Annotated in this window: 174 protein-coding genes, 1 pseudogene and 1 riboswitch (2 of these 176 only partly in view); of the genes and pseudogenes, 4 read left to right on the top strand and 171 right to left on the bottom strand. The window is 47.4% G+C overall.

The window, feature by feature from the left end; genetic code table 11:
* The 12 genes from ICW23_RS04245 to ICW23_RS04190 form a co-directional block, all read right to left on the bottom strand.
* Positions 1-15,186, bottom strand: the 5' portion of a protein-coding gene (locus ICW23_RS04245) for a non-ribosomal peptide synthetase (protein ID WP_188154067.1). It extends 1,113 nt beyond the left edge of the window; 15,186 of the gene's 16,299 nt are visible here — the first part of the coding sequence; the start codon lies at positions 15,184-15,186; the stop codon falls past the left edge of the window.
* Entirely contained in the window at positions 15,176-25,681 is a 10,506-nt protein-coding gene (locus ICW23_RS04240) for a type I polyketide synthase (RefSeq protein WP_188154066.1), read from the bottom strand. Before ICW23_RS04240 ends, ICW23_RS04245 begins: the two co-directional genes overlap by 11 nt.
* A 16-nt stretch (positions 25,682-25,697) precedes the next feature.
* Complete coding sequence (locus ICW23_RS04235) at positions 25,698-39,086, bottom strand: type I polyketide synthase (protein ID WP_316936434.1); 13,389 nt, start codon at positions 39,084-39,086, stop codon at positions 25,698-25,700.
* A 1-nt stretch (position 39,087) separates the two neighbouring features.
* Positions 39,088-54,018, bottom strand: a complete 14,931-nt coding sequence (locus ICW23_RS04230; RefSeq protein ID WP_188154064.1) for a non-ribosomal peptide synthetase — start codon at positions 54,016-54,018, stop codon at positions 39,088-39,090.
* Between the two features lie 28 nt (positions 54,019-54,046).
* Positions 54,047-54,796, bottom strand: coding sequence for a polyketide synthase (locus ICW23_RS04225; protein WP_016936044.1), 750 nt, complete (start codon positions 54,794-54,796; stop codon positions 54,047-54,049).
* Between the two features lie 9 nt (positions 54,797-54,805).
* The gene (locus tag ICW23_RS04220) at positions 54,806-55,579 is read right to left on the bottom strand and encodes an enoyl-CoA hydratase/isomerase (RefSeq protein WP_099744043.1); all 774 of its coding nucleotides are present in this window, start codon (positions 55,577-55,579) and stop codon (positions 54,806-54,808) included.
* Positions 55,576-56,838, bottom strand: a complete 1,263-nt coding sequence (locus ICW23_RS04215; RefSeq protein ID WP_016936046.1) for a hydroxymethylglutaryl-CoA synthase family protein — start codon at positions 56,836-56,838, stop codon at positions 55,576-55,578. The genes ICW23_RS04220 and ICW23_RS04215 overlap by 4 nt, the downstream gene beginning before the upstream one ends.
* 51 nt (positions 56,839-56,889) lie before the next feature.
* Entirely contained in the window at positions 56,890-57,138 is a 249-nt protein-coding gene (locus ICW23_RS04210) for an acyl carrier protein (protein ID WP_016936047.1), read from the bottom strand.
* Positions 57,139-57,205: 67 nt separating this feature from the next.
* The gene (gene fabD / locus ICW23_RS04205) at positions 57,206-59,446 is read right to left on the bottom strand and encodes an ACP S-malonyltransferase (protein ID WP_016936048.1); all 2,241 of its coding nucleotides are present in this window, start codon (positions 59,444-59,446) and stop codon (positions 57,206-57,208) included.
* 1 nt (position 59,447) lies between these two features.
* Positions 59,448-60,422: an acyltransferase domain-containing protein gene (locus ICW23_RS04200; protein WP_016936049.1), complete on the bottom strand. Its 975-nt coding sequence runs from the start codon at positions 60,420-60,422 to the stop codon at positions 59,448-59,450.
* A gap of 134 nt (positions 60,423-60,556) precedes the next feature.
* The gene (gene fabD, locus ICW23_RS04195) at positions 60,557-61,426 is read right to left on the bottom strand and encodes an ACP S-malonyltransferase (protein WP_016936050.1); all 870 of its coding nucleotides are present in this window, start codon (positions 61,424-61,426) and stop codon (positions 60,557-60,559) included.
* Positions 61,427-61,740: 314 nt separating this feature from the next.
* Positions 61,741-62,418, bottom strand: a complete 678-nt coding sequence (locus tag ICW23_RS04190; protein WP_016936051.1) for an MBL fold metallo-hydrolase — start codon at positions 62,416-62,418, stop codon at positions 61,741-61,743.
* Between the two features lie 1,508 nt (positions 62,419-63,926).
* On the opposite strand from ICW23_RS04190, the gene ICW23_RS04185 reads away from it, so the two are divergent.
* Positions 63,927-64,448, top strand: a complete 522-nt coding sequence (locus tag ICW23_RS04185; RefSeq protein ID WP_016936052.1) for a hypothetical protein — start codon at positions 63,927-63,929, stop codon at positions 64,446-64,448.
* 86 nt (positions 64,449-64,534) lie between these two features.
* Positions 64,535-64,744, top strand: a complete 210-nt coding sequence (locus ICW23_RS04180) for a hypothetical protein (protein WP_016936053.1) — start codon at positions 64,535-64,537, stop codon at positions 64,742-64,744.
* A gap of 396 nt (positions 64,745-65,140) precedes the next feature.
* Here ICW23_RS04180 and ICW23_RS04175 read toward each other — a convergent pair.
* The 125 genes and pseudogenes from ICW23_RS04175 to ICW23_RS03555 all read right to left on the bottom strand — a co-directional run.
* Positions 65,141-65,356: pseudogene (locus tag ICW23_RS04175) on the bottom strand (tyrosine-type recombinase/integrase); the annotation flags it as partial.
* A gap of 87 nt (positions 65,357-65,443) precedes the next feature.
* Positions 65,444-67,321, bottom strand: coding sequence for a DNA mismatch repair endonuclease MutL (gene mutL, locus ICW23_RS04170; protein WP_188154062.1), 1,878 nt, complete (start codon positions 67,319-67,321; stop codon positions 65,444-65,446).
* A 15-nt stretch (positions 67,322-67,336) separates the two neighbouring features.
* Entirely contained in the window at positions 67,337-69,922 is a 2,586-nt protein-coding gene (gene mutS, locus ICW23_RS04165; RefSeq protein WP_049628833.1) for a DNA mismatch repair protein MutS, read from the bottom strand.
* 117 nt (positions 69,923-70,039) lie between these two features.
* On the bottom strand, positions 70,040-70,585 hold the full coding sequence (cotE, locus tag ICW23_RS04160) for an outer spore coat protein CotE (protein ID WP_016936056.1): 546 nt from the start codon (positions 70,583-70,585) through the stop codon (positions 70,040-70,042).
* A 254-nt stretch (positions 70,586-70,839) separates the two neighbouring features.
* Entirely contained in the window at positions 70,840-71,271 is a 432-nt protein-coding gene (gene ricA / locus ICW23_RS04155; protein ID WP_188154061.1) for a regulatory iron-sulfur-containing complex subunit RicA, read from the bottom strand.
* Between the two features lie 2 nt (positions 71,272-71,273).
* Entirely contained in the window at positions 71,274-72,803 is a 1,530-nt protein-coding gene (gene miaB, locus ICW23_RS04150) for a tRNA (N6-isopentenyl adenosine(37)-C2)-methylthiotransferase MiaB (protein ID WP_003154116.1), read from the bottom strand.
* A gap of 141 nt (positions 72,804-72,944) precedes the next feature.
* On the bottom strand, positions 72,945-74,123 hold the full coding sequence (locus tag ICW23_RS04145) for a glycine C-acetyltransferase (RefSeq protein WP_188154202.1): 1,179 nt from the start codon (positions 74,121-74,123) through the stop codon (positions 72,945-72,947).
* Positions 74,124-74,135: 12 nt separating this feature from the next.
* On the bottom strand, positions 74,136-75,182 hold the full coding sequence (tdh, locus tag ICW23_RS04140) for an L-threonine 3-dehydrogenase (RefSeq protein ID WP_045926522.1): 1,047 nt from the start codon (positions 75,180-75,182) through the stop codon (positions 74,136-74,138).
* A gap of 256 nt (positions 75,183-75,438) precedes the next feature.
* Positions 75,439-75,699: a stage V sporulation protein SpoVS gene (gene spoVS, locus ICW23_RS04135; RefSeq protein ID WP_003154135.1), complete on the bottom strand. Its 261-nt coding sequence runs from the start codon at positions 75,697-75,699 to the stop codon at positions 75,439-75,441.
* Positions 75,700-75,898: 199 nt separating this feature from the next.
* A complete protein-coding gene (locus ICW23_RS04130; RefSeq protein WP_049628495.1) occupies positions 75,899-76,693 on the bottom strand; it encodes a TIGR00282 family metallophosphoesterase in 795 nt (264 codons plus the stop codon).
* 60 nt (positions 76,694-76,753) lie between these two features.
* Positions 76,754-78,313 (bottom strand): ribonuclease Y, encoded by a 1,560-nt coding sequence (gene rny / locus ICW23_RS04125; RefSeq protein ID WP_188154060.1) that lies wholly within the window; start codon positions 78,311-78,313, stop codon positions 76,754-76,756.
* Between the two features lie 292 nt (positions 78,314-78,605).
* On the bottom strand, positions 78,606-79,787 hold the full coding sequence (locus ICW23_RS04120) for a serine hydrolase domain-containing protein (protein ID WP_047474926.1): 1,182 nt from the start codon (positions 79,785-79,787) through the stop codon (positions 78,606-78,608).
* A gap of 166 nt (positions 79,788-79,953) precedes the next feature.
* Positions 79,954-80,997 (bottom strand): recombinase RecA, encoded by a 1,044-nt coding sequence (recA, locus tag ICW23_RS04115; RefSeq protein WP_016936063.1) that lies wholly within the window; start codon positions 80,995-80,997, stop codon positions 79,954-79,956.
* 171 nt (positions 80,998-81,168) lie between these two features.
* A complete protein-coding gene (locus tag ICW23_RS04110; protein WP_016936064.1) occupies positions 81,169-82,419 on the bottom strand; it encodes a competence/damage-inducible protein A in 1,251 nt (416 codons plus the stop codon).
* A gap of 17 nt (positions 82,420-82,436) precedes the next feature.
* Positions 82,437-83,018 carry a CDP-diacylglycerol--glycerol-3-phosphate 3-phosphatidyltransferase gene (gene pgsA / locus ICW23_RS04105; RefSeq protein ID WP_016936065.1) on the bottom strand — a complete coding sequence of 194 codons (582 nt, stop codon included), beginning with the start codon at positions 83,016-83,018 and terminating at the stop codon, positions 82,437-82,439.
* A 74-nt stretch (positions 83,019-83,092) separates the two neighbouring features.
* Positions 83,093-83,980 carry a helix-turn-helix domain-containing protein gene (locus tag ICW23_RS04100; protein ID WP_016936066.1) on the bottom strand — a complete coding sequence of 296 codons (888 nt, stop codon included), beginning with the start codon at positions 83,978-83,980 and terminating at the stop codon, positions 83,093-83,095.
* An 18-nt stretch (positions 83,981-83,998) separates the two neighbouring features.
* Positions 83,999-84,790 (bottom strand): DUF3388 domain-containing protein, encoded by a 792-nt coding sequence (locus ICW23_RS04095; protein WP_007409819.1) that lies wholly within the window; start codon positions 84,788-84,790, stop codon positions 83,999-84,001.
* Between the two features lie 129 nt (positions 84,791-84,919).
* Entirely contained in the window at positions 84,920-85,177 is a 258-nt protein-coding gene (locus ICW23_RS04090) for a DUF3243 domain-containing protein (protein WP_003154150.1), read from the bottom strand.
* Positions 85,178-85,252: 75 nt separating this feature from the next.
* A complete protein-coding gene (gene ymfI / locus ICW23_RS04085; protein WP_064779006.1) occupies positions 85,253-85,981 on the bottom strand; it encodes an elongation factor P 5-aminopentanone reductase in 729 nt (242 codons plus the stop codon).
* Positions 85,982-86,038: 57 nt separating this feature from the next.
* Entirely contained in the window at positions 86,039-87,325 is a 1,287-nt protein-coding gene (gene yfmH, locus ICW23_RS04080) for an EF-P 5-aminopentanol modification-associated protein YfmH (RefSeq protein WP_016936068.1), read from the bottom strand.
* Positions 87,322-88,602 carry an EF-P 5-aminopentanol modification-associated protein YfmF gene (gene yfmF, locus ICW23_RS04075; protein ID WP_016936069.1) on the bottom strand — a complete coding sequence of 427 codons (1,281 nt, stop codon included), beginning with the start codon at positions 88,600-88,602 and terminating at the stop codon, positions 87,322-87,324. The genes yfmH and yfmF overlap by 4 nt, the downstream gene beginning before the upstream one ends.
* A 151-nt stretch (positions 88,603-88,753) precedes the next feature.
* Positions 88,754-91,873: an MMPL family transporter gene (locus ICW23_RS04070; protein WP_188154059.1), complete on the bottom strand. Its 3,120-nt coding sequence runs from the start codon at positions 91,871-91,873 to the stop codon at positions 88,754-88,756.
* Positions 91,873-92,328 (bottom strand): MarR family winged helix-turn-helix transcriptional regulator, encoded by a 456-nt coding sequence (locus ICW23_RS04065; protein ID WP_016936071.1) that lies wholly within the window; start codon positions 92,326-92,328, stop codon positions 91,873-91,875. Before ICW23_RS04065 ends, ICW23_RS04070 begins: the two co-directional genes overlap by 1 nt.
* A 103-nt stretch (positions 92,329-92,431) precedes the next feature.
* Positions 92,432-93,664, bottom strand: a complete 1,233-nt coding sequence (bcbE, locus tag ICW23_RS04060) for a bacillibactin exporter BcbE (protein ID WP_016936072.1) — start codon at positions 93,662-93,664, stop codon at positions 92,432-92,434.
* A gap of 111 nt (positions 93,665-93,775) precedes the next feature.
* Positions 93,776-94,501, bottom strand: coding sequence for a GntR family transcriptional regulator (locus ICW23_RS04055; RefSeq protein ID WP_188154058.1), 726 nt, complete (start codon positions 94,499-94,501; stop codon positions 93,776-93,778).
* A 124-nt stretch (positions 94,502-94,625) separates the two neighbouring features.
* A complete protein-coding gene (locus ICW23_RS04050; protein WP_188154057.1) occupies positions 94,626-96,986 on the bottom strand; it encodes an FtsK/SpoIIIE family DNA translocase in 2,361 nt (786 codons plus the stop codon).
* A 134-nt stretch (positions 96,987-97,120) separates the two neighbouring features.
* Positions 97,121-97,330 carry a YlzJ-like family protein gene (locus tag ICW23_RS04045; protein ID WP_016936075.1) on the bottom strand — a complete coding sequence of 70 codons (210 nt, stop codon included), beginning with the start codon at positions 97,328-97,330 and terminating at the stop codon, positions 97,121-97,123.
* Positions 97,327-98,064 (bottom strand): ClpP family protease, encoded by a 738-nt coding sequence (locus ICW23_RS04040; RefSeq protein WP_016936076.1) that lies wholly within the window; start codon positions 98,062-98,064, stop codon positions 97,327-97,329. The genes ICW23_RS04045 and ICW23_RS04040 overlap by 4 nt, the downstream gene beginning before the upstream one ends.
* 115 nt (positions 98,065-98,179) lie before the next feature.
* Entirely contained in the window at positions 98,180-99,847 is a 1,668-nt protein-coding gene (gene rnjB / locus ICW23_RS04035; protein WP_188154056.1) for a ribonuclease J2, read from the bottom strand.
* A 178-nt stretch (positions 99,848-100,025) separates the two neighbouring features.
* Positions 100,026-100,895: a 4-hydroxy-tetrahydrodipicolinate synthase gene (dapA, locus tag ICW23_RS04030; RefSeq protein WP_003154166.1), complete on the bottom strand. Its 870-nt coding sequence runs from the start codon at positions 100,893-100,895 to the stop codon at positions 100,026-100,028.
* A gap of 30 nt (positions 100,896-100,925) precedes the next feature.
* Positions 100,926-102,140, bottom strand: coding sequence for an aspartate kinase (gene dapG, locus ICW23_RS04025; protein ID WP_016936078.1), 1,215 nt, complete (start codon positions 102,138-102,140; stop codon positions 100,926-100,928).
* An 88-nt stretch (positions 102,141-102,228) separates the two neighbouring features.
* The gene (gene asd, locus ICW23_RS04020) at positions 102,229-103,269 is read right to left on the bottom strand and encodes an aspartate-semialdehyde dehydrogenase (RefSeq protein WP_003154169.1); all 1,041 of its coding nucleotides are present in this window, start codon (positions 103,267-103,269) and stop codon (positions 102,229-102,231) included.
* A gap of 139 nt (positions 103,270-103,408) precedes the next feature.
* Positions 103,409-103,993 carry a dipicolinate synthase subunit B gene (gene dpaB / locus ICW23_RS04015; RefSeq protein ID WP_188154055.1) on the bottom strand — a complete coding sequence of 195 codons (585 nt, stop codon included), beginning with the start codon at positions 103,991-103,993 and terminating at the stop codon, positions 103,409-103,411.
* Positions 103,994-103,995: 2 nt separating this feature from the next.
* A complete protein-coding gene (gene dpaA / locus ICW23_RS04010; protein WP_064778920.1) occupies positions 103,996-104,886 on the bottom strand; it encodes a dipicolinic acid synthetase subunit A in 891 nt (296 codons plus the stop codon).
* A 156-nt stretch (positions 104,887-105,042) separates the two neighbouring features.
* Positions 105,043-105,300, bottom strand: a complete 258-nt coding sequence (locus ICW23_RS04005; RefSeq protein ID WP_003154176.1) for a YlmC/YmxH family sporulation protein — start codon at positions 105,298-105,300, stop codon at positions 105,043-105,045.
* 74 nt (positions 105,301-105,374) lie between these two features.
* A complete protein-coding gene (locus ICW23_RS04000; protein ID WP_016936082.1) occupies positions 105,375-106,610 on the bottom strand; it encodes a M16 family metallopeptidase in 1,236 nt (411 codons plus the stop codon).
* Positions 106,611-106,650: 40 nt separating this feature from the next.
* Complete coding sequence (locus ICW23_RS03995) at positions 106,651-107,610, bottom strand: polysaccharide deacetylase family protein (protein WP_188154054.1); 960 nt, start codon at positions 107,608-107,610, stop codon at positions 106,651-106,653.
* Between the two features lie 111 nt (positions 107,611-107,721).
* Complete coding sequence (pnp, locus tag ICW23_RS03990) at positions 107,722-109,845, bottom strand: polyribonucleotide nucleotidyltransferase (protein ID WP_016936084.1); 2,124 nt, start codon at positions 109,843-109,845, stop codon at positions 107,722-107,724.
* Between the two features lie 174 nt (positions 109,846-110,019).
* Positions 110,020-110,289: a 30S ribosomal protein S15 gene (gene rpsO / locus ICW23_RS03985; protein WP_003154182.1), complete on the bottom strand. Its 270-nt coding sequence runs from the start codon at positions 110,287-110,289 to the stop codon at positions 110,020-110,022.
* 165 nt (positions 110,290-110,454) lie between these two features.
* The gene (gene ribF / locus ICW23_RS03980) at positions 110,455-111,396 is read right to left on the bottom strand and encodes a bifunctional riboflavin kinase/FAD synthetase (protein ID WP_016936085.1); all 942 of its coding nucleotides are present in this window, start codon (positions 111,394-111,396) and stop codon (positions 110,455-110,457) included.
* A gap of 19 nt (positions 111,397-111,415) precedes the next feature.
* On the bottom strand, positions 111,416-112,345 hold the full coding sequence (truB, locus tag ICW23_RS03975) for a tRNA pseudouridine(55) synthase TruB (protein WP_188154053.1): 930 nt from the start codon (positions 112,343-112,345) through the stop codon (positions 111,416-111,418).
* A gap of 83 nt (positions 112,346-112,428) precedes the next feature.
* Positions 112,429-112,782, bottom strand: a complete 354-nt coding sequence (gene rbfA, locus ICW23_RS03970) for a 30S ribosome-binding factor RbfA (protein ID WP_003154185.1) — start codon at positions 112,780-112,782, stop codon at positions 112,429-112,431.
* Positions 112,783-112,798: 16 nt separating this feature from the next.
* Positions 112,799-113,077 carry a DUF503 domain-containing protein gene (locus ICW23_RS03965; protein WP_016936087.1) on the bottom strand — a complete coding sequence of 93 codons (279 nt, stop codon included), beginning with the start codon at positions 113,075-113,077 and terminating at the stop codon, positions 112,799-112,801.
* Positions 113,074-115,224, bottom strand: coding sequence for a translation initiation factor IF-2 (infB, locus tag ICW23_RS03960; RefSeq protein ID WP_049628483.1), 2,151 nt, complete (start codon positions 115,222-115,224; stop codon positions 113,074-113,076). Before infB ends, ICW23_RS03965 begins: the two co-directional genes overlap by 4 nt.
* A 19-nt stretch (positions 115,225-115,243) precedes the next feature.
* Positions 115,244-115,546: a YlxQ family RNA-binding protein gene (locus ICW23_RS03955; RefSeq protein ID WP_003154192.1), complete on the bottom strand. Its 303-nt coding sequence runs from the start codon at positions 115,544-115,546 to the stop codon at positions 115,244-115,246.
* 1 nt (position 115,547) lies between these two features.
* Positions 115,548-115,823, bottom strand: a complete 276-nt coding sequence (gene rnpM, locus ICW23_RS03950; RefSeq protein ID WP_188154052.1) for an RNase P modulator RnpM — start codon at positions 115,821-115,823, stop codon at positions 115,548-115,550.
* Positions 115,824-115,836: 13 nt separating this feature from the next.
* Positions 115,837-116,958 (bottom strand): transcription termination factor NusA, encoded by a 1,122-nt coding sequence (nusA, locus tag ICW23_RS03945; protein ID WP_016936089.1) that lies wholly within the window; start codon positions 116,956-116,958, stop codon positions 115,837-115,839.
* Positions 116,959-116,997: 39 nt separating this feature from the next.
* Positions 116,998-117,468, bottom strand: a complete 471-nt coding sequence (gene rimP, locus ICW23_RS03940; RefSeq protein ID WP_016936090.1) for a ribosome maturation factor RimP — start codon at positions 117,466-117,468, stop codon at positions 116,998-117,000.
* A 240-nt stretch (positions 117,469-117,708) separates the two neighbouring features.
* Positions 117,709-122,022, bottom strand: a complete 4,314-nt coding sequence (locus ICW23_RS03935) for a PolC-type DNA polymerase III (protein WP_045926444.1) — start codon at positions 122,020-122,022, stop codon at positions 117,709-117,711.
* A 111-nt stretch (positions 122,023-122,133) separates the two neighbouring features.
* On the bottom strand, positions 122,134-123,828 hold the full coding sequence (proS, locus tag ICW23_RS03930) for a proline--tRNA ligase (RefSeq protein WP_016936092.1): 1,695 nt from the start codon (positions 123,826-123,828) through the stop codon (positions 122,134-122,136).
* 31 nt (positions 123,829-123,859) lie between these two features.
* Positions 123,860-125,128, bottom strand: a complete 1,269-nt coding sequence (gene rseP / locus ICW23_RS03925) for an RIP metalloprotease RseP (protein ID WP_095240712.1) — start codon at positions 125,126-125,128, stop codon at positions 123,860-123,862.
* Between the two features lie 6 nt (positions 125,129-125,134).
* The gene (gene dxr / locus ICW23_RS03920; RefSeq protein WP_045926447.1) at positions 125,135-126,286 is read right to left on the bottom strand and encodes a 1-deoxy-D-xylulose-5-phosphate reductoisomerase; all 1,152 of its coding nucleotides are present in this window, start codon (positions 126,284-126,286) and stop codon (positions 125,135-125,137) included.
* A gap of 55 nt (positions 126,287-126,341) precedes the next feature.
* A complete protein-coding gene (locus ICW23_RS03915; RefSeq protein ID WP_188154051.1) occupies positions 126,342-127,139 on the bottom strand; it encodes a phosphatidate cytidylyltransferase in 798 nt (265 codons plus the stop codon).
* Positions 127,140-127,142: 3 nt separating this feature from the next.
* Positions 127,143-127,925, bottom strand: coding sequence for an undecaprenyl pyrophosphate synthase (locus ICW23_RS03910; RefSeq protein ID WP_016936096.1), 783 nt, complete (start codon positions 127,923-127,925; stop codon positions 127,143-127,145).
* Between the two features lie 125 nt (positions 127,926-128,050).
* Complete coding sequence (gene frr, locus ICW23_RS03905; RefSeq protein WP_016936097.1) at positions 128,051-128,608, bottom strand: ribosome recycling factor; 558 nt, start codon at positions 128,606-128,608, stop codon at positions 128,051-128,053.
* A 2-nt stretch (positions 128,609-128,610) separates the two neighbouring features.
* The gene (gene pyrH / locus ICW23_RS03900; protein WP_016936098.1) at positions 128,611-129,333 is read right to left on the bottom strand and encodes a UMP kinase; all 723 of its coding nucleotides are present in this window, start codon (positions 129,331-129,333) and stop codon (positions 128,611-128,613) included.
* A 145-nt stretch (positions 129,334-129,478) separates the two neighbouring features.
* The gene (gene tsf, locus ICW23_RS03895; RefSeq protein ID WP_047474979.1) at positions 129,479-130,360 is read right to left on the bottom strand and encodes a translation elongation factor Ts; all 882 of its coding nucleotides are present in this window, start codon (positions 130,358-130,360) and stop codon (positions 129,479-129,481) included.
* A 99-nt stretch (positions 130,361-130,459) separates the two neighbouring features.
* Positions 130,460-131,200, bottom strand: coding sequence for a 30S ribosomal protein S2 (gene rpsB, locus ICW23_RS03890; RefSeq protein WP_047474981.1), 741 nt, complete (start codon positions 131,198-131,200; stop codon positions 130,460-130,462).
* A 144-nt stretch (positions 131,201-131,344) separates the two neighbouring features.
* Positions 131,345-131,821: a DUF6115 domain-containing protein gene (locus ICW23_RS03885; protein ID WP_188154050.1), complete on the bottom strand. Its 477-nt coding sequence runs from the start codon at positions 131,819-131,821 to the stop codon at positions 131,345-131,347.
* A gap of 27 nt (positions 131,822-131,848) precedes the next feature.
* The gene (gene sigD, locus ICW23_RS03880) at positions 131,849-132,613 is read right to left on the bottom strand and encodes an RNA polymerase sigma-28 factor SigD (protein WP_003154217.1); all 765 of its coding nucleotides are present in this window, start codon (positions 132,611-132,613) and stop codon (positions 131,849-131,851) included.
* Positions 132,614-132,639: 26 nt separating this feature from the next.
* Positions 132,640-133,140 (bottom strand): chemoreceptor glutamine deamidase CheD, encoded by a 501-nt coding sequence (cheD, locus tag ICW23_RS03875; protein ID WP_016936101.1) that lies wholly within the window; start codon positions 133,138-133,140, stop codon positions 132,640-132,642.
* On the bottom strand, positions 133,137-133,766 hold the full coding sequence (gene cheC, locus ICW23_RS03870; protein ID WP_014417781.1) for a CheY-P phosphatase CheC: 630 nt from the start codon (positions 133,764-133,766) through the stop codon (positions 133,137-133,139). Before cheC ends, cheD begins: the two co-directional genes overlap by 4 nt.
* A gap of 15 nt (positions 133,767-133,781) precedes the next feature.
* Positions 133,782-134,255, bottom strand: a complete 474-nt coding sequence (gene cheW / locus ICW23_RS03865) for a chemotaxis protein CheW (RefSeq protein ID WP_188154049.1) — start codon at positions 134,253-134,255, stop codon at positions 133,782-133,784.
* A 22-nt stretch (positions 134,256-134,277) separates the two neighbouring features.
* A complete protein-coding gene (gene cheA, locus ICW23_RS03860) occupies positions 134,278-136,296 on the bottom strand; it encodes a chemotaxis protein CheA (protein WP_188154048.1) in 2,019 nt (672 codons plus the stop codon).
* 5 nt (positions 136,297-136,301) lie between these two features.
* Entirely contained in the window at positions 136,302-137,369 is a 1,068-nt protein-coding gene (locus ICW23_RS03855) for a protein-glutamate methylesterase/protein-glutamine glutaminase (protein WP_188154047.1), read from the bottom strand.
* The gene (locus ICW23_RS03850) at positions 137,366-138,259 is read right to left on the bottom strand and encodes a MinD/ParA family protein (RefSeq protein ID WP_188154046.1); all 894 of its coding nucleotides are present in this window, start codon (positions 138,257-138,259) and stop codon (positions 137,366-137,368) included. The genes ICW23_RS03855 and ICW23_RS03850 overlap by 4 nt, the downstream gene beginning before the upstream one ends.
* Positions 138,256-139,347: a flagellar biosynthesis GTPase FlhF gene (gene flhF / locus ICW23_RS03845; RefSeq protein WP_188154045.1), complete on the bottom strand. Its 1,092-nt coding sequence runs from the start codon at positions 139,345-139,347 to the stop codon at positions 138,256-138,258. The genes ICW23_RS03850 and flhF overlap by 4 nt, the downstream gene beginning before the upstream one ends.
* A complete protein-coding gene (gene flhA, locus ICW23_RS03840; protein ID WP_188154044.1) occupies positions 139,347-141,380 on the bottom strand; it encodes a flagellar biosynthesis protein FlhA in 2,034 nt (677 codons plus the stop codon). The genes flhF and flhA overlap by 1 nt, the downstream gene beginning before the upstream one ends.
* A 33-nt stretch (positions 141,381-141,413) precedes the next feature.
* A complete protein-coding gene (gene flhB, locus ICW23_RS03835) occupies positions 141,414-142,493 on the bottom strand; it encodes a flagellar biosynthesis protein FlhB (protein WP_047474991.1) in 1,080 nt (359 codons plus the stop codon).
* A complete protein-coding gene (fliR, locus tag ICW23_RS03830) occupies positions 142,493-143,272 on the bottom strand; it encodes a flagellar biosynthetic protein FliR (protein ID WP_016936110.1) in 780 nt (259 codons plus the stop codon). Before fliR ends, flhB begins: the two co-directional genes overlap by 1 nt.
* Before the next feature lie 6 nt (positions 143,273-143,278).
* Positions 143,279-143,548: a flagellar biosynthesis protein FliQ gene (gene fliQ, locus ICW23_RS03825; protein WP_013352270.1), complete on the bottom strand. Its 270-nt coding sequence runs from the start codon at positions 143,546-143,548 to the stop codon at positions 143,279-143,281.
* A gap of 14 nt (positions 143,549-143,562) precedes the next feature.
* The gene (gene fliP / locus ICW23_RS03820; RefSeq protein WP_016936111.1) at positions 143,563-144,228 is read right to left on the bottom strand and encodes a flagellar type III secretion system pore protein FliP; all 666 of its coding nucleotides are present in this window, start codon (positions 144,226-144,228) and stop codon (positions 143,563-143,565) included.
* On the bottom strand, positions 144,221-144,874 hold the full coding sequence (gene fliZ / locus ICW23_RS03815) for a flagella biosynthesis regulatory protein FliZ (RefSeq protein WP_188154043.1): 654 nt from the start codon (positions 144,872-144,874) through the stop codon (positions 144,221-144,223). Before fliZ ends, fliP begins: the two co-directional genes overlap by 8 nt.
* 14 nt (positions 144,875-144,888) lie before the next feature.
* Positions 144,889-145,251 (bottom strand): chemotaxis protein CheY, encoded by a 363-nt coding sequence (gene cheY, locus ICW23_RS03810; RefSeq protein WP_003154238.1) that lies wholly within the window; start codon positions 145,249-145,251, stop codon positions 144,889-144,891.
* 26 nt (positions 145,252-145,277) lie between these two features.
* Positions 145,278-146,414, bottom strand: coding sequence for a flagellar motor switch phosphatase FliY (fliY, locus tag ICW23_RS03805; protein WP_016936113.1), 1,137 nt, complete (start codon positions 146,412-146,414; stop codon positions 145,278-145,280).
* Positions 146,404-147,402, bottom strand: coding sequence for a flagellar motor switch protein FliM (gene fliM / locus ICW23_RS03800; RefSeq protein WP_016936114.1), 999 nt, complete (start codon positions 147,400-147,402; stop codon positions 146,404-146,406). The genes fliY and fliM overlap by 11 nt, the downstream gene beginning before the upstream one ends.
* 33 nt (positions 147,403-147,435) lie before the next feature.
* A complete protein-coding gene (gene fliL, locus ICW23_RS03795; RefSeq protein ID WP_016936115.1) occupies positions 147,436-147,855 on the bottom strand; it encodes a flagellar basal body-associated protein FliL in 420 nt (139 codons plus the stop codon).
* Positions 147,852-148,067: a swarming motility protein SwrD gene (swrD, locus tag ICW23_RS03790; RefSeq protein ID WP_003154243.1), complete on the bottom strand. Its 216-nt coding sequence runs from the start codon at positions 148,065-148,067 to the stop codon at positions 147,852-147,854. The genes fliL and swrD overlap by 4 nt, the downstream gene beginning before the upstream one ends.
* Before the next feature lie 39 nt (positions 148,068-148,106).
* Entirely contained in the window at positions 148,107-148,883 is a 777-nt protein-coding gene (gene flgG, locus ICW23_RS03785; protein ID WP_049628471.1) for a flagellar basal body rod protein FlgG, read from the bottom strand.
* Positions 148,884-148,907: 24 nt separating this feature from the next.
* Positions 148,908-149,339 (bottom strand): flagellar hook assembly protein FlgD, encoded by a 432-nt coding sequence (gene flgD / locus ICW23_RS03780; RefSeq protein ID WP_188154042.1) that lies wholly within the window; start codon positions 149,337-149,339, stop codon positions 148,908-148,910.
* Entirely contained in the window at positions 149,340-150,683 is a 1,344-nt protein-coding gene (locus ICW23_RS03775; protein ID WP_188154041.1) for a flagellar hook-length control protein FliK, read from the bottom strand.
* A 6-nt stretch (positions 150,684-150,689) separates the two neighbouring features.
* Complete coding sequence (locus tag ICW23_RS03770; RefSeq protein ID WP_016936119.1) at positions 150,690-151,316, bottom strand: MotE family protein; 627 nt, start codon at positions 151,314-151,316, stop codon at positions 150,690-150,692.
* Between the two features lie 11 nt (positions 151,317-151,327).
* Complete coding sequence (fliJ, locus tag ICW23_RS03765; protein ID WP_016936120.1) at positions 151,328-151,771, bottom strand: flagellar export protein FliJ; 444 nt, start codon at positions 151,769-151,771, stop codon at positions 151,328-151,330.
* A 5-nt stretch (positions 151,772-151,776) separates the two neighbouring features.
* Positions 151,777-153,093, bottom strand: coding sequence for a flagellar protein export ATPase FliI (fliI, locus tag ICW23_RS03760; protein ID WP_016936121.1), 1,317 nt, complete (start codon positions 153,091-153,093; stop codon positions 151,777-151,779).
* On the bottom strand, positions 153,090-153,842 hold the full coding sequence (gene fliH / locus ICW23_RS03755) for a flagellar assembly protein FliH (RefSeq protein WP_016936122.1): 753 nt from the start codon (positions 153,840-153,842) through the stop codon (positions 153,090-153,092). The genes fliI and fliH overlap by 4 nt, the downstream gene beginning before the upstream one ends.
* Entirely contained in the window at positions 153,835-154,851 is a 1,017-nt protein-coding gene (gene fliG / locus ICW23_RS03750; RefSeq protein ID WP_003154256.1) for a flagellar motor switch protein FliG, read from the bottom strand. The genes fliH and fliG overlap by 8 nt, the downstream gene beginning before the upstream one ends.
* A gap of 12 nt (positions 154,852-154,863) precedes the next feature.
* Complete coding sequence (fliF, locus tag ICW23_RS03745) at positions 154,864-156,474, bottom strand: flagellar basal-body MS-ring/collar protein FliF (protein ID WP_188154040.1); 1,611 nt, start codon at positions 156,472-156,474, stop codon at positions 154,864-154,866.
* Positions 156,475-156,516: 42 nt separating this feature from the next.
* The gene (gene fliE, locus ICW23_RS03740) at positions 156,517-156,837 is read right to left on the bottom strand and encodes a flagellar hook-basal body complex protein FliE (RefSeq protein WP_016936124.1); all 321 of its coding nucleotides are present in this window, start codon (positions 156,835-156,837) and stop codon (positions 156,517-156,519) included.
* A 10-nt stretch (positions 156,838-156,847) separates the two neighbouring features.
* The gene (gene flgC, locus ICW23_RS03735; protein WP_016936125.1) at positions 156,848-157,300 is read right to left on the bottom strand and encodes a flagellar basal body rod protein FlgC; all 453 of its coding nucleotides are present in this window, start codon (positions 157,298-157,300) and stop codon (positions 156,848-156,850) included.
* On the bottom strand, positions 157,300-157,689 hold the full coding sequence (gene flgB / locus ICW23_RS03730; protein ID WP_016936126.1) for a flagellar basal body rod protein FlgB: 390 nt from the start codon (positions 157,687-157,689) through the stop codon (positions 157,300-157,302). Before flgB ends, flgC begins: the two co-directional genes overlap by 1 nt.
* Positions 157,690-158,042: 353 nt before the next feature.
* A complete protein-coding gene (gene codY, locus ICW23_RS03725; protein ID WP_013352252.1) occupies positions 158,043-158,822 on the bottom strand; it encodes a GTP-sensing pleiotropic transcriptional regulator CodY in 780 nt (259 codons plus the stop codon).
* Positions 158,823-158,859: 37 nt separating this feature from the next.
* Positions 158,860-160,263: an ATP-dependent protease ATPase subunit HslU gene (hslU, locus tag ICW23_RS03720; RefSeq protein WP_016936127.1), complete on the bottom strand. Its 1,404-nt coding sequence runs from the start codon at positions 160,261-160,263 to the stop codon at positions 158,860-158,862.
* A gap of 16 nt (positions 160,264-160,279) precedes the next feature.
* Positions 160,280-160,825, bottom strand: a complete 546-nt coding sequence (gene hslV, locus ICW23_RS03715; RefSeq protein ID WP_016936128.1) for an ATP-dependent protease subunit HslV — start codon at positions 160,823-160,825, stop codon at positions 160,280-160,282.
* Positions 160,826-160,840: 15 nt separating this feature from the next.
* Entirely contained in the window at positions 160,841-161,758 is a 918-nt protein-coding gene (gene xerC, locus ICW23_RS03710; RefSeq protein ID WP_016936129.1) for a tyrosine recombinase XerC, read from the bottom strand.
* A gap of 69 nt (positions 161,759-161,827) precedes the next feature.
* Positions 161,828-163,135 (bottom strand): FADH(2)-oxidizing methylenetetrahydrofolate--tRNA-(uracil(54)-C(5))-methyltransferase TrmFO, encoded by a 1,308-nt coding sequence (gene trmFO / locus ICW23_RS03705; RefSeq protein WP_045926122.1) that lies wholly within the window; start codon positions 163,133-163,135, stop codon positions 161,828-161,830.
* A 64-nt stretch (positions 163,136-163,199) separates the two neighbouring features.
* On the bottom strand, positions 163,200-165,275 hold the full coding sequence (gene topA, locus ICW23_RS03700; RefSeq protein WP_045926121.1) for a type I DNA topoisomerase: 2,076 nt from the start codon (positions 165,273-165,275) through the stop codon (positions 163,200-163,202).
* 181 nt (positions 165,276-165,456) lie between these two features.
* Entirely contained in the window at positions 165,457-166,356 is a 900-nt protein-coding gene (gene dprA, locus ICW23_RS03695) for a DNA-processing protein DprA (RefSeq protein ID WP_049628464.1), read from the bottom strand.
* Positions 166,357-166,423: 67 nt separating this feature from the next.
* Positions 166,424-167,326: a succinate--CoA ligase subunit alpha gene (sucD, locus tag ICW23_RS03690; RefSeq protein ID WP_016936133.1), complete on the bottom strand. Its 903-nt coding sequence runs from the start codon at positions 167,324-167,326 to the stop codon at positions 166,424-166,426.
* Between the two features lie 28 nt (positions 167,327-167,354).
* Complete coding sequence (sucC, locus tag ICW23_RS03685) at positions 167,355-168,512, bottom strand: ADP-forming succinate--CoA ligase subunit beta (RefSeq protein WP_016936134.1); 1,158 nt, start codon at positions 168,510-168,512, stop codon at positions 167,355-167,357.
* 167 nt (positions 168,513-168,679) lie between these two features.
* Positions 168,680-168,961 carry a FlhB-like flagellar biosynthesis protein gene (locus tag ICW23_RS03680; RefSeq protein ID WP_016936135.1) on the bottom strand — a complete coding sequence of 94 codons (282 nt, stop codon included), beginning with the start codon at positions 168,959-168,961 and terminating at the stop codon, positions 168,680-168,682.
* Positions 168,958-170,661, bottom strand: a complete 1,704-nt coding sequence (locus ICW23_RS03675) for a glycosyl transferase (protein ID WP_188154039.1) — start codon at positions 170,659-170,661, stop codon at positions 168,958-168,960. The genes ICW23_RS03680 and ICW23_RS03675 overlap by 4 nt, the downstream gene beginning before the upstream one ends.
* Before the next feature lie 16 nt (positions 170,662-170,677).
* A complete protein-coding gene (locus tag ICW23_RS03670) occupies positions 170,678-171,445 on the bottom strand; it encodes a ribonuclease HII (protein WP_049628462.1) in 768 nt (255 codons plus the stop codon).
* 72 nt (positions 171,446-171,517) lie between these two features.
* Positions 171,518-172,366 (bottom strand): ribosome biogenesis GTPase YlqF, encoded by an 849-nt coding sequence (ylqF, locus tag ICW23_RS03665; protein ID WP_016936138.1) that lies wholly within the window; start codon positions 172,364-172,366, stop codon positions 171,518-171,520.
* 142 nt (positions 172,367-172,508) lie between these two features.
* Positions 172,509-172,856, bottom strand: coding sequence for a 50S ribosomal protein L19 (gene rplS, locus ICW23_RS03660; RefSeq protein WP_003154288.1), 348 nt, complete (start codon positions 172,854-172,856; stop codon positions 172,509-172,511).
* 140 nt (positions 172,857-172,996) lie between these two features.
* Positions 172,997-173,728 carry a tRNA (guanosine(37)-N1)-methyltransferase TrmD gene (trmD, locus tag ICW23_RS03655; protein ID WP_045926117.1) on the bottom strand — a complete coding sequence of 244 codons (732 nt, stop codon included), beginning with the start codon at positions 173,726-173,728 and terminating at the stop codon, positions 172,997-172,999.
* Positions 173,725-174,249: a ribosome maturation factor RimM gene (gene rimM, locus ICW23_RS03650; protein ID WP_016936140.1), complete on the bottom strand. Its 525-nt coding sequence runs from the start codon at positions 174,247-174,249 to the stop codon at positions 173,725-173,727. Before rimM ends, trmD begins: the two co-directional genes overlap by 4 nt.
* Before the next feature lie 4 nt (positions 174,250-174,253).
* Positions 174,254-174,640: a YlqD family protein gene (locus ICW23_RS03645; protein ID WP_016936141.1), complete on the bottom strand. Its 387-nt coding sequence runs from the start codon at positions 174,638-174,640 to the stop codon at positions 174,254-174,256.
* An 88-nt stretch (positions 174,641-174,728) separates the two neighbouring features.
* On the bottom strand, positions 174,729-174,974 hold the full coding sequence (locus ICW23_RS03640) for a KH domain-containing protein (RefSeq protein WP_007611392.1): 246 nt from the start codon (positions 174,972-174,974) through the stop codon (positions 174,729-174,731).
* Positions 174,974-175,246: a 30S ribosomal protein S16 gene (rpsP, locus tag ICW23_RS03635; protein WP_003154296.1), complete on the bottom strand. Its 273-nt coding sequence runs from the start codon at positions 175,244-175,246 to the stop codon at positions 174,974-174,976. The genes ICW23_RS03640 and rpsP overlap by 1 nt, the downstream gene beginning before the upstream one ends.
* 105 nt (positions 175,247-175,351) lie before the next feature.
* On the bottom strand, positions 175,352-176,692 hold the full coding sequence (gene ffh, locus ICW23_RS03630) for a signal recognition particle protein (protein ID WP_095240727.1): 1,341 nt from the start codon (positions 176,690-176,692) through the stop codon (positions 175,352-175,354).
* A 13-nt stretch (positions 176,693-176,705) separates the two neighbouring features.
* On the bottom strand, positions 176,706-177,038 hold the full coding sequence (locus ICW23_RS03625; protein WP_003154299.1) for a putative DNA-binding protein: 333 nt from the start codon (positions 177,036-177,038) through the stop codon (positions 176,706-176,708).
* A 119-nt stretch (positions 177,039-177,157) separates the two neighbouring features.
* Positions 177,158-177,928 (bottom strand): phosphotransferase family protein, encoded by a 771-nt coding sequence (locus ICW23_RS03620; protein WP_045926115.1) that lies wholly within the window; start codon positions 177,926-177,928, stop codon positions 177,158-177,160.
* Between the two features lie 82 nt (positions 177,929-178,010).
* Positions 178,011-179,000 (bottom strand): signal recognition particle-docking protein FtsY, encoded by a 990-nt coding sequence (gene ftsY, locus ICW23_RS03615; RefSeq protein ID WP_047475039.1) that lies wholly within the window; start codon positions 178,998-179,000, stop codon positions 178,011-178,013.
* A gap of 19 nt (positions 179,001-179,019) precedes the next feature.
* On the bottom strand, positions 179,020-182,580 hold the full coding sequence (gene smc, locus ICW23_RS03610) for a chromosome segregation protein SMC (RefSeq protein ID WP_188154038.1): 3,561 nt from the start codon (positions 182,578-182,580) through the stop codon (positions 179,020-179,022).
* Between the two features lie 101 nt (positions 182,581-182,681).
* A complete protein-coding gene (rncS, locus tag ICW23_RS03605; RefSeq protein ID WP_003154303.1) occupies positions 182,682-183,431 on the bottom strand; it encodes a ribonuclease III in 750 nt (249 codons plus the stop codon).
* A gap of 138 nt (positions 183,432-183,569) precedes the next feature.
* Entirely contained in the window at positions 183,570-183,803 is a 234-nt protein-coding gene (gene acpP, locus ICW23_RS03600) for an acyl carrier protein (protein WP_003154310.1), read from the bottom strand.
* Between the two features lie 84 nt (positions 183,804-183,887).
* Complete coding sequence (gene fabG / locus ICW23_RS03595) at positions 183,888-184,628, bottom strand: 3-oxoacyl-[acyl-carrier-protein] reductase (RefSeq protein WP_016936146.1); 741 nt, start codon at positions 184,626-184,628, stop codon at positions 183,888-183,890.
* Positions 184,621-185,574, bottom strand: a complete 954-nt coding sequence (fabD, locus tag ICW23_RS03590; protein ID WP_016936147.1) for an ACP S-malonyltransferase — start codon at positions 185,572-185,574, stop codon at positions 184,621-184,623. Before fabD (ICW23_RS03590) ends, fabG begins: the two co-directional genes overlap by 8 nt.
* 18 nt (positions 185,575-185,592) lie before the next feature.
* Entirely contained in the window at positions 185,593-186,591 is a 999-nt protein-coding gene (gene plsX / locus ICW23_RS03585; RefSeq protein WP_016936148.1) for a phosphate acyltransferase PlsX, read from the bottom strand.
* A 13-nt stretch (positions 186,592-186,604) separates the two neighbouring features.
* Positions 186,605-187,171 carry a transcription factor FapR gene (fapR, locus tag ICW23_RS03580; protein ID WP_016936149.1) on the bottom strand — a complete coding sequence of 189 codons (567 nt, stop codon included), beginning with the start codon at positions 187,169-187,171 and terminating at the stop codon, positions 186,605-186,607.
* Between the two features lie 106 nt (positions 187,172-187,277).
* A complete protein-coding gene (recG, locus tag ICW23_RS03575) occupies positions 187,278-189,326 on the bottom strand; it encodes an ATP-dependent DNA helicase RecG (protein WP_188154037.1) in 2,049 nt (682 codons plus the stop codon).
* On the bottom strand, positions 189,304-190,206 hold the full coding sequence (gene sdaAA / locus ICW23_RS03570; protein ID WP_045926110.1) for an L-serine ammonia-lyase, iron-sulfur-dependent, subunit alpha: 903 nt from the start codon (positions 190,204-190,206) through the stop codon (positions 189,304-189,306). Before sdaAA ends, recG begins: the two co-directional genes overlap by 23 nt.
* Before the next feature lie 20 nt (positions 190,207-190,226).
* On the bottom strand, positions 190,227-190,889 hold the full coding sequence (gene sdaAB / locus ICW23_RS03565) for an L-serine ammonia-lyase, iron-sulfur-dependent subunit beta (protein WP_016936152.1): 663 nt from the start codon (positions 190,887-190,889) through the stop codon (positions 190,227-190,229).
* A gap of 142 nt (positions 190,890-191,031) precedes the next feature.
* Positions 191,032-192,699, bottom strand: a complete 1,668-nt coding sequence (locus ICW23_RS03560) for a DAK2 domain-containing protein (RefSeq protein ID WP_188154036.1) — start codon at positions 192,697-192,699, stop codon at positions 191,032-191,034.
* A gap of 15 nt (positions 192,700-192,714) precedes the next feature.
* The gene (locus ICW23_RS03555) at positions 192,715-193,077 is read right to left on the bottom strand and encodes an Asp23/Gls24 family envelope stress response protein (RefSeq protein ID WP_016936154.1); all 363 of its coding nucleotides are present in this window, start codon (positions 193,075-193,077) and stop codon (positions 192,715-192,717) included.
* Positions 193,078-193,336: 259 nt separating this feature from the next.
* Between ICW23_RS03555 and rpmB the strand changes: the two genes are divergently transcribed.
* Positions 193,337-193,525 carry a 50S ribosomal protein L28 gene (gene rpmB / locus ICW23_RS03550; RefSeq protein WP_003154328.1) on the top strand — a complete coding sequence of 63 codons (189 nt, stop codon included), beginning with the start codon at positions 193,337-193,339 and terminating at the stop codon, positions 193,523-193,525.
* A gap of 77 nt (positions 193,526-193,602) precedes the next feature.
* Here rpmB and spoVM read toward each other — a convergent pair whose 3' ends face one another.
* From spoVM to ICW23_RS03465, 17 genes are all read right to left on the bottom strand, one after another.
* Positions 193,603-193,683 carry a stage V sporulation protein SpoVM gene (gene spoVM / locus ICW23_RS03545; protein ID WP_003154329.1) on the bottom strand — a complete coding sequence of 27 codons (81 nt, stop codon included), beginning with the start codon at positions 193,681-193,683 and terminating at the stop codon, positions 193,603-193,605.
* A gap of 86 nt (positions 193,684-193,769) precedes the next feature.
* Complete coding sequence (locus tag ICW23_RS03540) at positions 193,770-194,414, bottom strand: thiamine diphosphokinase (RefSeq protein WP_016936155.1); 645 nt, start codon at positions 194,412-194,414, stop codon at positions 193,770-193,772.
* A 67-nt stretch (positions 194,415-194,481) separates the two neighbouring features.
* Positions 194,482-195,135 (bottom strand): ribulose-phosphate 3-epimerase, encoded by a 654-nt coding sequence (rpe, locus tag ICW23_RS03535; RefSeq protein ID WP_016936156.1) that lies wholly within the window; start codon positions 195,133-195,135, stop codon positions 194,482-194,484.
* A 1-nt stretch (position 195,136) separates the two neighbouring features.
* Positions 195,137-196,027, bottom strand: coding sequence for a ribosome small subunit-dependent GTPase A (gene rsgA / locus ICW23_RS03530; RefSeq protein WP_016936157.1), 891 nt, complete (start codon positions 196,025-196,027; stop codon positions 195,137-195,139).
* Positions 196,028-196,042: 15 nt separating this feature from the next.
* Positions 196,043-197,986: a Stk1 family PASTA domain-containing Ser/Thr kinase gene (pknB, locus tag ICW23_RS03525; protein ID WP_016936158.1), complete on the bottom strand. Its 1,944-nt coding sequence runs from the start codon at positions 197,984-197,986 to the stop codon at positions 196,043-196,045.
* Positions 197,980-198,741 (bottom strand): Stp1/IreP family PP2C-type Ser/Thr phosphatase, encoded by a 762-nt coding sequence (locus ICW23_RS03520; RefSeq protein ID WP_064778896.1) that lies wholly within the window; start codon positions 198,739-198,741, stop codon positions 197,980-197,982. Before ICW23_RS03520 ends, pknB begins: the two co-directional genes overlap by 7 nt.
* Before the next feature lie 5 nt (positions 198,742-198,746).
* Positions 198,747-199,838 carry a dual-specificity RNA methyltransferase RlmN gene (gene rlmN / locus ICW23_RS03515; RefSeq protein ID WP_016936160.1) on the bottom strand — a complete coding sequence of 364 codons (1,092 nt, stop codon included), beginning with the start codon at positions 199,836-199,838 and terminating at the stop codon, positions 198,747-198,749.
* Positions 199,839-199,841: 3 nt separating this feature from the next.
* Entirely contained in the window at positions 199,842-201,185 is a 1,344-nt protein-coding gene (rsmB, locus tag ICW23_RS03510) for a 16S rRNA (cytosine(967)-C(5))-methyltransferase RsmB (protein WP_016936161.1), read from the bottom strand.
* A complete protein-coding gene (fmt, locus tag ICW23_RS03505; RefSeq protein WP_016936162.1) occupies positions 201,172-202,125 on the bottom strand; it encodes a methionyl-tRNA formyltransferase in 954 nt (317 codons plus the stop codon). Before fmt ends, rsmB begins: the two co-directional genes overlap by 14 nt.
* A gap of 4 nt (positions 202,126-202,129) precedes the next feature.
* Entirely contained in the window at positions 202,130-202,612 is a 483-nt protein-coding gene (gene def, locus ICW23_RS03500) for a peptide deformylase (protein ID WP_016936163.1), read from the bottom strand.
* A 23-nt stretch (positions 202,613-202,635) separates the two neighbouring features.
* Positions 202,636-205,047 (bottom strand): primosomal protein N', encoded by a 2,412-nt coding sequence (gene priA / locus ICW23_RS03495; protein WP_016936164.1) that lies wholly within the window; start codon positions 205,045-205,047, stop codon positions 202,636-202,638.
* On the bottom strand, positions 205,044-206,264 hold the full coding sequence (gene coaBC, locus ICW23_RS03490) for a bifunctional phosphopantothenoylcysteine decarboxylase/phosphopantothenate--cysteine ligase CoaBC (RefSeq protein WP_188154035.1): 1,221 nt from the start codon (positions 206,262-206,264) through the stop codon (positions 205,044-205,046). The genes priA and coaBC overlap by 4 nt, the downstream gene beginning before the upstream one ends.
* 89 nt (positions 206,265-206,353) lie before the next feature.
* On the bottom strand, positions 206,354-206,557 hold the full coding sequence (rpoZ, locus tag ICW23_RS03485; RefSeq protein ID WP_003154346.1) for a DNA-directed RNA polymerase subunit omega: 204 nt from the start codon (positions 206,555-206,557) through the stop codon (positions 206,354-206,356).
* 3 nt (positions 206,558-206,560) lie between these two features.
* Positions 206,561-207,175, bottom strand: coding sequence for a guanylate kinase (gene gmk / locus ICW23_RS03480; RefSeq protein WP_016936166.1), 615 nt, complete (start codon positions 207,173-207,175; stop codon positions 206,561-206,563).
* A gap of 7 nt (positions 207,176-207,182) precedes the next feature.
* Positions 207,183-207,452, bottom strand: coding sequence for an extracellular matrix/biofilm regulator RemA (remA, locus tag ICW23_RS03475; protein ID WP_003154355.1), 270 nt, complete (start codon positions 207,450-207,452; stop codon positions 207,183-207,185).
* A gap of 76 nt (positions 207,453-207,528) precedes the next feature.
* Positions 207,529-208,404, bottom strand: a complete 876-nt coding sequence (locus ICW23_RS03470) for a YicC/YloC family endoribonuclease (protein WP_029575206.1) — start codon at positions 208,402-208,404, stop codon at positions 207,529-207,531.
* 81 nt (positions 208,405-208,485) lie between these two features.
* Positions 208,486-211,158: a calcium-translocating P-type ATPase, SERCA-type gene (locus ICW23_RS03465; RefSeq protein WP_016936168.1), complete on the bottom strand. Its 2,673-nt coding sequence runs from the start codon at positions 211,156-211,158 to the stop codon at positions 208,486-208,488.
* A 119-nt stretch (positions 211,159-211,277) separates the two neighbouring features.
* On the opposite strand from ICW23_RS03465, the gene ICW23_RS03460 reads away from it, so the two are divergent.
* Positions 211,278-212,984, top strand: coding sequence for an Rqc2 family fibronectin-binding protein (locus tag ICW23_RS03460; protein WP_029575207.1), 1,707 nt, complete (start codon positions 211,278-211,280; stop codon positions 212,982-212,984).
* Positions 212,985-213,308: 324 nt separating this feature from the next.
* Here the strand turns inward: ICW23_RS03460 and ICW23_RS03455 are convergent, their stop codons facing one another.
* The 17 genes from ICW23_RS03455 to pyrR all read right to left on the bottom strand — a co-directional run.
* Entirely contained in the window at positions 213,309-213,797 is a 489-nt protein-coding gene (locus ICW23_RS03455; RefSeq protein ID WP_099744253.1) for a precorrin-2 dehydrogenase/sirohydrochlorin ferrochelatase family protein, read from the bottom strand.
* Positions 213,778-214,563 (bottom strand): sirohydrochlorin chelatase, encoded by a 786-nt coding sequence (locus ICW23_RS03450; protein ID WP_016936172.1) that lies wholly within the window; start codon positions 214,561-214,563, stop codon positions 213,778-213,780. The genes ICW23_RS03455 and ICW23_RS03450 overlap by 20 nt, the downstream gene beginning before the upstream one ends.
* On the bottom strand, positions 214,564-215,337 hold the full coding sequence (cobA, locus tag ICW23_RS03445) for a uroporphyrinogen-III C-methyltransferase (RefSeq protein ID WP_016936173.1): 774 nt from the start codon (positions 215,335-215,337) through the stop codon (positions 214,564-214,566).
* Positions 215,338-215,461: 124 nt separating this feature from the next.
* Positions 215,462-216,055 (bottom strand): adenylyl-sulfate kinase, encoded by a 594-nt coding sequence (gene cysC / locus ICW23_RS03440; RefSeq protein ID WP_016936174.1) that lies wholly within the window; start codon positions 216,053-216,055, stop codon positions 215,462-215,464.
* 13 nt (positions 216,056-216,068) lie between these two features.
* On the bottom strand, positions 216,069-217,217 hold the full coding sequence (sat, locus tag ICW23_RS03435) for a sulfate adenylyltransferase (RefSeq protein WP_016936175.1): 1,149 nt from the start codon (positions 217,215-217,217) through the stop codon (positions 216,069-216,071).
* 47 nt (positions 217,218-217,264) lie between these two features.
* Positions 217,265-218,329, bottom strand: coding sequence for a sulfate permease (locus ICW23_RS03430; protein ID WP_016936176.1), 1,065 nt, complete (start codon positions 218,327-218,329; stop codon positions 217,265-217,267).
* A gap of 12 nt (positions 218,330-218,341) precedes the next feature.
* Positions 218,342-219,043: a phosphoadenylyl-sulfate reductase gene (locus ICW23_RS03425; RefSeq protein WP_016936177.1), complete on the bottom strand. Its 702-nt coding sequence runs from the start codon at positions 219,041-219,043 to the stop codon at positions 218,342-218,344.
* Positions 219,044-219,169: 126 nt separating this feature from the next.
* Positions 219,170-219,274, bottom strand: a riboswitch (SAM riboswitch).
* 101 nt (positions 219,275-219,375) lie between these two features.
* Positions 219,376-220,008, bottom strand: coding sequence for an orotate phosphoribosyltransferase (gene pyrE / locus ICW23_RS03420; RefSeq protein WP_045926097.1), 633 nt, complete (start codon positions 220,006-220,008; stop codon positions 219,376-219,378).
* Complete coding sequence (gene pyrF / locus ICW23_RS03415) at positions 220,005-220,724, bottom strand: orotidine-5'-phosphate decarboxylase (RefSeq protein ID WP_188154034.1); 720 nt, start codon at positions 220,722-220,724, stop codon at positions 220,005-220,007. Before pyrF ends, pyrE begins: the two co-directional genes overlap by 4 nt.
* Positions 220,693-221,628 (bottom strand): dihydroorotate dehydrogenase, encoded by a 936-nt coding sequence (locus tag ICW23_RS03410; protein WP_188154033.1) that lies wholly within the window; start codon positions 221,626-221,628, stop codon positions 220,693-220,695. Before ICW23_RS03410 ends, pyrF begins: the two co-directional genes overlap by 32 nt.
* Positions 221,628-222,398, bottom strand: coding sequence for a dihydroorotate dehydrogenase electron transfer subunit (locus tag ICW23_RS03405; protein ID WP_188154032.1), 771 nt, complete (start codon positions 222,396-222,398; stop codon positions 221,628-221,630). The genes ICW23_RS03410 and ICW23_RS03405 overlap by 1 nt, the downstream gene beginning before the upstream one ends.
* Positions 222,395-225,610 carry a carbamoyl-phosphate synthase (glutamine-hydrolyzing) large subunit gene (carB, locus tag ICW23_RS03400; protein WP_016936183.1) on the bottom strand — a complete coding sequence of 1,072 codons (3,216 nt, stop codon included), beginning with the start codon at positions 225,608-225,610 and terminating at the stop codon, positions 222,395-222,397. The genes ICW23_RS03405 and carB overlap by 4 nt, the downstream gene beginning before the upstream one ends.
* Positions 225,595-226,689 (bottom strand): carbamoyl phosphate synthase small subunit, encoded by a 1,095-nt coding sequence (locus ICW23_RS03395; protein WP_016936184.1) that lies wholly within the window; start codon positions 226,687-226,689, stop codon positions 225,595-225,597. The genes carB and ICW23_RS03395 overlap by 16 nt, the downstream gene beginning before the upstream one ends.
* Positions 226,686-227,972, bottom strand: a complete 1,287-nt coding sequence (locus ICW23_RS03390; protein WP_016936185.1) for a dihydroorotase — start codon at positions 227,970-227,972, stop codon at positions 226,686-226,688. The genes ICW23_RS03395 and ICW23_RS03390 overlap by 4 nt, the downstream gene beginning before the upstream one ends.
* Entirely contained in the window at positions 227,956-228,870 is a 915-nt protein-coding gene (locus ICW23_RS03385) for an aspartate carbamoyltransferase catalytic subunit (protein ID WP_045926091.1), read from the bottom strand. Before ICW23_RS03385 ends, ICW23_RS03390 begins: the two co-directional genes overlap by 17 nt.
* 141 nt (positions 228,871-229,011) lie before the next feature.
* The gene (pyrP, locus tag ICW23_RS03380; RefSeq protein ID WP_095240745.1) at positions 229,012-230,322 is read right to left on the bottom strand and encodes a uracil permease PyrP; all 1,311 of its coding nucleotides are present in this window, start codon (positions 230,320-230,322) and stop codon (positions 229,012-229,014) included.
* A gap of 151 nt (positions 230,323-230,473) precedes the next feature.
* On the bottom strand, positions 230,474-230,686 hold the end of the coding sequence (pyrR, locus tag ICW23_RS03375) for a bifunctional pyrimidine operon transcriptional regulator/uracil phosphoribosyltransferase (protein WP_003154392.1). It continues 333 nt past the right edge of the window; the window shows 213 of its 546 coding nt (coding positions 334-546); its start codon lies beyond the right edge, outside the window; it ends in the stop codon at positions 230,474-230,476.

Raw genomic sequence — 230,686 nt, 5'->3', positions numbered from 1 at the left:
TCCTAAAGCAAGCATGGCCTTGATCACTCTGTACATCTGGATGACGCCCGTATCCTGAGCTTTCACCATGTCAGCAGCGCTGTGAACAGGGGCGATCCATACGATATGGCCGAATGTCCCGCTTGCTTTCATTTTTGCTGCAACAGCCTCTATTTCATCCTCCGGGGTGATATGAAGCCTTTTCGCATAAGGATGATGCAATTGAAAAGCTGCGCTCTCCTCATCCCCCGCGATAAAGACAACCTCTTCCGTCTTATATGCCGGGCTTCGGTCACTGAATTCCGCAAGATCCCATACCGGAGCCAGAAGGTTTGCTCCATTTAATGATGTTTCCGGCGCAGGGCCTTCCATCATTCTGGAAGAAATCCCTTTAATCCTGACACAGACCCGGCCTGTCTCATCGCATAAGTCAATGTCCAGCCGCTGTATTTTCTCGTCCGTTCCCCGGGAGCTGACATACGCCCACATGCTTGTCGTGCACGGACTGAAAATGTCCAGTTCCTCAAGAGCGAACGGCAGTGACAGCTGGTTATCATCTGCGTGCAGCTTCAGCCCGATTGTCGCTTGCAAAGCTGAATCAAGCATACACGGGTGAAGAACATATTGATCTGCCGTTTCTTCGAGGAAGGAAGGCAGCCGGAGCTCAGCCAATGCTTGATTGCTTCCGATGTGAATCTGCTTGATTCCTTGTTGTCCGGGACCGTAGTCAATACCGATTTTTCCGAATAAGCCGTAACACTGCTCAGAAGTCAGCATGCTGCGGCTGCATTGAGCTTTCAGGGCGCCTATATCACGATGCGGAGTCTCAACGGCGCTGAGAATGCCGGCAGCCCCCTGACAGTGTATTTGCCTGCCGCTTGCTTCTGTTTGTGAAGCAGTGTAAATGTCATACACGATCTCACCGTTTTCCCTCGGAACGAGGCTGATCTGCGTTTCAATCGGGCGGCTTCCCGCTTCGATCGGCCGAACCCAACCGATGTTTTTCAGGCGGATGACAGACGGGCGTTCTTTTTGCCCTTTGACCGCCCGAGCAACGGCCGCCCTAGCCATTTCCAAGTAGGCGACGCCCGGCATGACCGGTTTGCCTTTAATCAGATGATCGGTGAAAATCGTCTCCTGCCCCGTAAATTCAGATCGGTACCGCTGTTCTGTTAAATCCGATACGTTTTCGTGAAGCAGCGGATGCAGCACCTTGGCCGTCGGCACAGCTTGCGGCTTCTCTGCTTTCGGCCGGTTGTCTGTGATCCAGTACCGCTCTTTCGCAAACGGATAAGCAGGAAGACTCATCCGTTGGGGCTTGATATCAGCATATAGGCCGTCCCATTTGATATCAGCACCCTGCACCCATAATTCCGCAAGCTTGTCATTCTCCCGGCGGCTGATCAGTTCTTCTGTATCCGGTTCGCCGTTTGCGCCTGCCATAATGGATTTCAGCGCGGCTTTACCCGCTTTCCCTTTATAGATGCCCGCTGCGTCATAATTCCCTTTCGCACAGCTCTTTAGCTTGTCCCGCAGTTCTTCGGCGGAGGAAGCGATAATGGCCGCTCTCTCTTCCATGGCATCACGTCCCTGCTGAAGCGTGTAAGCAATGCCCGTAAGATCCTCATCCGTAAAAGAAGCTTGTGCCAGCTGGTGTGCCTGTTCTTGCAGACGGTCTTCTTCTTTGGCCGACAGCACAAAGATTTGAGGATGTGTGAAAATGGCTGTTTTCCTTTCTTCCCTCGGGATATATTCTTCAATGACGACATGTGCGTTTACGCCGCCGATGCCGAAAGAACTGATTCCCGCACGGCGCGGCAGATCGCTGCCGTTTTCGTCTTTCAATGCCGTCCATTCTCTTTTTTCCTGTACGATGTAAAACGGGCTGTCTTTCAGTTTGATATACGGGTTGATGACCTCGCTGTGGAGGCTTTTTGCAAGGGTTTTATGCTTCATCTGCATCAGCACTTTGATCACACCCGCGACCCCGGCTGCAAGCGACAGGTGGCCGATATTGGTTTTTGCCGAACCCAGACCGCAGTGACTCGCGTAAACGGCGGGATCGCCGGTTTTTTCGTACAGCTTTTGAAAGGCCGATTTCAGTCCGTTGATTTCGACCGGGTCGCCAAGCTCCGTTCCGGTTCCGTGCGCTTCAATATAAGTGACGGTTCTCGGATCAATGCCGGCTTTGTCATAAGCCGTTTTGACGACTTCCGCCTGGGCTTTCGGATTCGGCGTCGTCAAGGAGTTCGCGCGTCCGCCGTGATTGACCGCACTGCCTTTAATGACGCCATAGATATGATCGCCCGCTTTTTCTGCTTCTGACAGCTTTTTCAAAAACAGAATTCCGGCACCTTCACTGACGGCAAATCCGTCCGCCCTGTCGGAGAATGTTTTGCATTTCCCTTCTTTGCTCAGCGCGCCGGCTTTGTCATAAGCGATGTGGCCCTGCGGTGTGACGACGGTATTCACGCCGCCTGCGATCGCCATGTCGCAGTTCCCGTTTTCAATGGCGCACACCGCGTGATGTATCGCGACCAGCGAGCTGGAGCACGCAGTGTCGATCGGTTCACTCGGCCCGTGCAGATTGAGCATATAGCTGACACGGTTCGGTCCCGCAGACGGACTCATATTTGCGGCTGATGCACCGCCGATATCCAAGTCAGAAAACAGTGAGCCGTATCCGGTGTTTCCCGTGCCGATGTAAAGGCCTGTTTTCGTGCCGGAAAGGCTTTTAGCGGAATATCCCGCATCTTCAATCGCTTGCCACGCATACATCATTAACAAGCGCTGCTGCGGATCCATCTGTTCGGCTTCCAGCGGCGAAATTCCGAAGAACAGCGGATCAAAATCCGCAACTCCGTCAATAAATCCGCCCCACTTTACATTTGTTTTGTTGGCTTCATTAAGCGGGTCGCCGTAATACTCCCGCCAGTCCCAGCGATCCGCCGGCACCTCTGTTATGCAATCTGTTCCCTCTTCTAAGTTGCGCCAATACTCATCAATATTTGCGGCCTTCGGAAACACTCCGCTCATGCCGACGATAGCGATCGGTTCCGGTTTATGTTCAACCGCAGTCTGAACAGGCTGTACGGCAGTTTTTGCAAAGCGCTTGTTCCCTGTCAGTCTCATGCTGCCATCATCTGTTATGCGGCTTTGTTTCTCTTCTTTCGGCTGTGTGCTGCCGGCAAATTGGGTGTGATAGTCTTCGGCCAGATGATGTGCCAAGGCTTGAATCGTCGCATATTCAAAAAATACGGTCGGTGTCAAATCAAGCTTATAAGTGTCATTCAGCTTGTTGGCGAATTCCGTCAGCGTAATGGAATCAAACCCGTATTGATTGAACTCCAATTCAATATCGATTTCATCAATGTTTATTTTCAGAAGTGCGGAAACCTCTTTTGCCAGCAATTCCTGAATTTTCGCCGTCAAGTCCTTCGGTGCAGGCGTTTCCTCCGTTTTCTTAACCGGTGCAAAAGCGGCTGCAGGCGTCTTCTGAAGCAGTTTCTCCCGCATTACGGCGCGGTTTCCTTCCATGACGAGCACGCTTGTTTTCCCCGTGCTCCATGCGTTGTAAAGAGCTTCTATTCCGGTTTCAGTGCGCATCGGCACGACACCGGTTCTTTTTTCGGTGAGCTTCGCCATTTCTTCATTGACTTGCATTCCGCCGTCTTTCCAAAGCGGCCAATTGACCGACAATGTATGTCCATGGCGGTACATTGCCTTAACCAGCGCGTTGCGGTATGCCGCATAGCTGTCCATAAATGCGTTTGCCGCCGCATAATCCGCCTGTCCCGCATTCCCGGTGACGCCGGATATGGATGAGAAAACGATGAAAAAGTCCAGCGCTAAATGCTCGGTTGCTTCATCAAGGTTGACAAATCCGTCGGTTTTAGGCGCCAATACACTGTAAAACTCTTCGGTTGTTTTCTTTGCGATATATTGATCTTTCATCACACCCGCGCTGTGAATGATGCCGTGAAGGCCGCCGTATTCCGTTTCAATTGTATTGACCAGATCTGCCGCAGTTTGAGCGTTTGTCACATCAGCCTGTCTGTATTCCGCTTTTGCTCCGAGAGATTCAAGCGATTGCAGCTGCTTCCGCTGATACTCGCTTAACGCGGAACGGCCTGTCAGAACGAGTGTCGGCTCTTTGACTTTGCGGGCGATTTCTTTGGCAAAAATAAAACCTAAGCCCCCGGCTCCTCCGGTAATAAGATAAATGCCTCCGTCATTCCACGGAATGCGTATTTTATTGCCGGAGACGGCCGTTTCTTTGACATCTGCGCTGTATCGGATGCCGTTTTCATATTTGACATGGCTGTCATCAGCCCGTGTTTTATTTTCTATGATGATGTCTGTGATTCTGCCGTTTTCCGCCGGTTCTATTTCAATCAGCTGGGTTTTCAGTTTTTTATGTTCCAGGCCGGCTGTTTTTAACAGACCTGAAATCCCTGAGAGCAGCTGATGCTTATCTGTTTTAGTGAGAACCGTCTGGATGAGGACGTCTCCTTCCGTCTCTTCCTTCAGCAGTTTTTGCAGCGTCTCCAATATCCGTCCTGTATAATCACGGAAGCGCGCCGCATCTTTCCCGTGCAGGGAGGTCAGTTCAATGCATTCGGCCCCCGCAGCTTCAACGGCTTGTTTCAATCCGGCGTCTGTGTTACAAAGCAACACGATATGCCGGGCAAAAACCGGTTCCGTTTGAGCGGCAGTTTCATCGCTTCGGGTCCATACCGGCTCAAGCATGAGCGTTTCCGGAGCTTCTTCTTTTTTCTCAGGTTCTTTTACTGCCGTTCTGAATGACAAACCTTTCAGCCTTACACAAACCTTGCCGTTTTCATCACAAATATCAAGATCGCGTTTTTCAACCTGGCCGGCTTTATGGTCTTCGGAAAGTCTGGCGTAAACCCACATCTCGGCAGCGCATGCGCTGAATACTTCGAGCTCCTGAACCGCAAACGGAAGCATCAGCTTTTCATCATTTGTTCCAGTTAATATGCTTGATGCCTGCAATGCAGAGTCCATTAAGCCCGGATGCATGACATACTGCCGTACCGTGTCTGAACAAGCCGGATCAAGCGACAGTCTGCCCAGTACGAAATCGTCACCTGTATAAATCGCTTTGACACCCCGAAAAGCCGGGCCGTAATCAAAACCGATTTTGCGGTACATATCGTACACTTCGTCTGCAGAAAACGGTGCCTCAGCGGATCGTGATCTCAGCTTTTGCAGATCAATGACCGATGCCTCGGCGTCAGGGCGGATTGATACTGAACCTTGACTGTAAACGGACGGCTGATCTGTTTCCCGGCCGCTGTAAATGTCAAATTGAACATTGTTTGCAGGATCGGGAACGAGGCGGATGTTGACATGGACCGGCTCGTCTTCAATGGTGATCGGCCGCACCCAAACCGTATTCTTAAGTTTGATGCTTCCTTGTCCGGCCGGCACTTCAGATGCCTGTTCCATTGCTGCGCGCGCCATTTCAAGATGTGCCACTCCCGGTAAAATCGGCACGCCTTGTACAACATGGTCCGCAAGGTAAAATTCTTCCCCGGTGTAGATTGAGCTGAACCGCTGTTCGGCAAGGTTTGATGTATTTCTGTGCAGAAGCGGATGCAGCACGTCTAGTTTTCCGGCTGAAACAATGGCTGTTTTTTCATGTTTTCCGGTACGATTTTCCGCCCAATAACGGTCTTTTGCAAACGGGTATGTCGGCAGGCTTATCCTCTTAGGCGGCCGGCCTCCGTACAGCTTCGCCCAATTGACGTTCAGCCCTTTGACCCATAATTCAAGCAGCTTCGCGTATTTGCCGCGTGCCATCCATTTTTCAACGGCTTCTTGAATGTCTTCATCTTCCGTCAGCATTTGCAGCGTGCCTTTGTCTATTCTTCCTCTGTACAAGTCCGCGTTCTTATCCCCGGTGATAAACTGTGACAGTTTTTCCTGCAGTTCTTCTGCGGACCCGGCAATAACCGCCAGACGTTCTTCCATGGCGTCCCTTCCGATTTGGAGGGTATAAGCCATAGAAACGAGGCTGGATTGATCGTATCGTTTTTCAGTAAGCGCACGTTTCAGCTGTTCGGCCTGTTCTTTCAGGCGTTTTTCATTTTTGGCGGATAGAACGAAAAGACATGGGTTGATATGCGAATCATCTGCTTCCGCTTTTTCTTGCGGAATGTATTCTTCGATAACGACGTGGGCGTTTACCCCTCCGATGCCGAATGAGCTGATGCCCGCGCGGCGCGGCTTATCGTTTCCGTGTTCGTCCGTCTGCGTCTTCCATTCCATCGTTTCCCGCACCAGATAAAACGGGCTGTCTTCAAGCTGAATGTACGGATTTACCGTCTCACAATGAAGACTTTTTACCAATGTCCGATGCTTCATCTGCAGCAAGATTTTAATGATTCCCGCTGCTCCCGCCGCAAGGGATAAATGGCCGATATTCGTTTTGACTGAGCCTAAGCCGCAATAGCCGGACGCTTTCTCTTTTCCGTCTGTAAATGAGCTGAATGCTTGCTTCAGCCCGTTAATTTCAACGGGATCTCCCAGTTCTGTTCCCGTGCCGTGCGCTTCGATATAAGAGACCGTTTTCGGATCAATGCCCGCTTTTTTGTATGCGGCTTTAATGACTTCCGCCTGCTGTTTCGGGTTAGGCGTTGTTAAAGATGCCGCGCGGCCGCCATGATTCACCGCGCTTCCTTTAATGACGCCGTAAATATGGTCTCCATCCGCCTCAGCCGCTTTCAGTTTTTTGAGGAAAAAGAGCCCGGCTCCTTCCCCGTGAGCAAAACCGTCAGCCTGATCGGAGAATGTTTTGCATCGCCCTTCTTTGCTCAGCGCCCCCGCTTTGTCAAAGCTGATATACACATCCGGAAGAATGATCGTATTGATTCCTCCCGCCAAAGCCATGTCGCACGTCCCTTCTTCAATTGAAGAAACGGCATGATGTATGGCAACGAGTGAGCTTGAGCAGGCCGTATCAATCGGTTCGCTCGGTCCGTGCAGATTGAGCGTATAGCTGACACGGTTCGGGCCGACAGACGGACTTGTATTGGCTGCGGACGACCCTTCAATGGTCGCATCGGCGTTGGCTAAAAGAGATCCGTAACCGGTATTTCCAGTCCCGATAAACACACCTGTTTTTGTGCCTGATAGACTCTTTGACGCATATCCGGCATCTTCAATCGCTTTCCACGCATACGTCAGCAAGAGACGCTGCTGAGGGTCCATCTGTTCCGCTTCCCGGGGTGAGATTCCGAAAAATAACGGGTCAAACTCTGCAATTCCGTCAATAAATCCGCCCTGGATGACGTTTGTTTTATTGGCTTCTTTTGCAGGATCCCCGTAGTAGTCCCGCCAGTCCCAGCGGTCTTTCGGAATCTCGGTCATGCAGTCTTTGCCTTCTTTCAGGTTCTGCCAGTAAGCTTCAATGTCTTCGGCCATCGGAAAAATTCCGCTGATGCCTACGATTGCGATCGGCTCCGGCTTTTGGTTCCGCTGCACTGTCTGCGGCGGTGTCTCAGGCAGAGTGCGGCGGCGCTTAACGGACGGGCGTGTGTTTTGAGCCTCTTTTACCGGTCTTTGTGATTGGACCGTTTTTGTATTTACCGCAAAACGTCCCGCGAATTCCTCTTCATATTCACCGATTAAATGAACGGCGAATTCATGGATCGTCGGATGATCAAAGAAAATCGTCGGCGTTAACGTGAGCCGGTACGTTTTGTTTAACCGGTTCGTAAACTCGGTCATCGAAATTGAGTCAAGCCCGTATTTTGTCATTTCTTCATGAGGATCAATGTTGTCAAGCTTCACTTTTAACAGTGAGGCTGTCTGCTGTTTTAACAGATGCTTCACTTTTTCAAGGAGGCTGTCTGCATCAATGTCATGACGTAAGCGGGTCTCTGCTTCCGGACGGTCATTTTCTTTGCGGAACAGCTTTTCTTTCATGGTTTTCCCATCTCCTTCAAGAACCGTCATCCGGGCTGTCCCGCTCATCAAGCCTTGATATAAGGCCTTGATGCCGGCTTCTGTGCCGAGCGGCGCGATTCCCGCCTCCTGCATCAGCATATCTTCTGTCTGCTTTCCTGCCTGCATTCCGCCTTCTTTCCATAACGGCCAGCTGACAGAAAGCGTCTTTCCGTATCTTTGTCCTGTGGCTTGCAAAGAACGGCGGTACTCGGCATACATCTCCATAAAGACGTTTGCGGATGCATAGTCAGCCTGGCCGACGCTTCCAAGCACACCCGATAAGGAGGAAAAAACAATAAAGACATCTAATTTCTCGTGCTGTGACGCTTCATCAAGATAGACAAGACCCTTCACTTTCGGAGCGAGAACGTCTTGGTATTCCTCCGCCGTCTTCTTCACCATGTAGTTATCTTTAATAACACCGGCACTGTGTACAATCCCGTCCAGCTTGCCGTGCCGTTTGCGGATATTGCGGATGAGACGGTATACTTCAGCTTCATCTGTAACATCGGTCTGCTCGTAAAAGACAGATGCACCGGCAGCACTCACTGTTTCCATCATGTCTTTCTGCTTTTCTCCAAGAGCGGATCGGCAGGTTAATATGATGTCGGCGCCTTTTGTGCGGGTTGCGATCTCTTTTGCAAAGATCAGGCCTAAACCTCCCGCACCTCCTGTAATAAGATAAACGCCTTTATCTTTCCACGGAATGTCAGGCTCCGCTTCAGAAATGTCCAGCTCTTTCCAATCAGCGGCAAAGCGCTTGCCGTCTTCATATTTCACATGGACGCTTTCGGCATGCCTGCGGTTTTCCGCCGCTTTTTCCGCTATGCCTTCAGCACTTTCTTTCTCATCGGCTTCTATCATTTGGCAGATCAGCTTGGATTGTTCAAGACATGCCGTTTTGAAAAGACCGGTAATGCCTGAGAACACCTGCTGTAAGCCCGCTGACCGCGTGACAGCCTGAAGAAGGATGCGGCCTTTCGGCTTATTTTTCATGATGGTTTTCATACGGGCAAACAGCTGGCCCGCATAAGAATGATACCGCTCTGCAATGGATGCGGGACGCTCGTCCAAGATCAAGACGCTTGCATGTTCAAGCTTTGCTTCGACAGCTTGTTTAACGGCCTCATCGTACTCACAGAGGAAAATGATATGCTGTTCATACGACGGCTCGCGGTCCGCCGGTTCCGGCTGCTCTTTCCAGACCGGTTCAGCCAGCAATGTCTCGGTACGGCTGACCGAAACGCCGGCACCCGCGTTTTCTTCCATAATCCGCGTTGAGAAACCTCTCATCCGAACACAAAGCACGCCGTTATTGTCATATAAATCAATATCGGCTTTTTGAATAGGATCGCCGGCTTTATTGTTCGCGCTGAATGTGACGTGCACCCACATGTCATCAGCGCATGGCTCCAGAATGTCCAGCTCCTCTAAAGCAAACGGCAATGCGGCTTTGAATGGTTCTCCGCTTTCTGCAAGTTGCGCTCTTGTCACGTTCTGCAAATATTCGGCGGCCTGAAGCGCACCGTCCATCATACTCGGATGAAGGATATAATCAGCTTTTGTATGAGAGACGGATTCAGGAAGCTTCAATTTAGCAAGCATCCGGTCTTCGCCTTTATATACAAGCTGGACACCTTTGTAGCCCGGCCCGTAATCAGCTCCGATCATTCCTTTGTAAAACGCTTGAGATTCGATTGTTCCCTGCGTGCATCGGCGCTTCAGCTCATCAAGATCCGCTGTTTCTTCTGGTTCTTTCCGGATGATTTCAGCGATGCCCTGATTATAAAGAAGGTCTTCTTCACCGCTTGAATCATTCCCGCCGTACATTCTGTATTGAATCTGCCCGTCTTCTTCTTCATAAAGTCCAATATGAACACGGATAGCCTCCTGATCGGCTATCACCGGGCGGACCCATACGATATTCTTTAAACGCAGGCCCAGAGATTCGTCTGTTACCCCGCCGATGCTTCTCTCCGCCGCGGCCCGTGCCATCTCAAGGGTGACGGCAGCCGGCACGATCGCCATTCCTTTAATGATATGCTCGGCAATAAAATACTCTTTTCCCGTGAATTCCGAACTGAACCGCTGCTCCTGCAAAACGGATGTATTCTGATGTACCAACGGATGCAAAAGCTTCGCATCTGTTTGCTTCACGGTTTCTTCCGGCCAGAAGCGCTCCTCTGCGAACGGGTAGGTCGGCGCACTGATTTTTTGCGGCGCGGAATCCTGATACAATAAGCCCCAATCGACACGCACTCCTTCTATCCAAAGCGCCGCAAGTGCTTTCAGCTTTTCATCCCGTGTCTGACATGCCGCAAGCTCATCCAGCTCCTGAGATGACGCTTCTTTATTTCTCACCTTTTCGCCCCGTAAGATGTTTTGGTCATTGCCATTGATGAAATCCTGCAGCTGCCGCTTCAAATCGTGACGATCATGACAGATAAAAACGGCTCTCTCTTCCATCGCTTCACGTCCGGTCTGATACGTAAATGCCAGATCATGCAAGGACACATCGTTTTCGGCGTCATTCAAAAAGTCAGAAAGACAAGACGCATAGGCAGTCAGACGCTCATGATTTCTCGCTGAGAGCGGAACGATATAAGGCGGCTGTCCGTCATTTGATCCGCTGATCGTTTTGTTTTCATACTGTTCAAAAATAGCGTGTGCGTTTGTTCCTCCGAGTCCGAATGAGCTTAACGCTGCGCGGTGCGGCGTGTCTCTCTCCGGAAGCGGTTTTCTCTTGTCCGCCACATAAAACGGCGAACCGCTGAATGTGATATTCGGATTCGGTGATGTGTAATTAAGGGTAGGCGCCAGCTCCCGATGATATAAACTCATCGCAACTTTAATACATCCGGCTAGGCCCGCTGCTGTATCCAGATGGCCGATATTCGTTTTTACGGAACCGATCCCGCAATACTGCTCCCGATCCGTGTAACGTTTATACACTTGCTGCAGCGCAGACATTTCAATCGGGTCACCCAATGTCGTTCCCGTGCCGTGCGCTTCAATGTAAGAAATGGTCTCCGGGTGAACGCCCGTGCTGTCTAAAACATGCTGGATGACGTCCGTCTGGCCTTTTACACTCGGTGCGTAAAAACCGACTTTATCCGCTCCGTCATTGTTCAGACCGATGCCTCTGAGCACGGCGTATATGTGATCTCCGTCCTGTACGGCTTGTGACGCCTTTTTCAGCAGAATGACGGCCGCTCCTTCTCCGCCCGCCATCCCGTCGGCTGAAGCGTCAAATGCCTTGACATGCCCGTCGCTTGAAAAATTCAATCCGGCTTGATGCACATAGCCGATGCTGGTCGAAGCGTGCAGAGTTGCTCCGCCGACGAGCGCGTATTCTGATTCTCCGCTCGTTATGCTTTTGCAGGCCGAATAAAGACCGACCAGTGATGACGAGCAATTGGAATGAACGAAATAGCTTGGCCCTTTTAATCCGAGCTTATGGGAAACCATCGTCGGAATCGTGCCGCTCTGCGCTAACACCCATGACACATAGCCGTCAGGTGATTCGTGGCCTTCTGTCGTTTTTTCCGGCAAAAGCGACCGATACGAATTATTGCTCGCCGACATATAAACGCTAGTCTTCGGAATCTCTTTGGATACATATCCCGCATCCTCGACGGCTTTCCAGGAATGAAGCAGCAGAAGCCGCAGCTGAGGATCCATAAATTCAGCATCTTTCGGAGAAATGTGAAAGAACTCAGGATCAAAGAGATCTTTTCCTTCTATCGCCGATAATGCCGGCACATAGTTTGGATTTTCGATCAAATCTTCCGGGACGCCGGCTTCCCGGAGCTCTTGTTCCGAATAGAAACGGACGCTTTCCTTTCCTTCTCTTAACTGCTTCCAGAACTCATGATGATTTTTCGCGCCGGGGAACTGACAGGAAATCCCTACTATTGCCACACTGTCTTCAAGGTAAGACGGCATCCCGTTTTGCGGTGTTTGTTCTCTTTCTCTCTCATCTTGGCCGGGCGCCTCTGATTCATCCGCCTGTTTTGTTTCAACAATAAAACGGCTGATCGCCTGAATCGTCGAGTGTTCGAATAAATCCGTAACGGTAAAATCACACTCCAGCTCCTGTTTAATGCGTTCTGCCGCCGCAACAGCCAAAAGCGAGTCGCCCCCTACATCGAAAAAGCCGTCTTCGGTTTTGATTCCCGACGTATTCAGCAGGTCTTCCCATATTTCGGTCACTTTCGCTTCCGCTTCTGACAACGGCAGTCTGCCCGTCCTTTCAGACCGGTGAACGATCACCTTGCGCTGTTCCAGGTCCTTGCGGTTCACTTTTCCGCTCGGTGTTAACGGCAGCGCATCCAGACGGATGAAATGGGCAGGCGCCATATAATCCGGCAGACCTGATAAAAGATGTTCGCGGAGCGCTTTTTCATCTGCCGAATGACCGGAGCGGGCCGTATAATAAGCAATCAGCTTTTTATGTCCGTTCTTTTCCTGCACAACAACCGCCTGATCAAGGATATCCGGATGCTCGCTCAATTTTGTTTCAATCGCTCCCAATTCAATGCGGAAGCCGCGGATTTTCACTTGATTGTCAATACGGCCGGCATATTCTATATTTCCGTCAGGCAGCCATCTGGCCAAATCGCCTGTTTTGTAAAGCTTTTCTCCTTCACTAAACGGATTATCAATAAACGATGCCGCCGTCAGCTCAGGCTGATTGTAATAGCCTCTGGCCAGTCCGGCGCCGGCTACGCAAAGCTCTCCGGCCACACCGTCAGGAACGGGGCTGAGCTTTTCATCGAGGATATAAAGCCTCGTGTTTTGAATCGGTTTCCCGATCGGTGTATTCCTGCTTGTAATGTCCTTATCGCCGCAGCTGTAGTACGCGGCATAAATGGATGTTTCCGTCGGGCCGTATATATTTTCAATTCTGGCCTTTTTGAAGGTGGAAACCGACTTTTTGACCAAGTCTTTCGGAAACGCTTCTCCGGCCACCATCACATATTTCAAAGGACCGCCTTCTGTAAATGCCGTATGCCGCTTTACCGTTTCTAAAAATACATTAAACACGGCAGGGGCAAAATTCAGATGCGTCACCTGGTGAGACTGGATATATTCCATGCAAAGCTGCGGATTTTTTTCTGCACCGGGCGGCAAAATGACAAGCCGTCCGTTTCCGATAAACCAGCCGAATAATTCTGAAATTGAAACGTCAAACACATAATTCGTTTTTAACAAATAGGCATCCTCATGCGCGACCGGATACTCCGCTTCTAAAAACTGCAGTGTGTTCATGATGGCTCTGTGCTCTACCATGACGCCTTTCGGTTTTCCCGTGCTTCCGGACGTATAAAGAATATAAGCGAGATGATGCGGTTTTGAACGCGGCATCAGTTTCGCTCCGCTGACAGGTCCGCTGTTTTCAATCTCCACCGTGCTCACGCCGCCGATGGTTAACTCCTCAATCACGCCGCGTGTTTTTGCTTGCGTTAATACGATTGAAACGCCGCTGTCAGTCAATACGTGTGCCATCCGTTCGTTTGGAAAAGCCGGGTCAAGCGGGACATACGCACCTCCCGCTTTTAAAATGGCGAGGATGCCGATGACCATCTCAAAAGAACGCTCCGTACAGATACCGACCGGGCATTCCGGTGTGACGCCCATTTCTTGCAGATGCACAGCGAGCGACGTGCTTCGTTCATCTAATTCGCGATATGTAAGGCTTGTCTCACCGAATGTGACGGCTGCTCTGTCAGGGTATCGCCCGGCTTTTTCTGCAAACACGTCATGAATGCAGCGCTCATTCGGCTGATGACATGGGCGGCTTTCCTCCCGTTTTTGATTGAGCAGGCCGGAACAGGCATCAAACGCGATCTCCGGATCAGAAAGCACCTTTTCTGCCAGTTTCATATAATGCTCCGCCATCCGTTCGATGGAAGAAGGGCTGTAGACATCCGGGTTGTACAGAAATTGCAGGACGGTTCCCGTTTCTTTTTTATAGACTTCAAGCGCAAGCTCAAATTCGCCTTCCTGATGAATGTCTTCTATCATTTCAATGCCGAGTGATTGATATCGTTCCGCCAGCTTTTCCGCTCCTTCTGTCTGGAAGAAGTTTTGATAGAAAAACGCGGTTTGAAAAACAGGCGAAACCGCAGGCGAGCGTTCCGTCTTCAATTCTTTGACAAGCGCAGGAAACGGATACGCGGCATGGTCCAGCCCTTCTGCAAGGGTCAGCTGGAGCTCCTTCAAAAACGCGGCAAAGGATTTGGCGCCCGTCTCCCTGCTTCTGACCGCGATCATATTAATAAAGTAGCCGATCACAGATTCAAATTGAGCCTCAGAACGCCCCATCGTCGGCATGCCGACGATGATATCTTCCTGATTCGTATATTGATAGAGCAAGCCTTTGAAAATAGCGAGATACACAACGGATTCATTAACATTATGTTTTCGGGCGCAAACTTTAATCTGCCGGTTCAGTTCATCAGGAAGCAAGCGCTGGTACGCCTGCCCCCTGCACGTTTGAACCGATGATCTCGGGTAATCCGCCGGAAGCTCAAGCACCGGCAGCAGTCCGTCAAGCTGCTTTTTCCAATAAGAGAGATGCGTTTTTCCCGCTTCGCTTTCCAGCAGCTCCTTTTCCCATTTCACAAAGTCGTGATAATCTGCGGCCTGCTGAAGCATTTCCGGTTCTTTGCCTTCGCTTGCTTTTACATAAGCATCTAGCAGCGCCGACATAAACGTCATAAGAGAGACGCCGTCAAAAATGATATGGTGAATGGTGATTAACACAATCGGCTCCGGCTCCGCCTGACGGAACACTTGAACGCGCAGGAGCGGCCCGGTTTCAAGCGCGAACGGTTCTTTTGCTTTTTCTCTAATAAACGTAAGAGCATCACGCCCGCTTAATTCGGAAAGATCTATTTCTTCAATCGGAAAATGCCGATCCGCATCTTCAGCCTGATACGGAAGGCCGTTGTCCTCTTTTATCACACTCGTCAAAATAGGGTGCTGGCGCTGCACGGAAAAAAGGGCCGTTTTGAATGTCTCGATATCCAGCTTTTGAAAACGAAAGCATAACGGAATGTTGTATGCGCTCATCTCCGGAAACATTTTCTGAAGCATCCACAAACCTTTCTGGCCTTCGGAAAGCGGACGTTTTGCAGTCGTCCGCTTGAAAGCCTGAAGCTTTTGTTCTACTTCAGCGATGGTGAGCGTTCCTGATCTGTAGGCATCGAGAAGTTCTTTATGATTCATAGGTCTTACTCCCTTCTATGATGTCTTGCACTCTTTTAAAATCCAATGTCCCCTCGGAGACCTGTCTCATCATGGCGATGATCTCCTGATCCGTATACTCCTTGCTTTCCGGAGCCGCGGTTTCTGTTTCGGTTTCTTCCGTTCTGTAAAACGTTTCGATCGTTTCTTTGTGTTCTGTCAGGTAATAGCCCATGACATCTCCGAGCGTGGTATAGCTGTAAAATAACGCCGGAGTGACTTCAATGCCGTAATGGCTCGACAACAGCGAGGCAAATTTGGCTAAATAGATGGAATCAAATCCGAATTCCGCCCAGTTTTTATGCAGAACGAGCTTATCTTTGGATATTTTCAGCAGACTGTGTATCAGCTCTTTCAAATCCGCTTCGAGCCGTTTTTCCGTGCTTTCTTCCGGGATGCGGCGGCTCACGGTTTCCAAAAGAACTTCCGTTTTTGATGAATCGTCCCGCCGGATGCCTAAAAATCGCTCGGCACGGCTTCTTTTGCCGGCAATGACAAGGCACTGTGTATTGTCTTGAGAAATGATGCGCTCAAACAGCTCAATGCCTTCATCTGTTTCCAACAGGCGCTGGCCGCTTGATTTCAGATACATGCCCGTCGTCTCTTCACCGCCGACGGCCATTCCGCCGTTTTTCCAGACCGGCCAGTTTATGACAAAAGCGTTTCCGCTTTCTGATTGTTCATTTTTATAATGGGCATACGCCATTTGGAACCTGTTCGCCACTGCGTAATCACAGCAGCCGAAATCCCCTAAAACAGCCGATGTGGATGAAAAGTAGCAGATGAAGTCCAGGGTTTCGTTTTTCAGCCACTCGTCAAGAAGCAGGCTTCCGTTTATTTTCGGTTCAAGCGTATTGCGGAAGTTCCCAATTTCATTTTCAAAGACGGATGTTCTGCTTTCGATGCCAGCCGCATGAATGACGCCGTGAATGGCTCCGAATCGTTCTTTCGCGCGTTTGATGCAGTCGCCCATTCCGATCGGATCACAAACATCGGCTTCGGCGTAAAGAACACCTGCGCCGAGATTTTCCAACTCTTTCATTTTTTCTTTCTTTTCCTCATTGATTGGCGATCGCCCCGTGAGAATGACATTTGCCTGATAGTTCCGGGCGAGGCGGCGGGCAAATAAGTAGCCGAGCCCTCCTAATCCGCCCGTAATGAGATATGTGCCCCCGGTTCTGATCCTGCTGTTTTCTTTCGTCAATCCGGTCGGTTCAGTTTGATAGACATATCGTTTCCCTTCTTCGAGGAAAACGGTATGGTCTGTTTCAGCCTTCAGCTCGTCCCAAATGGTTCCCATCCAGTCTGTCATGGCTGCGCCGGCTTTTCTGAAGAGGCCGGTAATGCCCGTTTTCGGGAGGACCATGCCGAGCGAACGCTCAAATCCGATCCATGATTCCAAGTAGCATTTTTCCAGACCGGATGCATATTCACCCGCCAGTAACAGTCTTTCCGGCTGCAGACCGGTCTCGGCCATAGCCTTGAGAATATAGACGATACATGAAAAATCTTCGATGCAGCTTTTATCTTCAAGCGCCCATAAATACAAAATGGCAGATGCTTCACCGTACTCTTTTTGAATGTCCGCAAAAGCGTCTACATATGATTGCGGATCTTCCCGCACCACTTGGCAGCGGCCGGCTGATAAGCTCTCGTACCGATTTCCCTGAGCGATAAAAATAACGTCAGCTTCACTGTCATACGATTTGATCACAGAGACGGCTTCCTGCTGCTTCTTCTGATCAGTTAAGAAAGAAATCACCGTTTTAATTTTCTTTTCTCCGGCAGCCGGCAGAGCCTGTTCTTTAAGAACTTCTCTAAAAGCCATCACTTCAAACTGCTCCGCCGGATCACTTTCATCAGCCGGCGCCTTAACGGGCACTGTTTTACTTTGTACAGGCGGCTGATGCCAGAAGCGTTCTTTCGCAAACGGATAAGCAGGCAGGCTGATGCGAACCGGAGGACGGTCTCCGTATAATTTCGCCCAATCGATGTCCAATCCTTTTACCCAAAGCTCAAGCAGCTTAGAATATTTCTGTTTGCTGATCCAAGCGTCAATGATGGTTTCCATGTCATCATCGGCCGCAAATACGGCAAGCAACCGTTTGTTTTCTTCCGTGCTGTCGCGGTGCAGTCCGGCGCTGTCTTGTCCGGCGATAAATCCATTCAGTTTTTCTTCAAGTTCAGGCAGTGAATGAACGATAAAGCCGAGACGCTCTTCCATCGGCACACGGCCCGTCTGAAGAGTATAGGCTATGCTCATCAGATTACGGCCGCTGTATCTTTTTTCACGGATGGCGTCTCTAAGCTGTTTTGCTTTTTCGGTGAGCCGTTCGCTGTTTTTCGCAGACAGGACGATGATGGCGGGCTGATCTGCCGGCGTCTCATCAGGTTCTTTGTCTGCCATATATTCTTCTATGACGAGGTGGGCGTTTGCTCCCCCCGCGCCGAAGCTGCTTAACCCGGCCCTTCTCGGAAGCTCTTTTCCGCCGATGACGGGACGCTTCCACTCACCGAGCTCCTGCTGAACGGCAAACGGTGTATACGCGAACTCAATATTCGGATTCAGCTCTTTCGCATGCAGGGACGGCGCAATTTGGCGGTCTTTCAGCTGGAATAAGATTTTTGTCAGACCCGCAATGCCTGCGGCGCTTTCACAATGGCCGATATTTGATTTCGCAGAGCCGATGGCGCAAAACTGTTTGTCTGTTGTATCCTCTTCAAATGCTTTCGTTAATCCGGCGATTTCAATCGGATCGCCTAATGCGGTCCCCGTGCCGTGGGCTTCAATATAACTGACGGTGCGCGCCGGGACGTTTGCTCTTTGGAAAGCCTCTTTTATTAAGGCGGCCTGCGCATTCGGATTCGGAACGGTGTAGCCGTTCGTTTTGCCCCCGCTGTTAATGGTGCTTCCTTTAATTACACCGTAAATGTGATCGTTATCGGCGATCGCTTGATCCAGCGGCTTTAATACGACCGCGCCTACCCCTTCTCCGTCGACAAAACCGTCCGCGCGGTCTCCGAACGATTTGCACGTGTCGCTTGCAGAAAGCATGTTCATGACTGACAGATTCATATAATGGACCGGGTCGGTCACAAGATTTACGCCGCCGGCAATCGCGCATTCGCTTGAACCGCTGTATAGGCTCTCAAGCGCCAGATGAATGGCCGTCAAGGAAGAAGAGCAGGCTGTGTCAACGGCAATGCTCGGTCCTTGGAAATCAAAAAGGTAAGATACTCTGTTGGCAATGGACCAGTAGCCGTAGCCTGTCGGGTAGTTTTTGTTCATCGCTCCGGCAAAAACGCCGATTTTTCTGCTTTGGCACAGGTTGTCAGGCGTATAGCCGGCATCCTCGATACTCGCATACGCCGTTTCTAAAAATAATCGCTCCTGCGGGTCCATTCGCTCCGCTTCCAAAGGAGAAATCTGAAAGAACAGCGGATCGAACTTGTCCATATCCTCAATGAAGCCGCCCCATTTCGTATAAATAGAGCCTTCTTTACCTTTTTCTTCATCGTAGTAATCCTGCCAGTTCCAGCGCTCCCGCGGGATTTCTTCTATGCAGTTTTTTCCTTTTTTAATGTTTGCCCAAAGCTCAACCGCTGTTTTGGCCTGCGGGTAGCGTCCGGATACGCCGATAATCGCCACGTCGCGAACTGAACTTTGCCGGACGGTCTCTTTGGCTGCCTGTTTTTCTTTCCGCCGCCAGTCAGTGCGAAGCGGCTTAGCCGGCTGTACAGCCTGCGGTTTTGATGCCGCCGGTTCTTCCTGAACAGGCGTTTGTCCCGTCAGTTTGATCATCTCGTCTTTTTTCGTTTTGATTAAGTGGCCGACGAGAGCCTCAATCGTCTGATATTCAAAAAATAAAGTGCTGCTGACTTGGTCTAACACATTTCGTAACGCATTTGTCAGCTGTACGACGACGATAGAATCAATTCCGTATTTTTCAAGCGGCGCTTTCGGATCAATTTGAGCCGGCGGAATTTTTAACGTTTCTCCGATTAACGTTTTCAAGTACTCGGTGCTTTTTTCTGTTAAGGCTGTGCTTTTTTCGGCCGTTGTTTGCGGCTGAAGTTCCGGCGCTTTTTGTGGTGCGGTCCGTTTTCCGGTCTCAGCTTTAAGCGTTTTTTGGCGCACAATGCCATTGCTTTTTGCCGCTATAATCTGATGGCTTAATTCATGTGCCGCTTCTGCCGGGAAGAAGACGGAATGCCAGCCTTCACTTTCTAACACGCGCTTCCAGCTTTCCGGATACAAGCCCGGGCATCCCGGAATTCGAAGGTCGGAATCTTCATGCAGCCACCAGCCTTCAAGCAGACCGAAAGTAATATGCGGGAACAGGCTGTTGCCCGCCATCTCATTTAAGAGCAGCAAACCGTTGTCTTTTAAAACGGCTTTGGCGTTTCTCAGCGTCTGGCGTATGTCTTTTGTCGCGTGGAGCACATTGGCGGCAACGGCGATGTCGTATGCGCCCGGCTCTATGTCCTGACCGGAAAGCGGTTCTTCTGCATTAAAAAGTTTATAAGTCAGATAAGGATTCTGTTTGCCGTATTCTGTCTCCGCATGCACGAGAAAAGCTTTCGATACATCGGTGTAACAGTACTCTTTTATATGGTTTTGATACGGCTTAAGCTTTTCAAATATGCCCGCGCTTGTGCCGCCAGTGCCCGCTCCGATTTCCAGGATGCGGATCTCGGCTTTTGGATTTTTACTGATGTTTTCTTTCACATAGGCCGTTAAAGTATCTGACAGGGCGCCGTTGAAGTAATCCGCGACTTGGTTGTGTTTATAAATTCCTTCAACGAGTTCCATTGAAGAGTGCGGGAACATGATGTCTGTCGCCGGCACGTTTTCGCGCAGAATGTCCGGCAGTGCTTTAAGCATCGTCTCGGCCAAAACAGTCATCGCTTTTGTGTCGACGTTATTGAGCCATTCCGCCTTTTCCTGCTCCCACTTCCGCCATAACGAGGCGGTTGTGTTTTCAGCGCGGGCTGCCAGTGTAAATGAATCGGCATCCCCTTCCAGATAGCCGTGTTCCAGCAGAAAGGCGATCGTTTGATTGAGCCATTTTTTAAAATAGCCGTGTTCAGGCTCATACGCTTTAAGGCTTTGCGGCGTCAGCAAGTCCGCCTCTTTTAACTGGGCGATCAATAGCTGATACAGAAAATCATCAAGTTCCTGATGCCCGGTCTCTCTTACAAGACGTGCGCCCGGCGGAGCAACCTTCAGCTGTTGTCCTGATATAAGCGGCTGAGGCGGATAAACAGACATCTTTTCTCGTTCATTCATTCCCTCTACTGCGACCGGTTTTGTCGTATGAATGAAAGCGGCCTGGTCAACCCGCAGCGTCATAAGGGTTTCAAGCGCCTCCATCGCAGCGTCCGGTTCGATCAATCCCAATCCGATCTGATCCATCAGCTGAATAAAATTGCCGTCTTCAGCCGCCTCGCTGCTGCCCCAGTAGCCCCAATTCATGACTTTGACCGGGCAGTTCCATTTCTGAGCAAGTTCCTTCGCAAATGCGTCACTGAAGGCGCATCCTGCGGCATAATGGCTTTGTTTCACATTATGGATAAATGCCACAAGCGAGGAGAAGAAGAGCGCAAAGTCAAGCGGCTCCCGTCCAAATACCTCCGACATGGACACACTTACATCGGCTTTTGCCCGCAGCACCGATTTGAACTCTTCTGTCTTCATATTATTTAAGCTTTGCTCAGACAGATCCATTGCAGAGTGGATGACGCCGTTAATTTTTGTATGACGCTCTTTTATGAGCTGATAAGCCCGCTCTAAGGAAGCCCTGTCAGCGGCATCGGCGGAAACATATTCAGGCGCCGGGCCGAATGCGCTGAGCCGGTCGAGTTTCGCCTGTATCGAATCATTCAGCGTGCTTCTTCCGATCCAAATGACGCGTGCTTTGTAGCGGCGGATCATATATTCACTCCATGCCTCACCGAGATACCCGGCGCCTCCGATCACGGCATAAACCCCGCCTGTTTGGTACAGCGTGCCGTTTTTCGGCATATTGTCAAGCGGTATCAGCTGCCGCTCATACAGCTCTTGATTGCGGTATGCCCAAACTCTTCCGTTTTTCCCGGCAGAAAGAGAAAGCGCCTCGCCGATCGGCCAGATGCCGTCCGTTTCTGTGTCAATCATGCGGATATTCCAATGCGGATATTCTTTCGCCATTGTCCCGGCAAGTCCGCTGACCGCTGCTTGTGACGGATCAGCGCTGTCCTGATCTGAAAACGGCTGGGCATTTGCTGTGACGAAGCACCAATCCAGATGTTTCCCTCCGTATCCTAAGGCAAGCAAAGCTTTCATCAGCTTGAACACATGAAAAACGTTGCGCTCCTGTTCCTTAAGGATGTCAGCACTCTCAGCCTGCGGCGCGAGCCAAATGATTTGCTCCAGTTCTTTTTGTCCTTCAAGCAAGTGCGTAAGAGATGTGATATCATCCGTGCTTCTGATTGGATAGTAAGAAGCATTCGGCAGATGCTCTTTGATGCACGCGTGGCTTCTGTCAGTTCCTCCGAAAACTGCAGTCTGCTTATCGGCCATTTTCGTTTTCCCGGTATTTATAAGTGCAGCGGGCTCCCATGCCGGAATCATCATCGTATGGCCGACAGGCGCCTCTGAAGTTTCACCGCCCGCTGTTTGGCTTGGTTCAAGCGCCCGGACGGACGCGCCTTTCATCCGAACATAAACCGTACCGGCATCATCGCACATATCAATGTCAAATTTTCTTACGTTGTCATCTGCTTTGCTGCCTTCTGTGTACCGGATATATGACCAGATCTGTTCAGGACACGGCCCGAACACTTCCACTTCCTGCATCGCAAACGGCAAAGAAAGCTCATGGCTGTCTGCATCGTCATGAATCGAGCGGACAAGCAGACCGACGGAGGCGTGAAAAGCGGCGTCCATTATACTCGGGTGAAGCGTATACAGCTCTTTATCGTCTTGAACGGAAGCCGGGAGTGAAATACGGGCCAGTAACCGGTCTTCCCCGATCAGCAATTGCTGTACGCCCCTGTATGCCTCTCCGTAATCCATGCCGATCTTTTCAAAAGCACTGTAACATTCTTCCGCCGTCACGATCCCTAAATCGCAGGAAGCCTTGACAGACTCAATATCTAACTGAGCACTGCCCTGTGCGGTAATGACCGCTTCACCCTGGCTGTGAATAACCGGATCTTCGCTGTTTACTTCTGCCTCACTGTATATTTCATAGGTAATCTCACCGTTATCTTCTGGATAAAGGGCAATATGTATTTCCTTCGGTTTGTTTTCAATCATGACCGGCCGGACCCAAACGACCTGTCTGAGTGTGACGCTATGGCCTTTGTCCGTCACGCCCGCGGCCTTTTTCACCGCTTCTGCGGCCATTTCTAAATAGGCGACGCCGGGCAGAATTTTTTGACCGTTGACGACATGGTCAGACAAGAAAAATTCATCTCCCGTAAAAAGAGAAGTAAAACGCTGCTGTGAAAAATCTGACGTATTTTCTTGTAAAAGCGGATGCAGCACAGTGCCTGACAGGCTTTTCCCGTGTTTTTTCTGCTGCGGAATCCAATAGCGCTCTTTTGCAAACGGATATGTCGGAACGCTTGTTTTACGCGGTTTATCCGCATCGTACAGCTTATTCCAATCTACTGTTTTCCCTTCTGCCCATAAACTGGAAAGCCGTACCGGATCATCTGTTTCAGGAGCAGGTTCGCTCAGTTCCGGCATCTCGGCTTGTCCGCGCCAAAATCCGGGGATGTTTTCGTTTCCTTTTACGAAATCATTCAGCTTTTGCTTCAATTCGCGGGTGTCATTTGCAAGGAAGACCGCTCTCTCCTCCATGGCTTCGCGTCCTGTCTGAAGCGTGTAAGCCAGTTCAGACAGCACCGTCTTTTCAGAAAGCGACCCGGCTAGTTTTTCCGCATAGGCCAGAAGCCTGTCTTTATTTCTTGCGGACAGCGGGATGATTTTGGCTGCATCGTTCTCAGGTGCAGGCGCTTTGTGTTCCGGCTGAATGTATTCTTCTAAAATGATATGGGCATTCGAACCTGATGCTCCGAAGGAACTGAGCCCGGCCCGGCGCGGATAATACGTGACTTTTCCGTTTTCTTCGGCTGCCGGCTGCTTCCAAGGAGCAGTCTGCTGCTGTACGTAAAAAGGAGACTTCTCAAATTTCACGTATGGATTTAATTCCGCTGAATGCAGAGATTTGACAAGCGTTTTGTGATGAAGCTGCAGCGCAGCCTTTGTTAATCCGCTGATACCCGCCGCCGATTCTGCATGGCCGATATTTGATTTGACTGAACCGATAGAACAAAATTGCTGATCCTGTGTCCCTTCGCTGAACGCTTTTGACAGACCTTCAATTTCAATCGGGTCGCCTAACGAAGTGCCCGTTCCATGAGCTTCCACATAACTGACGGTCCGCGGGCTGATCCCCGCTTTTTTGAGACATGTCTTAATGACTTCTGCCTGTGCAGCAGGGCTCGGGACGGTAATCCCGCTTACTTTCCCGACGTGGTTCACGGCGCTTCCTTTAATGACCGCGTAAATCCGGTCGCCGTCCTGTTCGGCTTTTTCCAGCGGCTTGAGTAATACCGCACCGACTCCTTCTCCGGAAACATAGCCGTCACCGCCCTCGCCGAACGTGCGGCAGCGGCCGTCGCTTGAGTGCATGCCGACGCTTCCGTAGCTCAGATATTTCGCCGGGTGGAGCGACAAGTTCACCCCGCCCGCCAGTGCGGCCTCACATTCGCCGCGGCGGATGCTTTCAATCGCCAGATGAACGGCGGTCAATGATGAGGAACAAACGGTATCGACCGCGATGCTCGGCCCGTGGAAGTCACAATAATAAGACACTCTGTTGGCGATCTGCGCATAATTCAGCGAAACCGGAAAAGGATCCGTTTCCGATAATTGTTCTGCGCCGATTAAGGAATAATCTTTATGCATCACTCCTGCAAAAACGCCGATCGGATGCTGTTTCGCCCCTTTATTTCCAAGCGTTTCAGGCGTATACCCCGCGTCTTCAATCGTTTCCCAGCAGGTTTCTAAAAACAGGCGTTCCTGCGGGTCCATCATTTCCGCCTCACGCGGTGAGATTCTGAAAAACTGCGGATCGAAGCAGTCGGCATCGTCGATGAAACCGCCCCATTTTGATACGGTCTTTCCAGATGGTGACGTTACGTTTTTATATGTTTTCCAATCCCAGCGAGACTTCGGAACTTCAGTGATGCAATCCGTGCCCGCCTTAAGGTTTTCCCAAAACTCCGCCACATTTTTCGCTTTCGGATAGCGGCCGGCCATTCCGATAATCGCAATGTCACCGGTGTTTTCATGATGTTCTGGCCCGTCCGGTGATTCGGCTGCACGTTCCGCACATTCAAATGAAACGGTCTTTTTCAGATAGGCTGCCAGTTCTTTTATATTCGTATATTCAAAGAGAAGAGTGGGCGCGAGTTCCGCACCCGCCTTTTTACTGATATCCTGGACAACCTCAAGCAAAGAAGATGAATCCAGCCCGAGCTCGTAGTAGCCGGCAAGAACGTCCAGCGTCTCCCAAGGCTGACCAAGCTTATCAGCCAAAAGCTTCTTCAAAAACAGAATGATGTCTTTTTCATCTGCGCTTTCCGGCTCTTTTGCATCCTGTTTATTCTGTCCTGCTGTGTGCCCGTCTTCTTCGAGCCGAACCGCTTTTCCCGTAATGTTTTTAAGCTCAGCCACCTTCTGTCCGGAACGGCTGAAGTACTCGATAGTCATCGTTGTAAGTTCTTTTTCCTGACGGACGCCGGAAGCGGCAATACGCGCCGTGCACTCTGATTGAAGCCTGCCGGCGGCTTTGAACGATTCATAATATAAAGGCAGGTGAAGCCGGTTTGTTTCAGAAAGCAAGCTGCTCGCCCCGATACCGCTCGCATCCAAAAGGGCGGGATGGAATAAAAAGAAATCCTTTCCTTCTTCGCAAGAAAGCTCAGCCAGCATGCCGTCTTCTGTTTCGTACAATCGTCCGCTCGATTTCATCATCCCGGAATGAACCAGGTCATGATCCACGCAGCGGTTATACATGTCATCAAGATCCAGAGATCGGACTGACTGCTTCAGCTCGCCGAAATCAATGGTTTCGTCAAATGTGACTGCGTCTCTTTTCACCATTTCAGCCGTCGCATATTGTATATTGTCTGACAGCTCGTCATCTTGCTGTTTCTGTCCGGAAAGGGAGATGAGCCACTTTCCATCTCCGCTTTCAGAACATTGAATGGTCAGAATGATTGCAGCCGTTTCACTGACGGTTAAAGGCTGATAAATCGTGACATGCTTCAGTTCGAGCTCATTGTATGAATAACCGTGCTCCTGAAAAACCTGATAAATCAAATCGATATAACTAAGACCGGGCAATACCGCTTCACCAAAGACCGTATGGCCCTTCATGATAGGATGATCCAGTGAAATATTGATTTTTTCCGATATCATTTCTTCCCACTCCTCTCTATTTAAATGCTTTCCAGAACATTTTCTTGGCAGGAAGCTCTTGTTTCTTCACCGGTGCATCAGGTTCTTTTACGAGACCCTTACGTCTTAATGACGGTGCCGGCAGCGGCTTTCTTTTCAGTCGAGTATCTTTTTCTTCCCAAGCTTCCAAAATGATGTGGGCGTTCGTTCCGCCGTCGGCAAAGCAGTTGATGGCCGCAGACGGTCTGGCTGCATCCCATTCGCCGGCTGTTTTATCAAAATACAAATCGGTCTTTGTTATATCAAAATGCGGCATCGGTTCATCCCCTGAGAGAAACGGAACCGTTTGTCTGTGTTTCAGCATTAATACGACTTTTATAAAGCTTGCGATCCCTTCTGCACAAAGCGGGTGCCCGATGTTCGGCTTGATTGACCCGATGCCGAGCGGAACATGCTGACCTGAGCGGTATACGGATTGAATCGCCTTCAGCTCAAGTAAATCAGTCACAGCGGAACCCGATCCGTTTGCTTCGATATAAGTGATATCCTCCGGCTTCTTACCGCTTTTTAAAAGCGCGCTTTGCATAACGTCTTTTTGCGCCTGAACATTAGGGGCTGACGGTCCTGCCGTTCTGCCGTCATTATTCATGGCGGCGGCCTTAATGACTGCGTGTATCGTGTCGCCGTCTTTTTGCGCCTGGCTTACCGTTTTTAACAGCACCATGCCCACGCCTTCTCCGAGGACAACGCCGCCTGAACGCTTATCAAATACATGAAATACCGGTTTTTCGTTTAACAGACCGCGCTCTTGGAACATCCGGTGCGCCGCATCCGTGTTCAGCATACTGACACCGCCGACTACCGCTATTTTGATATCGCCGCTTCTCAGTGCCTGTACGGCCATATTCATTCCTGTCAAAGCCGATGAACAAGCCGTATCAAGCACGATGCTCGGCCCCCGCAGGTCAAAAAATTGCGAAACGTTTGCAGCTAAATAGTTCTGCCCGCCCGCAACGATCGGATTGCGGGCATTCGCAAGGCTTTCACGATCAGGCTGATGCTGGCTGCGGCCTCCGATATACACACCGGCTTCTATACCCTTGATTTCTTCACGGGTATAGCCGGCATGGCACCAAAGCCTTACGCTTTCTTCCAGCACCGCCAATGCCTGAGGATCCATCGCTTTCGCGTCGTTTTCCGGTATGAAAAAGAAATCGGAATCAAAGTGATCCATATGTTCAATCAAGCCCGCAACATACTGATTTTCGTAACCGAATCGTTCGGCCGGCACGGAGCCGATCGCGGACCTGCCGTTTCTCAGCAAATCCCAATATTGTTCTAACGATTCCGCTCCCGGAAAGCGGCAGCTCATTCCGACGACGGCAATGTCTTCATTTTCGGCATATCGGTTTTGTTCAGCTTGAACGGTTTGCACATTGGCGGGAACCGCGGTTTCTGTATCAGATTCCTTCCTTGTGAGAAGCGGCTGACTGTTGGATACAAGCCATTCGGCAAACGCGTCAATCGTCGGATGTTCATATAAAACAGACGGATCTAAGTCCTTTTTGAGCGCTTGATTCATTTGCTGTAAAAGCTGCGCTAAAATGATCGAATCAACCCCGTAATCCTGAAACGGTTCGTCTGTTTCCAGTTCATCCGGAGCGATTTTCAGCTCATCAGAAAACAGTTTTACAAGCCATGCCTTCGTATCAAAAAGAAGGTCTGAGTCTGATTGTTTTTCCTCGATTTGACCGTTTATTTCTGCTTCAGCCTCTTTTTGTTTTTTCTTTTGACTGAGCAGCCTGTCAGGATGCCATCCGCTTCGATCAACGATGGCCGGCAGAACGGCCGGGCGGATGTTTTCAGACAAAATGCGGTCCAGCAAGTCAATCCCTTCCGCATTCGTCAGTCCTAAAAGTCCGGTCTGCTTCAGGCTTTCTGTGCGGACTTCACCCAATCCGGTTTCCTTCCAATTCGGCCATTGAATGCTGACCATCGGATATTGATGCTGATGAGCAGCCGCGAAATAATCCATGTACGCATTTGCCATCGCATAATCCGACTGCCCCGCGGCAAGCGCCGGAACGACAGCAGATACGGAAGAAAATAAGACGAAGAATCGCAAAGGATCATTTGTAAAAAGGCTGCTTAAAGTTTGAAGCCCGGCGACTTTCGGTTCCAGCACTTCTTGTATGTCGTCAGCTGTCTTTCTGATAAACGCCGGATTTACTGAATTAACCGAGCCTGCACAGTGAATGACCCCGCCGATCGGTCCCATCGTGCGCCGGATCGTTTCAATTTCCGCTGCCGCCGCATCACGGTCAGACAATTTCAGACTGATGACCGCTACTTGCACACCTTTTGCTTCTAGCGCTTCAATCGCCCGTATTTTCTCTTTCAGCCGTGTATTCACAGCTGACCGTTCATGGCGGGGAGGAATCGGCTCCCTGCCTGTCAGCACCACTTTTTTCACGCCGTGTTTTTCTGTGAAATGGCGTGCGCATAAAAGACCGAGCCCTCTCGTCCCTCCGGTAATGAAAAGCACATGATCTTCCGGGAACGGTGCGGGCTGTTGTTCTGATCGCTCCCATTTTGGAATCTCCCTGAATACAGCGCGGTATCTCTGTCCGTTTCGGAGGCAGACTTCCGGTTCTGTGCTGTCCGCTGAAAATTCATCCGCAATCTGTTTGGCAAGTGTCTGCTGATTTGTACCGGTATCGGCATCCATGTGTCTTGACGTCACGTTTTGATACTCACTTTGCAGCATTCTGTACAAGCCGCTTTTTGCCGCTCCTGCGAGATGAATCGTTTTCTGCTGAAACGGCTCCAAGCCTTTTGTTACATACAGCAGGGTCAGCGGCCGCGCTTGACGGTGGCTCGTATCAATCAGAGTCTGGAGCCGGCTGATCCCTTCCAGTGAAAGGTCTTCGTCTCCGCATCCCGTCAGATCGATTGCGCCATCTATGCGGCTCCAAGCGGCAGCTGACGTGTCAGCCGAATCGACCGGGAGAATGAACGAGTCATCGAAATGCTTTGCAGTCTCTTCGGCAAGTCCCCTTGTCCTTGCATCAGCCAGAATCATGACCTTCTGAACGCTTTTTTCATCGGCAGACTCGATCTCACACGGAACCCACTGCTTTTCTAAAAGTACAGCTTCGCGCCGGTCTTCCGTTTCCTCCGATGCAGATTTCACTTGAGGCAGCCAGTACGGCTCCTTGGCAAACGGGTAAGCCGGCAGACTGATTCTGCGTGGTTTTTCGCCTTGATAGAGTCTGTTCCAGTCCACGTGAAGCCCTTTTGCCCACAATTCCGCTATATTGCCATATTTTTTCTTATCGAACCATGACCTGACAAGCTGCTTCATATCATCGTCCGTTTCAAATGCTTTGATTTCTTTTTTTGCCGTTTTGATGTGGGCTTCATATATCCCTTCACCCGTATTGCTGTATACAAAATCGGTTAAACGGCTGATCAGTTCTTCTCTCGAACCGGCTGTAACCGCAAGACGGTAGTCCATTGCGTCACGCCCGGTTTGAAGCGTGTACGCCATATCTGAAAGATGGATATCCTGATTGGCTTTTGCAAATTCGATCATCGACTCGGCATAGGCTTTTAGCTGCGGCGCTTTTTTCGCCGACAGTACAAAAATGTTTGTCTCATCAGGTTTTCGGCTGTCCCGGTCTTTCGGCTGGTACTCTTCAATGACGAGATGAGCGTTTGTGCCGCTGTAGCCGAATGAGCTGACACAGGCCCGCCGCGGTGCTCCGCCTGTTTCCCAAGGTTTGAGTTCGGTATTGACAAATAAAGGCGAGTCATCGAAATCAAAATGTTCATTCGGCGTGCTGAAATGAAGACTCGGCACAAGCTTTTGATGCTTCATCGACAGCAGAACTTTCTGGACGCTTGCTACGCCTGCCGCCGCCGACGTATGTCCGATATTCGATTTAACCGAACCGATGGCGCAAAATTGTTTTCGGTCCGTTTTTTCCTTAAATACAGAAGATAAAGCTTCTAATTCAATCGGATCCCCCTGCTTTGTGCCAGTGCCGTGCATTTCCGCATAGGTGATGCTCTCAGGGTGGATGTTGTGCGTTTCATACACTTGGCGCTCTAAATCCATTTGGCTTTTCGCGCTCGGTGCGGTAATGCCGTTTGTTTTTCCGTCCTGGTTAATTCCGGATCCGATAATGACTCCGTAAATATGGTCTTGATCGGCTTCCGCATCTTTCAGCCTTTTCAGAACGAGCGCCCCCGCGCCTTCGCCAGGCACAAATCCGTTTGCGCTGTTATCAAATGCTTTGCATTGGCCGTCAGGAGACAGCATTCCGGCTTCACACATGCTGATATATGATTCAGGCGTTATATACAAGGTGACGCCGCCGACAAGCGCCATGTCAATTTCATGATTCAACAGCGCCTGACGCGCCAAATGAGTCCCGACAAGAGACGATGAGCATGCCGTATCGATCGGAATCGCCGGCCCTTTCAAGTTGAGATAATACGCCAGGCGGGCCGCCGCGATGCTGAAACTGTTGCCCGTTGCACTTCCTCCTGTCTGATGTTTATTTAACATCATGCCGTATTCATTGTTCATAATCCCTAAATAAACGCCGCAATTTTTCCCGCTTAATTCTTTTGAGCTGTAGCCCGCATCTTCAAAGGCTTTAAAGCCTTCCTGTAAAAATATCCGGTGCTGCGGGTCCATAAGTTCAGCTTCAGACGGAGAAATATTAAAAAACAGCGGATCAAATTCTTCAATGCCGTCAAGCATACCGATTGATTTGCAGTATACTTTGCCCTTCTTGTTTAAGGCCGGATCATAGTATTGGTTTACATCCCAGCGGGAAAGCGGGATATCGCGAATGGCGTTTTTCGCACGGGCTAAGTTGTCCCAATATGTCTTTAGGTCCGGCGCATCCGGGTACTTGCCCGACATGCCGACGATGGCTATCACGTCCGCCATCTCGTCATTAGGCTCCCGTTTGGCCTGCACCGGTTCAGGTTCCTTTTGAACCGTTAATCTCTCCGGCTCGGCAGGTGTTTTCTCCTGCGTAAGCGGCTTTGGACGTACAGGAACCGCCTGTTTTTTTCTGCCGCGGATGGACGGCTGCGTGCGCAGAAAATCGGCAAATTGACGGATGGTCGGATAATCATACACTTTCGTTACGTTACAGTCCGTGCCGTACCGTTTATTGACGGCTTTTATCCATTCAAGACCGGTAATCGAATCCATGCCCAGGTCAATAAAGGCCTCATCAATATCTACTTCATGCCGTTCCATGTACAATACATCAGCAAGTGCTTTCGATAACTCGTCATGCACCGCTTCAATCGGTTCTTCCGGTTCGGCGGAAGCTGCCGTTTCAGACATCGCCTCGAGAATATCCGCTTCTGCCTGTATCACCGGCTGCTTATGAGCGGTTAAAGGCTGCAGAAGTATGTTGGACGGTTTGTTCACGGCCTCCGTTTTCTGCGGTTCGGTTACTTCCTCAAGGATCGGTTCTGTCCCGAGCTCTTTTTGCAAGAAGGCCGCAAACTGGCGGATGGTCGGATAATCATATACTTTCGTCACCGTAAGAGACGTGCCGTACGTTTTATTAACGGCCTTTATCCATTCAAGACCAGTGATTGAATCCATACCGATATCAATAAAAGTGTCGTCTGCGTCGATATCGCCGGGATCCATATATAAAACGTCCGCCAAACTTTCAGTTAATTCGGCACTTACTTTTTCAACGGAAACCGCCGGACGGTCAGCGGGCTGTTCCGTTCTTTTTGATTCCGTGCCGCTCAAAGGCTGCAATGTAATGTTGGACGGTTTTTCTTTCGAAGTCTCCTCGCAAAGAGGTGCTGCTTTAATGACCGGTTCCGGAGCGGCCTCCGGTGCGATCGGTGCAGGCTTTGTTTCCACCGGTTTTTTGACAGCTGCATCAGCTGATGTGTCGATCCAATAACGGTCTTTTGCAAACGGGTAAGCCGGGAGACTGATTTTTTGCGGTCTGCCCATTTGATACAGCTTATCCCAATTGAGCGGAAGGCCCTTTACCCAAAGCTCTAGTACCTTTGCGGCTTTGCCTTTTTCAAGCCATGCCTCAATGGTTTTTTCCATGTCCTCATCAGCCGCAAACAGCGCCATCGTGTCTTTATTCTGTCTGACTTGTCCGCGGTAGAGCTGATCAATTGAATCTTTGCCGCCCGTAAATCCGTCAAGTTTTTCTTCAAGCTCGCGCAAATTGCTGACAATCAGACCGAGACGCTCTTCCATCGCTTCACGGCCGGTTTGAAGCGTATAGGCGATCCGGCCCAGATCCGCTTCCTTGTAACACCCGCTCCGCAGTGCATCAAGAAGCCGTTTCGCCCGTTCTTGAAGCCGTTTCTCATTTTTTGCGGAAAGGACGATCATCGACGGATGAGGTGCGGCAAAAGCCGTCTCTTTATCCTCATCAGCGGTATATTCTTCGATGACGATGTGAGCGTTGACGCCGCCGGCTCCGAAAGAGGAAAGCCCCGCGGTTCTCGGCAGTTCCTTATCATTTATGACCGGTCTTTTCCACTCTTCAAGCGTCTGCTGCACTTTAAACGGCGTACTTGGAAAATCAATATTCGGGTTAAGCGTCCGGGAATGCAGTGACGGCGCAAGCTTCTTGTGTTTCATTTGCAGCAGCACCTTCGTCAGCCCCGCGATGCCTGCTGCGCTTTCACAGTGCCCGATATTGGATTTTGCTGAGCCGATGGCGCAAAACTGTTTATCTTGTGTTTGTTCTGAAAAGACTTTTGTCAGACCCGTGATTTCAATCGGATCGCCGAGTGAAGTTCCGGTGCCGTGGGCTTCGATGTAGCTGACCGCCCTCGGATCGGTTCCCGCGTCTTTTAACGCCTGTTTGATTACCGCGGCTTGGGCGTTCGGATTCGGGACGGAATACCCGTTTGTTTTTCCATCATGGTTCACGGCCGTTCCTTTGATCAGGCCGTAAATATGATCACCGTCCGCTTTCGCTTTAGAAAGCGGCTTGAGGAGTACGGCGCCCACTCCTTCACCGGGCACATAACCGTCTCCGCCTTCTCCAAAACTTTCACATCTCCCTTTGCTTGATAAAAATCTGTTCTGGCCGAGCATCAAATATTTATTCGGATGGATGGATACATTGACGCCCCCGGCAAATGCCGCCTCGCATTCCCCGTTCCGCAAGCTTTGACACGCCAGGTGAATGGCTGTTAAAGAAGAAGAGCACATCGTATCAAGAGCCATACTCGGACCGTTAAAACCGAATACATAGGAAGCCCGGTTCGCGATGGATGACGGATTTCCGGTCAAGGCGAGCGATTTTCCGCGCGCCTGTTCTTCGGCTCCGTAAAGCTGGTATTCCTCATACATGACGCCGACGTAAACACCGACATTGGCGCCCTGCAGGTCACCCGATTTTCCGGTCAGCTTTTTGCGCGTATAACCGGCATCCTCCATCGTTTCGTAGACACATTGCAGAAATAACCGCTCCTGCGGGTCCATCAATTTTGCATCCCGGGGCGAAATAGAGAAGAATTGCGGATCAAATTTGTCCACGTCTTTCAAAAATCCTCCCCATTTTCCGTACGTCTTGCCTTCTTGATCTTTATCAGCGTCGTAATAAAGGCTGTGATCCCAGCGGCTGCTTGGAATTTCCGTTATGCAGTCAACGCCTTCACTTAAGTTCTTCCAAAATTCCTGGAGATTTTCGGCCTGCGGATATCGTCCTGATATACCGATAATCGCGATATCTTCACGCTCCGGCACTGGATTTTCCCGCGTGTCTGTACGGACTTGCGCAAAGCCTTTTTTGCCTTCACTGCGATAGGATACAGGCTTTTCTTCTGTTTTCTCCGGCAGATCCGGTTTGGCTGCAGGGGGTTCCTCCATTTTCATTCCGGTCACTTCCAGCAGCGTGCCGCGGTGAGCTTTCATAAAATATTGCGCCAGCGATTCAATATTCTGGTACTCAAAAAACAATGTTTTTGATAATGAACCGAAGCTCTTTTCCAGCTGTCCCGTCAAATGCATAATCATAATCGAATCAATTCCGTAATCTTCCATAGGCGCCTTGGCGTCAATGCTGCCGACAGGAAGTTTGGTTACTTCCGAAAGCACCTGTTTCAAGAAATGCTCCGTTTTTTCCGCAAGCATGTTTTCTCCGCCTGATGAAAAGCCTGCCGATGCTTCTGTTTCGCTTTCCGTATCTTCTTGATCTTCCGCTGATTTTTTCAGAAACGCCCGGATTTTTGCGGCGTAGCCTTCCGTCACCATGATCTGGGATGTCTTTTTTGCCCACCCGCGGTACAAAGCTTGAATGCCGTTTTCTGTTTTCATAGGGACCATGCCGCTTTCTTTTGTCAGCATGGCTTCCGTTTCGGCGTCAACCGTCATCCCGCCGTCTTTCCAAAGCGGCCAGCAGATTGAAAGAGTGTGTCCATGGCGTTCATTTCGGGCCTTTTGCCGGTTTCTTTTTTCACTGAAAGCGTTCATAAACGCATTGGCCATCGCATAATCTGCTTGGCCCGCGCTTCCGGCGCTTCCCGCTCCGGAAGAGAAAAGAATCAGAAAATCAAGTTCTATGTCCTTACATGCTTCATCAAGATGAACCAGCCCGGAGACTTTCGGCGCCAGTACATCACGGAGTTCATCTTTGTTCTTTTTCAGAATATAGTTGTCTTTTATCGTTCCGGCGCTGTGAATGATACCGTTTAAGCCGCCGTACTGCCGGCAGATATCCGCTATGAGCGATTGAACTTCTTGTTTATCTGTCATGTCCGTTTGTTTGTACACGGCTTGTGCGCCAAGGCCGGACAGCTCTTGCAGCTGGGCTTTTTTACGGTTATCCAACAGAGAACGCCCTGTTAAAATAAGAACGGCGCCTTTTGCATGCCGGGCGATTTCTTTGGCGAACAAAAATCCGAGACCGCCCGCACCGCCTGTGATCAGATAAACACCTTTATCCTTCCACGGCTTTTCGGCGCCGAACTGTTCAAGACCCGTTTCCTGCCATTGTGCCGTATAGCGCCTGCCGTTTTCATAGCGTATATGATTGTCATCAGGGTGAGCGCTGCATTCTTTTACATATCGTGACAGCGTGTCTGCCTTGACGTCCGGCTCCGCTTCAATCAGCTGGCCGGTCAGGTTCGGGTTTTCAAGCGCCGCTGTTTTCAAAAGCCCCGTTAAGCCGCATAGGAGCTGCGTATCAGCTTCTTGAGGCACGACAATCTGAATAAGCTCGCGCCCGCCGGAATTTGAAGCGATGATTTTCTTCACTTCTTCAAAAGCCTGAACTGCACAGGCTTCAAACCGTTCGTCTTCACTCTTATGCTGATCACGGAGCACGTAACAGCTGAAGTCTGTCTGTATGCTGTTCATCTGTTCTGTAAACCGGTCAGATATCATCACGTGACGGGTTTTGAAATGGACTGGCGCTTTTTCATGTACAGCGGCCTTCTCTTCCCATACGTGCTCAAAAAATAGTGTATCTGTTTTATCCGTTTCAATTTCCCGTGCGGAATAACCAGTCATTTTCACACATACATTGCCTTGTTCGTCACATATATCAATATCCAGCTTCTGCACGGCATCTTCAGGCTTGCTATCGCCGCTGTACGCAATGGAAACCCACATATTGCTTTTACAGCTTTTCAGCACATCAATCTGCTCCAGAGCAAACGGCAGCATCGGCCTTATATCAGTTCCGTCTCTATCAAGCATCAAACCGATTGTCGCGTGGAATGCCGCATCCAAGAGGCTCGGATGGAGGACAAACTGATCTTTTGTATGAGAAACAGATGACGGGAGTGAGAGTTTCGCGAGCACTTCGCTGTCTTTTGCATAGATTGCCGTGACCGCTTTGTGAGCATCCCCGTATTCAATCCCCATCTGTTTATAAGCTTGATAGCAAGCGTCAGGTGTGATCAGACGGCGTGATTCTCTCAATTTGTCAATCTCGATTTTCGCCGGTTCGCCCGCCCGGACAAACGCCGCGCTTCCTTGCGCATAGAGAACGGGCTCTTGTTCTGATGAAGCCGATTCACGATAAACCGTAAATCCCATGTCCCCATTTTCTTCGTCATAAAGACGGAGATACAATTCTGCGGACTCATCCGCCGCTGTAAACGGACGTATCCATACGACATGCTTCAGGCGGACTGTTCCGTCTTCTTTCGTTTCTGCCGCGTGTTCAACGGCTGCCCGGACCATTTCCAGATAAGCCGCGCCCGGTAACGTCCGCTCGTTTTTGACGACGTGATCTTGCAGGAAAAATTCTCCGCCGCTAAAAGAGGACCGAAAACGGACGCCTGACATGTTTGATACATTTTCATGCAGGAGCGGGTGTAGCATGCCTGCATTTTTTTGCGGTAACAAATCTTTTTTCTCCGCCTCGGGCACCCAATACCGTGTTTTTTCAAACGGATAAGTCGGCAGACTGATCCGATTCGGTTTGTTTTCACCGTATAAGAGATTCCAATCCATCGTTCCTCCGCCGGCCCACTTCTCAGCAATCATCTCCAGACTTCCGGAAGAAAGCCATTTATGTATCAAGTCAGGAGCAAGCTCTGCCTGTTTCGTTTTATCAGCTCTGTTCCGCCAGCATCCGCCGGCCGTTTGACCCGCCAGAAAACCTCCCAGCCGTTCTTTAAGCTGTGTTATATTCTGTGCGGTGAAAACAACCCGCTCCTCCATCTGCTCACGGCCGACCTGAAGTGTATATGCCGCATCCTCAAGCGGCACGCCGGGATGAATAAATGCAGATAGCTTCGCAACATACGCTTTAAGCCGTTCTTCGTTTCGGGCAGAAACCGGGAAAATGAATGTCTGTTCTTCCGCAGGTTCAGCATTTGTTCTGTGTGATTCTTCCGGAATAAATTCTTCCAGAATGAGATGCACATTTGAACCTGTCGCCCCGAAAGAACTGATCCCAGCACGCCGCGGATATACTGTTTCGTTTCCGTCTTCCGTCACGGAAGGCTGCTGCCATGCTTCTGTTTGATGCTGGACATAAAACGGTGATTGTTCAAAATCTAAATACGGATTCAGCTCCTCGGAATGCAGAGACGGCACCAGCGTTTTATAGTGAAGCTGCAGGGCGACCTTGCTTAAGCCGCTGATGCCCGCCGCCGATTCAGCATGTCCGATATTGGACTTCACTGATCCGATGGCACAGAACTGCTTGTCCTGTGTGTACTGGCGGAACGCCTTGACAAGGCCTTGAACCTCAATCGGATCGCCGAGAGACGTTCCGGTCCCGTGCGCCTCAATATAACTGACCGTGCGCGGATCGATTCCCGCTTTATCCAGGCATTCCTCAATTAAATCGGCCTGTGCGACCGGGCTCGGCACAGAAATCCCGCTTACTGTTCCCACGTGATTGACGGCACTGCCCTTTACTACTGCGTAAATCCGATCTCCGTCTTTTACCGCCTCCCGCAGCGGTTTTAATAAAACGGCACCGATTCCTTCAGCCGGTACATAGCCGTCTCCGTCTTTCCCGAATGTATGACAAACCCCGTCTGTTGAAAACATGTCCCATAAACCGTATGTCAGATATTTATTCGGATGCAGTGACAAGTTGACGCCTCCGGCAACAGCCGATTCACATTCCCCGCGCCGAATGCTTTCCACAGCAAGGTGAACCGCAGTCAGCGAAGATGAACAGACCGTATCGACCGCCATGCTCGGCCCGTGAAAATTACAAAAATATGAAACTCTGTTTGCGATCTGCGCATAATTAAGAGACAGCGGGAATACATGATCTTCAGAAGAAGCCTGAGCTCCGACCAACGTATAGTCCTTGTGCATCACCCCGGCAAAGACGCCGACGCGCTGTCTCTTATTTTGTCCGCGCGCCTCCGCGAGCGACTTCGGCGTATATCCGGCATCCTCAATCGTTTCCCAGCATGTTTGTAAAAACAGCCGTTCCTGAGGGTCCATTGTTTCAGCTTCCCGCGGCGTAATCCGGAAAAATTGAGGATCAAAGCAATCCGGATCATCAATAAATCCGCCCCATTTTGAAATGCTCTTTCCCGAAGGCGACTTTACATTTTCAAATCGGCGCCAGTCCCAGCGAGACTCCGGAATTTCGGTGACACAGTTTTTTCCTTCTTTCAGGTTTTCCCAGAATTCGTGAATATTTTCGGCTTGCGGATAGCGTCCGGCCATCCCGATAATGGCGATATCTTCATCTTGCGGCACACTGCTTTTCCGCCTTTTTTCTGTTTGCGGCTGCTTCTCCATTTTTGCCGGAGGCGCGCTGAAATGGCTCCCGTGCTGCTCAGTCAGGAAAGCTGCCAGCTCTGCTGCCGTCGTATATTCAAACAGCAAAGTCGGTGAAAGGGTTTCGCCGATTTTTTCGCTGATCGTTTCGACGACGTCAAGCAGTCCGGACGATGTCAGCCCCATTTCATAGTAGCCGACTTGAGAATCAATCTGTTCAAGCGGCTTGCCGATTTTTTCCGCCATCAGATTCATGACATACCGTTCTGCTTCCTCATGCCGGTGTCCGCCTTCAAGCGATGCCGCAACTTCCGGTAAACCGGCTTTTTCAGGAGACTTCTCAGCAGTCTTTCGTTCTGTATTGATCAGCTCGGCATCCCGCACGAGCTTGCTTGTGAAATCTTTCAGCTCGGCTACTTTCCGGCCGGATGCGTTAAAAAACTCCAGTGTAATGTAAATGAGCTCCTTTTCCTGCCGGAGCGACGAACGTTTGATTCTCGTGATGCATCCGGCCTGCAAAGGTTCGGAAGCTGTAAAAGATTCATAGAAAAGAGGCAGAAACAGCCTCTTTTCCCCATTTAACAGCGATGAAATTAATAGGTTTGCGCCGACGCCGCTTCCGTCAAGAAGGGTCGGATGGAACAAAAACCCTCCAGCCTGTCCCATCGCGTCTTTTCCGAGCGATAAATCAAAGGTGACCCCGTCCCGCTCTTCAAACACTTCTCCTTCTGCTTTCATATAACCGCTGTGAACCAATTCCTGGCTTCTGCATTGTGCATACAGCTCATTTAAATCGATGGTGCGTTCCGCCTCGCGTTTGACAGAGTCAAGATCAAGCGTGTCACTGAAAACTGCGGGAGCCGTCTCATGCATTTCCGCTTTGACGTAAATACGTTCGTCCGGCTGCACTCGTCCGCCGCTGACCTCAGTCCCTTTTGCGGTCAGTTTCCAGCGCCCTTCTTTTACCTTTGTACATTCAACCGTAAGCTTGACGGCGCTGTTTTCTTTCGCAATAAGCGGCTGATATATGGATAAATGGCGCAGCTGAAGCCCGTCATATGAATACCCGCGCTCTTTGAAAATCTGATAAAACATATCAATATAAGCCAATCCCGGAAGGACTTTTTGTCCGTAAACGTCATGATGTAAAATAAACGGATTTTTCAGCGATAAAGTGATTTGCTTATTGAAGTTCTTCACGTTAAACCTCCACTTCATAGGTATCCCAGATGTTTGCCGCAGCTTTTTCGTTCGTTTCTTCTTTGCCCTGCGAAATCAGCCGCTTATTTAATGCAGGCGGTGTTAAAGGATGGCGCTTGATTCGGCGTCCTTCGTCTTCCTGCCACGCTTCTACAATGACATGGGCGTTTGTTCCGCCGTCGGCAAAGCAGTTTATTCCTGCCGCCGGTATTGGTGACGGCCAGTCTGTCAGAGTGCGGCTGAACTGGATATTGGCCTTTTCTCTGTCGAAATGTGCAAGTTCATGCTCACCTGATAAAAACGGGATAAAGCTCTTTTCTTTCAGCATGAGCACAACTTTTATGAAACTTGCAATTCCTTCCGCACAAAGCGGGTGCCCGATGTTTGGTTTCACAGATCCGATTCCGAGCGGTCCGCCATCTGTTGTGCGGTAGACGGATTGAATGGCCTTCAGTTCTAATAGATCAGTGACGACCGTACCTGAGCCGTTCGCTTCAATATGAGTGATGTCTTCCGGCCGTTTTCCGCTTTTTTCAAGAGCTGTCTTCATGACGGCCTTTTGCGCTTCAAGGCTTGGCGTAGCCGGCCCCGCCGTTCTTCCGTCATTATTGACAGAAGCCGCCTTCACCACGGCATAAATGGAATCTCCGTCTTTAACGGCCTGAGACACGGTTTTTAAAAGAACCATTCCGACACCCTCACCCAGTACGACTCCATCGGCGCGTTCGTCAAATACATGGAACGACTGCGATGCACTTAAAATGCCGCGCTGTTCAAACAATTTATGGGTTTCTTCAGATTCAAACAGGCTTACACCGCCGACAACGGCCGCTTTTATTTCTCCTGTTGCAAGGGCCTGCACGGCCATATTCATTCCGACTAAAGCAGAAGAGCAAGCCGTATCGAGGACAACACTCGGGCCGCGCATATCAAAATATTGAGAGAGATTTGCGGCCAAATAGTTCTGGCCCAGCGCGACGATCGGATTTTTCGCGTCCAGCAGTTTCTCTTCACCCGGTCTGTGCCGGCTCCGTCCGCCAAGATACACACCTATTGCCTCTCCTTTTATCTCATCCGGCGTATAGCCCGCGTGATACCACAGGTTAAGACATTCTTCCAGAACGGCCAAAGCTTGAGGGTCCATTGCCTTCACATCCTCTTCAGCCAGCAGAAAGAAATCCGGGTCAAATTGATGAATTCCATCAAGCATTCCCGCGTAATAAGGTGTCTTCAAACCCCAACGCTCAGCCGGAACAGGACGGACGGCCGAACGGCCTTCAGCCAAAAGCGACCAGTACGCCTCTAAGGAAGCCGCCCCCGGAAACCGGCAGGACATGCCGACGACCGCGATATCTTCCCCGTGAATCTGTTTTCCGGCCGGCTCTTCTTCCGCCTTAACGGCTTGTGTTTCAATTACCGGCTCAGCCGGCGCCTTCATAACAGGCCCCGCCGCCATATCAAACAGATCTGACAAAACTTCTGTATATCCATCGAGAAGCCAATTTGCGAAAGATTGAATCGTCGGATATTCATACAGAATGGACGGGTCAAGCGATGCTGAGAGATTCCGATTGATCCGCTGCAAAAGCTGGGCAAGGATAATGGAGTCCACTCCGTAATCTTGGAATAATACGTCTGTCTCAAGCTGATCCTGGTCAATCCGCAGCTCTTCAGAAAATAATCCCATCAGCCACTCTTCTGTTTTCTTTGTTAATTGTTCGTTGTCCGCAGCCGAATCAGCTGTTTTATTCGGTTTTACCGCAGCCGGACTTATCGGCTTATCCTGGCTGCTTTGCCGCATGAACTGCTCCGGTTTCCACAGCTTAGGATTCAAAACGGCCGGCAGCACAGGGCCTCTTGCTGATGCAAGAAGTATGCCGTCAAGAAGCTGTAATCCTTCTGCATTCGTGATGCTGTATAACCCGCTCTCTTTATAAGCTTTGTTCGTTACTTCGCCCATTCCGGTTTCTTTCCAGTTCGGCCACTGAATGCTTACGATCGGCAGCTGCTCTTTGTATGAGTTTGCAAAATAATCCATATACGCATTGGCCATGGCATAGTCGGCCTGTCCTGCTGAAAGCGCCGGTATCGCAGCTGACACGGAAGAAAACAGGACGAAAAACTTGAGCGGTTCACTGCTGAGAACATTGTATAACGCCTGAAGCCCGTCTACTTTCGGCTCGAGCACACGCTGTATATCCTCATCGGTTTTTCTGATGAATGCGAGCGTCTCTTTATCAGTCACACCCGCGCAGTGGATAACCCCGCCGATTGGTCCGAGCGTCTGTTTGATCTGATCCAGTTCTTGTCTCAGTCCGGCTTCATCCGCTAATGGGACGGACAATACCTTCACTTGTACACCTTTGGATTCCAAGTCGAGAACGGCATCAATTTTCGCTTTTACAGAATCCTGCACCCCATTCAGGCCGCCCGTCCACTCATGTCGCGGCGGAAGGGTCTCACGGCCGGTAAGCACCAGTTTTTTCACTCCGTAATGTTCGGCAAAATGGCGTGCGCATAAAAGACCGATCCCCCTCGTGCCCCCGGTGATCAGCAGCGCATGGCCGTGCGGAAAATCAATTCTCCCGCCTTTCATCTCTATGTTTTCTGAGGCTCTCAATACGGCACGGTAACGCACGCCGCCTCTTCGGCAAACTTCCGCATCATCAGTACGGGCATGAAACTCATCGGCAATTTGCTTCGCCAATATGTCGTCCGAAAGCGCTCCTTCAAGGTCAAGATGCCTTGATGACAGATGGCTGTACTCGTACGCCAGCATTCTGTACAGACCGGCCCGTTTTGCTCCTGTTATTTGATTGGCCTCTTTTTCTATTGACTCAAGGTTTTTCGTGACACAAAGCAGTGTCATTCCTTCTTTATGCCCATGCTCAATCAATTGCTGAAGCCAATTGATACCGGTCATGTCTTCAGAATCTTCTTTCGCTGCGCCGAGGAGGTCGATGACTCCGTCAAACGCCAGCCAGTCATATTCACCGGTAAAGCCTGATGCGGTGATGATACGGTGATTCGGGATATGCGCTGCGATTTCTTCTGCGAGATTGATCGTGTCCCCGCCGGTCAAAATCGCAACGGGGCGTGCGCACGTTTCACGCAGTTCAAGCCGGCTCTGTTCCCATTGTTTCGTCAGAATACGTTTGATCCGTTCCTCTGTATGGACCTTATTTTTGTCAGGATTCTCAGGCACCCAATACGTGTCTTTTGCGAATGGATAAGACGGTAGACTGAGTAAACGCGGCGTGCCTTTTTCATACAGCCGGTTCCAATTCAAAACGCCGCCTTTCACCCATACCTCTGCCAGCTTGGCGAATTTTCCTTTTCTGATCCAGGCGTCAATGACGATGTCCATATCTTCATCCGCCGTAAACAGTGCAAACGTATCTTTATTGCGGTGGGACTGGCCGGTATACAGTCCGGCGATGTTTTTCTCATTTTCCGTAAATGCTTCCAGCTTTGTTTCCAATTCCGCCATCGTCGCTGCAAGAATGGCCAAGCGCTCTTCCATTTCGTCCCTTCCGGTTTGCAGCGTATAAGCGACAGCCGCCAAGTCTTGATCTGTATACGGCGTTTGGCGGATCGCTTTTTGCAGCTGCTGCGCCTGTTCAAACAGTTTTTCTTTTGATTTGGCTGACAGAAGGATGATTGCCGGATTTTCCGGGCTGTGCTCAGGCTGAGCGGTTTCTTTCGGGACATACTCTTCAATGACAATATGGGCGTTGACCCCGCCGATGCCAAATGAGCTGACCCCGGCCCGGCGCGGAATCGCATTTCCGTTTCTATCTTCCGCAGCGGTCCACTCCTGATTTTCCCGCACGATGTAGAAAGGACTGTCATCCAGCTGAATGTAAGGATTGATCGTCTCGCAATGAAGGCTTTTCACCAGCGTTTTGTGCTTCATTTGCAAAAGCACTTTCATGACGCCTGATACTCCCGCGGCAAGCTCTAAATGGCCGATATTGCTTTTGACCGAACCGATGCCGCAGCGGTGACCGGAGACTTCAGGCTCTTGATTTGTTTTCGCCAGCTCGTGAAACGCCGCTTTCAAACCGTTTATTTCAATCGGATCACCCAATTCCGTTCCTGTACCGTGCGCTTCAATATAAGTGACGGTGCTCGGGTCTACTCCCGCTTTCCGGTATGCTTTCACCAATAAGTCAGCCTGCAGTTTCGGATTCGGCGAGGTTAACGTATTCGCCCGGCCGCCGTGGTTTTCAGCCGTCCCGCGGATGACGCCGTAAATCGGATTTCCGTCCCGTTCGGCATCTGTCAATTTCTTCAGCATCAGAATGCCCGCGCCTTCTCCTCTGACATACCCGTTGGCGTCTTTGGAAAAGGTTTTGCATTTTCCGTCTTTGCTGAGCATGCCTGCTTTGCTGTAGCTAATATGCGCTTCTTCCGTCAAAATCGTATTGATCCCTCCGGCAATCGCCATGTCGCATTCTCCGTTTTCTATAGCGGATACCGCCCGATGGATCGCCACAAGCGAGCTTGAACATGCTGTTTCAATCGGCTCGCTCGGCCCGTGAAGATTTAACAGATAGCTCAGACGGTTCGGACCTATGGAAGGAATCATGCTGCCTGTTGCTGCATGTCCTTCCGGCGCAAGACCGGCTCTTGTGAACAAATCTTTATAACCGGTATTTCCGGTTCCGATGAAGACGCCCGTATTTGTGCCGGAAAGGCTCTCCGGCTTACAGCCCGCATCTTCTATCGCCCGCCACGCATAAGTCAATAACAGCCGCTGCTGCGGATCTAAATATTGGGCTTCCCGCGGTGAAATTCCAAAGAACAGCGGATCAAATTCAGCTATTCCGTCGATAAAGCCGCCCCACTTGATATTCGTTTTATTCCCTTCAAGATTCGGGTCGCCACTAAACGCTTCCCAATCCCAGCGGTCTTTCGGAATCGTTGTGATCGAATCTTTTCCTTCTTTCAGATTGCGCCAAAATTCCTCTATGTCCTTCGCGCCCGGGAATCGGCCGCTGATTCCAACAATCGCAACCGGGTCAAAGCGGCGCGGTTCTTTTGTCTCTGCCGCAGCGTGCATTACTGTCGCGAAACGCTTTCTTCGCTGCGTTTTCGGCTTATGGGCTTTTGGCTGCTCTTTTTTCGGCGTCTCTTTCTTCTTTTCGCCGAAACGGCCCGGGTGCTCTTTTGCCAAATATCCGGCCAGGCCGCTGATCGTCCCGTGCTCAAAGAAAATCGTCGGCGCCAGCTCCAGCTGATACGCTTCATTTAATTGATTCGTAAAGACGGTGAACGTTACGGAATCAAAACCGTATTCACTCAATTCCGTCTCAATCTCAATATCCTCACGGCCGACTTTTAAAATTCCGCTTACCATGTCTGTCAAAGCGGTATGAAGCATCGGAAGAGCTTCCTCTTCATCTTGTTTTTCTTCCGGCTGAGAAGGAGAGCCGGCATCCTCATCTGTCAAATATTCCGCTAAACTGCGGATCGTGCCGTGCTCAAAGAAAATCGTCGGCGCCAGCTCCAGCTGATACGCCTCATTTAATTGATTTGTAAAAACGGTAAATGATACAGAATCAAAGCCGTATTCACTCAGCTCCGTATCAATATCAATCTCGTCTTGGCTGACTTTTAAAATCGAACTGACCATTCGGATAAGCGAATCGTGCCATTGGCCTGATGAAACGGCTGATACAGGCTCTGCCGTCTTCTCCTGCTGTTTGTCAGCTTCAGAAATGGATAGGAACGTCTGTTTCAATTTTGCCTTGTAGCCTTCAGCTGCTAAAATTTGCGGCTTTTCCTGAGCCAGACCTTCATAGAATGCAGCGAGGCCGGCCGCCTTTTGAAGCGGAACCATGCCGAAAGCTTTTTTCATCATTCTCTCCGTCTCGTCTCCCGCCTGCATGCCGCCGTCTTTCCACAGCGTCCAGTTAAAGGCGACCGTTTTTCCGTACCGCAGGCCATTCTCCGTAAGGGACTGCCTGTAAGCGGCGTACGCATCCATAAACGCGTTGCCGGCGGCATAATCAGCCTGCCCGACATTGCCGAGAACGCCGGAAACACTGGAGAAAAATACGAAAAAGTCAAGGCTGCAGTCTTTGCTGGCTTCATCTAAATAAGCGGTGCCGATCACTTTCGGATCCAGCACTTCCCGGAATTCTTCCTTCGTTTTTTGCAGCAGGAAGCGGTCTTGTATCACGCCCGCAGCGTGAATAATTCCGTTAAGCTCCCCGAATTCCGCCGTAATCTCTTTTATCAGCGCCTCATTTTCCCGCCGGTCTGCCGCATTCAGCTTTTTCCAGATGACATGTGCGCCCGCATGTTGAAGCATGGCGATTTCACGCTGCTTGGCTTCTGTCACATTTGAGCGGCCGGTCAGAATGATCTTCGGGTGTTTTACGCGATCAGTGATTTCTTTTGCAAACATCAAGCCTAAGCTTCCGGCGCCTCCGGTAATCAGGTATACGCCTTCGTCCTTCCAGACGGGTCCGCTTCCTGCAGGATGCATTTCTTCCCAGGCCTTCACATACCTTTTTTCTCCTTTATAACGGATGTGTTTATCATGCGGCCGATGACTGTCGTTTTTTAGTTTTTGAGCGACAGCAGGTATTTTGCCGATTGAATCTATTTCGATGAGCTGACAGTCAAGTTTTCCGTATTCCAGCTCGGCTGTTTTTAACAAACCTGTTAATCCGGCAAACAATTGCTGGCTGCCGTCTGCTGAAATAACGGTCTGAATCAGAATGCGGCCCTGCCTTTTTTCGCTCATGATCCGCCGGATGTGTTCAGCGATCATCTGCGCATCGGTTTGGAAGCGTTCAGCGGCTGTTCCGCCCTCACCTTCCGCAATCAGCAGTTCGGCGTCTTTCAGGCCGGATGCCGCTTCATCTTTTAGATGAACTGCATCTTCACAAAGAATGATCAAATGCTCATCAGCATGGACAGAAGCTTTCTCGGATGCCGCAGCTTCTTTCCACACCGGTGTAAACAAGACCTTTTCCGAGCCGGATGGCTGAGCCGATTCTGCATCGCCTTCAAGCACTCTCGTAGAGAAGCCTCTCACCTTCACGCAAAGCGCTCCTGTTTCGTCGTACAGGTCAATGTCGGCTTTCTGCACAAAATCACCGGTTTGATATCCTTCGCTGAAGCGTGCATGCGCCCGTATAGTCGGCGTGCACGCTTTGATGACTTCAAGGTATTCCAGCGCAAACGGCAGAATCAGCTTTTGTCCGGAAAACTCCTGCATAATGCAGATCGTGGCCGTCTGAATAGCCGAATCAATGATGCTCGGATGAAGCGTAAATTGTCCGTTCGTATGAAAAACAGAATCCGGAAGCTGTATGGCAGAAAGCACTTCTCTTTCACCGATAAAGGCGGACTTAATGCCTTGGAAGGCTTTTCCGTGAAACATCCCCCTGCTCCTGCCTTCCCGGTAAAAGGACGCCGGATCAAGAATGTCCGCTGTGCACCTGCTTTGTATGGCAGAAAGGTCTGTCTCAGGATCTTGTTCAGCCTTTTTGATTTCAGCCCGTCCTTGGCTGTGCAGCACTTCTTCATCGTCAGCGTTTACGCTGTAAATGTCATACGAGATAATGCCGTCTTCTTCAGGAAACAGCGCAATATGGACTTGGCGCTCTTGTTCGTGAACGACGATCGGTTTCATCCAGACCGTATGATGGAGCGTTATTCTGTCTTGATCCTTTAATAAACCGCCAAGCGCCCGTTTTACCGCTTCATAAGACATTTCCAAATATGCCGCTCCCGGCAGCACCGCTTTTTCTCTGACCACATGATCCTTCAGGAAAAATTCAGAGCCTGTAAACCGTGAGCTGAACCGCTGAACGGCCAAGTCTGACGTGTTTTGCTGCACGAGCGGGTGTAAAACTGAGATTCCGGTATGTGCGGCAGATGTTTTCGTTTCAGCTTTTTTCGGCCAGTACGGTTCCTTTGCAAACGGGTAGACCGGCACACTGATCCGCTTCGGATGCTTGTCTTTGTAAAGCTTGTGCCAATTAATAGCGACACCTTTACTCCACATTTCACATAGCTTCGAACCTTTTCCTTTCGCAAGCCATTTCTCAATGAGTTCAGCGCTGTCATCATCATCAGAAAGCCAGGCGATGTCTTTTGCCTGCTGTTTTTCTCCCCTGAAGCAGCCTGCTACAGCCGGCTTATCATTGATAAAATCGGCAAGCTGCCGCTTCAGCTCCGCAGCGCTGCTTGTGATAAAGGCCGCACGCTCCTCCATCGCTTCCCTTCCGACTTGGAAAGTGTAGGAAATATCCGCAAGATCGGCGTCCGTTTTTGCATCGAGAAAAGCCAGCAGCCGTTTTGCGTACTCCTTCAGACGGTCTTGTTTTCTGGCAGACAGCGGAATAATGTACGGACCTGTCCATTCTGCTGCTTCAGACACCTCGGGATATTCTTCAAAAATCGCATGTGTATTTGTTCCGCCAAGCCCAAAAGAGCTTAAGGCCATGCGGTGCGCTGTGTTCTCGCGGGTTAACTCTTTTTTCCCTTCCGCAACGTAAAACGGAGAGTCTTCTAAATGAAGATGAGGATTCGGCTCTTTGTAATTGATGCTCGGCGCGATTTCCTGATGATATAAGCTCATGACAACCTTGATGCAGCCCGCCATTCCGGCGGCTGTATCTAAATGCCCAAGATTTGTTTTGACTGAACCGATGCCGCAGTATTGTTTTTTATCTGTGTATCGGCCGTACACAGATTGAAGCGCGGACAGTTCAATCGGGTCGCCGAGTTTTGTTCCCGTGCCGTGAGCTTCAACGTACGCGATCGTTTCAGGATGGATGCCCGTCTGATCGATGACCTTCTGAATGACCTCAGCCTGTCCTTTGACGCTCGGCGCGTAAAATCCGACCTTATCCGCTCCGTCGTTATTGACGCCGATTCCGCGCAGCAGCGCATAAATATGGTCGCCGTCCCTAACGGCATCGGACGCTTTTTTCAAAAGTACGGCACCGGCCCCTTCACCGCCGATCATTCCGTCAGCAGCCGCGTCAAACGCTTTAATATGCCCGTCGCTTGAAAAATTCAGCCCAGGCTGATGAACATACCCGGCACTTGATTCCGTATGAAGGGTCGCACCGCCGACAAGGGCGTACTTGGCTTCGCCGGACTGCAGGCTTTGAAAAGCCGAATGCAGGCCGATTAAAGAAGATGAGCAGTTGGCATGGACAAAATAGCTCGGCCCTTTCAACCCGAGTTTATGAGAAATCATCGTCGGAATCGTCCCGCTTTGGGCAAGCACCCATGACACATAGCCATCCGGCGTTTCCAGCTGTGCTGTCGTCTCCTCCGGCAGCAGGCTGCGGTAAGAGTTGGCGCTTGCAGACATATACACGCTTGTTTCCGGTATGTCTGTTGAGACATATCCCGCATCCTCAATCGCCTTCCATGAATGGAGCAAAAGCATTCTCAGCTGAGGATCCATATATTCCGCATCTTTCGGTGAAAAGCCGAAGAAACCCGGATCAAACATTTCTTTTCCTTCTAAAACGGCTTTAGCCGGGACGAAGCCGGGATGATCAGCCAGTTCTTCAGAAACACCGAAACGGCGGAGCTCCTCTTTTGAAAAAAAGGTGATGCTTTCTTTGCCTTCTTTGATGTTATTCCAAAACTCATAATGGTCTTTCGCTCCTGGAAACTCACAGGATATACCGATAACCGCGACGCTTTCTTCATAATAATCGGGAAATTTCCCCGTCAGGTTTTCGCGGTTTTCTGCATTCATTTTCTTTTCTGATACAGATGCAAAAACGGTTTCTTGCGGTTTTTGTTCAGCGATATACCGGCTGATGTCTTTTACCGTCGCGTATTCAAACAGCTCCGTCACACTGAAATCACAATCCAGTTCCCGCGACATCCGGTCAGTGACAGTTACGGCAAGGAGCGAATCCCCTCCCGCATCAAAAAAGCGGTCATCAAGCGCTATGTCACTGCTTTTTAATACGTCCTGCCAAATCGCAAGCACCGCCTGCTGAATATGAGATGAAGAAAATATTTTTGTTTCCGGCTTTTTCTCTGTCAAATCGCGCGCTGCAAGAAGCTTACGGTCAACTTTTCCGTTCGGCGTAAGCGGCAGCTCTTCAAGACGGATAAAGGAAGCTGGCGCCATATAGGCCGGCAGCGCTTGTTTCAAATGCCTGCGCAATTCCTTTGAAGACGGAAGCTTCTCTCCGTTTTTCAGGATATAAAATGCGCAAAGCTTTTCATTTCCGGAGTGATTGTTTACAACAACAACGCTTTCCTGTACGGCCGGATGGGCATTCAGCCGGCTCTCAATATCTCCGGGTTCAATCCGGTAGCCGCGAATTTTGACTTGGCTGTCCATCCGTCCCATGTATTCAATGCGGCCGCCGGGAAGAAAACGCGCCATATCGCCTGTTTTATAAAGTTTTGATCCCTGTTCCAGCCGGTGGCTGACAAAGGCTTTGTCCGTCAGCTCAGGCTTGTTGAAATACCCTCTTGCCAATCCGTCTCCCGCAATACAAAGCTCTCCCGGCACCCCTTCTAAAACAGGGTTGAGGTTGGAATCTATCATATACACACGGGTGTTGGCGATCGGGCGCCCGATCGTAAGCGCGCTCTCATTTTCCGTTATACGCTGCACCGCGGACCAGATTGTCGTCTCTGTCGGCCCGAACATATTCCAAGCCTCACTTTTCGTATCGAGAAACTGCTGTTTCAATTGCTCACTAAGCGCCTCACCGCCGCAAAGGATTTTCACCTTTTCTTCATTTGTCCATCCGGAATGAAAGAGCATTTTCCACGTAAACGGCGTCGCCTGCATGATCGTCGGTTTGTACTCCTTAATCAGTTCTTTCAGCTTCCGGGCATCTTTTGTGACTTCTGTCTTACAGATATGGCATTCCGCTCCTGTGATTAAGGGAAGGTACAGCTCCAATGCCGCGATGTCAAAGCAATATGTCGTGACGGCAAGCAGTTTATCTTCGGACGAAAGCCCCGGTTCATGCGCCATCGAGATCAAGAAATTGGTCAGCGCCCGATGCGGAATCATGACGCCTTTCGGTTTGCCCGTGCTGCCCGACGTGTAAATGACATACGCCAGGTCTTCAGGCGTCACCAGCCGTTTCAGCGCCATTCTTTCCCCCGCGGTCTCTTCAATATCAGACCAATCGCGGTCAATGGCTGCTGTCTGCACGCCTCCCCAGTTCAAAGAGTGCTCTAAATCAGCTGTCGTCAGGCACATTGAGATCCTGCTGTCAGCAATCATATATTCCAATCGGTCAGCGGGGTAAGAAGGATCAAGCGGCACATACGCTCCCCCGGCTTTTAAAATGCCGAGAAGGCCGACAGCCATATGCAATGAACGATCTGTATAAATGCCGATGAGATCATCAGGCCCCGCGCCGTGCGCCTGCAAATAGAGCGCCAGTTTCGTGCTTTTTTCATCAAGTTCACGGTATGTCAGTTTTTGCTTTTCATACACAACTGCACAGGCATCAGGGGTTTCTGCCGCCTGACGTTCGAATAATTCATGGAAGCAGGCATCCGGATACTCGCGGCTTGTCTCATTCCAAGTCTTAAAAATCTTTTGCTCCTCGCTTTTTGTCATGAGAGAAACATTCTCAAGCGGCATATCCGCGTTTGCCGTCAAAGATTCTGCTGCCTGTACAAATTGGTTGAAAAGTCTGGCTGCCCCGGCTTCATCAAATAATTCAGTGCTGTATTTAATCGTAAGATCCATGCCCGATGCTTCTTCCCACATTTCAAATACAAGATCATATTCCCCTTCCTGATGAATGCCTTTTACAAACTCACAGGAGAATTCCTTGTATTCATCAAGCATCGATTGATAGCTTGAATGCTGCAAAAAATTCTGATAGAAAAAAGCATTAGTGAAAATAGGCGAACCGTTCTGCCGAGGTGTCGCATGAACATCACGCACCATTTTCGGAAACGGATAAAATGAGTGATCCAGTCCGTCCAAAACCGCATCCTGCACCTTTTGAACAAAATCAGCAAATGTTTCTTTCCGTCCGGCTCTGCTCCGGATGGGAAGCATGTTGAGGAAATGGCCGATCACCCCGTCAAAGCGTTCTTCCGGTCTGACCATTACAGGCATGCCTGTCACAATATCTTCCTCATCCGTATACTTGCTTAAAAGCACCATGTAGCAGCTCAGCATGACGGTGGACAATTGAATCGAACGCGATGCGGCAAATGCCGTGACATTTTTCAGCAGCCGTTCAGGAAGCCTGCGTGTCAGCGTTTCTTCTGTAAACTCCGGAGCACTGCTGTCCGTGCGCATCGGCGGAAGCTGAAGATCGGGCAGGCCGCCTCCGAGCTGTTCCATCCAGTAAGCGCGGTCTTTCTTGCTTTCCTCACTTGCCAAGTACCGCTTTTCCCAAACCGCGTAATCTGAATGTACGGAAGTACCAGCTGTAAATTCTTCTCCCTGCAGCAGCGCCTGATAGTGATCCAGCAGACTGTGAATAAATGTAATGGATGAAATACCGTCAAACACGATATGGTGAATGACCGTTAAAAGATAATGTTCCGAGACGGATTTTGAAAGCAGCTGCACACGCAGCAAAGGCCCGCCTTCTTTGACAAACGGCTCTTTCACTTTTTTTCGTATCAGAGTTGGTATTTGTGATTCATTTACGTCAGAAATATCTTCTTCCGAAAATACAAAAGGATCAGCCGCTTCTGCAAAATAAAACCCGCCGTCTGTTTCCTTTACGGCGCTTTTGAGTATCGGGTGCTGTTTTAATACAAGCTGAAACGCCTGTTTCAGTTTCTCTTTGTCGATTTCTGATGTGAATCGGAAACAGAGCGGGACATGGTATGCAGCCGATTCCGGCGACATTTTCTGCAATGTCCACAGCCCTTTTTGAACTTCTGAAAGCGCTGGCGCCGTTTGCTTGCTCTCCCGTTCTGCCGGCGGTTCGGCTTTTGCCGGGTGTTGGTCAGCGGACATGCTTGCCGATTTTTCAGCAGTATAAGCGGCTAAAGCGCCAATCGTCGGGTTTTTGTGCAGCTCTCTTGCCGTCAGCCGGATATGATACATTTTTTCGATTGATCTGGCGAGTTTCATCATCTTAATCGAATTGACGCCAAGACTTTGAAGCGGTGTATTTGAATCAACAAGTTCATCCGCGATGGAAAGTTCCTCTTTCAGAAAGCGGATAAAATCCCGTTCAATTTCTTTCTCTTTAGAAGCTGATTCCGAAGTGCCGTCTTCTTGCCCGTTATTATGTAATGAAGCAAATTGCCCTTGTTCGAATGAATGTTTCAGCTGGGTGCGCTGGATTTTTCCGATTGCCGTCTTAGGAATGTCTTCTTTCGCAACCGGAAGCAGATAGTCAGGGGTGACGCCGATTCGCTGTGTCACATGCTGGTGAATGTGATGAAGCAGCTTCGTCCGGCGGCTCTCATCCAACGGAACGGATGTCACAAAGAAAATCGCCAGCTCATCTGTCGTGCTTTGATTCGGCCGGACGGCGCATGCCGCTGTATATGATGTTTCGATTTCCGGTAATTCCTCAACGGCTGATTCAATGGCGTGGCTGTAATAATTCACACCGTTGATAATGATGGCATCTTTCGTGCGGCCCGTTATCGTCAGACGGCCTTCCCGCAGAAATCCGAGATCTCCCGTTTCAAACCAGCCGTCTTCTGTAAAGACAGTCTCATTTAAGTCCGGCCGCTCATAATATCCGCTCGTCACAGTCAGACCCGACACTTGGAAGCGGCCGATTTCTCCTTCTTCCACCACCTGATTGCGGTCATCCGCAATTCTCATATTAAACCCCGGAATCGGCAGACCGATCTCCACGAAGCGGTCGTCATCACTCGTGTTTTCCAGCGTGAATTCATCTGAGAAAATAACCCCTGAAGACGTTTCAGACATTCCCCATGCGGGACGGATGGCATTAGCCGGCAGACCGTGCGGCTCTAAAAGTTCCATAATTCTGCGTCCGACTTTCGCAACCGCGGCCTCCCCTCCGTTCAGCATATAACGCATGGAGGATAAGTCCCATTTCCGCGTTTGAATCTCTTCTGCGAAATCGGCGAGGAGTCCGAAGGCAAAATTGGGCGCCCACGTGACCGAAGCACGGTAATGATCAATCAGATCGAGCCATTTTAAGGGGTCCATCAAAATGGATTCACTCGGTATGTTGATTTCTTCACACCCGAGATAAACATCACGCAGATGAAGCATTCCGATGCCGCCGACATGGTCAAAAGGCATCCAGTTAAACGTGACATCCTCACTTGTATAGCCTTGCATCTGAATATTTCCTTTGACCATGCAGACGATGTTTTCATGACTGAGCATCACAGCTTTCGGCGTGCCCGTGCTTCCCGAGGTCAACAGCAGCATCGCCAGATCTTCCGGACGGGGATAATGGCAGTCTGTATCCATTTCATGCGCGGAAAGATCTTCTGCCGCCAAAGCGCAGAACCCGGAAAGCTCCTGATCCTTCGCCCATTCAGTCATCTCCGTCAGCACTTCACGGCTTGTGATGACATACGGCTGATTCAAAAGCGTCCAAGCGTCTTTCAGTTTTTGCGTCCCGCTGTTCATTTCTGTATAAGCCGGAGCGGCCGCAAGCGGAACCGGGATCGCTCCTAAAAAAACACAGCCCCAAAAAGCAGGAATCAGCTGAGAATTGTCACTGAGCTGTAAAATGACTTCATCATGGGCTTTCACGCCTGATTGGCGGAGTCCTTTCACAATCGAAAGAGCGATCTTTTTCAAACCGCTGTAAGTCTGATACACTTCGGTGCCGTCAGGCTGTATATATGTGATGCCCTTTTGATCTCCCGCTGCCGCGGCGGTTTTATGCAGGACTTCAGGAATCGTCATCGGCTGATCCGCTGAAAGCCGCAATGATTTTCCATAGCTGACAGATGGCTTGAGTAACCCGCTTGCCTTCATATCACTTTTCATAGAGCTGCCTCCATTTCATCTGTATGTCTTATACTCCGTACATCGTCGTGATTCGTTTTTTCACTTCATCATCATGAAACGTCTGGTCATGCATGATTAACTCCTTCTCAATAACGGCCGGAAGCTGCTCGCGAAACGGCGTCACCAAGTGCCTTTTCAATGTGATTAACGAGTTTCTCGGTTTTTCCGCAAGCTCACGGGCCAGTTCCTGTGCGTATCCCAATACTTCCTGCCTCGGAAGCACCGGAAAAGGCACCCCTCTTTTCTCCAGGTCACCGCCGCGGTAATGGCCTCCGTTTAACAGCATTTCATGTCCGAGGCTTGCCCCAAGCTTTTGCGGAACGATAAAGGTAGCGCCCATTCCGGGGGTGAAGCCGTATTTCATAAAGTTTGCGGTATACACGCTTTCTTTGCTTAAAATGACAAAATCACTGAAGAGCCCCATGACAAAACCGCCTCCGATTCCGTGGCCCTGCATGGCGGAAATGACGGGGATATCACATTCCAGCGCTAAAGAGTACATGCGGTCTTCCGTAAATTTCGTGATGCCCTGCTGAATCCTGAGTAAGCCTTCCTGTGTGCCTCCGGAAGCAAAGTAATGACCGTAGCCTGTTAAAATCACAGCTTTATAGACGGACGATTTTTTAATACGGGCGAAAGCCTCCATCAATCCATCCGTCAGCTCTTTGGAGAAGGCATTTTTGTGTGTTTTATCCTGCATTGTCACTTGGATAATTTCCGGTTCAATTTCGAGAAGTTCAACTGCGGCGTTCGGCATGATATCCTCCTAACTGTTCTCCGTTTCCCAAGGAAGCCGTCCCGTTTCTGCATAACGGATGATGGCTGATTGGTTATCCGTATCTGAAAACATCGCTTGATTTTCGGCTAAAGCAGCGGATTTCGAACGATGAACAAGGTCGTTTAAGGAATCCATGTATCGTTTATAGCGGATGACTGCTTTTTTCGACAGCGGACGAAGGCGCAGCAAATGCTTTCTCAGCTCTGTTGCGCTGTCCGAAACGCATACGTCACAAAGTCCCCATTCAAGCGCCTGCCTTGCCGGCACGGGCTTTGTCATAATCGTCATATAATGCGCCTTTTGAAATCCGATTCTTTGAATTAAAAACGGCAGAACGCAGGCGGGATACAGCCCGAATAACAGCTCAGATAAACTGAATGAAGCACTCTCGTCTGCGATGACGATATCGCACGCGGCAGCAAATCCGACACCTCCCGCATTTACTTTTCCGCGCACGCGGGCGATGGTGATGTACGGCCCGGATTTTAATGCCAGCCACAAACGGTAAAGCGGCTCCTGTGATTCCGCATGCTGCATGCCCTGTCTCATTTTCTCGTACATCTCATCGAAATCCGCCCCGAAACAAAATACCTCCGGCAGCCCTTCAAGCACTACGGAGGTAATGGAGTCCCCACATTCAGAAAGAACATGCAGACATTCCTCCACTAAACGCTCATTAATCGTATTGTTGGCTTCAGGCCGATAAAAGGTGATGAAACAGACATTTTGCTGAAAACGGACGTTTATCGTCTCATAGGTCACGGGATCCACCTGTATTTCCGGTGAAATTCCGTGATTTCTTCCAAATATAAACGGGGGCTTCCGGTATGATGGTCTAAAATGTTCGGAATCATATTCATGTCCAATTTGACATTCCGGGTTCCGAATTTGACCAAACCGCTGCCTTTAAACAGTTCTTCATACTCCTCCATGGACAGCCTGTATCTGTCGTTCAGATGCTCTTCTATCTTGAAAGAATGCTGCCGCGCCTGTCCCTCAGGCGTCACAACGCCGCTGTAAAATTCCGAACAGCATCCTGACCCGTAGGAGAAACAGCCGATCCGTTTAGAAGTGCCGAATGCCCCTTGGTCAATCGTACTGGCAAGAGCCAATAAAGAGGCTGCACCCATAATGTTTCCGACTCGTTGGCAGTAGCGGAGCCCCGGCTCTACCCTTGTTTGAAAATCCTGTTCGATCTCAGCGTTTTTCGCTTTTGCAAGCTTTCGCATCATCGTCCGGTGGGCTCCTTTTACCATGCCGCCAAACGGTGTATGGAAAGCAAGGTAGTGAAACGTCTCTTTGTAGTCAGCGCCCGGCACACGTTTTTTGTACTCGCGAAATGTCTGTTCACAGCAATCAAGGTAAGACATCAATGACAAGTCAGCGTCACCGGCTTCACTGTCCGGGATCGGGCGGCATGTATCCATCACCTCATAGCCGTAGTAGCCGTTTGCGCCCGCATCCGCCTGAAATACGATCGGATTTTCACCGATCAATAAGGCGACGGCACCCGCTCCGGCGCTCGGTTCTGCGTAAGACCAATCTTCGCTTAACGCATCGCCGCCTTCGGCAATTAAAAACCGGGAAATATCCGTTGCAACGACAAGCGCTTTCGCTCCTGGGGACGTCTGGGACAAAATAAAGTTAAGCGCCATCTGCAGGCCCGCCGTTCCTGAATAGCAGGCTTGCTTCAGTTCAAATAAACGGCAGTTCCGGTTGAGGCCTAAGTAATCATGAATATATGTACTGAGTGATTTTCCGAAGTCGATGCCGGACTCCGAGCAGGTAATCAGCAGCTCGATTCTGTCTTTTTCAGCCTCTGTCAATCGGTCGATAATCGGCTTTGCCGCGTTAACGCCGAATGTAACGGGGTCTTCATAGGGAAGCGCCACCGCTTTTTCTTTCATCAGTAAATTCTCAAATCTGGCAGGGTCTAAGTTTCTGTACTCCGCCAGCTGCATGACATCGAGGTATGCCGTCCCGCCAAACACATTTATCGCTTCTATTCCGGCAGCAGTCATGAACTTCGCCTCCAATATGAATTTTGAGCTCCAGATTTTTGCGCCGTTTTATCAGACGGCCTGTACCTTTTCATAAAGCTTTTCAGCCAATTCGCCGATGTTTGAGACTCCTGTCAGCTCCACACGCGGGATCTGCAAAGATAATTCCTCCAGCATCATCGTGATAATTTCTGCACGATCCACTGAATCCGCCCCCAAATCAACTAAACGGTCTTCATGTGAGAGCCGTTCGCCTTCTAAATCAGGCAAAACCTCGTAAATTGTGTTCTGCAGCAATTCAAAGATTCTATCTTTACTCATTGTCAGTTCCTCCCTGTTTCATCCTTTTTATGAATATTCCATGTTTTCAATCTATCATTTCGTCTTGTCAACACGTTTGCAAAAATGAACGTAACTTCTGATTCAAAAGCGAGGCCGTCTCTTCCATCAGCCGCAGGCCGATTCCATCGGCATGGCGGTTTTTCCAGGATTCCAGCTCCGTACCTTTCACCCATTGATTGAAGGCTCCCAATGCCGGCCCGCAATGAATCTGGTAATCTACCTTGGCATCGGGATCTCCTTTAATCGCCGAGGCGGAGCTTTGCCTGAAATACCATTTGAATATGAGCGCCATTTTCTGTTTCGGATTCCGTTCGGCTTTTGAAATGTCTTCTCTCGAATAGTGCGCCTTCACTTTTTCATAAACACTGCTTACACTTGCCTTAAAATACTTCTCTTCTATTTGTCTGATTGTCTTTTCATCAATTTCTTCAATTGAGCCGTGACGCTGATACAGTTCATGCAGTTTAGCGGCGCGGGTCGGGAAGAACAGTCCTTTCTTTAATACCTGCACTTTGCTGCCTGATTCAAACATATCGCCGGCCGGCGCGTAAGCCGTGTCCTGTACATTCATCTGCTGAAGCAGATCCTTGACGGGAATGCTTGTCGCCGCTTCAACGGTGCATTGGTTAATGGACCCGGTCACAATAAAATCAGCGCCGAGCATAAATGCGGCCATGGCAGCCTCAGGCGTTCCGATACCCCCTGCGGCTCCGATACGGACGGTTTTGCCGTATCGATATTTTTTCATCATGTCATCTCTTAAACGGACGATCGCCGGCATAAGGCTGTAAGCAGTTCCGCCGTCAGTATGGCCGCCCGAATCGGCCTCCACGCAGATGTCATGCGCAACGGGTATTTCTCTCATCAGATTCGCTTCTTCTGCAGTAATCTTGTTTTCGGCTGCAAGCTTTTGCAACATATGATCAGGCGCCGGACTGAGAAACGCTTCCGCTACTTCCGGACGGGACAGTTTGGCGATAATCCGCTGACGCGCTGTCACTTGTCCGTCAGCACTTCGCTTTAATCCCTTAGCGCGAAACCTGACTAAAGCGGGAGTAACCGTTAAAAATGCTGATGCTTCCAAATTCTGCACCCCATGCTTCAGTAAAAGATCAACCATTTTTTCTTCAGAATCTGCATGCTTCATATTATGTACAACATTTATGCCGAAGGAACCGCCGTCACGAAGCTCATGCTGAATTGACAAAATGGCGTCCTCCGTCTGTCCGATGCTTAATCCGCCTGTTCCGAAAAAGCCCATCATTCCTTTTTTGGCCAGCCTGACGACCATCTCCTTCGAAGCGATTCCTCGGTACATGCCGCCGGCCAGATAGGCGTATTTCAGCTGATAATCACGTTTAAACTCTTCATTTCCTAAAGATGCCGCCGTAATTGAGCTTTTTTCAGCCGCAGCCGGAGCTTTGATTTCATCTGTTATCGGCTTCGCTTCAGCTGTAATTCTTTGGATCAGCCCGGTCAGCACTTTTCCGGGACCGATTTCTTCAAAGCTCATGTTCTTTCGTCCCATTAAGAAACGGATGCTGTCTGTCCAGTTCACAGATCCCGTTATTTGCGCGGCGAGTGTTTCTTTCAGCTCACTCTGCTCATAAGGCCTTGCCGTCACATTTGAAATGACCGGAATAGACAGCGGCTTAAAATGGAAAGATTCAATAAACCGTGAAAACTCCTCCTTCGCCTCGAGCATGTATCTGGAATGAAAAGCGCCGCTGACATTTAAGCGGTGAACCATTTTCACGCCATTTATAGATTCAAATACGGCTGCGGCTTTTTCAATATCTTCTTTATATCCGGAAAGGACAATTTGCTGCGGTGTGTTCATGTTGGCGATATCAATCATATGTAATTGATATTCTCTTAAAACGTCCGTCACCCGCTCATGAGTCAGGCCGATCACCGCTGCCATGCCGCCTCCTTTTGCGCGGCTCATCAGTTCGCCCCTCTTTTTGACCAGCTGCAAGCCTTCTTCAAAATCAAAGGCTCCCGAGGCGTATAACGCGTTATATTCTCCTAAACTGTGTCCGGCGGTAAAATCCGGTTTCAAGCCGGTTTCTTCTGTTTTTTTCAAATAACTCAAAGCATTGACGACATAGAGTGCCGGCTGAGTGAATTGAGTCTGATTGAGACGTTCTCCGTCCCTGCACAGCTCCTGAACGGAATATCCGAGAATATGATCGGCCTTTGCGGTTAATTCAGGGTAGCGGCCGAACAGCTCCTCTCCCATCCCTACTCTTTGCGAACCTTGGCCGGGAAAAACAAAGCTGATCATCTTACAGTCTCCTTCCGAGCGATGATAAAATGATGTCTTCGATTTGCTGCAAATGGGTTTGTTCTTTATGGAACGGCGTCATAATGGTACGGATGCGTTCAGCCGATCCTGCGGGAAGAATCTGTTTGGCAAATGCGGCCAATGTTCCGGAAGGCCCGGCATCGATATACAATCCCTTTTCGCGGCTTTCAGCAAATTGAAGCGCTTCGCGGAATCGAATCGGCTTTCTGACGGCATTCCAGAAAAAGTCCGCTTGAATTTCCGTCTCAGCCTCTCCAGTTGCACTGGAAATGAACGGAATAAACGGAGTCCGGATTGATTTCTGAGCCAAAAAGCGCTTGTACGGATGCTCCGCCTGATCAACCATCGCTGAGTGAAACCCGTATGATACCGGCAGCAGCTGATGAGGAATCTGCTTTTCTCTCAGGTCGTCTATGATTTTTCTGATGTGTCCCTGCTCTCCAGAGATGACAAAGTGAGATTGATAGTTAACAGCGGCCAATTCACTATTTTCATGGAGCAGCGGATCATCTTGGTATAATTTCGGATTCCCCAGTACCGCAAGCATGCTGCCGTTTCGGCATGTTTCCATAATGATTTCGGCCTGCTCCAGCACGCAATCTAAAGCGTCTTCGGGGCTGAGCACACCTGACACAGCGGCCGCCGCATATTCACCGAGGCTCGCTCCGATTACGCAATCGGGACGTATGCCTTTTTGTTCCAAAGCATACGCGAGTGCGTACTCAGCCATAAAAATGGCGGGATGGCTGAAAAGAAGGCGGTCAAATGGGTCGGACAGACGATTGGCTGTATGATAAATCTCTTTAAGGACAGAAACACCGAAACGGCTGGCGGCAAAATCGTCCAAGTCGAGCATTTTCTGCCGAAAAACGGCGTTATGTGCAAACAGCTCTTTTCCCATGTGATAATATTGGGAACCCTGTCCGGAAAACATGAAAACAATTGGCTGGCTCATTTGTTCTCCTTTTCGCTGCATATTTTTTTAAAATATTGATTTGTGAGTGTTTCGTGATGTCGTGAAGTGAAGTGATCGTGATGTTGTATGACTGGGCAATGTTGTGTGAGAAAAGAATTTTGTCTTATGTTCCGCTACATGGCGGGTGAAGCTTCAGTTTCTTTTTTGATGCGGTGAATAAGTCCTGTCAGCACATGGCCCGGGCCTATTTCTTCAAATTCCATCCGCCCGATGTTCAGGAGATAGCGGATGCTGTCGTGCCATCGTACTGAATGGTCGATCTGATCAGCCAGAACGGAGGGGATTTCGTCTTGTTCATAAGGTCTGGCATGGACGTTAGAAATGACAGGAATTGATATAGCAGAAAAATGAAATGACTGTAAAAATTTTTCAAACTCTTGTTTTGCTTCACTCATATATCTCGAGTGAAAAGCGCCGCTTACGTTTAACGGATGAAACATCGTCACATCTTTTATTCCTTCGAATACGCTTTTGGCTCTTTCAATGTCTTCTTTTCGTCCGGAGATGACAATTTGATGAGGAGAATTCATATTGGCAATATCAATCGTATGTAATCCGTTCGTTTGAAGGACATCTGCCGCTTGAGGTGCAGTTAATCCCATAACGGCGGCCATTTTTCCGTCAGTGGCCATACTCATTAATTCGCCTCTTTTACGGACAAGCTGCAAGCCCGTAATAAAATCAAAAGCGCCTGCGGCAAACAGCGCATTATATTCTCCCAAACTGTGGCCGGCCACATAATCCGGCTTTATGTCATTGTCTTGGATTTTTTTCAAATAGCTTAACGCGTTGACTACATATAAAGCGGGCTGAGTAAACTGCGTCTTGTGAAGGTTGGAATACGGATTCTCAAGACAAAGCCGTTTCATGGAATATCCGAGTGTGTCATCAGCCTGCTCAGTTAAGTCTTTAAATTCATCAAACAATGAACTTCCCATTCCCTGTTTTTGAGAACCTTGTCCTGGGAATAAGTATGTAATCATTTTCTCAGCCATCCTTTCTCGGATTCAGTTAAGAAGCATGTTCAAATTGATAGTAACTTCACAAAAATACCATGTCAAGTTAATTTATCCTATGCGGACTCCTGAAGAATGCCTATTTTTTCCCAGGGGAAGGCGTGTTTAGGTCTTTCGGAACGGATATAAGCAGAATGTCCCACCCGGCCTGCCTTGCGCTCCTTCCCGCAAACCCTTGTTACTCAGGCATAAATCGACAAAAAGAAAGCAATTACTATCATTTCATTTCAGACATTTCTAATCCCGAAAGAAAAAGCAGTTAAATAGAACTAAATTATACGCTACTTAAAATGAAACAGCCCTTTTTGATTTTTTCTGGTGCGAAAATTCACGAAATGTTCTTTTTTGTCAATTTGAAAGTAAATATTGTTTTTCAAAAGACTCTCCATTTTTTGACCCGGCTTCTCCCCGAAAGAATGCCCCGGATATACTCGCACATGCGGCGGAATGGAGGCTTTGATCCGCTGTATACTGTTAAACATATCTTCCGCAGAACTGCCTCTGTCCTGACATATACCGCAACCCTCGGTAAACACGGTGTCACCGGTAAAAAGGTGATCAGAAAGCAAATAGCACATCCCTCCGGCCGTATGTCCCGGAGTCAGTATGCTCTTGATGATAAATCCCCCCGCCGCAAAGGTCTGGCCGTCTTCAAGCGCTATTAAGTTTCTGCACCGGAATTGATAGTAATCGATTTCAGCTGACGACATGTATACATCAGAGTGATAGATTTGCTGAAGCGGCTCCACCAAGTTTACATGGTCATAATGTGAATGTGTTAATAAAACAGCTGATAAATCAACATCCAATTCATGCAGTTTATCGGTTATTTTGTCGATTTCCCAGGACGGGTCCACCGCTATCGCAGATTTTTTTGAGCGGTCTGCGATAATATAACAATAGTTGGACCACATCTGGTGATAGGTTTTAATTTGATGCACTTCATATGTATGATCCATTGTCACCATTCCCATTCAAAAGATCCGGGCAGACTGCTGCCGCCGCCCAGCCGGCTGTAACCACTTTACCAGATGACAACACGTTTTTCCATGGATTTTCCGGTAAAGATAAAAAACTGTTCAAATCAACCAAAAGAACCAGCCGCCGGTTTTTAAAATTTGTTATCGTAATATATAAGTAAATAAGAATATTCATTTACATGAATACTTTAGGAGATTTTATTCAGAAAATGAAGAATGGTATAATTTCCGGATAAAAAGAATAAAAAAATCTAGTTTTTATTTTGTCTCACTTTACAGGGGCAGGCCCCTAATCGGACAGCTTTTACTTACCTAATTTCACACTATTATCTCTTTTAAGATTAACAGTTGATTCAATAAATTCACCTCACATTCTAAGGAGAGAATAATTCGAATTCATAAAAATCTATTTTACGTGGCTTAAATCAAATGAAAGGGAGATTCTTCACAAGGAAACTCAGCTGTTGTTTTATAGCGAGCAAGATTAATGGCTCTCTGGGAAGAGGGAGTAATTTAACATAAAATTTCGCAATACTCCAGATCACTTAGCTTATGACAAAAGTCCTCAATTTTTCTGCTGAACAGTTTACAGGAACATTAATGAATGACTTTCTTCGTAAATAATTAATCAAACTCCCACTTCAATTGATATATGAAGGATTAAGCCTCTTTCCTAAGCCAAATTCCCCTTCACCTTTCCGTAATCTACTGATATCTTAAATTCAACAATTCAATATTATACGTTTAACGAAACACATCCTTACTCTAATATAGTGTCAGTCATTACTTTTGTAACAATTATACTTTTTTAGCGCTCCGCCTTTAAAATATTTAAAATTTTCCATTTTAGTTCAATATGCCTATTTACCTTAAATATCCATATTGCTAGAATAGCAACTAAGGGAGGGGGAATAATTGACTGTATACAATCCAAAACAGAGAAAATAAACCCAGTTCTCTATTTATATTGGAGATTCATAACGAAAATTAAAACTCTTTCAAACAGCATCTTACTCACAGGTTATTTAGGATCTTTCGTTCTTCATATTTTCTGAAACAATTGGACTAATGAACCTAAAGAATCAGCTATGAATTATACATCACACATTATCTTTAGTGGCGGAAAAAACACATCTCCTTCTGAATATTTCTTTCAAAATCAAAGTTTTCTCAGCCTTTAAAAGATGAAATTAGGTAAGTATTAAACAGTAAAACAAAGTTATTCACCTTGTTGAAAGATTAGCAGGAACAAAAGTTAGAAATGAACTAGCCAGTTTTACTAAGCATATTGAAGCTATCCTTAGAGAATTATTGGGTTACCAGATACTTTCTTGGGATATTGTAAAAGATTCTATATATGAATCTATCAAAGACACTGGAATTTCAAACACTACAGCGAAAATACTGCTTATTTTACAGCATTGGCTATTTCAAGTTTCCAGAAATGATTAGAAAACTATAATATGGATTAAACGGAGGAGTTAACAATGAAAAAGTCTGTAACTAAAGGTATTATTATGTCCACTGTCGCAAGTGTATCTATTTTTTCACTAGTTCCACTGGCAGGAGCTGTCTCAACAACGAAAGAAGTCCAAAATAATCAAACAATACAAAGCCAATATCAAAACCAAGCAGTCTTACATAACTCTGCACAATTACCCAAAGATAACGTTGGTCTTGATAAAATAGCTGCACACTTCGATTTAACCAAAAGTGAAACAAATCAACTTAAAGAAGCAGTTAAAACTGTTAAGGAAAAACAAGAATCAGAGTTTACTGCTCAAGGAAAATTATCCTGGGCTGTAAAGGCATTAAGAGCAGCTTGGGATGCAATACCTACTAAAGTTAAAGCTGCTATGGGTGGAATCGGTGGTTTTGAAATAATTCTTAATACCATCGACAACTTTACTGGTGCAGTTGAAGACGCATGCTATGCCGGTGCTCTAAAAGTTACTGGTAACCCAACAGCTGCTTGGTGGATTACTAAAACTCTTATGCTTTTCCTTTAAACGGGACTATTGTTGGTGTTTAACAAATTTATCCTGTGTTAAGCTTTAAAGTGATTATTCCTAAAGTGTTGAGACAGGAGGTAATTATGGAAAATAAAAGTAACGCTGAACCGAGCCCAAAAGCTATAAAAATTCTAACTTACATCATTCCTATAGTTTTAATAGGGCTTATCCTTGTTCTTAAGAATATTAACACCCCAGCAGCAGAAATTTCATTTTATGTCGTTGCTGTCGGTGTCGTTCTCTTAGTGGTTTTCAGTTTAATCAAAAACAGAAAAAAACGCAGGAAGAACTAAATTTGGGGGGGCTAATTACTAGTCCCCTTTGACTTTTTTAAATTGTCAGCTCACCAAGTTCCAATTTGATTTAAATTCTTCCCCCATCTCCCTGTGAATTTGTAAAAGCAGGTACTCATAAAACTCATGATAATCATGTAGCTTTCCGATTATTTTTATAATCATTTGACCCTTTAAACATTAAAACAAGTTTAAATCTTGGTTTCCCCTGATGTTTCAGCCCTTTCCCCCTCTGTTTTCAAGCAATATCCCTAAAATGAATTCCACGTTTGCTTTTTGAAGGGAATCAATAAAAATACGCAGAAAAAAAGACTCATCTTGTTTATGAGATGAGCCTGCTTATATTTTAAATTTCTTCATGGCGTTGTTCATGGCATCCTGGTTAATTCCAATGTATCAAAGGGTTGTCCGCTGGTCAGAGTGATTGAAAATCTCCTGCAGCATGGCAACGTCTTTTGTTCGCTTATAAAAATGGTATCCGAATCTTTTCCTCAGCGTGTGTGTGCCTATATCATCCAAACCGACACGCTCAGTGACATTCCTTAAAATCTTATCGGCCATCGATCGGGAAATGGGCTTGTTGATCCCTTCGCGGCTTTTGAAAAGATATTCAGCATTAATCGGTTTGATAATACCTAAACAGCTAAAAATCAGTGGGCAAAATGTGGGCGCGAGGGATACATCCCACACGAACCCATTCTACATCACACGCTTAAACATCTTCTCCATCTCATACGTGCTGTGATGAATAATAATCGGCCGGCCGTGCGGGCATGTGAACGGGTCTGTCGTTCGGCGCAGATCGTCCAAGAGCGCTTTGATTTCATCGTTGCGCAAATGGCGGTTCGCTTTGATCGAGCCTTTACAGCTCATCATAATGGCCGCTTCCTCCCGCAGCTTTTTAATGTCGATCCGTTTGGCGTCAAGCACCTGCTGAATGATTTCTTCAATCAATTCAGCTTCTTCTCCTTTTGGAAACCAGGCCGGATGACAGCGGACGATATAACTGTTCGTGCCGAATGCTTCTAAAAATACCCCGACGCTTTCAAGCTCCTGCTGGTGCTGTTCAATAATCAGCGCTTCATTTGCCGCATAATGAAAGGTGAGCGGCACGATCATATCCTGCACTTCAGGCTCAACCTGCCCGACTTTTTCCCGGAAATATTCGTATTTAATCCGCTCTTGAGCCGCATGCTGGTCAATGATATATAACCCGTTCTCGTTTTGGGCTAAAATATAGGTCCCGTGCATTTGGCCGATCGGATACATCACCGGGACCCTTTCTTCCCGTATTTCTTCAGAGACAGCCTCCTCTTCAGGCTCCGGAATATCGGAAACAGGCGCTTCCGGTTCCGGCATGCTGATCTCCGACGGCACGTCATCATCCGCTTCCTTCGGGAGGAACTCTTCTTCTATTACCGAAGCCGGCTCTTTTACGACCGAACTCAGCTTCATCGGCGAGTACGACGGTTCCTGCATTTTTTCCGGCAGTTTCCGCTCAGGGGCACTTTCCTCGAACGTTATGAATTGCTGTTCGTTTTTGACCGGCGCCGGCGCTGATTTCTTCGGAAGCTGGGCGCTCGGAATAAGCCGCTGCTTTTGAAATACTTCCTTTATCCCGTCACGGATCAGCTCATGCAGTTCCGTCTCTTTGCTGAGGCGGACTTCAAGCTTCGACGGATGGACATTGACATCGACCAAAATCGGGTCCATCGTAATTTCGATAAACGTAATCGGATGGCGGCCGATCGGCAAAAGCGTGTGATAGCCCTCATGCACGGCTTTTACAAGCGGGAAATTCTTAATGTATCTACCGTTAATGACAGATGACATGTAGTTTCTGGATGCACGCGTGATTTCCGGCAGCGCAATGTAGCCCTTGACTTCAAAATCAAGCGAGCTGACATGGAGCGGTATCATTTTTTTCGCAACCGCCGTCCCGTAAATCGCGGCCAGCACATGGCGCACGTCTCCGTTGCCGTTTGTCTGCAGAAGATTTTTCCCCTGGTGGCGGAGGCGGATGGATACTTCCGGATGCGCAAGGGCGATCCGGTTGACGACATCCGTAATATTGCCGAGTTCCGTATGCACGGTTTTCATATATTTTAATCTGGCGGGTGTATTGAAAAACAGGTTGGTAACGATGATCTCCGTTCCTTTTCTGCTGGAGGATTTCTGTTCAGAAATGATATTCCCGCCTTGAAGAATGAGATGAGTTCCCGCTCCCTCACCGATGCTCGTTTTGATTTCTAGATGAGAAACAGACGCGATACTTGGCAAAGCTTCTCCGCGGAAACCGAGTGTTCTCACCCGGAACAGGTCGTTTTCATCTTTGATTTTACTGGTCGCGTGGCGGCGGAAAGCACGTTTGCAATCATCGGTTTCCATACCTTCGCCGTTGTCAAGCACCCGAATCGACGAAAGTCCCGCTTCCTCTATATCGATTTCAATGACTGTGCTGTTTGCGTCGATGGCGTTTTCCACCAATTCTTTAACGACAGATGCAGGCCGTTCCACCACCTCACCGGCCGCTATTTTATTTGAAAGTTCATCTGACAGCTGGATGACTTTTGCCAAGTCCGTCACCTCTTTCTATTTTAATTTTTTTTGCAGCTTGTACATTTCATTCATTGCCTCAAGCGGCGTCATATCAAGAATATTGATTGACTTGAAGGCTTCAAGCACTTGTTTTTCTTTATGAGAAACAGCCGGGGCCTTCTGTTTTTTATCACTGTCAGCAAAAAAGGACAGTTGTGCCGGTTCTTCTTTGACGGCGGGCTTTTTCTCAGGTGCCGCCGGAAGCTCCGGTTTATCTCCTGTCTGCTCAAGCTGTTTTAAGATCTCCTGCGCGCGGCTGATCAGATCATCCGGGAGCTCGGCAAGCTGGGCGACATGAATGCCGTAACTTTTATCTGCGGCTCCTTCTTTAATTTGATGGAGAAACACGACCGTGCCGTTATATTCCTCGGCGCGCACATGAACGTTTTTCAGCTGAGGGAGCTTATCTTCAAGCACCGTCAGTTCATGATAATGCGTGCTGAACAGTGTTTTAGCGCCGATATGATCATGAACATATTCAATAATTGCCTGTGCCAGCGCCATTCCGTCGTACGTTGATGTCCCGCGTCCGATTTCATCGAACAGAATCAGGCTGTCTTTTGTGGCGTTTACAATCGCGTTTTTCGCTTCCAGCATTTCCACCATAAAGGTGCTTTGTCCGGAAATCAAATCATCCGCAGCCCCGATTCTCGTAAAGATTTGATCAAAAATCGGCAGAACCGCTTCTTTTGCGGGCACAAAACAGCCGATCTGAGCCATGATGGACAAGAGTGCGATCTGTCTCATATACGTACTTTTACCTGACATATTCGGACCCGTAATCAGGAGCATTTCCCGTGAATCGCCCATCAGGCAATTGTTCGGCACGTATTCTTGACTGTCCATCACTTTTTCAACGACAGGATGTCTCCCCTCAATGACTTTGACCTCGTTATCAGAAAAGACGGGTTTTGTGTAATGCCTGTTTTCACTGATCGTGGCAAAGCATTGCAGCGCGTCCAGCTCACTCATTTGCTTAGCAAGACGCTGCAGACGCGGAATAAATTTCTTAACTTTTTCCCGCAGTTCGGCAAAAAGCTCATATTCCAGCTCGCAAATGTTGTTTTCCGCCTCTAAAATAAGCGCTTCTTTTTCCTTTAATTCCGGCGTAATGTACCGTTCGGCGTTTGTGAGCGTCTGCTTCCGCTCATACCGCCCGTCCTCAAGCAGATGAAGGTTTGCTTTTGTGACTTCAATATAATAGCCGAACACTTTATTAAAGCCAACTTTTAATGAACGGATGCCCGTATAAGCGCGTTCCTGCTGCTCCAGTCTGGCAATCCAGTCTTTGCCGTTTTTGCTGGCGTCACGGTACTCATCAAGCTTCTGGTGATAGCCGTCTTTTATTAAGTTGCCTTCTTTTAAAGATAACGGCGGGTTTTCATGAAGCGCATCCTCTAACAGATCAAGCAGATCATTGCACGGATCAATCAAGCCGGCGCGTTCTTTTGCTTTTTTATGGTTCAGAGACCCTACAAGCTCTTTAATGCTCGGCACCTGTTTTAATGATTCTTTCAGCTGGATTAAATCCCTTGCATTGACGTTTCCGAATGCGACCCGGCCCGCAAGACGCTCTAAATCATACACTTCTTTAAGGCGCTCGCGCAGATCTTCACGCTCAAACAGATGATTGATCAGCGTCTCCACCATTTCCTGGCGTTCTTCGATTTGGGATGCTCTGATCAGCGGACGGTCAATCCATTGTTTGAGAAGCCGGCCGCCCATTGCTGTCTTCGTTTCGTCCAAAAGCCAAAGCAGCGAGCCTTTTTTACTTTTTGAACGGATCGTTTCCGTCAGTTCAAGATTCCTCTTGGAATACAGGTCAATTTTCATCGCTTCTTCCAATTCATACACTTGAACCGGCTGCAGATGATCCAGACTCCGTTTTTGCGTTTTCTGCAAATACGTATATAAACGCATAAACGTCTTTGTCAGCTCTTCGCCCGGCAAGTGCTTTGCGATTTCGATCTGTTCTGTCATTTCTCCGTCTTCGATGGAGATCGTTGCGCCGCACCGTTCTTTCAGCTGGGCTGCTGTCTTTTCATTAAAATTGCTTGAGACGACAATCTCCTTTGCGCCGACTGAATAAATCTCTGACATGACATCTTCAATCCGCTCAATAAATACGGCCAGGTTTTCTCCGGTCGTTAAATCCGATAAAGCAAGGCCGTATCCGTCACGAAATTCGGAAACGGAAGCGATAAAGTTGTTTTCCGACTCATGAATGCCTTTTCCGTCCATCACGGTTCCCGGCGTGATCAGCTGGACGACTTCCCGTTTCACAACGCCTTTAGCCGCCTTCGGATCTTCCGTCTGCTCACAGATCGCGACTTTATAGCCCTTTTTAATCAGCTGTTCAATATAAGCCGCCGCAGAATGATAAGGCACGCCGCACATCGGAATTTTGTCAGCTGAACCTCCGTCTCTGCTCGTCAGTGTAATTTCAAGCTCTTGTGACGCTTTTTTTGCATCTTCAAAAAACATTTCATAAAAGTCACCTAGCCGAAAAAATAAAAAGGCATCCTGGTGCTCTGCCTTTATTTTCAAGTATTGCTGTATCATAGGCGTATAACTAGCCATCATTTAATCCCTCACTATGTATCTTCTGTTTTCCGCATCCCATTATAACATAAACAAAAGAGTGATATCTTTATATATAAAAAAGAGACTTGGGGTGCTGACTCCCCTAGCCTCTGCTTATTCTTCAGGATCTCCGACTAAAAATTCAGGGTTAATGTCCTCTAATTCTTCGTCAAGATCGTCTTCCCAATCATCATCATCGTCTTCTTCCCAGTCTGGATTTACTTCTACGACTACTTTCGTTTCCCCGACCACTTCCGCTAAAAACTCCCGCTCGGCCTGAACGACGATTTTATTTCCGTTAGGAGAAATGGTGACCTCAAGACAATTCGGCTGCTGCAGCACTTTGGCGATGACTTCGTGTTCGTCATCTAAGTAATTAGTATCTCTGTATCTGAGTTTAATCACATCAACATATTTCACTCTCTCGGTTACAACTTCCGTTTTTGTATTATCAGCGTAAGAGTACCAGACGTTTATATCATAATACCCTTCAATTTCTACAGTCTTCCCGATCTTTTCGGCATCATATTTGTGATTGATAATCCAGCCGCCCAATATACTTGACGGTTTTTCATCAGGTGAGATTGTATTTGTGCACTGGGTGAATTTTCTGCCTTTCGCAACTACCGCTTTCGTAATAATTTCCCTGTATTCAGACATTCCGATAGGCCTCCTTGTTCTTCTTCGTGTTATCTTATGCTGGGCATTTGTCTCATGTGCATTTTTATAATAAAAATATAAAAATACAAAGTTTCTGTTTCATTGTATGCAGCCCTGCCCAGAAACTTTACTTTTAAGTCTGATAAAACTTTTTGAGGGAAAATGGGCCGAAACAACAGATATGATGAATATTTAGTACATATAACAATTAGTTCTTGAAAGACAAAAAACACGGGCCGATGATGGCCCCGTGTTTAAAGAGAACAGCTGTTGTTCGAATGTTTTACTTTTGAACCGGTTTCTCCTGTCAGCAGGTTGCCGTCGGTAGACGTAATGATTTCATTTGTCACCTGATTGGAAATCGTATGGGCGACAAGCTGAAGAAGATCATTGACCTCAATCTGGGAATCTCTGAATTCCTGAATGATCGGAATTCCTTCAAGCTCTTCCTGCAGGGCGTCAATTTTACTTTCCACTTGTTTCAAAGCTTCAAGCTTTTCATAATGCTTCAGGTTAACGGCTTGCTTTTGCAGAGCTTTAATCTGATTGATAATCGCAGAGACTTTTTCATTTTCATTAATCTGCGCCTCGGCGCGTTTGAAAAAATCAACTTCTTCTGTTTCAGAAATCATTTTCGCAAGGTTTCTTGCCTGCTGGACAATGTCTTTCTTAGAGTAAAGCGTCATTATTATTTCACCTCGATTGCTTCTCCTGCCATCACACCGTCAAGCGACCATGTTTTCGCCTGTTCGATTTTGACGCGTACAATCTTGCCGATGGCGTCTTTCGGCCCTTTGAAGTTGACGAGCTTGCTTTTTTCCGTATAGCCGGCAAGAATGTCAGGGTTATTTTTGCTTTCTCCCTCAACTAATACTTCGACAGTCCTGCCTTCATATTCCTTCATTTTTTTGGCTGAAATTTCTTTCACCAAATCATTGAGGCGCTGAAGACGTTCTTTTTTGACCCTCATCGGAACGTTGTCTTTCATCTTCGCTGCAGGTGTGCCTTCACGAGGAGAGTAGATAAACGTATATGCGCTGTCAAATTCCACTTCGCGATATAACGAAAGTGTTTCTTCAAACTGTTCATCCGTTTCATTCGGGAAACCGACAATGATATCGGTAGTGAGTGAAGCGTTCGGCATCGCCGCTTTAATTTTTCCGACAAGCTCCAAATAGCGTTCTCTGTCATATTTACGCGCCATCATTTTTAACATCGCCGAGCTTCCTGATTGAACCGGAAGATGGATATGGTCAAGGAGGTTGCCGCCTTTGGCGAGCACTTCGATCAGATGGTCATCAAAGTCACGCGGGTGGCTCGTCGTAAACCGGATTCTCGGAATATCAATTTTACGCAGTTCGTCCATTAAATCACCGAGTCCGTACGTCATGTCCTCAAAATCTTTTCCGTACGCATTAACGTTTTGACCGAGCAGCGTGATTTCTTTATAGCCTTCGCTTGCAAGTCTTCTGACTTCCTGGATTATTTCTTCAGGACGGCGGCTCCGCTCTTTTCCGCGGGTATACGGCACGATGCAGTATGTGCAGAACTTATCACAGCCATACATAATGTTGACCCAGCCTTTAATTTTTCCGTTGCGGACCTTCGGAAGGTTTTCAATGACATCCCCTTCCTTCGACCACACTTCAATAACCATTTCTTTTGATAAGTAGGCTTCTGATAACAGTTCCGGCAGGCGGTGAATGTTGTGCGTGCCGAAAATCATATCGACAAACGGGTGCTTTTTAAGGATGCGGTTTACGACTGATTCTTCCTGTGACATACAGCCGCATACACCCAGAATCAGATCCGGGTTATTTTTTTTGAGCGCTTTTAAATGGCCGAGCTCACCGAACACTTTGTTTTCAGCGTTTTCCCGGATGGCGCAGGTGTTTAATAAAATGACATTCGCATCATCGACCGAATTTGTCGCTTCATAACCGAGCGCCATAAAAATACCCGCCATGACTTCCGTATCATGCTCGTTCATTTGGCATCCGTACGTGCGGATATAAAACTTCCTGCCTTCTCCGAGACCTTTAAATTCTTCTGAGATTTTAAAATCGTTATGATATTGAACGGATTCTTTGCCCCGTTTTTTCGCATCTTTTAAAGAAGGCGGAATATATACGGCTTCAAAATACTTACTGTAATCCTTTTCGGATTTTTTGTCCGCTGGATTTACTTGTCCGCTTTCCTGCTTTTGCTTTTCATTCATGTTCGAATGTCTCCTTTCAACCGAAACTTCCACCCTCAAGTATACTGGTTAAAAGCGTTTGGCACAACCGCCAGCCTATTATTGTACACCTTATTGAGAATAAGAATCAATAAGAAATAAAAAGAGGGAATCATTTCCCTCTTATACAAGCTGAAGCTCTTTTGCCGCTGAACGGATCACTTCAAGCGCCCGGTCAAGCTCCTCTTTTGTATGCTCCGCCGTAATAATGGTGCGGATTCTCGCTTTTCCCTGAGCGACCGTCGGATATACGATGCTTTGTGCAAAGACGCTGCGGGTCAATAAAAGGTCTGATAATGCCTGGGCTTTTTCTTCCTCACCTATTAATATCGGCACGATCGGTGTTTCGCTTTTTGTAAGGGTCAGCCCCATTTGAACCAGTTTGTCTTTGAAATACGCCGTGTTCTCCCATAGCTTTTCCATATGCTCCGGCTCTTCCAGCAGGACGTCTATGGCTTCTATGCATGCGGCCGTTACCGCAGGCGGATGAGAAGTGCTGAATAAGAAAGGACGGCCTTTATGGCGCAGGTAATCGATCAGAACCTGCGACCCTGCGGCATATCCGCCAAGAACCCCGATGGCTTTGCTTAATGTGCCCACCTGAATGTGAACTCTTCCGTCAAGCCCAAAATGATTAACCGTTCCCCTTCCGTTTTTTCCGAGTACGCCGGAAGCATGCGCATCGTCAACCATGACAAAAGCATCGTACGCCTCTGCAAGTTTGACAATGTCAGGCAATGGAGCGATGTTTCCGTCCATTGAGAATACGCCGTCCGTGACGATGAGGCGCATGCGGTAATTCATTGATTTTTTCAGCACCCTTTCCAAATCGGCCATATCGACATGGCGGTACACCTTTTTATCTGCTTTCGTCAGCCTGATCCCGTCGATAATGGAAGCGTGGTTCAATTCGTCAGATATCACGATATCCTCTTTTGTAAGAATGCTTGATAAAACGCCTTGATTCGTTGTAAATCCTGATTGAAAAACAAGTGCCGCTTCTGTTTTTTTAAAGTTTGCCAGTTTCTTCTCCAGCTCATTGTGCATCGTAAATGTTCCCGCGATTGTCCGGACGGACCCCGTACCCGCTCCGAATTCCTCCGCAGCGCGTTTGGCCGCTTCGACAAGCCTTGGGTGCGACGTCAGACCGAGATAATTGTTCGATGAAAGCTGAATAACGTTCTCCCCTTTGACTGCCACCGACGGCCCCTGCTTCGTTTCAATTTGTTTCATTTGCTGCCATGTGTTATTTTCTTTCATTTTATCAAGCTCTGCTTTTAGATATTCAAATTCTTGCATGATAGAACCCTCCCTTTATGGAATCAAAATGACTTTGCCGCACCGGCCCTTTCTCATCAGGTCAAACCCTTTTTCAAATTCTTCAAGCGGAAACTGATGGGTAATCACCGGAGTCAGATCAACAAGGCCGGATTCAAGCAGATGCGATACCTGACGCCATGTTTCAAACATTTTTCTGCCTGTGATGCCCTGAACGGTCAGCCCTTTAAAGACCACGTCATTTGTCAGGTCAATCGTCACCGGGTGTTCCGGCAGACTCAGCATATGAAATCTTCCTCCGTTGGCCGCCATCTTTAATCCTTGTATTATTGCTGCAGGGTGCCCTGACATTTCGCAGACAAGGTCTATTCCTTCTCCGCCCGTTAAGGCGTCAATGACCTTGAGCGGGTCTTCCTTGTCAGCTGAAATCGTGATTTCGGCTCCCAATTTTTTTGCAAGAGCCAGTCTGTAATCATTTTTATCAATTGCTGCAATGCGGGATGCGCCGGCCGCTTTAGCCACCGCCACCGCCATGAGTCCGATCGGCCCGCAGCCGATAATTGCAGCGGTGCCGCCCGCCAGATGGCCGCTTTCCAGCACCGTATGCACCGCGTTGCCAAGCGGCTCTTGAACTGAGGCGACGGCAGGATCCATGTCAGCAGGGTTTTTCCAAATGTTTTGAGCCGGCACTTTGACATATTCAGCGAAGGATCCGGCTGTATCCACGCCAAGGATCTTTGTATGAGTGCACACATGATGTTTTCCTGTTAAACAGGGGACACAAATTCCGCAGACGAAGTGGGTTTCCGCCGATACATAGTCACCTGTTTTGACATTTGTGACGTGCTTGCCTGTTTCTGCTACGATACCGCTGAATTCATGTCCGAATACTTGAGGTGTTTTGATTCGTTCCTGCGCCCATTGATCCCAATTATAAATATGCACATCTGTACCGCATATAGATGCGGCCTGTACTTTAATGAGAACTTCATTCTCATTAATGGAAGGTATGGAAATTTCTTTCAAAGTTGCTCCGAAAGCGTTTTCATTTTTGACGACAGCTTTCATCTTTCCTTCCAACATGTACACTCCCCCTCAAAAAAACACTGTAATAACTGGATTGTAACATGGCTTAAGAAGGAGGTAAACAGCAGTGTCTATTCAGTAAATACAATTGCTTCCGTCTGGAAAAATGGGCGGGATTTTTTTTGAATATTATATGAATAAAGCCATTTATCATCTCTTCGTACTATCAATATAATATTGTGAGAAAATATGACAGCAATAAAAACAACCTGCTCGCCTTATGCAAGCAGGTTGAGAATGAACAGGTTTTGGTTTAACGGGGTTCGACGATTAACTTAATCGCCGTTCTTTCTTCTCCGTCAATCTGTATATCTGTAAAAGCCGGAATACAAATCAAATCTACGCCGCTTGGCGCGACAAAGCCTCTGGCAATCGCAACCGCTTTAACAGCCTGATTTAAGGCACCCGCCCCAATTGCTTGAATTTCGGCAGCTCCGCGTTCCCTTAATACGCCGGCAAGCGCGCCTGCCACTGAATTTGGACTTGATTTCGCTGAAACTTTTAAGATTTCCATTTCTGCTCCCCCTTAGTTTTACAATGGATAAGTGAGTGTTCATTAGAACAATCATTATTAGATGTTGCTATCCAAAAAGCCATCCCCACAATGCTTTTCAAAAATAGCGGGCTACCTTCCATTTCTACTATATTCACTAAGAAGTTGCTATATTCCTGCTTTTCCTTTTAATATTTTTATAAAATAAACACATGATCACCTATTCAAAGAACATATGGTCATCATTGATTAAAATCCGTTCGATATTTACGGCTTTTTTCGTTTGCTCGTCGATGTCGATGAGCACTCCGCTCAGCGTTGTTTTCCCTTCCGCAACGGTAAACCGGACAGGAAGATTGGTTTTAAACCGCTTGATGACCGTTTCTCTGTCCATACCGAGGATTCCGTCGTACGGACCCGTCATGCCTACATCAGTAATATATGCCGTTCCTTTCGGCAAAATGCGGTTATCTGCCGTTTGTACGTGTGTATGTGTGCCAACCACGGCAGAGGCTCTTCCGTCTGTGTACCAGCCGATCGCAATTTTTTCGCTTGTCGCTTCGGCGTGAAAATCAATAAAAATGTACGGTGTGCGCTTTTTCGCTTCTTCTATTAACTCATCCGCTTTAGCAAACGGATCATCAAGCGGCGGAAGAAACGTCCGTCCCTGTAAATTCATGACGGCAAGCTCTTTTCCGTTCGATTTAATATAGGTAATGCCTTTGCCCGGCGTACCTTCCGGGAAGTTCGCCGGCCGGACAAGATGCGGCACATCATCAATAAAGTCGAAGATCTCTCTTTTATCCCACGTATGGTTTCCCATTGTAATGGCATCGGCTCCGGCTTCCATCAGGCTATGGTAGATCTTTTCCGTCAGTCCTTTTCCGTGTGCTGCATTTTCTCCGTTAATAATCGTAAAATGCGGTTTATGTTTCGCTTTCAGTTTCGGGACATATTCTTTTACCATGTCGCGGCCCGGAGAACCGACAACATCCCCGATAAATAAAATTCTCATAAATTCCATTCCTTTCTTTTCTGGGGCTCAAAAAAATAAAGTGATGCGCTAAGCATCACTTTATTTTGCATACTCTACGGCTCGAGTTTCTCTGATCACGGTCACTTTAATGTGGCCCGGATAATCAAGCTCGTCCTCAATTCGTTTACGGATATTACGCGCCAAACGATGGGCTTCTAAATCATTAATGGAATCCGGTTTCACCATGATGCGAACTTCACGGCCTGCCTGAATCGCAAATGATTTTTCAACACCTTCGTAAGACTCGGAGATTTCTTCAAGCTTTTCAAGTCTGCGGATATAGTTTTCGAGCGTTTCACTTCTCGCACCCGGTCTTGCGGCTGACAGTGCATCAGCGGCAGCGACCAGAACGGCGATAATGGAAGTCGGCTCTTCGTCTCCGTGGTGTGACGCAATACTGTTAATGACGACTGGATGCTCTTTATATTTGGTCGCAAGCTCCACTCCGATTTCCACGTGGCTTCCTTCCACTTCATGGTCAATTGCTTTTCCGATGTCATGCAGAAGACCGGCCCGCTTGGCAAGCTTTGCATCTTCTCCAAGTTCGGAAGCCATTAAACCGGCTAAAAACGCCACTTCCATGGAATGTTTCAGTACGTTTTGCCCGTAGCTTGTACGGAATTTCAACCGGCCGAGAATCTTGATCAGGTCCGGATGAAGTCCGTGAACGCCGACTTCAAACGTCGTCTGTTCACCCATTTCCCGGATATAGTCATCAACCTCGCGGCGGGATTTTTCAACCATTTCTTCAATGCGCGCCGGGTGAATACGGCCATCCTGCACGAGTTTATCAAGAGCGATTCTTGCCGTCTCCCGTCTGATCGGATCAAATCCGGAAAGAATGACTGCTTCAGGGGTGTCATCAATAATCAGGTCGATACCTGTAAGCGTTTCAAGCGTACGGATGTTACGCCCTTCACGGCCGATGATACGTCCTTTCATCTCATCATTCGGAAGATTGACGACCGATACCGTCGTTTCGGCAACATGATCTGCTGCACAGCGCTGCAAAGCAAGCGACAGAATGTTTTTCGCCTTTTTGTCCGCCTCTTCTTTCGCACGGTTTTCGGTTTCTTTTGTCATGATGGCGATATCATGTGAAAGCTCATTTTCAACCCGGTCAAGAATGATTTGTTTCGCTTCATCCCGTGTCAGGCTCGAAATGCGTTCGAGTTCCGACTGCTGCATACGAATCATCTCATCCACTTTGCTTTCCATCTCTTCAATATGTTGTTGTCGTTCATTCAGAGAATGATCTTTCTTCTCCAACATCGCTTCCCGTTTATCAATTCCTTCATGTTTACGGTCAAGATTTTCTTCTTTTTGAAGTAAACGGTTTTCTTGTTTTTGAAGCTCATTTCGTCTTTCACGAACTTCCTGTTCAGCATCTATTCGAAGTGTATGGATTTCGTCCTTTGCTTCAAGCAGAGCTTCTTTTTTCAGTGCTTCAGCATCACGCTTTGCATCTTCAAGGATTTGCTCGGCAGCACCGCGTGCGCCCGCAATCTTTGCTTCGGCAATGGTTTTACGAACATAGTAGCCAACAACTAAACCGAGCAGAGTCAGCAAAATGGAGATGAGAACCGTCATTAGGGTCATACTTTCACCTCCTCTTGCTATGAACTTGGTTGTTGCTTAAATAAGTGCCGGCATGTACATTGTCAGATTTTCTCAACATACAGAACCTTCACAGGGAATGAATCTCTCATGCCCTTGTCAAGTTTAAATGGTTTAACAATCATGTTAAAAAAACAAATGTTACAACTTCATTGTAATTGTGTCGGAAATACTTGTCAAGCTTGCCAGCTTAACGATTCGCCTTCGGCTCAGAATCTTCGCCATGTATATATCATACCACACCTTCATCTGCTTTTCGCAAATGACGGCTCGTCTAGTCCGGCTGGTTAAGCAATTGGTAAATTCTATTGTTTACCTGCCCTAATTTGGCGTTATTCTGAATATTTGACAGTAAAATGACATATTTGCCTGCCGAATGGCTGAAGCTGTTCAAAATGTTGTAACCGGGCATCACACCGTGATTGGAATAGCTTCCCGGATCAATGTAAAATCCCATGCCGTAAGAGGCACTGCTTCCGGCTGTAAACATTTTTGTAAAGCTTTGTTTTGAAAGGAGCGTGCCGTTGACGACCGCTTTATCAAATTTATAAAGATCTTCAGCACTCATATACATGTCGCCCGCCCCATACAGCTGCGATAAGTCCAAAATGTGAGGCGTTACAAGCTGTCCGCTCTCATCAACTTTGTAGCCGACGGCAGGATATTTGGCTTCAGCAAATGTTTTGTAAAATCCGGCATGCTTCATTCCGGCCGGTTTGAATACGTGGTCTTTTATATACTGTTCGTATGACTCCCCGCTGACCTGAGATACGATATAGGCGAGCACTGAATAATTGGAATCTCTATAATCCCAAACCCCAGGCTGCCGTTTAATTCCGCGGTATTCTATATCCTTAATTAAATCAATGGGAGAAATCGGTCCCTGACCCTCAATATGTCCGTTTATGCCGGACGTATGATTGAGCAGGTTTTTCAGTTTGATGCGCGTGCCGTTAGGAAAATTCGGCAAGTATGTACTGACGGGGTCACTCGTCTGAAGCAGCCCTTTTTCTTCAAGCTGCAGGACAGCCGTCGCAATTAACGCCTTTTGTGAAGAACCGATATAATATGATGTTTCCGGATTGTTTTTGATTTTTTGTTTTCGGTCCGCATAGCCAAAACCTTTTTTCAGCACAACTTTTCCATCTTTTACGACCATTGCTGTGCCGCTGAACCCGATCTGTTGCAAGTAATTGCTGATTCGTTTATTGTGATCGATTGATTTAGGTGTTTTCTCTTTTTGCGTCTTTTCTTTTTTTTGTTGAGTCTGGTCATTTGAAGAATCAGATTGAGCGGCGGGAGCACTTTTAACAGAATCCTTCTCCCGGTGATGCGCTGTGACGGTCCAGATCATAATAAAAACAGTGACAAGCAGCAGAAAAAGAAACAGCCCTCCCGTTTTCATCAATTTCTTCTTTCTTTTTTTGTTAATTCTTGTGCGGCGGGGGCTCGTCATCTTTTTTCCTCCTCAGATATAATTTCAACTTTCGCCATGATGTTAGACGAGTGAAGGGTGAAAAAAGTTGTAACATTTCAGATAAAATTTTCCGAAACAGCCAGTGTTTTTTTTAACACACAAAAAAAGAGCGGAAATTGCTTATTCCGCCCTTTTAATCGTGCTTTTATTCTTCAAATTCAAGCTCTTCCTGAGTTTCTTCCGATTTTTCCGTAACACCGTTATTGTCCAAACCGTAATGTTCACGGATTTGTTCTTGAATCATCAGCATGATGTCTTTATTTTCTTTTAAGAACTGCTTGGCATTTTCACGGCCCTGTCCGAGGCGTTCTTCTTCATATGAATACCACGAGCCGCTTTTTTGCACGATATCAAGTTCAGTTCCAAGGTCGATGATTTCCCCTTCTTTGGAGATTCCTTCACCGTACATGATGTCCACTTCAGCCGTACGGAACGGAGGAGCGACTTTGTTTTTTACGACTTTAATTCTCGTTTTATTCCCCATCACGTCGTTGCCCTGCTTTAATTGCTCGGCACGGCGCACTTCAAGACGCACGGAAGAATAGAATTTCAGCGCGCGTCCGCCCGGTGTCGTCTCCGGATTTCCGAACATAACGCCGACTTTTTCACGAATCTGGTTAATAAAGATTGCGATTGTTTTAGATTTATTGATGGCCCCGGAAAGCTTACGGAGCGCCTGAGACATGAGACGCGCCTGTAAACCGACGTGTGAGTCACCCATGTCACCTTCAATTTCAGCTTTTGGAACAAGCGCCGCAACAGAGTCAATGACTACGATATCAACAGCTCCGCTTCGCACCAGCGCTTCAGCAATCTCCAGCGCCTGCTCTCCCGTATCCGGCTGAGACAGAAGCAGCTCTTCGATATTGACACCGAGCTTTTGCGCATAAACAGGATCAAGGGCATGCTCAGCATCAATAAATGCTGCCTGTCCGCCTTTTTCCTGAACCTCAGCGATTGCGTGAAGCGCTACGGTCGTTTTACCTGAGCTTTCAGGTCCGTACACTTCAATAATCCGTCCGCGCGGGTATCCGCCTATTCCGAGAGCGGTATCAAGTGCAAGGGAGCCGCTCGGCACCGTTGAAATTCTTGTATCCGTTTTTTCCCCGAGCTTCATGATGGAACCTTTGCCGAATTGTTTTTCTATTTGCTTAAGAGCCATATCTAAGGCTGCCTGACGATCACTCATTTATTTTTTTCCTCCTTTATCTTGCCACTACATATACTATACCTTGTTTACTGACATTTGCCAAGAAAAAAGCGAACGCATATTCGGATTTTTTCCGCGTTCGCTTTTCTTCAAAAGAACATAATTCCCTTCGTAAAAATTAAAAATCAGAGAAAACGCCCTTTTAAAACTTTATTTTTGATCCAGCATTTTTAAAATGAGATGGCAGCCGTATTTAGCGGCACGCTTTCTGATGCCGGTTCTTGATCCGGCAAAGTTAAATTCATGCACCTCTTCTTTTCCTTCCGCGGAAATGCCGATAAAGACGCGGCCCGGGGCATGCCCTTCCTGCGGATCCGGACCCGCAACTCCTGTAAAGCTGATACCGATATCGCTTCCGGTCAGCTTTCTGACACCGGCGGCAAGCTCGCGCGCGCACTCTTTGCTGACCGCTCCGCTATCTGCGAGCGTCTCGGCTTTCACACCGAGCACATGCTGTTTCACGCTGTCGGAATAACAGACCACGCCCCCTGCAAAAAGTTGAGACGCGCCGCTTAAATCAGTCACCCACTCTGAAAACAGTCCGCCTGTAAAGCTTTCGGCAGAGGAGATCGTGATTCCGTTCTGTCTGCATGCTTTTGAAAGCTCCTTCACCAGGGACGTATCATCATATCCGTAGAAAAATTCACCAACACGTTCTAAAATGGCGGCTTCCGTTTCTTTTAAAAGCCGTTCTGTTTCTTTTTCATCGGCATGTTTCGCCGTTAAACGAAGCGTGACCTCGCCGTCAGCAGCAAGCGGCGCAATCGTCGGATTCGTCTGCGCGTCAATGATATCTTCTAAATCAGCTTCAAGCTGAGATTCACCGATTCCGAAAAACCGCAGCACGGTTGAAACGATTTTCTCATTTGAACCGAGCTTTTTAAGAAGCAGCGGCTTCGCTTCATTTTCAAACATCGGACGCAGCTCGCTCGGCGGTCCGGGAAGCAGCATATAAAGCCTTGATCCGTGCTCTGCAAGCATTCCCGGCGCCATGCCGAAATGATTCGCCAAAACGTCCGAGCCCTCAATAACGAGCGCCTGTTTGCGGTTATTCGGCGACATGGTCCGTTTTGTTTTCGCGAAATACTCTTCAATCGACCGGAACGCTTCGTCATTCAGAACGAGCGGGCGTCCCAACGTGTTTGCAATGGTTTCTTTTGTTAAATCGTCCTTGGTCGGTCCGAGGCCGCCTGAAAAAATAATCAGGTCCGAGCGCTCTTCGGCAATGCGGATGACTTGCTTAAGCCGCTCCGGATTGTCACCGACAGCGGTGTGGTAAAACACGTTTACGCCGATTTCCGCCAGCTCTTTACTGATAAACTGAGCGTTCGTATTGGCGATCTGGCCGAGCAGAAGCTCTGAGCCGACTGCAATGATTTCCGCTTTTTTTGCTAATTCCATGTTCAAGTCCTTCTTTCTTAGTTAGATGTTTTTAACGCATCCCAGTTCTTCGCAAAATAATCCCAGCCGGAAATGACTGTGAAGAGCACAGCCACCCATAAAGCGATATCGCCGAACGGGAAAGAAACGAGCTCAAACGGGAGATTATGAAGTAAAAGCGCTGCAACAGCGATGATCTGAGCCCATGTTTTAATTTTCCCCAGCATATTGGCGGCTACGACTTCCCCCGTTCCCGCCAGCACAAGTCTTAGTCCCGTTACGGCAAATTCGCGGCTGATGATGACGATGACCATCCACGCCGGCGCAAGGTCAAACTGTACAAGCGTAATTAATGCCGCAGACACAAGCAGCTTGTCAGCCAGCGGATCTAAAAATTTCCCGAAGTTTGTCACGAGGTTCAGCTTTCTGGCGTAGTAGCCATCCACCCAGTCAGTCGTTGATGCGATAATGAATAAAACAGCTCCCGTAAGATGTGCGACCGGAATCGATTCATCCCCTATATGAAGGCTGCCCCACTGAAAAGGAACAAGCATGATAATCATAAATACAGGAATTAAAGCGATTCTTGCCAGTGTGATTTTATTCGGTAAGTTAAACATAAAGCCCCTCCAATAATATGTACTCGGACGTGAAGAAAAAGTCATCTTAATCGTTCAGATGACTTTTTCCCCTTTTATTTTTTCATCTTGATTGTTATGGTCTGCGCCATCACATCATGCGGATTGAGTTCATAAGACAGAACCTCTCCGTTGATTTTAATTTTCAGATTAGGGGCATAGCCCGTGCGTATTTCAATCTGCTTTTGATCTGTGATGTCTTTTTTGTAGGTTTCGCCTTTTTGCAGCGTCCCTTCTTTTAAGGAACCGCCGCTGTCATCACGGACGCGGATCCAAGCGTTGTCGGAAGCAATCAGTTCAAGCTTGTACTTATCAGCTCCGGAAACATTGTATGAAGAAGCGGAGCCTTCTGTTCCGGCCGCTTTGATCTCTGTCTTTTCACTGCTCTTTTCTTTCTTTTTCTGCTCTGGCGCTTTTTTGTCTTTTTTGCTGTCAGTCTGCGCTCCGTCATTTGTATTGCCGTCGTTTTTCAGCGCAGAATCCTTAGGAATCTCATACTTGCTCTCACTTTGGGTGACGGCCTTATTGCTGTCAGTCTGCCCGGACTTGCTAATTCCAAACTGAATAATCGCATACACGATCGCAATGACGATAATCACACCGATGACAATAAGAACGGTCGGAAGCCATTCCGCCGCCTTTGAGGACTTAGGCAGCTCCCTTTGCATGGCGAGACCGGAGATTTTCTCCGACACATCGTCATGATACGTGTTTGGGATGTCTTTTTTATATTCTTCAAATAATTGGTCTGAATCAAGCCCGACAGCTTCAGCGTATTGCTTGATAAACGCCCGTACATAAAAATTGCCGGGAATGACGTCATAGGAGCCTTCTTCCAGAGCGGTTAAGTATCTTTTCTGAATTTTCGTCGCCGCCTGGAGTTCATCCAATGACATCCCTTTTTCCTCTCTGGCTTCTTTAAGCCGGATTGCTAATTCTGTCACAACAAACACCTTCCAATATTAAAAATCAAAGCTTGAAAAACCGGTCTGATCAAATATTTGCGGTTCTTCTGCATGTTCATATGTAATGACTTCGTCAGGATCATTTCTGAGTTCGATAATATAATCGAAATCATCGAGCGTATACTCCGAATTTTGAACAAAAATATCCGGGTGCTCCACGACCTTTGTCGCCGGGAGCCTCATAATTTCACTGACAAGCTGAAGATGGCGCTCAGAGCCCCGTCTTGTCGAAACGATGCCATCAAGGATAAACACGTTTTCCGTGCTGTATTCATCGGCAACCAGCTGGCTGCGGATCGTTTGTTTTAACAGCGTTGAAGATACGAAAAGCCACCTTTTGCTGGCGCAGACGCTTGAGGCAACGATGGACTCCGTTTTTCCGACCCGCGGCATTCCCCGGATTCCGATCAGTTTGTGTCCTTCTTTTTTAAACAGCTCAGCCATAAAGTCAACCAAAAGGCCAAGCTCGTCCCTTTCAAAACGGAAGGTTTTTTTATCATCGGCATCACGCTGAATGTATCTTCCATGACGGACTGCGAGACGGTCGCGAAGCCTCGGTTCTCTCAGCTTCGTTACTTTAATGGTCTCCATTGTTTTTAAAATTGATTCCAATCGTTTAATTTGATCTATATGCCGGCATCTGAGCAGCATTCCCCTTCTGGAAAGGTCGACACCGTTAATTGTGACAATATTAATTGACAGCATCCCGAGAAGAGATGAAATATCCCCGAGCAGGCCGGGGCGGTTCACTTGAATTTCATATTCAAAATACCATTCGAGCTTTGCCAAATGATATACCCCCTCCATTGTGGCAAATTTTTACCTTCCTTTATCATAAAACATTTTTCTCTAATTAGAAAGAAGAATGTTGCTCTATAGAGGAAAACATAAAAAAAGAGAGGAGAAAATCCTCCCCTCTTAATGAGTGCTGTTATTTTCAACAAGCTTCACCATCATATTTGCAATGGCGCGCTGTTCATCTTCAGAAGCAACGCTCCAAAGATCAGCAAGCACTTTTTCCTGATGGTTTTTCGAGTCGACTTCGTTCGCAAGGTAACCGCCGATTTCTGTAGCGAGGTCAGTGATCGTTTCATCACTCATCCCTTTTTCCTGTGCATAGTTCAATCTGTCACCAAGGAAATTCTTCCAATTATCCCAGTTTTCTAATACTGACATGTTGGCTTCCTCCATTTCATCTGTTGTTACAAAATTATTTTGTCCGTGCAGATGCAAACTATACACACATTTTTTTCAGCAGTGCCAGCCGCCGTTTACCGATAATATATGTCCGGTAATATAGGAAGCCTTCTCCGATAATAAAAACGCTGCCGCTTCGGCGATTTCCTCGGGATTTGCCAGCCGGCCCGCGGGTATTTCCTCTGCCAATGCTTCTTTTTCATCAGTCGTAAACTGATCAAGCATATTCGTATCAACGGCGCCCGGTGAGACTGCGTTCACGCGGACGCCGCTCGGAGCGAGCTCTTTGGCAAGCGCTTTGACGAACGAATGCTGCGCTCCTTTGACCATGCTGTATAACACTTCGCACGATGCGCCTGTTTCTCCCCATACGGAACCGATCGTGACGATGCCACCGCTTTTTTTCCGGATCATGCCGGGCACCAGATTACGCGCCAACAAAAACGGGCTCGTCACATGCAGCTGCACCATCTCCCGGGCCGTGTCATCCGTCACGTCCGTAATCAGGCCGAAATGACTTTTGCCGCTGTTTAATATCAGAGCGTCCACAGGCTGTTTAACGGAGCGGCTGAGTGTCTCCGCGCCTTCCGGTGAGGACAGATCCGCCTGAATAACGGAAGCTTTTACACCGAATGATGCGCTCAACCTTTCCGCAAGCCTGTGTGCGGCTTCTTTATTAGAATGATAATGCAAAAGCACGTCATATCCGTTTTTTGCGAGGACTTCACTTATACTTTGTCCGATTCCGCCGCTTGCTCCGGTGACGAGCGCTGTCTGTTTCATCAATCAACATTCCTTCTTTCCCCAGAAAAACATCCCTCAGGGCGTGAGGGATGTTTTTTATGATTTTGGCACGACTTTGCAGACTGTCAGCCTGTCTTCTGACACTTCTTCTTTAATGACCCGCTCTACGTCTTCCAGGGTGATCTGCTCCAGTACGGTTACAACATCAAACAGACTCATATCTAAAAAGGCGTAGCGCGTGAATTGGTTGGCGATATATTCAGGCGAATTGAGCGCTTTTAAAAATGACCCGATTTTCTTTTTTCTCGCCAGGTCAAGTTTTTCCGCAGTCACGGCTGATCCCGCATCAAGCAGCATCTGTTTTAATTCGTCAGCAAGCTTATCCGGCTCCGGTGTATCTCCTCCGACAGAGGCAAAACCGAATCCGTATTCAGCCGTATAATCAAAGCTGAAGGTTTCATCAATGTAGCCTTTGTCGTACAAGTCGCCGTAATGCGGTGAGCTTTTTCCGAAGAGACATTCAAGCATGAGGTTCATGCTGAGCTCGTGCTTCAACAGCTCCCGCCCCGTTTTATAAGGGTTTTTCGCCTTTAAGCCGACAAGACATTTTGAGCCTTGGACGTTCATTTTTAATTCCTGCTCCCGGCGGAAAACCGCTTCCTGCTCCTGAACTTCTTCACGTTTGATTTCAGGCTGATCTGTAAACGGCTTTTTCTCCTGGTTTTTCCGCACCTGGCTGATGATCGCTTCAGGATCAACGGGACCGACGATAAAGAGCAGCATATTGCTCGGGTGATAAAATGTTTCATAGCACTCATACAGCAGATCTTTCGTAATATGTGAGATGCTTTCTACCGTTCCGGCAATGTCAATTTTCACGGGGTGGTCTTTATACATATTTTCGATAAGACCGAAAAACAGCCGCCAATCCGGATTATCATCATACATGTTAATTTCTTGGCCGATGATGCCTTTTTCTTTTTCCACTGATTTTTCCGTGAAATACGGATCTTGAACAAAATCCACGAGTGTTTCCAGGTTTTTCTCTACATTTGAAGTGCTGGAGAACAGATAAGCGGTTCGTGTAAATGAAGTAAAGGCATTTGCCGATGCCCCCTGCTTACTGAAATCCTGAAACACGTCGCCGTCCGCTTTTTCAAACAGTTTATGCTCAAGAAAATGCGCGATTCCGTCAGGGACGTGAACCATTTCTTCCTTATTTAAAGGAACGAATTGATTGTCAATGGAACCGTACTTTGTCGTAAACACGGCGTATGTTTTATTAAAGCCCTGTTTCGGCAGCACATAGACATCAAGGCCGTTTGCCATTTTTTCATGATACAGCGTTTCTTGCAGCTGTTCGTAGTTTATCGGTTTAGTCAAGATGCTCCCCCCGTCCCTTTTAAGAAATAAGTCGTATCCAGCTTGATGTTCTTTCCGACATTGATAATGTCCTCTTTCGTCACTTTCTCGATATTGTCAAGAAAAGTTTCGATCGGTATCTCCACTTGGGCTGAAGCCTGCTGATACAGAAATTCCGCTAAGCCGTATGCCGTATCAATCGTTTCTAACACTTGGTTTTTAATAACGGCTTTCGTTTGGGCGATATCATCCTCTGAAAAGTCACCGTTTTGCATAGCTTGAAATTGTTCTTCAATAATGGTGACGGCCTGCTTATAATTTTTCACTTCAATGCCTGACATGACCATCAGGAGCCCTTTGAAGCTTTCCACCCTTGAGGCTGCATAATAGGCGAGACTCGCTTTTTCACGGACATTTATAAACAGCTTTGAATGAGAGAAACCTCCGAACAGCCCGTTAAACACTTGCAATGCCGGATAGTCAGGGTCTGTGTATGTCGTATTGGTCCGGAATCCGATATTCAGTTTGCCTTGTTTGACGTCCTCTTCATCAATGACTTCCTTCGGGTCAGGCTGTTCATTCGCCGTGCTTCTTTCTAAAGGCTGCTGCACCCGTTCGTCCGTTTTAAAATACGTATCAACAGCCGTTTTCACTTGATCTGTGTCAACATCACCGATGACATACAGGTCCAGCTGATCTTCGCGTATGGCTTTTTGATAGGCTTCATACAGATCTTGCGGCGTAATGTGTTCGACATCATCGATCTCGCCGTTGACGTGAAGGGCATACGGTTCGCTTTTGCACATTTCCTGAACGAGACGGAGATTAGAATATCTCATTTTATCGTCATATACGGCTTGAATCCGCTGTTTCAGCGTCCGTTTTTCCTGCGTGACATAAAGGGGCAGGAAGGCGCCGTTTTCCAAAGCAGGCGAAAAGACAAGCTCTGATAAAAGCTGAAGCCCTTTTTCCAATAATGGTGTGCGGTCCTTCAGATATTTTTCATTGGGAATCTCAAGCCGGAACGTAATAACATGACGTTCTCCCTTTTTTGTCAGATCAGCGGAAACGGATGTCCCGTACAGCTCATCGAAATAAGAACGCAAATCAGCGGTTTTCGGCCGGCTTTCTGTACCGCGGAGAAGCACATGAGGAAACAGCGCCCTTTTTGTTACGAGCTCTTTTGTTAAAGGAGCCAGCATTTTAAACGTCAGTGAAACGGTTTTAAATTTCTCAGTCTTTACGATGTGGGCGGTGATTCCGCCGTGCTTTGACTTCATTTCATTTACGTAAGTCATGTGAAACCTCCTTCGTTCATTCTTTAATAGTATGTATTATGACCAAAATTCAGCATTCGCAAAAAAGAGTGCGCAGATGTAATTATATCAACTGGAGGATTTATAAGGAAACAAAACACCTCTGCCAGAAAACAGGCAGAGGCATTGTACGTTATTTTTTCAAATTGAAAGGCCACCAGTTGGCTCTTCCGAATATTTTCACCATAACCGGTACAAAAAACGGAAGGACAACAATTGCATACATGAGGAGGCCGGTTAATACCACGGTTGCAATTTCCAAAAGGGAAAGAACGCCTGACGGCAGCATGGCCGCAAAGGTTCCCGCTAAAATAATGGCCGCCGAAATGATGACCGAGCCCATATTTTTCATACTGCTGATCATCGCGGCTTCCGTCCCTTCTTTTTTCAGCTCATTAAAGCGGTCCATTAAAAAGATGGAATAATCCACACCAAGAGCCATCAGAATGACAAAGCCGAAAAACGGCACGGCCCAGTTTACGCCCGGATACCCGAAGAAGTGTGTAAAGATGTATTCCGTCACCCCGATGGATGCGAAATACGTCAGGACGAGCGAAGCCACTAAATAAACCGGCATAATGAGGGAGCGCAGCATCACGATGAGAATCAGAAAAATGCCCGCCAGCATAAACATTGCCGTCCGTTTGAAATCTGAATCCGATACTTCTTTTAAATCGGCATTCATGCTGGAAACCCCGGAGACGCCGAAAGAGGCATTTTTCAGATCCGTGTTCGGAATGATCCTTTTAACGCTCGCTTTGATCGCTTCAATATCTTGAATAGCCGTATTTGAATAAGGGTTGTTATCAAGAACAACGGTTAATTCTGTCGTTTTTCTGTCATCTGACATGTACGTATTAAACACGCTTGTGAAATCGCTGTTTTCCAAGGCGTCTTTCGGCACAAACCAGCCGGCCATTTCTTTGTCTGACGCCTTATGAAGTTCACCCAGATAATCATTCGCCCCCATCATGCCGCTTGACACTTTCTTAAGCCCTTTTACACTATCGTTAAGGCCGGAAGAAAGATCGCTGAGCTGGGAAGAAAAATCACCGAGACCGCTCTGCATTTTTTTCTGACCTTCCGCGAGCTGCCCTGCCGCCGATTCAAGGCGCGGCATTTGTCCGGCGAGAGCCCCCTGGCCGTCTGACACTTGCTGAAGGCCGTTTTCAATTTGGGTCAGACCGTTAATCATTGCGTTAATTTGGGTGTCAATCTTTTTCTGGGCGGCTGACAGTCGGGAAAATTGTTTTTCCGCTTGCTGCAGATGATCCTTTTGACTGTCAACCTCTTTAGAAAACGCTTCGGCGTCTCTATTTGCTTTGGAAACGGCTGACTGTACATCTGTAAAAGCAGATTTGATCACTTGATAGGACGGATCAGCTTTCACTGCCGGTATCGATGCTTCCAGTTTTGCAAACGGCAGCCGGTTAAGCTGTTTGTTCAAATCAGCAAGCTGCCTGCTCGCTTCATTTTTCATCGGCAGAACGGTTTTGACCAGCTTTAAAGCGTTTTGCGTTTCTGAAGCGAGACCGCTGTTTTGGCTGAGCTGCATAGAGAGCATTTGTTTCTGTTCTTCAATCTGCTTTCTCATTTGAGCGACGCCGGCTTTATTCTTATTGACGCCCGCCTGCAGTTTATTCAGGTTTTCTCCTATATCAGAAAGCCCGGATTTCAGAGACAGTGTTCCGTCAATAAGCTGATTGACGCTTTTTCCCGACTCTTCAATCTGCGGCTGTGAATCAGCTAACGACTTTGCGGCATGCCCTAAACCGTCCGTTATTTTTTCAAGTCCTGTATTGCCTTTATCAAGCCCTTCTTGAAGCTGTTTTGCCTGATTTGTGACAAATAATTGATTCAATCCATTTCCCGCAGGGCGCGTGGCGCTTCTGACCGTTTTTACACCCTCTGTTTTTTCAAGTTCTCTGCTGATTTTTTCGATATCAATCAGGTGTTTTTCGGTATTTAATTTGTCGTCATTTTTGATGACGACTGTCGCCGGAAGAAGTTCTCCGGGGCCGAATGCGTCTGAAATCGTATTAAAGGCGCGGACGGATTCATATTTATCCCCGATTTCGTCAAGGCTGTTGTAAGATAGAGCGCCTTTGTAAAGAAGGATAGGCGGGACGGTAAATACCGCCACGATTGCAAGACTGATGAGCGGCCTTTTAAATGAAAACCGCCCTGCCGTTTCCCATGCTTTGCTTTGCGGATGGGAAATATCGCCCTTAACAGGCCAAAACAGTCTTTTTCCTAAAACAGCCATAAAAAACGGCACGATCGTCATGAGTGCAAGCAGCAGCACCGCGACGCCGACCGCAACGGCGGCTGCCGACTGATACAGTTTAAATGTCGCAAATCCGATGCAGGCAAATCCGATCAATACTGCTCCGCCGCTGTATAAAACCGTCTTTCCGGCCGTTTTATAGGTCACGACGATCGCTTCTTTTATATCAGCGCCGTGAGACAGTTCTTCTTTAAAGCGGCTGAGAAGCAGGATGCAATAGTCTGTGCCGATTCCGAACATAATCGCAACCATAAAAATCTGCGTAAAGGTTGAGAGCGGAAAATCCAGCTGATCGACTAAAAATGCGACAATGGACTGGCTGACTAAATAAGAAATTAATACAGATAAAAGCGGCACAAACGGAGCAACCACTGACCGGAATACAAGAATCAGCACGATCAGGATAAAAGCAACCGTTATATATTCAGTCTTTTTTAAGCCGTCCTGAGAGCTTTTTAACACATCTTCGTCAATCAGCGACTGGCCTGTGATGCCGTATGATACGCCGTACGGTTTCAGTTCTTTATCAATTTTGTTTTTTATTTTGAGGATGTCATTTTTCGATGTATCAAGCTGCAGCTGAACGAGCATCGTTTGTCTGTCTTTTGACAGAAGCTGTTTTTTGACGTCTTCATTTTTTTCCCCGAAATATGAGGTCACCGTTTTAATATGAAGCGCTTTTTTATGTTCAGATAAAGTGTCCACAGCCCCCTGCAAGCGAGCTTTTTTGTCTGTCATTAAGCCTTTCTCGTGAAATACGATGACGGCTGAAGAAGACGGTGCATCTGAATCAGACATTTCATCAAGCAGTTTATGGGCGTAAGAAGAGGAATATCCGTCCGGTACGGAAATCTGGCCTTTCTCCCGTGTCAATTCAGCCATATCAGGCGCTGTAAGCATAAATATCACCGTTGCGGCGATCCATGCCGCGGCGATGATCCAGCGGGCTTGGATAATCTTTTTCATTATGTCTGCCGATCCTCCTCTGTCATCATCAGTCGATATAATTTTTCGTATATATTAACGAACATTTCCGCCTCGTCTTCATCAAAATGCATAATGTATGAACGAACGAGATCCTCAATCCGCCGCTCCACTCGGTGAAATACTTCCGTCCCCTTTTCCGTGACGTTTAACAGAATGCTCCGGCGGTCGCTTTGGCTCCGTTCTCTTTTGATGTATCCTTTTTCATACAGGCGGTTCGTCATGGATGTAATGGCGCTTTTGTTGACGTGGCATACCGCTGCCAGTTCAATTGATTTGCAATCGGGATTGAGCATAATATAGCGGAGTATGTAATATTGATCCAATGTCAGCTCTTTGTTCACTTTTTCGGCGATAATGCTGTCAATTTTTTTTAAGACGTGCAGATATACATCGGAATAACGTTGAATGAGCTGTTTTATTTTTTCTTCATGCACCTTTTCCCCCTCCTTTAATAGTTAATATGTTTAACTATTAAAGAATAACGAGCTGACAGTATCATGTCAATATTCAGAATCAAATAAAAAAAGACAGTGCAGATTACACCGTCTTTAATGATTCCTTTTTTTCTTTTGCTTGTGAAGAGATATTTAACAGCGCTAAAAATACTGATACAATGCCGCAAAAAGCAGATAAAATGAAAATCAGCCAGCCCGCATTTGACATCAGTGCGGCAAATATCGGCGGTCCCGCCGCTACTCCGATAAACCGCATGCTGTTATAAAATGAGGTGATGGTTCCCGATTCCTCGTTGTCTACGCCTTCTGTGATGACAGCGTCTAAAGCCGGCAATGCCATTCCGATACCGATACCGCTGACACACAAGAAGATAAATAATAAATAAAAACTGTGATTCCACCACAGGCCGATAAATGACAGTGTCACGGCACTCATTCCGAAAACGATGCAAAACTTCATTTTGCCTTGGTCTTTCCCGATTTTTCTGCCTGCTATATACGAACTGACGGATAAAAATAAAAGCGGGATTGCCAAAAGCGCTCCTTTCGCCACACCGTCAATTCCGTACTTCTTCTCCAGCGAGTCTGATAAATAAAACAGAACCCCGAACAGCAAAAACATAATCACGCAGCCGATGATAAATACCGTAAAGAGCCAGCGGCCGTCACGCTTAAATATGTGACCCACATTTTTCACAAATTCGGAAATAGAAGGCACTTCTTTTTGCTTTTTTTCCGGCTTATCCACCATAAACAAAACGAGAAAAAAACTGATGAGCGAAAAAAACGGAATGAACCAAAACGGCATAAACCAGAACCAAGCAGCCAAGAGCGACCCGAGAATCGGACTTAGTACTTTCCCGGCTGTGTTTGACGTTTCAATGTCGCCGAGCCCCGCGGTAATCCGCTCATCATCACCCTTGAACAAATCACCGATAAACGGCATCACAACAGGAGCCGCCCCTGCCGAACCGATTCCCTGAAGCACCCGTCCCGCCAAGATAATGGGATATGGATGCTTGAACGCGGTCGAAGCTATCGCGGCAATCGCGCCGCCCGCACCGGCTATGAGAAGACAAGGCAGAAGGACCTTTTTTCTTCCGAATTTATCGGACAGATATCCGGCAATCGGAATACAAATAATCGCCACAATCGAATATACCGTTATAATTAACGATACTTGAAAAGACGATATGGACAGCTTCTTTTCAATCATCGGAAGGACAGGAATCAGCATCGAATTCCCGAGTGTCATGACGAGCGGTACAGAAGCCAAAGCAATGATATTTTTCGTTCCATTTTTCTTCTTACTCAACTTATTCACCCATTCACTATACTTGGTTGTTTCCTGTTTTATTGTGTCTTGCGGCAAACAAAGTATGTACGAACGGCGCAAATAAAAAAACAGACACATGACGCGTCTGTCTTAAAAACGTTTTCTGACAACATGAAAGCTGAACTTATCAGCCCGGAAATAATTTAATGAATACAGCACAGGCTCATCATGCTGATTAAAGTGGGTTTGTTTCAGCAATAAAAGCGCCGTCTCCGGTTCGCACTCCAAAACCGGTGAAATCGTATCGTGGTATCCGATCGGTTCAATATCAGCAACGGCATAGCTGATCACAGATTCGGAGTTTTTTTCCAAGAGATCAAAAATGGATTCCTGTTCATGACAGAAAGAATTCGGCAGAATGTCCATCGGAATCGTATCCAGACAGTAAACGACCGGAGTGCCGCTTGCCGTTCTCACGCGCTCCAAATAAAAAAGCTCCTGCTCAGGCTCAAGCCGGAATCTTGCGATATCTTCATCAGACGGTGTAATGACCTGAGACGACAAAAAAATCGTACCCGGCACCATGTTCGCTTGCTGAATCATTTTCGTCACACTGTTGAGCTGTTCAATACCTGAAAGAAACAGCGGTTTTGTATGGACGAAAGTGCCCACACCGTGCCTTCTGATAATCACATGCTCCTCTTCAAGGATACGTAAAGCTTCACGCAGAGTTGCCCGGCTGACACCCATCGATTTTGAAAGCTCAAATTCAGAAGGAAGCTTTTCCTTTTCGGTGTAAATTCCGTTTTGTATATCCTCTTTGATTCGCTCAATCACTTTTAAATACAAGTGACGATTGTCAGCTTTTGTAGACATGTTTCCCCTCCGTAAACCACTTTCATAAATTATTGAACAATTGGGACAACTATATCATGTTTTGATAAAAAAATAAATAGGAATGATTTTGGCAGTATCATTTTAAGCGAAAGCTCTCTCCTTTTTAAGAAGAGAGCTCATCATATTGTTCTTTTGATAATAGTACTTCCCTCGGTTTGCTTCCTTCATACGGCCCGACGACGCCCCGTTCCTCCATTGCGTCGATCAGACGCGCGGCCCTCGTGTATCCGATCCTGAACCGTCTTTGAAGCATGGAGACAGATGCCGTCTGCATGCCGATAATCAAATCAACCGCTTCGTCATACAGATCATCCGTCACTTCACTGTGTGTTTCCGCGGTTTCTTCCGGGATCATTTCTTCTTGGTACTGTGCTTTTTGCTGTGTGATGACATGATCTACGACATGCTCAACCTCTTCATCCGATAAAAATGCTCCCTGGACCCGCACAGGCTTATTCGCGCCTACAGGCAGAAACAGCATATCTCCGCGGCCGAGAAGTTTTTCAGCGCCGCCCATATCTAAAATCGTCCGTGAATCGGTCTGAGATGAGACACTGAAGGCAATTCTCGACGGGATGTTGGCTTTAATCACTCCGGTAATGACATCGACTGAAGGCCGCTGTGTCGCGATAATCAAATGAATGCCTGCCGCCCGAGCCATCTGTGAAAGTCTCGTAATCGAATCTTCCACGTCGGAAGAAGCGACCATCATCAGATCGGCAAGCTCGTCAACGATGACAACGATGTACGGCAGTTCGGGCTGCTTTACTTCTTCTTCGGCATTTGACCGCTTGATATGGTCGTTATAGCCTTCTATATTTCTCGTGCCCGTATGGGAGAACAGTTCATAGCGGCGCTCCATCTCATTGACGACCTTTTTCAAAGCCTGTGAGGCCTTTTTCGGATCTGTCACGACCGGCGCAAGCAGATGAGGAATGCCGTTATACACATTCAGCTCAACCATTTTCGGGTCAATCATCATCATTTTCACTTCATGCGGTTTGGCTCGCATCAGGATGCTCGTAATAATACCGTTGACACAGACGCTTTTCCCGCTTCCCGTGGCCCCAGCAACGAGCAGATGGGGCATTTTGTTCAGTTCGGCAAGCACTGCCTCTCCGGAAATGTTTCGCCCCAACCCGATCAGAAGCTTCGCATCCGGCTTGTCGTTGAGCTTAGATTCAAGCACTTCTTTTAACGAAACCATCGCAACTTCAGCGTTCGGCACCTCGATGCCGATTGCTGATTTCCCCGGAATCGGCGCTTCTATCCGGATATCCTTCGCGGCAAGCGCGAGTGCGAGGTCATCACTCAGATTCACGATTTTACTGACTTTGACCCCAACGTCCGGATAGACCTCATATTTTGTGACCGCCGGACCGAGATGAACCTGCGTCACTTTCGCCTTTACGCCGAAGCTTTGAAAAGTCCGTTCGAGTTTTCTTGCATTCTCGTAAATGTTCTTCTTATCGGTCTGCTGGCCTGTATGTTTCGGGTCAGCCAGAATGTCCAATGAAGGCATTTGGTAATCCTTATTTTCAAGCTCTGTAAACGTCATGGGCGGAGCCGCAGCCGCCGGTTCGTCACTGTCTTGAGCGCCGCCGGAGGGCTCTTCTTTTACCATTTGAGCCGTCTCCTGCGTCTCAGAAATCATCGGTTCGTCACGCTTCTCCTGACGGTCTGAGAAGCTTGAAATAATCGGCTCTGAATGGATGATCGGCGAAATGATTTCCTCATCCTCTTCTTCTGGCTCAGGCACTTCTTTTTTCTTTTGAACCCGTTTTTGTTTTTTGCCCGATTTGGTTTTTGTTTTCGGCGAAGACATATTCGTTCTGACCGTTTTCATATCCTCAAGAAACGCCTGCCATTGACCGCGGATAAACCGGCCGACGGGGCTCGTCCACTTTTTGAGCGTTTCCTGCAGTGAACGCCCCGTTACAAGAATCAGCCCCATTAAGATCAGCACGATCGCCATGATCTGTGAACCCGTTGATGCAAATAAAAAGTGGGAAGCTGCAAACAGTACCGCGCCGATCATACCGCCGCCCAAATCAGGCGAGGCGGCCTGCTGTTTCATATCCATCATAAACAGCTCCCATGTGTTGCCGATGACACTTGCGGACCGAATCGACCCGTGATGAGACAGATTTTTAAAGAGCTGTACGTGAGACAGCAGCAAAATACTGGCGATAATACAGTACAATCCGGCTTTCCTTCTCGTTAAAAGACTTGGACTCTTCTTTTTCCAAAACAGCGAAATTCCCAGAAGGAAGAGCGCAATTAAGCATAAAATAAACCACTCTCCGGCAAAAAAACGGAACAAGTACACAAATGTCTGTCCCACAACGCCGAGCTGCAAAACAGCAATAATCGAGATTGCAACGCAGAGCAGTCCGCTTAGTTCGTATTTTAGATTGAGCTTACTCTCTTGTTTCTTTTTAGATTTCCGTTTTTTCTTTGCCACACTCATCACCTTACTGCGTTAAAAAATGTAAAATCATACATCATGAAGAAAAGCAGCCTTTTACCGGCTGCGTTTTTCTGTAGGATTCCCCTATTATAGCATATTTTGCCCCCGAGAAACGGACTGAATGCCGGTTAGATTTTCAACTTGATTTTTTGTCCCGGAGCGATGTCCGGATTCAGAAAATCCATCGGGTTCGTACTTAAAATCTGTACGACTTCAGCTTCATTTCCCTTCATTTCGACTAACAGCGGCACACCGGCATAGTCTACCTGTTCATGCGCGCTTTGCTCTCTTTCCTGACCGTAAACGACTTCTTGAGGCATGACGGTATAAAGGATCATTGAATCATCATTCCTTCCTTGCCCTTTCGTTCTTCAATCAGCTGATTCAGCTTTTTTATCGCCTGTCCGACGCCGCCGACGGCATCAATTAATCCGTAATCAGCCGCATCTTTTCCGACTACGTTCGTTCCGATGTCCCTGGTCAGGTTTCCTTTTGAAAACATCAGTTCTTTGAATTTTTCTTCGGAAATATTTGAATGATGGGTCACAAAGTTGACGACCCGCTCCTGCATTTTGTCCAAGTATTCAAATGTTTGCGGAACCCCGATAACCAGACCTGTAAGCCGAACGGGGTGAATGGTCATAGTCGCTGTTTCCGCGATAAAACTATGATCACATGACACGGCGATCGGCACACCTATCGAGTGTCCCCCGCCGAGTACGATTGAAACGGTCGGTTTTGACAAAGATGCGAGCATCTCTGCAATCGCAAGCCCCGCTTCCACATCACCGCCGACGGTGTTTAAGATAATCAGAAGTCCTTCAATTTTCGGATTTTGCTCAATGGCGACGATTTGCGGAATGACGTGTTCATATTTGGTTGTTTTATTTTGCGGCGGCAGCTGGACATGCCCCTCAATTTGGCCGATGATTGTCAGACAGTGAATATTGGTATCTTGTGACATTTGCGGCAGAGATGTCTCTCCCAGCTGCTGAATTTTGCTCATAATGCTGTCTTTCGCATCTGATTTTTCGGGCTGCTGTTCTTCGGTGTTTTCCATACGATGATCCATTTTATCTTCACCCTTTCCGAATGTCTTTTTGTATTATGAACAAAGAAGCGGGTTTCCATCCGGGAGATGAACAAAAACAAAGCCGGAGCATCATGCGCTCCGGCTTTTGTGTCCATTATACTTCCATAATGATCGGAATGATCATCGGCTTGCGTTTTGTTTTTTCATAAAGGAATTGGTTCAGCGCATCGCGCATGGCTTGTTTCAGCGTGGACCATTCTACGGCCGATGTTTCCGTCGCTTCTGTCACGATAGAGCGGACGAGCTCAGTAGCTTGTACAATTAAGCCTTCTGATTCTCTGACATATACGAAACCGCGCGTAATGATTTCAGGACCCGATACGAGGTTCTTTTTCTGCTTATCAAGCGTAATCACGACAATGAGAATGCCGTCTTGTGACAATAAGCGGCGGTCTCGCAGCACGATGTTGCCGATGTCGCCGACACCTAGGCCGTCAATCAGAACGTTTCCGTACGTGACTTTATCCCCGATTTTCACATTCTGGCCGCGGAATTCAACGACGTCGCCTTTTTCAATTAAGAAAATGTCGCTGCGTTTCATGCCGATTTCTTCAGCGATTTTGGAATGCGCTTTTTGCATTCTGAATTCACCGTTAACCGGAATTAAATATTTCGGTTTTAACAAATTAAGCATGAGTTTTAATTCTTCCTGCGAACCGTGACCGGACACATGCACGCGTTTTTGGGCGAAAATGACTTGAGCCCCGGCGCGGACAAGCTGGTTGACGGTTTTGGAATATACCAATTCATGTCCCGGAATCGGTGTTGATGCAATGACAACGGTATCTCCTTCTTCAATGTTAAGCTGCTTGTGCGCCTGCTTGGCCATCCGCGTAAGAGCGGCTAACGGCTCACCATGGCTTCCGGCTGTAACAATTGCCACTTCCCGTTTCGGATATTTTTTGACATCCTGCACCGGAATGAACAATTCATCTTCTGCTTCAATATAGCCGAGCTTGCGCGCAAGCTGAAGCACGTTTTGCAGGTTTTTTCCGGCGATTGCAAGTTTGCGGCCGTTCTGGGCGGCAGCCTGAATCACTTGCTGAATCCGGTTGATATTAGACGCGAATACGGCAACGATGACGCGGTTGTCTGAATTGTACATCGCATCGGAAATTTCACCGCTTACATGTGCTTCTGACGGAGTATATCCCGGGCGCTCCGCATTGGCGCTGTCAGAAAGCAGGGCAAGCACACCGCCGTTTCCGATTTTGGCGATTTCGCCGATATCACATGATTGGTGATAAGCAGGTGTCTGGTCAAATTTGAAGTCTCCCGTGCATACAATAGAGCCAAGTGATGTTTTAAAGCTGACTCCCACTGAATCCGGAATGCTGTGGATGGTTTTAAAGAACGATACTTTTGTTGATTCAAATGTAATGACTGATTTGGAGTGAACTTCACGTAAATCAGCTTTTCGATTATGCCCGTACTGCTTGAGTTTTTCTCTCAGCAAAGCAAGCGTTAGCTTCGTTCCGTATACCGGCACCGACAGCTTGTTCAATAAATAAAAGACGCCTCCGATGTTTTCATCGTGTCCGTGTGTCAGAAAAATGGCCTTCACGCGGTCAGCCCGTTCTACCAAGTAAGAAATATCCGGAATCACGACATCAATACCGAGCATTTCATTTTCAGGGTGCATGAGCCCCGCATCTACTACAAATATGTCCGAGTCAATTTCAATGACATATAGGTTCTTCCCAATTTCTCCGACACCGCCAAGGGCGATAATTCTGACGTTTTCTGTATTTTTTCTTTTCAAAATCTGTATCCTCCTAGTCTCATACCCGTCCATCATCACTTGTTCCTATTATAACTGATATCAATTTTAGAAAACAAGAAGAAGCGGAAGGTTTAGGGAAAACCAATATGTAGACAAAACGGTCAAACTCACGATAAAAATGAGAATGACCGCGTATTTTAACTGTATAAATTTTTTCTTACAGTTCGCTAATGACGCTGCTCAGGCTCAGGCGCTCATCTTCATTCAGCGGAATAAGAGGAAGACGCACAGATCCGACATCAAGGCCTTTCAGCTGAAGCGCCGTTTTAACCGGAGCCGGATTAGGCGCTTTAAAGAGCTCCTTCATGATCGGGAGAAGTTTCTGATGAATCAGTGCCGCGGTTGCCGTCTGCCCGTTTGTATAGTTTTTAATCATCTGCTGCATGTCAGAACCTACAATATGGCTGGCCACTGACACGACTCCTCTTCCGCCGACTGCGAGAATAGGAAGGGTTAACCCGTCATCACCTGAATAGACGTAAAAATCTTCCGGTGTTTCGGCGATGATTTTCGTAATCGCGTCAAGATCACCGCTCGCTTCTTTAATCGCAGAGATATTCGGAATCTCCGCAAGTCTGATGGCCGTTTCCGGCGCAAGCGAAGCGACCGTTCTGCCCGGCACGTTGTAAAGCATAACAGGAAGAGACGTTTCTTCAGCTATGGCTTTAAAATGACGGTACATGCCCTCTTGGGAAGGCTTATTATAATAAGGCGTGACAAGCATAACGCAATCGACGCCGGCTTCTTCAGCTTTTTTTGTCAGTTTGATGGAGTCTTTCGTATTGTTGCTTCCCGTACCCGCAATAACAGGCACGCGTCCGTTCACTTCTTTGACTGTAAATTCAAAGAGTGCAATTTTTTCTTCCGTTGAAAGTGTCGGAGATTCGCCGGTCGTCCCTGCGACGACTAAAGAATCCGTGCCGTTTTTCAACAAATAGTCGATTAATGTAGACAGTTTTTGAAAGTCTACATTCCCTTTACTGTCAAAAGGGGTAATCATCGCTGTAGAAATATTTCCGACATTCATTTTTTTCACCTCATCATGATTCAATCACATTTACTTTGAAAGTTCAAACACTTCATGCAGCGCATTTACGGCCGTTACCATATCTTTTTCATGAACGAGCACCCAGATCGTCGTATGGCTGTCGGCGGATTGCAGAATCGGAATGCCTTTATCTGAAAGTGCGGAGACGATTTTTGACGTAACACCCGGCACACCCATTATTCCGGCACCGACCGCTGACACTTTCGCACAGCTTTCCGTCACTGTCGGTTCATAGCCTAATTCGGCCAAAATGCTGCGCGCGGCTTCCGTTTTACTGCCGGCTACGGTATAAACGATTTCACTCGGCGTAATGTTAAAGAAATCTACGCTGATGCCGGCGTTCGCCATTGCTTTAAAGACTTCTGTCTGAACATTGTATTGCCCCATTTTGGCGGGAACTTTAAATTGCGTTACGTCTTTTACATGAGCAATCCCCGTGATCAGCCGTTCGAACACATCGCTGCCGACGTTAGACGAATGATGGGACGTCACCAGAGTTCCTTTTTCTTTTGAATAAGTCGAGCGCACGCGGATCGGCACCTTTGCCTGCATGGCGATTTCTACCGCGCGCGGATGAATGACTTTCGCGCCCTGATAGGCAAGGTTGCAGATTTCCGTATATGTGACATTCGGAAGCGGCTTAGCATTTTCCACGATTCTCGGATCAGCTGTCATGACGCCTTCCACGTCCGTAAAAATGTCGATAAACTCAGCATCAACCGCCGCGCCGAGCGCCGCTGCTGATGTATCGCTTCCTCCTCTGCCGATCGTCGTCGTGTCGCCTTTTTCAGTCGCTCCCTGAAATCCTGCCACAACGACGGCATCATGGCTGGCGAGTGTCGCGAACAGCCGCTCTGTTTTCATTTCTATAATTTTGGCGTCAGTATGCTGGGCATTGGTTAAAAAGCCGGCCTGGGCTCCTGTTAAAGCTGCGGCTTTTATGCCGTTTTCCTTCAGCATGCTGGTAAAAACAACAGACGAAATCGTTTCTCCGCAAGACAGAAGCATATCCTGCTCTCTCGGAGAAATGTCGGACTGGCTGCCGTAAAGAAGCCCGATCAAAGAATCCGTCGCGTACGGGTCTCCTTTTCTTCCCATCGCCGATACGACAACGACAACTTTATATCCTTCACTGATGGCATCTTTAATGTGTGCTAACGCAAGCTTGCGGCCTTTGTCATCTTTTACGGATGTTCCGCCGAATTTTTGAACAATGATTTTCACTATTTTCACTCCAAATTAGTCTGACGTAACAGAAGAGAGCAGGCAGAGCCTTACTCTCTTCTGTTCGCCTATAGAAAATACGTTTGTTTTATACGAGGTTCAGTTTTTGCAGGCTTTCCGCAATTTGAACTGAGTTCCAAGCGGCGCCTTTTAACAGGTTATCAGAAACAACCCACAAATGAAAACCGTTTGCTCTATCCAAATCTTTACGGATTCTTCCTACAAATACATCCCGTTTGCCGACGCAATCAGCAGGCATCGGGTAAAGCTGCTCCGCGGGATCATCCTGAAGCGTAACACCCGGAGCCTCTTTTAAAAGCTGTTTAATGTCTTCCACGGTTGCGTCATCACGGTCAAGCTCAATGTAAACAGATTCTGAGTGGCCTGTTTCAATCGGCAGTCTGACACAAGTCGCAGCCACTTCCAGCTTCGGCATATGCATGATTTTTTTCGTTTCATTAATCATTTTCATTTCCTCAAACGTGTAGCCGTTATCTTGGAATTTATCAATTTGCGGAATGGCGTTAAAAGCGATTTGATAATGCTTTTTGTCCCCTTTAACCGGCATAATGGACGGTTCTGCAGGCTCATTGTTTAAAATCGCCTTCGTCTGGCTGTACAGTTCTTTCGCCGCTTCATTGCCGGCTCCGGACACAGCTTGGTAAGTAGATACAATGACTTTTTTCAAGCCGTATGCTTTGCGGATCGGTTCAAGCGCCGCCACCATCTGAATCGTTGAACAGTTAGGGTTGGCGATAATGCCGTTATGTTTATGCAGATCACCTTCGTTCACCTCAGGCACTACAAGCGGTGTATTTTCATCCATGCGGAATGCGCTGGTATTGTCAATTACGATGGCTCCCCGTTTTACAGCCTCAGGCGCCAGGCTTTGTGATACGCTTCCGCCGGCGCTGAATAGCGCGATATGAACGCCCTCGAAGCTTTCCGGAACAGCTTCCTGCACTGTATACTCTTCGCCTTTAAACGTTACTTTCGTACCAGCAGAACGCTTTGAGGATAGTAGTGTGAGTGTTTCGATTTCAAAGTTTCTGTCTTCCAATGTTTTCAGCATTTGCTGCCCTACGGCTCCCGTCGCTCCGACAACTGCTACGTGTAATCCTCTTCCCATCTGTAAAACTCCTTCCGCCAATTAAGCATCATTTGTTGAATTGACTTTGCATTTTACGTTTTATTTTACCATAGAATAGTCACGGATTGACCGAATTTTTTTATTCCGGAATGATTTTATGTGTCTTGATTTTTTATGACTAATGCTGTACAAGCACAGGCTGAACCTGCTGATGCAAAAGCGCTTTTTCTACCGTAATCGGAAGGAGATCCATTCTGGCGACAAGAGATGTCGGTTTTCTCACGTGGTCATCCTGGCCGAACGGGATGAAAAATATGTTTTTTGCGGACATCAGCCTCATTAAATTCGTTCCGTTTAAACCGAGGCCGTCATTTGTCGAAATGCCGAGCACGACCGGGCGGCTGTTGCGGATCGTGGCTTTCGCAGCCATAAGGACGGGGCTGTCAGTCATCGCATTTGCGAGTTTGCTCATTGAGTTTCCGGTTAAGGGGGCGATGACCATGCAGTCGAGCGGAAGTTTCGGCCCGAGAGGCTCCGCTTTTACGATGGAATCAATTACCTCAAAACCTGTTGCTTCTTCAATTTTTCTGATCCAATCTCCCCCCTCTCCAAAGCGCGTATCGGTTGATTGGACGGTCGACGTCACAATCGGCCGGACTTCAGCCCCTTGTCTGACAAGTGCTTCTATTTGCGGAAAAACCTCCTCATATGTGCAATGTGAGCCGGTTAATCCGAATCCGATTCTTTTCCCTTTCAGAGACATGGCTAATTCCCCTCTTTCTTTAAGTCTGCCAAAAGCTTGCTCAATACGTTCGCAATAATCTGTCCGGCTGTTTTCGGAGCCACAATTCCCGGAAGACCCGGAGCAAGCAGCGCTTTAATGCCCTGTTTTTCAGCATATTTGAAATCCGTTCCGCCCGGACGGGATGCTAAATCCAAAATCAAGGTCTTCGGCGTCATGCGCGATAAAACGCTTTGATTCAGAATCAGACTCGGTACGGTGTTAATACAAATATCAATATCATTTACATGATCAGTAAGTTCTTCAATTTGAAAAGGAGAAAGCCCCATTTCCGATATACGGGCCAAATGAGCCGAACTCCGTGCGCCCACTTTTACCTTCGCTCCTAACGCTGCAAACGTCCGGGCGATCGTCATACCGGTGCGCCCCATACCGAGAACGGCGACATTTGACCCGTGAATGGTATAATCCGTATGCTGAATCGCCATCATGATTGTCCCTTCAACTGTGGGAATCGAGTTGAATATCGCGATGTCATCCCGCTCAAATAATTTAACAAGCTTGCGGCCGGCTTCGCTGGCGATGCCCTCAAGGTATGCATTAGAGATGCCTGAATAAATCACGCAATGCTCCGGTGTCTGCTCAAGATAGCTCTGCTTTAATACCACTTCTTCATTTGAAAAAACCGTTGATACAACGCCTTCTCCGGTCGTTGCCGATACAGGCAGGATGATACTGTCTATTTTCGGAAATGGAATCTCATCAATTTTACATTTGACGGTTCCTGTAAAACCGTCATCCAATTGGTCAAATCCTGCAAGATAAATATCGGCATGCTGTTCTGTCAGCTTCCTTATAATCTCAAGCTGTCTTGCGTCACCGCCAATAATCGCAATTGTCAATCCGGTTAACATTTGAAACGTTCACCTTCTTTACAGTTACTGGATCTTTTAAGTGTCATCCTCCTCTTCATCGTATGTGCAAAGAGAAAGGGCGGTGAATGTACAGCGTCTTTTTCATAAAAAAAGCACCGGCTGTTTGAGCCGGTGCTTGCGAAAAATGAATACGGTCTACTCTTCAGGAGGAGTGATCTCCCCGGGAACGTCTAAAATGATCATGTCTGACCCGATTTTTTGAATATGGTTCCAGGGGACACGGATGTCGTGGCCTTGTTTTCGCAATCCAAACCATTTTACCGTCGGGATCAACAGCGCGGTAATTTGCCCGTCCTGTTCATTAATTTCCAAATCAGTCTGGCCGAGCACGCCGAGCCGCTCCGCCCGTTTAATGTCTACAATTTCTTTACCTGACAGTTCACTGAGCCTCATGATAGCCACCCCCTTGTACTATATGATTCCGGGCAAAAAAAAATGCCTGCCCCCTAGAGAGGCAGACTTCCCGTTTAAGATGAGGCCGGCATATTTCCGGTCGGACTGATGAGCGATAATGCGTAATCATCCGTAAATAATCGGCGGCTGAGACCGTTGACGCTTTCCAGGCTGACTGCATTTAATTCAGCGATAATTTCATCCATCGTCTTATGCTTTCTGAGCAGAAGTTCGTTTTTCCCGTTCCGGCTCATTTTGCTGTTTGTGCTTTCTAAGCTGAGCATTAAACTTCCCTTCATTTGCTCTTTGCTGTTTTCCAGTTCTTTCGGGGTAATGCCGTCACGTTTTAACACCGATAACGTTTCTTGAATGGTTTCAGACAGAAGATCGAGCTGATTGGCGCCGGTGCCTCCGTAAATCGTCAGCATACCGCTGTCTTCATAAGAACTGTGATAGCTGTATACAGAATAAGCCAGTCCTTTATCTTCACGCACATCCTGGAAAAGACGGCTGCTCATGCTTCCGCCCAGCACGTTGTTTAAAACGATTAAATCGTAAACATCCGGATCCCCGACTTTCAGACCTTTGAAACCAAGGCAGAGGTGCGCCTGTTCCGTGTCTTTTTTTCTGGTCAGCTTTTCATAATGAAACTCAGGCTCGCTGATGCCGCTTGCTTTGCCCTTCGCTTCGTATGTACCGAACCATTTCTCCACGTCTTTTATGAATTGTTCCGTAACATTTCCGGCGACAGAAATGACGACGCGGTCCGGTGTGTAAAAGTCATCCATATGCTGTCTGAGAGAATCGCCGTTAAACGATGAAAGGGTTTCCTCTGTCCCGAGAATCGGGTAGCCGAGCGAATGATTGCCGTATGTCGCTTTGCTCAGCAGATCGTGGACAATGTCGTCCGGCGCGTCTTCGTACATTTTGATTTCTTCATATACGACGTTCTTTTCTTTTTTGAGTTCATCCTCGTCAAAAGCAGAATGAAAGAACATATCAGCCAGCACATCAAGTGCGTAGTTGGCATGCTCATCCAGCACTTTTGCGTAATAACACGTATATTCTTTTGAAGTGAAGGCATTCACTTGGCCGCCTATCCGATCGAAGGATTCTGCGATTTCCCGTGCTGACCTGGTATTTGTTCCTTTAAAAAACATATGCTCGAGAAAGTGCGAAATACCGTTTGTATCCGGCGTTTCATGGCGTGATCCCGTTCCGATCCAGACGCCGATTGCCACAGACCGCACCGTTGGATTATTTTCAAGCACAACTCTTACACCGTTTTGGCATGTATAGCGTTTTATCAAGTTTGTTCCTCCTATTCAAAGACAGGCAAACTGCCGCCTGCTACTTCATCAGCCTGTTTTCATCCATTAAGTCAGACACCGAGCCGAGCGCATAGCCTTTTTCTTTAATTTTTGTAATCAGTGTTTCCAGGCTTTTCGCAGTCGGATCAGTCGGATGCATTAAAATCATGGCTCCGTTATGTATTTTGCTCAACACTCTTGTTTGTAAAACAGCCGGAGACGGTTTTTGCCAGTCTATGGTGTCAACGGTCCACATGATGGTGCCCATTCCTTTTTCCGCCGCAAGGTCGACCACGGCTTTTCTGAAGCTGCCGCTTGGCGGCGCAAACCATTTCGGCTTCATGCCGAGCGTCTCGCTGATTTGTGCATTGGTTTTGTCAAGCTGTTCGGAAATGCTTCCTGAAGTCAGTTTGCTCATATCTGGGTGATTGTATGAATGATTTCCGATTTCATGTCCGTCTGCCGCTATTTTTTTCCCAAGTTCCTGATTGTTTTTCAGCCATTTCCCTTCAAGAAAGAAAGTTGCTTTGACCTGATGCTGTTTCAGAATAGGCAGCATTTGCTCCACGTATTCATTTCCCCAGGCGACATTTATCAGGAAAGCGACCATCGGTTTATCGGGATTTCCTTTATAAATGGGTTCGGGCGAAAGAGAGTCGAGATGGACTTTCGGTTTTACCTGTTCATAGACAAGATCATCTTCATGAAATTCTCCGTCCTTTTTCATTTGTTTATAGGATTTTTCCACATTGACCTTTAAACCGTTATATCCCGGTATACTCTTCCATATTTTATCAATCCTCGCATCTTGCGGCTTCACTTCATACTCCGGCGCTTTTTGCAGCAATTCCTCATAAAGCGGATCTTTTGATGCTGACACAGTCACTCCGTCTTTTTTCATTGCGTCTATGTAATCAACTGTATACGGGTTTTTTATCATTTCAAACGAAACAAAAAAAAGAAATAAAAAAACGGCAAACGGCACGAATTTTTTCAACATGTCCTTCCCCCCTCATCACACATTATGTATAAAGAGGACAAGGTAGAACCCGCTGTTGTCTTTCTCAAAATAAAGAAGCCGGGTCTCCCAGGCTCCTTGTTAGGTTTTCATTTAAGATTGTTGTTGTTCCTGCTCTTTTTCTTTCTCTTCGCGCAGCACTGCTTTACGCGACAGGTTGACACGTCCCTGTTTATCAATTTCCGTTACCTTCACAAGGATTTCGTCACCGATTTTCACAACATCCTCAACCTTGCCTACCCGTTCGAGCGCAAGTTCAGAGATGTGAACGAGACCGTCTTTTCCGCTGAAGATTTCAACGAAAGCGCCGAATTTTTCAATCCGTTTGACTTTACCGAGGTAAAGCTGGCCGACTTCGACTTCTCTGACAAGATCTTCGATGATTTTTTTCGCTTTTTGGTTGCTGCTTTCATCAGTAGAAGAAATAAAGATGGTGCCGTCTTGTTCAATGTCAATTTTAACACCGGTATCTTCAATGATTTTGTTGATTTGTTTGCCGCTCGGCCCGATAACGTCACGGATTTTATCCGGATTGATTGTCATCGTTAAAATTTTCGGTGCATATTGAGAAAGTTCTTTTCTTGATTCACCAAGCGTGCTGAGCATGCTGTTCAGGATTTCCATTCTTCCTTTTTTCGCCTGCTGAAGCGCTTCTTCAAGGATTTCTCTTGAAAGGCCTTCGATTTTAATGTCCATTTGCAGCGCTGTTACGCCTTTTTCCGTACCGGCTACTTTAAAGTCCATGTCACCGAGGGCATCTTCCATTCCTTGAATATCCGTTAATACTGTGTAGTACTCGCCTGATTTCACAAGTCCCATAGCGATACCTGCAACAGGCGCTTTAATCGGAACACCGGCGTCCATCATGGCAAGCGTGCTCGCGCAAATGCTGGCCTGTGAAGTGGAACCGTTTGATTCAAGCACTTCGGATACGAGGCGAACCGTATACGGGAAGTCTTTTTCATTCGGAATGACCGGCTCAAGCGCACGCTCTCCAAGAGCCCCGTGACCGATCTCACGGCGTCCCGGTCCGCGCATCGGGCCTGTCTCCCCTACGCTGAATTGCGGGAAGTTATAATGATGCATAAACCGTTTTGATTCTTCCACGCCTAAACCGTCAAGAATCTGAACGTCGCCAAGAGCGCCTAATGTACATACGCTGAGCGCCTGGGTCTGTCCTCTCGTAAACAGCCCTGAGCCATGCGTTCTCGGCAGAAGGCCGACTTCTGAAGAAAGCGGGCGGATTTGATCGACGCCGCGGCCGTCAGGACGGACTTTTTCTTCTGTGATCAAACGGCGCACTTCGTTTTTCACAAGTTTAGACAGTGTCTGTTTCACTTTTTTGATCGTATCTTCATCGTGCTCTTCTTCTTCAAATTTCGCGACGACTGCATCTTTCACTTTACTGATCGCATCTTCGCGCGCATGCTTTTCATGAACTTGAATGGCGCTGAGCAGATCCGGCTCCGCAAGACTTTTCACTTTCTCGCTGAGCTCTGCATCAATTTCATACAGTGCGATTTCCGTTTTTTCTTTGCCGACTGCCGCAACAATTTCTTCTTGGAAAGCGATCAGGCGCTTAATTTCTTCGTGGCCGAACATAATCGCTTCAAGCATGATTTCCTCAGGAACTTCATCCGCTCCCGCTTCCACCATGTTGATGGCGTCTTTTGTGCCTGCAACGATAAGGTTAATATCACTTTTTTCAAGCTGGTCAACCGTCGGATTGATGATGAACTCCCCGTCAATGCGGCCTACCGTCACACCCGCAATCGGGCCTTCAAACGGAATATCGGAAACGCAAAGAGCGAGTGATGAACCGAACATTGCAGCCATTTCAGATGAGCAGTTTTGATCGACACTCATGACAATGCTGATGACCTGTACTTCGTTACGGAATCCGTCTGCAAAAAGCGGGCGGATCGGGCGGTCAATCAGACGGCTGGCTAAAACGGCCTTTTCACTCGGACGGCCTTCTCTTTTAATAAAGCCGCCCGGAATTTTACCGACTGCGTATAATCTTTCTTCATAATTAACGGTAAGCGGGAAAAAATCTAGCGGTTTCGGTTCTTTTGATGCGGTTGCTGTGCTGAGCACTGCGGTATCGCCGTAGCGGACCATAACAGCGCCGTTTGCCTGTTTGGCAAGCTGGCCGGTTTCTACTGTAAGCTGTCTGCCGGCCCAATCTATGGTAAAGACATGTTTCTCTTGTCCCATTCGATTACGAGCTCCTCTCTTAATGTGTGAAATAATCAATTACTCCTATTATGAACGAAATGAATTGAACATATCAATGTCAAAGTAGTATGTAAAAGGATTTCATTGTTTTTTTATTATTATTTTTTTCGCTTTAATACGATAAAAAAGCGGGAATCCTCCCGCTTTTTACGATTATCGACGTAAGCCTAGTTTGTTAATTAACTCACGGTAACGAGTTACGTCTTTATTACGCAGATACGTAAGAAGATTACGACGTTTACCTACCATTTTAAGAAGACCGCGACGTGAGTGGTGATCTTTCTTATGAGTACGCAAATGCTCGTTCAAGTTGTTAATTGAGTCTGTTAGGATAGCGATCTGAACTTCTGGAGATCCAGTATCAGATTCGTGTGTTTTGAACTCACTGATGAGTTGATTTTTACGCTCTTGAGTAATTGCCATCCTGTTTCACCTCCATATTATAATTAGCCCCAGTTACCTAGCAACCGTCGGTGACTTCGGATTGCCAAGCAATGGTTTTAAGACTACGAAACATATGATACTAAAAATCGCGCCCATATGCAAATCTTTTAGAATAAAATTTGTGTACTTTTGATGTTTTTTCCGTTATTTGCTGAAAAAACGGATCGCTTCTTGTTTGTCTTTCTCAATCTGAGCCGTCAGTTCGTCGATGCCGTTAAACTTCCGTTCGCTCCGGATGCGTTTATACCACTCGATTTTAACGTCTTCTCCGTATACATCCTGTTGAAAATCAAATAAATGAACTTCAATTGACGGCTGATCGGGACGCTTTTCATAAAAGGTCGGTTTGTAGCCGATATTGCAGACGCCTTCATACACCCTGCCTTTTATTTCGGCCTTCACGGCATACACGCCTGTCGGCGGCACGATATAACTGTTGTGCAGACCGATATTCGCCGTCGGAAAGCCGATGGTGCGGCCTCTTTTGTCTCCGTGGATCACAGTGCCCCTGATAAAATACGGCTGGCCGAGGAGCGTGTGTGCCAGCTCCACGTCGCCATCCTGCAGCGCTGACCGGATATAAGTTGAGCTGATCTTTCTGTCCTGCTCGGTCTGTTTTTCGACAGTCGTGCATTCGGCCTTGCCGTCTAAATCGTCCGGCAGCGTAGCCATCGTGCCTTTTCCGTATTTTCCGTACGTAAAATCAAAGCCTCCCACCGCGTGCCGGGCGTTCAATCCTAAAATATACTCCTCGGCAAACTGTTTTGGAGAAAGAGCCGCAAACGATTCATCAAACTTTACGATATACAGCACATCAGCGCCTAAACGGCTGATCTGGCTGATTTTATCTTCAAGCGGCGTAATCAGATCCTTTGGCTCTTTGTCTCTGCCCAGAACATGGGAGGGGTGCGGATGAAACGTCATGACGGCAAGCGACAGGTTTTTTTCTTCGGCAATTTGTCTGGCTGTTCCGATTACTTTCCGGTGTCCCAAATGAACGCCGTCAAAGTAGCCGAGGGCCATGACAGACGCCGGCTGCTCTTCTTTTTGTAAATGATGCGGATGAGAAATATGTATCGTCTTCACAGAACGGTCACCTTTTTTCTTATTGTTCGCTTTTTTGCATCAGCACTTTAGCCGGTTTCAGCAGTCCATGTTTTGAAGGGTGCGGCATATAAATGGCCACACATTCTCCGGCTTCGGTACAGACAGCTATACGGGCGTCAGCTGTCATTGCAGAAAATTCCGCCGGTATGTCAAACACTGACCCGTTTTCAGCTTTCCTAGCTAATGTATCACTTATGACCCATTTCGGCAAATGATTGAGCGCTCTTTCGATAGGCACCGCATGCTCTGCAACCGTGCCGGCTGAAACCTGCTGCTCAAGCTCCTCAAACGTAAAACACTCATCCAGGCTGAAATCGCCGGAAGCGGTGCGGATGAGGTGGGACATATGAGCGGGATAGCCAAGCTTTTCACCGATTGTCACCGCCAATGTTCTGACGTAAGTGCCTTTTGAGCACGTGACTGTGAAACGGAATGACGCTGTATCATCCTTATAAGTGACAGGTGAAGTAAGCGCGATATCCTCAATCGTGATATTCCGCTTCGGCCGTTCCACTTCAATACCGGCTCTGGCATATTCGTAGAGCTTTTTCCCGTTGATCTTGACCGCGGAATACATCGGCGGCACTTGTTCCTGCGGCCCCTTCAGTTCGTCTAAAACGGCTTTGATATCCGCTTCTTTTATCGGCTCCTTGACAGGTTTTACGCTGACGGTTTCCCCCGTCTGGTCTTCAGTCGATGTGGAGAAACCGAGAGTGATCTCAGCATCGTACGTTTTTGATTTGTCGGTGACGTACTCAACAATCTTTGTGGCCCGTCCGACACAGATCGGCAGTACGCCTGACACTTCCGGATCAAGCGTTCCCGTATGCCCGACTTTCTTTGTTTTTAACAGTTTTCTTATTTTCATTACACAGTCGTGAGAAGTCATGCCGACCGGTTTATGTAAAAGGAGAACTCCGTTAACCATCTGTCTTTCGCTCCTTTGTTATCATTGTATCCCTGTAAAACGCAGAAAAGAGGACAGACGACAACGCCCATCCTCTTTTCCCGTTATTCAGACGGTTTATCTGAATGCAGTTCGTGAATCAGTGTTTCAATACGGTTGCCGTATTCAATTGATTCATCAAATTCAAATTCAAGCTCTGGCGTTTTGCGGAGTCTGATTCGGCTGCCGATTTCAGAACGGATAAATCCCTTCGCTTTCTCAAGCCCTTTCAGCGCCTCCTCTTTCTTTTTCTCTCCGCCGAGAACGGAGATATACACCTTCGCTATTTGCAAATCACCTGAAACACGTACGTCTGTTACAGTCAGAAATCCGATTCTCGGATCTTTCAGCTTTCGGCTGATAATATCTCCGAGCTCTTTTTTCATCTGTTCGCCGACACGGTTTGCTCTCATACTCAATTCAATCACCTCTAAGTTAAAACCACTCTGTTCTAGTGATCGTCCGTTCTATTTCGGGAAAGGAGTCAATAAACGCGAGTACGCGCTGAATCTCCTTTTCCGCCTGAACGTGAGAGGAGGAGACGACGGCGATTCCGAAGCTGGTCCTCTGCCAAGTGTCCTGATAGCCGATTTCTGCGGCCGACACGTTGAACTTATTCCGGACCCTCGTTATAATCCGCTTCAGAACGGCCCGTTTCTCCTTTAATGATCCCGCATCGTAAATGATGCATTCACATTCCGCAAATCCGATCACTTTCTTTCGATTTCCTGCATGACATACGCTTCAAGGATGTCACCTTCGCGAATGTCATTGTATTTCTTAATTGTAATACCACATTCATATCCTTGTGAAACTTCTTTCACATCATCTTTGAAGCGTTTCAGAACGTCTACTTCGCCTTCGAAGATAACGACGCCGTCACGGATCAAGCGGAGTCCGCTGTCACGTGTAATGTGGCCGTCTGTTACATATCCGCCGGCAATCGTACCGATTTTCGACACTTTGAATGTTTGGCGCACTTCAACCTGGCCGATGACTTTTTCTTCGTATTCAGGATCAAGCATTCCTTTCATCGCCGCTTCAATTTCTTCGATGACTTTGTAAATGATACGGTGAAGGCGGATATCTACATTTTCTGCTTCAGCCGTGCTCTTAGCATTTCCGTCTGGGCGCACATTAAACCCGATAACGATTGCATTTGAAGCAGATGCGAGAATGATGTCTGATTCCGTAATCGCACCGACGCCTGTGTGAATGATTTTCACTTTTACGCCTTCTACTTCAATTTTTTGAAGAGCGGCCGTTAACGCTTCTGCAGAACCTTGAACGTCCGCTTTTACGATTAAGTTGATGTCTTTGACATCACCTTGTTTAATTTGTTCAAACAGATCATCGAGGCTCAGCTTCGCTTTGTCGCTGCGCTGTTCGTCCAATTGTTTGGAAGCGCGCGCTTCACCGACAGAACGGGCTGTTTTTTCGTCTTTAAAGACGAGGAATTGATCGCCAGCCTGCGGTACGTCGTTTAAGCCTGTGATCTCTACAGGTGTGGACGGTCCGGCTGTTTTCACGCGGCGGCCGAGATCATTGACCATGGCCCGCACGCGGCCGAATGTGTTTCCGACAACGATCGGATCTCCGACATGCAATGTTCCCGTTTGAACGAGAAGTGTCGCGACAGATCCTCTTCCTTTATCAAGCTCAGCTTCAATAACCGTTCCTTTTGCCTGACGGTTCGGATTGGCTTTCAGCTCTTCCACTTCACTGACAAGCAGAATCATTTCGACAAGCTCGTCAATTCCCTTGCCTGTAAGCGCGGACAGAGGAACGAAAATCGTTTCTCCTCCCCATGCTTCAGGAACGAGTCCATATTCAGTCAGCTCCTGCATGACACGGTCAGGGTTCGCGCTCTCTTTATCCACTTTATTCACGGCAACGATAATCGGAACCTCAGCCGCTTTCGCATGGTTGATGGCTTCGACTGTTTGCGGCATAACGCCGTCATCAGCCGCTACGACTAAAATGGTAATATCGGTTACTTCCGCTCCGCGCGCGCGCATCGTTGTGAACGCCGCGTGTCCCGGTGTATCCAAGAACGTGATTTTTTTGCCGTTTTCTTCGATCTGGTAAGCCCCGATATGCTGGGTGATTCCGCCCGCTTCTCCTTCAACAACCTTTGTTTTTCTGATGCTGTCAAGAAGGGTCGTTTTCCCGTGGTCAACGTGGCCCATGATTGTCACGACAGGCGGACGGATTTGAAGATCTTCTTCTTTGTCAGCCTCTTCGTATTTTTCAAGCTCAGTTTCTTCGAGCACAATCACTTCTTCTGTTTCCACACCGTATTCAGATGCGATCAGTTCGATTGTGTCTTTGTCAAGCTCCTGGTTAATCGTAGCCATTACGCCCAGAAGCATTAGTTTTTTAATGAGTTCAGACGGCTCTTTGCCAAGTTCCTCGGCTAAAGCTCCGACTGTTAAAGAGCCGGAAAACGTAATTTTCTCAGGAAGCTCTTTTTTCGGCTTCAGCGGTTTTTGCTGATGCTGATTTTTGTTGTTATGATTGCGTTTGTTTTTGTTTTTGTTGTTGTTATTCTTCTTGTTTTTGTTAAATTGATTATTCTGCACGTCATTCTTCTTTCCGTCTCGAATTTTGTTTGGTTGATTCCCAGCAGGCTGCTGATTAACCCCTTGCGGCTGCTTGTTTTTGTTCGTTTCCGCAGGCTTTTGAGATTTAACGCCGGCGCCGCCTTTTTTAAATTTCGCATCAAGCTGCTTAATGGTCTTTTCTTCAAGCGTTGCCATATGGTTATTTACTACTATATCCATGTTTTTCAGCGCAGTCAAAATTTCCTTACTTGAAACATTGATGGCTTTTGCATATTCGTATACTCTCATTTTAGCCATTCGTTCACCCCCAAAAATATTAATCGAGCAAGCTGATCAGCTTATTCGCAAAACCTTGGTCAGTGACGGCGACAACGACACGTGATTCCTTGCCGATAGAGCGGCCGAGATCCGCGCGGCTTTCGACTTTTTTATAAGGTACTTTATAATAATTGCATTTATCGGATACTTTTTTTGCAGTATTCGCAGATGCATCTTCTGTCAGCAGAACAAGTTTTGCACGCGCATTTCTAATTTCTTTTATAACCAAGTCCTCGCCCGACACGACCTTACGAGCTCGATTGGCCAGACCCAGCAAGGGAAACCATTCCATTCCAGACATGTTATTTTTTCACCTTTTCCGCCAGTTCCAGCAATTCTTCGAAAATCTGGTCATCGATTTGTGATTGAAATTGATTTTGCAATGTGTTTTTCTTTTTCGCAGCTAAGATGCATTCTTTCTCCAGGGTGATATAGGCACCCCGCCCGTTCTTCTTGCCTATCGGATCGACTGAAATCTCTCCTTCTTTTGAACGGACAATTCGGATCAGTTCCTTTTTAGGCTTCATTTCCCCCGTTACCACACATTTACGCAGAGGAATTTTTTTTCGCTTATTCACCTAAAGTCACCTCTTATTCATCCGATTCTGCTGTTTCAGGCTCCATAAAGAGCGGCTCTAAATCGTCATCTTCTTCATGCTCTCTCGGAAAGATGCCAAGTTCTCTTGCATCCGTTTCACTTTTGATATCAATTTTCCAGCCTGTCAGTTTCGCAGCTAAGCGGGCGTTTTGCCCTCTTTTTCCGATCGCCAGAGAAAGCTGGTAATCAGGAACAACGACAGTCGTGGCTTTTTCTTCTTCGTTGACGATGACATCCAGCACTTTAGATGGGCTGAGCGCATTGGCAACAAATTCAACCGGATCATCAGACCAGTTGACGATATCAATTTTTTCGCCTTTCAGTTCATTGACGATCGCCTGCACGCGCTGGCCTTTAGGCCCGACGCATGAACCGACAGGATCAACGTCAGCATCATCAGTGCGGACAGAGATTTTGGAGCGGTCGCCCGCTTCTCTGGCAACGGATTTCAGCTCGACCGTTCCGTCATAAATTTCCGGCACTTCGATTTCAAAAAGACGTTTCAAAAGACCGGGATGCGTTCTTGATACGTAGATCTGCGGCCCTTTTGTCGTTTTTTCGACTTTTGTGATAAATACTTTAATCCGATCGTGAGGTTTATAGCTCTCATTCGGCATTTGTTCATTAACGGGCAGCAGCGCTTCAATCTTGCCGAGAGACACGTAAATAAACTTGCTGTCTAAGCGCTGTACAATTCCCGTCATGATGTCTTCTTCACGATCGATAAATTCCGAGTAAATCACGCCGCGCTCAGCCTCACGGACACGCTGCGTCACAACTTGTTTCGCCGTCTGCGCGGCAATGCGGCCGAAGTCTTTCGGCGTTACTTCTATTTCAACGACATCTCCGACAAGGTAGTTCGGATGGATGTGCTGGGCGTCGTCAAGCGAGATTTCAAGCCTTGAATCGTATACCTCGTCTACGACATCCTTTCTGGCGAACACGCGGATGGTGCCCGTTTCACGGTTCAGATCGACCCGTACGTTTTGCGCCTGGTTAAAATTTCGCTTATACGCAGAAATTAAGGCAGCTTCAATTGCTTCGATGATAATGTCTTTACTGATGCCTTTTTCTTTTTCAAGAATCGTGAGGGCATCTAATAGTTCACTGCTCATGTTAGCGGTCTCCCCCCTTAAACACTAATACTTCATTGATTAAAATGTTACAGCTAATCTTGCGTTAGCTATTTTTTCATACGGAATATTGACCCGTTTCTTTCTTGTTTTAATTGTCATCTCTATTGTAGCAGTTTGTCCATCAAATTCAGCCAATTTGCCTTCAAACACTTTTAAACCGTCAATCGGTTCGTACGTTTTCATGTACACATTTTTACCCAGTGATTTTTCGAAGTCGGCTTTTTTCTTTAATGGACGCTCGGCTCCAGGAGAAGATACTTCAAGAAAGTAGTTCTGAGTGATCGGATCGGCCTCATCCAGCTTTTCGCTTAACGCTTCGCTGACTTTGGCGCACTCCTCAATATCAACACCGTTATCGGAATCAATAAACACGCGAAGGAACCAGTTTTGACCCTCTTTGACAAATTCAATGTCTACGAGTTCAAGCTGAAGGTCATCCAGTATGGGCTGAGCCATTCCTTGAACGGTATCAGTCACTTTTTTGCTCATGTTTTTCCTCCTTGTGCTGTCGATATCATATCAGCCGTTCCTCTGCATAAAAACCCTGCTTCTAAAGAGCAGGGGCTTTGAGAAAACGATGGACATGTCGAGGCAAAATTGCCTGTTCAATACAAAAGAGCGGGTTTCCCCACTCTTTGCCTCGGTAATCGTTAGCATTTCCAATAAAACTATACCATAACCATATATTTAATGCAAATCAAACTCCGCTCAGACGGCTGTCCTCAAAGCTTAAAACAGAGACAGCTGATTTTGATCCGGGAGCGACTCCAGACAGCCGTGGCGGTCTAAATACTCTAAAATGGTTTTTGACACTTTTCCGCGTTTTTGAAGGTCCTCTTTTGAAAGGAACTCTCCTTCTTCCCGCGCTTTTACAATATTGAGAGCGGCATTGGTTCCAAGCCCCGGAATCGAGTTGAACGGCGGAATCAGACTGTTGCCGTCAATGATAAATTCCGAAGCGCTGGAACGGTATAGATCGACCTTCTGGAAAGAATAGCCGCGTTCACACATTTCAAGCGCAAGCTCTAACACGGTCAGGAGGTTTTTTTCCTTCGGCGAAGCATCAAGCCCTTTAGAGCTGATATCATCCATCACCGCTCTGATGGCAGTCGAGCCTTTAATCATCGTATCAATGTCAAAGTCATCTGCGCGCACGGTAAAATACGCAGCATAATATAAAAGCGCGTGATGCACTTTAAAGTATGCAATCCGCACCGCCATTAATACGTATGCAGCGGCGTGGGCTTTCGGGAACATGTATTTGATTTTTTTGCATGAATCAATATACCAGTTCGGCACATTGTTCTTTTTCATTTCTTCTTCCCATTCCGGCGTCAGGCCTTTGCCTTTACGGACAAATTCCATGATCTTAAAGGCCAGTGAAGGCTCAAGGCCCTGATAAATCAAGTAAACCATAATGTCATCGCGGCAGCCGATCACTTCGCTCAGTTCACACGTATTGTTGTGTATCAGTTCCTGTGCATTGCCGAGCCATACGTCCGTTCCGTGGGAAAGCCCGGAAATCTGGACAAGCTCAGAGAACGTCGTCGGCTTTGTATCCTCAAGCATCTGCCGTACAAATCGCGTCCCGAATTCAGGAATGCCGAGCGTCCCCGTTTTACAGCCGATCTGTTCTTCAGTGACGCCGAGCGATTCTGTGCCTTGGAAAATCTTCATGACTTCCGGATCATCTGTCGGAATCGTCTTCGGATCAATTCCGCTTAAATCCTGAAGCATCCGGATGACTGTCGGATCATCGTGCCCCAATATATCAAGCTTCAGCAGGTTGTCATGAATGGAGTGGAAGTCAAAGTGAGTCGTTTTCCATTCAGACCCTGTCGCATCAGCAGGGAATTGAATTGGTGAAAAATCGTAAATATCCATGTAATCCGGCACAACGATAATGCCCCCCGGGTGCTGGCCGGTCGTTCTCTTAACGCCGGTGCATCCCTGTACAAGGCGGTCGATCTCCGCGCCGCGCATATGAAGGTTGTGGTCGCCCGCATAGCCTTTCACATATCCGTAAGCCGTCTTTTCCGCAACGGTGCCGATCGTTCCCGCGCGATAAACATTATCTTCCCCGAACAGCACTTTCGTGTAGTTATGGGCATGCGGCTGATACTCACCTGAGAAGTTCAAGTCGATATCAGGTACTTTGTCACCTTTAAAGCCTAAGAACGTTTCAAACGGAATATCATGTCCGTCCTTTTTCAAAGGAGTGCCGCAAGACGGGCAGCTTTTATCCGGAAGGTCAAAACCGGAACCGACTGATCCGTCATTAAAGAATTCGGAATACCGGCAGCTCGGGCACACATAATGCGGAGCAAGCGGGTTCACTTCAGTAATTTCCGTTAAGGTCGCCACAAGTGATGAACCGACGGACCCCCGGGAGCCGACGAGATAGCCGTCATCCAAAGACCGTTTGACAAGCTTATGTGAAATGAGATAAATAACGGCGAATCCGTGGCCGATGATGCTTTTTAATTCTTTTTCTATTCTCGCTTCAACAATTTCGGGAAGCTCCTCACCGTAAATGCTTCTCGCGCGCTGATAGCTCATTTCACGGATTTCTTCATCAGCACCTTCAATTTTCGGCGTGTACAGGTCGTCTTTAATCGGCTTGATCTCTTCGATCATCGAAGCGACTTTCTGCGTATTGTCAACCACGATTTCTTTCGCTTTTTCCGCACCCAGAAAAGAGAAAGCCTCCAGCATTTCATCTGTCGTTCTGAAGTGCACCTTTGGCAGTTCATGCCTGTTTAACGGGTTGGCGCCGCCTTGGGAAGAAATTAAGATCTTTCGGTAAATTTTATCCTCATCGTTTAAATAGTGGACATTTCCCGTAGCAACGACCGGCTTATTCAATTTTTCCCCGAGCTTCGTAATGTTGGCGATGATTTCTTTCAGCGCTTTTTCATCCCGGACGAGTTCAAGCTGCAGCAGGTGTCTGTATACTTCCGGCGGCTGCACTTCAAGGTAGTCATAGAAGGATGCGATATCTTCAACCTCTTCAGGTGATTTTTGCATCATGCCTTCAAAAACCTCTCCCCTGTCACAGGCAGAGCCGATTAACAGGCCTTCTCTGTATTTGTTAAGCTGTGACCTCGGAATGCGCGGCACTCTGTAGAAATATTGAATATGAGAAATCGACACGAGCTTAAACAGATTTTTCAGGCCGGTCTCATTTACGGCAAGCAATGTTGCGTGATAAGGTCTCGATCTTTGGTAAGCATTGGATTGTCCCATATTCTCATTCAGCTGATCATGATAAAAAATATCTTTTTCAGCCGCGTCTTTAAGCATTTTCAACAGCAGGTATCCCGTTGCTTCAGCGTCAAAGACCGCACGGTGATGCTGGGTTAATTCAATATCAAACTTTTTACATAACGTATTTAAGCGGTGATTTTTAAATTCAGGATACAGGAAACGCGCGAGTTCCAGCGTATCAATGACCGGATTTTTCGCTTTTTCCGTTTTCAGAAGGCGCTTGTACGCTACATTTAAAAATCCCATATCAAAGCTGGCGTTATGAGCCACAAGCACATCATCGCCGATCCACTCTTTAAAATCCCGGACAACGTCAACGACATCGGGAGCGTCGCGGACCATGTCATCCGTAATCCCGGTAAGCTCTATCGTCGTTGCTGACAGCGGATGATGCGGATTGGCGAACGCTTCGAATTTATCAATGATTTCTCCGCCTCTTATTTTGACTGCGGCCAGCTCAATGATCGTGTCATACACGGCAGACAGACCTGTCGTTTCAACGTCAAAGACGACATATGTGTCCTCTTCAAGAAGACGGTGAGCGGGATTGTATGCGATCGGAACGCCGTCATCTACGATGTTGGCTTCCATTCCGTAAATCATTTTAATACCGTGTTTTTTCGCGGCGGAATAGGCATCCGGGAAGGACTGCACGACGGCATGATCAGTTAAGGCAATCGCTTCATGCCCCCATTTTTTCGCCTGTTCGACAAGCTTTCCGATTCCCGTTACAGCGTCCATTTGACTCATCGGGGAATGCAGATGAAGCTCTACCCGCTTTTCGCCTTCAGGAGCGGTGTCTTCACGGGTTTCGGCTTTTATTTCATTCACGTCATTTGCAATCATGACGAGGTCTCTGACGAATGTATCGTTTTGGATGCTTCCCCGCGCTTTCACCCACATGCCCTTTTTCAGTGTTTTCATCAGGGCGGCGTCTTCTTTTTCTCTCGCAAACATTTTTACTAAAATACTGTTTGTATAGTCCGTGATTTTGAAAATGCAGAGCGTGCGTCCGCTTTTCAGCTCGCGTGTTTCAGCATCAAACACATAGCCCTGCACCGTAATTCTTCTTTCTTCATCCATGATGCTGTCAAGCGTCCGGATTTCTTCGTTCTCTTTAATTTGATAGCCGATGACAAGCGGGCCGGACGGCGCTTGATCCTCATCGCCCTCTTTTTCCTTCTTCTCCATTTCGATAAGCGCCTGCATCGCCCGCTCCTGATCTTCAGCAAGCTTTTGCTCGCGGAATTTCTGGACTTCTTGGTCAGACACGAAAGTTTCGGTATCCAGCTGCAGTTCCGGGAAACCGAATTGGCGATAGCTGTGCTGAATCAGAGCGCTGTATTTATTTTTGAGCGCCGATGCTTCTGTATCTGTTTTTGTTTTCACGATCAGCTTGTTTCCCTTGAGCTTCGGTTTCTGCTGATTCAAAAGTGCCACCATCGGCGGCGAGGTTCCTTCAAGCTCTTCGATACAGCGTGTCCAATAATCCTGTACAAGCTTCTCTGACACTCTAGGATCAATGACTTGAATGGACGATGTGACCCGGGCAATGTGAGCAAACGATTGTGTTAATCTCATCATGAATGAGTCATATATTTGATACGGCAAAAGAGCCTTAAAGCGAAATTGAAAATGCCAGGCCTTTTCTGCTTTATGGATTGTCAGTTTATCAATCTCTCCGTCTTCAAAGTATGTCATGAAGGTATCATCTGTCATATTAAGCTGCTGAAGAAGAATCTGAAACTGTCTTCTGTTTACTGATAACTGTTCCATTCAGACAGTATCCCTCCCTTAAAACATCATAAGTGAAGGTACCTCCGCAGGTGATGAGGTACCTTCTTTTTTCTCTATTTTAACATGATTTTGTACGATTCGTTATGGTGATTACTTCGTCTTGATAAATTCAGAAAGCTCATCCACTGAAACTTCGGCAGATTCACCGGTTTTGCGGATTTTCACTTCTACGATGCCTTCATCTGCACGTTTACCGACAGTAATGCGGATCGGAAGGCCGATCAGGTCAGAGTCAGCAAATTTCACGCCTGCGCGTTCAGCGCGGTCATCGTATAACACTTCATAACCTTCGGCTTGGAGTTTACCGTATAGCTGCTCGGCAAGCTCTTTTTGCGCTTCGTTTTTCATATTCAGCGCCAAAATATGAAGATCATACGGAGCAACGCTTTTCGGCCAGATCAGGCCTTTTTCGTCGTGGTGCTGTTCGGCGATTGCTGAAAGCGTTCTTGATACGCCGATTCCGTAACATCCCATCAGCATCGGCTGCGCACGCCCGTTTTCATCAAGGTATGTCGCATTCATCGCTTCAGAGTAACGCGTACCGAGCTTAAAGACTTGTCCGACCTCAATTCCTTCAGCGAAGCGGATCTTGCCTTTTCCGTCAGGTGACGGATCGCCTTCCTGAATGATTCGAAGATCGGCATATGCTTTTACAGACGCATCGCGTTCGATGTTTACGTTTCTGTAATGGCGGTCTTTTTCATTCGCGCCGCTTACGGCGTTTACCATGACTTTCACAGCCTGGTCGGCATAAATCTCAATGTCGCCGGCAGCGCCGATCGGCCCCGCAAATCCCGGCTCCGTGCCAAGCTTCTCCGCTACCTCTTCATGAGACGCAAGCTCAACCACTTCCGCGTTTAGAAGGTTTTTCACTTTTACGTCATTGACCTCATGATCGCCCCTTACTAACACGAGAACAAATCGGTCATCTGCTTTAAACAGCATGGATTTGATGCAGGCGCTCGGTTCAATCTGAAGGAAAGAAGCCAGCTCTTCAATGCTTTTAACATTCGGCGTATCAATTTTCTCCAGCGCCTCGGGTTTTTCATTGGAAGGCTCGCTTTTCATGACAACTTCGGCCATTTCCGTGTTGGCTGCGTAAGAGGATTCATCGGAATAAGCGATGGTGTCTTCCCCTATTTCGGAAAGAGCCATAAATTCATGCGTGTCTTTTCCGCCCATTGCGCCTGAGTCAGCGATAACGGGACGGACGTTTAATTCGCACCGTGCGAAAATGCTGCTGTATGCGCCGTACATGTTTTGGTATGTTTCCTCCAGACTTTCTTCAGAGGCATGGAAAGAATACGCATCTTTCATGATGAATTCGCGTCCCCGCAATAACCCGAAACGCGGGCGTTTTTCATCTCTGAATTTAGACTGGATCTGGTAAAGAGTGAGCGGCAGACGCTTATAAGATTTCACCTCATCGCGCACGAGAGAAGTAATGACTTCTTCATGCGTCGCGCCTAAAGCAAATTCGCGGCCGTGACGGTCTTTCAGACGCATCAATTCAGGCCCGTACGTATACCATCTGCCTGATTCCTGCCATGTTTCGGCCTGCTGAAGGGCCGGCATCAGCATTTCCACCGCGTTGATTTTTTCCATTTCTTCACGCACGATCTTCTGAATGTTTTGAATGACCCTGTAAGCAAGGGGCATGTAGCTGTAAACCCCGCTCGTATTTTGTCTGATAAATCCCGCTCTCAGCAGAAGCTTATGGCTTTTTGCTTCAGCATCAGCCGGCACTTCTCTCAGGGTCGGAATAAGCGTCAAACTTTGTCTCATGTCTTCGCACCTCTGATTTTTTACTAGTCAATTATAAGAATAAACGCTGGATATCGTTCCATGTGACAACCAGCATAAGAAGCATTAAGAAAGCTACGCCGATAAATACGACAAATGCTTCCTTGTCACGGTTAATCGGCTTACCGCGGATTGCTTCAATGAATAAAAACAGCAGCCGTCCGCCGTCAAGCGCCGGGATCGGCAGCAGGTTGACGATTCCAAGGTTGATGCTTAAAAATGCCGCAAACTGGAATAGATTGATGATGCCGGTTTTTGCAACCTGATCCGTCATATCATAAATCCCCACAGGACCCGAAAGCATATCAAGCTTAAACTGGCCTGTCACGATTTTGCTTAAGTTGGTCAGGATCGCCTTTGTGACATCAACAGTAGATGTCGCGCCGTAAGCGATCGCTGCGAACGCGCCTTTTTCAGTCGGCGCATAAGAGCCGAAGCGGCCGATTGTTTTTTTGTTTTCATCTTTTACGGCTTCAGGGGTAACCGAGATATGAAACGATTTGCCGTCCCGTTTGACGGCGACATCGATTTTTTTCCCGGGATTGTCTTTTACCGCTGTCACGATGTCAGTCCATGACCGCATTTTTTCACCGTTAATGCTCTGGATATAGTCGCCTTCTTGTAAACCGGCAGCCGCAGCACGTCCATTGTCCGTCAGCTTCCCGAGCTCAGGCTGATTCGAAGGCACGCCCTGAATAAATCCAAGCATGACGAGAATGACATACGCTAAGATGAAGTTCATAATCGGACCGGCTGCAATCGCCTTAATCCGCTGCCATACGGGTTTTGACCCGAATTGACGGTTGTAAGGCGCAATCTGCACTTCTTCTCCGTCTACGATGAAAAAAGAGGTCTGGCTGACAGTAAAGGCCGCCAGCTCATCTTCTTTCCCCTGCTCGTACCCGGTAATCTTCATTTCGTGCTCAAGATCAGCCGTCTCTACCTCGATAATTAAAGCGTCGGGGTATTTTTCCTTTTGATTAATGATGACTTTTTCCACTTCGTCGTCTTTATTAAAAAGAAGACCGACGGTATAACCCGGTTTGACTTCAATCATCTCCGGATCTTCACCGGCCATGCGGACGAACCCGCCGACCGGAAGGAGCCTGATCGTATACACGGTTTCATTCTTTTTAAATGAAAAGATTTTGGGCCCGAAACCGATCGCAAACTCGCGGCAAAGGATTCCCGCTCTTTGGGCGAGCAGTAAATGCCCCAGCTCATGGAAGAAAACGAGCGTTCCGAAAATAATAATAAACGCGATAACTGTATTCACGAACATACCACCTTATGTGAGTATTGAATTAACGTATCCCCGGGTGTCTTTGTCCACTTCTTGGATATCCGCAAGACTCGGATCCTGAATTACGCTGTGGCGGTTCAATGCTTTTTCAATCAGATCTTCAATCGTTAAGAACGAAATCCGTCCGCCAAGAAAAGCGGCAACTGCTTCTTCATTAGCCGCATTTAAAACCGTCGGCATCGTTCCCCCTATTTTACCTGATTCAAAGGCAAATTGTAAGCAGCGGAACCTTTCAAAGTCAGCTTTCGCAAAATGGAGGCTTCCGATCTCCCATAATTCAAGCCTTTTTGTTTCAGGCAGAGGCAGCCGGTCCGGATATGTCAGCGCGTATTGAATCGGCACCCTCATGTCCGGATTTCCGAGCTGGGCGATGACGCTTCTGTCGTGAAATTCAACCATCGAATGAATGATGCTCTCCTTATGTAAAACAACGTCAATCTGTTCATACGGAATGTCAAACAGCCAATGCGCTTCAATGACTTCAAGCCCTTTATTCATCATTGTAGCCGAGTCAATCGTAATCTTTGCACCCATCGACCAGTTCGGGTGATTAAGGGCGTCGGCAATCGTTACAGACTCAAGCTCCTGCCGCGTTTTATCTCTGAAACTGCCGCCGGATGCTGTAATGATCAGACGCTCGATATTTTTGCTCTGTTCGCCTTGCAGCGCCTGAAAAATAGCGGAATGTTCGCTGTCGACCGGAAGAAGAGGAACGCCGTATTGTTTTGCGTGTCCTTTCACTATATGCCCGGCAGTGACGAGAGTTTCCTTATTTGCAAGGGCAATTGTTTTTTTCTGTTCAATCGCTTTCAAAGTCGGAATTAAACCGACGCTTCCGAGCAGCGCATTGACCACGATATCCACTTCATCCATGACTGCCGCTTCAATCAGGCCTTCTTCTCCGATGCCGATTTGACATTCATGAGAAAAAGACGCCTCTTTCACTTTTTGATATGTATCCATGTCGCCGACTGCTACATATTTCGGCTGAAACGTTCTGATCAACGGTATCGCTTTCTCGGCATTTTTACCGAAAGTCATCGAGACGAGACGGAATTGATCTTGATGCATGCGCAATACGTCTAACGTCTGCTCTCCTATTGATCCTGTTGCTCCTAAAAGACAAATATTCTTCAAAATGCCACTCCCATTCTATGCGTCCAGATCGGTCTTGTTTTCATATTAGCCTTTCTCATGAAAAAAGCGCAAGCAGAAAGTATAAGAACGGCATGACAAACAAAAAGCTGTCAAATCGATCTAAAATGCCGCCGTGCCCTGGAAGGATTTTTCCCGAATCCTTCACATCATAGTGCCGCTTAAGCGCTGATTCAACCAAATCCCCGATCTGTCCGAAAACAGACAGAACAAGCGTGATGACCAAAAGAATCGGGTATGAAATCGGAAGGTGCGCAAACAGCTGGAAAACAGCCGTAAAAATAAGAGCGATCGCAATACCGCCGAGAAACCCTTCCACCGTTTTGTTGGGGCTGATTTCGGGCCACAGCTTCCGCTTCCCGAGCGACTTTCCGACGAAATATGCGCCCGAGTCCGTTGACCATATGACAACGCAGGCATAAAAGATATACAAAAGCCCGTTTGTTTCAATGTTTCTGATTTCAATAAAATAATGAAAACACAGTCCGATATATACCGTCGCGAGGACGATGAACCCGACTTCGTCAAACGTAAAGGTGTTTTTCACAAGCACCGTATAGCTGAGAAGTATCAGTACGGCGAAAATCGTCACTTCCATTTTCGCGTCAAAAAAATGATACTCATCCGGCATCATATACAGCCATAACAGCAAGAGGCTGATCAGCCCCGGAAAAGAAAAAAATCTGAGCTTTTTCATCCGCAAAAGCTCAAAAAGCGCTATACTTCCCATCACGTAAACAAATATGGTGAACGGCAATCCTCCGAAAATAACCAAAAATAAAAATAGTGCCGCTGCCAAAACACCCGTTAACAATCTTTGTTTCATTTCCACCATCCTCTAAATTCCGCCAAACCTCCGGCCCCGCTGCTGAAATTCTCCCACTGCCTGCAGAAAGTGATCTTCTTTAAAATCGGGCCACAGGACATCTGTAAAAACAAATTCACTGTAAGCCACCTGCCAAAGCATAAAATTGCTCAGTCTGATTTCTCCGCTCGTTCTGATAAGGAGCTCCGGATCCTGAAGTGATTCTGTCATTAAATGCCCGGAAAAGAGCGCTTCATCAATGTCTTCGATATTCAGCGTGCCGCTTTTCACCTGTTCGGCCAATGCTTTTGCCGCATTGACGATTTCCGTGCGCCCGCCGTAGTTCAAAGCGAAATTGAGAATCAGCCCGTCATTTTGTTCTGTATCTTTTACGGCCTTCTCAATCGCCCTGTACGTATGAGAAGGGAGCGCAGATTCATCTCCGATAATTTTCACCTGTACATTTTCCTCTATTAATTCAGGAAGGTACGTATTCAGGAACTCTTCCGGAAGCTTCATTAAAAAGTCGACTTCCATCTTCGGGCGCTTCCAGTTCTCCGTGGAAAACGCATAAAGCGTCAAAACTTTGACGCCGAGCTGATTTGCGAGCTTTGTCACCCTTTTTACCACTTTCATTCCTTCATGATGTCCGGCAATCCGCGGAAGTGAGCGTTTCTTCGCCCAGCGCCCGTTTCCGTCCATAATAATGGCGATGTGTGCGGGAATTTCACCCTTCAGTATGTCTTCTTTTGTATACCGTTCTAAGTTGGAAGCCGCATTCTGCTGATTCTTCCAATTTTTGAGTATGTTGAGCATGAGATTCCTCCGTCACCCAAAAAGGTTGCATTGCTGATGATCAATGTAATCAACAGTATTAACAAAAAAACCCCCTGTAAACATGAGAGGGTCTTTTCACATTATCTATTGTACATAGTTTTTCATTAAACTTCCATGATTTCTTTTTCTTTGTCCTTTGTGACGCTGTCAATTTTTGACACATATTCATCTGTCAGCTTTTGAACGTCTTCACTGGAAGCACGAAGCTCGTCTTCTGTAATGTCTCCGTTTTTCTCAAGCTTCTTGAGTTCATCATTGCTGTCACGGCGGACATTACGGACTGCTACTTTCGCTTCTTCCGCATATTTTTTCACGACTTTGACAAGTTCTTTACGTCTTTCTTCCGTCAGAGCCGGGATCGCGATACGGATAATTGTGCCGTCACTTGTCGGAGTTACGCCAAGATCAGCTTTCAGGATCGCTTTTTCAATATCGCCGATTGCTGTTTTGTCATACGGTGTGACAACAAGCATACGCGCTTCAGGCACATTGATGGAAGACAGCTGGTTTAAAGGTGTTTGGGCACCGTAGTATTCTACTGTCACTTTATCCAATAGAGACGGGTTGGCACGTCCTGCGCGGACTGACGCCAATTCCCGTGAATAAGCGGCAACCGCTTTTTCCATGCGTTCTTTTGTTTGTGTTAATACTTCGTTTGACAACGTTATTTCCCCCTTACGATCGTTCCGATTGATTCGCCGATTACGGCACGCTTAATATTTCCTTCTTCCATAATAGAAAAGACGATCAGCGGAATATCATTATCCATACATAGTGAAGAAGCCGTAGAATCCATGACTTCCAGCCCGTCTTTTAACACATCGAGATAAGATAATTGTTCGTATTTAACGGCTGACTCATCTTTTCTGGGATCAGCATTATACACACCGTCGACATTATTTTTCGCCATTAAGATCACATCCGCTTCGATTTCAGCGGCACGCAGCGCTGCGGTTGTGTCCGTAGAGAAATAAGGGTTTCCTGTTCCCGCGGCAAAAATCACAACGCGTTTTTTCTCCAGATGGCGGATGGCTTTTCTTCTGATGTAAGGCTCAGCGACCTGACGCATTTCAATTGATGTCTGCACTCTGGACTGGATTCCGAGAGTTTCAAGACTGTCCTGCAGGGCAAGTGAGTTCATGACAGTGGCAAGCATGCCCATATAATCGGCAGTCGCACGGTCCATTCCTAAGTCACTGCCTGTTTTTCCGCGCCATAAGTTGCCGCCGCCTACGACTACGGCCACTTCGACGTCAAGCTCAGCGATTTCTTTTACCTGTTTAGCTATGGATTGGATGACAGTCGGATTAATCCCGTTTCCCTGTTCTCCTGCCAACGCTTCTCCGCTAAGCTTTAAAACGATACGATTGTATTTTGGTTTTTCCATAATAACCTCCAAGTGTAAACATTGCCGTTTCCTATTATGCAAGAGAAAAAAAAGTTTGTAAATATAGTTTTAAAAATAGGGAACACAAGTAGTGTCCCCTATACTGCCTGAAAAGCCGCGAAAGATTCGCCGAGGCTTTCCGCCATTATTTTTTCACTTGGTTCATAACTTCTTCAGCAAAGTTTTCTTGGCGTTTTTCAATACCTTCTCCAACTTCGTAGCGGACGTAAGTTTTAACAGATGCGTTTTTCGCAGCGACAACTTGTTTCACTTTTTCGTCTGGGTTTTTAACGAAAGCTTGGTCTAATAAGCAAATTTCTTCGAAGAATTTGTTCAGACGGCCTTCAACCATTTTAGCTACGATGTTTTCCGGTTTGCCTTCTTGAAGAGCTTGCTGAGTCAGGATCTGACGCTCGTGGTTTGCTTCTTCTTCAGACACTTGGTCGCGTGAAATGTAACGAGGATTTACCGCCGCAACATGCATTGCGATGTCTTTTGCAAGATCTTCGTCAGTTGTTCCGCTAAGAACAGATAATACGCCGATGCGGCCACCCATGTGAAGGTAAGCACCGAACGCTTCGCTGTCTTCTTTTGTAAGAACAGCAAAACGGCGAAGAGTGATTTTCTCTCCGATTTTAGCAACGTTGCTTGTGATGTATTCTTCAACAGTAGAACCGTTTTCCATCTTTTGTCCCATTGCTTCTTCAAGATCAGCAGGAGCGTTTGTAAGAAGGTGGTCAGCAAGCGTGTCCAGAAGCTCTTTGAAGCCTTCGTTTTTCGCAACGAAGTCAGTTTCAGAGTTTACTTCTAAGATAACGCCTTTGTTGCCGTCAGTTTTAATAAGAGTAGAACCTTCAGCAGCGATACGGTCAGCTTTTTTAGCTGCTTTCGCAATTCCTTTTTCTCTCAGAAGGTCGATTGCTTTGTCCATATCTCCGTCAGTTTCAGTCAACGCTTTTTTACAGTCCATCATACCAGCGCCTGTTTTTTGACGCAGTTCTTTTACCTGCTGTGCAGTAATAGCCATTTAAATTCCTCCTTATATGTGTAAACAAGATATGTATAGATACATTTTTCTTGAAAAAAGGTGATAAAAGGCAGTCCCTCTTATCACCTTTTGATTAGGTTACGCAGTTGTCGTTTCTGTTTCAGGTGCAGTCTCTTCAGCAGCTTCCGCTTCTTCTTCGCCTTGCTTCGCTTCTAAGATTGCATCTGCCATTTTAGAAGTAAGAAGTTTGACAGCGCGGATTGCGTCATCGTTTGCAGGGATTACGACATCAATTTCATCAGGATCACAGTTTGTATCTACGATTCCGATGATAGGAATGTTCAATTTGCGAGCTTCCGCAACAGCGATGCGCTCTTTGCGAGGATCGATGATGAATAATGCATCAGGAAGACCCTTCATGTCTTTAATTCCGCCGAGGAATTTTTCAAGACGCTCTAATTCTTTTTTCAATTGAACAACTTCTTTTTTCGGAAGTACTTCAAACGTACCGTTTTCTTGCATTTTTTCAATGTCTTTAAGACGTTTAATACGTTTTTGGATTGTTTCAAAGTTTGTTAATGTACCGCCCAACCAGCGTTGGTTGACAAAGTACATGCCAGAGCGCTGAGCTTCTTCTTTAACAGAATCCTGAGCTTGTTTTTTTGTTCCGACGAAAAGGATTTTTCCGCCTTCAGCAGCAAGATTTTTAGTGAAGTTGTAAGCTTCCTCTACTTTTTTGACTGTTTTTTGAAGGTCAATGATGTAGATTCCGTTACGCTCCGTGAAAATGTAACGCTTCATTTTTGGGTTCCAACGGCGTGTTTGGTGACCGAAGTGAACACCAGCTTCAAGCAATTGCTTCATAGAAATGACTGACATGTTATTTCCTCCTAATATAATGGTTTTTTTTCCTCCGCTTAAGTCATTTTTGTACAGAACTGCCGCCTGCAGCACCCTCTGCATAAATCGTTAAGCGTGTGTATTTAACACCAAGACATAATATAACACAGCTTTATGCGACAATCAAGAATCCTTTACAGCTTTGCCGCGAAATTTTAAAAACAGCTCGATTTCTGTCTTACCGCTCTTCATCCGTTTGGCAATTTCCGCGGGAGTGAGCCCCTGTTCATATAATTCTGCAACGCGTTCTTCAAACGAATGCGCGCCGCTGTTTTCCTCACTTTCGGCCTGTTCCGTTGCACTGATGAGTTTTTCCATGTGATCCGGAATATCAGGCTCTTTTTGCGGTTTGACGGGCCGGGATTCCGTGTCTTCTGCGTCCGGCGCTTGATCAGCCCGGTTTTTGGCATCTTCGAGTCTTTCATTTTCTTCTTTTAACTCAAGCAGAAACGCAGCAAGGGTGTTTTCCGTCTCTTCAAGAATCTTCTTCTGCTGACGCTCCGTCTCCTTGAGGGCTGAAAACCTCGTATACAGAATAATGACAGCATAAAGCAGTATGCCGTGAAGCACAAAGCTCAAAAGCCATAATAGTGTTGACATGTTTTTCACTCGCTAACCATGAGTTCATTATTGAATTACTTTTTCAAGCAGATGCTTTAATTTAAACAGCGCCTTTGAATGAATCTGCGAAATCCGAGAGGTCGAAAGATTCAGGACTTGTCCGATTTCGGTCAGTGTCAGTTCTTCTTTATAAAATAAGCTGACGACAAGCTGTTCTTTTTCAGAGAGCTCGTGAATTTTGCCCGCAAGCTGGGCGATCAGCTCGTCCTTCATGATTTTTTCTTCCGGCGGCACATTTTTGTCATCTCTGATCATGACTTGAATATTCTCACCGTCATCCTGGTCGTGAAGCTTTTCATCAATTGATAAGAGATTGGCAAAAAACCCTTCATTCATCGTTGATACTACGTCCTGCTCCGTCATCCCCAGTTCTTCTGCGATCTCTGAAGGCGTCACATTCCGAAGGTAGCGCTGTTCAAGTTTTTCGATCGCCGCTTCGACTTTTTTTGTCTTCTCCCGTGAAGTTCTGGGCAGCCAATCTTCTTTACGCAGCCCGTCGATGATTGCACCGCGAATTCTAAACGAGGCATAGGTATCAAATTTTAAATCCCGGCCGGGGTCAAATTTTTCTAGGGCATCATATAAACCAAGCATACCAAGGCTCATTAGATCGTCTTTATGCACCGACTTCGGCAGTCCGACGGAAATTCTGCCGACATGATATGTGACCAGCGGCATGTAACGGCGCATTAAATCATCACCGGCTTTAGGATCTTTCCACTCTTTCCAGCGCGACCAAAGCACCTGATCTTCATAATTCAAGGATTGCATTGTTATCCCCCTACCTCATACCTTAATTAAATCGTTGTTTCACCTTGTTTAACAGTTCGGATGTGCAGCATGCAGGACTTTGGCTCAAATTCAATCGTCCGGCCGCTTGAGCCGCCGGTATCTTCACTGATGACCGGAATGTTATACAATGAAAGCTGCTCTTTAATGGCCGCTACGTTCCTTGGGCCGATTTTCATCAGATCGTTTGTCATTTTAAACTTAAACATCTCGGCTCCCCCGGCGAGTTTTGCCTTCAGGGCAAACTTGCGGCATCCGGCTTTCAAAAGCATGTCAATCGTCGTCTTTACGGCGGTGTCTGCATATTTTGCGCGGTTCAGTTCCGCCGTTTTCGATAAACCGGAGTCCGGAAGCATCACGTGAACGAGTCCCGCCGTTTGTTTGTCTTTATCGTATAAAACCAGTCCCACGCATGAACCGAGACCCGAAGTCCGGATTTTATCCGGATAACGCGCGATTTGAACATCCGCAATCCCCACTTTAACAACTGCGGCTTCCGCACGGCTCATAAAGCCGCACCCAATGAGACGAAGAGCTTTTCAAAAGAATCATAGTCCGGAAGCATAAACATATGGGCTTTGAGCTCCTGCCGGCTGCCTTGGTCAAAAATAGAAGTATCCACGACAATGGCATGTTCCCCGACTTGGCTGAGCTCCATCAGCCCTTCACTGATAACCGCACCGAACATATCCAGTGAGATTTCCGGCACACTCGGATAAATCTCAAGCTTCGTCAAATCAGCCAATGCCGTTAAATAGGAACCTGCTAAAATATTGCCGAACTCATGTAAAGCAGAAGAACTCAAATGATCTTCACCCAACTGGTCAATATCAAAATCCGGATTTCCGATCAGCTCTCTGATAAACTGTTCCGCTTGATCAAAAGGCATGATGAGAAAGATAGAACCGGTCATGTCGCCTTCCATTCTTAAAAAGATACTGGCGACCGGCGTTTCGGCACCTCCGAAAAAATCAGCGAGCTCATCAAATGTCAATAAGGTCGCAAACGGCACTTCCATATCTATCTTTCTGTTCAGCAGCTGAGCCATGGCAGAGGCTGAGTGACCCGCCCCGATATTTCCGACTTCCCGCAAAATATCCATCTGCTCTTCTTTGATCGCTTCAAACTTACTCATGTTGTCTTATCCCCTTTAAGCATTCGGCTCTCCGGATGCAGATGCAGAAGCACCTTTATCCAGCACCGCATGCGCATCGATAATATTGAGGAGCCTGTTATCTTGCTTGACGATCTGTTTAATCCACACATCCGCTTCCTTTGTCTGGCTTTCAGGCGCGGATTCAATTTCATTTTCATGCACGGTGATGACGTCATTAGCCTCATCCACAACCCACCCGACATCGGCGTCGCGGTAAGAAATAATGATAATCCGCGTCTCTTCTGTGATCTCCTGTTCAGGCTGGTTCAGACGTTTTCTTAAATCAAGAACCGGCGTAATCACCCCGCGCAGATTGATAACACCGCGGATATAAGGTTCCACACCCGGGACTCTCGTCGGTTTTTGCCACTTTTCAATTGATTTCACTTGGGAAACTGAGATAGCGTATTCTTTCCCGTTTATCATAAACACAATCATTTTTTCACCTGTTTTGATTTCAGCAGTCATAAGGGCACCTCCTCGTGTCGTTTTAGTAGATCAGCGCATTGCAATCAATAATCAGCGCCACTTCTCCGTTTCCGAGAATCGTAGCGCCGGAAATCGCAAAGACGTTCGTTAAATAGTCTCCGAGTGATTTCAGTACGACTTCCTGCTGGCCGATAAAAGAGTCCACGACAAAAGCAGTAGATTTATCGCCCTTTTTCACGACGATCACATGGAACTGATCCGCATCCTGTTTTGAATCCGTAATACCGAATTCTTTTTTCAGGTAGACAATCGGAACAATCTGTCCTCTGAAATCAATCACTTCTCTGTCATGCGTCTGCAGGATATCTTTCTTTTCGATCACAGCCGTCTCTATAATAGAAGAGATCGGTATCGCAAATGTCTCTTCTTCAAGTTTAATGAGAAGAACGGAGATAATTGAAAGTGTCAGCGGAAGCTGAATACTGAAAAGAGAACCTTGGCCTTCCGCGGATTTGACACTGACCGAGCCGCCGAGTGATTCAAGTTTGTTTTTCACAACGTCCAGGCCGACACCCCGGCCCGAAATATCAGAAATTTGATCGGCAGTCGAGAAGCCCGGAGCAAAAATAAGCTCGTAAATCTCATTATCTTCAAGCGTTTCAGCATCACGTTCGGTGATGACATTTCGTTCGAGCGCTTTTTCGAGAATTTTCTTTCTGTTCAGGCCGGCCCCGTCATCTTCAACCTCAATAAAGACATGGTTTCCGCTGTGATATGCCTTAAGTACGACATGGCCAGATTCCGGTTTTCCTTTATTCACCCGCACTTCAGGCGCTTCGATGCCGTGATCGATGCTGTTTCTGATTAAATGGACAAGCGGATCGCCGATTTCATCAATCACCGTGCGGTCAAGCTCTGTTTCAGCGCCGATGATGGACAATTCAATTTTCTTATTTAATTCCTTTTGAAGCTGGCGGATCATTCTCGGGAAACGGTTAAAGACGGTTTCTACCGGAACCATCCGCATATTCAGAATAATAGATTGAAGGTCTCCTGAGATTCTGGTCAGGCGTTCAACGGTTTCAGTCAATTCATTGTGATCAAGCTCTTTGGCGATCTGCTCAAGACGTCCGCGGTCAATGACAAGCTCTTCAAAAAGGTTCATTGAAGAATCCAGTCTTTCAATGTTGACACGAATCGTTTTCGAGCCGCTGTGATGCTTCGGCTGTTCTTCCGTTTTCGCTTGCGGGTTCGGCTGCTTTTCAGCCTTTTTAACCGGAACGTCCTTCACCGGTTCAGCTGCTTGCGGTTTTTCAGCTGTTTTTAACGGCGCACCGACAGAAACTTCGACGTTCTCCACTTCTGAAATGCCGCTGATGAGGTCTTTAATTTCCTCAGCAGACTGCTTTGTCAAGAAGCACACCTGAAAATCCGTTCCGAAATCTTCCGTCTCAAGCACTTCCGCAGCTGGTATCGTTTTTGCGACTTCACCCGCTTCATTCAGCTTTTCAAATATCATGTACACGCGCACGGCTTTGAGCATGCAGTTTTCATTCAGGGAAACCGTTATTTCATAGCGGCTGAATCCTTGCTCTTCTGCCTCTTCGATGACAGTCCGTTCGAACTCATCATAATTCCATTCAGCTGAAGCCTGTTTCGTTGAAGCCGGCGGTTCTGCTGTTTCAGCTGAAGCGGCAGTCTCATGCACCGCGTTTACATCGAGCTTTGCGCTCACTTCAGAAATATCACGTTTGCCGTCTCCTCCGTCAATAATGGACTGCACCATCTCTTCAAGATGATCCAGCGCTTCAAACAGCACATCCAGCCAATCTGATGTGACCGGCATCTCTCCGTTGCGGATGGCGTCCAGCACATTTTCCATCAAGTGAGTTAAATGCGCCAGATCAGTATATCCCATCGTTGCGCTCATGCCTTTCAGCGTATGGGCAGCTCTGAAGATGTCATGCACAATCTGAAGGTCTGACGGATCTTTTTCCAACAGCAGCAGCTTTTCGTTACATGTCTGTAAGTGCTCTTTACTTTCATCAATAAAGACATCTAAATATTGATTCATATCCAATTGATTCACACCCTCTCTTTTTTCACACATCCGGTGATGGATGCCGCGATTTCTTCCACATGTTTAATTTCATGAATGAGGCCCGCTTTTATCGCTGACTTCGGCATCCCGAACACAACACAGGATTCGTCGGATTCCGCAATCGTTTTAACGCCGCCTGTTCTGAGCATTTCTTTTACGCCTTCGGTTCCGTCGCTGCCCATACCGGTCATAATAACGGCTACCTTTTCATAATCGGACAATCGGCTTGCCGAACGAAACAAATAATCGGCCGACGGTTTATGCCGGCTTTCCGTATCATGAACGTCAAGAATGATGCGGAGCCTTCCGCCTTCCTCGGCAACCGTCATATTTTTTCCGCCGGGCGCGATGTACACCCATCCGTCTTTCGCCTCTTCACCGTTTTCCGCTTCTTTGACCTGAATATCTGACAAATGGTTGAGTCTGTCTGCAAGTGAAGCGGTAAAGCCTTCAGGCATGTGCTGCACGACAAATACAGGCGCCTGTAAATCCTTCGGCAGCTTCGGAATCACCTTTTGCAAAGCCCGCGGTCCGCCTGTAGAGGTCGCAATGAATACGGCCTGCTTAGCAGATTTTGCTTTCGGCCTCTCAAATCCCACAGCAGCCGGACGTTCCGGGGTGAGGGGCTCTTTCACCGCCGGCTCAGTCTCTTTTGCGAAGGACAGTCCCGCGGCAATCACCCTTTCAATCAGCTGTTCTTTAATTTTATAAAGATCAAGTGAAATCGCTCCGGAAGGCTTGGTGATAAAATCAAAGGCACCCATTTCCAGGCAGTTGATCGTTCGGTCTTTTCCTTGCTGCGTCTGACTTGATACCATGATTACGGGAAGTTTGTATATGCTGATGATTTTCCGCAATGTATCCGTTCCGTTCATGACCGGCATTTCAATATCAAGCGTGACAACATCCGGCTTGAGAAGCTCTATTTTTTTCAGCGCCTCTTCTCCGTTTCTGGCTGTCCCGATGACTTCTATCTGCACTTCCGCAGCCAGAAAATCGGTAATCATTTTTCTCATAAAAGCTGAGTCATCAACGACAAGCACACGAATCACTGTAAAGTCCTCCTCATTAAAAAAGAAGATAATCTCTCAATAAATGCCGGTTTCTCTTCTCTTGGTTTGTTTTCTTCCGTTTGAAACAAGACATCCGTCAGAAGACGGACGGACCTGCTGGCTTTTGCTTGAGGACTTTTTATTAAAAAAGGCACCTGGTCAATGACAGCTTGACTTACCAGCGGATCATCCGGGATGGAGCCGGCGAAACGCACCTCCGCGCCTAAAAACGTGTGAATCGCGTAAGATAGGCGGCTGTATGTGTCCAGCGCCTGTTTTTGGGCCCGGGCGCGATTGACGGCAATGTTTACGGTCAGCCGCTCATCCGCGAGGGTGAGATGTTTGATCGCGCTGTAGGCATCCATAATTGCCGTCGGCTCAGGCGTTGTCACGGCGAGAATGTCTTCAGCCGATAAAATAAACGGCAGCTGTTCTTTTGAAAGTCCCGCTCCCATATCAAACAGAACGTAATCAAAATCGCTTAATACAGCGGAAAGACCATTCATAAATGCTGACCACTTCTCTCTGTCAGCTTGATAAATCGCCTCAAGCCCCGTTCCTCCGGATATGTAGTGAAGGCCTTTCGGACCGGAGGACAGTGATTGAGCCAACGCGTACCGATTCTCCATCACATCAATAATAGTGCGGGCAGGTGCCGCACCGATCAGCACCTCAATGTTGCCCATCCCGATGTCAAGATCAATGATGAGTGCTTTTTTTCCTTTTTCCTGCAGGGCAACGGCCATGTTTAATGTTAAATTAGATTTTCCGACGCCGCCTTTGCCGCTGATGACGGCTAATGTCTTCGCTTTTTTTTCATAAAACTCCGGCTTGGCCATTTGCCGCTGTCTCATTTTTCTTCTTAATGACTCTGCCTGATCGGGTTTCATGTCAAAAGCATCCTGACAAATTGTTCTGGTGAAGCCGACAGGATGTCTTCAGGCACATCCTGTCCATTTGTCAAATAGGCGGCCCCGATTCTCGATTCAGAAAGCACTTGAAACACGGAGCCGAGTGAGGCGGTTTCATCCGTTTTCGTAAAAATGAATTGATTGACCGGCACACCGGAAAATTGTTTCAGCACCTGTTTCATATCTTCATATTTTGCAGATGAAGATAACACGAGAAAGGATTGTAAGCCTGCTTCAAACGGAATCATCTCTTGCAATTCCGTAATATACTGCTCTTCTTTAAAGTTTCTTCCGGCTGTATCAATGAAAACATGGTCATATTCAGCGAATTTTTCCTGCGCTTTCAGACAGTCTTCCTTTGAATAACATACTTCAAGAGGAGCCTGAAGCAGTTCCGCATATGTCTTCAGCTGTTCGACTGCGGCAATCCGGTAAGTATCCGTCGTCATAAATGCAATTTTTTTGTGCTCTGTCAGCGTTGATGCGGCTGCAAGTTTTGCAAGTGTGGTCGTTTTGCCGGCCCCGGTTGAACCGAAAAGCACGACGTATTTTGATTGAATCCCTTCCTGCCACCTGTCTGCTGAGGGGAGTTTTTTCACTAACAAATCCTGCAGTTTCGGGCTGACATTGTCTTCAGTTAAATCACCGGCGGCAATCGAAGAACGTAGCAATTCACTCAAAACGGCGTTTTGCGTATGATCCGGAAGACCTGCTTGCTTCAATAGTCTCTCGGCTTTTTTTATTGGTTCGGGGAGCACTTCTTTATAACGTGCCAGATCACCAGATGTAGCATGATCCGGAAGACGCGGCGGCTGAACAGGCTCGGCTTTTTTCACCGTTTCCGTCTTTTTCATGTCTTCACCGGGAGCCGGCGGCGTTTTTCTCGTTTCCATGACGTCACGATCTAAAACGGCGACTACTTCAACAGCCGGCTGCGACCGCAGCCCCAGCCATTTTCGCTTCTTTACTTGTTTGGAATGTAAAATGACGGCATCGTTGCCGAGTTCCTTTTTAATTTGCTTCGCGGCATCCTGCATTGAAGCGGCTGTAAATTTTTTTATTTTCATTAAATATCCACCACTCCAATGCTCTGTACTTCAACGTTTGCTTCCAGCTCATTATAAGAAAGAACCGGAAGATCAGGGAAATAGCGTTCTAACAGCTGTTTTACATACATTCTGACAGCAGGCGAACAGAGAAGAATCGCCGTCTCCTGCCGGATGGAAAGCTGCTCGGCCTCTTTAGCGACAGAACGGATGATACTGTCTGAAACCTCAGGATCAAGCGACAGGTAATTGCCCTGTTCAGTCTGCTGCACGCCGTCTGCAATTGCTTTTTCGACCCGGCCTGAGCATGTGATGACTTTCAGCGTTTCATGGTCTCTCGCATATTGGGCCGTGATTTGTTTGGCGAGCGACTGTCTCGCGTATTCCGTCAAAAGATCTGAATCGGTCGTTAATCTTCCGTAATCGGCAAGTGTTTCAAAAATGGTCACCAAGTTTCTGATTGAAACTTTTTCTCTCAGCAATTTAGCAAGCACCTTTTGAATATCGCCAACAGAAAGAGGATTTGGCGTGACTTCCTCAACAAGCACGGGATAATTTTCCTTCAGATGATCGATCAGCTGCTTTGTTTCCTGTCTGCCGACCAGTTCATGGGCATACTGCTTAATTTTTTCCGTAATATGCGTAGATACGACTGACGCCGGATCAACAACTGTATACCCCAGCATGTCCGCTTCATCTTTCGCAGCTTCGCTGATCCATTTTGCGGGAAGCCCGAATGACGGTTCAATCGTTTCAATTCCTTCAATCACGTCATCTTCAGGCGTCGGTGACATCGCTAAGTAATGATCAAGCAGGAGCTCTCCTTTAGCGACTTCATTGCCTTTAATTTTCAATCTGTATTCATTCGGCTGAAGCGCGATATTATCCCTGATGCGCACAACCGGAATGACAAGCCCTAATTCAAGCGCCAGCTGTCGTCTGATCATGACGATGCGGTCAAGAAGATCACCGCCCTGCCCCGCGTCTGCGAGCGGCACCAATCCGTATCCGAACTCAAATTCAATCGGATCAATATGTAAAAGCTGCACAACGCTTTCCGGGCTTTTCAGTTCATCCGCCTGAGCCTCTTCTTCAAGAATTTCTTCCTCTTCTTCGCTCGGCTTATCCGTTTTGGACAGCTTATAAGCGCCGAATGCAAGCAGACCGGCAATCGGCCCCGTCAGCAGAATGCCGATCGGCGTGAGAAGACCAAGCAAAAGAACAGTTCCCGCGGCTACATATAAGAGCTTCGGATAAGCGAACAGCTGGCCTGTAATATCATGACCGAGGTTCCCTTCAGATGCCGCTCTCGTCACGACAATCCCCGTAGCCGTTGAAATAAGCAAGGCCGGCATTTGAGAAACGATACCGTCACCGACCGTCAGCATTGTAAAGTGAGAAGCAGCTTCTTGTATGCTCATCCCCTGCTGCAGCATGCCGATTACGATCCCGAAAATAATATTGATCATCACGATGATGATACCCGCGATCGCATCCCCTTTGACAAATTTGCTCGCACCATCCATCGCGCCGTAAAAATCCGCTTCCCGCGCGACTTTTTCACGTCTGTGTTTCGCGTCCTGCTCCGTAATCATGCCGGCGTTTAAATCCGCGTCAATACTCATTTGTTTTCCGGGCATCGCATCGAGCGTAAATCTCGCCGCCACTTCCGATACCCGCTCGGCGCCTTTAGTAATGACGATAAACTGAATAATAATCAAGATTATGAAGACAACAAGCCCTACCAGCACATTTCCGCCGACAACGAAATTCCCGAATGTCTCAACAACCTTTCCCCCTTCTCCATGAGAAAGAATCGAACGAGTCGTCGACACATTGAGCGCAAGCCGAAACAGCGTCAATAACAGCAGCAATGACGGGAATATCGAAAATTGCAGCGGTTCTTGCATATTCATTGTGGTGAGAAGCACGATCAACGCAAGAGAGATATTAATGATGATCAATATACTTAACAACCATGGAGGGAATGGAATCACCAGCATTGCCACAATGAGGACAACACTTATTAAAACCGATAAATCTCTTGTTGACATGCTGTTTTTCTCTCCTTTTGAATCTGAAATTCACTATACTTTTTGTTTTGTTTTATAGACATAAGCCAAAATTTCCGCAATGACTTTGAAAAACTCTTCCGGCACGGCCTGGTCGATGTCAACCTGATCATATAACGCACGCGCGAGCGGCCTGTTTTCAATCGTCATGACATCATGTTCTTTGGCAATCTGCCTGATTTTTAATGCGAGATGATCGACCCCTTTGGCAACAATATAAGGGGCATCCATTTTCTTTTCATCATATTTTAGAGCGATCGCATAGTGGGTCGGGTTGGTAATGATGACGTCAGCTTTCGGCACTTCCTGCATCATTCGCCTCATCGCCATTTCCCGCTGCTTCTGCTTAATTTTGGACTTGATAATCGGGTCGCCCTCCGATTTTTTGTATTCATCTTTTATATCCTGCTTTGACATTCTGATGTTTTTCTCATAGTCAAAACGCTGATATAAGTAATCGAGCCCGGCCAGCAGCATTAAAGCCCCTGAGCCCGCAAGCCCCATCCAAAGAGTGAGCTTAGATACAAATGTGAGCACTTCCGCAGGCGTTAAAAGCGGAAGGCGGAGAATATCGCCATAATGCAGCCAGAGCACCATAAAGGCGGCAAAACCGACTACGGCAATCTTCAAAATCGATTTAACCAGTTCAACAATCGCCCTCATGCTGTATATCCGCTTAAATCCTTTCAGCGGGCTGAGCTTGTTCAGGTCAGGTTTGAGAACTTCTGCAGAAAACAGAAAACCCACCTGCATGTAGTTGCTCACGACACCTGCCAAAAGCGCGACCAGCATAATCGGCGCGAGGATGAGGCTGATATCTTTCACTGTATCCACAAAAAGCTCATGCACGTTAGACGCTGACAGATCTAACGCTATCGATTTCGTATAAAACGTTTTAATAAAGGACAGCAGCCTGTCCCGCATGTAAGGGCCGAGCGCGATCAGCGAAAGAAAGATAATCAGTAAAGAAACGGCTGTATTCACATCCGTACTTTTCGGGACCTGACCTTTCTTTCTTGTATCTTTTCGTTTTTTCGGGGTGGCTTTCTCCGTTTTTTCACCGGCAAAGAATTGCAGATTCAGTCTGAGTCTCATCACGTCACACCGACCAATGCCAATAAATTTCGCATTGTTTCAACGGTAAGGCTGAAGATATTGCGGACGAGGACAAACATCACCGCCATACAAACGATCAGCATAATAAAACTCACGGCTATTTTCAGAGGAAGCCCGACAACGAAAACGTTCAGCTGCGGCACCGTTCTCGCCACAATGCCAAGCGCCAAATCAACTAAAAACAGACTGGCCACAACCGGCGCAGACATTTGAAAAGCGATAATAAACATGGCATTGAAGCTTTTTGCGATAAAAAGTCCAAAGTGCTCATTTCCAAACGACGGAAATGCCTGATCAAGCGGAATATACTGAAAGCTGTAATAAATCCCGTCCAATAATAGATAATGGGCGTTTACGCTGAGCATAAATAACAGTGCCAGTGTATAAACGAATTGGCCGATCAGCGGGCTTTGCGTTCCTGATTGCGGATCAATGACATTCGCGATGGAAAAACCCATCTGAAAATCAATAAAGGAACCCGCGATCTGAATGGCTGCCAGCATCATGAAAGCAATCAGCCCGAGGCTCAAGCCTACAACGGCCTCTTTTATAACAAGCAGCATATACTGTTCCCCTATGTCAACTGACGGCGCATGTTTCAGCGTACTGAAGCAGATCACCGAAAGAAAGAAAGCAAACCCGATTCGGTGAACCGCCGGCAGGTTCCGGTGCCCGAATATCGGCACCGTTACAAAAAAAGCAGAAATTCTAATAAAAACCAATAAAAAAGCGGGAAATAAATCAATGATGGAATTCATTTGATTCTACCCTGCAAATCGGTTCAGATGAGAGAACAGATCAGTTGTAAACGAAAGAATCGTCGACAGCATCCAAGGACCGAAAAAGATCAGTCCGAGCATTACCGCCACGATTTTCGGAATGAACGCAAGCGTCTGTTCCTGGATTTGAGTTGTCGCTTGAAAGATACTGACGAGCAAACCGACGATCAGCGCGATCGCCAGCAGCGGCCCGCAGATCATCAGTGTTACGTATACGGCTTTTTCCGCCATGGAAATTACAAATTCTGAACTCACAATTAGCACCTACCCTAAAAGCTGTCAAGCAAAGATTTCACGATTAAATACCATCCATCGACCAAAACGAAAAGCAATATTTTAAAGGGCAGAGAGATCATAACCGGCGGAAGCATCATCATTCCCATTGACATTAAGACGCTCGCCACGACCATATCGATAATTAAAAACGGAATAAAAATCATAAAGCCCATTTGAAAAGCGGTCTTGAGTTCCGAGATCGCATAAGCGGGCACCATCGTCGTCAAAGGAATATCCTGAATCGATTCGGGCTTTTTCATTTTGGCGTAGTTCATAAACAGCGCCAGATCCTTTTGCCTTGTATGCTTGCTCATGTATTCTTTAATCGGCTTCTCGGCTTTTGTATATGCTTCATCGAGACTGATTTTGTTGTTCATCAGCGGCGTTAAGGCATCCTTATTAATCTCTGAAAAAGTCGGAGCCATAATAAAAAACGTTAAGAACAGCGCAAGACCGATTAATACCTGATTCGGAGGCATGTTCTGCGTCGCCAGTGAGGTTCTCACAAAAGACAGGACGATGACGATTCTCGTAAAGCAGGTCATCAAAATCAAAATACCCGGCGCCACTGAAAAGACGGTCAAAAGCAGCAGTAACTTAACAGTAGAGCTGACTTCGGTCGGACTGCTTGAATTAAAAAGATTAATAAATTCATTCATGATGATACGGGCCTTTCTTTTTTCCTTCAGAACGGCTTTGTTTCAGCTCGCTCAGCTGTTCTTTCAGCGCTTTTGAAAACGACGGAAGCATCGTTTGCGGCTTTTTTTCTCCATCCTTACGCGGAGTTACGAGTTTGGTCCATTCCACTTTCGAGGACATTGCCTCTTCGTATTGGCTCAGAATCGCCTCTCGCTCTTTTTCATCTTCAATTTCTTTTAAAAGCTGTATCGTCTCGCCGACACCGACTACAAGTACGCTGTTTCCCACTTTTATCAGCTGCACGGAACGGTTTTGGCCGACTGACGTTCCGCCGATATTTTCTACATATTGAAACGGCTTCAGCAGACGGTTTCTTTTATTCATCAGTTTGACAAATCCATAGATCAGCAGAATGACAAATAATAACGCCCCAATCATCTTTACAAAATCAAAAGCGGAGACAGAAGATGCAGAAGCATCCCCTATCTCTTGATCAGCCGTTTGTTTCGATGTATCGTTTTTTTTCTCTGTTTTGTTTGTTGATTGTTTGTCAAACCATTCGTTGACGGTGGAATTATCAGACTCCGCCGCAAAAGCAGGAAACGGATGTACATTGAGTAAAACGAAACAACAAATCAAAGCTAGTAAACCATGACTCTTTTTCAACAGTCGTACACCCTTTAGCTTAATGTTTTATTAATGGCTTCAAGCACGCGGTCCGCTTGGAACGGCTTCACGATAAAGTCTTTTGCGCCGGCTTGAATCGCGTCAATGACCATTGACTGCTGGCCCATTGCCGAACACATGATGATTTTCGCCTGCGGATCGATTTGTTTAATTTCCTTTAGTGCGGTAATTCCGTCCATTTCAGGCATTGTAATATCCATTGTCACAAGGTCGGGTGAATGCTCTTTGAATTTTTCGACCGCCTGTGCTCCGTCTGAAGCTTCAGCTACAACGTCAAAACCGTTCTTCACCAAAATATCCTTGATCATCATTCTCATAAATGCTGCATCGTCTACAATTAAAATTCTGTGTGCCATAATCTGTTTCTCTCCTCTATGTTCGCTTATTTTAAATTGTTAAGGCGGTCTGCCTGACTTAAAATGTCAGTAACTCTCACGCCGAAGTTTTCTTCTATAACAACGACCTCGCCCTTTGCTACGATCCGCTGATTGACCAGGATGTCAACGGGTTCACCCGCCAGCTTGTCAAGCTCAATAATGCTTCCCGCAGAAAGTTCAAGGATTTCTTTGACGCTTCTCTTCGTTCTGCCGAGCTCGACCGTAACGGAAAGCGGGATATCCATCAGCATATCAAGGTTGTTTCTTGAACCGTGCGCCGCCGCTGCATTTTGGTCAAACGCCTGGAATTCCACCGGAGCGACTTGAACGGGAGCAGCTTTTTTAGCGGTTCCCTGTCTCTTCGGAAGCTCGGGTTTTGCCTGAGGTTCCTGCTGAACGGCCGGTTCCGGCTGCGGCGTTTCGTATGTTTCCTGCGGCTGTGATACGGCTTCCGCGGCTTCTGCCACAGGCTGATCTGTATTCATCAGCTCCGCGATCAGATCTTTCGCAAACGTAAGCGGATAAAGCTGCATAATGCTCGAATCGATTAATTCACCGACTTTCAGGCGGAATGAAACTTTTACGAGCAGGTCATCCTCGGGTATTCTGTCCGTCCCTTTTTCTTCCGTCACATCCAGAAGTTCAACCCGCGGCGGAGAAATGTCGATCTTTTTACTGAATACGGTCGACATCGATGTAGCAGCCGAGCCCATCATTTGATTCATTGCTTCCTGCACAGCGCTCAGGTGGATTTCCCCGAGGGACGGATCGGCGCCTTGGCCGTCTCCGCCAATCATCAAATCCGCGATGATGGCTGCGTCGCTTTGTTCTACGACGAGCAAATTGCTGCCGTCAAATCCTTCTGTGTAGTTCACTTCAATGGCAACATACGGATGAGGAAATTCATCACTGATTTTGCTTTTTGAAATGACGGTCACACTCGGTGTCGTAATGTCCACTTTTTGATTTAAAAGAGTGGACAGCGCCGTAGCTGAGCTGCCGAATGAAATATTCCCGATTTCTCCGATCGTATCGCGCTCAAGTTCAGACAAGGTCGCCTTTTGAGGCTGTTCTGTATCCTCTTGACTTCCTGTGCCATTAAGAAGAGCATCGATTTCATCTTGAGATAATCTATTGTTCATCTTGTTCACCTCTTATGTCGTGATCTAAAATTTGCACTGCCTGTCTTCGATTCACCCGGCCGGCCTGCCCTAAAAACTTCGGTTTGTTTCCGACCAATACAGTAAGAGGATCAGTCACTGATTTGTCCAGAGTTATACAGTCCCCGGCTTCCAAACTTAAAAATTCTTCTATTGTCAGTTCAGAAGCTCCCAAGAGAGCTACTACGGGAATTTGTGCCGTCATAATGCGCTTTTCAAGCGACTTCGTTTCTTCGGGCTTCGCTTCATTCCGATCTGATTGCATCCAATAATGTACGGAAAGCTTAGGGATTATCGGCTCAAGCACGACATGGGGAATACAAAGATTAATGACACCGCTGATTTCACCGATCTGCGTATTGAGAGAAATGACCACGACGGTTTCATTTGGCGAAACCATCTGCACAAACTGAGGATTCACTTCAAATTCAGTCATTTCAGGATCAATATCAGCAATGGATTGCCAAGCTTCTTTGTAATTGCCCAGTGCATTTTCAAATAAGTTAGAAATAATGTTCGTTTCTATTTCCGTAAGATTGTCAGCTTTGTTATGGGTGATGCCGATGCCTCCCATGACGCGGTCGAGCATGGCGTATGCGATGGTGGGATTAACCTCCATCATGATCCTGCCTTCCATCGGATGAACATCGAACAAATTCAGGATCGTCATGTTCGGTATGGAACGGATAAATTCTTCATACGGCACCTGGTCAACTGAGCTGACAGATATATGGATATATGTTCTGAGCTTGGCGGAAAAGTGTGTTGTGAGAAGCCTCGCAAAGTTATCATGTATCCGGGTTAAACTCCGTATCTGATCTTTCGAAAACCTGAGCGCCCGTTTAAAATCATATACCTTTACTTTTTTCTCTTTAACTTCCTTTTTCAGCTCTTCCGCATCCGCCTCACCCGTCGAAATGGCTGAAAGCAGTGCGTCTATTTCATTTTGAGAGAGAACTTCTCCAGACATTTTCTTCACCTCCGTATTCTGTCAAATTTGTTTTTATTGCAGATTAAAGGAGGTAATGTACACTTTCTGAACTTTTCCTTCTTGGAGATAGCTGTTTACTTTTTCTTTTAAGGATTGTTTAAACGCTTCTCTTCCTTTATCTCCCTCAATCTCTCCGGCGCTTGTATCGGCTAAAATGGAAATGATGTTGTCTTTCACCTGAAAATCGCGTTTTTCAAGTTCTTCCTTCGCTTTTTCCGAGTCGGTTTCAAGCTTGATGCCGATGCGGATGATGCTGTCGGACTTTAAGTTCGTCGTGATATCGTCGACAGACACAGTGGCTGCAACGACTTCATCGATTGTAGGCTTTTTATCTTTGTCTGAATGTCCGCTGACGACAAAATATGCTGCCGTTCCGAGGCCGGCAACGACAATTAAAATAATCAGCATAATAATGACTAATTTTTTTTTCATTCTTCTTCCTCTATTCCCTGATCCAGTGAAAATATTTGTATGCTATGGTAAAACGAAATGACTTTTTTAAGAACTGCTTCTTCCGGTTCTTTCACTACGAACTTTTTGCCGTTGGACAGCGTAATCGTCGTGTCGGGGAAGCACTCAATCTGTTCGATAAACAGCGCGTTCAGCGTAAAAGGCTGGCCGTTTAAACGGGTGACTTGAATCATTCAATCCGGAGAAGCGGCCTTACCGCCTCCCCTCCCTCCTTACCGTTTCAGATTAACCAGCTCCTGAAGGATTTCATCTGAAGTCGTAATGATTTTTGAGTTTGATTGGAAACCGCGCTGAGCAACGATCATTTCGGTAAATTCATCTGTCAGATCAACGTTTGACATTTCAAGATAGCCTGCCAAAAGCTTACCTGAGCCGTTTTCGCCCGGAGCGGTGACAGCACTTGCAGCTCCTGAACTTAATGATTGTCTGTAAAGGTTTCCTCCGATTTTTTCCAGACCGGCGCTGTTAGGGAACGTGACCAGACCGATTTGTCCGGCATCATGAACCGCATCCCCTGCATCAGTGTATGTAACGGTTCCGTCTGCACCGATACTGTAATCTTTCGCGTCAGTCGGAATATTGATTTTGCCCCCGCCGATTTTTTCAAGGTAGTAGCCGTCAGTCGTAACAAGGTTGCCTTTATTGTCCTTCCCGAAATTCCCTGCACGTGTGTAAACGATTCCCGCACCTGTATTAATCTGAAAGTAGCCGTCTCCGTCAATGGCTAGGTCGGTTTTATTCTGTGTAGCCTGCGGGGCGCCGGTTGAATGAACGACATCAATGGAAGAAGTCGCGGCACCCAAGCCGATTTGTTTTGAATTGGTCACGTTTGAACCGCCGGAGACTGTCTGGCTGATCAAATCTTTAAACGTAACGCGGCTTTTCTTAAATCCCACTGTGTTGACGTTGGCGATGTTATTGCCGATTACGTCTAGTTTTGTCTGAAAGTTTTTCATGCCGCTGATACCGGAATATAATGAACGTAACATGTTAAATTCCCCCTGGGTTTCTTTTTATTTAGATGTTTCGCTGACGGCCGTGACATCCCACGGGCTGACCTCTTTGCCATTTTCAAGCACGAGCACGTAATTGCCGTTTGAATGCTTGACTGAATTGACTGGGCTTGTCTGATCCTTCCCGTCGCTGTCGCTGAATGTGACATTTTTGCCGATCCAGTTCACATACATCGTAAACGGATCTTGATTTTCTACAAATTTAGTCATCGTCGTATTCATATTCATCATTTGCTCCAATGAAGAAAATGTCGCCATCTGGCTGATGAACTCTTTGTCATCAACCGGATTGAGCGGATCCTGGTTTTGAACCTGTGTCATTAAGATCTTCAGAAATTCGTCTTTCCCTAAATTCGTGCTGCTGTTTACGGCGGCGGTGCTCTTCGTATTAGAAGCGCCCGCTGCGGCATAATCCGAGTTTACAGATGTCAACTATTCTTCCTCCATTTCATTGAGAGAAAGCTCCTCCAGCATATCTCCGAATTCACCTGTCTGCTGCTGGTTTTTCTGCTCTCTCTGTCCCTGCTGCTGCTGTTTATTGTGATCGGCTGTCTGACCGTAAACCGGCTGCTGATCCCCGCTTTGAAGCGGGACGGTAAAACGGTCGATTTGGACCGACATATTCGGAAGCGACTGTTTCAGCTGAGGAAGATGCTGTTCCAGCAGCTCTTTCGCAGACTGGCTTGATGCGATTATTTTGCTTTGAAACATCCCGTTTTCGTTTGTCACCTTAATCGTGACAAAGCCGAGGTTCTCAGGATTAAGACGAATCGTAAAGCTTCCGGTCGTTTTCCCGAAAGGCGTGTATTTCATCTGTTTCCAGCCGCTGATGACCTGGTCTGTTAACGGTTTATTTTCTGCCGGCGGCTGTTCGGCTCCTGCGGACGCTTGCTGAATGCCGGCAAGACTTCTCGTTCCCGAAAACAGTATATGCTCGGACAATTTGCTGTCAGATGCTTTCACGTGAGAAATCGTGCCGCCGTTTTGCTGTTCCGTTTTCCCGGCAGACTCTTGGGACGATTCAGATGATTGAGATAACACAAAAGCTTTCAGCTCAGTTTCAGCCATATTCCATTCCTTTGTTCCTTTTTGAGAAAGGCCCGCAAGCTGCTCAGCGACGCTTTGAAAGCTCTTCAGCTCAGCTGCCGACATAGAATAAAGCTTAGATGCAGATTCATTTTTCGGAAACAGCGTCTGCCGCAGGTCTTGAATCACGCGGTCCGGTACGCCTTGTTTTTTCAACGCTGCTAATAAACGGTCACCTTCCTGATAAACCGCCTTTGCCTGTGCGCTGTCCGGCTGATTCTCTTGATGCGCAAATAGCTGGGCTGCGGCTTCTTGAATGAAAAAGAGGCCCGTTTCAAGCGCGTCCCGCCCGGAATCTCCGTCATTAGCGGGCGAACCCGGCTCAATCTTTTCAGGCTTCATCCCATGCCGTTTGCCGGCTAACATGTCTTCAACAGATTCAGCAAGCTGCTTCAATAAAGGAAGAGCTGTTTCAGCCGTTTGCTTTCCTTCAAGGGCTTTGACCGCCTCAAGCAGCTGTTTCAGCTGAAGTTCTTTATCTTCCGGGCCGGCTTTCAGCCAATCACCGATTTTCGAGAGAGCATCATTCAGCTCTGCATCACTTGTTTTCGCCTCATCTCCGGGCTTCTGTTGAGAAGTGATTTCCGACAGAAGCCGGTTCTGAAATAGGCCTAAGCTGTTTACATTCATCTTCACATTGCTGTTTTGCGCAGTCTGCGTGCGATTCCCCATTATTTCAAGCAGCTTCAACTTACATCACTCCTTATTTCCGTCAGCGGATAGTTTTTCTGTATATTTAGCCGCTTGTTCAGGAGTCATTTTCGTCAAGATTTCAGCAAGCTGCTTTTTACTTAGTCCGTTTAAAATATCGAGGGCTTCTTTTTCTTTCAGCTTTACGATAATGCTTGCCGCTTTACCGCTGTCCATACTTTTATAGATGTTGATCATTTTATCTTTTCCCGCTGAACCCGAAGCGTCTTTTTTCGTTTCATCCGTTTTCTGCTGCTGTTCCGTTTTCTGCTGCTGTTCAGCTTCCTGTTTCAATGAACGGATTTTCTGGTTCAGATTGTCGATTTCGGATTTGCTTGTGTCCAAATCTTTATTTAAAATGTTGATTTCACTTTTTTGTTCCTTTATGGTCTTTTCAAGAGAAGCCGTTCGGTCTTCCTTCTGCTTTTCCGCTGCGCTTTTCGTTTCTTTCGTTTCGGGAACCAATTCTTTTAAAACAGGCGTTTTTGCGGCTGTTTCCTGAATCGGCTTCATCACATCTACGCCGGCAGCCCAAAGGACGATGCTTGCAACGATGATCAGAAAAATCAGCGGGATAATGATAAAAAGCAGGATTGAACCGAACTTTCCAGATCCCTTTTCTTTATCGGCCATTTTATTCGCTCCTAATGCCCCTGAATCATAAACTGCTTGATTGAAATATCGTCCATTTCCCTCATTTCTGCAGCTTTGTCTTCAAGAGCAAACATATTAAATTGTTTTTCCCGCATTTTTTCAAATTTCTTTACTTCAATGTTTTTTTCGGTGAGCTGTTCCTGCTTCTCATTCATTTCATTTCGTTTCATAATGACAAGTTTTTGATAATGATAGATAGTGTTCTCAAGATTGGAGACAAATTGTTGATAATGTCTCATTTCCTGAACGCTCATCCCGCATTTCAGCTTTGATTCTTTGTCTTTTTCGAGCGATTCTTTTTTGCTCATATTTTCATATAGTTTTTCAGCCACTGTTTCAAATTCAGAAACCGATTGTCTGTATTCAGACAATGTTTGGTCTTTTTCATTCTCTTTTAATTCCAGCAGCTTTTGAAATCTGAATTGGTACGCCACGATGTTTATTCCTCTTTTCCTGTCATACTCGTCAATACCGCAATACTGTCTTCCAATTGAGCAGGTTCTTCCGTTCCTTGTTTTAAAAATTGAATGAGCTGCGGATAAAACTGAATCGCTTCATCAATTTCTCTCGATGACCCTCTTTTGTAAGCTCCGATATTAATGAGGTCTTCAGAGTTTTGATAAGTTGACAGAAGATCGCGGAATTTGTTGGCCGCCTCTATATGCGCGGCGTCTGAAATATTAGACATAACCCTGCTGATGCTCTTCAGGATATTCACCGCCGGGAACTGCCCTTTGTTGGCAAGCGCCCGATCGAGAACGATATGCCCGTCTAATATTCCGCGCACCGTATCGGCAATCGGTTCATTCATGTCGTCTCCGTCAACGAGAACCGTATAAAAAGCGGTTATCGTCCCTTGTTCATTCGCACCCGTTCTTTCCAGTAAACGAGGCAGAATAGCGAACACGGAAGGTGTATATCCTTTTGTCGTCGGCGGTTCCCCCGCTGCCAGCCCGATTTCACGCTGAGCCATCGCAACCCTCGTGACGGAGTCCATCATGAACATGACATTCCGGCCTTTATCACGGAAATATTCCGCAATGGCGGTCGCTGTATATGCCGCTTTCAAACGCATTAATGCAGGCTGATCAGAAGTCGCGACTACGACAATCGAGCGTTTCAAGCCTTCTTCGCCTAAATCCTTCTCAATGAATTCCCGCACCTCGCGCCCCCGTTCACCGACGAGTGCGATGATGTTTAGATCGGCTTCGGTCTGCTTTGCGATCATTCCCATCAAAGTGCTTTTTCCGACTCCGCTTCCGGCAAAAATTCCGATTCTCTGCCCTTTTCCTACTGTCAGCAGACTGTCAATCGACCTGACACCGACACCCATCTTTTCCCGTATCGGCGGCCGTTTCATCGGGTTTGGCGGCGGCTGTTCCGTCGAAACGGGAGACAATCCTTTCGGAAGCGCCCTGCCGTCAAGAGGCTCACCGAACGCATCAACAACCTGTCCGATTAAACCTGCGCCTACTTTGATACGGAGAGACTCGCCGGTAGCCTCCACAATGCTGCCCGGCGCAATGCTTGCCGCTTCCAGATAAGGCATTAACAGTATGTTTTCATCCTGGAAGCCTACAACCTCAGCTTTAATCGCTTTTTTTGAATGACCTTTCGGATAAATGAGACAAACATCTCCGATCGAGCTTTCGGGCCCTTTTGATTCAATCATCAGCCCGATGACACGTTTAACCTTACCGTAGCGTTTGTACGGATCCGCTGTTTCAATCGAGTCTATTAAATACTGTGTCTTCATTGCTCCGCTCCCGCCTCAAGCGCCGTTAAAAGCTTTTGCTTTAATTGCATCAGCTGGGTGTCTATTCCTGCATCAACCCGTCCGAACGGTGTTTCTATGGAGCACATTCCCTTTGCAGCTTTTTCATCGGCATACAAGCTTAACCTGCATTCTTTGTATAACAGCTGCTGAATTTCATCCATATGCTGATGAACCGTCTCATAATATTCCGGGTCCACATAAATGGAAATGTCATCATAATCTTTCACTTCGGCTATTACCTGTTTGACTAACAGAAGAAAAGCTTCTTTATCATCACTTTTTTGCCGCCAAACTTTTTTAGCGAGTGCAACGGAAAGCTCAATGATTTCTTCCTCAGCGCTTTCCAGCTTTTCCTCGACTGACTGTCTGGCCATTTCCATAACGGCATTGGCCCGGCTGATGAGGTCTGCGTATTCGGCCTGAGCCTCGGCTTTTCCCAATGCCATGCCTTCGTTATATCCTTCTGCCTTTGCATCTTCCATCAGTCTTTGTTTTTCATCCGCCCAGCGGCTTTTCTCTTCCTCAATCTGCCGGAGGGTGTAATCCAGCTGTTTTTTCGCTTCTTCAGATACCCTGTCGGCTTCTGCTTTGGCAAAAGCCATGAGAGCTTCAGGATTTTCTTCCTCCAGGTCGAGCTGGGGATGCGTTTTCCTGACTTCTTGCAAGGAAAGCTTGCGCCGTTTCTGTTCAGGAGAAAATGATGATTGCTGTTTAATGATATTAGACAATAATATCGTCTCCTCCGCCTCGCGCGATTACAATTTCACCGGCTTCTTCAAGCTTGCGGACGACGCCCACGATTCTTGATTGCGCCTCTTCCACATCACGCAAACGCACAGGCCCCATAATTTCCATTTCTTCTTTAAACGTTTCAACCATACGCTGTGACATATTGCTGAAGACGATCTCTTTGACTTCCTCGCTCGCAACCTTCAATGACAGCAGGAGGTCGTCATTTTCAACGTCTCTAATCACGCGCTGAATCGCACGGTTATCAAGGGTGACAATATCTTCAAAGACAAACATCCGTTTTTTGATTTCATCCGCCAATTCAGGATCTTGTATTTCTAATGAATCAAGGATCGTTTTTTCCGTTCCTCTGTCTACGCCGTTTAACACTTCAACAACGGCTTCTATGCCGCCTGTCTGCGTATAATCCTGCGTAAAGGAGGAGGACAGCTTTTGTTCAAGAACCCGCTCCACCTCATTTATGATTTCAGGAGACGTCCTGTCCATAACCGCAATCCTTCTCGCCACCTCAGCTTGAACGTCCGGGTTCAGCTCAGACAAAATCTGTCCGGCCTGCACCGGGTCAAGGTAGGATAAAATCAGCGCCATCGTTTGCGGATGTTCCTGCTGAATGAAATTCAAAATCTGTTCGGGCTCCGCTTTTCTAGCGAAGTCAAACGGCTTTACCTGCAATGAAGAGGTCAGCCTGTTTAAAATGCTTACCGCTTTGTCTTCTCCGAGCGCTTTTTCAAGCACTTGGCGGGCGTAATTTAAACCGCCTTGAGAAATATAATCCTGAGCGATTGCGATATTATGAAATTCTTCAATGATTTCATCTTTTCTCTGATGATCGACGCTTCTGACTCCCGAAATCTCGAGAGTCAATCTTTCAATTTCTTCTTCAGACAAATGCTTGTACACAGAGGCTGATACATCAAGACCTAAGGAAATCATGAGGATGGCTGCTTTTTGTTTTCCTGTAAGCTTGTTCTGATCACGTTTCGCCATTTTCCATTCCCCCTAATCCTCGTCCAGCCAGCTTCGAAGCAATTTTGCAAAGTCTTCCGGTTTTTCTTTAGCCATTTTTTCAAGCTGTTTTCGTCTGACTGTTTCTTCCGTTTCATTTTTCTCTTCGTTGATATCAGGCAATCGAACCGGCTCCGGCGCCGTTTCATATTCGTATTCTTCATACTCATCCTCTTGAGAGCGTTTCTTTCTGATGAGGAGAATAATAAGCAGAATAATGGCTGCAAGCAGCACCCCGCCTGTAATGTATACCCAGATCGGGAGACCCGAAGATTGTACCGAATTTGTGTTCAGGCTTGTTTTCCCGTCAAACGGCTGTACGGAGACAACGATTTTATTGTTAATATCATTGGCCGTCAGGTTTTGATTTTGCGTTTCATTTTTATCAAGGGACGTTCTGACAACCGTTCCTAAAATCTTCTGTATATCAGCCTGTCTCTGCGCTGATAATGAGGCGGCATTTTTCGGATTCGGCGGTTCCACCATGACCTGAATGCCTAAATCACGCACTTTATACGGGCTTTCTGCGATTTCTTTATGAATGCGGTTGACTTCATAGTTGATTTTATTGCTGCTTTTTTCGTAGTCTCCGCTGTTTGAACCGTCATTCGCCTGTTTATAGTTCGCGGTGTCATTGCTGCCCGTTCCGGCTGTTCCGCCGTTGGCCGCGCCGTCGCCTTTATACGTTTCCGCAACTTTTTCGGCGCTTACCGCTATGCCTTCCATGTTATCTTTATCGACAGGCTCAACAATGTCTTCAGTGCGTTTTTCTTTCGTGAAGTCAATATCTGCCGTAACCGAAACCACGACTTTATCCTGCCCCATCATTGTGCCGAGCAGTGATTGGACATGTTTTTGAATATCCTTTTCGACCTGCGACTTAATCCCTTGCTGAGAAGCATAACTGTCAGAAACGGACCCTGCACCGCTGTCACTTTTGTCATAATATGTAGAATTTTGATCCATTATGACGATATTATCTTCTTTTAAGTTCGGGACGCTTTTAGAAACGAGATGGTACAGCCCGTTGATCTGGCTTTGATCAAGCGAGTAGCCCGGTTTAATCTGCAAAACGATCGATGCGGATGCTTCCGGCTGATCTTCACCGACAAACACGGCTTCTTTCGGCATATTGATCATGACCTTCGAGCTTTTAATACCGTCCATTTCATTTATCAGGTTTGACAATTCAGTCTGAGTCGCCTCAACCTTTAAAACGTCAAACTCATTATCTGTCAGGCCGAAGCCCGCATTCTGTCCGAAAAACGAATAATCAATTGAACCCGTTTTCGGCAGGCCTTCCGCGGCAAGCTGCACTTTAAGCGAATCCACTTGGCTCTCAGGAACCTTAATGACCGTGCCGCCGTCAGCAAGTTCAGAAGACACCTTTTTCGTATCGAGCTCTTCTTTAATCTTCCCCGCTTCTTCCGCGGACAAGTCTTTATAAAGAGGCACCATCTTTTCAGACGAAGTAAAAATAATAACGACGATGAGTAAAATAATGAATGCGGCCAAGCCGCTTACCATGAGTATCTTCTGTGTTTTTGATCTGTTATTCCAAAACGCTGCCGTTTTGGTTTTCATTTGCGTTAGAGTACGATTCATGTTAACCCCCGGTCATTCCAGTCATTCTCTTTCATCTGACCACTACATCTGCATTCTCATGATTTCCTGATAGGCTTCCACAGCTTTATTGCGGAATTCGGTAGCGGCCGTCAGAGAAATATTTGCTTTTTGGGCAGCGATCATGACCTCGTCAAGGTTTACATCCTTTCCTGCAGCCAGTTTGTTCGTTATTTGGTCAGATTGCACTTGCGACTCATTTAACGAATCAATCGAGTTTTTTAAAAGCTCCGAAAAGCTTGTTTGATTTGAAGAATCAGTTTTTTGAGCTTGATTTAATTGATTCGTTACGTTTTGAGTGTTTTGGGTTTGTTGAAGCTGAAAAGGAGTAATAGCGTTAACCACTTACATCACCTTACTTTCCGATTTCTAAAGCCTTTAAAAGCATGCCTTTGGAGGCGTTCAATGCCGTCACGTTTGCTTCATATGATCTCGTGCTGCTGACAAGATCCACCATTTCCTTTAGTGGGTCTACATTAGGTTTTTGTACATATCCGTCTTTATTCGCATCGGGATTTTCCGGATCGTAAACAAGATTAAAAGCGGATGGGTCTTCCGTAATCGAAGATACCTTTACGCCATTTCCGGCGTTTCCGATTCCGTTCATCTTGGAATTTAAAAGGGACGAAAATGATTCGCCTCCGGATTGGAGAGAAACCAGCTTTCTTCTGTAAGGCACCCACTCGCCATTGACCTGCTTCGCTCTTGTTGTGTCCATATTGGCCAGGTTGGACGATACGACGTCCATCCGGACACGCTGTGCAGTTAAAGCAGACCCAGAAATATTTAAGCTTTGAAAGCCACTCATTATTTTCCTCCTGTCAAGACTGTTTTCAGGGAATTGAATTTGCCGCTCATTCTTTCAACCAAAGCCTGATAATTAATTTGGTTTTCGGCTAAATCTGTCATTTCTTTGTCGATATCGACATTGTTTCCGTTTTGCTGGTACGATGTGTCACCGCTGGACACGATGGAATAATCGTCCCCCGAATCCGTAAAGTCAACGTGTCGATAGTCGGTTTTTACAGCCTCAAGATTGGATGTTTCCTGATCTAACAAATTTCGGAAAGAGACTTTTTTTGCCTTATAGTTCGGTGTATCTATATTGGCGATATTATTAGTTAAGACTTTTTGCTTAATGTCCGCTCTCCCCAAGGCATTCTCAAGATTTTGTATAGTTCCAGAAAATAAGTCCAAATCCACTTACCTCCATTTCAGATATTTTTCTCCTAAAAATCCTTGTCGAGAATTGTAAAACCATATGCTTATTGTAAGAAATAACAGGCTTAAAGTCTATGAAGTTAGGCTAAAAAAAAGTGCTCATTTGTATCTATTTTGTACATAGGTATTAAGTCCTAGAGTATTTGGACTACAAGCATTTGGTTAATATAAGACTGAAAATAGCTGAATTTCTGTATCTTCCCCTTTTTCTCACACAGCAAGATGGATTATCTCAGATCAGATTCCAATAATCAACTTTAAACTCCAACTTTTCACCTATTGTCCATAAAAAAAGCAGGACCCCCGCTTTTAGGGATCCTGCTTTTGGATTAATGAGATTTTAGGTTTTCCAATTCAATAAGGAATTTATTGTTCAGAACTTTAATGTAAGTCCCCTTCATTCCAAGTGATCTGGATTCAATAACGCCGGCGCTTTCGAGCTTTCTCAGCGCGTTAACGATGACTGAACGGGTAATGCCTACACGGTCGGCAATCTTACTTGCCACAAGCAAGCCTTCGTTTCCGTCAAGCTCTTCAAAGATATGCTCAATCGCTTCAAGTTCACTGTAAGACAAAGAACTGATCGCCATTTGAACAACTGCTTTGCTTCGCGCTTCTTCTTCGATTTCTTCTGCTTTTTCTCTTAAAATCTCCATTCCTACAACGGTTGCTCCGTATTCAGCAAGAATGAGATCATCATCTTCAAATTGGTCCTGCAGACGGGACAGAATCAATGTGCCCAGACGCTCTCCTCCGCCGATAATCGGCACAATCGTCGTTAAGCCCGCTTGGAACAGGTCTCTGTTTTCAACAGGAAAAGCCGTATATTCGCTGTTGATATCAAGGTTTGAAGATGTCTCCGGAACGTTGAAAAGGTTTTTCGTGTACTCTTCCGGGAACTGGCGGTCTTCAAGCATTTTTTTCATGCGGTCATTTTCGATCTGCTGATTAATAGAGTAGCCCAAAAGCTTTCCTCTGCGGCTGACGACGAAAATATTAGAATCAATGACGTCGCGAAGCGTTTCTGCCATTTCTTTAAAGTTTACGGGTTTGCCTGCCGCAGCCTGCAGCATGCTGTTAATAATTCGTGTTTTTTGTAGTAAAGCCATGTTAAATAATCCTCCTAGAATTCCTGTTATTAAATTTTTACAATATAAATTGACTTAGATCTTTGTTGTTTGCAATCGATCCGAGCTTTTCTTCAACGTATTGCGGCGTGATGGCGACTTTTTCCATCGTCACGTCCGGCGCTTCAAACGACAGGTCCTCCAAGAGACGTTCCAATATCGTGTGAAGCCTTCTTGCTCCGATGTTGTCCGTATCCTGATTCACATGATAAGCCACTTCGGCGATCTTACGAATAGCTTCGTCAGAAAATTCAAGAGATATACCTTCTGTCTGCAATAAAGCCTGATATTGTTTTAACAGCGCATTATCAGGTTCGACGAGAATTTTCACAAAATCATCCACCGTCAGCTTGCTCAGTTCTACACGAATCGGAAAGCGCCCCTGCAGCTCCGGAATCAGATCAGACGGTTTGGCCATATGGAATGCCCCGGCGGCTATAAACAGCACGTGGTCGGTTTTGACGGAGCCGTATTTCGTGACGACGGTCGAGCCTTCGACAATCGGAAGGATATCCCTTTGGACGCCCTCTCTCGAGACATCGGCCGAGGAAGAAGCCCCTCCGTTTTTTGCGATTTTATCTATTTCGTCAATAAAGATGATGCCGCCCTCTTCAGCTCTTAACACGGCTTCCTGGCTGACTTCATCCATATCGATTAATTTGCTTGCCTCTTCATTGGTCAGAACCTTTCTTGCCTCTCTGACCGTCATTTTGCGGCGTTTCTTCTTTTTAGGCATCAGATTGCTCAGCGCATCCTGCATATTCATGCCCATCTGCTCCATGCCGGAGCCTTGCAGCATGTCAAACATCGACGGCTGCTGCTCTTCCACCTCTACGGAGACGTAATGGTCTTCGAGCTCTCCCAATGCGAGCTGATGCGCCATGCGCTTTCTTTTCTCTTCAAGGCTCGCTTCTTCCTGCTGATCGCTTTCATCATCGCTTGACGGCTGGCTTCCTCCGAAAAGCATTTCAAACGGATTTTTCACACCCGCTTGTTTTTTCTTTCCCGGAACGAGAAGCCGCACAATGCGTTTGTTTGCATTTTCTTCAGCCTGTTCTTTCACTTCGCTGATTTTTTCTTCTTTAATGAGCCGCACGGATGTCTCAACAAGGTCTCTGACCATTGATTCGACATCTCTGCCTACATAGCCGACTTCTGTAAATTTTGTCGCTTCAATTTTTATAAATGGCGCACCGGTAAGCTTGGCGATCCGTCTGGCGATTTCTGTTTTCCCCACCCCTGTCGGACCCATCATCAGGATGTTTTTGGGAACGATCTCATCTCTCAGTTTTTCATCAAGAAGACTTCTGCGATAGCGGTTTCTTAATGCCACGGCGACAGCTTTTTTTGCATCCTGCTGTCCTACAATGTATTGATCCAACCGATCTACGATTTGTCTCGGTGTTAACGGTTTGTTTTCCATGCGCCTCAAGTCCTTTCTATTCAAGTTCTTCCAAAATGATCTGATCGTTTGTGTACACACAAATCTCGCCTGCGATTTTCAAAGCGGCTTTTGCAATTTCTTTGGCGGACAGGTTTTCTCCGGCATAAGTTTTCAGCGCTCTTCCTGCTGACAGGGCGTAGTTTCCTCCGGAGCCGATTGCCAAAACGCCGTCATCCGGCTCAATCACTTCACCTGTTCCCGATACGAGAAGCAAGGTATCCTGGTTCATGACAATCAGCATGGCTTCCAGCTTGCGCAGCACTTTATCGCTGCGCCATTCTTTCGCAAGCTCAACCGACGCACGTTTTAAATTGCCGTTGTATTCTTCAAGCTTCGCCTCAAACATTTCAAAAAGTGTGAAAGCGTCTGCAACAGATCCCGCGAAGCCGGCCAGAACCTTTCCGTTAAACAGCTTTCTCACTTTTCTCGCAGTATGTTTCATGACTACAGCCTGACCGAATGTGACCTGGCCGTCTCCTGACATAGCGCTTTTTCCTTTATGCTGGACGGCAAAAATCGTTGTCGCATGAAAAGATGACATGAGAAGGGCCTCCTTTTAATTTTCTTTAAAAGCTCTCGGATGGTGGGACATATATGTGTTTCTCAGCATTTCCTTCGATACATGCGTGTATATCTGCGTGGAAGACAGATTAGAATGGCCCAAAAGCTCCTGGACGCTTCTTAAGTCAGCCCCTTCATTCAGCAGATGGGTCGCAAACGTATGCCGAAGCATATGCGGGTGTATATGTAAAGTGCCGGATGCCTTTTTTACAAGCCCGCTTAAAATATACCGGATGCCTCTGGCGGTAAGCGGACCGCCTCTTTGATTGACAAACAGCAAATCATGAGGCTCTTTTGCTTTTTCAAGCAGGCACTGCCTTCCGCTATTGATATACAGCTCCAGCGCATCACGGGCATATGAGCCGAACGGGATGTAGCGCTGCTTCCTGCCTTTCCCGTGAACGAGCACCGTATCCATAGATAAGTCAAGATCGCCGACAGTGAGCGTACAGCACTCACTGACCCTCATTCCGGTCGCATATAGAAGCTCAAGCAAGGCCTGATCGCGCATCCCTGACGGCTTGCTTCTGTCTGAAACAGCGAATAGTTCCTCAAGTTCTTTTTCATAAAGAAACTTCGGAATCCGTTTTTCTTGTTTCGGCAGATGAACAAGCTGAAACGGATTCTCTTCAACAAGCTTTTCCCTCATCAAAAATTTATAGAAGCTTCTCAAAGCTGAAATCTTCTTGCTGATTGTTTTTCTTGACAGGCCTTTTTCATAAGCTTCTGTCAAAAATATTCTCACATCATGATATGCAGCTTCTTTCAATCCATTTATATTTTGAGCATGCAGAAACATCCCAAATTCTTCAATCGAATTAACATAATTCACAATAGTATATTGTGAATAATTTTTTTCAATTTGTAAATATTCAACGAATAACTTTAAAAAAAAGTTAACATTCTCCGCCATTATTATGACCTTCCTCTCCGAAGGGCTTTTAAATGGTATCATATAATGCATTGAAGTTGCAATGAAAAGCTATATCGTTTTCGAAATAGTTTGAATAGTTTCAATTGCGCGTTTAGCGTATTCTTCATTTCGTTCTTTTTTGTTTTTAATTTTAACAGGCAGTTCTTTTAACAGGCCGAAGTTTGCGTTCATCGGCTGGAAGTTCTTCTGGTTCGTCGTCGTAATGTAATGAGCCATGCTTCCGATCGCCGTCTCCTGAGGGAATGTCACAAGGTCCTCACCGAGCACAAGTTTGGCCGCATTGATTCCCGCCACAAGGCCTGAAGCAGCAGATTCAACATAACCTTCTACGCCGGTCATTTGGCCTGCGAAGAACAGGTCGTTCCGCTGTTTAAATTGATATGTCGGATTCAAGAGGCTAGGCGAGTTGATAAATGTGTTTCTGTGCATGACGCCGTATCTGACGATGTCAACATTTTCAAGTCCGGGGATCAGTTTAAGCACTTCTTTTTGGTCTCCCCATTTTAAATGTGTCTGAAAACCTACAATATTATATAGCGTTCCTGCCGCGTCATCCTGTCTGAGCTGCACGACTGCATAAGGCCGCTTGCCTGTTTTAGGATCTTCCAGCCCGACCGGTTTCATCGGTCCGAACAGCATCGTTTTCTTGCCTCTTTTCGCCATGACTTCAATCGGCATGCAGCCTTCAAAGAAAATTTCTTTCTCGAATTCTTTTAACGGAACCGTCTCAGCCGTCGTCAGCGCTTCATAGAAACGGTCAAACTCTTCTTCTGTCATCGGGCAGTTTAAGTATGCCGCTTCTCCCTTGTCATAACGGGATTTTAAGTAGACTTTATCCATATCAAGGCTGTCTTTTTCAACAATCGGCGCCGCCGCGTCATAAAAATACAGGTACTCTTCTCCGGTGAGTTCTTTCAGCTGCTGTGAAAGCGATTCTGACGTAAGCGGTCCGGTCGCAATAACTGTCGGGCCTTCCGGAATCTCTGTTACTTCCTCAGTAAGTACCGTTACGTTCGGATGGTTTTTCACGAGATCCGTCACGCTTTGCGCAAATTCATGACGGTCAACGGCAAGCGCTCCCCCTGCCGGAACCGAACATTTATCAGCAGATTGAATGATTGCTGAGTCAAGCGCCCGCATTTCTTCCTTTAATACACCTACCGCATTGGCAAGCGTATTTGAACGGAGGGAGTTGCTGCATACCAGTTCGGCAAATTTATCAGTGTGATGGGCTGCCGTCTGCTTTACGGGCCGCATTTCATATAGTTTTACTTGAATTCCTCGTTTTGCAAGCTGCCATGCTGCTTCACTTCCGGCAAGGCCTGCTCCGATTACATTAACTGTTTGCTGGTTCATTTCTTTTCATCTCCTGTTGTTTGTTACTTCCACACAAAGAAGGTGAGCAAGGCTCTGCTCACCGCTACTTCTGTGGTTCTTCCTTATAATCGCATTCGACACATTGGACTTGTATGCCTTTTTTAAGCTTTTTCTCTACGAGCATATTTTCACATTTCGGGCATTTTCGTTCAATCGGTTTATCCCAAGATACGAAGTCACAGTCAGGATAACGGTCACAGCCGTAAAAGACGCGTTTCTTTTTTGATTTTCGTTCGACAATGTTTCCTTCATGACACTTAGGACATTTCACGCCGATTTGTTTAACAATCGGTTTTGTATTGCGGCAGTCAGGGAAGTTGGAGCATGCCATGAATTTGCCGTACCGGCCCATTTTATAAACCATCCGGGAGCCGCATAACTCACAATCTTCGTCGGCGTATTCAGGTTCAATTTCCACTTCTTTCATTTCGGCTTCCGCTTTTTTCACACGCTTTTCGAAATCGGAATAGAAGCTGTCAATGATTTGAACCCATTCTGTCTGACCGTCTTCAACATGGTCAAGGTCTCTTTCCATTTTTGCCGTGAATTCAACGTTAATGATTTCCGGGAAAAACTCCATGATGAGATCCAGTACAATCTGTCCGAGCTCAGTCGGCACAAACCGTTTATTGTCTAATGCCACGTAACCGCGCCGCTGGATCGTGTCAAGAGTCGGCGCATATGTGGAAGGACGGCCGATACCGAGTTCTTCAAGCGTTTTAACCAAGCGCGCCTCTGTGTAACGCGGCGGCGGCTGAGTAAAGTGCTGCTCGGGCTCAATATCTTTCGACAAAACCGTGTCTCCCTCTTTAAGGTCCGGAAGCATACGGTCTTTTTCTTCCAGCTGATCGTCTTTACCCTCTACATAGACTTTCATGAAGCCGGCGAATTTGACTTTACTTCCGTTTGCCCGGAATGTCAATCCGTTATTGCTGAGATCGACACTCATCGTATCCAGAACGGCTGGCGCCATCTGACTTGCAACAAAGCGCTCCCAAATCAGCTTGTATAATCTGAGCTGGTCTCTGCCAAGCACCGCTTTTAAATCGGCAGGTTTTCTGAGTACTGAAGTCGGGCGGATCGCTTCGTGAGCATCTTGAGCGTTTTCATTTTTCTTTGCCGGTTTCCGTTTTCCCGCTAAGTACTCTTTTCCGTACGCCTGATCAATAAAAGCTGACGCCTCTTCAACGGCCGTGTTGGAAATCCTCGTTGAGTCCGTTCTCATATACGTGATGAGTCCGACTGTACCTTCTTTACCGAGATCAATTCCTTCATATAATTGCTGAGCGATCATCATCGTTTTCTTCGCTCTGAAATTCAGCTTTCTTGCAGCCTCCTGCTGCAGGGTGGACGTTGTAAACGGCAGAGCGGGATTTCGTTTCCGCTCTTTTTTCGTAACCTTGTCTACTGTATACTTATTGCCTTTCAGCTCAGCAAGAACGGCTTTTACGTCTTCTTCACTTTTTAAAGGAAGCTTTTTGCCGTTTTTTCCGAAAAAGCCGGCTTCAAACGTCTCTTTTCCTTTTAGAAATGAGCCGGTAATCGTCCAGTACTCTTCAGGTTTAAAGTCGTTGATTTCCTTTTCCCGGTCAATGATGATCCGGAGCGCAACGGATTGCACGCGGCCCGCACTGAGGCCTTTTTTTACTTTTTTCCAAAGAATCGGGCTGATTTTGTATCCGACGAGCCGGTCTAATATGCGGCGCGCCTGCTGCGCATCCACAAGATCCATGTTAATCATGCGCGGATGTTTAAATGATTCTTTAATGGCGTCTTTTGTTATTTCATTAAAGACGACCCGGCAGTCAGAGTTGAGATCCAGATCAAGACTGTGCGCGAGATGCCATGCAATCGCTTCCCCTTCTCTGTCGGGGTCGGCCGCGAGATAGACTTTTTTTGCTTTCTTTGCCGCTGTTTTTAATTCTTTTAAAACAGGGCCTTTTCCGCGGATCGTAATATATTTCGGTTCAAAGTTCTGTTCGATGTCAACTCCCATTTGACTTTTTGGAAGATCCCGGACATGTCCCATTGAAGCTTTGACTTTATATTTCTTTCCTAAATAACGTTCAATCGTTTTCGCCTTTGCCGGCGATTCCACGATGACTAGATAATCAGACATTTTCATCCCCCTCAAGAGGTGTTCTCTCTCTTTTCAAGTATCAATTCATTTTAGAGCTGCCTTTTTATGGCTTTCAACATTTCATTCTTTATGATGAACGTCATTTTATACATGAAAATAATGTGCAACTTTAAATCCTCACTATTATTAAATATTACAATACCGTTTGTCAAACGATATTTCAAAAGGGTTCCGTATACTGAACGCCTCGGGCGGTCAGCTCTCCGTCAATATCCTCTGCGCACAATACAGCTTTCGCCCCTTCTTGAATGAGTTTTATAGGTCCTCCGGAATATGGATTAAATATGGAACCGGGAACTGCAAATACCTCTCTCCCTTGATCGAGGGCCTGATAAGCTGTGATTAATGAACCGCTTTTTTCTTTTCCCTGCACGACTACAATTCCTTCACTTAATCCGCTGATTATACGGTTTCTCATCGGAAAGTGCCACTTTTTCGGCTTTGTTTCAGGAGGATGTTCTGAGAGTAGGAGGTGGTGTTCAGCCATGTATTCTGCTAACAGGAGATTTTCCCGGGGATAAATGTGATGGAATCCGCCGGCTATCACGCCGATCGTAAGCCCTTTTGCCCTGATGCTCGCCTTATGAGACAATCCGTCTATGCCGGATGCAAGCCCGCTTACGATGACCCAGCCTTTTTTTGAGAGTTCAGCGGTAAGATGCCCAACCGCTTTTATTCCGTCTTCCGTCGGTTTCCGCGTGCCCACAATCCCAATTTTTCGGCCTTTTTCAAGAAGCTGCGTGTTCCCTTTTGCAAACAAGACAGCCGGCGGATCATAAATCGTTTTAAGCCATGAAGGATAGCGGCTTGATGAAATCGGGATGACTGTAATGCCTTCGCGGCGGTAATCGGACAGAACTTCATCGAGTTCCGAATCCTTGCGCTCTATTTCTCGAAAAATGGCTTTCGGTGCTGTTTTCCCTTCTGATAAAACGGTTAATGGATGCGGATCCCGTAAAAAAGACAGGGAGTGATCAGCTTTCCACCATTTTAATAGAAGAGACGGGGAAATAATTTGATTGATACTGCAGACCATTAAACAGCGCGATGCTTGATCCAAATCTGGCAACCTCCTCTTTTTTTCACAGTAAAAACAGGAACAGCCGTTACGGCTGCCCCTGCTTCGGTCAGTGCGTTTTGCACGTTTCAAATAAGCCTTTTTCTTTTAACACCTTAATCAGCGTTTCGCCCATTACAGAAGGGGTTTCCGCCACTTCAATCCCGCAGGCGTTCATCGTTTTGACTTTTTCTTCTGCCGTGCCTTTTCCTCCGGAGATGATGGCGCCCGCATGGCCCATGCGTTTTCCCGGTGGAGCGGTTTTACCGCCGATAAAGCCGACAACAGGCTTCGTCATGTTTGCTTTCACCCACTCAGCCGCTTCCTCTTCAGCTGTGCCGCCGATTTCTCCGATCATGATGACGGCATGTGTTTCAGGATCTTCATTGAACGCTTTTAACACGTCAATAAAGTTCGTGCCGTTGACCGGGTCACCGCCGATTCCTACAGCGGTAGATTGGCCTACGCCGGCTTCTGAAAGCTGATGGACGGCCTCGTATGTCAATGTTCCCGAACGGGATACAACGCCTACATGCCCCTTCTTATGAATGTATCCCGGCATAATGCCGATTTTGCATTCTTCAGGCGTAATAACACCCGGGCAGTTCGGCCCTATTAATCTCGTTTTCTTGCCTTCCATAAAGCGCTTCACTTTCACCATGTCCAAAACCGGGATGTGCTCAGTGATACAAATGACAAGATCAATTTCCGCGTCAACCGCTTCCATAATTGCGTCCGCCGCAAATGGAGCCGGCACGTAAATGACTGACGCATCAGCGCCTGTTGTACGAACCGCTTCTGCGACCGTATTGAATACCGGTACGCCTTCAGCCTCCGTTCCGCCTTTACCAGGTGTTACACCGCCAACGATATTCGTGCCGTATTCCAGCATCTGCTTTGTATGAAATAAAGCGGTAGAACCTGTAATCCCCTGTACAATAACTCTCGTATCTTTATTGATAAAAACACTCATTATCTGGTCCCCTGCCTTTCATTCTTTCCTAAACTAAGGATACGATTTTCTGCGCGCCGTCTGCCATTGATTCCGCAGATGTAATGTTTAAGCCTGATTCATTCAGGATTTTCTTTCCTAAATCTACGTTTGTCCCTTCAAGGCGCACGACCAGCGGCAATGTCAATCCGACTTGTCTCGTCGCTTCAACAACGCCCTCGGCGATGACATCACACTTCATGATGCCTCCGAAAATATTTACGAAAATTCCTTTTACGTTTTGATCGGAAAGAATGATTTTAAAAGCTTCCGTTACTTTTTCAGCGGTGGCGCCGCCCCCAACATCCAGGAAGTTTGCAGGTTCTCCGCCGTAGTGTTTAATGATATCCATTGTAGACATCGCAAGACCCGCGCCGTTTACCATACAGCCGATATTTCCATCAAGGGAAATGTAGCTCAGATCGTATTTTGACGCTTCGATTTCTTTCGGATCTTCTTCGTCTAAATCTCTGTATTCCATAATATCTTTTTGTCTGTATAACGCATTGCTGTCAAAGTTCAGCTTAGCATCAAGCGCCATGACGTTTCCGTCTCCCGTGACGACGAGAGGGTTGATCTCGGCGATGGAGCAGTCCTTCTCAACAAATGCTTTATATAAACCGAGCATAAATTTAGCGGCTTTGCCGACAAGCTCTTTCGGGATGTTAATTGCGAATGCAATTTCCCTTGCCTGATAGCCTTGAAGGCCGACAGCCGGATCAATAACCGCTTTTTTAATTTTTTCAGGTGTTTTTTCCGCTACTTCTTCAATCTCCGTTCCGCCTTCTTCAGACGCCATTAAAACGATTCTTGAAGTGGCGCGGTCAAGTACAAGCCCGACATAGTATTCCTTTTTAATATCGCAGCCTTCTTCAATAAGTAAGCGTTTTATTACTTGTCCGTCCGGACCCGTTTGATGGGTGACAAGCGTCTTGCCTAACAGTTCTTCAGCATACCCCTTCACTTCATCTATTGTTTTTGCAATCTTTACCCCACCAGCTTTGCCGCGGCCGCCAGCATGGATTTGCGCCTTTACGACATAAACCGAGCTTGACAGGCTCTCTGCTTTTTCAACTGCTTCCTCTGCTGTAAAAGCCACTTTACCTTCAGGAACAGACACCCCGTATTTTCTGAGGACTTCTTTTCCCTGGTACTCATGGATATTCATTTCCCATCCTCCTAACTTATGTAGCAAAACTAAAAATAGACTGCGCTTTCATTCTATATAATACTGGAAGAATTGTCTAGGGTTCAAAACAAAATCTTTATATCCTTCCGAACATTCTATTTTATTGAAAATATAAATTTATACGGAGTCCGGGAAATGAATGTTCCTTATTTTTCGTTTTTCAGGCTTTCATCCAGTCGGTAAACAAATGAAAAAATTTCAGCAACGGTCTCATAAAGCGCTTCCGGTATCTGATCGTCGACCGTCAAATGGCGCATTAATTCGACAAGGGTTCTGTCTTCCTGAATGGGAACCCCCGCCTTCTCAGCTTCTTTTATGATATTTTCCGCAACATGCCCCCTGCCTGTTGCGACAACCTTTGGGGCTTGGTCTTTCTGCCGGTCGTAATGCAGGGCGACAGCTCTTCTTAACGGCGTTTGCTCTTTCATATTTTCACATCCACTTTTCGTCCGCCGTCTTTTTCTATAAACTCTTCCACAAGAGCGCTCTGGTCTTTCGGTCGCCGCTTTTTAGCCGTAACGCCCGACAGACTGAAGCCCGTTTCTTTCACAGCCTCTTTTAAAGCCGGTACGAGAGGGTCGATGGCCGCCTGAAGCTCAAAATCGGTCTCAACCGTAATGGTCATTACATTTTGCTGAATCATACAGTCCACGACGGTTTCTTGCAGCGTTTCAAGGTGCAGCAAAAACAGGAGCCTGCAATGTGAGGGATCGAGTTTTCCGTCCGGCTTCTTTCGTCCTTTAAAGAGAACTGTGATGTCATTCTCATATGCGGACGCTCCCAGCGGAAATGACAGCACCATCTGCGTAAAAGATGGATTCTGCTGCTCAATAAACAGCTGTCCGTTTAATTTATGAATGAGCGGTTCTGCCTCTTGTTTAACGGATTGGGGCGCGTCTTGAAGCGTCCGGACGGCTTGGAGAGCCGTTTTCAGCGCTTGTTTCTCCGGCTGCGGAGCCGCGCCTTTTTCAAGCGCTGTAATGAATGATAATTCATCACGGGTGCCCAGCCCTTTTTTGATTCTTTGCAAAAGGCTTAATACGTCATGTTTTTCCGCATATTTCAGTTCAGTAAGCTGAACGGCTTTTTCGAAAACAGCCGCCTCCTGTTCTGTCATTTGTACGTTTTGGAGAACAGGTGCTGTTTTGGATGTTTTATCTTGAGAAATGAAAGCCTTGATGATCTCCGCCGTTTCTTTTACGGGACGGTTTTCATTCTTTTCGGCTGATGTCATTAATTTTTCGATAAGCTGTCTTGCCGCTTTTTCAGGCAGCTCCGTATCTGGCCGGGCACGCGGAGGAGAAGGGCGGCTTGAGACTGCCTTTACGTTTTCACGAGTCTCTCGGACAATTGGTGATTGTTTTAATTCCGTCCGTTCCCCTTTATCCATCGGCCCGGTTTCTGAAATCGGCATGCGTGCGGCCTCGGCAAGCTTCTTCAAGAGGCGCTCTGCATGAAGATCCGTTTCCGCGTCTAACACGCCAGAAACCGCCTCTTGAAGCGCGGACAGCTCTTTTGCCGATTGCGGAGCCTGATTGATTGCCTGAAGCAGTCCGGAAAGAAGGCGGCGGGTCGGAACCGGATATTTAACGGCATGAATGGCTGACAAGACTTCAGGGTGCGCGGGCAGTTCCCGTTTCAGCGCAAATACGATTGTTTCTGCCGCCTTTTTCAATTCGGCGGCCGGAAGCGATTCAGCCCAGCGGATGCAGGCTTTGAGGCTGTTTTCCGTCATTGGCAGCTTCTGCTGCATAAACGTTTCGGCAATCTGCAGAGATACCGGGTTCGGTTTGACGGAAAGAGCGTTTAACAGTCTTCCCGCCGCTTCCTGAACGGTTTTCGGGCTTCCATCAAATTGGTCAACAACATGAAGCCGGCCTATTTTTTCCGCCGGCTGTCTGTCATAAGAAAACCAGTAATATGCCTGAGGACGGAGGGCGGTTTCAAGCTTTCCCTGCATCGTCCGGCCGCCGATTTGGATAAGCGCGCTTTGATCGTCCAGCAAACGGAGAACCTTCCCTAACAGCAGTCTTTTTTCGCCGCTGTCTTTACCGCCGTCTTGCCGATCCTGAGAGATTTCCGCCGTCAGCTGTCTGAAAGCCGCTTGGATTTCGCCGCTTATGTTCATGTCTTAAGCCTCTTTTCTAACAATAAGATTGAACGGGAGCGAATGTTTTTCGGTGAATAGTTGTCGGTCCGTATGCCTGAAGAGCTTCAAGATGTTCTTTCGTTCCGTAGCCCTTATTTTTTTCAAAGCCGTACATGGGATAGGTTTTGGCGTATTCCGCCATGAGACGGTCCCGCGTTACTTTAGCAATGCAGGCTCCGGCAGCAATTGACACGCTTTTGGCATCCCCTTTTATAACAGATGACTGCGGAATGTCCAGCGGTAGCGTCATGGCATCTGCAAGCAGATAATCAGGTGTTTCCGATAAAGCATTGACCGCTTTTACCATCGCGAGTCTCGCGGCCTCATAAATGTTGATCCGGTCAATGACATCCGCATGGACAATGCCTACTCCTATCGCTGTGGCTTCTTCCGTAATCCGATCGTAATACTCCCCGAGCTTCTTTTCCGACAGTTTCTTCGAGTCCGTGAGTCCGAGAATCTCGCATTCTGCCGGCAAAATGACAGCACCTGCGACAACCGGTCCGGCAAGCGGCCCTCTTCCCGCTTCGTCAACGCCTGCAATCAGGCGGAAACCTTTTTTGTATGAGAGCCTTTCGTATGCCGTCATGTTCAGCCACTGCTCTTTAAGGGCTTTTTCCTTCGCGTGTTTCTTCAGCCATTGCTCTAAAAGCGTCTGTACGCTTTTTCTCGGATCTTTTTCACATTGGGCAAGGAAGGGGTCTCTTTCATCTTTGACCTCTTGCAGGCGTTCTTTTACGCTTTTTACGGTTAATGTATTCACGTTCTCTTCTCCCTTACATTATGTATATCGGTATTCTGCGGAAAAAATAAAGACCCGCATCGCTGCGCGTCTTTATTCTGATGGTGTTTCAAATGAAAGCCTGCCGAACTTTTCCGTCCGGATGTCCCGGATGATGACTTCTGTCGTTTTATCGTAGTCAATCAGTCCGCCGCCCATTAAACAGCCGCGTTTTTCACCGATCGCGTCAAAAAGAGCGGCGATATCCTCAGGGATTTCCTGAAGTCCGTAACGCTCCTTTAGGCGGTCTGGATAATGCTCTTCCAGAAAACGCAGCCCGAAAATGGCCACATCCTGCAGGTTGATAATGGAATCCTTAATCGCCCCGGTGATCGCCAGGCGCAAACCGACAAGCTCGTCTTCAAATTTAGGCCATAAAATCCCCGGTGTATCGAGCAGCTCTAATTCCTTGCCTACCTTTACCCACTGCTGGGAAGTGGTAATGCCGGGCCTGTCTCCCGTCTTGGCAATGTTTTTTTTGGCCAGACGGTTGATGAGCGTAGATTTCCCGACGTTCGGAATGCCGATGATTAATGCGCGGATCGCTCTTGGCTTAATGCCTTTTGCTTTCATTTTATCGAACTTATCTTTCAGCAGTTCTTTCGAGGACGGCACGATTTGATGCAGCCCCTGTCCGTTAACGGAGTTTATTGAAAGAGAGGGAATCCCCTGTCCCTGAAAGTGATCCTTCCATTGGGCCGTTACAGCCGCATCGGCCTTATCGGCTTTATTTAAAAGCATAATGCGCGGCTTATTTTTTAAAATTTCCTCAATCATCGGGTTTCTCGATGACATCGGTATTCTCGCATCCACCAATTCGTAGACGATATCAATTAATTTCAGTTTTTCTGTTACTTCCCGTCTCGCTTTAGCCATATGGCCCGGGAACCATTGAATGGTCATGTGACTTCGACACCTGCCTTATTTGCCGGAACTGTATGTCCCGGTGATCTCTTATGTATTTTACGTTGCTTGTTCCGCTTTTACAAATGTCATATAAAAAAAGAGCCTGTTACGGGTAACAAGCTCTTTTCGTTCGTTATCATTATCGTCTGATTTCTTTAATACGAGCCGCTTTTCCGCGAAGTTCACGCAGGTAGTAAAGCTTAGCGCGACGTACTTTACCGTAACGTACAACTTCGATTTTCGCGATTTTTGGTGTGTGTACAGGGAATGTACGTTCAACGCCAACACCGTAAGAAATCTTACGAACTGTGAACGTTTCGCTGATTCCACCACCACGACGCTTGATCACAACACCTTCGAAGATCTGGATACGCTCACGGTTACCCTCAACAACTTTTACGTGTACACGTAAAGTGTCACCAGGACGGAACGCAGGAAGATCAGTGCGAAGCTGTTCTTTTGTGATATCTTGAATTAGTTTTTGCATCGTTTTCAACTCCTTCCAACAGATGCTCTTAGCCACAACTGCAAGGCACAGCGGAACATCGTTTTCAAGCTTTTGAAGGATAAGCCTTCTTAAGCCACAAGTAGTATCTTATCATATCTTCATTGCCTGCGCAATAGAATCTATTCGTTTTCCCACTCGGAAATCCATTTTCTTTGCTCATCGGTGAGAGGATAGTTTTCAAGAAGGTCCGGGCGTCTTAAAAAGGTTCTTCTGATTGATTCTTTATTGCGCCATTCTTTTATTTTGGCATGGTTGCCGGACAGAAGCGTCTCAGGCACTTTTAAGCCTTTATAATCTGCAGGCCTTGTATAATGCGGATGCTCTAAAAGCCCCGTGCTGAAGGAATCCTCCACGTGGGATGCTTCTTTTCCGAGGACGCCCGGCAAAAGCCTGACAACACTGTCGGCAATCATCATGGCAGGGAGCTCTCCACCTGTCAGCACAAAGTCCCCGATGGAGATTTCATCCGTGACAAGGTGTTCCCGGATCCGTTCATCATACCCTTCATAATGTCCGCAAATAAACATCAGATGTTCCTCTTCCGCCAGCTCCTCGGCTTTCTTCTGCGTATAACGTTCACCTTGCGGGCAGACGAGAATAATGCGCGGCTTGGCATCCGTACCGGCTGTCAGCTTTTCAACGGCATCAAACACAGGCTGCGGCTTTAACACCATCCCGGCTCCCCCGCCGTACGGGTAATCATCAACCGTTTGGTGTTTATTATCCGAAAAAGCCCGGAAATTGATGACGTCAAAACGGACAGCCTCTTTTTCCTGTGCTTTTTGCAGGATGGATGAGCCGAGAACCCCTTGAAACATCTCGGGAAACAGTGTTAAAAAGTCGATTTTCATTCGTCTATTAACCCTTCCATTACATGAATCTTAATTTTCTTCTCATTTATATTAATATCCTTGACCACAGAAGCGATATACGGAATGAGCGCATCTTTTTTCCCTTTTCTTGCAACTACCCATACGTCATTAGCTCCGGGCGTCAAGATTTCCTTCACTGTGCCGATCAGTTCCCCGTCCTCTGATACCACTTCGCAGCCGATGATTTCATGAAAATAAAATTCATCTTCTTCAAGCTCGCCCAAGTCTTCTTCAGGGACTTTGATTACCATGTTTCTTAGGTGTTCGACTTCATTGAGACTCGGCATTTCTTTGAATTGCAGCAGATGAAACTGCTTGTGAAGCCTGTGGGTGCTGACCGTTACTTTGATTGGCTCCGCAGCTCCTTCCGCAAACAAATAGAGCGTATTGCCGGGCTTGTACCGTTCTTCGGCAAAGTCCGTTTTAGAAATGACCCGCACTTCGCCTTTAATGCCGTGGGTATTTACAATTTTGCCTACATTAAACCATCTGTTTGTCATATTATCACCTCGGGCGAATTTCAATTACTACCCCGTCTTTTATGACGATGGTATTTGCCGCTGTTTTTTCATGCCAGTTATCACCGACGTTGATTGAAAGCAGCGCATCGATCTCCTTTTCCTTCACTTCGCTTCCGAGCGGGAGCGAATGTGTCTGGCTTATTTGGAAATCGATCATTTTGATTTTGTCTTGTCTTTTTTCAATGGCTTTTTTAAAAGATTCCGCCACATCGGGATTCTGCTGATCTTTTTCATGTTTTCTAAGCTGAAAATAGAGCTGGCTGCATTCTCGTTCAAGCGTTTGCTTTTTTTCTGCAAAAGAGGCCAAAAGCTTTTCCTTGCTTTGCTCGGTCAGAACCTGCATAACGGTTACCCTGTGAATAATCTGCATAGGACCAGACTCCCCACTCTTCCAACATATTTCTGTTCATTTGCCTTTTTTACGTGTAAAAAAAGGGGAGGTGCCGGCCCTCTCCCTTTCAGTCAAATATTTCAAATTGAACTTTCTTAGAAGACTGTGCGCCAGCTGCAAAAACGACGGTTCGAATCGCTCTTGCAGTCCGGCCTTGCTTTCCGATAATTTTACCGGTATCTGACTTATTGACAGATAAGCGCAGCGCAATCTTTTGATCGGTCTCTTCTTTTGTGACCGTTATGTCTTCCGGATGGTCGACAAGCGGAGCCACAATGCTGACAATCAAATCTTCCAAGTTCTGATCAGTCATTACTTGCCTTGTTTAGCGTTGTGGAATTTTTCCATAATTCCTTGGCTTGAGAACAAGTTGCGGACTGTATCAGAAGGTTTAGCTCCTGTTTGCAGCCATTTAAGAGCAAGCTCTTCGTTGATTTTCACTTCAGCCGGCTTTGCGACCGGGTTGTATGTTCCGACTGTTTCGATGAAACGGCCGTCACGCGGTGAACGAGAATCTGCTACAACAATACGATAGAAAGGAGATTTTTTTGCTCCCATACGTTTTAAACGAATTTTTACTGCCATTTTACTAGCACCTCCGAAAATATTTCAACAAGATAGTATATTAACAATGATAAAAGTGTTTGTAAAGTGTTTTTTCTTAACAACGGTTTTATCATGTATAACCGATTACATAAAAGGTAATTTAAAGCCTTTTTTCTTCCCTTTTGTCATGTTGGTCATCTGCTTCATCATTTTTTTCATTTCCTCAAACTGCTTTAAAAGACGGTTGACTTCCTGAACAGATGTTCCGCTTCCTTTGGCAATCCGCTTCCGCCGGCTGGCGTTAATGATATCCGGCTGTTCTTTTTCAAGAACAGTCATTGATTTAATGATCGCTTCCACATGATTCAGCTGTTTTTCATCGACTTGGATGTTTTTTAAGCCTTTCATTTTGCCTGCGCCGGGCATCATTTGCAGCAGTTCGTCAAGAGGCCCCATGTTTCGGACCTGGCCGAGCTGCTCAAGAAAATCATCCAATGTGAAGCTCATCGTTCTCATTTTCTGCTCAAGCTCTTTGGCTTTGTCTTCATCAACTGTCGCCTGAGCTTTTTCAATCAGGGTTAACACGTCACCCATTCCGAGAATCCGGGATGCCATACGCTCGGGATGGAACGCTTCTAAAGCGTCGAGTTTTTCTCCCATTCCGGCGAATTTAATCGGCGTTTCAGTGACTGCACGGATAGAAAGCGCCGCACCTCCGCGGGTATCCCCGTCAAGCTTTGTTAAAACGACGCCCGTTAAACCGAGCTGGTCATTAAAGCTTTTGGCGACGTTCACCGCATCCTGACCGGTCATTGAGTCGACGACAAGGAAAATTTCTTCAGGGTTTGCGACTTCCTTTACGCCGGAGAGCTCATCCATCAGTTCGTGATCGATGTGCAGCCGTCCGGCGGTATCTAAAATCACATAATCATGATGCTCTTCCTTCGCTTTTTCAATCGCCTGTCTGGCAATTTCCACCGGGCTGACCTGATCGCCAAGCGAAAAGACCGGCATATCAAGCTGTTTCCCCAGTGTTTCCAGCTGCTTAATCGCAGCGGGACGGTAAATATCTGCAGCCACGAGCAGCGGTTTGCGGTTATATTTTTTGCGCAGCAGGTTGGCGAGCTTCCCCGTGGTTGTCGTTTTACCGGCACCTTGGAGCCCGACCATCATAATAACGGTCGGCGGGCGTTTGGCGACGGCAATTTTGCTTTCTTCGCCGCCCATCAGCTCGGTAAGCTCTTCTTTTACAACTTTAATAACCTGCTGACCGGGTGTCAGACTCTGCATGACGTCCTGTCCGACAGCCCGTTCACTTACTTTTTTCACAAAATCCTTTACGACTTTAAAGTTAACGTCAGCCTCAAGAAGCGCAAGACGAACTTCACGCATCATCTCTTTTACGTCTTGTTCGCTGACTTTTCCTTTTCCGCGGATTTTTGAAATCGTCTTTTGCAGTCGGTCGGCTAATCCTTCAAATGCCATTGTTTGCCGCCTCCTAATCTAATTTCTCAAGCGCTTCAATCAGAGCCGTCATTTTTTCCTCTTCCTGCAAGCCGGAAGCAAGCTCTTTCAGCTTTGTAAACATTTCTTTACGCTCCTGAAACTTTTTAAAAAGGAGCAGTTTTTCTTCATATTGTTCAAGCATCGCTTCAGTCCGTTTGATGTTATCGTAAACGGCTTGCCTTGAAACGTCATACTCTTCGGCTATTTCACCAAGGGAGAAATCGTCCAGATAATAAAGCGACATATAGCTCTTTTGTTTTGACGTCAGCAACGACTGATAGAAGTCAAACAAATAGTTCATTCTCGTCGTTTTTTCGAGCGACATTTGAGCTCTCCCCTTTGTTAAGTCAAATCCCTTTACAAAAACATAGTTTACATGGTTTCAGAGCGTGTGTCAAGTTTTTATCTTGTCAAAGCATGAGGCTCTTTTTACATAATCAGTTTTTAAAAAAATTCGTATAGACCGCCGTTAAAATACTCGAATTCTTGTTTTGATACACGATAGCGGCAATAGCCTTCGTAAAAAGCATTGAGCCATGCTTCATTTGTGACAAAATGACGGATCGCTAATGATTCATCATATCGCGGATCTCCCGCCGATATTCCCGCAGCATCGATAAACAGACAGACCTCTCCGTCTTTCACCAGCACATTATCAGTCGTGCAGTCACCGTGAATCATTGTCTGCTGAACAGGAACAGGTCTGTACCGGTCCAAATCCTTCAAAAGCTCTGCACTTCCTTCAGCCTGTCCTTTTTTGACATATTCCCCGGCTCGTTTGATTTGCAGATCGAGCCAGTCTGTTTCCAGCTGTAAACCAGGGACCATTTCGGTTTCATGCAGCCGTTGCAGAAACTGGCCGAAACTTTTGATCAGCTTTTTCTTTTCAGTATCCCCTTTTGCTTTTCTTAAAGCAGAAGTGAGGGTGATTCCATCCTCAAATGACATGACGATATGGCTGGCATGCTGTTCCTGTATCATCCCATAATAAATAGGAACAGGCAGACGACGAGTTTCCGTCAGTTGTTGTAAAACGAAGGCTTCTCTCATTAACCATTCCCGATACTTCTGTTGAAAAGAACTTTTCAGCAAAAATGCGTCTTGGCCGGTCACTATTTTCCGAACGGTTGAAGTGCCTCCCTGTTCATCCAGCAGCGACATATGGTTTATCGCGCCGATCTTCCTTTCCAATTCAGCTTTCAGCCATTTGTCCAACAACTGCTCCCTCCATTCCGAGTATCAATGCGTATAAAAAAACGAGTATAAAATGGAAGGTTTTATACTCGTTTTTTATTCATTAATCCTCGGCTTTTTCAACTAAATCAGAAAAGAGACCGTATACGTAAGATTCTGCATCAAACCGCTGGAGGTCGTCAACCTTTTCTCCGAGGCCGACCAGTTTCACGGGGATGTGAAGCTCATTGCGGATCGCCAGGACGATACCGCCTTTTGCGGTGCCGTCAAGCTTCGTTAATGCGATACCCGTCACATTCGTCGCTTTGGAGAATTCTTTCGCCTGCGCCATCGCATTCTGACCTGTCGTCGCGTCAAGCGCAAGCAGAACCTCATGCGGAGCCTCAGGCACTTCGCGTTCGATGACGCGTTTGACTTTTTCAAGCTCTTTCATTAAGTTTACTTTATTCTGAAGGCGGCCGGCCGTATCACAAATCAGCACATCCGCGCCTCTTGCTTTAGCCGCGTGTACGGCATCGTAAATAACTGCCGCAGGGTCGCTCCCGGCAGCCTGCTTAATGACAGGCACACCAGTACGCTCCCCCCACACTTCAAGCTGTTCAATCGCCCCGGCTCTGAAGGTGTCTCCGGCAGCAAGCACAACGGATTTGCCTTCATTCTTCAGCTTGTGGGCCAGCTTTCCGATCGTTGTCGTTTTTCCGACGCCGTTTACGCCGACAAGCAGAATAACGTTTAAGCGCCCGTCCTGAATATTCAGTTCAGAAATCTGTTCGTCGCCGCTGTTATAAATGTCGACGAGCTTTTCAGAAATGACGGACTGCACTTCCTGAGGATCCTGGATGTTTTTCAGCTTCACTTCTTTTTTGAGCTCGTCGATCAGTTCCATCACCGTTGTGAAACCGACGTCAGCGCTAATCAGCACTTCCTCAAGCTCTTCGAAGAAATCTTCGTCGACTTTCCGGTAGCGGGAGACGAGCTCGTTCACTTTATTTGAGAAGGAATTTCTTGTTTTTTCGAGACCGTCTTTAAATTTTTCAGAGACGGAATCTGTCTGTTTCGTGATTTTCTCTTTTAATTTTTTAAAAAAGCTCATCTTTCAACCTCTTTCCTCGTTACTGAACGAATTCTTTTGTTTCTTCCAGTTTGACCGAAACCATTCGGGAAACGCCGGATTCCTGCATCGTAACACCGTAGAGGACATCCGCTTCTTCCATGGTGCCTTTTCTGTGGGTGATGACGATAAACTGGCTGTCGCCACTGTATTTTTTTAAGTATTGAGCAAACCTGAATACATTGGCTTCATCAAGCGCGGCTTCCACTTCATCAAGCACGCAGAACGGAACGGGCCTTACTTTCAAAATGGAGAATAAAAGGGCAATGGCGGTCAGCGCCCGTTCTCCCCCTGACAAAAGATTTAAGTTTTGCAGTTTTTTGCCCGGAGGCTGGGCAATAATGTCCACCCCTGAGTTGAGAAGGTCATTCGGATCGGTCAGCTTCAGTTCAGCGCGCCCTCCTCCGAACAAGGAACGGAACACGTCGTTGAATTGAGAACGGATCTGGATAAACGTTTCATGGAACCGCTTCGTCATTTCTGAATCCATTTCTTCAATGACTTGGAACAGTGTATTTTTCGCATCCGTCAGATCATTTTTCTGCTCCGTTAAAAACTGATACCGTTCGTTCACTCTTTCAAATTCATCGATGCTGCCGAGATTGACCGTTCCGAGCTCTTCAATTGAAAGCTTGATCAGTTTGACCCGTTTTCTCGCCTCTTCAGGCTCGAGTTCGAGCTGATATTGTTCTTTTGCCCCTTCAAAGGATAAGCTGTACTCCTCACGTAAATATTGCAAGAGGTTATCAAGCTCAACTTCCATCCGGCCGAGTTTTACCTCTTCATCTTTCAGAATTTCGGTTTTTTGCCTGTACAGACGCTTCATCTCTTTCAGCTCAAGCTCGTTCGTATCAAGCGCCCTCTGAAGTTTCACACGCTGATCGCGCCGGCTGGCGATCAATTCGATCGTTCTCGTTTTATCGTGAAGCTTATGATGGGCTGCTTCTTCAAGCTGCTCCTCACCGCTTGTGCTGGACGTCATCTCTGAGGTCAGGAGGCTTAAATCTTCCCGTGTTTCTTTCAGGGCGAGCTGCGTTTCTTCAAGCTCTTTTTTCAGCCTTTTGAGGTTGTCTTCCTCACTCGAGCACGCCTGTTCTTTTTTCGCCGCGGCCACTTTACATTCCGTCAGCTCATGAGAGAGCGTTTCTTTTGTTGAGGATAGGGTCTGCTTTTGTTTTGTCAGCCTGTCCATCTCTTCCTCAAGCTCTTTCAGCTGGCCGGATGCCTCACTCAGCTGTTCTTCCAATGCTGATTTTCGCGCCTCTTTTTCCCGGCTGCTTTCCGTCAGTGATGCTTTCTCCTGATCGTAAAGCTCCAGATGGGTATTGATGTTCTTTTCGGCGACTTCGAGTTCATACAGCCTGCCTTTTACATCCTGCTGCTTTGTTCTGAAAGCCTCACCGTCTTCACGGAGACCGTTCAGCGTATGTTCAAGCTCTTGAATGGCTTGTTTCAGCGATTTGACTTCTTTTTCGAGGCTAGCTGTTTTTTCTTCCATTTCGGCGAGCCGCGCAGTCACCGTTTCAAGCTCACGACTTCTGCCGAGCAGAGAATTGTTTTTCTTTTTGACTGCGCCGCCTGTCATTGATCCGCCGGGATTGACGACATCGCCTTCAAGCGTCACGATGCGGTAGCGGTGCCCGACAAGCTTGGCAAGTTCATTCGCACCTTTTAAATCTTCAGTGATCAGCACGGTGCCGAGAAGGTTTTCAATGACATTCCGATACGCCGCATCATACGTGACAAGCCCGCTCGCTGCGCCTAGGAAAGACGGATGCTTCGAAGCCGTCTGTTCATCACGGGTTTGGAGCTGGCGCGGTTTCATGACCGTAAGCGGCAGAAACGTCGCGCGGCCGAAAGAATTCTGTTTTAAATATTGAATCGCTTTCCGCGCCGCCTGCTCATCGTCTGTGACAACGTGCTGCGCCGCCGCGCCGAGTGCAATCTCGATCGCCGTTTCATATTTTTGTTCAGTGGAAATCAGTTCGAGAACGGCGCCGCGGATGCCGCCAAGCTGCTCCTTCTGCTTCAGTACTTCTTTTACGCCTTGGTAAAACCCTGAAAAATCGCCTTGCATCGTTTCAAGCATATCTTTTTTGGATCTGGCCTGCTGTACAAATTGATACGCCTGATACAGGGCTGATTCTTTCTTTTCATACTGGCGTTTTTTCTGTTCATATGCGGTCTGGACTTCGCGAAAGCGGCCGACCTGATTGTCAATATCAGCTTCAACTGCGGCCAGTTCTTCTTCGCATGCCGCTTTGCGGACGGAAATATCATTTCGTTCCTGAAGATATTTTTCATTGTTTGCGGTCAGTCTCGCCTGCTGGACGGCAGATTGGGACATCTGGTCATCTAAAAGCTGCAGCTCGTTGCGGATCGACGCCTGACTGTTTAACAATTCGAAGTAATCGCTTTTTAATTGTTCGATTTTCTCTTCGACGTTTTCATTATGAAGGCTGAGCGCCTGCTGCTTTTCTTTCACCTGGGCATTTAACCGCTTCACTTCGGCACGCAGCTTATCAAAGACGGCAGACTGTTTTTCAATAGCCGATTTCAGTTCTGCTTCCTTCTTTGTGTAATGTGTGACCGATTCCTCAAGCTGTTCCCGGTTTTGCGCGGCGTTTTTTTTGCGCTCTTTCAGCACTTCTTTCCGGCCTTCCAGCTTTTCAAGCTCTTCACTTGTCACGAGCAGAACCTGCTGCAGCTCGTTGACGGATTCGTCGAGCGCGTGGATTTTATCTCTCGTCTCTTCTATCGCCGCTTCTTTAGCGGAGATCGCCGACGATTCCGCCAATTCTTCTTCTTTAGCAGCCTGCACCTTGTCTTTTAAACCCGACCATTTGCCATGCAGTTCTTCGATATCAAAGGCGGTAAGGGCGATTTCGACGTGCTCAAGCTCTTTCTTTTTTTCTAAGTAGTCTTTGGCGATTGATGCCTGGATTTTCAGCGGTTCGACCTGATCTTCGAGCTCGTGAAGAATATCTTCCACCCTGTTTAAGTTATCCTGCGTCTCAAACAGTTTGTTTTCCGCTTTTTTCTTTCGTGTTTTATATTTCAGCACGCCGGCAGCTTCTTCAAAAATACTGCGGCGGTCTTCCGCTTTGCTGCTTAAAATCTCTTCGACTTTCCCCTGGCTGATAATGGAAAACGCTTCTTTCCCGAGCCCGGAGTCCATAAATAAGTCAATGATGTCTTTCAGGCGGCAATGCTGATTATTGATGAGAAATTCACTTTCTCCGGAACGGTAAACCCGTCTCGTCACGCTGACTTCGTGATAATCGATCGGGAGAAAATGATCTTCATTATCAAGCGTTAACGTGACTTCCGCAAGGTTAAGCCGCTTGCGTGAATCACTTCCGGCAAAAATGATATCTTCCATTTTCCCGCCCCGAAGCGAGCGGGCTGATTGTTCGCCGAGCACCCAGCGGATGGCTTCGGTTATGTTGCTCTTTCCGCTGCCGTTCGGACCGACAACGGCAGTGACGCCTTTTACAAAGTCAACGGATATCCGTTCTGCAAATGATTTAAATCCTATAACGTCTAAACGTTTGAGGAACATCCCAGATCCTCCTTATCGTATAAGTATCTCAATATTATCATAATCCCCCGCTTATATCAGGCGCAGACATATTGAAATCCCCCTAGGGATACAGGGGGATTTTATTGTTTCGTATGGTGTTTTTGCAATTTTGCAAGAGCTTCCTGTGCCGCGTGCTGCTCGGCTTCTTTTTTGGAACGTCCGTTCCCGATGCCGAGCGCCTCACCTTTAAGAGAGACAAGCGCCTCGAATTCCCGGTTGTGGGCAGGTCCTTTTTCATTGAGAATTTTGTACTCAAGCGATCCTTTTCCGTCCCGCTGCACAAATTCTTGAAGCTGGCTTTTGAAATCCATCACATGAGAAAAAGCACCATCGTTTATTTTAGGGAACACGTACTCTTTCAGGAATTGCTGAACCGGCTCAAGGCCCTGATCCAGATACAGTGCGCCGATAAACGCTTCAAACACATCCGCTAAAAGCGCAGGACGCTTTCTGCCGCCCGTCATTTCTTCTCCTTTACCCAAAAGAACAAGATCGCCGAATGACAATTCGTGGGCAAGGGAGACGAGTGACGGCTCGCATACGATAGCGGCTCTCAGCTTCGTCAAATCTCCTTCACTCATGGCCGGATATTTGGCAAATAAGAATTGGGAGATCGTCAGTTCCAAAACAGCGTCACCTAAAAATTCAAGCCTTTCATTGTCTTCATACGGCTTTTTCCGATGCTCATTCACATAAGATGAATGTGTAAATGCTTGATACAAAAGTTTCTCGTTTTGAAAATGAACCGAAATCCGTTCTTGGAACTCTTTAAATTGCTCTATTTTTTTATAGAACTTTTTTTTATCTTTAAAATGTGAGTGTTTTGACATAGTAACCTCCATAGGCACATCAGGTTCACCGCGCTTCCCGCCGTAAACGGAATCGGCAGCGCGTACAGCGTCAGACGCCGGTAACCGAACGATTAAAGGGCTAAAGCCCCGCTGTCAGGCGGGACTTTTAGCATCAGCTTATTGCTGGTTTTGTATGTAGTTCACAGCGTCGCCGACTGTTGCAATCTTTTCAGCATCTTCGTCAGAAATCTCCATATCAAACTCGTCTTCAAGTTCCATAACAAGCTCAACTACATCTAGGGAATCAGCACCTAAGTCTTCCTTGAAAGAAGCTTCAAGTTTGACGTCAGCTTCATCAACGCCAAGGCGGTCTACGATGATTTTCGTTACACGCTCTAATGTATCTGCCATAGCAATTCACCTCCCCTCAAGTATTATAGAGGATTCGTTTTTAAAAAACTAGAGAAACTAGGATGAAATTTTAAAAACAAATCTTTACATCACCATTCCGCCGTCAATATGGAGGGTCTGGCCCGTCATATAACGCGATCCTTCAGAAGCAAGGAACGTGACAACGCTGCTGATATCGGAAGGATCACCGAAACGCGCGAGCGGAATCTGCTTCAGCATTTCATCTTGGACTTCTTTAGAAAGCTTGTCCGTCATATCCGTGGAAATAAAGCCCGGAGCGATGGCGTTGACCGTAATATTACGGCTCGCAAGCTCTTTGGCAGATGACTTTGTCAAGCCGATCACACCGGCTTTTGCCGCCACATAGTTCGCCTGGCCCGGGTTTCCGCTGACGCCGACGATTGATGATACGTTGATAATCCGGCCTGAGCGCTGTTTCATCATCTGTCTAGTCACGGCTTTCGTGCAGTTGAAAACACCTTTCAGGTTAATGTTGATGACGTCATCCCATTCATTTTCTTTCATTCTCATCAGGAGATTGTCCTTTGTGATTCCCGCATTGTTCACAAGAATGTCGATTGAAGAGAATTCGGCGACAGCCTCTTTCATCATGTTTTGTACTTCTTCGGAATTTGATACATCGGCTTTTACCGCGATCGCATTTCGGCCCAAAGATTTGATTTCATCTACGACCTCGTTCGCTTTCGCTTCACTTCCGGAGTAGTTGACAACTACGTTACATCCGTTTTTCGCAAGATCAAGCGCGATCGCCCGCCCGATTCCGCGGGACGCTCCCGTTACGACTGCTGTTTTTTCATTAAGCATCCTGATTCTCCTCCTTCAGCGTTTGAATCGCCAATTCAATGGTTTCGTGGTCAGAAACCGCGATTGTTTTCAGACGGCGGTTCACTTTTTTCACAAGGCCTGAAAGCACTTTTCCGGGACCGATTTCAACAAACGTCGTAACGCCTTCGTCAATCAGTTTGTTAATTGTTTCTTCAAAGCGTACAGGTGAATAAAGCTGTTCGATCAGCTTTTTCTTGATATCGTCTTTTTCTGTCATGATGTCAGCCGAAACGTTTGATATAACGGGAACAGCCGCACTTTTCAGCTCACATGCGCTGAGCACTTCTTCGAGTTTTTCCGCCGCGGGCTTCATTAATTCAGAATGGAACGGTCCGCTTACTTCTAGCGGGATCGCCCGTTTTGCCCCGTTGTTTTTCGCTTCTTCTGAAGCAAGCTCCACGCCTTTTGCCGTTCCGGAAATCACGATCTGGCCGGGGCAGTTCAGATTTGCAAGCTGTACGAGGTGGCCGTTTTCTGTCACTTGATCCGTCACCTTTTTCAAGGATTCCGCATCCATTCCGAGAATAGCGGCCATTGCGCCTTCTCCCGCCGGCACGGCTTCATTCATGAATTCTCCCCGTTTTCTTACCGTGTAAACGGCATCTTTAAATGTCATCGCTCCCGCCGCAACGAGCGCCGAATATTCTCCGAGGCTGTGGCCGGCTGTGAAATCCGGCGTGATGCCGGATTCTTTAAACTTTTCCAATACGGCAATGCTTGTTGTTAAGAGCGCAGGCTGCGCATTGTATGTAAGGGTTAATTCTTCAGCATCGCCTTCAAAAATGAGCGAGCTCAGCTTTGTTTCAAGCGTTTCATCCGCTTCATCAAAAATACGTTTTGACGCTTCTTCGCGTTCGTACAGGTCTTTTCCCATACCGATATATTGTGATCCCTGTCCGGGAAATAAAAATGCAATCTTACTCATGGTGTGATAACCTCCAGACTACTCATCTGTTTTTTCTTCTTTTACTTCTTCTTCTATAAATGCGGCCACGTTTTGGCTGACCATTTCTCTCGCCTGGCGCAGCGCGTGATAAACAGCGCGTGCATCAGAAGAGCCGTGCGCTTTAATAACAGGCGCCTTTAAACCGAAAAGACTCGCCCCGCCGTACTCAGAATAGTCCATTTTCAGTTTCATTTCCATCAGCTTCGGCTTCAGCACTCCTGCTGCCAGCTTAGAAACAAAACTTGAAGTCAGTGTATCTTTCAGCATTTTGAAAATTGATAACGCTGAACCTTCCAATGTTTTCAACGTGACGTTGCCCGTAAAGCCGTCTGTAACGATAACGTCAGCAGCGCCTTCCAGCAAGTCTCTCGCCTCTACGTTTCCGACAAAATTCACGTTTGTTTCTTTTAATAATTCAAACGTCTTTTTTGTCAGGTCGTTTCCCTTCTTTTCTTCCGTGCCGACATTTAACAAGCCGACGCGCGGCGAGCTGATTCCGAGAACCTGCCGGGCATATACAGATCCCATTATTCCGTACTGGACAAGGTGCTCCGGCTTGGCATCGACATTGGCGCCTACATCTAAAAGAAGGAAACCGTCGCCTGATACGGTCGGAAGCGTCGGCGCAAGGGCCGGCCGGTCGATTCCTTTAATTCTGCCGACAATAAACAGCCCCGCTGTCATCAATGCGCCCGTATTCCCCGCTGAAATGCAGGCATCCGCTCTGTTTTCAGCCACTTCCTGTGCCATCAGCACCATAGAAGAGTTTTTCTTTCTGCGTACGGCGCGGACCGGTTCATCCGTCGGTTCAATCACTTCATCGGCGTGCAATACGGTGATGCGGTCTGATGTTGTTGGCAAGTGTGATTCTATCGTTGTCTTGTCACCGACCAGCGTAATATGAAGATCGTCAAATGCCTCAATACCCTTCATTACTCCGTCAATAACAGCTTTGGGTGCATTGTCGCCTCCCATTGCATCTACAGCTATTCTCATGCATGCTCCACCTTTATGATTGTTTTGAACGGTACATGTCAAAGTTGCCGGAGAATACGACTTCTTCTCCCACATAACTGTTGACTTCCACTACCGTTCTGCCTTTTTCTTTTTCGACTGCCGTCACTTTGGCTTTCGCAACGACGCGCTCGCCCTCTTTCACCTGTCTTGTAAAGCGGATATTTGCGCTTGCGGTCAGCGCCAGCTCATCATCTATGACGGCTACGGCGAGTGAGTTCGCCTGCGCAAACAAATGATGCCCCCGCGCAATCTGATTGCGGCTGAAAACATGTTCGCGTCTTACTTCTAATATAGAAATGGCCTGGCCGTCAAGCTCCAGATCAATGATTTCACCGATCACTTCATCTAAAGGCAGTGATTTCACTTCATCTTCAAGCGTTTGCTCTGCCACGTTTTTAATTCTTTCCCTCAGCTCCGGTATTGAGAGCTCTAAGCGGTCTAAACGGATCGTCTGAATGCTGACGCCGAATTTCCCCGCTAATTCTTCATCTGTGATGAAGGGTGTCGATTTGATCGTCTGCTGCAATAATTTTTGGCGTTCTTTCTTGCTTCTTCTCATCTATAAACACCATCCGGACAATTAAGACTAGGTACTAATAGTAGTATATAATTTCATAGATTGGAATGCAATGATTGTTTTTTGAAAGCCGCCGAATTTTGCAGAATCAGCTTAATTTCTCCCCTTCTAAGACACCGCTTGAAAGCAATTGAGCACGAAGCATGCTGTACTCGTCATCTTTCCAAAAAGCTTCTGAAGACACAAGATTGGCCGCATCCTGACGGGCCGTCTCCAAAGCTCTGTAGTCATGAACCATATCCGCCACCTTGAACTCGGGCATACCGCTTTGTTTTTTTCCGAAGAAATCGCCGGGACCGCGCAGTTCAAGATCCTTTTCAGACAGTTCAAACCCATCATTTGTCTCCGACATGATTCTCATCCGCTCTTTCCCGGTTTCGGATTTTGGATCGGCCATCAAGATGCAGAAAGATTGGTGGTCTCCCCGTCCGACCCGGCCGCGGAGCTGATGGAGCTGAGATAATCCGAAACGGTCGGCGTCATAGATGACCATAATTGTCGCATTCGGCACGTTCACCCCGACTTCTACGACGGTTGTTGACACGAGAACCTGACATTGATTGACGCTGAATTCTCTCATCACCTGATCTTTTTCATCAGAATGGAGCTTCCCGTGCATCAGACCGACATTCCATTTGCCGCGGTACACATCAGACAGCATGTTATATACGTCAATCGCATTCTGCACATCCAGCTTATCCGATTCTTCAATGAGCGGACAGATTATATAGGCTTGTCTGCCCTGTTTCAGCTCTTTTTCTATAAAAGCCAAAATCCGCTCCAGCATGTCGTGTTTCACCCAATACGTTTCGATTTGCTTTCGTCCCGCGGGCATTTCATCTATCACGGAAACATCCATTTCTCCGAAGACGGTAATGGCCAGCGTTCTCGGAATCGGTGTGGCTGTCATAAACAGCACATCCGGATCCTGGCCTTTATTCTTGAGTTTTTTGCGCTGTTCGACCCCGAACCGGTGCTGCTCGTCCGTAATGACAAGGCCCAGCGCTTTAAATTCCACTTCATCCTGGATTAAAGCATGGGTCCCTACTAAAATATCAATCTCTCCGAGAGCAAGCCGCTCCAAAAGCTCCCTGCGCCGCTTTCCTTTTACAGAACTCGTCAAAAGCGCGATATTCACGTCTTCATTTGCAAACAACGATACGAGAGAGTCAGCATGCTGTTCGGCCAGAATTTCTGTCGGCACCATTAATGCCCCCTGATACCCCGACAGAATCGCAGCGTACAAAGCGATGGCGGCGACCGCCGTTTTTCCCGAACCGACATCACCTTGCAGCAGCCGGTTCATTCTGTATGGCGATGTCATATCAGCGGTAATTTCACGGAGCACGCGCATCTGTGCGTTCGTGAGCGAAAACGGAAGGCTGTCTGTGAAAGCGGCGAGCTTTTCAGCAGGATACACGTGGCTGATCCCTTTTGACTGTTCTCTTTCCGCTTTACGGAACGCCTGCATCTTCAGCTGAAACAATAAGAATTCTTCGTACACAAACCGGCGTCTTGCCTGCTGCAGCGATTCCCTCGTCTCCGGCTGATGCATCGTCTGCAGGGCTTGTTTGTAATCAGGCAGCTTGTAGCGGATTCTCAATTTTTCAGGAAGCGGATCGGCCGCACTGTCCAAATGATGCTGCAGCGCATCCTTAATAAATCGTCTCATCATTTTAACGGTGACGTTTTCTTTAACGGAATAAACAGGCTCAATGCTTTTATCTTCTTGATGAGGACCGTTTTTTAGTTCCTGCACGGATACGGTCTGCCTGTGTTTATCCCATTTACCGGATATCGTGACGACAGAACCGAGCGTCAGTTTCTTTTTTAAGTACGGACGGTTAAAACAAACCGCGGTAATTAAATAATTGCCGACAAGCACTCTGAATGTCAGCCTGTTTCGTTTTTTGCCGTAATAGGTAAGAGAAGGTTCTGAATGAACCCTCCCTTCTACCGTCACTCTTTCTTCATGTTTTACTTCCTCTAAATCCCTCAGCTCATAGTCGTCATAACGGTAAGGGAAATAATTCAGAAGATCAGAAATGTCATAGATACCCATTTCGTGCAATGTTTTTTCTGTTTCCGGCCCAATGCCCTTAATCTCCGCTATACTAGTTTGCTGATGGTGTTTCACTTGATTTCAGCGCTCCTCCGAAAATTTTTTTCTCTAATTCTCTTCCCGTCGGTGTCGCGGCTAAACCGCCTTGTCCCGTTTCACGCAGTGCTGTCGGCATCGTCTGGCCGATTTTGTACATCGCGTCTATTACCTCATCGCAAGGAATGCGGCTCGTAATCCCTGCCAGCGCCATATCCGCCGCGATCATCGCATTGGAGGCTCCCATTGCGTTCCGTTTGACACACGGCACTTCTACCAAGCCGGCGACCGGATCACATACGAGACCGAGCATATTTTTCAGCGTAATCGCCATTGCTTCCGCTGATTGCTGAGGCGTTCCGCCCGCCATTTCCACAATTGCAGCGGCAGCCATACCGGATGCCGATCCGACTTCCGCCTGACAGCCTCCCGCCGCACCCGAAATACTCGCGTTATTCGCTACGACAAAACCGAACGCGCCGGCTGTAAACAGAAAACGGATCATTTGTTCCGTCGTAGGGTTCAGCTTATGCTTTACGGCGAATAACGTTCCCGGCACAACCCCGGCAGAGCCGGCGGTCGGTGTAGCGCAGATCGTTCCCATCGCCGCATTGACTTCATTTGTAGCTACAGCTTTAGACACGGCGTCTAAAATCAGATTGCCTGACAGGCTTTTTCCCGATTGGATGTATGCCTGCAGTTTCACGGCATCTCCTCCTGTTAAACCGGTCTGGCTCGTGACGCCGTTCAGCCCTTTTTCAACCGCCGCTTCCATGACGGAAAGATTGCGTTCCATTCCTTGAAAGATCTCTTCCCGCGTTTTTTGTGTCACTTCCATCTCTTGGGTGATCATCACTTCTGAGATCGGAATTTGTTTTTCTTGAGTGATTTCTATTAATTCTTTTACATTACGAAACATGTCATTTTCCTCCTGACTTTTTAGTCAGCTATCTTAGTAACCTGTATAATATTAGGAAGTGTTGAAAGTTCGTCAAGCACTTCTTCTTCAATATTCTGATCGACCTCAATCGTCATCAGCGCAAGCTGGCCGACGTCCTTACGCGCCACTTCCATATGTCCGACGTTGATTGAGAATTTCGCAAGCACATTGGCAACGCCTGCAATTGTGCCGAATTTATCATTATGAACGACTAAAATAGCCGGGTGGTTTCCGGAAAGTCGCAGCTCAAAGCCGTTAAGCTCCGTGATTTCTATTTTCCCGCCGCCGATTGAAATACCGGTTAAGGCAAGCTCACCCTCATCATCAGAAATGATGATACGCGCCGTATTCGGATGTACGGGCACGGCATCCTCTGTGCGGAACTCTATATCTATGCCCTTCTCTTCAGCAATTTGAATCGCTGTTTTAATCCGTTCATCAAAGGTATCAAAATCAAGCAGGCCGCCGATAATCGCGACATCAGTGCCGTGGCCCTTATACGTCTCTGCAAATGACCCGTAAAAAGACACAACGATCCGGCGGGGCTCCCGTCTGAATAAGCTTCTGGCCACTCTGCCGATCCGGGCTGCGCCTGCGGTGTGTGAACTGGACGGGCCGATCATTACCGGGCCGATAATATCAAAAACGCTTCTATATTTCATGCTGGTTTGTTCCTCCTTAACATCACTTCATTCAGCGCTTTTCTTTAGACTAATTGAACATTTATCAATTGGCAAGCAGGCACACTGCCGCACTGCCGCAGGTAAATTAAGGCATAAGAATAGAAGGGCCTGATAAGCCCTTCTATTCTGCCGCAAATATATATGGATAAAGAGGCTGTCTGCCGTTATGGATTTCAACTTCGATATCTTCACAGACGCTTGTAATATACTCAGCGAGTTTCTCAGCTTCTTCTTCCGGCGCGTCTTCTCCGTACAGGATGGTGACGATTTCATCTTCTTCTCCGATCATCTCATCCAGCAGTAATTTCGCCGCATTTATCCGGTCTTCGGCGCTGCCGATAATCGAACTGTTTAAAATGCCGATAAAATCACCTTTTTTTATATCCTTGCCGTCGATATGGGTGTCTCTGACTGAATATGTCACCTGTCCGCTTTTCACATTCCGGATGGCTTCAAGCATATTGGCTTCATTTACATCAGCCGGCTGGTCAGGGTTAAACGCAAGCAGGGCGGTCATGCCTTGAGGCACCGTTTTTGCCGGAATGACAATGACATTTTCTTCAGCCACGCTCGCCGCCTGATTGGCAGCCATCACAATATTGGAATTGTTCGGAAGAATGAAAACCGTTTCCGCATTCACAGACTGAACGGCTTCAACAATATCTTCTGTGCTCGGATTCATTGTCTGGCCGCCTTCGATAACGTGTGAGGCGCCGATGCTCGCAAACAGTTCAGAAATGCCTTCGCCCATTGCCACAGTCACGATCCCAAAAGGTTTACGGGCTTCTTTCATTACACCGGCCGGCTTTTTTTCATCATGTTCTTGGCTGATGATGGACGTATGCTGCTCTCTCATGTTTTCAATTTTGATTTTAATCAAATCGCCGTAACGCTGCGCGAGATTGAGCACGTTCCCTGGCTCTTCGGCATGAATGTGAACTTTCGCCAGCGTATCATCAGCCACGACCAGCAATGAGTCACCGAAACGGCTCAGTTCATTTCTGAACATCTCTTCTTTGAACGTCCGTTTATCTTGGTCAAGTCTTACCATCACTTCCGTACAAAATCCGAATTCAATGTCTTCTGTACTCAGCATGCTCTGCGCGCTTTTATGATGTTCGGCATTCACCATATCATCGAGTGCCGGAAGAACCGCTTTTTTCGGTACGGATTCTCCTTTTAAGGAAGCCAAAAAGCCTTCATATACACAAAGCAGACCTTTTCCGCCGCTGTCAACGACACCGACGTCCTTTAAAACAGGAAGCAGATCCGGCGTGCGGTTGAGCGACGCTTCCGCTTCTTCAATAACGGCCTCCATGAGAGCAATGATATCGGTTTCTTCTTTGGCCGAGGCGACCGCTTTTTTAGCCGCGTCCTTTGCCACGGTTAAAATCGTTCCTTCAACCGGTTTCATGACTGCCTTATATGCCATATCCACTCCCGCTTGAAGTGCGGCGGCAAATTCTTGGGCATTTATTTCTTTTTTGTTTTCAATGTTCTTTGTGAAACCTCTGAATAATTGGGACAGGATCACTCCTGAGTTTCCTCTTGCTCCCATAAGCAGGCCTTTTGACAGGGCGATGCCGACTTTGCCGATGTCAGGTGAGTCAAGGTGTTCTACCTCTCTTGCACCGGATGACATCGATAAATTCATGTTTGTTCCGGTATCGCCGTCCGGCACGGGAAACACGTTCAGCGCATCCACCGCGGATGCGTTTTGAGACAATGTCTCAGCCCCCGCCAGAATCATTGCCGCAAAAGCTCTCCCATCTAAGTTTCGTCTAGACAATACTCATCCTCCTCACTACGGGTTCGTTACTCGTACGCCTTGGACATAAATATTTACAGAATCAACTGCAAGTCCGATTGTTTGATTTACTGTGTATTTTACCTTCGTCTGAACATTGTGGGCTACTTCGGATATTTTAGTGCCGTAGCTGACAATAATGTACATGTCGATATGTATTTGTTCTGCTTCCTGACGGACATGTACGCCTTTTGCAAAGTTCTCTTTCCGGAGGATTTCAGACAAACCGTCTTTAATCTGGTTTTTAGAGGCCATCCCCACTATTCCGTAACAGTCAATGGCAGCGCCTCCGGCAACCATTGCGATGACTTCGTTGGATATATCAATCTGTCCGTATTTTGTCTTCATTTCAATGGACACACAGGTTCCTCCTTCAGGTGCATAGAGTTATCATTATTCTACTATATGTATCCCATTATGAAAAGAAAAGATACAGACAGCGGCGCTCCAGCGCGGAAATGTGATTGGTTTTACATGTCAAGTGATTTTTCTTGAAAGTAAGGTAAACAATAGTTGCAAACGGTTTTTAGCTGTGGTAAATTATTTAAAGTATTGTATAACGAAAGCATCTGAGACACTATGTTTGAAAAGATGTTTCGCGCAGTTAGGAGGGAAACAAATGGCACGTAAATGTTTTATTACAGGTAAAAAAACAAAAGCCGGAAACAACCGTTCTCACGCAATGAACGCTTCTAAACGTACTTGGGGCGCCAACCTTCAAAAGGTCCGCATCCTCGTTGACGGCAAACCTAAAAAAGTATATGTATCTGCCCGGGCTTTAAAATCCGGAAAAGTTGAGCGTGTATAAGCAAAAATGAACGCCTGCCCTTTTATGCGGCAGGCGTTTTTTATGCGTTCAAAGAGGGCGATTTCAGCTCCTAGGGCCTACTCTTTTCTAAATGAGCCCAGCATCGCCCGGACAATTCCTCCTAAAAACTTCGGCAATTTAATGGTATAAAATTTCATTTTGTCCCCTCCTATAAGTTCCGTATCCGCTGCGTTCATCACTTTAGGATTCATGGTTTTTTCCGCATATGGCAGAAGCCGCTTTTTTAATCCGCGCTCCTTACCATTATTAATATGCCTTTTGCAAACGAAAAAGTACCTCGTGAATGAATGAGTTCGTTACTAATACATAGTGTGGAACCCATGGGAATATGACAATTATCCAGAGGATATTTAAAACCGTCGAGCGTCAGGCCGTCTGCCGCTTCAGCAAACGGAATAAAAGAAACATAGCGTCTGCTGCTTTTTTCTTCAATTGTATAACGGCCGGGTCCGAACATCTGAATCTCATTCTGCCTGTCGATCAGTTTAACATCAGTGTCCTTATTTACGGCTTTATACAGCAGCTGAATGTTCCCTAAAAAATGATCGGCTCTTCCGCCCGTCACACCGAATATCCGAATGTGCTCCGGTTCTTTTTGTAAAGCCCAGTCAAGAGCGAGTTCCAGATCGGTATAATCTTTTTCCGCCTGATACACATGGAGGGACGGCGCAGCTTCTTGAATCTGCAGGAGTTCTTCTTCCGTAATGCTGTCAAAATCACCGAAAGCTTCCTGCGGAATGAACCCGGCCTCCAAAAGAGCGACCGTCCCTTTATCCACTCCGACCCACGTCGTATCTCCGTCTGTGTACGCGGACAGCTCGGGAATAAACTCCCGGGGGCCGCCCGCAACAATATTGATTGTCTTCATATATTATCCTTTCTCTCTTAAATACGAAAAGAGCCGGCGGCTTTCACCGGGCTCTTTTTCAGCATGTTTATTCTGCGTTTCGGATGTCAGCGATGGCTTTTTTCCGATCCGGCTGATTATATACGGCAGACCCGGCAACAAGCAGGTTGGCGCCCGCTTCAGCGCATAAAGGAGCTGTTTCTTTATTAACGCCGCCGTCCACCTCGATTAAAAGCTCAGAAAGGCCTTTCTCCTCAGCCAGCTGTTTGACCTGACGGATCTTCGGCAGGACCGAATGAATGAAGCGCTGTCCTCCAAAACCGGGGTTAACCGTCATTAACAGCACAAGGTCCAGCTCATCGATCACATGTTCAATGATTTGAACGGGCGTATGCGGATTGAGCACAACTCCCGCTTTTACCCCCTGCTCTTTTATCAATTGAATGGTCCGGTGAAGATGCGGACATGCCTCGGCGTGGACGGAAAGGATGTCCGCACCGGCTTTTGCGAATGCCGGGATGTAGCGGTCCGGGTTTTCAATCATAAGATGGACATCCAGCGGCAGATCAGTCACCGGACGGACGGCTTCAACGATAAGCGGCCCGATTGTAATGTTAGGGACGAAATGGCCATCCATGACATCAATATGGATATAGTCCGCCCCTCCTTTTTCCACGTCTTTAATTTCCTCGCCCAGTGAAGCAAAATCGGCGGAAAGAATTGATGGCGCAACCTTAATCATATTAATACCTCGGCTTTCTCTCTTTTATTTCCTGCATAAATTCTTTGTAATGCTCATAGCGGTATGTCCGGATGTCTCCTTCTTCCACCGCTTGCTTTACCGCGCATTTCGGCTCCTTAAGATGCAGACAGCCTCTGAATTTGCACGAGGCGCTTATGTCTCTGATCTCAGGGAACGTGCTGCCGAGCTCTTCTTCTTCAATATCGGTAAACTCAAGCGAACTGAACCCGGGAGTATCCGCCACAAGACCGCCTGATGTATGAATGAGCTCCACATGGCGCGTCGTATGTTTCCCGCGTCCCAAATGTGCGGAAATCTCGTTTGTTTTCAGCTCAAGCTCCGGGCTGATCGCATTTAAAAGCGAAGATTTCCCGACTCCGGACTGGCCGGCAAACACCGTGGTTTTGTTCTCAAAGTGTTTCACGATGTCTGTTAAACCGCTGTTTTCTTTTGATGATGTCACATATACGTCATAACCGATCGCCTGATAGTCTTTCACATAAGACAGAATCTTCTCTTTCGTTTCCGCGTCTGAAGTTAAGTCCATTTTGGTTATGCAGATGATCGGGTGAATGCCGTTGGCTTCCACAAGGACGAGAAAACGGTCCAATAATGACGTGCTGAACGCCGGCTGAACGGCGGAAAAGACGAGAACGGCCTGATCGACGTTTGAAATCGGCGGCCTGATCAGCTCGTTTGTTCGTTCTTTGATTTCCAGCAGGTAGCCTTCTTTATCATTTTCAGCCTGATAAACGGCATAATCGCCGACAAGAGGCGTTATTTTATTTTTTCTGAAAATGCCCCGGCCCCTGCATTGAATGATCTTGTTCTGTGATTCATCCAAGACATAATAGAATCCGCTTAATGCTTTAATAATTTTGCCCTCAGGCATACGGTCCCTCCTTGGTCAGTCTTTATCTTCAGGGTATTCAATCGTCTTATAGCTGACGACTTTATGATCGACCATCACTTGATAATACCCTTTTTGTCCCTGATCAATCTTCAGTTCAATCGTTTTTTCAGTCGGCTCTTTAATTTTAAACGAGTCATACGTATCAGAGATGCTGTGGTCTTTATCATCGATGGCGATTTGCACTTCAAGCTCGTCCCCTTCATGTTCGGGTTCGTAGGGAATGCTGATTTTTTCTTTTACCGTTTTCGCCGGTTTTTCTTCAGGTCCGAGCGAAAATGTCACTTCAACATTACTTCCCGGCTTAACCGCTGTGCCGGCTGACGGCTCTTGCTTCATGACTTGTCCTTTTGGCACGTCATCTGAATGCGCTTCTTTTTCAACAAGCTGCAGGCCGTTATCTTCAAGATACCCCGAAGCCGCTTCTTTGCTGTAAGTTTTTAAGTCCCTCAGCGTAACATCCGCCGGCCCGAGGCTGACCGTTAAGCTGACTTCATCATCGCTTGCGACCATGTCGGTGCCGGCTGACGGGCTCTGATCAATTACGGTGCCTGCCGCACTGTCATCATTCTCTTCTTTTACATTGACATGTTTGAAGCCTTTATCCTTCAGCGCTTTTTTCGCGTCGTCGATCTGCCGGCTTTTCACGTCGATCAGCTGGGTTTTCGGTTTCCCGATACTTTTGTACAGTTTTACAGAAGAGCCTTCTTTAACGGCAGATCCCGCTTTCGGATCAGTTTTGACCATTAATCCCTCTTCGATTTTTTCATCTTCAATGTCCGCCATATCAGGGTCGGCTTCGAGACCGTTCTTTTCCAGCAGGGCTTCCGCTTTTTCATACTTCATGCCCCGTACGTCGGGGACGCTTACATCTTTGGGCATAAACAGAGACGGGAACACAGTGACTGCAAGAACAGCCGCCATAATGAAAATGAAGCAGACAGCCATCAGAATCCACGGCCATTTCCGTTTTTTCTTTTTGGCGGGCTGCTGTGCCTTATCGTCCGTCTCCTCCGGCGTTTCCGCATGAGGCGCAGTTTTTGCACCGTCAGTAATAACGGGAATCGCTTTCGTCATTTCCTCATCATCCTGCACGGAAAATTTTTGTTCATTCAGCCTGCCGGCGTCAAAAGCCGTTCTGATGTCCGCTTCCATGTCCTCTGCGCTGTCATAGCGGTGAAACGGATCTTTGGCGGTTGCCTTTAAAATAATGTTTTCAACGCTCTGCGGAATCGAAGGGTTCCACTTTCTGGCGGAAGGCGTTTCTGTCTGCAAGTGCTTTAATGCTATGCTTACGGCTGATTCTCCGTCAAAAGGGATTTTGCCTGTTAAAAGCTCAAACAGCACGATGCCGAGCGCGTAAATATCTGATTTTTTCGTTGCCAGACCGCCTCTCGCCTGCTCCGGAGACAAATAATGAACCGAGCCCAGCACAGAATTCGTATGTGTGATTGTCGTCGAAGTGAGAGCTGTGGCGATGCCGAAATCCGTCACCTTAATATGCCCTGAATGATCTATCAAAATATTGTGCGGTTTAATATCCCGGTGCACGATATGATTTTGATGGGCATGGGCGATGGCTGAGACGATCTGCTCCATAACGGACAGCGCTTCTTTCGGATGAAGCGGTCCGTGTGCGGTTATGTATTCCTTTAATGTCATGCCTTCCACATATTCCATGACAATGTAATAAATATCGCCTTCCTCCCCGATATCGTAAATACTGACGATATTCGGATGGTCAAGGCTTGATGCGGACTGTGCTTCTCTTCTGAAACGCCTGATAAACTCAATGTCATTCACAAAGTCAAACCGCAGAATTTTAATTGCGACTTCACGTTCGAGAATGATGTCCTCAGCTAAAAAAACGTTCGCCATTCCGCCGCCTCCAATGGGCCGGAGGATGTGATAACGCCCGCTGATCCGCTTGCCGGTTAGCACTTGTCTTCACCCTCTTTTGCCTCTGCGGAAAACTCAATCAATACAGCCGTGATATTATCTTCGCCGCCGTTTTGATTCGCTTTGCTGATGAGAAGGTCTACTTTTTCCTGAGGAGCAGATTCGGCTTGAAGCATTTGTTTGATCTCGTGATCTTCTAGTTTATTTGACAGACCGTCAGAGCATAAAAGCAGCTGATCGCCGTCAGACAGCTCAAAAGAACGGGCGTCGGGACTGATGGTTTCCTCTGTCCCCAGCGCTCTCGTCAATACATTTTTCCGCGGATGATGCTCGGCGTCCTCTTTCGAAATTTCTCCCGTCTTGACCAGCTCATTCACAAGCGAGTGGTCTTCAGTCAGCTGAACGAATTCACCCTCTTGAAGCAGGTAGCACCGGCTGTCTCCGATATGGGCCACAGTGACAAACTTCTCCGTGAATAAAGCGCAGACAACGGTGGTGCCCATTCCCCGGCATTCTTCATTCGCTTTTGCGTGTTCATACACCCTGACATTCGCCTCATGAATCCGATCTTTGAGCCAAACCTCACAATCAGACGGCAGAGACGGAACGGATTCGGCCCGGTTCCACTGCTCTTCCATCGCTGCAACCGCCATCCTGCTCGCCACATCTCCGGCAAGATGACCGCCCATGCCGTCTGCGACAACCGCAAGCACCGCTTCTTCTTTTGTGAAAATGCCCGCCGCATCTTCATTATGCTGGCGGACTTTACCTGTATCTGTTTTCAAGGCTGTAATCAACCTCTTCACCTCGTCTCGTCTTGACGCTCCTTCGCGCGAAGCTGACCGCAGGCCGCGTCAATGTCATGGCCTTGCTCTCTTCTGATCGTGACATTTACACCGCGGGATTTTAACGTTTTTTCGAATGCGAAAATCTGATCTCTCGGTGTGCGGACGTAATCCCGTTCAGGCACATAGTTTACCGGAATTAAGTTGACATGGCATTTCACGTCTTTTAACAGTTCTGCAAGCTCTTCCGCGTGTTCGACCTGATCATTTACGCCTCCGAACAAGCCGTATTCAAAGCTGATCCGTCTGCCTGTTTTCTCGATGTAATATTTGACGGCTTCCATAAGGTCAGGAAGCTTATAGGCTTTGTTAATCGGCATCAGACGGCTTCTGATCTCCGTATTCGGGGCATGCAGTGAAATCGCGAAATTGATCTGCATTTTTTGATCGGCGAAATCGTAAATCTTCGGAATGATGCCGCTTGTGGAAACCGTGATATGACGCGCTCCGATGTTCAGTCCTTTATCATGGTTAATGATTTTTAAGAAAGCGAGCATTTCATTGAAATTATCAAACGGCTCTCCGATTCCCATGATGACGACTGAGCTGACGCGTTCATCCGTTTCATCAAGCGCCTTTTGCACTTTCACGACTTGAGCGACGATTTCTCCCGCCTCAAGATTCCGTTTCAGTCCGCCAAGTGTTGACGCGCAAAATGTGCAGCCGATCCGGCAGCCGACCTGTGTCGTTACACATACAGAATTGCCATACTCGTGTCTCATTAAAACCGTTTCAATTGTATAACCGTCGTGAAGCTCGAATAAAAATTTCATCGTGCCGTCTTGTGACGTCTGCTTTACAGCCGTTTTCAGCGTTGTCAGCACAAAATTGCTCTCGAGTTTTTCACGCAGGCTTTTTGAAAGGTTTGTCATTTCCTCAAAAGAAGAAACCCGTTTTTCATAAAGCCATTCAAAAATCTGTGCTGCGCGGAACGGCTTTTCGCCATTCTCGGTCAGCCATTGTTTGATTTCATCTAATTCAAAAGAGTAAATGGACGGCTGTTCAGTCCGCAGCTCTTTCCGTATGCTTGTCTTTTTTAATTGTGTCATTTTTTATCCCTTCTTTCTCATGCTGCTAATAAAGAAACCGTCTGTTCCGAAATAATGCGGAAGAATTTGAAGGCTTCCATCCTGAACAAAGGGTCTCGCCTTTTCAGGCAGCCGCTTTTCAAGAGACAAATCGGGTTCAAACTCAGGGTGTTCTTGTATAAACGCATGCATAACTTCATCATTTTCTGTCCGGTCCATTGTACACGTACTGTATACGAGTGTGCCACCTTTTTTTACTAATGGGGCGATTTCCCTTAAAATACCGAGCTGGATCTCTGACAGCCGTCTGCTGTCATCCGGCGTCTTTGTATATTTCATATCAGGCTTTCTTCTGATGACGCCGAAACCTGAGCACGGGGCATCAACGAGAACCCGGTCAAACCGTTCTGCGCCAAAAGCGTCCCCAGCTTTTCTGGCATCCATCGTTTGCGCGTCGATGATCGTAAGTCCGAGCCGTTCCGCGCCTTCTTTAATCAGCTTCACTTTATGGCGGTGAAGATCAAGCGATGTGAGGCTCCCCTCGTTCTCCATTAATTCCGCGATGTGAGCCGACTTTCCTCCGGGTGCGGCGCATGCGTCTAACACGGTTTCCCCCGGCTTCGGGTCCAGCGCCCGCGCGACGAGCATTGAGCTTTCATCCTGGATGGATACTTGCCCGCTTTGGAAAAATTCCGTGTTTGCGATGCTGCCTTTTAAAAGCTTAATCGCATCAGGAGAAAGGTCTCCGGCTTCCGCTTCCAGACCCGCATTTTCCATCTTATCCAGCATCGTTTCCCTGTCGGCCTTGATGTGATTGACACGGAGCGTCTGTTTCGGCGGAACGAGATGAATCCGGCAGATCTTTTCGGCCGCCTCAAAGCCGTACGCCTCAACCCACTCCTTTACAAGCCATTCGGGATGGCTCGTCTCTGTTGAAAGGCGGAGAATCGGGTCTTCAATTTCAGCGAATGACGGCGCGCCCTCACGCTGCAGGGAGCGCAGGATGCCGTTGACAAAGGACGCGATTCCCTTATGCCCGCGTTTTTTGGCGATTTCCACTGCTTCATGGATGGCGGCGCGATCCGGAATTTTTTCTAAATATTCCATTTGATAAGCGGACAGACGCAGCAGCTGAATCACCCATGGCTTCACCTTATTCGGCTTGCGGATAAAAGGCTTCAGTATATAGTCTAGAGCGATTTTATTTTGCAGCGTTCCGTAGACAAGCTCTGTCAGCAGTCCCCTGTCCTGATCGCTGAGCGTGTTCGTTTTGATAACCGATGTAAGAAGCAGGTTGCTGTATGCCTGATTTTGCTCAAGCTTCTCAAGCGCTTCAAGGGCAAGCTCACGGACATTAATTTTTTTCATCTGCTGCTCCTAACACGTCACCTGACTGAACATTTTTTCCTCTTACAAAATCCTCGCCCTTCATCCGTTTTTTACCTGACGGCTGCAGCTCTGTGATCAAAAGAGCGGTGCCGTTTCCCGATGCGACGACAATGCCGTTTTGCTCCGTGCGGATGACTGTTCCGGGCGCTGCCTCAGTTTTTGCCGCAACTTTTTCAGAGGCCCATACTTTGATATTTTGTCCGTTCAATGTTGTATAGGCGACAGGCCAAGGGTTTAAGCCTCTGATCTGGTTGTAAATGTCTTCCCCGGGCTTTGTCCAGTCGATCCGCTCCTGCTCACGCTTAATGTTAGGCGCGTAAGTCGCTTTTGATTCGTCCTGCCTGATCGGTTTAATATTTCCGGAAATGACATTCGGAACGGTCTCTGACAAAAGCTTCGCCCCCGCTATGCTTAATTTGTCGTGAAGCGTGCCGACATTATCCGTTTCATCAATTTCCACTTCGATTTTAGAAATCATATCACCCGCATCAAGCTTTTCTACCATATACATGATCGTCACGCCTGTTTTCTTCTTGCCTTGGAGAATCGAATAATGTATCGGCGCTCCGCCTCTTAATTCAGGCAATAGTGACGCGTGCACGTTAATGCAGCCGTATTTCGGGCCGTCAAGCAGCTGCTTGGGCAGGATCTGTCCGAATGCCGCGGTAACAATCAGGTCCGGCTTCAGGCTGAGCACTTTTTCTATTTCTTCTTCAAGCCTTACTTTTTCGGGCTGAAGCACGGGGATGCCGTGACGTTCAGCTTCAGCCTTTACGGGAGGCGGCGTCATGATTTTTTTTCTGCCTTTGGGGCGGTCAGGCTGCGTAACGACCCCAACCACTTCATATCCGTCTTCAATAAGCGTGCGCAGCACGGGAACTGAAAAGTCGGGCGTTCCCATAAAAACGATCCTTGTCATCCAATCATCCTTCCATTTCTGCCAGTTCTTCTTCAGTGTAGTAAGCCGTAATTTTTGATGTGAATAAAATGCCGTCTAAATGATCCATTTCATGCTGGACGGCTCTGGCCAAAAAGCCTTCCGCTTCTAAAACAAACGGTTTTCCTTTACGGTCGTAAGCTTTTACCTTTACGTAATCCGGGCGGGTGACGTCGCCGTAAACCCCGGGAAAGCTTAAGCAGCCTTCAACTCCGGTCTGCTCACCGCTCTTTTCAAGAATAACCGGATTTACAAGGTCGATCCGGCCGCTTTCTTCACCGATATCAACGACGGCCGCTCTTTTTAAAATGCCGATTTGCGGCGCGGCGAGGCCGACGCCATCCATTTCAAGCATCGTATCGTACATATCATCAAGCAGTTTTTTTAATTTTTTATCAAACACTGTCACTTCTTCAGCGGGTGTCTCCAGAACTTCCGCGGGGTGTGTGACGATTTTTTTTACAGCCAAAATTTTGCCCTCCAAAACTAATGTTACATCAGCATGTACGGATTCATATCGATTGAAATCATCACATGCTTTTGTGCAATGTCGCGTTTATAGTGCTCCAGTATTTTTTTTAACTGAATCTGCAACTCGTTTTCCTGTCTGTATTTTATCACGCATTGATAGCGATATCTATCTTTGATCCTGGCAATCGGGGAAGCCGCCGGCCCAAGAATTTTCGTGTCGGGCCCGCACCCCGCTCTTAAATAGTTTGTAATCTTTTCTGCGGTGACCGCGGCTTTTGCCGCTTCTTCATGAGAAACGGTCACCAGCGCTACGTAATAATAAGGCGGATATGACTGAGCCCGCCTGTGCGCCATCTCCTGCTGAAAGAAAGTTTCATAGTCATGCGTTTTCGTCAGCTGAATGCTGTAATGAGACGGTGTATACGTTTGAATGACCACCGTTCCCGGCTTTTCATGCCGCCCGGCCCGTCCGCTTACTTGCGTCAACAGCTGAAATGTCTTCTCAGCCGCCCTGAAATCAGGGATGTGAAGCGTCGTATCTGCGCTTAATACTCCGACGAGTGTCACGTTCGGAAAATCAAGCCCTTTTGCGATCATTTGCGTGCCGAGCAGGATATCCGCTTTTCCTTCACCGAACGCGGACAATAGCTTTTCGTGGGCGCCTTTTCTTGAAGTCGTGTCCACATCCATCCTGATGACGCGCGCCTGTGGCAGCACTTTGGTAAGCTCTTCCTCCACACGCTGCGTTCCCGTGCCGAAAAAGCGGATATGTTCACTGCCGCATTCCGGACATGTTCCCGGAACAGACTCCTCATGACCGCAGTAGTGGCATTTCAGCCTTTGCCCGTAGCGGTGATACGTCATTGAAATGTCGCAATGCGGACATTGCGGTACATAGCCGCAGTCCCGGCACATGACAAACGAAGAATACCCCCGTTTATTCAGAAAGAGAACGGCCTGCTCTTTTTTCGCAAGCTTCTCTTCCAGCTGTTCCATCAGCTCTATTGAAAACATCGACCTGTTGCCGTTTCTCAGCTCTTCTCTCATATCAACGAGAGAAACATCCGGCATGAGCTGGCGATTTACGCGGTGTTTTAACGGAAGCAGCTCATAAACGCCTTTTTTCGCCCGCGCAAATGACTCCAATGTCGGCGTGGCGCTCCCGAGGACGACCGGACAGCTATGATGCTCGGCTCGGCGGATGGCTACGTCCTTTGCATGATACCGCGGCATTTCCTCCTGCTTATAGGAAGATTCGTGTTCTTCATCAATAATGATCATGCCGAGATTTTCAAACGGAGCAAAGATGGCCGACCTGGCTCCGACGACAAGCCGGACTTCCTTGCGCTGAATCTTCCGCCATTCATCGTATTTTTCACCTGTGGATAAACCGCTGTGCATGACCGCAACCTGAGAGCCGAAACGGCCTTTAAAACGGTTCACCATTTGCGGCGTCAATGAGATTTCCGGAACGAGCACGATGGCTTCTTGTCCTTTTGCCAGCACCTTTTCAATGGACTGCAGGTAAATTTCTGTTTTGCCGCTTCCTGTTACGCCGTGAAGCAGAAAGACGTGATGAACATGATCGGCTACGGCTTGTTTAATCGGCTCAAAAGCGGCCTGCTGCTCTTCAGTAAGGGCAAGCGGCTCTGTTTTTTTGAACATTCTGTCCTGATAAGGATCGCGGTAAACCTCCTCAAAGCTTTCCGTAAGAAGGCCCTTTTTAAGAAGCGTTTTCAGCGTCGCGGAACTGGAATCGGTCTTTTTGCAAAGCTCAGCCGCGGAAATCTTTTCTCCCCCGCCGATAAAATAAGTAAGCACGGCGAGCTGTTTAGCAGCCTGCTTTGTCAATGAATCTGCGTGCCGGGCGAGTTCTTCTTTGTCTGCCCCCGCTTCGATCATGCGGATCATTTTTTTATTCGTTTTTTGGGCGACTTTATATGTGACATCAATGCTTCCTTTGCGCACGAATTTTTGAAGCGACGAAAGAAGGTGTTCATCGGTAATATCCGAGTACAGCAGACTTTTTTGATTTCTGAAAAGCTGTCTGATGTCCGGTGTCAGCGCTTCTTCATCAACGACTTTCAGCTCTTTTTCGTACTTCGCCTTCAGCGCTGCCGGCAGCATGGCCTGAAGCGCCGTGATTTTAAATGACAGTGTTTTGTCAGAAAGCCATGAAGACAGCTGCATCAGTTCTTCAGTCAGAACGGGCGTCAAATCAAGAAGCTTCTCCACTTCCTTCATTGACCCGCCGTTTAATTCAGACGAATCTTTCAAACCAGTCACAAACCCTTGAAGCTTGCGCGGGCCGAACGGGACAATCACCCGCATGCCGACTTCGATCATTCCCTTTAAATGATCGGGGATTTTGTAATCAAAGGGTCTGTCAATGTTTTTGGAGCTTACATCAACAATGACTTCAGCTACATTCATACGGGTTTTCGGTCCTCGTCTTTCAAAGCTGTTATTTCCTTCAGCATTTCAAAGGAAACGTCAAGTTTAGACATAAGCGCAAGCTCCCGCTTTCTTCCGTCCCGGAAATAGAAGGTGACGACATTCGTATCTGTGCCAAACCCGGCTCCTTCGGCTTTCACGTCATTCGCCACGATCATATCAAGGTTTTTCTGTTCAAGTTTTCTGCGCGCATAGCGTTCGATGTCTTGCGTTTCAGCCGCGAAGCCGATCAGAAGCTGGTGTGTTTTCCGTTCGCCGAGTTCTTTCAGGATGTCTGCCGTACGGTTGAATTCGATCACGAGTGAACCGTCTTTCTTCTTCATTTTATGTTCAGAAACAGCCGCCGGCGTAAAATCGGCCACGGCCGCCGTCTTAATGACGATGTCACATGAATCAAACACAGATAGCACGGCTTCTCTCATATCTGCTGCTGATTGCACGGGAAGGAACTGATACAGCCCCTCAGGAGGTTCTATTGACACCGGGCCTGAAATCAGCGTCACCCGCGCCCCCAGCCGGACGGCAGCTTCGGCAGCGGCATAGCCCATTTTGCCGGTGGATTTATTTGTGAAAAAGCGGACGGGGTCCACGGCTTCGCGCGTCGGACCCGCCGTAATGACAATATGTTTTCCTTTCAGCGGCGCATCGTCTTCAGGCTCCTTAAAATGCTCTCTGACACGCTCAACAATAAGCTCCGGCTCTTCTAACCTTCCTTTGCCTACATATCCGCATGCCAAATAGCCTTCACTCGGCTCAATAAAACGGACGCCGTCCTGATAAAGCACGGAAATGTTCCGTTTCACCGCCGGATGATCATACATATGGACATTCATCGCAGGCGCCACCCACACCGGAGCCTCCGCCGCCAGCACCGTCGTTGTGAGCATATCGTCAGCAATTCCGTTGGCAAGCTTGCCGATGACATTTGCCGTAGCGGGTGCGACGATAATTAAATCCGCCCAGTCAGCGGCGTCAATATGAGAAATCACCTTCGGATTTTGTTCTTTAAAAGTATTTGTATACACTTCATTCCGGCTCAGCGCCTGAAATGTCAGCGGAGAAACAAACTCACGCGCGGACTCAGTCATAATCACTTTTACGTTCGCACCGGCCTGGACCAGCTTGCTCGTGAGCGCGGAAGCTTTATAAACGGCAATCCCTCCGCTTACGCATAGCAGAATGTTTCGGTTTTTCATGAAGTCTCTCTCCTTTATGAAAGCATTGGACAAATCCCAAACGGAAAAAAATAACAACCTATGTAGAGATAGGTTGCTACGTGTGCTTGTTATTCGCTGTCTTCTCTTTCAAACGAAAGCAGGCCCGCGTCAATTTCTTCTAAAGCTTTGCCTACATATTTGTGAGAAATGGTATGTTCAATCTGCTGGTCTTTTTTGATCTGCATTTCACGCGCGCGTCTTGCAGACACAGTCACCAAAGTGTATTTAGAATCTAATTTATTCATTAAAGAGTCAATTGACGGATCTAACATAAGTTATTCTACCTCCAGCATTTTCTTATATCTCGGAGCAACGCGTTCACGCTTTAAGTGCTCGGCGAGAACAATTGCGTTAATTTTATCACAAGCCGTTTGGATATTGTCGTTTTCCACGACATAATCATACGCGTCCATCATTTCGATTTCAGCTTTGGCGGCCTTCATTCTGTTTTCAATTAAATCGTCTGTTTCTGTCCCTCTTGTCACGATTCTGTTTTTCAGCTCAGAAAGACTCGGCGGCGCTAAGAAGATAAACAGGCCTTCCGGAAATGCATTCCGCACTTGGAGCGCGCCCTGCACTTCAATCTCTAAGAAGACGTCTTTTCCTTCTTGAAGCGTCTGTTCGACATAATCAACGGGCGTTCCGTAATAGTTGCCGACATATTCTGCCCATTCAAGCAGTTTGTTGTTTTCAATCATGCGTTCGAATTCATCTCTTGATTTAAAGAAATAATCGACGCCGTCGACTTCGCCCTCTCTCGGGTTTCTCGTCGTGACTGAAATTGAGTATTCAAATTTTGTGTCTTCTTGTGAAAATATTGCTTGCCGAACCGTTCCTTTTCCAACTCCGGAGGGACCTGAGAGAACGATTAATAACCCTCTTTCTTTCATGCGGCAATTACCCCTGCCCTTCATCCATAATTTCTTCTTTCACAGAAAGTCTGTGTGCAACTGTCTCAGGCTGGACGGCAGATAGGATAATGTGATCACTATCCATGACGACAACTGCACGGGTTCTTCGTCCGTATGTAGCGTCTATTAGCATTCCGCGGTCTCTTGCATCCTGGATCATTCGCTTTATTGGCGCAGACTCCGGGCTGACAATCGAAATCATCCGATTGGCGGAGATGATATTGCCAAATCCGATATTAATCAGTTTAATCGTCATCTTCTACGTTCCCCCTGTAAAATAGACGTCTCTAGTGTAACCTGAAGAGACCGTCTGTAAACAATACGCACAGTCGCTATTCTATATTTTGCACTTGTTCCTTCAATTTTTCAATAGAACTTTTCATTTCCACGACAAGCTTTGTGATTTGATGATCATTGGCTTTTGAGCCGATCGTGTTCGCTTCGCGGTTAAGTTCCTGAACGAGGAAATCAAGTTTGCGGCCGACTGCACCGCCTTCTTTTAATATATCACGGAATTGAACAAAATGGCTCTTTAATCTGGTAATTTCTTCCGTTATATCAGAACGGTCGGCGAAAATGGCGCATTCCGTGATCAGCCTGCTTTCGTCAATCGCGTCCTCCGTCCATTCCTTCATTCGGGCGTAAAGACGCTCGCGGTAATGGGTAACAACGGCCGAAGCGCGGTCTTTCACCCGTTCGGACAGCGTCTCAAGCCGCTCAATGTGCAGAAAGCAGTCTTCCGCCAAAAGCCGGCCTTCTTTTTCCCTCATGTCACAAAGTTCCTTTACCGCCAGCTCAGCAGCCTCCCTGATGACTTCTTCAAGCTTGTCATCACGCATCTGCTCTTCATGAATCTGTGCAATGTGTTCAAAAGCAAAGAAATCCATTGCGTCGGGTTCAGCGGCCAGGCTGTAGCGATCTTTCATGACGCGGGCGGCGCTCACATATTCATCAAGGAGCTCCCAATCGATTTTCAGGCTTCTTTTTATGAGCGCGTCACTGTTTACAGTAAGAAACAGTTCTACTCTTCCGCGCTGTATATGCTGCAATATGATTTGTTTCAGCTTATCCTCTACATATAGCAAAGGCCTTGGCAGACGGGCGGTCACTTCTTTGAACCGGTAATTGACGGATTTCAACTCAACGGTTGCCGAAAGATCGCCTTTTGTGCTGCTTGCGCTGCCGAAGCCTGTCATACTCCGTATCATATGAAACACCCAATTCTTTCCCATTATCAAAATAAAAGGGCAATAGACATGCTATTACCCCTAAGATTATATCATATGGAATTATTTTTTTCTTGTCAAAAGTGAACCCGCCAGCAAAAAAGTAGGTATGCCCGACATGCCGAGAATCAGCATCCAATCGCCCGGCGTAATCGGCACAGTTTTGAAAATAGGCTGCAGCGGCGGATAATAGATGACGATGGCCATCAGGAAAACAGAAGAAACGATGGCGCCGAGCAGATAGACATTTTCAAACGGATTACGGGAGAAAACAGACGTTTCGCTCCGGCAGTCAAATACGTGTATAAGCTGAGCCAGAACAAGAGTCGCGAATGCGACGGTCTGTGCATACGGGAGATTTTCAGGATTGCGGTGATACACGACGATAAACGCTAAAATGGTTGCGGCTCCGATTAAAAATCCTCTTGAGACGACTTTCCAGCCCAGTTTTCTAGCAAATACCCCTTCTTTCTGATGCCGCGGCTTCCGCCTCATCAGGTCATCTTCCGGCTGATCCATACCGAGCGCCATAGCCGGCAGCCCGTCAGTGACTAAGTTCACCCACAATATCTGAATCGGAACGAGCGGCAGCGGCAGAGCGAGAAGCATCGCAAACAGCATGACTAAAATCTCACCGACGTTGGAGGCGAGTAAATACCGGACGAATTTTCTTATATTTTCATAGATATTTCTCCCCTCTTTTATGGCTGATTTAATCGTAGCGAAGTTATCATCTACCAGAATGAGAGAGGACGCTTCTTTTGCCACATCCGTTCCCGTCACGCCCATGGCAACGCCGATATCAGCCTGCTTTATGGCCGGGGCGTCATTTACTCCGTCTCCTGTCATGGCGACGACGTGTCCGTTTTCCTGAAACGCTTTGACGATTTTCAATTTATGTTCAGGTGATACGCGTGCGAATACGTAAATATCATCGACCGTCTCCGTAAGCTCTTTTTCAGAAAGCTTATTCAGCGTTTTTCCGTCCATCACACGCCCTTTTTTCGGAAGAAGCCGCAAATCTTTCGCGATCGCCTTTGCCGTTTCGACGTGATCACCGGTAATCATCACCGTTTTAATGCCCGCTTCACGGCATTCTTTAATGGCCTGTCTGACCTCCGGACGAGGCGGATCAATCATGCCGGACAGGCCGAGTATCGTCAGGTTCTTTTCCGCCTGCTCCATTGTCGGCTTTTCACCCGGATTTAACGGTTTATAAGCAATCGCGATCGTCCGGAGGGCTTGCGACGCCAGTTCTTTCAAGACCGCTTCTGCCTCAGCTTTCTTTTCTTCTGAAAACGGCGCACTTCTGCCGCCGTGCATCATATGTGACGAGCGTTCAATCAGCACATCAGGCGCTCCTTTGGTGATGACGAACCGCTTTTTTTCCTTATCTTCGGCGATGACGGTCATCATTTTGCGGACGGAGTCAAACGGAAACTCGGCAACAACCCGGTATTGTTCACTGAGCCAGTCGTTTGAATAGCCGCCTTTTCTCGCGGCCGTCAGCAGCGCTCCTTCTGTCGGATCGCCGTCAAGCACATAATGACCGTCTTTCAGTTCTATTTCGGACGTATTGCATAATGCGCCGAAAACCAGCATCTGTTCAAGCATCTTCTCATCTTTCGGCTTGATTTCCCGCTCATCACGTGTAAAAACTCCCGCCGGCTCATAGCCGATACCTGACACTTTAAATGTTTTTCCCCCTGACCACATATGGGTGACGGTCATTTTGTTTTGTGTCAGCGTGCCGGTTTTATCAGAACAAATGACAGAGGCGCAGCCCAATGTTTCAACTGCCGGGAGCTTTCTGACAATTGATTTTTGTTTGATCATGCGCTGAACGCCGATTGATAATGCCACCGTAACAATGGCGGGAAGCCCTTCCGGAATCGCGGCGACGGCCAATGACACCCCGGCCAAAAACATGCTGTAAAGCTCATGTCCCTGTAAGACGCCGACTGCAACGACCAATACCGTCAAAAGCAGCGCGACGATAATCAAGATTTTGCCGAGCTCTTCAAGTCTTCGCTGCAGCGGTGTTGAAAGGTTGCCGGCGGATTCCAGCATATCGGCGATTTTCCCCATTGCCGTATTCATTCCTGTACCGACGACGACGCCGACACCGCTGCCGCGCGTTACGATCGTCCCCATAAACGCCATATTGTTGATATCGCCTAAAGAAACATCCGGCTTTCTCAGCTTATCAGCTTGTTTGACAACCGGGATCGATTCCCCGGTCAGCGCCGATTCTTCGATTTCAAGGCTCTTCGCTTCAACGATCCGGACATCAGCGCCGATCCGGTCGCCGCTTGAAAATTTCACGATATCGCCGGGAACGAGCTCCTTGGACTGAATTTTCTTCCAGCTCCCGTCCCGCAATGCTGACACATACGGCGTTGACAGCTCTTTTAATGCATGTAAAGACTTCTCCGCCCGTCTCTCCTGAAAAAAACCGAGCACCCCATTGACAAATACAATCGCCATAATCGCCACGGCATCTACATATTCGCCTAAAAACCCGGAAATTAAGGTTGCCACAAGCAGCACGAGCACCATAAAATCTTTAAATTGGGCGAAAAACACGACGATCGCCGGTGTCCTCTTACCCTCCTGAAGCTCGTTCGGTCCGTGCTTTTCAAGGCGTTTTTTCACCTCTTTTTCGGTCAATCCCTGTTTAATGGACGTATTTGTTGCTTTCAGCAAATCGGTTTGACCCATTTCATGAAACTTCATTCTTCTCGTCCACTCCCCTGCCTCGCTTTAGAGATGTCACTCTGTAAACAAGCTTATTCTGACTCGTCCCTTTTCATGCTATAATTATCGAATGCAGGAAGAAGGAAAGGGTGTTTTATATGTCTTTTGATGGCATGTTTACATACGGAATGACACATGAATTAAACAGCCGGATCGCCGGAGGCCGGATTACGAGAGTCCACCAGCCTTTTAAGCACGATGTGATATTCCATATCCGCGCTAACGGAAAAAACCATAAATTATTATTATCGGCGCATCCGAGCTATTCACGGGTGCACGTGACAAACCAGGCCTATGAAAATCCGAGCGAGCCCCCGATGTTTTGTATGCTGCTCAGAAAGCATATAGAAGGCGGCTTTATTGAGAAAATAGAACAGGCCGGATTAGACCGGATTATGATATTCCGCATAAAAAGCAGAAATGAAATCGGCGACGAAACCGTCAGAACACTGTATGTTGAAATTATGGGGCGCCACAGCAATATTATTCTCACTGACGGAGAAGGTGCCATCATTGACGGACTGAAGCATTTATCTCCGTCGATGAACAGCTACCGGACCGTTCTGCCGGGCTATGATTACAAACTCCCTCCCGCTCAGGAAAAAATTTCGCCGCTTGCTGCGGATGAAGAGGACATTTTGCGTCATCTCAGTTTTCAGGAAGGGCGGCTTGACCAGCAGATCGTCAGACATTTCTCCGGGGTTTCTCCGCTGTTTGCAAAAGAGGCCGTTCACAGAGCGGGCCTCGCTAACAAAATAACGCTGCCGAAGACGCTGACAGAGATGTTCCGCAGCGTGAAGGACTGCAGGTTTACACCGAATATCACGACAGCAGGCGGAAAGGAATACTTTTATCTCCTGTCTCTCACGCATGTAAACGGAGAAGAGCGAACCTTTCAATCACTGAGTGAACTGTTAGACCGGTTTTATTTCGGAAAAGCAGAGCGCGACCGCGTTAAACAGCAGGCCCAGGATCTTGAGCGGTTTGTCGCAAATGAACGGAAAAAGAACGCCAACAAGATTAAAAAACTGGAAAAGACGCTGGACTACTCAGAGAACGCGAAAGAATTCCAGCTATATGGCGAGCTGCTGACGGCGAATTTGTATATGCTGAAAAAAGGCGACAAAGAAGCGAACGTCATCAATTACTATGATGAAGAGAGTCCGACGGTGACCATCCCTTTAAATCCGAACAAAACACCGTCCGAAAACGCGCAGATGTATTTTACAAAATATCAAAAAGCGAAGAATTCCGTTGAGGTTGTAAAAGAACAGATCCGCCTGGCCGAGGAGGAAATCGCTTATTTCGATCAGCTGATCCAGCAGCTTTCCTCCGCTTCCACAAAGGATATTCACGAAATAAGGGAGGAGCTTGTCGAAGGCAAATATCTGCGTCCGAAACAGCAAAGAGGACAGAAAAAACAGAAACAGCACGTTCCTGTTTTAGAGCAATATGAATCTTCGCAGGGATTGACGATCCTTGTCGGCAAAAATAATAAACAAAATGAGTACTTAACGACAAAAGCCGCCGCAAGGGATGATGTATGGTTCCACACGAAAGACATTCCGGGTTCCCACGTTGTGATTAAAAGCAGCGATCCGGATGAACAATCCATATTGGAAGCAGCTGCAATTGCCGCTTATTTTTCCAAGGCGAAAGATTCCGGCTCCGTACCGGTTGATTATACAAAAATCAGACATGTGAAAAAGCCAAACGGCGCAAAGCCCGGCTTCGTCACCTATGACAGCCAGCATACCGTATTTGTCACACCTGATGCCGATCTTGTCATACGGCTGAAAAAATAAACGCACCATCAAGCTGATACCGCACTCAGCTTGGTGGTGTTTTTTTATTACCTCATTTCTGAACATAAATGGAGACAGGCCCTCCAGCCGTCAGAACAGATCTTTACAGGATGTGAACGGTTTCCTGTCATGTCTGCCTTCTCTGATCGGCTTGTTCCTTTGTATGCGGGCGGCGGTGACTCCCGTGTCAGCGTTCACATAAGCAAATTCTGAACGAAACAGCCCGCTTCCTTTTTTTGAATCATTTTCCCTCGTCTCGAAAGCAGCAAGGCAATCAGGAAAGCATAAAAAATACCCTGCCTGATGACAGACAAGGTATAGTTTTTATCGTCTTCTTCTTTTCTCAAACAATCGATCCACTTCTTCAGCTAAATCATCAGTAATCAAGGGCTCAATATTTTCAGCCAGTCTTTTCGTATGTACCGGGCTTGCACCGCTTGTTGATACTGATACTTCAATGCGTCCTTTGCGGATGATCTTCGGCATATATACTGTGCCCTGTTCAGCGTTGCTTACACAGTTGACCAGCTGCGTTTCAGAAGCGCTTGCGGCTATCTTCTGATTCACGCCTCGGTCATTTGTCGCGGCAATAATGAAAAAAGCGGGCGTGAGATCCTTCATTTCAATTTTCCGGGCAATCCAACGGATGCGTCCTTCATCCGCAAGCTGTTTAATTTCAGGCAGGACATCGGGACTGATTACAGTAATATCCGCGCCTTCCGGAAGCACTGTTTTCAGCCTTCTTAAGGCAACATTGCCCCCGCCCGCGATGACAATTCTTTTTCCGCTGAGATTAATGTGAAGAGGCAGCATACTGTCCCCCCTTAAAATCAAACTGCCCGCCGGGGTTTCGAACAGCCTCTGTCACACGGTTCAAAAACGCCTGCTTAATATGCGGGTGAAAACCTAAGTATGAAGCGAGATGCACATTTCGATTGACCGTCTGAAGCTTTTGGACTTCCCGTTGAATTTCAGTCATTAAAAGCCCTGTAAACAGAAGATACGGGACGATAAAAACGGGTGCTCCGCCATCTTCTTCAAGGCCTGCAAACACTTCTTTATAGTGGGGATCACAGGCTGTTAAAAAACAAGGGATGACTTCTTTAACAGGTGTGATCGCCTCAAGTTTTCCGGCAATCTCACTGACGGCATTTTTAACCGCCGGATCTGTGCTTCCTCTGCCGATCAGCACCACTTTCGCCTGCTCAATCGGCACTCCGGTGTCCTCAATGCGATGATGCACCGCTTTGACGACTTCATCATCCACTCCGATCGGGACACCGTATGTTACTTTTATATCGGGATGCCGGGCCGCTGCACGGGCGATTTCAGCCGGAATGTCATGCTTTGCGTGGGCAGCGGTCAAGAGCAGCAGCGGCACAGCTGCAATATGAGTGGCGCCTTGTTTGACACATGCTTCAAAGCCCGCTTCAATAGACGGTTCCTGCAGTTCTAAAAAACAGATTTCCTGAATGGGAGCGTCAGCGTGCGGCATGCACCCTTTTAAAAACGCCGCCGATTCTGCCTGCGCTTTTTTCAGCCGGCTTCCGTGCCCGATGTATAAAATCGCCTGCTTCATTTACAACGCCTCGCTCAGATCCGGATTTTTCAGTTCAGATTCAAACCAGTCCAGCTTGCAGTGATAATTAACGACATCACCGATGACGATTAAGCTCGGATTTTTGATTTCTTCTTTTATCACTGTGTCTGAAAGTGTGCTGACGGTGCAGACGACTGTTTTTTGCCTGTCCGTCGTTCCCCAATGAATAAAGGCCGCCGGAGTGCCGCCGTCTCTGCCGTTTTCCAGCAGCATTCTTTCAATCTGCCGGATATTTTTAATCCCCATATAAATCACCAGCGTATCAATGCCCGTCGCCAGTGCTTTCCATTTTTCTTCAAAGTCGTCTTCTTGTTTATAATGCCCTGTAACAAATGCGACATTGGAGCTCGCCTCCCTGTGCGTCACGGGAATGCCGGCGTAAGCAGCTGCCGCGATTCCCGATGTAATGCCGGGAACGATCTCAAACGGAATGGCGTTTTGCGCGAGAGCCTCCGCTTCTTCGCCCCCGCGGCCGAAAACAAACGGGTCGCCCCCCTTGAGCCTGACCACGGTTTTTCCCTTTTTCGCATACTTCACAAGGAAACGGTTGATCGTATCCTGCTTCATAATATGAAAATCTGGGAGTTTTCCGCAGTAAATCAGATCCGCTTCTTCTCTTGCATACTGTAAAATCTCTTTATTTACCAATCTGTCATATAGTATAACGTCCGCTTTCTGTATGGCTTTCATTGCCTTGACCGTTAATAAGTCCGGATCTCCCGGACCGGCTCCAACGATAAATACTTTCCCCATAGCATGTCTCCCCGATCCGTTTTGACATCTTCACAGAACAGCCGCGAGGCCGCACCTCAGCTATTTTACCATATCCCGCCATTAGGGAGGATATCCGGCTGATTGCGCGGCCTTTTCGGACTTATTATGCTAAGCTGTTTTTCACAAAATCAATCAGTCTGCCGGTGCATTCTTCGCGTTCATATTTTCCTGAATCAAGTACGAGCTCAGGCGCATTCGGCTCTTCATACGGTGAGTCGATTCCCGTAAAGAACGGAATTTCGCCGTTTCTGGCTTTTTTATACAAACCTTTCGGATCGCGCTTTTCACATATATCGAGGTCGCATTTCACATAGATTTCATTAAATTCGCCTTCTTCCACGAGCTCCCTCACCTGATCTCTGTCCTCACGGAACGGAGAAATAAAGGCCGTAATGACGATGGTGCCCTGCTGAACGAAAAGCTTTGCCACTTCCCCGATTCGGCGTATATTTTCCTTGCGGTCATCATCAGAAAATCCTAAGTCCTTGTTTAAGCCGTGACGGATGTTATCTCCATCAAGCACAATGACTTGATAGCCCTGTTCAAACAGCTCGCGGGCTGCGGCGTTTGCAATCGTAGATTTCCCTGAACCGCTTAAACCCGTCAGCCAGAGGATAGAGCTTTTATGCTTGTTTTTCTGCTGGTATTCTTCTTTCGTTATTGAGGCTTCATGCCATACGATATCACGATTTGTCACTCTTTTTTCCTCCTTAAGAAACGCCTGCTTCTTCTTTCGTTTTCAGCCCTTTAATCAGCACATCGACAACTTCAGGACGGCTGAATTCCGCCGGCGGCATGACGCCGCTTCGCAGCATTTCTCTGACCTTTGTTCCCGACAGAATGACGTGGTCTTCTCTGTCATGCGGACATGTTTTGGCCGTTCCCATGTTGCCGCATTTTTGGCAGAAGAAGCTGTGCTCGAATTTCATCGGTGTAATCCCGAGCTCATCCGCTGTAAATTGATCAAACAGCTCTTGCGCTTCGTATGTGCCGTAGTAATCACCGACGCCGGCATGATCGCGGCCGACGATAAAATGCGTGCATCCGTAGTTTTTGCGGACAAGCGCGTGGAAAATGGCTTCTCTCGGTCCCGCGTACCGCATTGCCGCCAAAAATACGCCGAGGAAAACGCGGTCTTTCGGATAATAATGATCGAGCAGCACCTGATAGCTTTCCATTCTGACATCCGCCGGAATGTCATCTGATTTTGTTTCACCGACGAGCGGGTTCAAAAACAGGCCGTCAACCGTCTCAAGCGCGGTTTTCTGGATATATTCGTGAGCGCGGTGAACCGGATTTCTCGTTTGGAAACCGACGATGGTTTTCCAGCCTTTTTCTTCAAAGCTTCGTCTCGTTTCAGCAGGTTCAAATGTAAACTCAGGAAACTGCTTTGACGCTTTTTTAATTAATGTGATCGGCCCGCCGACATACGTATCGCCGCGTGAAAATAGTTTTTTCACTCCTGGATGAGCGTCATCATCGGTTTTATATACGTGAACGGCTTCTTTTTGTTTATCCGGCGTATAAATATCTTCGATGTCCACTGCGCCGTATGTTTCTCCGCCGTAAGTCAGTTTTACGGTGTCTCCGACAGCAAGCTCAGCCGCTTTTTCTGAATCGACCGGAAGTGTAATCGGCAAAGACCAGACGGCCCCGGATGCCAGACGCATATTTTCAACGACTGACACGTAATCTTTTTCTGTGAAAAATCCTTCAATCGGGCTGTAGGCACCGATTCCGATCAGCTCTAAATCAGCAAACGAAATCAAATCCAGCTCAATTTCTTTTTGGACGGATGTAAGATCATACTGCTCATTCACCCGATTAACTAATGTTCCTCCGTGCGGTGCTAGACTCATAGTACATTTTCCTCCCAGTTAACAGATAAATAAACTCAGATTAATAGTTAAATGCCCCCGCCTTGTTCATGGACAGAGCGCTTCTCTTTTCGGATGGCTTTCATCAGACTGGCGGCTCCGCCAGCTGCCAAAAGCACGCTGGCCATCATAAAGATGGAATAGTAATCTCCTTTTAACAGCAGAGAGACAAGCAGATACGAAATCGACAGTGACAAAAACGGTGAAACGACCCATACTTTGAGCATCGTTTTCACGACTTCTTTATGAAAAACGTTCGGCCCGTTTTTGGCCATTCCGATACCGATGATTGATGATGATGTCACCTGCGCCAAAGGAACCGGCAGACCGAACACGGAACTGATAATGACAAGCCCGGCCCCGGTTCCGGAAAGCAGTATGCCTTCGCCGGCGGAAAATCTCGTAATCTTTTTCCCGTTGGTTTCAAGCACTCTGCGTCCTAAAAGCAGAGCGCCGAGAGCAACAAAGATGCCTCCGTACAGCGTCCCTTTGGACACGCTGAGCACGCCGGCGGCAACTAAAGGCCCTACCGCATTTGCGACGTTGTTCATTCCGGCTGAAAAAGCTTCCCAAAACCCCGCAATAAGCAGGACAATCCCCAAAACCTTCTGTTTCCGGCTCGAAATGACTCGAATATTCAGAGAACTGGATACCTTCGATACGAGAAACGTGAAACAGAACGCGACAAACGGAACGAGCACCCAAAAAATCACGATGACCAAAAGATGCTGCAGAAACAATACTTTGTACGCGACTCCGACCCCGACAATCGCCCCGACGGTGACCTCGCTCGTCGACAGCGGAATGCCGAGCACATTCGCCGTGAATAACGATAACGCCGCAGCTCCGATAATAATGCAGACAATGGTGAGCGTAATGGTCTGTTCGGGAATGATTCCGCCGCTGATCGTCTTAACGACTTCTCCGCCGCCGATAACCGCCCCTGACAGGACGCCAGCCGCGCAGATGATCAGCGCATACGTTTTCTTTTTAACGGCGCCGGACCCGTAAGCGACTCCCATTGAAGCCGCGGCTCCGCTGGCTCCGATATTCATGGCGAAAAACAGGCAGAATAAAATAGCGGCTAATTCCATTGTGCAGCTCCTTTATTCATGCAGTCCGCATTCTGTTTTCGCCATTCCGTTCCATCTGCCGCTCCGCAAGTCTTCTGCGGTAAACGCAGGTGAAGTGCACGGTTCACAGCCGATGCTCGGATAGCCCTGATCATGAAGAATGTTGTAATCCAGCTCATGCTTGGATGTATATCTCCAGATGTCTTTCCACGTCCAGTGGATCAGCGGGCATACTTTAATGGAATGAAACTTATCGTCTTTATTCAGGAAATTCGTATTCGCCCGGCTCGGCCCTTGATCGCGTCGGAGGCCGGACAGCCATGCCGGACGCCCGGCAAGCGCTTCTCTTAACGGCAGAATTTTTCTGATGAAGCAGCACTGGTTCGGTTCTCTTTCCCACAGTTTATCTCCATGAGCCTCGGCCTGTTCCTCAAGAGTAAGGCTGGGCTTTTTCAGGATGATGTTCAGTCCCGGGTAACGTTCTTTCACTTTTTCGATCGTTTCATATGTTTCTTTAAAGTGAAGTCCTGTATCGAGAAACACGATTTCCGCGTCTTTTTTCACTTTAGAAATTAAATCGATCAGGACGATTCCCTCAATCCCGAAGCTGCACGCGTAAACAAGCTGGTCTCCGTAGTGGCCGTATGCCCATTTTAAAACGGACAGCGCGCCTTTATAGGAATCGTCTTCCGGAAATGTAATCGCCGGTTCCTCCCATGTGTCATACGTTAGCATTTTTTCTTTCCTCCTCCCGGAGACAATCAAACAGCTGTTGTTTTCTGCCGGTTGTCTTATCCCTCAATCTTTTTTCATATAAAAAACTTTCAATCCAGCGGAATGAAAGACAGTGACCCGTTATAGCCCTTATCTTCAAAATGCTGTGCATTTTTCTGGATGCGGCACCTTGCATGATACGCAGGTTGCCGGGCGTCATCGGTCCAGTCCCTCAGCCGCTCTTGATAAGCTTTTTAGATTTGTACTAAATTTTAGCACAATTCTAACAGAAGTCAACCCGAGTTTTTTGATAGGAATAATAAAACAGGCCCTGAGGCCTGTTTTTATTGTCATTATTTTTTAAACCAATCTTTTGACTCGGGATTCTGTTTCCATGATCTCAGTTTCTCAATGTCATCTGAATGTATCGTTCCGTTTTCAAGCGCTACTTCAATCAGCGTGTCATAATCTGTTAACGAGTAGTACGGCAGACCCGCTTTTTTAAAGGCTTCTCTTGCTTTCGGCAGTCCGTATGTAAAAATTGAAAGGACGCCGAGAACTTCCGCGCCCTCTCTTTGAAGGGCCGCCGCAGCTTCAAGCACGCTGCCACCGGTAGAAATCAAGTCTTCAATCACGACTGTTTTTTGTCCTTTTTTAACGGCGCCTTCAATTTGATTTCCTTTGCCGTGCGCTTTCGGTTTGCTTCTGACGTAGCACATCGGAGCGCCTGTACGGTCTGCGAGAAGCGCAGCATGCGGAATGCCTGCCGTTGCAGTGCCCGCGATCATCTCCGCCTCGGGGAAATGCTCTTTCAGCAGTCTGCCGAGCCCGTCCGCCACATCATTTCTCACTTTTGGATACGACAATGTCAGACGGTTGTCACAATAGATCGGCGATAAAATGCCGCTCGCCCACGTAAACGGCTCATTCGGGCGTAAAAAGACAGCTTCAATGTGTAATAGATGTTTTGCGATAGCCTGTTTCATCGGCGAACGCCCTCCCATTCCAGTTTAATGGCTTCATATGCTTTAACGGGGTTTTCCGCTTTTGTAATTGAACGGCCCACGACAATGGCAGACGAACCGTTTTCTTTCGCAAATGACGGAGTCGCCGTCCGGACTTGATCATCAGCGGCGTCATTGGCCGTGCGGATGCCCGGCGTGACTGTCAGAAATGACGGCCGGACCGCTTCATAAATGGCTTTTGTTTCATGAACCGAACATACCACGCCGTCCAGCCCGCACTCTTCAGCCATTTTGCCGTAATGCACAACCGTTTCTGACAGCGGCTTTTGCAGCAGAAGCTCTTCCTTCGCCATCTGCTCTGAAGTGCTCGTCAGCTGGGTGACTGCGATTAATGACGGGCGTTTTTTGCCTGCCGGGGTGCCTTCTTCAAGCCCCTCAAGAGCTGCGCGCATCATGCGTCCGCCCCCTGCGGCATGTACATTGACGAGATCAACGCCGAGGCCCGCAAGCCGCTTCATCGCTTTATTGACTGTAGTCGGAATATCATGAAGCTTCAAATCTAAAAATATATCACAGTTCCGTTCTTTTAATTGATGAATGATGGCGGGTCCTTCCTGATAAAAAAGTTCCATCCCCGTTTTGACAAACAGCTTTTCCTTTTCAAACAAATCTAGAAACGCTAAAGTTTCTTCTCCTGATGCAAAATCAAGCGCGATGATGGGCAGGTTGTTTTGCATGTTTCCAGCTCCTTCCGATGCATTCACTTACAGATTGATAACCGTATTGGCGCAGCACATGAGGGAGCTGTTCAATGATTTCCGGGCAGACGAACGGATTGACGAAGTTGGCCGTCCCGACGGCAACCGCACTCGCTCCGGCGAGAAGAAATTCTAATGCATCTTCTGAGGTCTGGACGCCGCCCATCCCGATAATCGGAATTTCAACGGCCTGGCTGACTTCGTATACCATCCGGATGGCGACCGGTTTGATTGCCGGGCCTGACAGTCCGCCCGTTTTATTTGCTAAAATCGGCCGTCCCGTCTTAAGATCGAGCCTCATTCCGACAAGTGTATTAATCATCGTCAGCCCGTCAGCACCGGCCGCTTCAATCGCTTTCGCAATTTCGGTTATGTTTGCGACATTAGGAGAAAGCTTCACATACACAGGCACTGAGGAAACTTCTTTCACCGCTTTTGTCAGATCGGCCGCCATGACGGGATCAGTTCCAAAAGCAATACCGCCCGTTTTGACATTCGGACACGAGATGTTCAGCTCAAGCGCATGCACATTCGGCGCTTGGCTGATGCGTTCGGCCACTTCTTTATAGTCTTCCACCTGAGAACCCGCGACGTTTGCGATAATCGGCGTGTCAAACTGTTCGAGCCAAGGCAGCTCATGATTGAGCACATGCTCCAGACCGGGATTTTGCAGTCCGATGGCATTCAGCATTCCCGCGCTTGTCTCCGCCACTCTCGGTGTCGGATTTCCGAAGCGCGCTTCGTTCGTGGTGGCTTTAATCATGATGCCTCCGAGGCATGATAAATCGTAAAATCCGGCATATTCCTTCCCGAAACCGAAACATCCGGAAGCGGGGATGATCGGGTTTTTCAATTGGAGACCCGGCAGATTCACCTCTAACATTACAGCGCCACCTCCTCAGCTTTAAATACCGGCCCGTCAAGGCAGACTTTTACATACGACGTATCGCTTTCGCCCGTACGGCACACGCAGGCGAAGCAAGCCCCTATTCCGCAGCCCATCCGCTCTTCCATCGAAAGGTAAACCTCTTTATGGCCGTACTGCTGCTTCAGCGCTTTCAGCATCGGTGTCGGCCCGCAGCTGAGCAGGACATCGAATTCGAGCTGCTTTTCGCGGATGACATCGGTGACAAATCCTTTTTCTCCATATGTTCCGTCAGCAGTCGCCACGTAGGTATCTCCGTACGCGAGACATTCCTGTTCGTAAAACACATCCTTTGCTGATTGAAACCCAAGCACGTGAATAACGTTTACACCTTTTTCCGTCAGTCGCTTTGACAGTTCCTGCAAAGGCGGAACCCCGACTCCGCCTCCGACTAACAGCGCGGTTTTGCCGGGTTCTATCCGCCGGACGGGGAATCCGTTGCCGAGAGGGCCGAGAACGTCTATCCTGCCGCCCTCTTTTTTCTCAGACAAAAGACGCGTCCCCTCACCGTCAGCTCTGTAGATAACGGATACTTCATCCGCGGCGAAATTGACGTCCGCAATGCTGAGCGGCCTTCTTAATAGCGGCGTGACCGCGTCACTTACCTTCAGATGAAGAAATTGTCCCGGCTCGGTAAAGTGCCGGACAACCTCTCCTTTCAGCACCATCTTATAAATCCGGTCGGCAATTTCTGAGTTGGATTGAACAGTCAAGTGCGCTTTCTTCATACCGTAACGGCCGCCTTTTGATTGGTTTCAGATGCAGGCATATGATCCGCCCGGAATGTCATGCTTTCCAACACCCGCAAAATGGCTTCGGCCGTATCTAAAGATGTCAGGCAGGCGACTCCGTTCTCAACGGATTCACGGCGGATTCTGAAGCCGTCTCTGGCCGGCTGTTTTCCTTTTGTCAGCGTATTGATGACAAATTGCGCTTCTCCGTTTCTGATGACGTCGATGAGATTCTTCCCTTCTTCGCCGATTTTCCCGACAACCTGAGCCGGAATCTGAGCGTCTTTCAAATAAGCGGCCGTTCCTTCCGTCGCCATGATGTTATAGCCGATAGCATGGAACCGCTTCGCGATCAGAAGTCCTTCTTCTTTATCTTTATCAGCAACGGTCAACAGCACCGAGCCGTAATTCGGAATTTGAATGCCAGAGGCAATCAGTGCTTTATAGAGCGCTTTTTCAAGAGTTGAATCTTTGCCCATGACCTCTCCCGTCGACTTCATTTCAGGCCCTAATGTAATATCCACTCTTCTCAGCTTCGCGAATGAGAAGACAGGCGCTTTCACATATACCCCCTGCTGTTCAGGCTGCAGTCCCTCTTGATAGCCGAAATCAGCAAGCTTTTGGCCGAGAATGACCTTTGTCGCCAGATTCGCCATCGGAATTTTTGTGATTTTGCTTAAGAACGGCACGGTTCTGCTTGACCGCGGATTTACTTCAAGCACATACACTTCACCTTGCGACAGGACGAATTGGATGTTCAGCAAACCGACGATGTTGAGGCCTTTTGCCAAGGCTACAGTGTATTGTTCGATTTTTTTCTTAATGTCTCCGCTTAAAGACTGAGGCGGATAGACGGCGATTGAATCCCCTGAATGGACGCCGGCCCGCTCGATATGCTCCATAATTCCCGGGATGACGACTGTTTCGCCGTCAGATACGGCGTCGACTTCGATTTCTTTCCCCGTCAGATAACGGTCGATTAACACCGGATGCTGCGGGTTGATTTTGACCGCATTTTTCATATAGTGAAGCAGCTCTTCTTCGTGATAGACGATCTCCATCGCCCGGCCGCCGAGCACATATGAAGGGCGGACAAGTACCGGATAGCCGATGGATGCGGCAATTTTGACCGCTTCATTCACCGACACAGCTGTTTTTCCGAGCGGCTGCGGCACGTTCAGCGCCTCAAGCGCCTGCTCGAACTTATCCCGGTCTTCCGCACGGTCTAAATCCTCAAGTGATGTGCCGAGGATCTTGACGCCGCGGGCGCTCAATTCTTCCGCAAGATTGATCGCCGTCTGGCCGCCGAATTGGACGACGACGCCTTCCGGCTGTTCCAAATCAATGATATGCATGACATCTTCAACCGTCAGCGGTTCAAAATACAGCTTGTCTGAGATGCTGAAATCAGTTGACACTGTCTCAGGGTTGTTGTTGATAATAATCGCTTCATAGCCTGCCTGCTTGATCGCCCAGACAGAGTGAACGGTCGCATAGTCAAATTCGACGCCCTGTCCGATGCGGATTGGGCCGGAGCCGAGGACGACGACGCTTTTTCTTGATGTCACTTCTGATTCATTTTCTTCCTCATATGTGCTGTAGAAGTACGGGGTTTCTGATTCGAATTCCGCCGCGCACGTATCCACCATTTTATATACAGGCTTGATGGCTGCTTCTTTTCTCATTTGGTACAGCTCTTGTTCCGGCATATTCCATTCCCGGCTGATGTATTTGTCGGAGAAACCGAGTTCCTTCGCTGTCTGCAGGACGGTGAGGCTGCCTTTTTCCGCTTTCAGCTTGGTTTCAAAAGCGACCAGCTTACAGAGCTTGTGCAAAAAGAAGACGTCAATTGCGGAAAACTCATGAAGCTGTTCGACTGTGTAGCCTCTTCTGAACGCTTCTGCAAGGTAAAACAGCCGTTCATCTCCGGCCTTTCTGATCCGTTTTTCCAAAAGTCCGTCAGAAATCTCTTCCGCATCCTTCAATTCCAGGTGATAGACATCGGCTTCCAATGAGCGGACTGCCTTTAACAGCGATTCTTCAAGGGTGCGTCCGATAGCCATGACCTCTCCGGTGGCTTTCATCTGCGTTCCGAGTCTGCGGTTTGCCGATTCAAATTTATCAAACGGCCAGCGCGGGATTTTTGACACGACATAGTCAAGCGCGGGCTCAAAAGCCGCATATGTTTTTCCCGTTACGGGATTCATCATTTCATCAAGAGAAAGCCCGACTGCGATTTTCGCCGCAAGCTTTGCGATCGGGTAACCCGTCGCTTTTGAGGCGAGTGCTGATGAGCGGCTCACCCGCGGATTCACTTCGATAATGTAATATTGGAAGCTGTCGGGATCGAGCGCGAGCTGAACATTACAGCCGCCTTCTATGCCGAGCGCGCGGATCAGCTTTAATGAAACATTGCGCAAAAGCTGGTATTCCCGGTCGCTCAGCGTCTGGCTCGGAGCAACGACGATGCTGTCGCCCGTATGGATGCCGACCGGGTCGATATTTTCCATATTGCAGACGACGATCGCATGATCTCTGCTGTCTCTCATGACTTCATATTCGATCTCTTTGTAGCCGGCGATACTTTTTTCCAATAGGCATTGATGGACGGGGCTTAGTTTTAATCCGTTTTCGACGATCTCTTTCAGCTCCGCTTCATTCGAGCAGATGCCTCCTCCCGTTCCGCCTAAAGTGTAAGCAGGGCGCACGATAACCGGAAACCCGATCCGGCCGACAAATTCCTCGGCTTCCTGCAAAGTGCGGATGATCTCGCTTTCCGGCACCGGTTCATTCAGCTCATTCATCAACGTACGGAATAAATCGCGATCTTCCGCCTGCTGGATGGCGGACAGTTTTGTGCCGAGCACTTCCACTCCGCATTCCTCGAGAACCCCGAGTTCAGACAGCTCGACGGCAAGATTCAGTCCGGTCTGCCCTCCGAGGGTCGGCAGGATGGCATCCGGCCGTTCTTTTCTGATGATACGTGTGAGAAATTCCGTCGTCAGCGGTTCGATGTATACCCGATCTGCCATTTCCGTATCCGTCATAATGGTTGCCGGATTTGAATTAACGAGAATGACTTCATAACCTTCTTCCTTTAAAGCGAGACACGCCTGCGTGCCCGCATAATCAAATTCCGCCGCCTGCCCGATAATAATCGGGCCTGATCCGATCACTAAAATCTTTTTAATATCTACGCGTTTTGGCATACCGCTTCCCCTTCTTTCTCAGTTGTTTCGATCAAGTCAATGAATCTGTCAAATAAATGATTGGCATCTTCCGGCCCCGGTGAAGCTTCGGGGTGGTATTGAACCGTAAATGCCGGCAATGTTTTATGCTTGAGGCCTTCGATCGTTTGGTCATTGATCGCAATATGCGTCACTTCAAGCTCCGTCTCATCTATAGAAGAAACTGTATATCCGTGGTTTTGAGCGGTTAAAGCGACTTTCCCTGTCGCAAGCTCTTTAACCGGATGGTTGGAGCCTCTATGTCCGAATTTCATTTTTTCCGTATCTGCTCCTGATGCCAGCGCAAATAATTGATGGCCGAGACAGATTCCGAATAACGGCACCTTCCCGAGTATGCCTTTTATCATCTCAATCGCTTCCGGCACATCTTTCGGATCTCCGGGTCCGTTAGAAAGCATGATGCCGTCCGGCTTCAGTTGGAGCACTTCTTCCGCCGTTACATTGTACGGCACAACGATGACATCACATTTTCGTTTGTTTAATTCTCTTAAAATGCCGTGCTTCATGCCGAAATCAACGAGTACGATGCGTTTGCCGCGGCCCGGACTCGGATAAGCCGTTTTCGCCGATACTTGAGCGACTTGATTTCTCGGCAGTTCCGTTTCTTTCAGACGTGCCAGAACCGCTTCGACATCCTCCTCGCAAGATGCAAATGTTCCTTTTAATGCACCGGCCGTGCGGATCATTCTTGTGAGCTTTCGCGTGTCAATCCCTTGTAAGCCGGGGATATTTTTCATTTTTAAATACTCGTCAAGCGTGTAAGCAGATCTCCAGTTGGAAGGCAGCTCGCACAGTTCTTTTACGATCAGCCCTTTTACAAAAGGAGTGATGGATTCAAAGTCATCTCTGTTAATCCCATAGTTGCCGATCAGAGGATACGTCAGCGTCACGATCTGCCCGCAGTAGGAAGGGTCTGATAAAATTTCCTGATAACCGGTCATTCCCGTGTTGAATACGACTTCACCCGCGGTATGCTCCAGGCTCCCGAATGCTTCACCCTCAAATACCGCTCCATTTTCCAGCACTAGTCTTCTTTTCATTTGACGAGTCTCCCTTCTTCATATGCAAGCTTACCGGCAGCCATCGTTGCAACAGGCCAGCCGAAGCACTTCATCTTGTTGAATGGCGTATTTTTTCCTTTAGATAAAAATGTATCTTTGTCAATGGCCGCTTCTTTTTCCAGATCAATCAGGGTGATGTCAGCCGGTGCGCCCGGTGCAAGCGTTCCATACGGAAGACCGAACGCCTCGCAAGGTTTTGTTGTCATGAAATCAACCAGCTGCTTCAGCGTCCACGTCCCGTTTTTCACAAAATGTGTGTACAGAAGCGGAAAGGCTGTTTCTAAACCGACGATACCGAAAGGCGCAAGCTTCATGTCCGTGTTTTTCTCTTCTTCTGTATGCGGCGCATGGTCTGTGGCGATGAAATCAATCGTTCCGTCTAAAAGCCCTTCGATCAGCGCCGCTCTGTCCTCTTTGCTGCGAAGCGGCGGATTCATTTTAAAATTGGTATCAAGCCCCGGGATATCTTCGTCACAAAGCAGCAGGTGGTGCGGCGACACTTCGGCTGTCACGCGGATTCCCGCTTTTTTTGCGTCTCTTACGGTTCTGACGGATTCTTTCGTGCTGATATGACACACGTGGTAATGGCAGCCCGCCGCTTCCGCCAGAAGCACGTCACGGGCGATATGTACCGCTTCACAAATGGAAGGTATGCCGTTCAGGCCGTTCGCTTTGGAAAACGATCCTTCATGCACGCTTCCGCCGTAAATAAGTGAGTTATCCTCACAATGAGCGACAATCGCTTTATTTATTGAAGCCGCCCGTTTCATGGCTTCATACATCATTCCGGCCGTCTGAACGCCGACACCGTCATCGGTGAAGGCGAACGCGCCCGCTTCATGAAGCGCCTTAAAATCTGTCATTTCTTGGCCGGTTTGTCTGATCGTAATGGATGCGTAAGGAAGAACCCTGACAGATGAGGTTTCTTTGATCCGGTTTTGCAGCCATTCCATCTGCTCTTTCGTATCCGGCACGGGCCTTGTATTCGGCATGGCGGCGACTGTGGTAAAACCGCCGCGCGCCGCAGCTTTAGAGCCAGTTTCAATGGTTTCTTTTTTCTCACCGCCCGGTTCTCTGAAGTGCACATGAAGGTCCACGAGTCCCGGTGAGACGAACAGTCCGTCAGCATCAATCACCGTTTCTCCGTCTTGTGCGGTCAGAATGCCGGTTTCCGCAATGATTTCTCCTGTTACCCGGATATCCTGTTTCACTTTTTCTCCCTGTTCATTTAACATCCAGCCATTTTTAATGAGATAAGACATAAGCCGCTTCTCCCCTTTTCGCATTGGTTTGCAGTGCTCTTTTTAAGACTGCCATTCTGATATACACACCATTTTCCATTTGTTTGAAAATTCTTGATTTTTCGCATTCTACTAATGTTGTGTCAATTTCGACTCCTCTGTTCACCGGTGCGGGATGCATGATAATGGCATGCCGCTTCATGCTTTCCGCCCGCTTTGCGGTCAGCCCGTATGCTTCCAGGTAGCCTTTTTGGTCGGCTTCTGTCTGATGCCTTTCATTTTGAATGCGGAGCAGCATGACGACATCTGAAGCTTGTATGGCTTCATCCGTCTGTACACAGGTGCCGAAGGCGTTTTTCTCATCCTGCCATTGCGGCGGCCCTGAAAACAGCACGCGTGCGCCGAGCCTTGTCAGCACCTCGGCATTTGACCTTGCCACCCTGCTGTGTTTGATATCACCATGAATAGAAACCGTCAGGCCCTGAAAGGTCTCAAATTCCTCTTGAATCGTCATTAAATCGAGCAATGACTGAGTCGGATGCTGGCCGCAGCCGTCGCCTGCGTTTAAGATCGGAATATTGACTCTATCTATCAGATCTTTGTAATATTCATCCGTGCTGTGCCTGATGACGCAGGCGTCCGCTCCGATTGATTCCAGTGTTCTGACCGTGTCGTATAAGGACTCGCCTTTTTGAACGCTTGTGCTCGTGCCGTCTAAGCTGAGCACGTTCATTCCGAGTTTCTTTTCCGCCACTTCAAAGCTGAACCGCGTTCTCGTGCTCGGTTCAAAAAACAGATTCGCAACGAATTTTCCCGCGAGATCAGGGCGGACTGTACCCTCTTTTATCGCTTTTGCCTCACGCAGCAGTTCTGTAATTTCAGCCGCGCTCAGTTCAGACATCGCCGTTAAATGATTCATGTTTTTTCTCCTCCGTTTCCGCTTGAAGGCCGTAAAAAACACCCCGGTCTATAGACTCGGGGTGCGGTTAAAGAGAGAAGCGGCGTACAGCTTCTTCCCGTTATAACCCTTCCAAGCCTCTCTGGACTTTCTTTAAAAGGTTTACATATGATTTTGTTTTTCCGTTACGTCCGTGTCTTCGTCATTTGTGTGCGGCAGGACAAGGTTCAGAATGACTCCGACGATTGCCGCAAGCGCCATGCCGGATATTTGAAACCCGCCTTTTGATACTTGAATGAACGCACCGCCGACGCCGATCACGAGGATGACGGATGTGATAATTAAATTTCGCTTGTTTTCATAATCAATGTTGTTGTCAATCAGCATTCTCAAGCCGCTGGAGGCGATGATTCCGAAGAGCAGGAAGGAAACGCCTCCCATAACCGCTGACGGAACAGAGCTGATCAGCGCCGAAACTTTGCCGATAAATCCGAAGCACAGCGCAATCACGCCGGCGCCGCCGATGACAAAGACGCTGAACACTCTTGTAATTGCCAGTACTCCGATGTTCTCGCCGTATGTCGTCGTCGGCGGGCCGCCGATTAACGAAGCGATGATCGTCGCAACACTGTCCCCCATTATGGAGCGGTGCAGTCCCGGCTTTTTAATGAAATCCTGCCCGACAACTTTACTCAGCACCATTTGATGGCCGATATGTTCTGACATCGTCACGAAAGCGACCGGCACCATCGCAGCCGCAATGCCCAACGTCACTGACGGCGTATAGTCTTTGAAAGGGATGATAAATTCAGGAACGGCGAACCATTTTGCATCAATGACCGGCTGGAAATTGACGATGCCCTGCGTCAGTGCAAACAGATAGCCGCCTATAATGCCGATCAATACCGGAATCAGGCTTAAAAATCCCCGTAAAAAGATGGCGCAGATAATGGTGATGGCCAAAGTGACGCCGGCTACACTGAAATGTTTCAGGCTGTAGACGAGTTCCTTCGCATTCGGATCGGCATACATTGCCATATTGACGGCTGTACTCGCCAATCCGAGGCCGATGACGATGATGACCGGTCCGACGACCACCGGCGGCAGCAGCTTCATCAGCCACCCCGTTCCAAGCTGCCTGATGAGCAGTGCGATCAGGCCGTACACAATTCCCGCCAGGAAGGCGCCGACCATGGCAGCCCCCGGCCCTCCCGCCGCTTTCACCAAGATAATCGGTGAAATAAAAGCGAATGATGAGCCGAGATAAGCGGGAATCCGGCCTTTTGTCACCAAGAGATAGGCGAGTGTCCCGATTCCGCTCGTGACAAGCGCCACTGCCGGGCTCATTCCGACCAGTTTCGGCACGAGTATGGTTGAGCCGAACATGGCGAATAAATGCTGCAGGCTGAATGACAGCCAGGACAATGGATTGGGGACGTCCCTGACTCCCAGGTTTACTTTTTTCTTACTCATGGCGTTTTCCTCCCGGTTGACTTTCAAATGGTATAAAAAAACCTCTTTGCTTACGCAAAGAGGCATACAAAACCCGGCCGCGTCGATCCGCCCGGCTTTGTGTTTTAAAATCCTCTTTGCAGACTCTCTGGAATGCATTTAAAAAGGGTGATTATTCATTTTCGTATATGGCGACCATATCAGTCTGATCAACTTCACTCAGCTGAACCATCACTTTTTCAGCTTTTGAAGTCGGGATATTTTTCCCGATATAGTCCGCTCTGATCGGCAGCTCCCGGTGCCCTCTGTCGACAAGCACGGCAAGCTGTATCGATGACGGCCGTCCGACATCAACGAGTGCATCCATCGCCGCTCTCACCGTTCG

Origin of the sequence: Bacillus sp. 1021 (assembly GCF_014534735.1) — a bacterium.
Taxonomy (GTDB): Bacteria; Bacillota; Bacilli; order Bacillales; family Bacillaceae; genus Bacillus; species Bacillus siamensis.
The sequence above is the reverse complement of the archived record's forward strand: the minus strand, read 5'-3'. Positions and strand labels throughout refer to the sequence as shown.

What these genes read in the sequence shown, in the direction of transcription:
- rlmN (WP_016936160.1), bottom strand. Translation starts at nt 199,838, where the DNA reads ATGACACAATTAAAAAAGACAAGCATACGGAAAGAGCTGCGGACTGAA.
- ICW23_RS03465 (WP_016936168.1), bottom strand. Translation starts at nt 211,158, where the DNA reads ATGAAGTTTCATGAAATGGGTCAAACCGATTTGCTGAAAGCAACAAAT.
- ICW23_RS03770 (WP_016936119.1), bottom strand. Translation starts at nt 151,316, where the DNA reads ATGGCCGATAAAGAAAAGGGATCTGGAAAGTTCGGTTCAATCCTGCTT.
- flhB (WP_047474991.1), bottom strand. Translation starts at nt 142,493, where the DNA reads ATGAGACTCAGACTGAATCTGCAATTCTTTGCCGGTGAAAAAACGGAG.
- sdaAB (WP_016936152.1), bottom strand. Translation starts at nt 190,889, where the DNA reads ATGAAATATAGAAGCGTTTTTGATATTATCGGCCCGGTAATGATCGGC.
- ICW23_RS03390 (WP_016936185.1), bottom strand. Translation starts at nt 227,972, where the DNA reads ATGTCTTATCTCATTAAAAATGGCTGGATGTTAAATGAACAGGGAGAA.
- fabD (WP_016936050.1), bottom strand. Translation starts at nt 61,426, where the DNA reads ATGATTACATACTTATTCCCAGGACAAGGTTCTCAAAAACAGGGAATG.
- pnp (WP_016936084.1), bottom strand. Translation starts at nt 109,845, where the DNA reads ATGGGACAAGAGAAACATGTCTTTACCATAGATTGGGCCGGCAGACAG.
- ICW23_RS04185 (WP_016936052.1), top strand. Translation starts at nt 63,927, where the DNA reads ATGAAAAAGTCTGTAACTAAAGGTATTATTATGTCCACTGTCGCAAGT.
- miaB (WP_003154116.1), bottom strand. Translation starts at nt 72,803, where the DNA reads ATGAATGAAAAGCAAAAGCAGGAAAGCGGACAAGTAAATCCAGCGGAC.
- ICW23_RS04120 (WP_047474926.1), bottom strand. Translation starts at nt 79,787, where the DNA reads ATGACGAGCCCCCGCCGCACAAGAATTAACAAAAAAAGAAAGAAGAAA.
- trmFO (WP_045926122.1), bottom strand. Translation starts at nt 163,135, where the DNA reads ATGAACCAGCAAACAGTTAATGTAATCGGAGCAGGCCTTGCCGGAAGT.
- fabG (WP_016936146.1), bottom strand. Translation starts at nt 184,628, where the DNA reads ATGCTTAATGAAAAAACAGCAGTCGTAACGGGAGCGTCCCGCGGAATC.
- dapA (WP_003154166.1), bottom strand. Translation starts at nt 100,895, where the DNA reads ATGAATGTCGGAAATATTTCTACAGCGATGATTACCCCTTTTGACAGT.
- cotE (WP_016936056.1), bottom strand. Translation starts at nt 70,585, where the DNA reads ATGTCTGAATACAGGGAAATTATTACGAAAGCGGTAGTTGCGAAAGGC.
- plsX (WP_016936148.1), bottom strand. Translation starts at nt 186,591, where the DNA reads ATGAGAATAGCTGTAGATGCAATGGGAGGCGACAATGCACCCAAAGCT.
- ICW23_RS04190 (WP_016936051.1), bottom strand. Translation starts at nt 62,418, where the DNA reads ATGGATCATACATATGAAGTGCATCAAATTAAAACCTATCACCAGATG.
- xerC (WP_016936129.1), bottom strand. Translation starts at nt 161,758, where the DNA reads ATGGCGGAGAATGTTAACTTTTTTTTAAAGTTATTCGTTGAATATTTA.
- cheW (WP_188154049.1), bottom strand. Translation starts at nt 134,255, where the DNA reads ATGACTGCTGAAATCAAAACAGGTGAAAAAATGATTGTGTTTATGATA.
- ricA (WP_188154061.1), bottom strand. Translation starts at nt 71,271, where the DNA reads ATGACGCTTTACTCTAAGAAAGACATTGTCCAGCAGGCAAGAAACCTT.
- cheY (WP_003154238.1), bottom strand. Translation starts at nt 145,251, where the DNA reads ATGGCACACAGAATTTTAATTGTAGACGATGCAGCATTTATGAGAATG.
- rpsO (WP_003154182.1), bottom strand. Translation starts at nt 110,289, where the DNA reads ATGGCAATTACTCAAGAGCGTAAAAATCAACTCATCAGTGAGTTCAAA.
- rpe (WP_016936156.1), bottom strand. Translation starts at nt 195,135, where the DNA reads ATGATTAAGGTTGCGCCATCAATTCTTTCCGCCGATTTTGCTTCACTG.
- ICW23_RS03540 (WP_016936155.1), bottom strand. Translation starts at nt 194,414, where the DNA reads ATGAAGACAATCAATATTGTTGCGGGCGGCCCCCGGGAGTTTATTCCC.
- ICW23_RS04180 (WP_016936053.1), top strand. Translation starts at nt 64,535, where the DNA reads ATGGAAAATAAAAGTAACGCTGAACCGAGCCCAAAAGCTATAAAAATT.
- fliI (WP_016936121.1), bottom strand. Translation starts at nt 153,093, where the DNA reads ATGAAGACACAGTATTTAATAGACTCGATTGAAACAGCGGATCCGTAC.
- fliL (WP_016936115.1), bottom strand. Translation starts at nt 147,855, where the DNA reads ATGAAAAAAAAATTAGTCATTATTATGCTGATTATTTTAATTGTCGTT.
- ICW23_RS03405 (WP_188154032.1), bottom strand. Translation starts at nt 222,398, where the DNA reads ATGAAGAAAGCGCACTTGACTGTTCAATCCAACTCAGAAATTGCCGAC.
- ICW23_RS03385 (WP_045926091.1), bottom strand. Translation starts at nt 228,870, where the DNA reads ATGAATCATTTAACGGCGATGTCTGAACTGAGCGCGGCTGAAATTACA.
- ylqF (WP_016936138.1), bottom strand. Translation starts at nt 172,366, where the DNA reads ATGACCATTCAATGGTTCCCGGGCCATATGGCTAAAGCGAGACGGGAA.
- tdh (WP_045926522.1), bottom strand. Translation starts at nt 75,182, where the DNA reads ATGTTGGAAGGAAAGATGAAAGCTGTCGTCAAAAATGAAAACGCTTTC.
- fapR (WP_016936149.1), bottom strand. Translation starts at nt 187,171, where the DNA reads ATGAGAAGAAGCAAGAAAGAACGCCAAAAATTATTGCAGCAGACGATC.
- ICW23_RS03640 (WP_007611392.1), bottom strand. Translation starts at nt 174,974, where the DNA reads ATGACTGATCAGAACTTGGAAGATTTGATTGTCAGCATTGTGGCTCCG.
- sigD (WP_003154217.1), bottom strand. Translation starts at nt 132,613, where the DNA reads ATGCAATCCTTGAATTATGAAGATCAGGTGCTTTGGTCGCGCTGGAAA.
- ICW23_RS03935 (WP_045926444.1), bottom strand. Translation starts at nt 122,022, where the DNA reads ATGGAACAGTTATCAGTAAACAGAAGACAGTTTCAGATTCTTCTTCAG.
- yfmF (WP_016936069.1), bottom strand. Translation starts at nt 88,602, where the DNA reads ATGACTTACGTAAATGAAATGAAGTCAAAGCACGGCGGAATCACCGCC.
- sat (WP_016936175.1), bottom strand. Translation starts at nt 217,217, where the DNA reads ATGAGTCTAGCACCGCACGGAGGAACATTAGTTAATCGGGTGAATGAG.
- ICW23_RS04070 (WP_188154059.1), bottom strand. Translation starts at nt 91,873, where the DNA reads ATGAAAAAGATTATCCAAGCCCGCTGGATCATCGCCGCGGCATGGATC.
- ICW23_RS03410 (WP_188154033.1), bottom strand. Translation starts at nt 221,628, where the DNA reads ATGTTAGAGGTGAATCTGCCGGGTCTCCAATTGAAAAACCCGATCATC.
- cheC (WP_014417781.1), bottom strand. Translation starts at nt 133,766, where the DNA reads ATGAGTAAGTTTGAAGCGATCAAAGAAGAGCAGATGGATATTTTGCGG.
- ICW23_RS03675 (WP_188154039.1), bottom strand. Translation starts at nt 170,661, where the DNA reads ATGAACATAAGCGGCGAAATCCAAGCGGCTTTCAGACAGCTGACGGCG.
- ICW23_RS04200 (WP_016936049.1), bottom strand. Translation starts at nt 60,422, where the DNA reads ATGAGCCAGCCAATTGTTTTCATGTTTTCCGGACAGGGTTCCCAATAT.
- flhF (WP_188154045.1), bottom strand. Translation starts at nt 139,347, where the DNA reads ATGAAAATAAAAAAATTTACAGCCGCTTCAATGCAGGATGCCGCGAAG.
- pyrF (WP_188154034.1), bottom strand. Translation starts at nt 220,724, where the DNA reads ATGCAAAACAACCTGCCCATCATCGCGCTTGATTTTGCATCAGGAGAA.
- sdaAA (WP_045926110.1), bottom strand. Translation starts at nt 190,206, where the DNA reads ATGTTTCGTAATGTAAAAGAATTAATAGAAATCACTCAAGAAAAACAA.
- fliF (WP_188154040.1), bottom strand. Translation starts at nt 156,474, where the DNA reads ATGAATCGTACTCTAACGCAAATGAAAACCAAAACGGCAGCGTTTTGG.
- tsf (WP_047474979.1), bottom strand. Translation starts at nt 130,360, where the DNA reads ATGGCTATTACTGCACAGCAGGTAAAAGAACTGCGTCAAAAAACAGGC.
- remA (WP_003154355.1), bottom strand. Translation starts at nt 207,452, where the DNA reads ATGACGATTAAACTGATTAATATCGGATTTGGCAATATCATCTCCGCC.
- ICW23_RS04210 (WP_016936047.1), bottom strand. Translation starts at nt 57,138, where the DNA reads ATGAGTAAAGATAGAATCTTTGAATTGCTGCAGAACACAATTTACGAG.
- truB (WP_188154053.1), bottom strand. Translation starts at nt 112,345, where the DNA reads ATGGTTAACGGAGTTCTCCTTTTACATAAACCGGTCGGCATGACTTCT.
- spoVM (WP_003154329.1), bottom strand. Translation starts at nt 193,683, where the DNA reads ATGAAATTTTATACCATTAAATTGCCGAAGTTTTTAGGAGGAATTGTC.
- fliG (WP_003154256.1), bottom strand. Translation starts at nt 154,851, where the DNA reads ATGGCGAAACGTGATCAGAACAAGCTTACAGGAAAACAAAAAGCAGCC.
- ICW23_RS03470 (WP_029575206.1), bottom strand. Translation starts at nt 208,404, where the DNA reads ATGATACGGAGTATGACAGGCTTCGGCAGCGCAAGCAGCACAAAAGGC.
- acpP (WP_003154310.1), bottom strand. Translation starts at nt 183,803, where the DNA reads ATGGCAGATACATTAGAGCGTGTAACGAAAATCATCGTAGACCGCCTT.
- fabD (WP_016936147.1), bottom strand. Translation starts at nt 185,574, where the DNA reads ATGAGTAAGATTGCATTTTTATTTCCCGGACAGGGATCACAATATATC.
- swrD (WP_003154243.1), bottom strand. Translation starts at nt 148,067, where the DNA reads ATGATTCAAGTCACCCGTTTAAACGGCCAGCCTTTTACGCTGAACGCG.
- carB (WP_016936183.1), bottom strand. Translation starts at nt 225,610, where the DNA reads ATGCCAAAACGCGTAGATATTAAAAAGATTTTAGTGATCGGATCAGGC.
- ICW23_RS03645 (WP_016936141.1), bottom strand. Translation starts at nt 174,640, where the DNA reads ATGCAGATTATTCACAGGGTAACCGTTATGCAGGTTCTGACCGAGCAA.
- ICW23_RS03455 (WP_099744253.1), bottom strand. Translation starts at nt 213,797, where the DNA reads ATGCTGCCTCTTCACATTAATCTCAGCGGAAAAAGAATTGTCATCGCG.
- rpsP (WP_003154296.1), bottom strand. Translation starts at nt 175,246, where the DNA reads ATGGCAGTAAAAATTCGTTTAAAACGTATGGGAGCAAAAAAATCTCCT.
- sucC (WP_016936134.1), bottom strand. Translation starts at nt 168,512, where the DNA reads ATGAATATCCATGAGTACCAGGGAAAAGAAGTCCTCAGAAAATACGGG.
- ICW23_RS04230 (WP_188154064.1), bottom strand. Translation starts at nt 54,018, where the DNA reads ATGAAAAGTGATATGAAGGCAAGCGGGTTACTCAAGCCATCTGTCAGC.
- dpaA (WP_064778920.1), bottom strand. Translation starts at nt 104,886, where the DNA reads ATGTTAACCGGATTGACAATTGCGATTATTGGCGGTGACGCAAGACAG.
- pgsA (WP_016936065.1), bottom strand. Translation starts at nt 83,018, where the DNA reads ATGTTTAACTTACCGAATAAAATCACACTGGCAAGAATCGCTTTAATT.
- codY (WP_013352252.1), bottom strand. Translation starts at nt 158,822, where the DNA reads ATGGCTTTACTACAAAAAACACGAATTATTAACAGCATGCTGCAGGCT.
- ICW23_RS04130 (WP_049628495.1), bottom strand. Translation starts at nt 76,693, where the DNA reads ATGAGAATTTTATTTATCGGGGATGTTGTCGGTTCTCCGGGCCGCGAC.
- ICW23_RS04215 (WP_016936046.1), bottom strand. Translation starts at nt 56,838, where the DNA reads ATGACTGCTGCCGGAATAGAAGCGATAAATGTGTTTGGCGGGACGGCA.
- ICW23_RS04240 (WP_188154066.1), bottom strand. Translation starts at nt 25,681, where the DNA reads ATGATATCGGAAAAAATCAATATTTCACTGGATCATCCTATCATGAAG.
- cheD (WP_016936101.1), bottom strand. Translation starts at nt 133,140, where the DNA reads ATGAGCCGTGCGGAAGCCGCAGTTGTTAAAGTGGGGATTGCGGATGTT.
- ICW23_RS03955 (WP_003154192.1), bottom strand. Translation starts at nt 115,546, where the DNA reads ATGTCTGGAATGGAATGGTTTCCCTTGCTGGGTCTGGCCAATCGAGCT.
- ICW23_RS03885 (WP_188154050.1), bottom strand. Translation starts at nt 131,821, where the DNA reads ATGTCAACACTATTATGGCTTTTGAGCTTTGTGCTTCACGGCATACTG.
- ICW23_RS04040 (WP_016936076.1), bottom strand. Translation starts at nt 98,064, where the DNA reads ATGGATCATCGTATGGAAAACACCGAAGAACAGCAGCCCGAAAAATCA.
- ICW23_RS03450 (WP_016936172.1), bottom strand. Translation starts at nt 214,563, where the DNA reads ATGAAGCAGGCGATTTTATACATCGGGCACGGAAGCCGGCTGAAAAAA.
- ffh (WP_095240727.1), bottom strand. Translation starts at nt 176,692, where the DNA reads ATGGCATTTGAAGGATTAGCCGACCGACTGCAAAAGACGATTTCAAAA.
- ICW23_RS04045 (WP_016936075.1), bottom strand. Translation starts at nt 97,330, where the DNA reads ATGATCCTTTATACCGTCATGCCTCAAGAAGTCGTTTACGGTCAGGAA.
- fliY (WP_016936113.1), bottom strand. Translation starts at nt 146,414, where the DNA reads ATGAACAATAGATTATCTCAAGATGAAATCGATGCTCTTCTTAATGGC.
- ICW23_RS03850 (WP_188154046.1), bottom strand. Translation starts at nt 138,259, where the DNA reads ATGAAACCCGATCAGGCAGAGTCATTAAGAAGAAAAATGAGACAGCGG.
- ICW23_RS04090 (WP_003154150.1), bottom strand. Translation starts at nt 85,177, where the DNA reads ATGTCAGTATTAGAAAACTGGGATAATTGGAAGAATTTCCTTGGTGAC.
- rplS (WP_003154288.1), bottom strand. Translation starts at nt 172,856, where the DNA reads ATGCAAAAACTAATTCAAGATATCACAAAAGAACAGCTTCGCACTGAT.
- rimM (WP_016936140.1), bottom strand. Translation starts at nt 174,249, where the DNA reads ATGACAAACAGATGGTTTAATGTAGGCAAAATTGTAAATACCCACGGC.
- nusA (WP_016936089.1), bottom strand. Translation starts at nt 116,958, where the DNA reads ATGAGCAGTGAACTATTAGATGCCCTCACGATTCTTGAAAAAGAAAAA.
- ICW23_RS03910 (WP_016936096.1), bottom strand. Translation starts at nt 127,925, where the DNA reads ATGCTCAACATACTCAAAAATTGGAAGAATCAGCAGAATGCGGCTTCC.
- ICW23_RS04225 (WP_016936044.1), bottom strand. Translation starts at nt 54,796, where the DNA reads ATGCCGAACGCCGCAGTTGAACTTCTCGAAATTGAACCGGAAATTATC.
- proS (WP_016936092.1), bottom strand. Translation starts at nt 123,828, where the DNA reads ATGAGACAAAGTTTGACGCTTATTCCGACCCTGAGAGAAGTGCCGGCT.
- flgC (WP_016936125.1), bottom strand. Translation starts at nt 157,300, where the DNA reads ATGAGTGGCTTTCAAAGCTTAAATATTTCTGGGTCTGCTTTAACTGCA.
- ICW23_RS03915 (WP_188154051.1), bottom strand. Translation starts at nt 127,139, where the DNA reads ATGGTGGAAATGAAACAAAGATTGTTAACGGGTGTTTTGGCAGCGGCA.
- priA (WP_016936164.1), bottom strand. Translation starts at nt 205,047, where the DNA reads ATGAATGTAGCTGAAGTCATTGTTGATGTAAGCTCCAAAAACATTGAC.
- recA (WP_016936063.1), bottom strand. Translation starts at nt 80,997, where the DNA reads ATGAGTGATCGTCAGGCAGCCTTAGATATGGCTCTTAAGCAAATAGAA.
- ICW23_RS04110 (WP_016936064.1), bottom strand. Translation starts at nt 82,419, where the DNA reads ATGGAATTAGCAAAAAAAGCGGAAATCATTGCAGTCGGCTCAGAGCTT.
- ICW23_RS04005 (WP_003154176.1), bottom strand. Translation starts at nt 105,300, where the DNA reads ATGAGGCTCAGTGAACTGTCAGGTAAAGAAATTGTAGACATTAAACGG.
- cobA (WP_016936173.1), bottom strand. Translation starts at nt 215,337, where the DNA reads ATGGGGAAAGTATTTATCGTTGGAGCCGGTCCGGGAGATCCGGACTTA.
- rpoZ (WP_003154346.1), bottom strand. Translation starts at nt 206,557, where the DNA reads ATGTTAGATCCGTCAATTGACTCTTTAATGAATAAATTAGATTCTAAA.
- rimP (WP_016936090.1), bottom strand. Translation starts at nt 117,468, where the DNA reads ATGAGCAAAAAAGTGACTGATACCGTTCAAGGAATGGCTCAGCCCATA.
- pyrP (WP_095240745.1), bottom strand. Translation starts at nt 230,322, where the DNA reads ATGAGTAAGAAAAAAGTAAACCTGGGAGTCAGGGACGTCCCCAATCCA.
- fabD (WP_016936048.1), bottom strand. Translation starts at nt 59,446, where the DNA reads ATGATCAGCTTTGTTTTTCCCGGCCAAGGTTCGCAAAGAGTAGGGATG.
- infB (WP_049628483.1), bottom strand. Translation starts at nt 115,224, where the DNA reads ATGGCTAAAATGAGAGTATACGAATATGCAAAAGCCATCAATGTTTCA.
- ICW23_RS03430 (WP_016936176.1), bottom strand. Translation starts at nt 218,329, where the DNA reads ATGGAATTAGCCGCTATTTTATTCTGCCTGTTTTTCGCCATGAATATC.
- fliP (WP_016936111.1), bottom strand. Translation starts at nt 144,228, where the DNA reads ATGAATGAATTTATTAATCTTTTTAATTCAAGCAGTCCGACCGAAGTC.
- trmD (WP_045926117.1), bottom strand. Translation starts at nt 173,728, where the DNA reads ATGAAAATCGACTTTTTAACACTGTTTCCCGAGATGTTTCAAGGGGTT.
- smc (WP_188154038.1), bottom strand. Translation starts at nt 182,580, where the DNA reads ATGTTCCTCAAACGTTTAGACGTTATAGGATTTAAATCATTTGCAGAA.
- sucD (WP_016936133.1), bottom strand. Translation starts at nt 167,326, where the DNA reads ATGAGTGTTTTTATCAATAAAGATACGAGAGTTATTGTACAGGGGATT.
- ICW23_RS03680 (WP_016936135.1), bottom strand. Translation starts at nt 168,961, where the DNA reads ATGAAAGAGCAAACGCCGTTAAGAAGAGCTGTCGCCCTGCATTACGAC.
- ymfI (WP_064779006.1), bottom strand. Translation starts at nt 85,981, where the DNA reads ATGAAACAGACAGCGCTCGTCACCGGAGCAAGCGGCGGAATCGGACAA.
- ICW23_RS03460 (WP_029575207.1), top strand. Translation starts at nt 211,278, where the DNA reads ATGTCTTTTGATGGCATGTTTACATACGGAATGACACATGAATTAAAC.
- hslV (WP_016936128.1), bottom strand. Translation starts at nt 160,825, where the DNA reads ATGTCATCTTTTCATGCGACAACGATTTTTGCCGTCCAGCATAAAGGA.
- rny (WP_188154060.1), bottom strand. Translation starts at nt 78,313, where the DNA reads ATGACCCTAATGACGGTTCTCATCTCCATTTTGCTGACTCTGCTCGGT.
- mutS (WP_049628833.1), bottom strand. Translation starts at nt 69,922, where the DNA reads ATGGCTAGTTATACGCCTATGATACAGCAATACTTGAAAATAAAGGCA.
- rpsB (WP_047474981.1), bottom strand. Translation starts at nt 131,200, where the DNA reads ATGTCAGTCATTTCTATGAAGCAATTGCTTGAAGCTGGTGTTCACTTC.
- flgG (WP_049628471.1), bottom strand. Translation starts at nt 148,883, where the DNA reads ATGTTACGTTCATTATATTCCGGTATCAGCGGCATGAAAAACTTTCAG.
- pyrH (WP_016936098.1), bottom strand. Translation starts at nt 129,333, where the DNA reads ATGGAAAAACCAAAATACAATCGTATCGTTTTAAAGCTTAGCGGAGAA.
- ICW23_RS03995 (WP_188154054.1), bottom strand. Translation starts at nt 107,610, where the DNA reads ATGTTGAAAAAATTCGTGCCGTTTGCCGTTTTTTTATTTCTTTTTTTT.
- rncS (WP_003154303.1), bottom strand. Translation starts at nt 183,431, where the DNA reads ATGTCAAAACACTCACATTTTAAAGATAAAAAAAAGTTCTATAAAAAA.
- fliR (WP_016936110.1), bottom strand. Translation starts at nt 143,272, where the DNA reads ATGAATTCCATCATTGATTTATTTCCCGCTTTTTTATTGGTTTTTATT.
- pyrE (WP_045926097.1), bottom strand. Translation starts at nt 220,008, where the DNA reads ATGAAACAGGCTATCGCAAAACATCTATTACACATTGAAGCTGTCTTT.
- dpaB (WP_188154055.1), bottom strand. Translation starts at nt 103,993, where the DNA reads ATGTCTCTGAAAGGGAAAAGAATCGGATTCGGATTAACCGGCTCACAT.
- coaBC (WP_188154035.1), bottom strand. Translation starts at nt 206,264, where the DNA reads ATGAAAAACCGAAACATTCTGCTATGCGTAAGCGGAGGGATTGCCGTT.
- fmt (WP_016936162.1), bottom strand. Translation starts at nt 202,125, where the DNA reads ATGACAAGGATCGTTTTTATGGGAACGCCCGACTTTTCAGTTCCCGTG.
- rsmB (WP_016936161.1), bottom strand. Translation starts at nt 201,185, where the DNA reads ATGAAAAAAATTAATGTCCGTGAGCTTGCCCTTGAAGCGCTTGAGAAG.
- ICW23_RS03425 (WP_016936177.1), bottom strand. Translation starts at nt 219,043, where the DNA reads ATGCTAACGTATGACACATGGGAGGAACCGGCGATTACATTTCCGGAA.
- ICW23_RS03395 (WP_016936184.1), bottom strand. Translation starts at nt 226,689, where the DNA reads ATGAAAAGAAGACTAGTGCTGGAAAATGGAGCGGTATTTGAGGGTGAA.
- topA (WP_045926121.1), bottom strand. Translation starts at nt 165,275, where the DNA reads ATGTCTGATTATCTAGTCATCGTGGAATCGCCGGCAAAGGCGAAAACG.
- ICW23_RS04055 (WP_188154058.1), bottom strand. Translation starts at nt 94,501, where the DNA reads ATGTCTACAAAAGCTGACAATCGTCACTTGTATTTAAAAGTGATTGAG.
- hslU (WP_016936127.1), bottom strand. Translation starts at nt 160,263, where the DNA reads ATGGAAAACAAACCGTTAACACCGAGACAAATCGTAGATCGGTTGGAT.
- spoVS (WP_003154135.1), bottom strand. Translation starts at nt 75,699, where the DNA reads ATGGAAATCTTAAAAGTTTCAGCGAAATCAAGTCCAAATTCAGTGGCA.
- asd (WP_003154169.1), bottom strand. Translation starts at nt 103,269, where the DNA reads ATGGGAAGAGGATTACACGTAGCAGTTGTCGGAGCGACGGGAGCCGTA.
- rpmB (WP_003154328.1), top strand. Translation starts at nt 193,337, where the DNA reads ATGGCACGTAAATGTTTTATTACAGGTAAAAAAACAAAAGCCGGAAAC.
- rsgA (WP_016936157.1), bottom strand. Translation starts at nt 196,027, where the DNA reads ATGCCTGAGGGCAAAATTATTAAAGCATTAAGCGGATTCTATTATGTC.
- flhA (WP_188154044.1), bottom strand. Translation starts at nt 141,380, where the DNA reads ATGTCAACAAGAGATTTATCGGTTTTAATAAGTGTTGTCCTCATTGTG.
- rseP (WP_095240712.1), bottom strand. Translation starts at nt 125,128, where the DNA reads ATGTTCGTGAATACAGTTATCGCGTTTATTATTATTTTCGGAACGCTC.
- gmk (WP_016936166.1), bottom strand. Translation starts at nt 207,175, where the DNA reads ATGAAAGAAAGAGGGTTATTAATCGTTCTCTCAGGTCCCTCCGGAGTT.
- ICW23_RS03625 (WP_003154299.1), bottom strand. Translation starts at nt 177,038, where the DNA reads ATGTCGCTCGAAAAAACGACGAGAATGAACTATTTGTTTGACTTCTAT.
- ftsY (WP_047475039.1), bottom strand. Translation starts at nt 179,000, where the DNA reads ATGAGCTTTTTTAAAAAATTAAAAGAGAAAATCACGAAACAGACAGAT.
- fliM (WP_016936114.1), bottom strand. Translation starts at nt 147,402, where the DNA reads ATGTCTGGAGAAGTTCTCTCTCAAAATGAAATAGACGCACTGCTTTCA.